This window comes from Kitasatospora albolonga, from assembly GCA_002082585.1.
In the GTDB taxonomy this organism is placed as follows: domain Bacteria; phylum Actinomycetota; class Actinomycetes; order Streptomycetales; family Streptomycetaceae; genus Streptomyces; species Streptomyces stephensoniae.
The window spans coordinates 6,714,163-6,944,848 of record CP020563.1; the positions used below are offsets into that span (position 1 = coordinate 6,714,163).

The 230,686-nt window shown below is 71.9% G+C and carries 192 protein-coding genes and 4 pseudogenes (1 of these 196 cut by a window edge); 108 read left to right on the forward strand and 88 right to left on the reverse strand.

What is annotated here, in order from left to right:
* Window positions 1-31: 31 nt before the first annotated feature.
* Both B7C62_29590 and B7C62_29595 read right to left on the reverse strand, forming a co-directional pair.
* Complete coding sequence (locus B7C62_29590) at window positions 32-1,561, reverse strand: UDP-N-acetylglucosamine 1-carboxyvinyltransferase (protein ID ARF75956.1); 1,530 nt, start codon at window positions 1,559-1,561, stop codon at window positions 32-34.
* Window positions 1,562-1,852: 291 nt separating this feature from the next.
* Complete coding sequence (locus tag B7C62_29595) at window positions 1,853-2,740, reverse strand: alpha/beta hydrolase (protein ID ARF75957.1); 888 nt, start codon at window positions 2,738-2,740, stop codon at window positions 1,853-1,855.
* A 183-nt stretch (window positions 2,741-2,923) separates the two neighbouring features.
* Between B7C62_29595 and B7C62_29600 the strand changes: the two genes are divergently transcribed.
* Both B7C62_29600 and B7C62_29605 read left to right on the forward strand, forming a co-directional pair.
* Complete coding sequence (locus tag B7C62_29600; protein ID ARF75958.1) at window positions 2,924-5,758, forward strand: hypothetical protein; 2,835 nt, start codon at window positions 2,924-2,926, stop codon at window positions 5,756-5,758.
* A 297-nt stretch (window positions 5,759-6,055) separates the two neighbouring features.
* Complete coding sequence (locus tag B7C62_29605) at window positions 6,056-6,523, forward strand: hypothetical protein (protein ARF77429.1); 468 nt, start codon at window positions 6,056-6,058, stop codon at window positions 6,521-6,523.
* Here B7C62_29605 and B7C62_29610 read toward each other — a convergent pair.
* On the reverse strand, window positions 6,477-7,748 hold the full coding sequence (locus tag B7C62_29610) for an MFS transporter (protein ID ARF75959.1): 1,272 nt from the start codon (window positions 7,746-7,748) through the stop codon (window positions 6,477-6,479). The two genes, B7C62_29605 and B7C62_29610, sit on opposite strands and share 47 nt — an antisense overlap.
* 112 nt (window positions 7,749-7,860) lie before the next feature.
* Here B7C62_29610 and B7C62_29615 point away from each other — a divergent pair, with 112 nt between their 5' ends.
* The 4 genes from B7C62_29615 to B7C62_29630 all read left to right on the forward strand — a co-directional run bounded on the left by B7C62_29615 (window position 7,861) and on the right by B7C62_29630 (window position 13,031).
* Complete coding sequence (locus B7C62_29615) at window positions 7,861-8,319, forward strand: transcriptional regulator (GenBank protein ID ARF75960.1); 459 nt, start codon at window positions 7,861-7,863, stop codon at window positions 8,317-8,319.
* A gap of 63 nt (window positions 8,320-8,382) precedes the next feature.
* Window positions 8,383-8,940 (forward strand): GNAT family N-acetyltransferase, encoded by a 558-nt coding sequence (locus tag B7C62_29620; GenBank protein ID ARF75961.1) that lies wholly within the window; start codon window positions 8,383-8,385, stop codon window positions 8,938-8,940.
* Between the two features lie 120 nt (window positions 8,941-9,060).
* A complete protein-coding gene (locus tag B7C62_29625) occupies window positions 9,061-10,014 on the forward strand; it encodes an IS481 family transposase (GenBank protein ID ARF75962.1) in 954 nt (317 codons plus the stop codon).
* 296 nt (window positions 10,015-10,310) lie between these two features.
* Window positions 10,311-13,031, forward strand: a complete 2,721-nt coding sequence (locus B7C62_29630; GenBank protein ARF75963.1) for an aconitate hydratase 1 — start codon at window positions 10,311-10,313, stop codon at window positions 13,029-13,031.
* Between the two features lie 87 nt (window positions 13,032-13,118).
* On the opposite strand, the gene B7C62_29635 is transcribed toward B7C62_29630, so the two are convergent.
* The gene (locus B7C62_29635; GenBank protein ARF75964.1) at window positions 13,119-13,763 is read right to left on the reverse strand and encodes a hypothetical protein; all 645 of its coding nucleotides are present in this window, start codon (window positions 13,761-13,763) and stop codon (window positions 13,119-13,121) included.
* A gap of 107 nt (window positions 13,764-13,870) precedes the next feature.
* Between B7C62_29635 and B7C62_29640 the strand changes: the two genes are divergently transcribed.
* A complete protein-coding gene (locus tag B7C62_29640; GenBank protein ID ARF75965.1) occupies window positions 13,871-14,488 on the forward strand; it encodes a histidine phosphatase family protein in 618 nt (205 codons plus the stop codon).
* Window positions 14,489-14,545: 57 nt separating this feature from the next.
* Here the strand turns inward: B7C62_29640 and B7C62_29645 are convergent, their stop codons facing one another.
* Window positions 14,546-18,427: an alpha-mannosidase gene (locus tag B7C62_29645; GenBank protein ID ARF75966.1), complete on the reverse strand. Its 3,882-nt coding sequence runs from the start codon at window positions 18,425-18,427 to the stop codon at window positions 14,546-14,548.
* 507 nt (window positions 18,428-18,934) lie between these two features.
* Here B7C62_29645 and B7C62_29650 point away from each other — a divergent pair.
* From B7C62_29650 to B7C62_29695, 10 genes are all read left to right on the forward strand, one after another.
* The gene (locus B7C62_29650) at window positions 18,935-20,383 is read left to right on the forward strand and encodes a carbohydrate ABC transporter, N-acetylglucosamine/diacetylchitobiose-binding protein (protein ID ARF75967.1); all 1,449 of its coding nucleotides are present in this window, start codon (window positions 18,935-18,937) and stop codon (window positions 20,381-20,383) included.
* Window positions 20,384-20,432: 49 nt separating this feature from the next.
* On the forward strand, window positions 20,433-21,353 hold the full coding sequence (locus B7C62_29655; protein ID ARF75968.1) for an ABC transporter permease: 921 nt from the start codon (window positions 20,433-20,435) through the stop codon (window positions 21,351-21,353).
* Window positions 21,353-22,282: a sugar ABC transporter permease gene (locus B7C62_29660; protein ARF75969.1), complete on the forward strand. Its 930-nt coding sequence runs from the start codon at window positions 21,353-21,355 to the stop codon at window positions 22,280-22,282. The genes B7C62_29655 and B7C62_29660 overlap by 1 nt, the downstream gene beginning before the upstream one ends.
* A 287-nt stretch (window positions 22,283-22,569) precedes the next feature.
* Complete coding sequence (locus tag B7C62_29665) at window positions 22,570-23,769, forward strand: transcriptional regulator (GenBank protein ARF75970.1); 1,200 nt, start codon at window positions 22,570-22,572, stop codon at window positions 23,767-23,769.
* 120 nt (window positions 23,770-23,889) lie between these two features.
* The gene (locus B7C62_29670) at window positions 23,890-25,005 is read left to right on the forward strand and encodes an ABC transporter substrate-binding protein (protein ID ARF75971.1); all 1,116 of its coding nucleotides are present in this window, start codon (window positions 23,890-23,892) and stop codon (window positions 25,003-25,005) included.
* A gap of 276 nt (window positions 25,006-25,281) precedes the next feature.
* On the forward strand, window positions 25,282-26,070 hold the full coding sequence (locus B7C62_29675) for a sugar ABC transporter ATP-binding protein (protein ID ARF75972.1): 789 nt from the start codon (window positions 25,282-25,284) through the stop codon (window positions 26,068-26,070).
* A gap of 23 nt (window positions 26,071-26,093) precedes the next feature.
* Window positions 26,094-27,380 (forward strand): ABC transporter permease, encoded by a 1,287-nt coding sequence (locus tag B7C62_29680; protein ID ARF77430.1) that lies wholly within the window; start codon window positions 26,094-26,096, stop codon window positions 27,378-27,380.
* A gap of 163 nt (window positions 27,381-27,543) precedes the next feature.
* On the forward strand, window positions 27,544-29,457 hold the full coding sequence (locus B7C62_29685) for a 1-deoxy-D-xylulose-5-phosphate synthase (GenBank protein ID ARF75973.1): 1,914 nt from the start codon (window positions 27,544-27,546) through the stop codon (window positions 29,455-29,457).
* 181 nt (window positions 29,458-29,638) lie between these two features.
* Window positions 29,639-31,105, forward strand: a complete 1,467-nt coding sequence (locus B7C62_29690) for an amino acid permease (protein ID ARF75974.1) — start codon at window positions 29,639-29,641, stop codon at window positions 31,103-31,105.
* A gap of 102 nt (window positions 31,106-31,207) precedes the next feature.
* Entirely contained in the window at window positions 31,208-31,585 is a 378-nt protein-coding gene (locus B7C62_29695; GenBank protein ID ARF75975.1) for a hypothetical protein, read from the forward strand.
* On the opposite strand, the gene B7C62_29700 is transcribed toward B7C62_29695, so the two are convergent.
* Both B7C62_29700 and B7C62_29705 read right to left on the reverse strand, forming a co-directional pair.
* Window positions 31,582-31,965: an NTP pyrophosphohydrolase gene (locus B7C62_29700; protein ARF75976.1), complete on the reverse strand. Its 384-nt coding sequence runs from the start codon at window positions 31,963-31,965 to the stop codon at window positions 31,582-31,584. The two genes, B7C62_29695 and B7C62_29700, sit on opposite strands and share 4 nt — an antisense overlap.
* A 38-nt stretch (window positions 31,966-32,003) precedes the next feature.
* Window positions 32,004-33,080, reverse strand: coding sequence for a transcriptional regulator (locus B7C62_29705; protein ARF75977.1), 1,077 nt, complete (start codon window positions 33,078-33,080; stop codon window positions 32,004-32,006).
* A gap of 314 nt (window positions 33,081-33,394) precedes the next feature.
* Between B7C62_29705 and B7C62_29710 the strand changes: the two genes are divergently transcribed.
* The 7 genes from B7C62_29710 (at window position 33,395) to B7C62_29740 (ending at window position 44,997) form a co-directional block, all read left to right on the forward strand.
* Window positions 33,395-34,510 (forward strand): hypothetical protein, encoded by a 1,116-nt coding sequence (locus B7C62_29710; GenBank protein ID ARF75978.1) that lies wholly within the window; start codon window positions 33,395-33,397, stop codon window positions 34,508-34,510.
* A 381-nt stretch (window positions 34,511-34,891) separates the two neighbouring features.
* The gene (locus tag B7C62_29715) at window positions 34,892-36,523 is read left to right on the forward strand and encodes a sugar phosphotransferase (GenBank protein ID ARF75979.1); all 1,632 of its coding nucleotides are present in this window, start codon (window positions 34,892-34,894) and stop codon (window positions 36,521-36,523) included.
* A gap of 15 nt (window positions 36,524-36,538) precedes the next feature.
* A complete protein-coding gene (locus B7C62_29720) occupies window positions 36,539-38,161 on the forward strand; it encodes a sugar phosphotransferase (GenBank protein ARF75980.1) in 1,623 nt (540 codons plus the stop codon).
* Window positions 38,158-39,924 carry a sugar phosphotransferase gene (locus B7C62_29725; protein ARF75981.1) on the forward strand — a complete coding sequence of 589 codons (1,767 nt, stop codon included), beginning with the start codon at window positions 38,158-38,160 and terminating at the stop codon, window positions 39,922-39,924. The genes B7C62_29720 and B7C62_29725 overlap by 4 nt, the downstream gene beginning before the upstream one ends.
* Window positions 39,921-42,017, forward strand: coding sequence for a glycosyl transferase family 1 (locus B7C62_29730; protein ARF75982.1), 2,097 nt, complete (start codon window positions 39,921-39,923; stop codon window positions 42,015-42,017). Before B7C62_29725 ends, B7C62_29730 begins: the two co-directional genes overlap by 4 nt.
* The gene (locus B7C62_29735) at window positions 42,014-43,990 is read left to right on the forward strand and encodes a hypothetical protein (protein ID ARF75983.1); all 1,977 of its coding nucleotides are present in this window, start codon (window positions 42,014-42,016) and stop codon (window positions 43,988-43,990) included. Before B7C62_29730 ends, B7C62_29735 begins: the two co-directional genes overlap by 4 nt.
* 29 nt (window positions 43,991-44,019) lie before the next feature.
* Window positions 44,020-44,997, forward strand: coding sequence for a hypothetical protein (locus B7C62_29740; GenBank protein ID ARF75984.1), 978 nt, complete (start codon window positions 44,020-44,022; stop codon window positions 44,995-44,997).
* 108 nt (window positions 44,998-45,105) lie between these two features.
* Here the strand turns inward: B7C62_29740 and B7C62_29745 are convergent, their stop codons facing one another.
* The 5 genes from B7C62_29745 to B7C62_29765 all read right to left on the reverse strand — a co-directional run bounded on the left by B7C62_29745 (window position 45,106) and on the right by B7C62_29765 (window position 51,684).
* Complete coding sequence (locus B7C62_29745; GenBank protein ID ARF75985.1) at window positions 45,106-47,235, reverse strand: 3-hydroxyacyl-CoA dehydrogenase; 2,130 nt, start codon at window positions 47,233-47,235, stop codon at window positions 45,106-45,108.
* Window positions 47,232-48,458 carry an acetyl-CoA acetyltransferase gene (locus B7C62_29750; GenBank protein ID ARF75986.1) on the reverse strand — a complete coding sequence of 409 codons (1,227 nt, stop codon included), beginning with the start codon at window positions 48,456-48,458 and terminating at the stop codon, window positions 47,232-47,234. The genes B7C62_29745 and B7C62_29750 overlap by 4 nt, the downstream gene beginning before the upstream one ends.
* 304 nt (window positions 48,459-48,762) lie before the next feature.
* The gene (locus B7C62_29755; GenBank protein ARF75987.1) at window positions 48,763-50,037 is read right to left on the reverse strand and encodes a ribonuclease D; all 1,275 of its coding nucleotides are present in this window, start codon (window positions 50,035-50,037) and stop codon (window positions 48,763-48,765) included.
* Window positions 50,038-50,150: 113 nt separating this feature from the next.
* A complete protein-coding gene (locus tag B7C62_29760) occupies window positions 50,151-50,813 on the reverse strand; it encodes a DNA-binding response regulator (GenBank protein ID ARF75988.1) in 663 nt (220 codons plus the stop codon).
* Between the two features lie 211 nt (window positions 50,814-51,024).
* A complete protein-coding gene (locus B7C62_29765) occupies window positions 51,025-51,684 on the reverse strand; it encodes a hypothetical protein (GenBank protein ARF75989.1) in 660 nt (219 codons plus the stop codon).
* A gap of 92 nt (window positions 51,685-51,776) precedes the next feature.
* On the opposite strand from B7C62_29765, the gene B7C62_29770 reads away from it, so the two are divergent.
* Window positions 51,777-52,874: a uroporphyrinogen decarboxylase gene (locus B7C62_29770; GenBank protein ID ARF75990.1), complete on the forward strand. Its 1,098-nt coding sequence runs from the start codon at window positions 51,777-51,779 to the stop codon at window positions 52,872-52,874.
* 32 nt (window positions 52,875-52,906) lie between these two features.
* Here the strand turns inward: B7C62_29770 and B7C62_29775 are convergent, their stop codons facing one another.
* Both B7C62_29775 and B7C62_29780 read right to left on the reverse strand, forming a co-directional pair.
* The gene (locus B7C62_29775) at window positions 52,907-54,295 is read right to left on the reverse strand and encodes a flavoprotein oxidoreductase (GenBank protein ARF75991.1); all 1,389 of its coding nucleotides are present in this window, start codon (window positions 54,293-54,295) and stop codon (window positions 52,907-52,909) included.
* An 89-nt stretch (window positions 54,296-54,384) separates the two neighbouring features.
* A complete protein-coding gene (locus B7C62_29780; GenBank protein ID ARF75992.1) occupies window positions 54,385-55,398 on the reverse strand; it encodes a hypothetical protein in 1,014 nt (337 codons plus the stop codon).
* 126 nt (window positions 55,399-55,524) lie between these two features.
* On the opposite strand from B7C62_29780, the gene B7C62_29785 reads away from it, so the two are divergent.
* Both B7C62_29785 and B7C62_29790 read left to right on the forward strand, forming a co-directional pair.
* The gene (locus B7C62_29785) at window positions 55,525-57,036 is read left to right on the forward strand and encodes a protoporphyrinogen oxidase (protein ID ARF75993.1); all 1,512 of its coding nucleotides are present in this window, start codon (window positions 55,525-55,527) and stop codon (window positions 57,034-57,036) included.
* A gap of 4 nt (window positions 57,037-57,040) precedes the next feature.
* Window positions 57,041-57,769, forward strand: coding sequence for a hypothetical protein (locus B7C62_29790; protein ARF75994.1), 729 nt, complete (start codon window positions 57,041-57,043; stop codon window positions 57,767-57,769).
* Between the two features lie 204 nt (window positions 57,770-57,973).
* Here B7C62_29790 and B7C62_29795 read toward each other — a convergent pair whose 3' ends face one another.
* The 6 genes from B7C62_29795 to B7C62_29820 all read right to left on the reverse strand — a co-directional run bounded on the left by B7C62_29795 (window position 57,974) and on the right by B7C62_29820 (window position 64,954).
* Entirely contained in the window at window positions 57,974-59,551 is a 1,578-nt protein-coding gene (locus B7C62_29795) for a protease (GenBank protein ID ARF75995.1), read from the reverse strand.
* Window positions 59,552-59,681: 130 nt separating this feature from the next.
* Window positions 59,682-60,719, reverse strand: a complete 1,038-nt coding sequence (locus B7C62_29800) for a hypothetical protein (protein ARF75996.1) — start codon at window positions 60,717-60,719, stop codon at window positions 59,682-59,684.
* 6 nt (window positions 60,720-60,725) lie between these two features.
* Window positions 60,726-62,321, reverse strand: a complete 1,596-nt coding sequence (locus tag B7C62_29805; protein ARF75997.1) for an endonuclease — start codon at window positions 62,319-62,321, stop codon at window positions 60,726-60,728.
* 110 nt (window positions 62,322-62,431) lie between these two features.
* Complete coding sequence (locus B7C62_29810) at window positions 62,432-63,181, reverse strand: hypothetical protein (protein ID ARF75998.1); 750 nt, start codon at window positions 63,179-63,181, stop codon at window positions 62,432-62,434.
* Between the two features lie 157 nt (window positions 63,182-63,338).
* Window positions 63,339-64,055 (reverse strand): haloacid dehalogenase, type II, encoded by a 717-nt coding sequence (locus tag B7C62_29815; protein ARF75999.1) that lies wholly within the window; start codon window positions 64,053-64,055, stop codon window positions 63,339-63,341.
* Window positions 64,056-64,216: 161 nt separating this feature from the next.
* Window positions 64,217-64,954, reverse strand: coding sequence for a peptidyl-tRNA hydrolase (locus B7C62_29820; GenBank protein ARF76000.1), 738 nt, complete (start codon window positions 64,952-64,954; stop codon window positions 64,217-64,219).
* A 121-nt stretch (window positions 64,955-65,075) separates the two neighbouring features.
* Between B7C62_29820 and B7C62_29825 the strand changes: the two genes are divergently transcribed.
* Window positions 65,076-65,750, forward strand: a complete 675-nt coding sequence (locus B7C62_29825) for a hypothetical protein (protein ARF76001.1) — start codon at window positions 65,076-65,078, stop codon at window positions 65,748-65,750.
* A 40-nt stretch (window positions 65,751-65,790) separates the two neighbouring features.
* Window positions 65,791-65,973, forward strand: coding sequence for a hypothetical protein (locus B7C62_29830; protein ARF76002.1), 183 nt, complete (start codon window positions 65,791-65,793; stop codon window positions 65,971-65,973).
* 35 nt (window positions 65,974-66,008) lie between these two features.
* On the opposite strand, the gene B7C62_29835 is transcribed toward B7C62_29830, so the two are convergent.
* The gene (locus B7C62_29835) at window positions 66,009-66,422 is read right to left on the reverse strand and encodes a DUF4440 domain-containing protein (GenBank protein ARF77431.1); all 414 of its coding nucleotides are present in this window, start codon (window positions 66,420-66,422) and stop codon (window positions 66,009-66,011) included.
* Window positions 66,423-66,519: 97 nt separating this feature from the next.
* Here B7C62_29835 and B7C62_29840 point away from each other — a divergent pair, with 97 nt between their 5' ends.
* Window positions 66,520-66,960, forward strand: a complete 441-nt coding sequence (locus B7C62_29840) for a MarR family transcriptional regulator (GenBank protein ARF76003.1) — start codon at window positions 66,520-66,522, stop codon at window positions 66,958-66,960.
* Between the two features lie 48 nt (window positions 66,961-67,008).
* Here the strand turns inward: B7C62_29840 and B7C62_29845 are convergent, their stop codons facing one another.
* From B7C62_29845 to B7C62_29860, 4 genes are all read right to left on the reverse strand, one after another.
* Entirely contained in the window at window positions 67,009-67,887 is an 879-nt protein-coding gene (locus tag B7C62_29845) for a polysaccharide deacetylase (GenBank protein ID ARF77432.1), read from the reverse strand.
* Window positions 67,888-68,053: 166 nt separating this feature from the next.
* Entirely contained in the window at window positions 68,054-69,481 is a 1,428-nt protein-coding gene (locus B7C62_29850) for a Tat pathway signal sequence domain protein (protein ID ARF76004.1), read from the reverse strand.
* Window positions 69,482-69,646: 165 nt separating this feature from the next.
* Complete coding sequence (locus B7C62_29855) at window positions 69,647-70,072, reverse strand: peroxiredoxin (GenBank protein ID ARF76005.1); 426 nt, start codon at window positions 70,070-70,072, stop codon at window positions 69,647-69,649.
* Window positions 70,073-70,192: 120 nt separating this feature from the next.
* Entirely contained in the window at window positions 70,193-71,290 is a 1,098-nt protein-coding gene (locus tag B7C62_29860; GenBank protein ARF76006.1) for a cell division protein ZapE, read from the reverse strand.
* 37 nt (window positions 71,291-71,327) lie between these two features.
* Here B7C62_29860 and B7C62_29865 point away from each other — a divergent pair, with 37 nt between their 5' ends.
* From B7C62_29865 to B7C62_29880, 4 genes are all read left to right on the forward strand, one after another.
* A complete protein-coding gene (locus B7C62_29865; GenBank protein ID ARF76007.1) occupies window positions 71,328-72,125 on the forward strand; it encodes a hypothetical protein in 798 nt (265 codons plus the stop codon).
* A gap of 186 nt (window positions 72,126-72,311) precedes the next feature.
* Window positions 72,312-72,782: an indole-3-glycerol phosphate synthase gene (locus tag B7C62_29870; protein ID ARF76008.1), complete on the forward strand. Its 471-nt coding sequence runs from the start codon at window positions 72,312-72,314 to the stop codon at window positions 72,780-72,782.
* A 77-nt stretch (window positions 72,783-72,859) separates the two neighbouring features.
* On the forward strand, window positions 72,860-74,269 hold the full coding sequence (locus B7C62_29875) for a UDP-N-acetylmuramate--L-alanine ligase (GenBank protein ID ARF76009.1): 1,410 nt from the start codon (window positions 72,860-72,862) through the stop codon (window positions 74,267-74,269).
* 10 nt (window positions 74,270-74,279) lie between these two features.
* On the forward strand, window positions 74,280-74,687 hold the full coding sequence (locus tag B7C62_29880) for a peptide-methionine (R)-S-oxide reductase (GenBank protein ID ARF76010.1): 408 nt from the start codon (window positions 74,280-74,282) through the stop codon (window positions 74,685-74,687).
* A 373-nt stretch (window positions 74,688-75,060) separates the two neighbouring features.
* Here the strand turns inward: B7C62_29880 and B7C62_29885 are convergent, their stop codons facing one another.
* The 3 genes from B7C62_29885 to B7C62_29895 all read right to left on the reverse strand — a co-directional run bounded on the left by B7C62_29885 (window position 75,061) and on the right by B7C62_29895 (window position 76,818).
* A complete protein-coding gene (locus B7C62_29885; protein ARF76011.1) occupies window positions 75,061-75,531 on the reverse strand; it encodes a hypothetical protein in 471 nt (156 codons plus the stop codon).
* A 166-nt stretch (window positions 75,532-75,697) separates the two neighbouring features.
* The gene (locus B7C62_29890; protein ID ARF76012.1) at window positions 75,698-75,946 is read right to left on the reverse strand and encodes a DUF397 domain-containing protein; all 249 of its coding nucleotides are present in this window, start codon (window positions 75,944-75,946) and stop codon (window positions 75,698-75,700) included.
* Window positions 75,943-76,818: a transcriptional regulator gene (locus tag B7C62_29895; protein ID ARF76013.1), complete on the reverse strand. Its 876-nt coding sequence runs from the start codon at window positions 76,816-76,818 to the stop codon at window positions 75,943-75,945. Before B7C62_29895 ends, B7C62_29890 begins: the two co-directional genes overlap by 4 nt.
* Before the next feature lie 153 nt (window positions 76,819-76,971).
* On the opposite strand from B7C62_29895, the gene B7C62_29900 reads away from it, so the two are divergent.
* Complete coding sequence (locus B7C62_29900) at window positions 76,972-77,436, forward strand: hypothetical protein (protein ID ARF76014.1); 465 nt, start codon at window positions 76,972-76,974, stop codon at window positions 77,434-77,436.
* 30 nt (window positions 77,437-77,466) lie between these two features.
* On the opposite strand, the gene B7C62_29905 is transcribed toward B7C62_29900, so the two are convergent.
* Window positions 77,467-77,946 (reverse strand): MarR family transcriptional regulator, encoded by a 480-nt coding sequence (locus B7C62_29905; protein ID ARF76015.1) that lies wholly within the window; start codon window positions 77,944-77,946, stop codon window positions 77,467-77,469.
* A 73-nt stretch (window positions 77,947-78,019) separates the two neighbouring features.
* On the opposite strand from B7C62_29905, the gene B7C62_29910 reads away from it, so the two are divergent.
* Window positions 78,020-78,388, forward strand: coding sequence for a glyoxalase (locus tag B7C62_29910; GenBank protein ARF76016.1), 369 nt, complete (start codon window positions 78,020-78,022; stop codon window positions 78,386-78,388).
* Window positions 78,389-78,419: 31 nt separating this feature from the next.
* On the opposite strand, the gene B7C62_29915 is transcribed toward B7C62_29910, so the two are convergent.
* From B7C62_29915 to B7C62_29935, 5 genes are all read right to left on the reverse strand, one after another.
* The gene (locus tag B7C62_29915; protein ID ARF76017.1) at window positions 78,420-78,779 is read right to left on the reverse strand and encodes a hypothetical protein; all 360 of its coding nucleotides are present in this window, start codon (window positions 78,777-78,779) and stop codon (window positions 78,420-78,422) included.
* Window positions 78,780-78,896: 117 nt separating this feature from the next.
* Window positions 78,897-79,340 carry a hypothetical protein gene (locus B7C62_29920; GenBank protein ARF76018.1) on the reverse strand — a complete coding sequence of 148 codons (444 nt, stop codon included), beginning with the start codon at window positions 79,338-79,340 and terminating at the stop codon, window positions 78,897-78,899.
* Between the two features lie 91 nt (window positions 79,341-79,431).
* Window positions 79,432-79,716: a hypothetical protein gene (locus B7C62_29925; protein ARF76019.1), complete on the reverse strand. Its 285-nt coding sequence runs from the start codon at window positions 79,714-79,716 to the stop codon at window positions 79,432-79,434.
* Between the two features lie 267 nt (window positions 79,717-79,983).
* Window positions 79,984-82,269, reverse strand: a complete 2,286-nt coding sequence (locus B7C62_29930; GenBank protein ID ARF76020.1) for a hypothetical protein — start codon at window positions 82,267-82,269, stop codon at window positions 79,984-79,986.
* A gap of 145 nt (window positions 82,270-82,414) precedes the next feature.
* The gene (locus B7C62_29935; protein ARF76021.1) at window positions 82,415-84,856 is read right to left on the reverse strand and encodes a hypothetical protein; all 2,442 of its coding nucleotides are present in this window, start codon (window positions 84,854-84,856) and stop codon (window positions 82,415-82,417) included.
* A gap of 282 nt (window positions 84,857-85,138) precedes the next feature.
* Between B7C62_29935 and B7C62_29940 the strand changes: the two genes are divergently transcribed.
* The 3 genes from B7C62_29940 to B7C62_29950 are packed head-to-tail and all read left to right on the forward strand — an operon-like array spanning window position 85,139 to window position 87,443.
* On the forward strand, window positions 85,139-85,543 hold the full coding sequence (locus B7C62_29940) for a GntR family transcriptional regulator (protein ARF76022.1): 405 nt from the start codon (window positions 85,139-85,141) through the stop codon (window positions 85,541-85,543).
* A complete protein-coding gene (locus B7C62_29945; protein ID ARF76023.1) occupies window positions 85,540-86,436 on the forward strand; it encodes an ABC transporter ATP-binding protein in 897 nt (298 codons plus the stop codon). Before B7C62_29940 ends, B7C62_29945 begins: the two co-directional genes overlap by 4 nt.
* Window positions 86,433-87,443 carry a transporter gene (locus B7C62_29950; GenBank protein ARF76024.1) on the forward strand — a complete coding sequence of 337 codons (1,011 nt, stop codon included), beginning with the start codon at window positions 86,433-86,435 and terminating at the stop codon, window positions 87,441-87,443. Before B7C62_29945 ends, B7C62_29950 begins: the two co-directional genes overlap by 4 nt.
* A 62-nt stretch (window positions 87,444-87,505) precedes the next feature.
* On the opposite strand, the pseudogene B7C62_29955 reads toward B7C62_29950, so the two are convergent.
* A pseudogene (locus B7C62_29955) lies at window positions 87,506-87,627 on the reverse strand (transposase).
* Between the two features lie 108 nt (window positions 87,628-87,735).
* Here B7C62_29955 and B7C62_29960 point away from each other — a divergent pair.
* The 5 genes and pseudogenes from B7C62_29960 (at window position 87,736) to B7C62_29980 (ending at window position 95,157) form a co-directional block, all read left to right on the forward strand.
* Window positions 87,736-88,005, forward strand: a pseudogene (locus B7C62_29960) (hypothetical protein).
* A gap of 49 nt (window positions 88,006-88,054) precedes the next feature.
* The gene (locus tag B7C62_29965; protein ARF76025.1) at window positions 88,055-90,970 is read left to right on the forward strand and encodes a DNA-binding protein; all 2,916 of its coding nucleotides are present in this window, start codon (window positions 88,055-88,057) and stop codon (window positions 90,968-90,970) included.
* Between the two features lie 908 nt (window positions 90,971-91,878).
* Window positions 91,879-92,907 (forward strand): L-threonine 3-dehydrogenase, encoded by a 1,029-nt coding sequence (locus tag B7C62_29970; protein ID ARF76026.1) that lies wholly within the window; start codon window positions 91,879-91,881, stop codon window positions 92,905-92,907.
* 73 nt (window positions 92,908-92,980) lie between these two features.
* The gene (locus tag B7C62_29975) at window positions 92,981-94,186 is read left to right on the forward strand and encodes a glycine C-acetyltransferase (protein ARF76027.1); all 1,206 of its coding nucleotides are present in this window, start codon (window positions 92,981-92,983) and stop codon (window positions 94,184-94,186) included.
* A gap of 47 nt (window positions 94,187-94,233) precedes the next feature.
* Window positions 94,234-95,157: a LysR family transcriptional regulator gene (locus B7C62_29980; GenBank protein ID ARF76028.1), complete on the forward strand. Its 924-nt coding sequence runs from the start codon at window positions 94,234-94,236 to the stop codon at window positions 95,155-95,157.
* A gap of 166 nt (window positions 95,158-95,323) precedes the next feature.
* Here the strand turns inward: B7C62_29980 and B7C62_29985 are convergent, their stop codons facing one another.
* Together B7C62_29985 and B7C62_29990 are read right to left on the reverse strand one after the other, a co-directional pair.
* On the reverse strand, window positions 95,324-96,589 hold the full coding sequence (locus B7C62_29985; protein ARF76029.1) for a low temperature requirement protein A: 1,266 nt from the start codon (window positions 96,587-96,589) through the stop codon (window positions 95,324-95,326).
* Between the two features lie 151 nt (window positions 96,590-96,740).
* Window positions 96,741-97,133: an extradiol dioxygenase gene (locus B7C62_29990; GenBank protein ARF76030.1), complete on the reverse strand. Its 393-nt coding sequence runs from the start codon at window positions 97,131-97,133 to the stop codon at window positions 96,741-96,743.
* A gap of 127 nt (window positions 97,134-97,260) precedes the next feature.
* Here B7C62_29990 and B7C62_29995 point away from each other — a divergent pair, with 127 nt between their 5' ends.
* The gene (locus tag B7C62_29995) at window positions 97,261-97,917 is read left to right on the forward strand and encodes a nucleoside/nucleotide kinase family protein (protein ARF76031.1); all 657 of its coding nucleotides are present in this window, start codon (window positions 97,261-97,263) and stop codon (window positions 97,915-97,917) included.
* Between the two features lie 109 nt (window positions 97,918-98,026).
* Complete coding sequence (locus B7C62_30000) at window positions 98,027-99,166, forward strand: peptidase M24 family protein (GenBank protein ARF76032.1); 1,140 nt, start codon at window positions 98,027-98,029, stop codon at window positions 99,164-99,166.
* A gap of 98 nt (window positions 99,167-99,264) precedes the next feature.
* Here the strand turns inward: B7C62_30000 and B7C62_30005 are convergent, their stop codons facing one another.
* Complete coding sequence (locus B7C62_30005; GenBank protein ID ARF77433.1) at window positions 99,265-101,025, reverse strand: malto-oligosyltrehalose trehalohydrolase; 1,761 nt, start codon at window positions 101,023-101,025, stop codon at window positions 99,265-99,267.
* Between the two features lie 217 nt (window positions 101,026-101,242).
* Here B7C62_30005 and B7C62_30010 point away from each other — a divergent pair, with 217 nt between their 5' ends.
* From B7C62_30010 to B7C62_30030, 5 genes are all read left to right on the forward strand, one after another.
* Window positions 101,243-102,631 carry a beta-glucosidase gene (locus B7C62_30010; protein ARF77434.1) on the forward strand — a complete coding sequence of 463 codons (1,389 nt, stop codon included), beginning with the start codon at window positions 101,243-101,245 and terminating at the stop codon, window positions 102,629-102,631.
* A gap of 14 nt (window positions 102,632-102,645) precedes the next feature.
* Window positions 102,646-103,755 (forward strand): alpha-L-fucosidase, encoded by a 1,110-nt coding sequence (locus B7C62_30015; protein ID ARF76033.1) that lies wholly within the window; start codon window positions 102,646-102,648, stop codon window positions 103,753-103,755.
* Between the two features lie 139 nt (window positions 103,756-103,894).
* Window positions 103,895-106,036: a peptidoglycan recognition protein gene (locus B7C62_30020; protein ID ARF76034.1), complete on the forward strand. Its 2,142-nt coding sequence runs from the start codon at window positions 103,895-103,897 to the stop codon at window positions 106,034-106,036.
* Complete coding sequence (locus B7C62_30025) at window positions 106,036-107,925, forward strand: hypothetical protein (GenBank protein ARF76035.1); 1,890 nt, start codon at window positions 106,036-106,038, stop codon at window positions 107,923-107,925. The genes B7C62_30020 and B7C62_30025 overlap by 1 nt, the downstream gene beginning before the upstream one ends.
* Before the next feature lie 136 nt (window positions 107,926-108,061).
* Window positions 108,062-108,628 (forward strand): peptide-binding protein, encoded by a 567-nt coding sequence (locus B7C62_30030; GenBank protein ID ARF76036.1) that lies wholly within the window; start codon window positions 108,062-108,064, stop codon window positions 108,626-108,628.
* Window positions 108,629-108,698: 70 nt separating this feature from the next.
* Here B7C62_30030 and B7C62_30035 read toward each other — a convergent pair whose 3' ends face one another.
* Complete coding sequence (locus B7C62_30035; protein ARF76037.1) at window positions 108,699-110,123, reverse strand: dihydrolipoyl dehydrogenase; 1,425 nt, start codon at window positions 110,121-110,123, stop codon at window positions 108,699-108,701.
* Between the two features lie 157 nt (window positions 110,124-110,280).
* Between B7C62_30035 and B7C62_30040 the strand changes: the two genes are divergently transcribed.
* Window positions 110,281-111,252 (forward strand): LysR family transcriptional regulator, encoded by a 972-nt coding sequence (locus B7C62_30040; protein ARF76038.1) that lies wholly within the window; start codon window positions 110,281-110,283, stop codon window positions 111,250-111,252.
* A 49-nt stretch (window positions 111,253-111,301) separates the two neighbouring features.
* On the forward strand, window positions 111,302-112,405 hold the full coding sequence (locus B7C62_30045; GenBank protein ARF76039.1) for a cytochrome: 1,104 nt from the start codon (window positions 111,302-111,304) through the stop codon (window positions 112,403-112,405).
* A 21-nt stretch (window positions 112,406-112,426) separates the two neighbouring features.
* On the opposite strand, the gene B7C62_30050 is transcribed toward B7C62_30045, so the two are convergent.
* The gene (locus B7C62_30050) at window positions 112,427-114,805 is read right to left on the reverse strand and encodes a malto-oligosyltrehalose synthase (GenBank protein ARF76040.1); all 2,379 of its coding nucleotides are present in this window, start codon (window positions 114,803-114,805) and stop codon (window positions 112,427-112,429) included.
* A gap of 125 nt (window positions 114,806-114,930) precedes the next feature.
* Window positions 114,931-117,075 carry a glycogen debranching enzyme GlgX gene (locus tag B7C62_30055; GenBank protein ID ARF76041.1) on the reverse strand — a complete coding sequence of 715 codons (2,145 nt, stop codon included), beginning with the start codon at window positions 117,073-117,075 and terminating at the stop codon, window positions 114,931-114,933.
* A 407-nt stretch (window positions 117,076-117,482) separates the two neighbouring features.
* Here B7C62_30055 and B7C62_30060 point away from each other — a divergent pair, with 407 nt between their 5' ends.
* Both B7C62_30060 and B7C62_30065 read left to right on the forward strand, forming a co-directional pair.
* Window positions 117,483-118,718 carry a hypothetical protein gene (locus tag B7C62_30060; protein ID ARF77435.1) on the forward strand — a complete coding sequence of 412 codons (1,236 nt, stop codon included), beginning with the start codon at window positions 117,483-117,485 and terminating at the stop codon, window positions 118,716-118,718.
* A 97-nt stretch (window positions 118,719-118,815) separates the two neighbouring features.
* Window positions 118,816-119,529 carry a DNA polymerase III subunit epsilon gene (locus B7C62_30065; GenBank protein ID ARF76042.1) on the forward strand — a complete coding sequence of 238 codons (714 nt, stop codon included), beginning with the start codon at window positions 118,816-118,818 and terminating at the stop codon, window positions 119,527-119,529.
* A 63-nt stretch (window positions 119,530-119,592) separates the two neighbouring features.
* Here the strand turns inward: B7C62_30065 and B7C62_30070 are convergent, their stop codons facing one another.
* The 6 genes from B7C62_30070 to B7C62_30095 all read right to left on the reverse strand — a co-directional run bounded on the left by B7C62_30070 (window position 119,593) and on the right by B7C62_30095 (window position 123,904).
* Entirely contained in the window at window positions 119,593-119,946 is a 354-nt protein-coding gene (locus B7C62_30070) for a hypothetical protein (protein ARF76043.1), read from the reverse strand.
* Between the two features lie 92 nt (window positions 119,947-120,038).
* On the reverse strand, window positions 120,039-120,551 hold the full coding sequence (locus B7C62_30075; GenBank protein ID ARF76044.1) for a hypothetical protein: 513 nt from the start codon (window positions 120,549-120,551) through the stop codon (window positions 120,039-120,041).
* Between the two features lie 107 nt (window positions 120,552-120,658).
* Window positions 120,659-121,156 carry a hypothetical protein gene (locus B7C62_30080; protein ARF76045.1) on the reverse strand — a complete coding sequence of 166 codons (498 nt, stop codon included), beginning with the start codon at window positions 121,154-121,156 and terminating at the stop codon, window positions 120,659-120,661.
* 58 nt (window positions 121,157-121,214) lie between these two features.
* The gene (locus B7C62_30085; GenBank protein ARF76046.1) at window positions 121,215-122,525 is read right to left on the reverse strand and encodes a hypothetical protein; all 1,311 of its coding nucleotides are present in this window, start codon (window positions 122,523-122,525) and stop codon (window positions 121,215-121,217) included.
* A gap of 10 nt (window positions 122,526-122,535) precedes the next feature.
* Window positions 122,536-122,943 carry a hypothetical protein gene (locus tag B7C62_30090; protein ARF76047.1) on the reverse strand — a complete coding sequence of 136 codons (408 nt, stop codon included), beginning with the start codon at window positions 122,941-122,943 and terminating at the stop codon, window positions 122,536-122,538.
* 94 nt (window positions 122,944-123,037) lie between these two features.
* Window positions 123,038-123,904, reverse strand: a complete 867-nt coding sequence (locus B7C62_30095) for an aminoglycoside phosphotransferase (protein ID ARF77436.1) — start codon at window positions 123,902-123,904, stop codon at window positions 123,038-123,040.
* A 125-nt stretch (window positions 123,905-124,029) separates the two neighbouring features.
* Between B7C62_30095 and B7C62_30100 the strand changes: the two genes are divergently transcribed.
* The 9 genes from B7C62_30100 (at window position 124,030) to B7C62_30140 (ending at window position 135,438) form a co-directional block, all read left to right on the forward strand.
* Window positions 124,030-124,992: a transporter gene (locus tag B7C62_30100; protein ARF76048.1), complete on the forward strand. Its 963-nt coding sequence runs from the start codon at window positions 124,030-124,032 to the stop codon at window positions 124,990-124,992.
* 55 nt (window positions 124,993-125,047) lie between these two features.
* Window positions 125,048-125,887: a sugar ABC transporter permease gene (locus tag B7C62_30105; GenBank protein ARF76049.1), complete on the forward strand. Its 840-nt coding sequence runs from the start codon at window positions 125,048-125,050 to the stop codon at window positions 125,885-125,887.
* On the forward strand, window positions 125,887-127,182 hold the full coding sequence (locus B7C62_30110) for a hypothetical protein (protein ID ARF76050.1): 1,296 nt from the start codon (window positions 125,887-125,889) through the stop codon (window positions 127,180-127,182). The genes B7C62_30105 and B7C62_30110 overlap by 1 nt, the downstream gene beginning before the upstream one ends.
* A gap of 87 nt (window positions 127,183-127,269) precedes the next feature.
* On the forward strand, window positions 127,270-128,469 hold the full coding sequence (locus B7C62_30115; GenBank protein ARF76051.1) for a glycosyl transferase: 1,200 nt from the start codon (window positions 127,270-127,272) through the stop codon (window positions 128,467-128,469).
* Between the two features lie 538 nt (window positions 128,470-129,007).
* Window positions 129,008-130,213 carry a serine protease gene (locus tag B7C62_30120; protein ID ARF76052.1) on the forward strand — a complete coding sequence of 402 codons (1,206 nt, stop codon included), beginning with the start codon at window positions 129,008-129,010 and terminating at the stop codon, window positions 130,211-130,213.
* A 139-nt stretch (window positions 130,214-130,352) separates the two neighbouring features.
* On the forward strand, window positions 130,353-130,901 hold the full coding sequence (locus B7C62_30125; protein ID ARF76053.1) for a hypothetical protein: 549 nt from the start codon (window positions 130,353-130,355) through the stop codon (window positions 130,899-130,901).
* Window positions 130,894-131,277 carry a DUF4440 domain-containing protein gene (locus tag B7C62_30130; GenBank protein ID ARF76054.1) on the forward strand — a complete coding sequence of 128 codons (384 nt, stop codon included), beginning with the start codon at window positions 130,894-130,896 and terminating at the stop codon, window positions 131,275-131,277. Before B7C62_30125 ends, B7C62_30130 begins: the two co-directional genes overlap by 8 nt.
* A 145-nt stretch (window positions 131,278-131,422) precedes the next feature.
* Window positions 131,423-133,432, forward strand: a complete 2,010-nt coding sequence (locus B7C62_30135; GenBank protein ARF76055.1) for a multidrug ABC transporter ATP-binding protein — start codon at window positions 131,423-131,425, stop codon at window positions 133,430-133,432.
* Window positions 133,429-135,438 carry a multidrug ABC transporter permease gene (locus B7C62_30140; protein ID ARF76056.1) on the forward strand — a complete coding sequence of 670 codons (2,010 nt, stop codon included), beginning with the start codon at window positions 133,429-133,431 and terminating at the stop codon, window positions 135,436-135,438. Before B7C62_30135 ends, B7C62_30140 begins: the two co-directional genes overlap by 4 nt.
* A gap of 116 nt (window positions 135,439-135,554) precedes the next feature.
* On the opposite strand, the pseudogene B7C62_30145 reads toward B7C62_30140, so the two are convergent.
* Window positions 135,555-136,027, reverse strand: a pseudogene (locus tag B7C62_30145) (hypothetical protein).
* 250 nt (window positions 136,028-136,277) lie between these two features.
* Between B7C62_30145 and B7C62_30150 the strand changes: the two are divergent.
* Window positions 136,278-136,895 (forward strand): disulfide bond formation protein DsbA, encoded by a 618-nt coding sequence (locus tag B7C62_30150; GenBank protein ARF76057.1) that lies wholly within the window; start codon window positions 136,278-136,280, stop codon window positions 136,893-136,895.
* 208 nt (window positions 136,896-137,103) lie between these two features.
* Here the strand turns inward: B7C62_30150 and B7C62_30155 are convergent, their stop codons facing one another.
* From B7C62_30155 to B7C62_30215, 13 genes are all read right to left on the reverse strand, one after another.
* Entirely contained in the window at window positions 137,104-137,856 is a 753-nt protein-coding gene (locus B7C62_30155) for a cobalamin biosynthesis protein CbiX (GenBank protein ARF76058.1), read from the reverse strand.
* An 8-nt stretch (window positions 137,857-137,864) separates the two neighbouring features.
* Window positions 137,865-138,794, reverse strand: coding sequence for a sulfate ABC transporter permease (locus B7C62_30160; GenBank protein ID ARF76059.1), 930 nt, complete (start codon window positions 138,792-138,794; stop codon window positions 137,865-137,867).
* Complete coding sequence (locus B7C62_30165; protein ID ARF76060.1) at window positions 138,781-139,572, reverse strand: sulfate ABC transporter ATP-binding protein; 792 nt, start codon at window positions 139,570-139,572, stop codon at window positions 138,781-138,783. Before B7C62_30165 ends, B7C62_30160 begins: the two co-directional genes overlap by 14 nt.
* A 43-nt stretch (window positions 139,573-139,615) precedes the next feature.
* Window positions 139,616-140,728 (reverse strand): sulfate ABC transporter substrate-binding protein, encoded by a 1,113-nt coding sequence (locus B7C62_30170; GenBank protein ARF76061.1) that lies wholly within the window; start codon window positions 140,726-140,728, stop codon window positions 139,616-139,618.
* Between the two features lie 230 nt (window positions 140,729-140,958).
* Window positions 140,959-142,290, reverse strand: a complete 1,332-nt coding sequence (locus B7C62_30175; protein ID ARF76062.1) for a sulfate adenylyltransferase — start codon at window positions 142,288-142,290, stop codon at window positions 140,959-140,961.
* Complete coding sequence (locus tag B7C62_30180; protein ID ARF76063.1) at window positions 142,291-143,229, reverse strand: sulfate adenylyltransferase small subunit; 939 nt, start codon at window positions 143,227-143,229, stop codon at window positions 142,291-142,293.
* Window positions 143,226-143,795, reverse strand: a complete 570-nt coding sequence (locus B7C62_30185) for an adenylyl-sulfate kinase (protein ID ARF76064.1) — start codon at window positions 143,793-143,795, stop codon at window positions 143,226-143,228. The genes B7C62_30180 and B7C62_30185 overlap by 4 nt, the downstream gene beginning before the upstream one ends.
* Window positions 143,795-144,511 carry a phosphoadenosine phosphosulfate reductase gene (locus B7C62_30190; protein ID ARF76065.1) on the reverse strand — a complete coding sequence of 239 codons (717 nt, stop codon included), beginning with the start codon at window positions 144,509-144,511 and terminating at the stop codon, window positions 143,795-143,797. Before B7C62_30190 ends, B7C62_30185 begins: the two co-directional genes overlap by 1 nt.
* Window positions 144,508-144,687, reverse strand: a complete 180-nt coding sequence (locus B7C62_30195; protein ARF76066.1) for a hypothetical protein — start codon at window positions 144,685-144,687, stop codon at window positions 144,508-144,510. Before B7C62_30195 ends, B7C62_30190 begins: the two co-directional genes overlap by 4 nt.
* Window positions 144,684-146,381 (reverse strand): sulfite reductase, encoded by a 1,698-nt coding sequence (locus B7C62_30200; protein ARF76067.1) that lies wholly within the window; start codon window positions 146,379-146,381, stop codon window positions 144,684-144,686. Before B7C62_30200 ends, B7C62_30195 begins: the two co-directional genes overlap by 4 nt.
* Before the next feature lie 410 nt (window positions 146,382-146,791).
* The gene (locus tag B7C62_30205; protein ID ARF77437.1) at window positions 146,792-147,349 is read right to left on the reverse strand and encodes a GNAT family N-acetyltransferase; all 558 of its coding nucleotides are present in this window, start codon (window positions 147,347-147,349) and stop codon (window positions 146,792-146,794) included.
* A gap of 154 nt (window positions 147,350-147,503) precedes the next feature.
* Window positions 147,504-148,796 (reverse strand): diguanylate cyclase, encoded by a 1,293-nt coding sequence (locus tag B7C62_30210; GenBank protein ID ARF76068.1) that lies wholly within the window; start codon window positions 148,794-148,796, stop codon window positions 147,504-147,506.
* A 401-nt stretch (window positions 148,797-149,197) separates the two neighbouring features.
* Complete coding sequence (locus B7C62_30215; GenBank protein ID ARF76069.1) at window positions 149,198-150,835, reverse strand: DNA alkylation response protein; 1,638 nt, start codon at window positions 150,833-150,835, stop codon at window positions 149,198-149,200.
* Window positions 150,836-150,909: 74 nt separating this feature from the next.
* Between B7C62_30215 and B7C62_30220 the strand changes: the two genes are divergently transcribed.
* Together B7C62_30220 and B7C62_30225 are read left to right on the forward strand one after the other, a co-directional pair.
* Window positions 150,910-152,076 carry a hypothetical protein gene (locus B7C62_30220; GenBank protein ID ARF76070.1) on the forward strand — a complete coding sequence of 389 codons (1,167 nt, stop codon included), beginning with the start codon at window positions 150,910-150,912 and terminating at the stop codon, window positions 152,074-152,076.
* Between the two features lie 22 nt (window positions 152,077-152,098).
* Complete coding sequence (locus B7C62_30225) at window positions 152,099-152,872, forward strand: transcriptional regulator (GenBank protein ARF76071.1); 774 nt, start codon at window positions 152,099-152,101, stop codon at window positions 152,870-152,872.
* Here the strand turns inward: B7C62_30225 and B7C62_30230 are convergent.
* A complete protein-coding gene (locus tag B7C62_30230) occupies window positions 152,797-153,204 on the reverse strand; it encodes a glyoxalase (GenBank protein ARF76072.1) in 408 nt (135 codons plus the stop codon). The two genes, B7C62_30225 and B7C62_30230, sit on opposite strands and share 76 nt — an antisense overlap.
* A 101-nt stretch (window positions 153,205-153,305) precedes the next feature.
* Complete coding sequence (locus tag B7C62_30235) at window positions 153,306-154,853, reverse strand: 3-hydroxyacyl-CoA dehydrogenase (protein ID ARF76073.1); 1,548 nt, start codon at window positions 154,851-154,853, stop codon at window positions 153,306-153,308.
* A gap of 115 nt (window positions 154,854-154,968) precedes the next feature.
* Here B7C62_30235 and B7C62_30240 point away from each other — a divergent pair, with 115 nt between their 5' ends.
* Entirely contained in the window at window positions 154,969-155,874 is a 906-nt protein-coding gene (locus tag B7C62_30240) for a LysR family transcriptional regulator (protein ARF76074.1), read from the forward strand.
* Between the two features lie 149 nt (window positions 155,875-156,023).
* A complete protein-coding gene (locus tag B7C62_30245; GenBank protein ID ARF76075.1) occupies window positions 156,024-157,244 on the forward strand; it encodes an acetyl-CoA acetyltransferase in 1,221 nt (406 codons plus the stop codon).
* A gap of 163 nt (window positions 157,245-157,407) precedes the next feature.
* On the opposite strand, the gene B7C62_30250 is transcribed toward B7C62_30245, so the two are convergent.
* A complete protein-coding gene (locus B7C62_30250) occupies window positions 157,408-158,352 on the reverse strand; it encodes a peptidase (GenBank protein ID ARF76076.1) in 945 nt (314 codons plus the stop codon).
* Between the two features lie 587 nt (window positions 158,353-158,939).
* Here B7C62_30250 and B7C62_30255 point away from each other — a divergent pair.
* The 6 genes from B7C62_30255 to B7C62_30280 all read left to right on the forward strand — a co-directional run bounded on the left by B7C62_30255 (window position 158,940) and on the right by B7C62_30280 (window position 161,818).
* Window positions 158,940-159,341 carry an RdlA protein gene (locus B7C62_30255; GenBank protein ARF76077.1) on the forward strand — a complete coding sequence of 134 codons (402 nt, stop codon included), beginning with the start codon at window positions 158,940-158,942 and terminating at the stop codon, window positions 159,339-159,341.
* A gap of 298 nt (window positions 159,342-159,639) precedes the next feature.
* Window positions 159,640-159,873, forward strand: coding sequence for a hypothetical protein (locus B7C62_30260; protein ID ARF76078.1), 234 nt, complete (start codon window positions 159,640-159,642; stop codon window positions 159,871-159,873).
* A 247-nt stretch (window positions 159,874-160,120) separates the two neighbouring features.
* Window positions 160,121-160,411 (forward strand): hypothetical protein, encoded by a 291-nt coding sequence (locus B7C62_30265; protein ID ARF76079.1) that lies wholly within the window; start codon window positions 160,121-160,123, stop codon window positions 160,409-160,411.
* Between the two features lie 79 nt (window positions 160,412-160,490).
* On the forward strand, window positions 160,491-160,901 hold the full coding sequence (locus B7C62_30270) for an RdlA protein (protein ARF76080.1): 411 nt from the start codon (window positions 160,491-160,493) through the stop codon (window positions 160,899-160,901).
* A gap of 161 nt (window positions 160,902-161,062) precedes the next feature.
* Window positions 161,063-161,275: a hypothetical protein gene (locus B7C62_30275; GenBank protein ID ARF76081.1), complete on the forward strand. Its 213-nt coding sequence runs from the start codon at window positions 161,063-161,065 to the stop codon at window positions 161,273-161,275.
* A 135-nt stretch (window positions 161,276-161,410) separates the two neighbouring features.
* Window positions 161,411-161,818: an RdlA protein gene (locus tag B7C62_30280; GenBank protein ARF76082.1), complete on the forward strand. Its 408-nt coding sequence runs from the start codon at window positions 161,411-161,413 to the stop codon at window positions 161,816-161,818.
* Window positions 161,819-161,987: 169 nt separating this feature from the next.
* On the opposite strand, the gene B7C62_30285 is transcribed toward B7C62_30280, so the two are convergent.
* The gene (locus B7C62_30285; protein ID ARF76083.1) at window positions 161,988-162,488 is read right to left on the reverse strand and encodes a hypothetical protein; all 501 of its coding nucleotides are present in this window, start codon (window positions 162,486-162,488) and stop codon (window positions 161,988-161,990) included.
* Between the two features lie 351 nt (window positions 162,489-162,839).
* On the opposite strand from B7C62_30285, the gene B7C62_30290 reads away from it, so the two are divergent.
* Both B7C62_30290 and B7C62_30295 read left to right on the forward strand, forming a co-directional pair.
* Window positions 162,840-163,997, forward strand: a complete 1,158-nt coding sequence (locus B7C62_30290) for a ribosome small subunit-dependent GTPase A (GenBank protein ID ARF76084.1) — start codon at window positions 162,840-162,842, stop codon at window positions 163,995-163,997.
* Window positions 163,998-164,130: 133 nt separating this feature from the next.
* Window positions 164,131-165,579 (forward strand): annotated as a pseudogene (locus B7C62_30295) (AraC family transcriptional regulator).
* Here B7C62_30295 and B7C62_30300 read toward each other — a convergent pair.
* Entirely contained in the window at window positions 165,510-165,992 is a 483-nt protein-coding gene (locus tag B7C62_30300) for a hypothetical protein (protein ARF76085.1), read from the reverse strand. The pseudogene B7C62_30295 and the gene B7C62_30300 sit on opposite strands and share 70 nt — an antisense overlap.
* 124 nt (window positions 165,993-166,116) lie before the next feature.
* Entirely contained in the window at window positions 166,117-167,109 is a 993-nt protein-coding gene (locus B7C62_30305) for a hypothetical protein (GenBank protein ID ARF76086.1), read from the reverse strand.
* 238 nt (window positions 167,110-167,347) lie between these two features.
* On the opposite strand from B7C62_30305, the gene B7C62_30310 reads away from it, so the two are divergent.
* The 3 genes from B7C62_30310 to B7C62_30320 all read left to right on the forward strand — a co-directional run bounded on the left by B7C62_30310 (window position 167,348) and on the right by B7C62_30320 (window position 171,637).
* Window positions 167,348-169,108, forward strand: a complete 1,761-nt coding sequence (locus B7C62_30310) for a hypothetical protein (GenBank protein ARF76087.1) — start codon at window positions 167,348-167,350, stop codon at window positions 169,106-169,108.
* A 114-nt stretch (window positions 169,109-169,222) separates the two neighbouring features.
* Complete coding sequence (locus B7C62_30315) at window positions 169,223-170,965, forward strand: pyruvate oxidase (protein ARF76088.1); 1,743 nt, start codon at window positions 169,223-169,225, stop codon at window positions 170,963-170,965.
* A gap of 297 nt (window positions 170,966-171,262) precedes the next feature.
* Window positions 171,263-171,637, forward strand: coding sequence for a hypothetical protein (locus B7C62_30320; protein ARF77438.1), 375 nt, complete (start codon window positions 171,263-171,265; stop codon window positions 171,635-171,637).
* Between the two features lie 27 nt (window positions 171,638-171,664).
* Here the strand turns inward: B7C62_30320 and B7C62_30325 are convergent, their stop codons facing one another.
* A complete protein-coding gene (locus tag B7C62_30325) occupies window positions 171,665-172,777 on the reverse strand; it encodes a hypothetical protein (GenBank protein ARF76089.1) in 1,113 nt (370 codons plus the stop codon).
* Window positions 172,778-172,980: 203 nt separating this feature from the next.
* A complete protein-coding gene (locus B7C62_30330; GenBank protein ARF76090.1) occupies window positions 172,981-173,832 on the reverse strand; it encodes an iron-sulfur protein in 852 nt (283 codons plus the stop codon).
* 152 nt (window positions 173,833-173,984) lie between these two features.
* Between B7C62_30330 and B7C62_30335 the strand changes: the two genes are divergently transcribed.
* Window positions 173,985-174,779, forward strand: a complete 795-nt coding sequence (locus B7C62_30335) for a GntR family transcriptional regulator (GenBank protein ID ARF77439.1) — start codon at window positions 173,985-173,987, stop codon at window positions 174,777-174,779.
* A gap of 195 nt (window positions 174,780-174,974) precedes the next feature.
* Here the strand turns inward: B7C62_30335 and B7C62_30340 are convergent, their stop codons facing one another.
* Together B7C62_30340 and B7C62_30345 are read right to left on the reverse strand one after the other, a co-directional pair.
* Window positions 174,975-175,772, reverse strand: a complete 798-nt coding sequence (locus B7C62_30340; protein ARF76091.1) for a hypothetical protein — start codon at window positions 175,770-175,772, stop codon at window positions 174,975-174,977.
* Between the two features lie 147 nt (window positions 175,773-175,919).
* The gene (locus tag B7C62_30345; protein ARF76092.1) at window positions 175,920-177,791 is read right to left on the reverse strand and encodes a hypothetical protein; all 1,872 of its coding nucleotides are present in this window, start codon (window positions 177,789-177,791) and stop codon (window positions 175,920-175,922) included.
* Between the two features lie 315 nt (window positions 177,792-178,106).
* Here B7C62_30345 and B7C62_30350 point away from each other — a divergent pair, with 315 nt between their 5' ends.
* The 5 genes from B7C62_30350 (at window position 178,107) to B7C62_30370 (ending at window position 185,046) form a co-directional block, all read left to right on the forward strand.
* Complete coding sequence (locus B7C62_30350; protein ID ARF76093.1) at window positions 178,107-178,997, forward strand: carbon monoxide dehydrogenase; 891 nt, start codon at window positions 178,107-178,109, stop codon at window positions 178,995-178,997.
* A gap of 2 nt (window positions 178,998-178,999) precedes the next feature.
* Complete coding sequence (locus B7C62_30355; GenBank protein ARF76094.1) at window positions 179,000-179,599, forward strand: oxidoreductase; 600 nt, start codon at window positions 179,000-179,002, stop codon at window positions 179,597-179,599.
* Complete coding sequence (locus tag B7C62_30360) at window positions 179,596-182,055, forward strand: xanthine dehydrogenase subunit D (protein ARF76095.1); 2,460 nt, start codon at window positions 179,596-179,598, stop codon at window positions 182,053-182,055. The genes B7C62_30355 and B7C62_30360 overlap by 4 nt, the downstream gene beginning before the upstream one ends.
* Before the next feature lie 346 nt (window positions 182,056-182,401).
* Window positions 182,402-183,859 carry an MFS transporter gene (locus B7C62_30365; GenBank protein ID ARF76096.1) on the forward strand — a complete coding sequence of 486 codons (1,458 nt, stop codon included), beginning with the start codon at window positions 182,402-182,404 and terminating at the stop codon, window positions 183,857-183,859.
* Between the two features lie 44 nt (window positions 183,860-183,903).
* Window positions 183,904-185,046: an XshC-Cox1-family protein gene (locus B7C62_30370; GenBank protein ID ARF76097.1), complete on the forward strand. Its 1,143-nt coding sequence runs from the start codon at window positions 183,904-183,906 to the stop codon at window positions 185,044-185,046.
* A 46-nt stretch (window positions 185,047-185,092) separates the two neighbouring features.
* Here B7C62_30370 and B7C62_30375 read toward each other — a convergent pair whose 3' ends face one another.
* The gene (locus tag B7C62_30375; protein ARF76098.1) at window positions 185,093-185,968 is read right to left on the reverse strand and encodes a hypothetical protein; all 876 of its coding nucleotides are present in this window, start codon (window positions 185,966-185,968) and stop codon (window positions 185,093-185,095) included.
* 74 nt (window positions 185,969-186,042) lie between these two features.
* Here B7C62_30375 and B7C62_30380 point away from each other — a divergent pair, with 74 nt between their 5' ends.
* Window positions 186,043-186,711, forward strand: a complete 669-nt coding sequence (locus B7C62_30380; protein ID ARF76099.1) for a hypothetical protein — start codon at window positions 186,043-186,045, stop codon at window positions 186,709-186,711.
* A 63-nt stretch (window positions 186,712-186,774) separates the two neighbouring features.
* On the opposite strand, the gene B7C62_30385 is transcribed toward B7C62_30380, so the two are convergent.
* The 4 genes from B7C62_30385 to B7C62_30400 form a co-directional block, all read right to left on the reverse strand.
* On the reverse strand, window positions 186,775-188,328 hold the full coding sequence (locus B7C62_30385) for an N-acetylmuramoyl-L-alanine amidase (protein ID ARF76100.1): 1,554 nt from the start codon (window positions 188,326-188,328) through the stop codon (window positions 186,775-186,777).
* Window positions 188,329-188,611: 283 nt separating this feature from the next.
* A complete protein-coding gene (locus B7C62_30390; protein ID ARF77440.1) occupies window positions 188,612-189,343 on the reverse strand; it encodes a nitroreductase in 732 nt (243 codons plus the stop codon).
* 82 nt (window positions 189,344-189,425) lie between these two features.
* Complete coding sequence (locus B7C62_30395) at window positions 189,426-190,106, reverse strand: GPP34 family phosphoprotein (protein ARF76101.1); 681 nt, start codon at window positions 190,104-190,106, stop codon at window positions 189,426-189,428.
* A gap of 73 nt (window positions 190,107-190,179) precedes the next feature.
* Complete coding sequence (locus tag B7C62_30400; protein ID ARF76102.1) at window positions 190,180-190,626, reverse strand: nitroreductase; 447 nt, start codon at window positions 190,624-190,626, stop codon at window positions 190,180-190,182.
* A 261-nt stretch (window positions 190,627-190,887) separates the two neighbouring features.
* Between B7C62_30400 and B7C62_30405 the strand changes: the two genes are divergently transcribed.
* The 3 genes from B7C62_30405 to B7C62_30415 are packed head-to-tail and all read left to right on the forward strand — an operon-like array spanning window position 190,888 to window position 193,322.
* A complete protein-coding gene (locus B7C62_30405; protein ARF76103.1) occupies window positions 190,888-191,121 on the forward strand; it encodes an acyl carrier protein in 234 nt (77 codons plus the stop codon).
* Entirely contained in the window at window positions 191,118-192,392 is a 1,275-nt protein-coding gene (locus tag B7C62_30410; GenBank protein ARF76104.1) for a 3-oxoacyl-ACP synthase, read from the forward strand. Before B7C62_30405 ends, B7C62_30410 begins: the two co-directional genes overlap by 4 nt.
* A gap of 24 nt (window positions 192,393-192,416) precedes the next feature.
* Window positions 192,417-193,322 (forward strand): alpha/beta hydrolase, encoded by a 906-nt coding sequence (locus B7C62_30415; GenBank protein ID ARF76105.1) that lies wholly within the window; start codon window positions 192,417-192,419, stop codon window positions 193,320-193,322.
* Window positions 193,323-193,433: 111 nt separating this feature from the next.
* Here B7C62_30415 and B7C62_30420 read toward each other — a convergent pair whose 3' ends face one another.
* Entirely contained in the window at window positions 193,434-195,842 is a 2,409-nt protein-coding gene (locus tag B7C62_30420; GenBank protein ARF76106.1) for an endonuclease, read from the reverse strand.
* Window positions 195,843-196,355: 513 nt separating this feature from the next.
* On the opposite strand from B7C62_30420, the gene B7C62_30425 reads away from it, so the two are divergent.
* The 8 genes from B7C62_30425 (at window position 196,356) to B7C62_30460 (ending at window position 207,766) form a co-directional block, all read left to right on the forward strand.
* Window positions 196,356-197,660: a sugar kinase gene (locus tag B7C62_30425; GenBank protein ARF76107.1), complete on the forward strand. Its 1,305-nt coding sequence runs from the start codon at window positions 196,356-196,358 to the stop codon at window positions 197,658-197,660.
* A gap of 378 nt (window positions 197,661-198,038) precedes the next feature.
* The gene (locus B7C62_30430; GenBank protein ARF76108.1) at window positions 198,039-198,542 is read left to right on the forward strand and encodes a flavin reductase; all 504 of its coding nucleotides are present in this window, start codon (window positions 198,039-198,041) and stop codon (window positions 198,540-198,542) included.
* A 17-nt stretch (window positions 198,543-198,559) separates the two neighbouring features.
* A complete protein-coding gene (locus B7C62_30435) occupies window positions 198,560-199,642 on the forward strand; it encodes an ABC transporter substrate-binding protein (protein ID ARF76109.1) in 1,083 nt (360 codons plus the stop codon).
* Window positions 199,639-200,535: an ABC transporter permease gene (locus B7C62_30440; protein ARF76110.1), complete on the forward strand. Its 897-nt coding sequence runs from the start codon at window positions 199,639-199,641 to the stop codon at window positions 200,533-200,535. Before B7C62_30435 ends, B7C62_30440 begins: the two co-directional genes overlap by 4 nt.
* Window positions 200,511-201,257, forward strand: coding sequence for a sulfonate ABC transporter ATP-binding protein (locus B7C62_30445; GenBank protein ID ARF76111.1), 747 nt, complete (start codon window positions 200,511-200,513; stop codon window positions 201,255-201,257). The genes B7C62_30440 and B7C62_30445 overlap by 25 nt, the downstream gene beginning before the upstream one ends.
* 208 nt (window positions 201,258-201,465) lie before the next feature.
* The gene (locus tag B7C62_30450; protein ARF76112.1) at window positions 201,466-202,893 is read left to right on the forward strand and encodes a monooxygenase; all 1,428 of its coding nucleotides are present in this window, start codon (window positions 201,466-201,468) and stop codon (window positions 202,891-202,893) included.
* Window positions 202,890-206,735, forward strand: a complete 3,846-nt coding sequence (locus B7C62_30455) for an ABC transporter ATP-binding protein (protein ARF76113.1) — start codon at window positions 202,890-202,892, stop codon at window positions 206,733-206,735. Before B7C62_30450 ends, B7C62_30455 begins: the two co-directional genes overlap by 4 nt.
* Window positions 206,732-207,766 (forward strand): aldo/keto reductase, encoded by a 1,035-nt coding sequence (locus B7C62_30460; protein ID ARF76114.1) that lies wholly within the window; start codon window positions 206,732-206,734, stop codon window positions 207,764-207,766. The genes B7C62_30455 and B7C62_30460 overlap by 4 nt, the downstream gene beginning before the upstream one ends.
* Before the next feature lie 22 nt (window positions 207,767-207,788).
* Here B7C62_30460 and B7C62_30465 read toward each other — a convergent pair whose 3' ends face one another.
* Together B7C62_30465 and B7C62_30470 are read right to left on the reverse strand one after the other, a co-directional pair.
* Window positions 207,789-208,910: a cellulase gene (locus B7C62_30465; protein ID ARF76115.1), complete on the reverse strand. Its 1,122-nt coding sequence runs from the start codon at window positions 208,908-208,910 to the stop codon at window positions 207,789-207,791.
* A gap of 200 nt (window positions 208,911-209,110) precedes the next feature.
* On the reverse strand, window positions 209,111-209,509 hold the full coding sequence (locus tag B7C62_30470) for an extradiol dioxygenase (protein ID ARF76116.1): 399 nt from the start codon (window positions 209,507-209,509) through the stop codon (window positions 209,111-209,113).
* Window positions 209,510-209,728: 219 nt separating this feature from the next.
* Here B7C62_30470 and B7C62_30475 point away from each other — a divergent pair, with 219 nt between their 5' ends.
* Together B7C62_30475 and B7C62_30480 are read left to right on the forward strand one after the other, a co-directional pair.
* The gene (locus B7C62_30475) at window positions 209,729-211,228 is read left to right on the forward strand and encodes an MFS transporter (GenBank protein ARF76117.1); all 1,500 of its coding nucleotides are present in this window, start codon (window positions 209,729-209,731) and stop codon (window positions 211,226-211,228) included.
* Window positions 211,225-212,262: a glutathione-dependent reductase gene (locus tag B7C62_30480; GenBank protein ARF76118.1), complete on the forward strand. Its 1,038-nt coding sequence runs from the start codon at window positions 211,225-211,227 to the stop codon at window positions 212,260-212,262. The genes B7C62_30475 and B7C62_30480 overlap by 4 nt, the downstream gene beginning before the upstream one ends.
* A 12-nt stretch (window positions 212,263-212,274) precedes the next feature.
* On the opposite strand, the gene B7C62_30485 is transcribed toward B7C62_30480, so the two are convergent.
* Complete coding sequence (locus B7C62_30485) at window positions 212,275-213,156, reverse strand: hypothetical protein (GenBank protein ID ARF76119.1); 882 nt, start codon at window positions 213,154-213,156, stop codon at window positions 212,275-212,277.
* Window positions 213,157-213,274: 118 nt separating this feature from the next.
* Here B7C62_30485 and B7C62_30490 point away from each other — a divergent pair, with 118 nt between their 5' ends.
* Entirely contained in the window at window positions 213,275-214,411 is a 1,137-nt protein-coding gene (locus B7C62_30490; protein ID ARF76120.1) for a hypothetical protein, read from the forward strand.
* Between the two features lie 106 nt (window positions 214,412-214,517).
* On the opposite strand, the gene B7C62_30495 is transcribed toward B7C62_30490, so the two are convergent.
* Window positions 214,518-215,387 (reverse strand): helix-turn-helix transcriptional regulator, encoded by an 870-nt coding sequence (locus B7C62_30495; protein ID ARF76121.1) that lies wholly within the window; start codon window positions 215,385-215,387, stop codon window positions 214,518-214,520.
* 133 nt (window positions 215,388-215,520) lie between these two features.
* Between B7C62_30495 and B7C62_30500 the strand changes: the two genes are divergently transcribed.
* Both B7C62_30500 and B7C62_30505 read left to right on the forward strand, forming a co-directional pair.
* On the forward strand, window positions 215,521-217,203 hold the full coding sequence (locus B7C62_30500; protein ARF76122.1) for an AMP-dependent synthetase: 1,683 nt from the start codon (window positions 215,521-215,523) through the stop codon (window positions 217,201-217,203).
* Window positions 217,200-218,810, forward strand: coding sequence for an AMP-binding protein (locus tag B7C62_30505; protein ARF76123.1), 1,611 nt, complete (start codon window positions 217,200-217,202; stop codon window positions 218,808-218,810). The genes B7C62_30500 and B7C62_30505 overlap by 4 nt, the downstream gene beginning before the upstream one ends.
* Window positions 218,811-218,844: 34 nt before the next feature.
* Here B7C62_30505 and B7C62_30510 read toward each other — a convergent pair whose 3' ends face one another.
* From B7C62_30510 to B7C62_30520, 3 genes are all read right to left on the reverse strand, one after another.
* The gene (locus tag B7C62_30510; protein ID ARF76124.1) at window positions 218,845-219,042 is read right to left on the reverse strand and encodes a hypothetical protein; all 198 of its coding nucleotides are present in this window, start codon (window positions 219,040-219,042) and stop codon (window positions 218,845-218,847) included.
* Between the two features lie 9 nt (window positions 219,043-219,051).
* Complete coding sequence (locus B7C62_30515) at window positions 219,052-219,657, reverse strand: GNAT family N-acetyltransferase (GenBank protein ARF76125.1); 606 nt, start codon at window positions 219,655-219,657, stop codon at window positions 219,052-219,054.
* 79 nt (window positions 219,658-219,736) lie between these two features.
* A complete protein-coding gene (locus B7C62_30520; protein ARF76126.1) occupies window positions 219,737-220,447 on the reverse strand; it encodes a hypothetical protein in 711 nt (236 codons plus the stop codon).
* Between the two features lie 275 nt (window positions 220,448-220,722).
* Between B7C62_30520 and B7C62_30525 the strand changes: the two genes are divergently transcribed.
* The 4 genes from B7C62_30525 to B7C62_30540 all read left to right on the forward strand — a co-directional run bounded on the left by B7C62_30525 (window position 220,723) and on the right by B7C62_30540 (window position 224,294).
* Window positions 220,723-222,507 carry a glyoxylate carboligase gene (locus B7C62_30525; GenBank protein ARF76127.1) on the forward strand — a complete coding sequence of 595 codons (1,785 nt, stop codon included), beginning with the start codon at window positions 220,723-220,725 and terminating at the stop codon, window positions 222,505-222,507.
* 184 nt (window positions 222,508-222,691) lie between these two features.
* Complete coding sequence (locus B7C62_30530) at window positions 222,692-223,102, forward strand: glyoxalase (protein ID ARF76128.1); 411 nt, start codon at window positions 222,692-222,694, stop codon at window positions 223,100-223,102.
* Window positions 223,099-223,635 (forward strand): AraC family transcriptional regulator, encoded by a 537-nt coding sequence (locus B7C62_30535; GenBank protein ID ARF77441.1) that lies wholly within the window; start codon window positions 223,099-223,101, stop codon window positions 223,633-223,635. Before B7C62_30530 ends, B7C62_30535 begins: the two co-directional genes overlap by 4 nt.
* Window positions 223,632-224,294, forward strand: a complete 663-nt coding sequence (locus tag B7C62_30540) for a glyoxalase (GenBank protein ID ARF76129.1) — start codon at window positions 223,632-223,634, stop codon at window positions 224,292-224,294. Before B7C62_30535 ends, B7C62_30540 begins: the two co-directional genes overlap by 4 nt.
* Window positions 224,295-224,563: 269 nt before the next feature.
* On the opposite strand, the gene B7C62_30545 is transcribed toward B7C62_30540, so the two are convergent.
* The 4 genes from B7C62_30545 to B7C62_30560 all read right to left on the reverse strand — a co-directional run bounded on the left by B7C62_30545 (window position 224,564) and on the right by B7C62_30560 (window position 229,777).
* Window positions 224,564-226,021: a catalase gene (locus B7C62_30545; protein ID ARF76130.1), complete on the reverse strand. Its 1,458-nt coding sequence runs from the start codon at window positions 226,019-226,021 to the stop codon at window positions 224,564-224,566.
* A 231-nt stretch (window positions 226,022-226,252) separates the two neighbouring features.
* Complete coding sequence (locus B7C62_30550) at window positions 226,253-227,146, reverse strand: 2-hydroxy-3-oxopropionate reductase (protein ARF76131.1); 894 nt, start codon at window positions 227,144-227,146, stop codon at window positions 226,253-226,255.
* Between the two features lie 64 nt (window positions 227,147-227,210).
* Entirely contained in the window at window positions 227,211-228,050 is an 840-nt protein-coding gene (locus tag B7C62_30555) for a hydroxypyruvate isomerase (GenBank protein ID ARF76132.1), read from the reverse strand.
* Window positions 228,051-228,349: 299 nt separating this feature from the next.
* Window positions 228,350-229,777, reverse strand: a complete 1,428-nt coding sequence (locus tag B7C62_30560; protein ID ARF76133.1) for a hydrolase — start codon at window positions 229,775-229,777, stop codon at window positions 228,350-228,352.
* Window positions 229,778-230,264: 487 nt separating this feature from the next.
* On the opposite strand from B7C62_30560, the gene B7C62_30565 reads away from it, so the two are divergent.
* On the forward strand, window positions 230,265-230,686 hold the 5' portion of the coding sequence (locus tag B7C62_30565) for a GntR family transcriptional regulator (GenBank protein ID ARF76134.1). 418 nt of this gene lie beyond the right edge of the window; only the first 422 of its 840 coding nucleotides appear in the window; it begins with the start codon at window positions 230,265-230,267; the stop codon falls past the right edge of the window.

Here is a 230,686-nt window from a genome sequence, read left to right on the forward strand (position 1 = left end):
AGGTCAGATGGGGTGCGGCGGCATCGTCGTGTCAAATGTCCCGGAAGATCTCGATCTGCGCGCCCACCGAGTTGAGCCGCTCCGCCAGCTCCTCGTAGCCCCGGTTGATGACATAGACGTTGCGCAGTACGGAGGTGCCCTCGGCCGCCATCATCGCCAGCAGCACCACCACGGCGGGCCGCAGGGCGGGCGGGCACATCATTTCGGCGGCGCGCCAGCGGGTGGGGCCCTCGACCAGGACTCGGTGGGGGTCCAGGAGTTGGAGGCGGCCGCCGAGGCGGTTGAGGTCGGTGAGGTAGATCGCGCGGTTGTCGTAGACCCAGTCGTGGATCAGGGTCTGGCCGTGCGCGGCGGCCGCGATGGCCGCGAAGAACGGGACGTTGTCGATGTTGAGGCCAGGGAACGGCATCGGGTGGATCTTGTCGATCGGCGCCTCCAGCTTGGAGGGCCGCACGGTCAGGTCCACCAGCCGGGTGCGGGCGTTGTCGGCCGCGTACTCCGGGGTGCGGTCGCAGTCGACGCCCATCTCCTCCAGGACCGCGAGCTCGATCTCCAGGAACTCGATCGGCACCCGGCGGATGGTGAGTTCGGACTCGGTCACCACGGCGGCGGCCAGCAGGCTCATCGCCTCGACCGGGTCCTCGGAGGGGGAGTAGTCCACGTCCACGTCGATCTGCGGGACCCCGTGCACGGTGAGCGTGGTCGTGCCGACGCCGTCGACCCGTACGCCGAGCGCCTCCAGGAAGAAGCAGAGGTCCTGGACCATGTAGTTGGAGGAGGCGTTGCGGATGACCGTCGTGCCGTCGTGGCGGGCGGCGGCCAGCAGCGCGTTCTCGGTCACGGTGTCGCCGCGCTCGGTCAGCACGATGGGCCGGCCGGGGGAGACCGAGCGGTCCACCTGCGCGTGGTACAGCCCCTCCGTCGCGGCGATCTCCAGACCGAACCGGCGCAGCGCGATCATGTGCGGCTCGATCGTGCGGGTGCCCAGGTCGCAGCCGCCCGCGTACGGCAGGGTGAACTGCTCCATCCGGTGCAGCAGCGGGCCCAGGAACATGATGATCGAGCGGGTGCGGCGCGCGGCGTCGGCGTCGATCGCCGCCATGTCCAGCTGAGCGGGCGGCACGATCTCCAGGTCCACGCCGTCGTTGACCCAGCGGGTGCGCACCCCGATGGAGTTCAGCACCTCCAGGAGCCGGAAGACCTCCTCGATCCTGGCGACCCGGCGCAGGACGGTCCGGCCCTTGTTGAGCAGCGAGGCGCACAGCAGCGCGACGCAGGCGTTCTTGCTGGTCTTGACGTCGATGGCGCCGGAGAGCCGACGGCCGCCGACGACCCGCAGATGCATGGGCCCGGAGTAACCGAGCGCCACGATCTCGCTGTCGAGGGCTTCACCGATGCGGGCGATCATCTCAAGGCTGATGTTCTGGTTGCCGCGCTCGATGCGGTTGACGGCGCTCTGGCTCGTGCCGAGCGCCTCGGCCAGCTGCGTCTGTGTCCAGCCCCGGTGCTGCCGGGCGTCACGGATGAGCTTGCCGATGCGTGCGAGGTAGTCGTCTGACATGACGGCAGGTTATCTCAGATATGAGATGAGGCTGATGCGGGGTGTGCCGTTCGAGTGAAGGGAGCGCAAACAGTCGCTCCGTGGGAGGTGTGGGGGTGAGACGGCTCCTGTGGTGCGTGGTGGTGCTCTTGGGGTGTCCTGGCCGCGCCCCGTGCCACCATCGTCCCCCGGGCGGGGCGGCAGGGCGCGGGGCGTGCGGCCGTACGGGGGTGGCGGGGCGGTGGCCCGGCTCGGCCGAAGAGGTGGCGGGGTGCGTGGAGCGCCGGGTTTGCAATCATTCGCCCGTAGATGTCAGTCCCGCCGGGCCGCCAGCCACCCCAGAGCCTCCGCCCCCGCGCCGAGCACGGAGATGTGCCCGTCCGCCGGGCGCACCCGCAGTTCGGCCGTCGGGCAGTGCCGTGCGAGCCACCCGCTGTGGGCGGCGGGCACGATGCGGTCCTGCCCGCCGTGGAGCAGGAGCAGGGGCGCGGTGATCCGCGCGGGGTCGAAGCCCCACGGCGCGACGTACGCGAGGTCATCGGTGATCATGCCGTCCGGACCGCCCTCCAGGGCCGGTCCCACCACCTCGTCGAACCAGGACCACTCACCGGCCAGCGCGTCCAGGTCGGCTTCGGTGAACATCTCCGGGTCGTACCCGGCGCCCGCTTCGTACGCCTCCTTCGCCGCGCGGCCCTCGGTCGCCGCCCGCAGCGAGGCCGCCGGGGACCGCCCCATGCCCGCGAACCAGTCGAGTCCCCCGGCGCCGTACGGAGCGGGTGTGGCGACGGTCGCCACGCCGAGGACCCGGTCGGGCAGCAGCGCGCCGCAGGCCAGCGCGTGCGGGCCGCCGCCGGAGTGGCCCAGGACGGCGAACCGGTCGATGGCCAGGGCGTCGGCGACCGCGCGCACGTCGTCGGCGGCCGACGCGACGTCCCGGCCGGGGAGCGGGGACGAACCGCCGTAGCCGGGGCGGTCGTACGACACCCAGCGGATGCCCAGCTCCTCGGCGGCGGGGAAGAGGGGGCCGGGCGGTGAGCCGGTGTTCGGGGTGCCGTGGTGCCAGAAGACGACCAGGCCGTCACCGCGGTTGTCGTCGTCGCCGGTGTCGTACACATGGAGCCCGCGGCCGTCGCTCAGCCGCAGATCGTTTTCCCTGACCTTCACCCCACCACCCACCCTTCCTCCGCCATCCTTCGCCATCCTTCCCGTTGCGCGGAACGCCCCCGACGCCGGGGGCGGGAGACCCGTATCGCCCGGAGGCGATCACTCCGCACTCAGAAGCAACCCACAGCTTCGCCTCCCCGTCTCGATGTCCGAGAGCGCGTTCGACCCGGAACAGACCACCGGAACGGACGCGCGAGTGAGCAGGGTTGAGGAGGAGCTTTGATACGTGGCCGGAAAGCATGGGCCACCGCGATAGCGGTGCTGACGGTGGCGGGGGTGGCGCCGACGGGGGCGTACGCCGCCCCGGCGCCGCCGGACGTACGCACCGCCACCGCGACGCAGGACCCCGGCACGGGGACGGGCGCGGCGACCGCCACCGTCCCGCCCGACGCCGGGGACGAACTGCCGCCCGGCTGGCGCATCGCCGCCGACAACGGGCGGAACCACCTGGAGTGGCGGGCGCCCGAGCCGGTCCCCATGGGCGACGCCCGCGTGGAGTTCCGCGCGAACGGCGAACTCGTGGGCGTCCCCGAACCGCAGGACGACGGCCGGACCTTCCGGCTCCCCATGGACGAGGTCCGCACCGCCGACCTGGACGAGCTCCAGGTCCAGGCCGCCGGGCGCAGGCTCGACGAGGCCCCGGGCAAGGGCGCGAGCCGCAAGGCCAAGCAGTCGGCCCCCAAGCTCCCGCCCAAGCTGCCCGCGGGGACCGTCGACCCGGGCAAGGCCGGCAAGTACGCCACCACCACCGGCGAGTACAGCCTCCCCTCGGTCAGGCTCCCCGGCCTCCCCGCACCCGTCGAGATGCGCGGTGTCGTGGTCGCCCCGAAGAAGGCCCCCGGCAAGCGTCCGGTCGCGCTCTTCCTGCACGGCCGCCACTCCACCTGTTACGTCCCCGGCAAGAACGAGGACATCTCCGGCGACTGGCCCTGCGCCAAGGGCAGCAAGCCGATCCCGAGCCACCGCGGCTATCTGCGCGACCAGAAGCTGCTGGCCTCGCAGGGGTACGTGACGGTCTCGATCTCCGCCAACGGCATCAACGGCCAGGACTGGAGCGCCGAGGACGGCGGCGCGCAGGCCCGCTCCTCGCTGATCCGCAACCACCTCGGCCGCTGGGCCGACTGGGCCGCCAAGCCCGCCTCCGCGCCCGCCTTCGTGCGCAAGGGCCCGAAGACCGACCTGTCCAAGGTGCTGCTCGTCGGCCACTCGCGCGGCGGCGAGGGCGTCAACCGGGCGGTCATGGACAGCCTGTACAAGCCGCCGGCCGCCCAGGACGGCTACCGGTCCAAGGCCCGCTGGAAGATCCGCGGCACCGTCCACATCGGCCCCACCATCTTCGGCCAGAACCCGGTGCCCGACGTCCCCTCGCTCACCATCCTGCCGGGCTGCGACGGTGACGTCTCCGACCTCCAGGGCCAGGTGTACACGGACGGCACCCGGGGTGTCAGCCGGGGCAAGGCCCTGCACAGCTCGGTCTACATGGTCGGCGCCAACCACAACTACTTCAACAGCGAGTGGACCCCGGGCCAGGCCAAGGCCCCGGCCGACGACGACTTCTGGCACGACCCCGAGGCGCGCGACCCGCTCTGCTCGCCCGGCGCCCCCGGACGGCTCTCCGCCAACCAGCAGCACAAGGCGGGCGCGACCTACATCGCCGCCGCCGCACGGCTGTTCGTCGGCGGTGACGACCGGGTACGCCAGCTCATCGACGGCACCGGCCGCCGCGCCCCCTCCGCCGACCCCGCCCGGGTCCTGACCCACGCGGTCGGCGGCAACCGCGGCGCGGGCTTCCTGCCCGACGACCCGCGGGGCGGGGTGAAGGCCGGCGGCGCCAAGCTGTGCGACGCCGTCGCCCCCGGCCGCACCGCCTGCCTCGGCAGCAAGGTCAAGGGCTCCTCGCCGCACTTCGCGGAGTGGCGCACGGAGCACGAGGCCGGTCGCCGCGCGATCGCCCTGGACTGGAAGAAGCCGGGCACGGCCGCCCGCGTCACCCCGAAGAAGCCGGTCTCCGTCAAGGGCGCCAAGAGCCTCGCGCTCCGTGTCGCCGTACCGCCGAACACCAGCGGCACCCGGTTCGACGTGAGCGTGAGGGACGCCAAGGGCAAGCGTGCCAAGCTGGGCAGCGTCCGCATCGACGGACTGCCGGGCACCGAGCGCACCAGCTCGTACTGGGCGCAGGAGGTCCGCGTCCCGCTGACCGCCGCGTCCCGCGCCAAGCTGAACCTCGGGAAGATCGCCTCCCTGGAGCTGACCCCGAAGTCCCGTTCCGGCAAGGTGTGGCTGATGGACGCCTGGTCGTGGAAGCCCGGCACCCCCGCCGTGAAGGCCGCCCCGCTCGCGCGCGTCGACATCGGCCGCCTCACGGTCAAGGAGGGCGACGCGGGCGTCCGTACGTACCAGGTGCCCGTCCGTACCACCGGCAAGAACGCCGGAGCGGTCCGCCTGTACGTCATCGACCCGGACACCGGGAAGTCGGCCGGCAAGCTGGTCAAGGTCGGCCCCGGTACCGCCGGGATCAAGGTCAAGGTGAAGGTCGAGGGCAACAAGCGCTACGGCTGGGACAAGCCCCACGACATCGTGGTCAAGGCGGTCCGCTCCACGGTCGTCGGCTCGGACGCGGGCGGTGTCCTCGCCGAGAACGACGACCCGATGCCCACGCTCACCGTCAAGCCGGTGGCCGCCGACGTCACCGAGGGTGAGCCGCTGAAGTGGCGCATCTCCCTCTCGGAGAAGGCGGACATCGACATGTGGGCCCTGGCCGAGCTGATCCCCGTCACCGGCGGCCGTCCCGAGCTGTCCACGGCCGACGTCGACCAGGAGTGGCTGTCCATGCTCGTGGACGAGACCCCGAAGCGGCCGATCCCGCTCTCGAAGGTCCCGTACGGAACGCTGTGGCACACGATCCCGGCCGGGAAGACGTCCACGACCCTGACCGTCCCGACGATCCGTGACCAGGTCAAGGAGCCGACGGAGTACGTCAGCCTCCAGCCCACGGACGACGACGGCAAGCCGCTGGGCCCGCCGCTGGAAGGCACGGTCCGCGACGCGTCGTAGTCCGCCGCGTCCGTGCGGCCCGGCACGGTGAACGAGGGCCCGGCCTCCCCGCGATCCCGCGGGGAGGCCGGGCCTTTTCCGGCCGGGCCACCCCCAGGCCGAGGACGCCTCCGCCGCCGGGGTGAGCCGCCCGCGTACCCCTCTCGTACCCGGGGCCTACGAAGGCCGCCCGGCAGGCCGATGGAACGCCGCGGCGAGGGCCCCAGGATGGGCCGCATGACCTTACGAGCGACCTCCGGCACCTCCACAGCCGCACGCCCCGCCGCCTCCGTACCCCCGCCGCCCCGCTGGGCGGTCCTGGCCGCGCACCTCACCGCGCTGGTGGTCCTGCCGAGCGGGCTGTGGCGTATCGCCCTGGTCCTCGGACACCCCGCCGGTTACACGGAGGCGGGCTTCGAGCCCTTCACGACGGTCGAGGCCAAGGTCTGGATGCTGACGCTCAGTGTGGTCTGCGAGCTGGCCGCCCTTCTGACCATCGGTCTGGTACGGCCCTGGGGTGAGGTGGTCCCGCGCTGGATACCGCTGCTCGGCGGGCGCCGGGTCCGCCCCCTGGCCGCTGTCGTCCCCGCCGCCGTCGGCGCGGCGGTCCTGACGCTGATCTGGGCCAACGTCCCCTGGTGGTGGACGTATCCGCACGAGGACATGACGGCCACCGGGAACCTCGTGGTCGGCATCCTCTACCAGCCGCTGTTCCTCTGGGGCCCGCTGACGGCGGCCGTCACGTTCTCCTACTACCGCCGCCACCGCCCGGTTCGTCCCGGGTGAGCGCCCACACCACGAGCCCGAGGCAGCTGAACGCGGCGCCCAGCGCGCATACGGCGCCCCAGCCCGCCACCGCGTAGAGGGAGGTCGCGGCGATGGCGCCGGTGGCGCTGCCGACCGAGTAGAAGACCATGTACCCGCCGATCAGCCTGCTGCCCGCCGCCGGGCGCAGCGCGTGGATCAGGGTCTGGTTGGTGACATGGACCGCCTGTACGGCGAGGTCGAGGAGGACCACCCCGGCGACCAGGGACCAGAGCGAGGAGCGGGTGAAGGCCAGGGGCACCCAGGAGACGGCGAGCAGCGCCAGGGCGGTGCCGGTGGTCCGCCGGGCGAGACCGCGGTCGTTCAGCCGCCCCGCCGCGCTCGCGGCCAGGGCTCCGGCGGCGCCGATGAGCCCCAGCGCCCCGATCGCGCTGTGGGAGAGGAAGTACGGGGCCTCGCTGAGCGGCAGCGCGACGCTGCTCCACAGGGTGCTGAAGGCGGCGAACACCAGCAGCCCGAACAGGGCCCGGAGCCGCAGCAGGGGTTCCCGCGCGAACAGGGTGACCATGGAGCGCAGGAGCTGCCCGTAGCGCAGGGCCTCCGGCGGAGCACCGGCGTCGCGGGGCAGCACCCGGTACAGGACCAGGGCGAGCAGGCCGGTGAGCGCCGCCGATGCGAGGTAGACGGCGCGCCAGCCCGCGAGGTCGGCCAGGAGGCCGGAGGCGGTACGGGCGAGCAGGATGCCGATGACCACACCGCTGGTGACCGTACCGACGACCCGGCCGCGTCCGGCGGGAGGCGCCAGCGCCGCCGCGAAGGCCACCAGCGTCTGTGTGACGACCGCGAGGAGCCCCACCGCCGCCATGCCCGCGAGGAGAACCGCCGCCGTGGGGGCCGTGGCGACCACGGCCAGCGCCGCCACCAGGAGCAGCGACTGGGCCACGACGATCCGTCGGCGGTCGGCCGTGTCGCCGAGCGGCACGAGGAGGAAGAGCCCGAACCCGTAACCGACATGCGTGAGGGTGACCACGCCGCCGACGAGCGCCGGGCTCATGGCGAGGTCGCGCCCCATGGTCACCAGGAGCGGCTGGGAGAAGTAGACATTGGCCACCGCGACACCGCAGGCGACGGCGAACAGCATGACGACACCACGGGACAGGCCGTCCGCGGAACCTTCCCGGCCCGGGCCCGCGGTGCCCGCCCTCTCGGCCCGCCGTGTCGCAGCCTCACCCCTGTTGCCGGGCATCGGCACCCCTCCCGAGATCGGACCGAATCCGGTTTCAACTTGCCACTGGTGGCGACGGCGACGGTAGCCGTTTTTGGTAGCATCTTGCAACCAGCGAGGAGAGGGGGCCGCCATGGTGACCAGGACGCGCTTCGACGACAGCGAATGCCCCGTCGCCCGGTCGGTCGACGCGATCGGCGACTGGTGGTCCCTGCTGATCGTGCGGGACGCCTTCGACGGGAGCCGGCGCTTCGGGGAGTTCCAGCGCAGTCTGGGGGTGGCGAAGAACATCCTCACCGCTCGGCTGCGGACCCTGGTGGACGGCGGCGTCCTCGCCTCGGTCCCGGCCTCGGACGGCAGCGCCTACCGCGAGTACGTACTGACTCCGAAGGGCGAGGCGCTCTTCCCCGTCATCGTGGCGCTGCGGCAGTGGGGTGAGCAGAACTTCTTCGCCCCCGGCGAACCGCACTCGCGCCTGGTCGACCGCCGGGAGGGCAGGCCCCTCCGCGCCCTGGAGGTCCGGTCGGCGGACGGGCGGCGACTGGCCCCCGGCGACACCGCCGTCCACAAGGTGCGGGGCTCGGGCAGCTAGCGGCCTGTGGCCTGGCCCTTTCCTCTCGGATCGGGCTCGCGGCGGTGGGATAGGTTGCCTGCCATGACTGAACTCGGACCCGTCGCCTGGCCGCCCGCCCCGATCAGGACCGAGAGGCTCGTGCTGCGCGAGCCCGAGGCCCGGGACCGTACGGCGGTCATCGAGCTGCTGGCCTCGCCGGAGGTGGGCGCCTACATCGGCGGCCCCCGGCCGCGCGACGAGCTCGAGCGCGCGATACCCCGGGCGCCCGCCCGGCGCCCCGGCCTTTTCGTGGTCGAGCTCGACGGAGTGATGATCGGCCGGATCACGCTCACCCGGGACACGGGGCACCTCCGTCAGGCCGCCGGGAGAGCCGAGCTCGGCTACCTGTTCCTGCCGCGGGCGTGGGGGTGCGGGTACGGCGCCGAGGCGTGCGCGGCGGCACTCGACTGGTTCGCCGACGCGCTCCCCGGCGAACCGGTGGTGCTCGCCACCCAGACCGCCAACGCCCGCTCGATGCGCCTCGCGGCAAAGCTGGGGTTCGTCGAGGTCGAGCGTTTCGATGCCTACGGTGCCGAGCAGTGGTTCGGCATGTGGTCCCCGGGTCCGCCGCCCGGCGGGGCACGGTCCGTCGGCCCCTAGCTGTTCTGTCCCGGGAGGTTGTGGGCGGTGAGGTACATCTCGGCTGAGGGATCTTGAAATGGGTGAGGGCCTGCCGGTTCGGTGTGGATTGCGACGTCTACACCTGACCGAAAGGCCCTCGTGCCCCACCGTAATGCACCTCTGACCGAGACCGGCCGCCTGCGTCTGGCCCGCTGCGTGGTCGAGGATGGCTGGCCTCTTCGACGCGCGGCAGAACGCTTCCAGGTCTCGCCCACCACGGCCCAGCGGTGGGCCACCCGCTACCGGGCCACGGGCGAGGCCGGCATGAGCGACCGCTCCTCCCGCCCGCACCACAGCCCGCGCCGGACCGCGACCCGAACCGAACGCCGGATCATCAAGGTCAGAGTCCTGCGGCGCTGGGGACCAGCCCGCATCGCGCACCTGCTGAACCTGGCCCCCTCGACCGTGCACCGGGTCCTGACCCGCTTCGGCCTGGCCCGCCTGAAGCATCTGGACCGGGCCACCGGCCGCGTCATACGCCGCTACGAACACGACCGCCCCGGCGAGCTGGTACACGTGGACATCAAGAAACTCGGGAACATCCCCGACGGCGGCGGCCACAAAGTCCTGGGCCGCCCGGCGGGCCGCAGGACCAGGTCCGGCGTCGGCTACCAGTACATCCACACCGCCGTCGACGACCACTCCCGCCTGGCCTACAGCGAGATACTCACCGACGAGAAGAAGGAAACCGCCACCGCCTTCTGGCAGCGGGCCCACGCCTACTTCACCGGCGTCGGAATCACCGTCGAACGCGTCCTGACCGACAACGGCGCCTGCTACAAGTCCCACACCTGGCGCGACACCCTGGCAGCAGCCGGGATCGCCCACAAGCGAACCCGGCCCTACCGGCCCCAGACCAACGGCAAGGTCGAACGCCTCAACCGCACCCTGCTGGACGAATGGGCCTACGCCCGTCCCTACCGCTCAGAACAGGAACGACGCGACGCCTTCCCCGCCTGGCTGCACACCTACAATCACCACCGCGGACACACCGCGCTCGCAGGCAAACCACCCGCCACCCGCGTCCCCAACCTCACAGGGCAATACACCTAGCGACTGCCGACGGTACGGCCACGCGCGATGCGGGCTGAACGCCCGGCGGGATGGGCGCGTACCCCGACGGGGTGAGGGCGTTCAAGGGCACCTGGGCATGACCGAGCGGCGGCTATGTACTAGAGTTATCTCGACATCGAGATATCTGCCGAGGCGCACCGCAGCCGCCGCCCGGTAAGGCATACCTAACTAAGCCTTACCTTAGCGGATGGTCGGGGCCGTAGGCGGCACAACGCGGTGCCCGCTGCCAATGAGGCGCGGCGCGGTAGACGCGCACATTGAAGAAGGAGACTGTCGTGTCGGCGAACAGCTTCGACGCCCGCAGCACGCTGCGCGTGGGCGACGAGTCGTACGAGATCTTCAAGCTGGACAAGGTCGAGGGCTCCGCGCGCCTCCCGTACAGCCTGAAGGTCCTGCTGGAGAACCTGCTCCGTACCGAGGACGGCGCGAACATCACCGCCGACCACATCCGGGCCATCGGCGGCTGGGACTCCCAGGCGCAGCCCAGCCAGGAGATCCAGTTCACGCCGGCCCGCGTGATCATGCAGGACTTCACCGGCGTGCCGTGTGTCGTGGACCTCGCCACCATGCGTGAAGCCGTGAAGGAGCTGGGCGGCGACCCGGCGAAGATCAACCCGCTGGCCCCGGCCGAGCTGGTCATCGACCACTCCGTCATCGCCGACAAGTTCGGCACCAACGAGGCGTTCGCCCAGAACGTCGAGCTGGAGTACGGCCGCAACCGGGAGCGCTACCAGTTCCTGCGCTGGGGCCAGACCGCCTTCGACGAGTTCAAGGTCGTCCCCCCGGGCACCGGCATCGTCCACCAGGTGAACATCGAGCACCTGGCGCGTACGGTCATGGTCCGCAACGGCCAGGCGTACCCCGACACCCTCGTCGGCACCGACTCGCACACCACCATGGTCAACGGCCTCGGCGTGCTGGGCTGGGGCGTCGGCGGCATCGAGGCCGAGGCCGCGATGCTCGGCCAGCCGGTCTCCATGCTCATCCCGCGCGTCGTCGGCTTCAAGCTGACCGGTGAGCTGACCCCCGGCACCACCGCCACCGACCTCGTGCTGACCATCACCGAGATGCTCCGCAAGCACGGCGTCGTCGGCAAGTTCGTCGAGTTCTACGGTGAGGGCGTCGCCGCCACCTCGCTCGCCAACCGCGCCACCATCGGCAACATGTCGCCGGAGTTCGGCTCCACCGCCGCGATCTTCCCGATCGACGGTGAGACCCTGAACTACCTGCGCCTGACCGGCCGCGACGCCCAGCAGGTCGCCCTCGTCGAGGCGTACGCCAAGGAGCAGGGCCTCTGGCTCGACCCGGCCGCCGAGCCGGACTTCTCCGAGAAGCTGGAGCTCGACCTCGCCACGGTCGTCCCCTCCATCGCCGGCCCGAAGCGCCCGCAGGACCGCATCGTCCTGGCCAACGCCGCGCAGCAGTTCGCCTCGGACGTGCGCAACTACGTCTCCGACACCGGTGTCGACGAGGCGGGCAAGGAGTCCTTCCCGGCCTCCGACGCCCCGGCCGTCTCCAACGGCGTCCCGTCGAACCCGACCACCGTCACGGCCCCCGACGGCTCGACGTACGAGATCGACCACGGTGCCGTCACCGTCGCCGCGATCACCTCCTGCACCAACACCTCGAACCCGTACGTCATGGTCGCCGCCGCGCTCGTGGCGAAGAAGGCGGTCGAGAAGGGACTGACCCGCAAGCCGTGGGTCAAGACCACCCTCGCCCCGGGCTCGAAGGTCGTCACCGACTACTTCGACAAGGCGGGGCTCACCCCCTACCTCGACAAGGTCGGCTTCAACCTCGTCGGCTACGGCTGCACCACCTGCATCGGCAACTCCGGCCCGCTGCCGGAGGAGGTCTCCAAGGCCGTCAACGACAACGACCTCGCGGTCACGTCGGTCCTCTCCGGCAACCGTAACTTCGAGGGCCGCATCAACCCCGACGTCAAGATGAACTACCTGGCGTCCCCGCCGCTGGTCGTCGCGTACGCCATCGCCGGTTCGATGAAGGTCGACATCACCAAGGACGCCCTGGGCACCGACCAGGACGGCAAGCCGGTCTACCTGACCGACATCTGGCCCACCGAGGCCGAGGTCAACGACGTCGTGGCGAACGCCATCGGCGAGGACATGTTCAACAAGTCCTACCAGGACGTCTTCGCGGGCGACGCCCAGTGGCAGGCGCTCCCCATCCCGACCGGCAACACCTTCGAGTGGGACTCCGAGTCCACCTACGTGCGCAAGCCCCCGTACTTCGAGGGCATGACGATGGAGACGACCCCGGTCGAGGACATCACCGGCGCCCGGGTGCTGGCCAAGCTCGGCGACTCGGTCACCACCGACCACATCTCCCCGGCCGGTGCCATCAAGGCCGACACCCCGGCCGGCAAGTACCTCACGGAGCACGGCATCGAGCGCCGTGACTTCAACTCCTACGGCTCGCGCCGAGGCAACCACGAGGTCATGATCCGCGGCACGTTCGCCAACATCCGCCTGCGCAACCAGATCGCGCCGGGCACCGAGGGCGGCTACACCCGCGACTTCACCAAGGCTGACGGCCCGGTGTCGTTCATCTACGACGCCTCGCAGAACTACCAGGCCGCCGGTACCCCCCTCGCGATCCTCGCGGGCAAGGAGTACGGCTCCGGCTCGTCCCGCGACTGGGCCGCCAAGGGCACCGCGCTCCTGGGCGTCAAGGCCGTCATCGCCGAGTCCTACGAGCGCATCCACCGCTCGAACCTCATCGGCATGGGCGTCCTCCCGCTCCAGTTCCCCGAGGGCCAGAACGCCGAGACCCTCGGCCTCACCGGCGAAGAGACCTTCTCCTTCACCGGCGTCACCGAGCTGAACAACGGCACCACCCCCCGTACGGTCAAGGTCACCACCGACACCGGTGTGGAGTTCGACGCGGTCGTCCGCATCGACACCCCCGGCGAGGCGGACTACTACCGCAACGGCGGCATCCTCCAGTACGTGCTCCGCAGCCTGATCCGCAAGTAGGCGGACCGGCCACCGAGTGACGAAGGGCCGTACCCCGGGGAGACCCGGAGTACGGCCCTTCGGCGTCGTACCGGCAACGCCGGACCGCTACATCGCGTCCCGCTGCACCCGGTCGAGCCGGCACTTCGTGCCCTCCGGGGCCTCCCCGGTGCCCTGGGCCGTCATTTTGGCCTTCTCCCCGGGCGCGACGTCCTCCGCGACCGCGAGGCCCTCGGACACCAGCTCACCGTCCCGGTCCACGAAGGACACGTACGCGACATAGGCCGCCGTGCTCCCGGTCCCGTTCACGACTTCCAGCTCCGCGTGCGGCCAGTCGATCAGGGAGTCCCGCGTGCACTTCGTGATCGTGACGTCCGCCGTCCCGTCCGTGTCGAACTCGGGCTCCTCGTCCGGTTCCTCCTCGTCCTCCTCCGTGTACGGAGCGGAGGAGGACGAGCCCGGCCGCTCGGGCGACAGGGCCGCGGAGTCCCAGGCCGACTGCATCAGCGAGTAGACGAGCACCACCACCGCCCCCACCAGGGCGAAGGAGACGCCGAGGACGAGCGTCACGATCAGGCCCGTACGCCCCTTCCGCGCCGGTCCGGCCGGGGCCGGGGCCGCCCAGGGCTCCCGCGCCCACGGCGAGGGCGGCGGCTGGGGGGACGACCGCTCCGGCTCCGGACCGGCCTGCGCCGGGGTGTGCGGCGCAGGCTGCGGCTGTTCGGGCGGCGGAGGCGGAAAGTTGTCGGACATGCGGTCCCCCCACGGGAAATCGAGCAGGTGAGGGACTTACGGTACGTGGCCCCGCCGACACCACCCGCGCCACCCACCCCACCCGTGCGGAAAACGAACGGACCACCATGGGCGAGCTGATCCTCATCCGGCACGGCGAGACCGAGTGGTCCCGCTCCGGGCAGCACACGAGCTGGACCGACCTCCCCCTGACCGCGACCGGCGAGCGCCAGGCCCGCGCCCTCGCCCCGCTCCTCACCGGCCGGAACATCGCGCTCACCCTCGTCAGCCCCGCCGTCCGCGCCCGCCGCACCGCCGAACTGGCCGGGCTCACCGGGGCCCGGGTCACCCCCGAGCTGCGGGAGTGGGACTACGGCGGCTACGAGGGCGTCACCACCCGGGAGATCCACCGCACCCGGCCCTTCTGGAACCTGTGGACCGACGGCGTCGACCCGGGTACCGACGAACACCCCGGCGAGAGCCCGGCGCAGGTCGGGGCGCGGGCCGACACCGTGCTGGCGGGGGTGCGGTCGGCCGCCGAGCGGGTCGGGGACGGAGACATCGCGTTGGTCGCCCACTCCCACCTCCTGCGCGTCCTCACCGCCCGCTACCTGGGGCTGACCCCGGCCGAGGGGCGCCTCTTCCAGCTCGCCACGGGGGCGCTCTCCCGGCTCGGTACGGAGCACGGCCAGCCGGTCGTCACCGCCCTCAACGTGGCCCTGCCCGAGAGCCTTCAGGACACGTAGAAAGCCGACGGCCGGCACCCCTGGGGGTACCGGCCGCCCGCGTGGATCACGTACGGATCAGGAGATCAGCTCCACCTCCGCCAGCGTCGCCGCCCCGGTCAGCACCAGCCGGTACTGCGCGTACGCCCCCGGCCGGTCCACCGAGAAGGCCCGGGTCTGCCTGTCCCAGGCGAAGGACTGGCCCGAGCGGCGGTCCAGGTCCTTCCAGCTCTTCCCGTCGGACGAGCCCTGGAGCGTCCACCCCTTCGGGGCCTTGTCAGCCGCCGCCGAGGTCAGCGTGTACTGGAGCGCCTTGGTGGACGCGGGCACCGGCAGCTCCACCGACGTGACCTCCGCCGAGGTGGCCGAGGTGTTGTCGAACAGCGCCCCGTCACCCTTCAGCACATCGCCCTTGGGCGCCGGGGCCTTGTCGTCCCGCTGGATGGAGACCGGGGCCGCGTCCTTGCCCGTGCCCCAGGCGGACGGCTTCGGGCCCATGTCGAACTCCAGCGTGCCGCCCCTGGCCAGCACCTCGTGGGGGAGCGCGGTGGAGGTCCACTTCTTGCCGTTGACCTTCACGCCCTGCACGTAGATGTTCGTCGCGCTGTTCTTCGGGGCCTTGACCGTCAGCTTGCGGCCGTTGTCCATGCGGACGGTGACCTTCTTGAAGAGCGGCGAGCCGATCGCGTACTCCCCGCTGCCCATCACCAGCGGATAGAAGCCGAGCGCCGAGAAGAGGTACCACGCCGACTGCTCGCCGTTGTCCTCGTCGCCGTGGATGCCCTGCCCGATCTCGCTGCCGACGTACAGGCGGCTCAGCACCTCGCGGACCTTCTCCTGTGTCTTGTGGGGCTGCGAGGCCGCGTTGTACATGTACGTGGCGTGGTGGGCGACCTGGTTGCTGTGCCCGTACTGGCCCATCCGCACGTCCCGCGCCTCGGTCATCTCGTGGATGACCCCGCCGTAGCTGCCGACGAACTCCGGACCGGCCGTCTCGGGCGTCGAGAAGTACGTGTCCAGCTTCTTGCCGAGCCCCGCGCGGCCGCCGTACAGGTTGGCCAGGCCCCGGCTGTCCTGCGGGGCGGTGAAGGCGTAGCCCCAGCCGTTGGTCTCGGTGTAGTCGTAGCCCCAGACGCGGGGGTCGTACTGGTCCGAGGGGAGGCGCCAGTCGCCGTTGGGCTTCCTGCCCTGGAAGAAGCCCGCCTTGTCGTCGAAGAGCTTGACGTACTTCTGCGCCCGGTTGAGGAAGTAGGCCGACTCCTCCTTGTACCGCGTCTTCTTCGTCTTCTTGTAGAGCTCCTCGCCCATCCGCGCGATGCCGTAGTCGTTGAGGTAGCCCTCCAGCGACCAGGACAGGCCCTCGTGCGTCGCGGTGTTGGCGTAACCGGTGAAGACGGAGGTCTCCATGCCCTTGCGGCCGACGCCCGAGGACGGTGGGGCCACGGTGGCGTTCTTGACGGCCGCGTCGTACGCCGCCTCCGCGTCGAACTTCACGCCCTTGACGTACGCGTCCGCGAAGGCCACGTCCGAGCTGGTGCCGGTCATCAGGTCCGCGTAGCCGGGGGAGGACCAGCGCGAGGTCCAGCCGCCGTCCTTGTAGTGCTGCACGAAGCCGTCCACCAGCTCTCCGGCCTTCTTCGGGGAGAAGAAGGAGTAGGCGGGCCAGGTCGTGCGGTAGGTGTCCCAGAAGCCGTTGTTGACGTACACCTTGCCGTCGACGATCTTCGCGCCGGTCTTCGTCGGAGTGTCCGTGCCGGTCGGCTTGGAGAAGGGGCTCGCGTACTTGTTCTTCCCGTCGACCTTCTCGTGACCGGAGTTCGGGTAGAGGTAGAGCCGGTAGAGGCTGGAGTAGAGCGTGGTCAGCTGGTCCTCGTTGGCGCCCTCCACCTCGATCGTCCGCAGGATCTTGTCCCAGGACTTCTGCGCGGTGCGCCGCACCTTCTCGAAGGAGGTGGACGCCGGGATCTCCATCGCCAGGTTCTTCTTCGCCTGGTCGACGCCGATCAGCGAGGTGGCCAGGCGCAGGTTGACCGTGCGGTCCTTGCCCGCGTCGAAGCGGAAGAAGCCCGTCACGTCGTCGCCGCCCCCGCCCTTCAGCATCCCGCTGTCCGTGACCGGCGCGTCGAAGACGCCGTACACGAACATGCGGGTGGCGCCGGTGGACAGGCCGCTCTTGACGTCCGTGTAGCCGGAGAAGGAGCGGGTCGCCGGGTCCAGGGTGAGGCCGCCCGCGTTCGACACGTTGTCGAAGACCAGGCTCGCGTCCTTGCCCGGGTAGGTGAACCGCATCCGGGCCGCGTGGTCGGTCGGTGTGATCTCGGCCTTCAGACCGTTCTCGAACGTGACGCCGTAGTAGTGCGGTTTCGCCACCTCGTTCTCATGCCGGAACGGCAGCGCACGGGCCGTGCGGGCGGCGTCCGGGGTGCCGGAGGCGGCCGAGGGCATCACCTGGAAGGTCTGCCGGTCGCCCATCCAGGGGCTCGGCTCATGGCTGGCGCTGAGAGCCTGGAGCGTGGGGAGGTTGTCCTCGTTGTTGCCCCGGTGGTAGTCGTACAGCCAGCTCAGCGAACCGGCGTTGGTGACCGGCGTCCAGAAGTTGAAGCCGTGCGGGACGGCGGTCGCCGGAATGTTGTTGCCGCGCGAGTAGCCGCCGGAGGAGTGGGTGCCGCGCGTGGTCAGCGCGTAGTCCGACAGATGCGCCTTGCGCTTCTCCGGCTTCCTCGGCTCGATCACGATGTCGTCGACCCAGCCCTGGAACTTCGCCGGGCCCTTGGCGGAGTCGTACGCCACCAGCACCCGGTCGACCGTCTTCCCCGCCGCGACCGTGCCGATGCGCGAGGAGACCTTGTTCCACTGGTTGACGTAGAGGCGCTTGGCGTCCCCCTGGCCCTGCGGGGTCAGCAGGCCGCCGTGGCTGTCGGTGGCCCTCAGCTCGCTCAGATACGTGCCGTCGGTGAAGGCGAGGTCCACCGCGACGTGGGTCGCGGGGTAGTTGAGGTCCGTCTCGCCCATCTGCGGATAGACGAGATAGGAGAGCTCGGTGTCCTTGGTGACGGCCGTGTTCACGTCGAAGACCTTGTTGTACGCGTACGCCCGGCCGTCCGGCTTGTGCGTACCCGCGTAACGCAGTGCCTTCTTTCCGGTGAATCCCGCGCCCGCCTTCGCGGTGGGCGAGCCGGAGGGGCCCCGGTCCGGCCTGCTGCGCATCTCGTCGGGGACGGGCGCGGAGGTGTCGCCGTCCGAGAACTGGACGTCGGCGAGCTGGAGGATGTCCGACGCGCCGTTGTTGGCGGTGATCTCCAGCCGGAAGTGCCGGTAGGCGGTGCCGGAGGCGACATCGTACGACTTGGTCTCATGGCGCTTGGCGAAGGTCTCGCCGCTGCGCCGGTCGAGGTCGGTCCACTCCTTGCCGTCCGCCGAACCCTTGAGCGTCCAGTCCCTGGGGTCGCGCGGGGCGTGGTCGTTGGCGGAGGTGAGCGCGTACGTCACCACCTTCACCGGCTCGTCCAGGTCGAACTCGACCCAGCCGGTCCGCGAGAACGCCAGCCACTTGGAGGCCGGTTCGACGTCGACCAGGTTCTCCTTGACCTCACCGCCCGCCGTGTTCTCGGCACTGGCGCGGACCTCGGTCACCCGGTCGGTCACATTGCCCGGTATGCCGGTGGAGAATCCGCCGTCGACACCCGATGAGCGCTCTGTGCCGTCCGGTCCTTCTTCTGCCGTGTCGCGCCAGTCCGGCTGCTTCTCGTCCGCCTCGAAGGAGGAGCGGAACGTCCGCTCGCCGGAAGGCTTCTGCGGCGCCCCGGACGGACCGGCGACGGCGGCCGTGGGGGCCGCGAGGGCCAGGGCGAGAGCCGCCGCGAGGACGGCGGCCGTACGGCTCCGTCTCGTACGGCCCGTACGGGAGGCGCTGCTGAAGACCTTCCCAGCGCCTTGGTGGAGACCACGTGGTGGCTGCATACCGAGCCATTCCTCCCCGGAGCGTGCTTGGACAACGTTGTCATAGCGGGATGCAAGGTCCAGTAGGGAGCCAAGTGACGGGACGTGTCAAGGGTGTTGCCGCGGGCGCGGTGGGCGAATCGGCCGTAAGGGGAGAAAGTCGCCCCCGGAACAGGGCGCACGGTGCCGACGTGTCCGCGAGGTCTCAACTCGGGAAAGACTGCCGCTCCAACCTGCATTCGATCTTGCTCAGTTGGCGACAAGTGGACTATACCTGTCGCCATCTGCACAGCCGTTCCGACGGATGAGCGCAGGGGGAGACGGAGGACGGTCGCGAGGGTGCCACGGGCGTCCTCACTGTACGGTTCTCCGGCACCCCCATTCCACCGGTTTTTTCTCTCCGGTACACCTGCATATCTGCACCACCCAAGCGCAACTGACCGCGGTGGCGGGGCCCTTCGCCTGAGGCGAGTTTTCGACGGGTGACCGGTACACCGCCTGAGTCCTGGAGAAGGCGAGGACTTGAGCATGGGATCGACCTCCGCTCAGCACAATGAGGGCCTCGGCCGTCGCGATCTGATCAAGCGTTCTGCCGCACTCGGCCTGATCGCTGTTCCGACGATGAGCTTCCTGTCCGCCTGCGCGAGCGGCAGCGGTGACAGTGGCGACGACAAGGTCGAAAAGGGCGAGAAGACCGAGAAGAACCCGCTGGCCGTCAACGGCAGCGCCCCGCTGGAGATCGTCATCTTCGACGGCGGGTTCGGCACCAAGTACGCGGAGGACGCCCGGGACGTCTACAAGAAGACCTACCCCGAGGCGCAGATCAAGTTCTCCGCCACGCAGAAGATCCAGTCGGTCCTCCAGCCGCGCTTCAACGGTGGCACCCCGCCGGACCTGATCGACAACTCCGGTGCCCAGCAGATGGACATGGGCGTCCTGGTCGGCAAGAAGCAGCTCACCGACCTCACCCCGCTGCTCGACGCCCCCTCCATCGACGACCCCGCCAAGACGGTCCGCGACACCCTGCGGCCCGGCATCGTCGAGATGGGCCAGTTCGATGGCGACCCGGTCTGGATGCTGTACTACGCGTACACGGTCTACGGCGTCTGGTACTCGCAGACCGCGCTGGACAAGCTCGACGCCACGTACCCGGAGACCTGGGACGACATGCTCGCGCTCTGCGCGAAGGCGAAGAAGCAGGGCATCGCGGGCTGGACCTACCCCGGCAAGCACCCGTACTACATCCCGTTCTCGCTCTACCCCTTCATCGGCAAGATCGGCGGCGTGGAGGTCCTCAACGCCATCGACAACCTGGAGCCGAAGGCGTGGGAGCACCCGGCGGTCAAGGCGGCCTTCGAGGCGTACTACGAGCTGTACGCCAAGGGGTACATCCTCAAGGGCACCCCCGGCCTGGACCACCGCGGTTCGCAGGGCGCGTGGGCCCGCGGCAAGGCGCTGTTCATCCCGAACGGCTCCTGGGTCGAGAACGAGGAAGCGGCGATCATCCCGAAGGACTTCAAGCTCTCGGTGGGCGCGCCCTCGAGCCTGGACTCCTCGGACAAGCTGCCCTTCGGCACCATCTGGGCCTCCGGCGGCGAGCCCTTCATCGTCCCGGCCAAGGCGAAGAACCCGGCGGGCGGCATGGAGCAGCTGCGCATCATGCTCAGCGAGGCGTCCTCCAAGTCCTTCACCTCCAACACCAAGTCGCTCTCCGCCTTCAACGGCGGCACCGACGGCCTGGAGCTCTCCGACGGCCTCAAGTCCGGTGTCGCCGCGCTGGACAAGGCGGGCACCAACGTGGTCAACCCGCGCCTCCAGGACTGGTACGTCAAGCTCCAGAAGGAGCAGATCGGTGTCGCCGCGCTCGGCGAGATGATGGCCGGCCGCGCCACCCCGGCCGAGACCATCAAGAAGATCCAGGCATTCGCCGACGCGACCGCCAAGGACCAGTCCATCAAGCACTTCAGGCACCAGTGATCACGCGTCACCAGCGGCGGCAGCTCGGGGAAGGTCGGAGTCGGTAACGATGCAACACGGTAAGTACCGGTTCATAGTCGGGTTCTTGGCGGTCCCGATGGCGTTGTACGTCATCCTCGTCATCTGGCCCTTCATCCAGTCCATCTACTACTCGTTCACGGACTGGACGGGGCTGAGCCCCGACTTCACGATGGTCGGGTTCGACAACTACGCCAAGATGCTCGACGACGACATCTTCTGGAAATCGCTTCAGCACAGCGTGCTGCTGGCGGTTCTGCTGCCGCTGGTGACGCTGGGGCTCGCGCTCTTCTTCGCCTTCATGCTCAACGTGGGCGGGCGGCGCCGCAAGGGCGCCGCCATCACGGGGGTCCGGGGCTCGGGCTTCTACAAGATCGCCTACTTCTTCCCGCAGGTGCTCTCGATCGCGATCGTGGCCATCCTGTTCCAGTTCGCCTTCGACCCGGCCCAGGGCATGATCAACGGCACGCTCAAGGCCGTGGGCTTCACGGACGTCCCCGACTGGCTGGGCGATCCGAAGCTGGCCCTGTGGGTCATCATGGCGGTCCTCGTCTGGTGCACGACGGGCTTCTTCGTGGTGCTGTTCTCCGCGGGCATGGCCTCCATCCCCAAGGACTTCTACGAAGCCGCCCTGCTGGACGGGGCGAGCCGCTTCACGACCTTCTTCCGGATCACGCTGCCGCTGCTGTGGGACACGGTCCAGTCCGGCTGGGTCTACATGGGCATCCTGGCGCTCGGCGCCGAGGGCTTCGCCATCGTGCACATCATGAGCGTCGGCCCCGGCGGGCCCGACTACTCGACCACCGTCCTGCCGCTCTACGTCTACCAGTCGGCATTCCGTGACGGACAGGCGGCCTACGCGACCACGATCGGTGTCGCCCTGCTCCTCGTGACGCTGGCCTTCGCCGCCCTCGTCATGCGGGTGGGCCGGCGCGAGCGGCTGGAGTTCTGATGAAGACCACCGACACCCCTCCCTCCGCCACCGACGCGGCCGAGGTTCCCGCCCAGCGCGCCGGAACGGCCGCCAAGAGCCCGTCCGCCCCCGCGAAGAGCGGCGAGGGCAAGGTTCTCAACGTCTTCTCGCACGGCGTGCTGGTCCTGTGGGCGATCATGGTCGTCCTGCCGCTGTTCTGGGCGGTGATGTCCTCGTTCAAGACCGACACGGACATCTTCAACAGCCCCTGGTCGCTGCCCGGCTCGCTGAACTTCGACAGCTGGGGCCGGGCCTGGAGCCAGGCCCATATGAGCGAGTACTTCCTGAACACCATCCTGGTGGTGGGCGGTTCGCTCGTCGGCACCCTGGTCTTCGGGTCGATGGCCGCCTATGTGCTCGCGCGCTTCGAGTTCCCGGGCAACCGCTTCATTTACTTCTTGTTCGTCGGCGGTATGAGTTTCCCGATCATGCTGGCGCTGGTCCCGCTGTTCTACGTCATGGACAACATGGGGCTGCTGAACACGATCCACGGCCTGATCCTCGTGTACATCGCGTACTCGCTGCCGTTCACCGTGTTCTTCCTGACCTCGTTCTTCCGTACGCTGCCGACCTCGGTGGCGGAGGCGGCGATCATCGACGGGGCCTCGCACACCCGCACGTTCTTCCAGGTCATGCTGCCGATGGCCAAGCCGGGCCTGATCAGCGTCGGCATCTTCAACTTCCTGGGGCAGTGGAACCAGTACATGCTGCCGACCGTGCTGAACACCGACCCGGAGAAGCGGGTGCTGGCCCAGGGTCTGGTGGAGCTGGCGGCGAGCCAGGGGTACAAGGGCGACTACTCCGGCCTCTTCGCCGGACTGGTGATCGCGATGCTCCCGGTGCTGGCGGCGTACATCATCTTCCAGCGCCAGGTCGTCTCCGGTCTGACGGCGGGGGCGCTGAAGTAGGCCACGCGCCCGTAGCGGGGCGGAAGCAGGTCACGCGTCCGCACAAGAAGACCACGCGTACGCATAAGAAGGTCACGTATCCACAACGGCCCGGTGCCCCGGCGGAGAACTTCTCCGCCGGGGCACCGGGCCGTCGCGGTGTGTGCCGGTGCTCAGGTCTTGACGGGAGGCACCCCCGAACGGTCAGCTTAGAGTTCACATGTTGGAGGAAGCCGGGGTGTCATCGCTGCTGCCCCGGCCGGGGCGGTCCCTGGGGCCGCCCGCCAAGGGCAGGAGTGGATGAGTCGATGGAGACTCCCGGGTCGCAGACATCGCTGCACAGGGCCAATCTGGAGCGGGTCGTACGCGCCGTACGGATGGCCGGTTCGCTCACCCAGGCGGAGATCGCCCGGAGCACCGGGCTCTCCGCGGCCACGGTCTCCAATATCGTCCGGGAGCTGAAGGACGGCGGGACGGTCGAGGTGACGCCCACCTCGGCGGGCGGCCGGCGGGCCCGGAGCGTCTCGCTCAGCGGGGACGCCGGGATCGTCATCGGCGTCGACTTCGGCCATACGCACCTGCGGGTCGCCGTCGGCAACCTGGCCCACCAGGTGCTCGCCGAGGAGTCCGAGCCGCTGGACGTCGACGCCTCGTCCGCGGAGGGGTTCGACCGGGCGGAAGTGCTGGTCAACCGGCTGATCCAGGCGACCGGGATCGGCCCGGACAAGGTGATCGGCGTCGGTCTCGGCGTCCCGGGCCCCATCGACGTCGAGTCCGGAACGCTGGGCTCCACCTCGATCCTGCCGGGCTGGACGGGCATCAACCCCAGCGAGGAGCTCTCCGGCCGCCTCGGCGTCCCGGTGTACGTCGACAACGACGCCAACCTCGGGGCGCTCGGCGAGCTGGTCTGGGGGAGCGGCCGGGGCGTCAAGGACCTCGCGTACATCAAGGTCGCCAGCGGTGTCGGCGCCGGTCTGGTGATCGACGGGACCATCTACCGGGGCCCCGGCGGCACGGCGGGCGAGATCGGGCACATCACGCTCGACGAGTCGGGCCCGGTCTGCCGCTGCGGCAACCGCGGCTGCCTGGAGACCTTCACCGCCGCCCGGTACGTCCTGCCGCTGCTCCAGCCCAGCCACGGCCCCGGGCTCACCATGGAACGGGTGGTCCAGCTGGCCCGCGAGGGCGATCCGGGGTGCCGCCGGGTGATCGGGGACGTCGGCCGCCACATAGGCAGTGGTGTCGCCAACCTCTGCAATCTGCTCAACCCCAGCCGGGTGGTGCTCGGCGGCTCGCTGGCGGAGGCCGGGGAGCTGGTTCTGGGGCCCATACGGGACTCCGTGTCGCGGTACGCGATCCCCAGCGCCGCCCGGCAGCTCTCGGTGCTCCCCGGGGCCCTGGGCGGGCGTGCCGAGGTGCTGGGCGCCCTCGCCCTCGTCCTGAGCGAGATGGGGGATTCAACCCTTTTGGAGAGCGCCCAGCCCGCGGCGACTCCTGCCTTCACTTAGATAACGAATGGCACCGTTGTCATCTCGTTAAGGATTTACTCCTTGACGCTGACGCTGCGGCCGAGTTGACTTCCAGCCACCTCGGCCGCAACGTCGCGGCCTCGTCAGGGAGGTTCGAGAATGAACACGCGTATGCGTCGTGCCGCCGTTGCCGTTGCCGCCACCACGATGGCGATCTCGCTGGCCGCCTGCGGGAGTGCCAAGGAGTCCGGCGACAACGCCGAGAAGAGCTCGGAGAAGAAGGGCGACGACCTGAAGATAGGTCTGCTCCTCCCCGAGAACCAGACGGCCCGTTACGAGAAGTTCGACCGGCCGATCATCGAGAAGAAGATCACCGAGCTCACCGACGGCAAGGCGAAGGTCACTTACAACAACGCCAAGCAGGACGCCACGCTCCAGGCGCAGCAGATCGACACGATGATCACCAACAAGGTCGACGCGCTCATCGTCGGCGCGGTGGACGCCAAGGCGATCGAGAACAGCATCAAGAAGGCCAAGGCCGCGGGCATCCCGGTCGTCGCCTTCGACCGCCTCGCCGAGGGCCCCATCGACGCCTACACCTCCTTCGACAACGAAGAGGTCGGCCGCGCCCAGGGCACCGCCCTGCTGGAGGAGCTGGGCGACAAGGCCGACGGCAGCGCCACCATCGTGATGATGAACGGTGCGATCACCGACCCGAACGCCGCCCTCTTCAAGAAGGGCGCCAAGTCCGTCCTCGACGGCAAGGTGAAGTACGGGAAGGAGTACGACACCAAGGAGTGGAAGCCGGAGAACGCCAACTCCAACATGGAAGCGGCGATCACCGCGCTCGGCAAGGACAAGATCGACGGCGTCTACTCCGCCAACGACGGCATGGCGGGCGGCATCATCACCGCCCTCAAGGCCGCCGGTCTCAACCCGCTCCCGCCCGTCACCGGCCAGGACGCCGAGCTCGCGGGTGTGCAGCGCATCGTCACCGGTGAGCAGTTCATGAGCGTCTACAAGTCCTACCCGGCCGAGGGCATCGTCGCCGCCGAGATGGCCGTCGCGCTCGCCAAGGGCGACAAGCTCGACTCGATCGCCACCTCGAAGGTCGACAACGCCAGCCAGAAGGGCATCCCGACGGTCCTCGTCCCGGTCGTCTCGCTGACCAAGGACAACATCAAGGACACCGTCATCAAGGACGGCATCTACACGGTCGACGAGATCTGCACCGCCAAGTACAAGGCCGCCTGCGACAAGATCGGTCTGAAGTAGCACCCCGGGACCGGCCGCCCCCGCGCGGGCCGGTCCCGCCCCGCCGCACGCCCGACGCGCCTTCGCGAGGGCCGTACGGCACCACCACCCGCGCACGCGCCCGCCGTACACCGGCCCGCACGCGCCATGAAGCCTGTCCGGTGTCCCGCCCACCAACCGTCCCGCTGCCGGGCGGGGCGCCGGACGGAACAGCTTCTCCCTTTCTCTGTTCTCTTCTGCTCGACCGCCGCGCCTTCCCCCGGGTGCGGCATCCCCGCCGGTCAGGCGGCGAAGGAGATGGTTCACGTGTCCGCTACGCCCGTGCTGGCGTTGCGAGGGGTCTCCAAGCGATTCGGTGCCGTACAGGTACTCACCGATGTAGAGCTTGAGGTCCACGCCGGTGAAGTGGTCGCCCTGGTCGGCGACAACGGCGCCGGCAAGTCAACGCTGGTCAAGACGATCGCCGGAGTGCATCCCATCGATGAGGGAGTCATCGAGTGGGAGGGCCGCGCCGTCCGGATCGACAAGCCGCACGACGCCCAGAACCTCGGCGTCGCGACCGTCTATCAGGACCTCGCGCTCTGCGACAACATCGATGTCGTCGGCAACCTCTACCTGGGCCGGGAGCTGCGCAGGTTCGGCATCCTGGACGAGGTGGAGATGGAGCGCCGCTCCCGCGAGCTGCTCTCCACGCTCTCGATCCGCATCCCGAGCGTCCGCATCCCGATCGCCTCGCTCTCCGGCGGCCAGCGCCAGACCGTGGCCATCGCCCGGTCGATGCTCGGCGAGCCCAAGCTCGTCATCCTCGACGAGCCGACCGCCGCCCTCGGCGTCGAGCAGACCGCCCAGGTCCTCGACCTGGTCGAGCGGCTGCGCGAGCGCGGCCACGCGGTCATCCTCATCAGCCACAACATGGCCGACGTGAAGGCCGTGGCCGACAAGGTCGCCGTGCTCCGGCTGGGCCGGAACAACGGTGTCTTCGATGTGAAGACCACCTCCCAGGAAGAGATCATCTCCGCCATCACGGGCGCCACGGACAACGCCGTGACCCGACGTGCGGCGCGCAACGCGGAGGTTTCGAAGTGACCACCGACAAGTCCGCGACCCCGCTGGACAAGACCTCCGGCCCGGCGGACGCCCCGCCGGTCGGCAACCCGGAGGCCGCCGAGGGCGCCGCCACCGTCGTCGACCCCCGCCTCCTCATCCGCGAGCAGGGCTTCGCCGGGTACGTCACCGAGTTCAAGCGCAAGATCAGCGGCGGTGACCTGGGCTCGATCCCGGTGGTCGTCGGCCTCGCGATCATCGCCATCGTCTTCCAGAGCATGAACTCCGAGTTCCTCTCCGCGAAGAACATCAGCGACATCGCCACCACGATGGTCGCCACCGGCATGATGGCCGTCGGCATCATCTTCGTCCTGCTGCTCGGCGAGATCGACCTCTCGGTCGGCTCGGTCTCCGGTGTCTCCGGCGCCCTCGTCGCGGTGCTCAGCGTCACCCAGGGCATGAACGAGTGGCTGGCCATCGTCGTCGCCATCGTCAGCGGCGCGGTGATCGGCGCGATCCACGGCTTCTTCTTCGCCCGGATCGGCGCGCCCGCCTTCGCCGTCACCCTGGCCGGCCTGCTGTTCTGGCTCGGCTTCATGCTCCAGCTGCTCGGCGACTCCGGCACCATCAACCTGGACGGCGACGGGGTGGTCGGCCAGCTGACCACGTACTACTTCACCGATGTCGCCGCCGCCTACGGGCTCGCCGCGATCGCGGTCGTCGGCTACTTCGCCGCCGCCTTCCTGGACACCCGCCGCCGTGAGGCCGCGGGCATCCCGTCCCGGCCGCTCGTCGACATCATCGTGCGCACGGCCGTCCTCGCGGTGTTCGCGTTCGCCGCCGCGTACATGTTCAACCAGTACCGCGGTCTGCCGCTCGCCCTGGTCCTCTTCCTGATCGTCCTGGTCGGCACGGACTTCCTGCTGCGCCGTACGGCCTACGGGCGGAAGATCTTCGCGCTCGGCGGCAGCGTCGAGGCGTCCCGGCGCGCCGGTATCAACGTCACCGCGATCCGGATCTCCGTCTTCTCCATCGCGGGCACGTTCGCGGCGATCGGCGGCCTCTTCTGGGCCTCCAAGATCGCGGCGGCCAACCAGGGCTCCGGCACCGGCGACCTGCTGATGAACGTCATCGCGGCGGCCGTCATCGGCGGCACCAGCCTCTTCGGCGGCCGGGGCCGCACCTGGAACGCGCTGCTCGGTGTCATGGTCATCGTCTCCATCCAGTACGGACTGTCGCTGGAGGGCATCGCCACGCCGATCCAGTACATGGTCACCGGCGCCGTGCTCCTGGCCACGGTGGTCATCGACTCCATCACCCGTAAGACCCAGAAGACGGCGGGCCGCGCCTGACCGTCCGACCGCGCAGGTGCCCGGTGCCCGAGGGGGTGCCGGGCACCCGCGCGTCCCCGGCCGCCCGCGTTCGAACACAGGCTCCCGCTGCCCACGGCCGCGAGCGGAACATTAGACTCATCGGATCGGCACGCTCGATCAGCTCATACGCAAGGAGGCACGGGTGGATCTGCTGACCCGCATCAAGGGACCGCGCGACCTGGACCGGCTCTCCGTCGACGAGCTGGAGCAGCTCGCGGAGGAGATCCGTACCTTCCTCGTCGACGCGGTGTCCAAGACCGGCGGACACCTCGGCCCCAACCTGGGCGTGGTGGAGCTCACGATCGCCCTGCACCGGGTCTTCGAGTCGCCCCGGGACAAGGTGCTCTGGGACACCGGCCACCAGGCTTACGTCCACAAGCTGCTCACCGGCCGCCAGGACTTCTCCCGCCTCAAGATGAAGGGCGGCCTCTCCGGCTACCCCTCCCGCGCCGAGTCCGAGCACGACGTCATCGAGAACAGCCATGCCTCCGGGGTCCTCGGCTGGGCCGACGGCATGGCCAAGGCGAACGAGGTCCTGAAGAAGGACGACCACGTCGTCGCGGTCATCGGTGACGGCGCGCTCACCGGCGGTATGGCCTGGGAGGCGCTGAACAACATCGCCGCCGCCAAGGACCGCCCGCTCGTCATCGTCGTCAACGACAACGAGCGCTCGTACGCGCCCACCATCGGCGGCCTCGCCAACCACCTCGCCACGCTCCGTACGACCGACGGCTACGAGCGGTTCCTGGCCCGCGGCAAGGACATCCTGGAGCGCACGCCCGTCGTCGGCCGCCCGCTCTACGAGACCCTCCACGGCGCCAAGAAGGGCCTCAAGGACTTCATCGCCCCGCAGGGCATGTTCGAGGACCTCGGCCTGAAGTACGTCGGACCGATCGACGGCCACGACATCGAGGCCCTGGAGTCCGCGCTCCAGCGCGCCAAGCGCTTCGGCGGCCCGGTCATCGTGCACTGCCTCACCGAGAAGGGCCGCGGCTACACCCCGGCCCTCCAGGACGAGGCCGACCGCTTCCACGCGGTGGGCAAGATCCACCCGGACACCGGTCTGCCGATCTCCACCTCCGGCCTCGACTGGACCTCCGTCTTCGGCGAGGAGATGGTCAAGCTCGGCGAGGAGCGCGAGGACATCGTCGCGATCACCGCGGCCATGCTCCAGCCGGTCGGCCTCGGCAAGTTCGAGGAAGCCTTCCCGGACCGGATCTACGACGTCGGCATCGCCGAGCAGCACGGCGCGGTCTCCGCGGCGGGCCTGGCCACCGGCGGCCTCCACCCGGTCTTCGCGGTCTACGCCACCTTCCTCAACCGCGCCTTCGACCAGGTCCTGATGGATGTCGCGCTGCACAAGTGCGGCGTCACCTTCGTCCTGGACCGGGCCGGTGTCACCGGAACGGACGGCGCCTCGCACAACGGCATGTGGGACATGTCGATCCTCCAGTGCGTGCCCACGCTCCGGATCGCCGCCCCGCGCGACGCCGACCAGGTCCGCGCCCAGCTCCGCGAGGCCGTCGCCGTCGACGACGCGCCCACCGTGGTCCGCTTCTCCAAGGGCGCGGTCGGCCCGGCGGTCAAGGCCGTCGGCCGGGCCGGCGGTATGGACATCCTGCGCAAGCCGAAGGCGGACCGCCCGGACGTCCTGATCGTCTCCGTCGGCGCGCTCGCCCCGATGTGCCTGGAGATCGCCGACCTGCTGGACGCCCAGGGCATCTCCTCCACGGTCGTCGACCCGCGCTGGGTCAAACCGGTGGACGAGGCGCTCGCCCCGCTCGCCGAGCGCCACCGCGTCGTCGTCACCGTCGAGGACAACAGCCGCGCCGGAGGCGTCGGTTCCGCCGTCGCCCAGGCGCTGCGCGACGCCGGTGTCGACGTACCGCTGCGCGACTTCGGCATCCCGCCGGTCTTCCTCGACCACGCCTCCCGGGGCGAGGTCCTGGCCGAGATCGGACTGACCGCGCCGGACATCGCCCGCCAGGTCACCGGCCTGGTCGCCAAGCTCGACGGCCGCTTCGAGAGCCGCGCCGTGGAGTCCGCACGCGACTGACCTGTTTTCGGGCCGATGGGCCGGGAAGACGACCCCTGTCCGGGTGGTTCTCCCGGCCCATTCGCATGAAACGGGCCAGATGGCGTGTTCCTGCGCATTCCGGTCCCCATCATGGCGTTCACAACGAGTGCGTGGAGGTACGCAGGTGAGCGCGCAGGTCACACCACCCCGCGGAAAAGGAATGTTCCGCACGAAATCGGTCGAACAGTCGATCCTTGACACCGAGGAGCCCGAGCACGCGCTCAAGAAGTCCCTCTCCGCCCTGGACCTCACGGTCTTCGGTGTGGGGGTCATCATCGGCACGGGCATCTTCGTCCTGACGGGCAAGGTCGCCAAGGAGACGGCGGGCCCGGCGACCGCCATCGCGTTTGTGGTCGCGGGTGTCGTCTGCGCGCTGGCCGCGCTCTGTTACGCCGAATTCGCCTCCACCGTCCCGGTGGCGGGCTCCGCGTACACCTTCTCGTACGCGTCCCTGGGCGAGCTGGTGGCCTGGATCATCGGCTGGGACCTGGTGCTGGAGTTCGCGCTCGGCACGGCGGTGGTCGCGGTCGGCTGGTCCGGCTACGTCCGCTCACTGATGGACAACGTCAACTGGACGATGCCCGAAGTGCTCTCCGGCCCCGATGCGGCGGAAGGGTTCGGCTTCGACCTGCTGGCCTTCATCCTGGTGCTGATCCTGACGGTCATCCTGGTCGTCGGCATGAAGCTCTCCGCCCGGGTCACCGCGGTCGTGGTGGCGATCAAGCTGGGTGTCGTCCTCATCGTCATCATCGCGGGCCTCTTCTTCATCAAGGCCGACAACTACAAGCCCTTCATCCCCCCGGCCGAGCAGCAGGCCACCGGCTCCGGCTGGGACGCCCCGATGGTCCAGCTGATCTTCGGCTACGAGCCCACCAACTTCGGCATCATGGGTATCTTCACGGCCGCCTCCATCGTCTTCTTCGCCTTCATCGGCTTCGACGTGGTGGCCACGGCGGCCGAGGAGACCAAGCTGCCGCAGCGCGACATGCCGCGCGGCATCCTCGGCTCGCTCATCATCTGCACGGTGCTCTACGTGGCGGTCTCGATCGTGGTCACCGGCATGCAGCACTACAGCGAACTCTCCGTCAGCGCCCCGCTCGCCGACGCCTTCAAGGCCGTCGGGCACCCGGTCTACGCGGGTGTGATCAGCTTCGGCGCCGCCGTCGGCCTCACCACCGTCTGCATGATCCTGCTGCTCGGCCAGACCCGTGTCTTCTTCGCGATGAGCCGTGACGGACTGCTCCCGCGCTTCTTCTCCCGGACGCACCCGCGCTTCAAGACCCCGTACCGCCCGACGATCCTGCTCGGTGTGGTGATCGCGATCATCGCCGGGTTCACGAGCATCGACGAGCTGGCCACCCTGGTGAACATCGGCACGCTCTTCGCCTTCGTCGTCGTCGCCCTCGGCGTCCTGGTCCTGCGCCGCACCCGCCCCGACCTGCCCCGCGCCTTCCGCACCCCGTGGGTGCCGCTCCTGCCGATCGCCTCGGTGGCGGCCTCGGTCTGGCTGATGCTCAACCTGCCTGCGGAGACCTGGGCGCGGTTCGCGGGCTGGATGGCGCTCGGCGTGCTGGTCTACTTCCTGTACGGGCGCTCCCACAGCCGACTGGGCAGGGAAGGCCGCTAGCCGGGGGGCGTACGCCCGTACGTGCCGCGTACGGGCGCACGCCCCTGGGGGGCTCCGACCGGGGATACTGGAGAGGAAGCCTGCGGGCGGGATCGGGGGGCGGTGCCGATGATGTTCGGTCACGGGGACGAGTGGTGGGTGATGCTGGTCGTCCCGGTGTTCCTGTGGGTCCCCTTCGGGCCCCTCGTCATGGCGGGCCTGGGCGTGTGGTGCGCGCTGCGGCCCGGCCGCCGGACCCGGCTGTGGTCGGTGCTGCTGCCCCTGCTGCCCGTCACGGTCTCCGCGATCCTGGTGACCCTTCCCCTGGAGAGTTGGGGCCGCCCCGGCCACCTGCGCGACGTCGTCCACTACGTCCTCGTGTACATCGGGGCCCTCACGGTGCTGCCCTGGTTGCTCGGCCACGGCATCACCCGCCTCACCCGCACCGTACGCGCCCGCCGGACCCCGCTGGTCCGGCATGATTCGAACGAGTCGGCCTAGGGCCGTACGGTACGGGGCCCCACGCACCGGGCCCCGTACGCCTCGACCCGCTGCCGCAGTCCCCGGTCGGCGGTGACCACGACGCACTCGCGCTCCGGCGCGGCGGCGGCCACCAGCTCGGCGATCAGGTCGTCACCGCTGCCGGGGGCCGGGGCGACCTCGACACCGGCCACGGAGGCGACACCCCGGGCGGCTCCCTCGACGACGAGCACGATCCCGACCGGACCCGGCACCCCCGGCAGCCCGTCCGCCGCGTACGGGACGAGCGAGTCCCGCAGCCGCTCCGCCGCCCCGCGCCGGTCCCGCCACCACCCGTCGGGCACGGACCCGACCACATTGGCCCCGTCCACGATCACCAGTACCGCCGCGTCCTCACTCATCCCGGCAGGGTGCCACGGCGCGGCGGGGCGGCGGGCCGTCAGCCGCCGGTGGCGGGGGACTTCTTCGCTTCCTCGGGGATCGTGGTGTCCTCGCGGATCGCCTTCCACAGCTGACCGGCCTGCGGCTCGGCGGCGACCACGCGGTTCGGGTCGATCCTGTCGTACGCCACCGGCAGCATGATGGTCTCCATGGAGGCCGGGTCGACGCCGTTCATCGAGCGGGCGAACTCCGCCAGCGAGGTGAGCGAGGCGAGCCCCGAGTCGGTGGTGAGTGCCTTGGTGGCCGAGTTGGCGATCTTGTACGAGCTCGCCGGACTGCCCAGCAGGTCCTGCGACTTGACCTCGCTCAGCAGGGCGATCAGGAACTGCTGCTGGAGCCCGATGCGGCCGAGGTCGCTGCCGTCGCCGATGCCGTGCCGGGTCCGTACGTAGGCGAGGGACTCGGTGCCGTCCAGTTTCTGCGGCCCGGCGGTGAGGTTCAGCCCGGACGCCTTGTCGTTGATGTCCTGCGGTACGTCGACGGTGACCCCGCCGATGGCGTCGACCAGGTCCTTGAACCCGGCGAAGTCGATCTCCAGGTAGTGGTCGATGCGGACGCCGGACATCTTCTCCACCGTCTTCACCACACAGGCCGGACCCGCCTGCGCGTAGACGGAGTTGAACATGACGCGCTCCTTGGCGGGCAGGTCCGCCCCGCCGCCCGTGGCGCACTCGGGCCGGGTCACCAGCGTGTCGCGCGGTATGGAGACGGCGACGGCCTTCGACCGGCCCTCGGGTATGTGCACCACCAGCGCGGTGTCGGAGCGGGCACCGCCGACCTTCCCGCCGCCGCCCAGCTCCTCGTTCTCCGCCCCGGCCCGCGAGTCCGAGCCCAGGACCAGCAGGTTCTGCCCGCTGGTGGGGAGCTTCTCGGGGCGGTCCTCGCCGAGCGCCTTGTTGATATCGACGCCTGTGATGTTGCCGTCGAGCCTGCTGTAGAGCCAGTAGGCGGTGCCGCCCGCGGCCAGCAGCAGGACCAGGAGAACGATGAGCGTGATCTTGAGGCCGCGCCGCTTGCGGGGCTTGGCGGCCCGCCGGGAGGCGCGGGGGCCCGGAGACATGACGTCGTTGCTCATCCTGTTTCGAGTCCCTCGGTCTCGCGGCCCCGTGGGGCTGTGGCGGGTGGACTCGGGTGGGGGGAGGAGCCGGTCCGGCAGTCGTGGTCCGTAGAACTATAGACAATGCATCGAGCATCCGTGCGAGTCCCGCGTGACGAGGCACGGGGGTGCCGACTGTCCAGGGCGGGCCGACCGGCTCCGCGGAGGAACCCGCATGTGAACCCTGTGGGACAAAAGGCTGAATCTATGATGGGCTCGCCCCTCCCCGAAGGGCAGGCCGTCGGACGGCCTTCCGAGCCGGGCCGAGAATCACCAGAAGGCGACCTCACACTATGCCGGTCAGATCCGCACGCTCCGCACGGAGTTCCGCTTCCCTGCCGAGCGGCTCCGGAAGCCAGGGCGGCCATTCCGCCGACGCCACGGCCGACGGGCGATGGCTGCTGCGTGGGTCGGGCGGGCGGCTCGCCGCCTACGCGTGGAACCGGGAAGGGCTGCTCCGCTGGACCGAGGACCGGCCGGGCGGCTCCGCGTGGTCGGGGCCCGACTTCTTTCCGGTGCCCGATCTGACGCACCTCTTCATCACGCAGGGGGCCGACGGCTATGCGCACTTCATAGGCCGCCGCTCGGTGCCGAAGCCGGACGGCCCTCCGGCCGTGGACCTGGTCCACGCGATCCAGTACCAGTCGGGGCGTCCGCTCACCGCCTGGCGCTCGCTCGGCAATCCGCACAAGGACCGGGACAAGGCCGCGCGGCTCGGGGTGCCGACGGGCGCGGTCGACGAGGCGGGCACCCTGCACATCCTGGTGCGCAACGCCGGGCGGGGCCTGATGCTCCGCCGCGAGGACAAGAGCGGCAAGTGGGAGGGGTGGCGGGACCTGAAGGGCAGCATGTTCCAGGACACGCCCGCCGTGATGGCCGCGGCCTCCGGCCGGATCGAGGTCCTGATCCCGGGGGAGGAGGGCGCGGGCCGCTGGGTGCAGTCCGAGCCGGGAGAGGTCCCGGAGCGCACGGAGGACATTCCGGTGGCCATCGTTCCCGGCAGCGCGGTCGCCCTGGAGACCGCCCCGGACCGGGCCACCTACTACTGGACCGACCCGGCGTCCGGCTCGCTCGTCGCCCACCGCCCGGGCGGCTGGGTGATTCCGCTGGGCGGTTCCCCGGCGGGGCCGGTCGCGGCGATGCGCGCGATGCTCGGCGACTACGACTGCACGGTCCTGGCGCACGGCGACTCCGAGGGCAACGTCATGCTGGCGGCCTGCGGGACCGAGAACGAGAGCGCCGGCCTGTGGTGGTCGCCCACCGGCGAACGCGGCACGGGCACTCCGGGCCTGGCGCTGGACGCCTACGGGAGGGTCGTCATCGCCGCACTGGCCCCCGACGGGAGCATCCGGGTGGCCCGCCAGAACGACGAGCCGGGGCTCGCCATGGGGCCTTCGGTCCGTATCTGAAACCGGCGAAGGGGGCCTCACCGGGACCGGTGAGGCCCCCTTCGCCGTTCACCGGTCGCACCTGCGGAGACGTCGGACTTCACGGAAACCGGTGATCGCCTTGAAGCCCTGAACGCATCCGTCCGTTTAGCTTCATATTTCTGCAACAGATGGCTCACTTCTGGGCCCGTGTTGACATTAAACGTATGGACGGTGAAGATGTGCCTGACCTGTGAAGGTTTATTGTTCATGTGAACGTAGTCGCTTGTTTCCGCGGAACGAATCCACGGAAACGGGCCGGGGGCAGCACGGGCGGACCGGTTCTCACGGCCGGTCCGCTGGGGGAGAACGGGGAATCATGGCTGTGCAGAGGCACCGGTCGGTCCTGGCGAGGCACAACGCGTGACCACTATCCCCAACCCCGCCGCGTTCGCGGCGAGGGGCACCGCCGTGCCCGGCGCGCCCATCGGCATCCCGGCGCAGCCGCGCAACGACACCCCGGCCCCGGCCCCGGAGGCCGACACGGGCGACGACGTCTACGTCATACGGGCCCTGACACCGCTGGCCGCCCGCGAGGCCAACCGCTCCGCGGTCACCGCGCTGCTGGACACGGCCGGCATCCCGCACTTCGCCGTACGCGGCACCTCGGACCACGGCACGGTCGTCGCCGTGGCGGAGGACGACCGCGAACGGGTGCTCAACGTCATCTTCCGGGGCCTGGGCCAGTACCCCGGCCACATCAGCACCGTGCGGACCGACCAGGTGCGTCCGGCGCGACCGCTCTCCTCCCGCGACGCCAGGGCCTGGCGGGACGTCAGGACGGCCGCCGCCCTCCAGGTGAGCTGGACCCGCGCCGACCCCGGCCGTCATCTGCTGCTCGGTCATGAGTACGGCTGCGCCATCGAGTTCTGGCGCAGGCAGGGCAGCCACCTCGTGGCGCCCCGGGCGAACCGCGTCACCTGGGCCGTGTCCGGGCAGGGCGCCAACGTGTTCGGCGCCGCCCGCCTGTTCAGCCGCTTCATCTCGGACTGGACCGCCCCCGGCTCCGCGCCCCCGCTGGCCACCCGCCCGGAGTTCCTGGTCGAGCTGGCCGACGAGATCACCTTCCCCGTGGACGCCGTGTACACCTGGGTCGACGGGAACGACCCCGCCTGGCAGCAGCGCAAGGCGTCGGCCAAGGGTGAGGTGTACCACGCCGAGTCGGCGAGCGACGCCCGCTTCATCAGCCGGGACGAGCTGCGCTACTCGGTGCGCTCCCTGCATCTCTTCGCGCCGTGGATACGCACGATCTACATAGCGACCGACGACCAGGTGCCCGCCTGGATGCGGGAGGACGTCCCGGGCATCCAGGTGGTGAGCCATCGCGAGATCTTCCGCGACCCCACCGACCTGCCGACCTTCAACTCGCACTCGATCGAGAGCCAGCTGCATCACATCGAGGGGCTTTCCGAACACTTCCTGTACTTCAACGACGACATGTTCATCGGCCGTCCGGTGACGCCGTACTCCTTTTTCACCCCCGGCGGGGTCGCGCGGTATTTCCCCTCCCGCAACCGCATCCCGCAGGGCCCGGTCGTCGAGACCGACACACCGGTCGACGCGGCCTGCAAGAACAACAGGGCGCTTCTTCTCGAACGCTTCGGCCGGGTCATCACCCAGCCCATGGAGCACATTCCCTACGCATTGCGGCGCAGCGCGATCGAGGAGGCCGAACGGGATTTCCCGAAGGCATGGGCCCGTACCTCGGCCAGCAGATTCCGGGCGATGACCGATCTGTCACCCACCTCGTCCTTCGCGGTCTACTACGCGGCCCTCACCGGCCGCGCCCAGCCGTCCTCGATGCCCTTCACCTACCTGCAGCTCGCCGTACCCGATCTCGCCGACCGGCTCCAGAGACTGCTCGACGGGCGCAACCAGGATTCCTTCTGTCTCAACGACGCCTTCTCCACCCCGGAGGACATCGAGGCCCAGCAGGAGATCCTCGACGGATTCCTCAACGGCTACTTCCCCACCCCCAGCCCCTACGAGCGATGAAACGGAGTTCCTGACGTGGCCCGCCCACCAGCACTGAGCTCCGCCGCTCAGGTGTACCGCCGTATCGTCCCGCTGCCGGTACGGTCCGTCGCGGCCAGCCGGGTGACTCCCGGCGTCCGCCGGAAGATGAAGCGCGGAGTGGTCCGCACCCTCGACCGGCGCGAGGCGCGCCTGCACCGGCGTGCCCTGCGGCGCATCCGCAAGTCCGACTTCCGGGGAGCCTCCGAGCGCCGGGTCACAGCCCCCGACGGGCGGATCGCCCACGTCCACAGCGGCCTCACCGCGGACCTCGCCAGGCGGCTGGACCACGATCTGATCGCACACGCGCTCGACCGGGCGGGCATTCCGTGGTTCGTCGTGCCCGCCCTCGACGACCGGCGGATCTGCTTCGCCGTGGAGCAGCAGGACAAGGGACAGATCCGCCGGGTCCTGCGGGCGCTGCTGGAGGAGCACACCGGTTACGTGGTCTCGGTCTCTCCGGCCAACAACGACACCAGGACCGTGCCGGGCAGCCATGTGAAGGCATGGAAGCACTACGGCAAGGCCAAGGTGTTCCGCATCACCTGGCTGCGCACCGACCCCACGCAGAACCTGTGGATCGGGGACGACCAGGGCGTGGAGATCGAGTTCTGGACCGTCAACAACGCGCTGCCCGTCGAACGCCTCATCGGGCCGCGCCCCAACCGCGTCCAGCGGGCGGTGCCCCGTGACGCCCCCGGTGTCGAGATCGGTTTCGAACGGCTCTCGGGCTACTCGGACATCGACGGCGACATGGACCCGACCGTCACCCTGGAGAACTTCGACATCCCGCGGCTGGAGGAGATCACCTTCCCCGTGGACGCCGTCCTCCCCTGGCGCAACGACACCCCCTGGGGCGAGGAGCTCCTCCGCGCCGCGCTGCGCTCCCTGCACCAGTACGCCCCCTGGGTCGACGTCGTACACATCCTGGAACAGGCCCCGGCGCCCCGCTGGCTGCGCTCCGGCGAGCATCTGTCGGTGATCCCGGCGGGGCCGGAGGCCGAGGCATGGCTGCACCAGCTGCCCGACCTCTCGGACCGGTTCCTCCTGCTGCGCCCCGGCGCCCTGTTCGGCCGGCCGGTGCGCCCCTTCGACTACTTCAGCCCGCACGGCGGCACCCGGCCGCGCCGGGGCCCGTGGACGGCCCAGGAGTCCTTCGCCCCCTGGACGGCGACGGCCTACTCCGCCACCGGCCGGGCGGTCGGGCACGGCTACGCGCCGGGCCCCCAGCCCTACACCCGCTCCGCCCTCATCGAGCTGGCCGCCTCGGGGTTCGTCCCGGAGGAGGCCCCCGACGGGCAGCTGGCGCCCGTACTGCCGTGCACCCACCCGGCCGACGGTGTGACCCACCACTTCGCCCGTACGGCGGGGCTCGCCGACCCCGCGGGCGAGGCGACCGTCGCGCTCCACGCGGCACTGCCTGGCATCCAGCGCCATCTGGACCGGCTCCTGGTACGCCGGGACACCCAGCAGATACAGCTGTTCGGGCTGGGCGCTGACGCCTCCCTGGGCCGTGGCGGCACCGAGGCCGTCATCTCCTTCCTGCACCGCTACTTCCCCGTCGCGAGCCCGTTCGAGTTCGAGCCGGGGGCATCAGAGGACCCGGACAAACGCACGTGACCATCGGCAATCCCGAAGCTTCCGCCGCCGTCGGGATCTATCGCACCCTCGTACCGACCTCCCTCAGACGTAGCGTCGCCCGCCGCGTACCGGTCCGGCTCCGCGCGGCCCTCAAGGGGGCGCTGCGCCGGACGCACCACCTCACCGTGGTCGTCCGCGCCGTCCGGGCGGCCCGCGCGCGGCGCCGCTGGCCCCAGCTGTTCGGCGCGCAGGAGCGGCTGGCGGTGCTCGCCGCGCGCGGTGCGCAGATAGCGCTCGTACGCCCCACCGTCTCCCCGCTCGGCCTGCGCGAGGCCAACCTGGAGCTGGTGGTGTCCTTCCTGGAGCGGTCGGGCATCGACTACTTCGCGATCCGGGGCCAGTCCGACTTCCGCTCCACCCTCGCCGTCGCCGGGCGCGACAGGGCACGCGTCACCGAGATGCTGGCCCGCACCCGGGACGCCGGACCGGTCTACGCGGTCGCCTGCCGGGGGGAGTCGGTCCAGGGGCGCCCCGCCCTGTGCGGATCGGCCCGCGCGCGGCGGATCGCCGGTGAGGCCGCGGTCCTGCGGCTCGGCATGGTGTGGAGCGATCCGGGCAACACCCTGGTGCTGGGTCTGGAGTACGGCTGCGACCTGGAGTTCTGGGAGACGGACGAGGACGGCCGGCTGGTCGCGCCCCGCCCCAACCGCGTCACCGAGGACGTCTCGCCGACGGAGGAGCGGGTCAGCGTGCCCGTCAGCAGGCTCACCGGGTTCGCCGCCCTGCACACCCGCCGGACCCGCTCGGTGCGGACCATCGCCGCCTGCGCCGAACCGCTGCCCGAGGACGTCCGCTTCCCCATCGACGTCGTCTACACCTGGGTGGACGGCTCGGACCAGGAGTGGCAGCGCCGCCGCGGAGCCTTCAACGAGAGCGGATACCACGCCGAGGCCGCCAACGCGGCGCGCTACATCAGCCGGGACGAACTGCGCTACTCCCTGCGGGCGCTGGAGCAGAACGCGCCATGGGTCCGCCATGTCTACCTGGTGACCGACCGGCAGCGGCCGCACTGGCTCAACCCGCGGAGCCCCCGTATCACCGTGGTCGACCACGCCGAACTCTTCGCGGACCCCCAGGCGCTGCCGACCTTCAACTCCCACGCGATCGAGAGCCAGCTCCACCACATCGACGGGCTGTCCGAGCACTTCCTCTACTTCAACGACGACATGTTCCTCGGCTGCCCGGTGACCCCGCGCGACTTCTTCCTGTCCAACGGGATGACCCGTACGTTCTTCTCGCCCTCCCAGGTCCCCCGCTGGGAACTCACCGGCGGCGACCGACCGGTGGACGCGGCCGGGAAGAACAACCGCAGACTCCTCCTGGAGAACTTCGGCTCCGCCATCGTCCAGAAGCTGCGCCACGCCCCCTACGCCCTGCGCCGCAGCGTGCTGTACGAGATCGAGCACGAGTTCGCCGAAGCGCACCGGGAGACGACGTACAGCCGCTTCCGCAGCCCCACGGACATCTCCATCCCGTCCTCGCTCTACCACTACTACGCGTACTTCACGGCCCGCGCGGTGCCCTCGGAGATCGGTTTCGCCTACCTGGACCTGGCGAAGCCCGAGATCGCGCGGCGCCTGGGCATCCTCCTGGCCCGGCGCGACCGGCAGGCGTTCTGCATCAACGACACCCTGTCGGACACCTTCGACGTCGGACGGCAGGCGGCCATGCTCAGCGACTTCCTCCGGGCCTACTACCCCGTACCCAGCCCCTTCGAGCGGAAGGACGCAGGCGTCCGATGAAGATCTCCTTCCTGATCAACAACATCTACGGCATCGGCGGCACCAACCGCACCGTCATCAACCTGGCGGAAGCCCTGGCGGTCCACCACGAGGTGGAGATCGTCTCCGTCTTCCGGCGCATGAGCACCCCCAAGTTCGGGATCTCGCCCCGCATCAGGGTCCGCGCCCTGGTCGACCTGCGCTCCGGCTCCGCCGACCGCGACGCGCCCGGGACCGACGAGCCGAGCGAAGTGGTGCCGCGCCAGGAGGAGTTCTACGCCCAGTACAACCGGTTCACCGACCGCCGGATCATCGACGACCTGGCGGAGACCGATGCCGACGTCGTCATCGGCACCCGGCCCAGCCTCAACCTCTTCGTGGCCTCCTACACCCGGGACTCCGCCCTCCGTGTCGCCCAGGAACACATGACGCACCTGGCGATTCCGCCCGCGGTCCGGGCCGAGATGGCCCGGGTCTACCCGCGCCTGGACGCCGTCACCACGGTCACGGAGGCCGACGCCCGGTCCTTCCTGGAGAACACCCCGGTCCCCGGCATCCCCGTGGTGGGCATCCCCAACAGCGTGCCGAAGCCCGCCGTGCCACCGGCCGACGGCTCCAGCAAGGTCGTGGTCAGCGCGGGCCGTATGCACCACATCAAGCGGTACGACCTCCTCATCCGCGCCTTCGGCACGGTCGCCGAGGAGTTCCCGGACTGGCAGCTGCGCATCTACGGCGACGGCGGCGAGGCGGCCAAGCTGCGCGGCCTGGTCACCGAGCTCGGACTCACCGGCCGCGCCCTCCTCATGGGCGGCTTCTCGCCGATCGAGTCGGAGTGGGTCAAGGGCTCGATCGCCGCCGTCACCTCCAGCGCGGAGTCCTTCGGCATGACCCTGGTCGAAGCCATGCGGTGCGGGCTGCCCGTCGTCTCGACGGACTGCCCGGTGGGGCCGAGGGAGATCCTCCGGGACGGTGAGGACGGCCTCCTCGTGCCCACCGGAGACGCCTCCGCGATCGCCTCGGGGCTGCGCCTCCTCATGGCCGACGGCAACCTGCGCCGGACCATGGGAGAGGCCGCACTGCGCAACTCCGCCCGCTACGACCCGGACGTGGTCGCCGCCCGCTATGTCGAGCTCTTCGAGGACGCCGCCCGCCGCCGCTCCTCCGGGGACCGCGGCTACCGCCCGCCCGCGCCCTCCCGGGCCGGTGGCCGGGCGCAGCAGACCGTTCCGCCGGTCTCCGTGCGAGCGGCCACCGTCGACGTCACGACCGACGAGGCGGGCCGGCTGCGCTTCACCGCCGAGGGACCCCACGACGGCAGACACCGCTGGCAGTTCGTGCTGCGCCACAGCGCCTCCCGCGCCGCCGCCCTGCCGGACATGGAGCTGCCCACCGCCCGCGACCCGCGGGACAACGGCGGAACGCGCTACTCCGCGGAGCTCGCCCCCTCGGCCCTCGACGAGCTCGGTGACGGCCGGTGGAAGGTCACCATGCGCTCGGCCAAGGGGGAGAACGTCCACATGAAGGCGGGCATCCGGGACACCAGGTCCCTGATCGACGCCCGCGCCCGGCTCATGGCCTGGCCCACCGGCGCCCCCGTCGGCTGGAACCTGCCCTACGCGCAGCCGAACGGCCGGCTGATGCTGCGTACGGTGCTGCGCCCCGAACACGTCGAGGCGACCTCCGTCGAGCTGCACGAGTCCGGCATCACCGTCACCGGCGTGCTGTGCGGCGAGCGGGAGATCAGGCCCGGCGCCCGCTTCGTCGTCAGCCGACGCGGCCTGCACATGGTCAACCACACCGTCCCGGTCCAGGTGCTGAGCAGCAGGGCCTTCCGCGTCGAGGTGCCCATCCGGTACGCGGTCGACCACCGGCTGGAGCGCTGGGAGGACTGGGACTGGTGGCTGCAACCGCACCCCGACCAGTGGAAGAAGACCCGTGTGTGCCGTGTGCTCGAAGACTTCCCCGACGTCAAGAGCGCGTACCCCTACCCGCCCGTGCCCCTCGCCGGGGATGAACAGTCGGACTACGCCATGGTCCATCCGGCACGACCGGTGTGGGTGCGCCCCTACTGCTCGGTGTCCGGAGGCATGGCGATGAATGTGGTGGACCGATGAACCGAGTGAAGCGTTCCCTTCTGCACATCGTCGCGCACCAGGACGACGACCTGTACTTCATGAACCCCGACCTGGTCCGCTCCCTCCAGGAGGGGAACGCCGTCACGACCGTGGTGGTGACCGCAGGTGAGGGCGACGGTATCAACGTCGACACCGACGACCCCCAGCGCGCCTCCCACCAGCCGGACTTCGTCGGCTACAGCACCGCGCGGGGCTGCGGTCTGCGCTCCGCGTACGCCCGGATGGCGACCGGCGACCGCACCAGCCCGTGGCACCGGGAACCGGTCCAGTTGGCCCCCGGCTTCACCGTGGAACGCTTCACCCTGCTGGCGCGGGACACCGTGCGGATGTACTTCTGCCAGCTGCATATGGGCGCTCCCGTGATGGGCGGCCAGCGTACCCGGCTGCACCAGCTGTGGGCGGGAGACGTGCGGTCGCAGGCCACGCTGCCGGTGCTGGGCTCCACGGTCCACGAAGTGCAGCACGTCTCCCGCGAGCAGCTCATCGTCGGTCTGACGGCGCTGCTCGACGAGGTCCGGCCCACCGTGGTGCGGGCCATGGACCCCGACCCCGAGCACGACGGCGGCAAGGAGGGGTTCGTGATGTCCGACCATCTCGACCACACCTCCGTCACCCAGTTCGCCCTCGCCGCCCTGGCACGCCACCGGGACGCGGGCCACGCCCCGGTGGTCGAGCACTACCGGGCGTACGCCAACCGCTTCTGGGGCCGCAACATGGACGCGGTGGCCGCGGCGGAGAAGGCCGAGTACCTCGCCACGTACGCCGGTCTGGACGCCACGCACTGCCCGCAGGGGACCTGTGAGCGGTGCGGCGACCGGCAGCTGGGCCGCGACCCCTACCGCAGTACGCACATGATGAGCACCGCCTACCGCTACTCGCCCGCCGCGAACTGGCTGCGGCTGGGCCCCGGCGGCCGGCTGAACGCCTTCGCGGTCCTCGGCGGGCGGCTCGCCTTCTGGACGGAGACGGGCCCCGCCTCCGGTGTGTGGCGGGGGCCCTTCATCCTCGGCGACGGCTGGATATCGCCCACGCTCGCGGTGACGGGAGCGCCGGGCGGTCCGGCCGAACTCCTGGGCCTGCGCCGCACCATGGTGGCCGGGGGCAGCGTCACCGTGGAGATCGTCCACACGGTGCAGGACCCCGACGGCAACGGCTTCGACGGCTGGCAGTCCCTGGAGAACCCGGACTGGCTCCACAGCGACGGACGGCGCCAGCGGGAGCTGGGGGTGCCGTCGGCCGCGGTCGACGGTGCGGGCCGCCTCCATGTCTTCGCCAGGAACTTCGCCCAGGGCATCAGCATGCGCCGCCGGAACGAGAACGGCGTATGGGACCCCTGGGAGGACCTCGGCGGTTCCTTCGTGCAGGACGCGGGCATGGCCCTGACCACCGAGCACGGCACGGTGGAGCTGTACGTTCCGGGCAAGAACACCGTGCACCGCTGGCACCAGACCTTCCTGGGCGGCCCCTTCGTCGAGGACTCCACGCTGAAGACCGGCAAGGTCGCGACCGGCGGCATCACCGCGGTGGACTCGGGCGGCGGCCGGACCTGCCTCTACTACCGGCAGGCCGACACCCAGCAGGTCATGGCCTACCGGCAGCACGAGAACGGCAACTGGCCCGGCGGCGGCGCCGGTCTGGGCACCAGCGGCGGAACGGGTGCCGTGGCGGCCCTGTGGGCTCCCGAGAGGGGCGCGCGCGAAGCCTTCCTGGCCCATCGCAGCGCCGGCGGACGGCTCGCCGCCTCCATGCCGGTGGCCGACAAGGACGCGTCGGGCACCCACTGGCGGGAGACGGGCGGGATGTTCGCCCAGGCACCGTCCATCGCGTACGACGCCGCGGGAGCCGTCGTCGTGGCGGTCCTCGGCACGGACGGCAGGCTCTGCCTCCGCCGCCAGCTGTCGCCGGTGGTGGGCAGCCCGCTCGGTCCCGCCTACCTGGCGGACCCGGCCTGACCGGTGCGCACGGTGACGGGGAGCGGCGGATGAGGCGACGGCCGGGCCGGGCCGGAGCGGCCGCCGCCGCGATCCTGACGGCCGCGGCGGCCCTCGTCCTCGCGGTGCTCGTACGCGAGAGCCCCGAGGAGCCTTCCGGGCCCTCCGAAATCCGGGTCCTGCACTACAACCTCTGCGGAGCGGCCGCCGTGTGCCCCTGGAACTCCGGCGGGTCCGGTCCCGGCACCTCCGTCGAGCGCGTGGTGAAGGAGGCGTCCTCCTTCGGACCCGATCTCGTCACCCTCAACGAGGTCTGCGCGACCCAGTACGAGGCGCTTCTGAAGCAGTTGGAGGAGGTGGGCCTGCGGATGCACGGAACGTACGCCTCGTCGCAGGACAACGTCCCCAACTGCGGCCCCACGGGCGAGTTCGGCACCGCGGTCCTCAGCCGCGCGCCCATCGAGCCCGAGGAACCGGACTACCTGCGCTTCACCCGTACCGGGGACGAGACCTACACGAACGGCGGCCGGACCGTATCCGTCCGCCGGGGGCTGCTGTGCGCTCCGACCCTCGTCGCCGGTGAGCCCCTGCTCGCGTGCACCGCGCACACCTACGCCAGGGCCCCCGAGCAGCTGCGGGAGATCCGGGACCGGCTGGCGGAGGACGCCGTTCCGGCGGGAACCCCCGTCCTGCTCGCCGGAGACCTGAACCTCCAGCCGAACGAGCCCGCGCTGGGGTACCTCTACGCCCACCCGGCGGGGGACGGCGACCGGCCGACCGGACGGTTCCTGGAGGGCGACGAGACGGACAGGAAGTGGTTCTCCCAGGGGTCCACCGGGGGAGTGGTGTGCACCGGCAGCGAGCCGGAGCGGTGCCGCAACGGCGAGCCCACGGCCGCCGACCGGAAGATCGACTATGTCTTCGCCGACACCCGGCACTTCTCCGGCGGCCACAGCGACGCGAGGGTGTTCGAGGAGTCGGACCACGCGATGCTGACGGCCGTCTTCACCCGCAGGCCGAAAGGCTGACCCGGAGCCCGGAGCCCGGAGCCCGGGACCGGGGACCGGGAACGACGGCGGGCCGCACAGGATTGCTCCTGTGCGGCCCGTCCCACCCCTGCTGTTCCTGCCGTACGGCTACGCGGGCACGCTCGCCACGCCCCGCTCCAGGAACGTCTTGCCGTTGACGCGCTCCGAGACGCCCTCACGGTCCAGGTACGGCGTGATGCCGCCCAGGTGGAAGGGCCAGCCCGCGCCGGTGATCAGGCACAGGTCGATGTCCTGGGCCTCGGCGACGACGCCCTCCTCCAGCATCAGGCCGATCTCCTGCGCCACCGCGTCGAGCACGCGGTCGCGGGTCTGCTCCTCGGTGAGGACGGTGTCGCCCTGCTTGAGGAGCGCGGCGACCTCGGGGTCGAGGACCGGCGCACCGGAGTCGTAGACGTAGAAGCCGCGCTTGCCGGCCTTGACGACCGCCGCCAGGTTCTCGGAAACGGTGAAGCGCTCCGGGAAGGCGCGGTTCAGGGTCTCGGAGACGTGCAGGCCGATGGCCGGGCCGACCAGCTCCAGAAGGACCAGCGGGGACATCGGCAGGCCGAGCGGCTCGACGGCCTTCTCCGCGACCTCGACCGGGGTGCCCTCGTCGATGACGTTCTGGATCTCGCCCATGAAGCGGGTGAGGATGCGGTTGACGACGAACGCCGGGGCGTCCTTCACCAGCACCGCGGTCTTCTTCAGCTTGCGGGCCACACCGAACGCGGTCGCCAGCGAGGCGTCGTCGGTCTGCTCGCCGCGCACGATCTCCAGCAGCGGGAGGATCGCGACCGGGTTGAAGAAGTGGAAGCCGACGACCCGCTCGGGGTTCTTCAGCTTCGACGCCATCTCGGTCACCGAGAGCGAGGAGGTGTTGGTGGCGAGGATCGCGTGCGCCGGGGCGACCGCCTCGACCTCCGCGAACACCTGCTGCTTGACGCCGATCTCCTCGAAGACGGCCTCGATGATGAAGTCCGCGTCCGCGAACCCCTCGGCCTTGTCGAGGACACCGGAGACCAGGCCCTTGAGACGGTTGGCCTTGTCCTGGTTGATGCGGCCCTTGCCGAGCAGCTTCTCGATCTCGGCGTGGACGTAGCCCACACCCTTGTCCACGCGCTCCTGGTCGATGTCCGTGAGGACGACCGGGACCTCCAGGCGGCGCAGGAACAGCAGCGCCAGCTGCGAGGCCATCAGACCGGCGCCGACGACACCGACCTTGGTGACCGGGCGGGCCAGGTTCTTGTCCGGGGCACCGGCCGGGCGCTTGGCACGCTTCTGGACCAGGTTGAAGGCGTAGATGCCGCTGCGCAGCTCGCCGCCCATGATCAGGTCCGCGAGGGCCTGGTCCTCGGCGTCGAAACCGGCGGAGAGGTCGCCGTCCTTGGCCGCCGCGATGATGTCGAGCGCGCGGTACGCGGCCGGGGCCGCGCCGTGCACCTTGGAGTCCGCGATGGCCCGGCCGCGCGCGACGGCCGCGTCCCAGGCGTCGCCGCGGTCGATCTCCGCGCGCTGAGGCGTGACCGAGCCCTTGAGCACGTTCGCGGTCCACACCAGGGACTGCTCCAGGAAGTCCGCGCCCTCGAAGATCGCGTCCGCGATGCCGAGGTCGAAGACCTGCTTGCCCTTGAGCTGACGGTTCTGGTTGAGCGAGTTCTCGATGATCACCGAGACCGCGCGGTCCGCGCCGATCAGGTTCGGCAGCAGCGCGCAGCCGCCCCAGCCGGGGACCAGGCCGAGGAAGACCTCGGGCAGCGAGAACGCCGGGATGGCGGTGGAGACGGTGCGGTAGGTGCAGTGCAGACCGACCTCGACACCGCCGCCCATCGCCGCGCCGTTGTAGTACGCGAACGTCGGGACCGCGAGGCCGGAGAGGCGGCGGAAGACGTCGTGGCCGCCCTTGCCGATGGCGAGCGCGTCCTCGTGGCGGCCGAGGAGCTCGACGCCCTTGAGGTCGGCGCCGACGGCGAAGATGAACGGCTTGCCGGTGATGCCGACACCGGTGATGGTGCCGTCGGCGGCCTCCTTCTCGACCTGGTCGATCGCGGCGTTCAGGTTCGCCAGCGACTGCGGTCCGAAGGTGGTCGGCTTGGTGTGGTCCAGGCCGTTGTCCAGCGTGATCAGCGCGAACCGCCCGGCGCCGTACGGCAGATCCAGGTGGCGTACGTGCGCCTGCGTGACGACCTCGTCGGGGAACAGCTCGGCCGCACCCTTCAGAAGCTCAGTGGTGGTGCTCACTTGTCGCCTCCGTCAGCGTTGAAGTGCGGGTTCTCCCAGATGACCGTGGCGCCCATGCCGAAGCCGACGCACATCGTCGTCAGGCCGTAGCGCACCTCGGGCTGCTCCTCGAACTGCCGGGCCAGCTGCGTCATGAGCCGGACACCGGAGGAGGCCAGCGGGTGACCGTACGCGATGGCGCCGCCGTACTGGTTGACGCGGGCGTCGTCGTCGGCGATGCCGTAGTGCTCCAGGAAGGCGAGCACCTGCACGGCGAACGCCTCGTTGATCTCGAAGAGACCGATGTCGTCGATGGTCAGACCGGCCTGGGCCAGCGCCTTCTCGGTCGCCGGGATCGGGCCGTAGCCCATGACCTCCGGCTCGACGCCCGCGAAGGCGTACGAGACCAGGCGCATCTTGACCGGGAGGCCCAGCTCGCGGGCGACGTCCTCGGCGGCGAGCAGCGAGGCGGTGGCGCCGTCGTTGAGACCCGCGGCGTTACCGGCCGTCACCCGGCCGTGGGCGCGGAACGGGGTCTTCAGACCCGCCAGCGACTCCATCGTGGTGCCCGGGCGCATCGGCTCGTCGGCGGTGACCAGGCCCCAGCCCGTCTCGCCCGCCTCGGCGTTGGTGCGGCGCACCGATACCGGTACCAGGTCCTGCTGGATCTTGCCGTTGGCGTACGCCTTGGCGGCCTTCTCCTGCGAGCGCACCGCGTAGGCGTCGGCGCGCTCCTTGGTGATCGTGGGGTAGCGGTCGTGCAGGTTCTCCGCCGTCATGCCCATGAACAGGGCGGACTCGTCGACCAGCTTCTCCGACACGAACCGCGGGTTCGGGTCGACGCCCTCACCCATCGGGTGGCGGCCCATGTGCTCGACGCCACCGGCCACGACGACGTCGTACGCGCCGAAGGCGATGGAACCGGCCGTCGAGGTGACGGCGGTCAGCGCGCCCGCGCACATGCGGTCGATCGAGTAGCCGGGGACGGACTGCGGCAGACCGGCCAGGATTCCGGCGGTACGGCCGAGGGTGAGGCCCTGGTCGCCGATCTGAGTGGTCGCGGCGATGGCGACCTCGTCGATCTTCTTGGGGTCCAGGTCCGGGTTGCGGCGCAGCAGCTCCCGGATGGCCTTCACGACGAGATCGTCGGCGCGGGTCTCGTGGTAGATGCCCTTCGGGCCCGCCTTGCCGAACGGGGTGCGGACGCCGTCGACGAAGACGACGTCCCGGATGGTACGAGGCACGATGGCTCTCCTCCAGGGTGCGGGATGGCACTGCTGCGGGGCACGCCCGTGGGGCGCGCCGCCTGCCCTCATGCTACTTGCGGGTAACCAGACTGCCCACCCCTCGTGGCCGGAGCGTCGAAGGTCACATCGCCCGGGTGCCCGTACGGGCGTGCGTCAGGCGGAGGAAGCGGCTCCGAACCTGGCGTGATTTCGACCATCGGTTCGGTCCGCGAACAGGGCTCGCGGAGGAGCCGAACGGTTCCGGACAACGGAAAACCCCCGGCCGGTGACCGGGGGTGTCCGAGGAGTGAGGGGGGTCGGCTCAGGCGCTGGTGTCGAGTGCCCGGACCAGCAGCGGGCCGACCTGGGTGATCTGCCAGTGCCGGGCCCCGTACGCCGCGAGCGTGTCCTCCACCGCGCTCGGCGTCAGGATCTTCGGCGGCTCCCAGCAGACCCGGCGCACGGTGTCCGGGGTGATCAGGTTCTCCTGGGGCATGTGGAGCCGCTCGGCCAGCTCGGAGACGGCCGTACGGGCGGCCGAGAGCCGGGCCGCCGCCGCCGGGTCCTTGTCGGCCCAGGAGCGCGGGGGCGGCGGCCCGGCCGGCTGCTGGCCCGGCTGCGGCAGCTCCGACTCCGGCAGCGCCTTGGCCCGCTCCACCGCCGCCTGCCACTGCTCCAGCTGACGGCGGCCCATCCGGTGGCCGAATCCCGGCAGGGCGCTCAGCGCCGTGACGTTGGCGGGCAGCGCGAGGGCGGCCTCCACGATCGCGGCGTCGCCCAGCACCTTGCCGGGGGAGATGTCACGCCGCTGGGCCACCTGGTCCCGGGCGTTCCACAGCTCGCGGACGACCGCCATCTGACGGCGCCTGCGGACCTTGTGCATGCCCGAGGTGCGGCGCCAGGGGTCCTTGCGCGGCGGGGCGGGCGGCGCCGAGGCGATGGCCTCGAACTCCTCCCGGGCCCATTCCAGCTTCCCCTGCCGCTCCAGCTCCTCCTCCAGCGCGTCGCGCAGGTCGATCAGGAGCTCCACGTCGAGCGCGGCGTAGCGCAGCCAGGGCTCGGGCAGCGGGCGGGTGGACCAGTCGACCGCGGAGTGGCCCTTCTCCAGGGCGTAACCGAGGACGTTCTCGACCATGGCGCCGAGGCCGACGCGCGGGAAGCCCGCGAGGCGTCCGGCCAGCTCCGTGTCGAAGAGCGAGGTGGGGGCCATGCCTATGTCCCGCAGACAGGGCAGGTCCTGGGTGGCGGCGTGCAGAATCCACTCGGAGCCGGACAGGGCGGTGGACAGGCCCGAGAGGTCGGGGCAGCCGACCGGGTCGACCAGGGCGCTGCCCGCGCCGTCACGGCGCAGCTGTACGAGGTAGGCGCGCTGGCCGTAGCGGTAGCCGGAGGCGCGCTCGGCGTCGACGGCCACCGGTCCGGTGCCGCGGGCGAAGGCCGCGATCACCCGGGCGAGGGCGTCGTCGGAGGCCACCACCGGGGGAATGCCCTCGCGCGGTTCGAGCAAGGGGATCGGCGCCGGGGCGACGTCGTCCGGGGGAGCGCCCCCGGTGGTTCGCAGTGAACTGTCTGCTGCGGTCTCTTGGGCGTCGGTCACACGTCAAGGGTATCTGTGTATACGCGCCACCCGTCGACGGAACGTTCCGTCGACGGGTGGCCATGCGCGTATTCCAGCCGGAGCCGCATCGGTGCACGTCCGGCGGGGTGGGATCAGTGGATGATGCCCGTCCGCAGGGCGACGGCGACCATTCCGGCGCGGTCTCCGGTGCCGAGCTTGCGGGCGATGCGGGCGAGGTGGGACTTGACGGTCAGGGCGGAGAGGCCCATCGAGACGCCGATGGCCTTGTTGGACTGGCCTTCGGCGACCAGGCGGAGCACCTCCACCTCGCGGCCGGACAGTTCGCGGTAGCCGCCCGGGTGGCTCGGGGAGCCGGGGGGCCGGCGGTGCATCCGGGCGGCGTTGGCGCCGATGGGGGCGACGCCGGGGCGGGTGGGGTGGCCGATGTTGGTTCGGGTGCCGGTGACGACGTACCCCTTCACGCCGCCCGCGAGGGCGTTGCGAACGGCGCCGATGTCGTCGGCGGCGGAGAGGGCGAGACCGTTCGGCCAGCCTGCGGCGCGGGTCTCGGACAGCAGGGTCAGCCCGGAACCGTCGGGCAGGTGGACGTCGGCAATGCAGATGTCGCGCGGGTTGCCGACGCGGGGACGTGCCTCCGCGATGGACGACGCCTCGATGACGTCACGTACTCCGAGGGCCCACAGATGGCGGGTGACGGTGGAACGGACGCGCGGGTCGGCCACGACGACCATGGCCGTCGGCTTGTTCGGGCGGTAGGCGACCAGGCTTGCGGGCTGCTCAAGGAGAACGGACACCAGGCCTCCTGGGGGGAGTGGCGGGACGGGGCCGGCTCGGGGATGAAGCCGGGGCGAACCGTGCTTGAAGGGTCATTGACCTCTTCGGCAGCAGACCCGTCCTCCTTTAGAGGAAGATCACGATTTAGTGAGTAACAATTCGGGCAAATAGGACGCGCGATCGATTGTACGAAAAGAGAGTCGGCGTGTGTGCGAAACGGGTGACGTTCTGTTACGAAACCTGCGGACCGCGCCGCTGCGGCAGGGTCACCACCGCCGCGTCCGCCGGGTCCGACGGCGGCAGCCCCGCGATCTGACAGAGCAGATCACCCCAGGCCATCAGGTGCGACGCCGCGTCCGGCGCCCCGCTCCGCCCCTCGCGCGGCGTCCACGAGGCCCGGATCTCGATCTGGGTCGCCGGACGGCGCGCGGAGAGCGCACCGAAGTAGTGCGATCCGGCGCGTGTCACCGTCCCCCCGGCTTCCCCGTACGACAATCCGCGCGCGTCCAGCGCCCCGGTCAGCCAGGACCAGCACACCTCCGGCAGCAGCGGATCGGCGGCCATCTCCGGCTCCAGCTCCGCCCGCACCAGCGTCACCAGCCGGAAGGCGCCCTGCCAGGCGTCGTGCCCCGCCGGATCGTGCAGCAGGACCAGTCGGCCGTCCGCGAGGTCGTCCTCGCCGTCGACCACCGCCGCCTCCAGGGCGAACGCGTGGGGCGCCAGGCGCTGCGGCGGGCGCGTGGCCTCCACCTCCAGCTCCGGACGGAGCCGCGCGGAACGCAACGCCTCGACCGCCGTACGGAACGCGGGCGGGACCGGAGGACCCTCCGCACCGCCCTTGCCGTCAGCGCCATCGGAATGATCGGAGAACTGTCCCTGAGCCGGAGCCATGCCGGGAAGAGTAGGCGGAACGCGGGCCTCGCGCAGGGACAGACACCCGTGCGGCGCCGGGCTCCTTCGCCGTGCGTGCGAAGATTTGGTGCGTGAGTGCCAACGAACGCCCTTCGGGCCAGCAGACGACGACCGCCGCCAGCCACGACACCGCCCGGAGCGCCACCCACGATTCCGCGTTCCTCAAGGCATGCCGGCGCGAACCCGTGCCGCACACGCCGGTCTGGTTCATGCGGCAGGCGGGGCGCTCGCTGCCCGAGTACCTGAAGGTCCGCGAGGGCATCGCGATGCTCGACTCCTGCATGATGCCGGAGCTGGTCACCGAGATCACGCTCCAGCCCGTACGCCGCCACAAGGTCGACGCCGCGATCTACTTCAGCGACATCGTCGTCCCCCTGAAGGCCATCGGCATCGACCTCGACATCAAGCCCGGCGTCGGCCCCGTCATCGCCGAGCCGATCCGCACCCGCGCCGACCTGGCCCGGCTGCGCGACCTGACCCCCGAGGACGTCCCGTACGTCACCGAGGCCATCGGGATGCTCACCGCCGAGCTCGGCGCCACCCCGCTCATCGGCTTCGCCGGGGCCCCGTTCACCCTCGCCAGCTACCTGGTGGAGGGCGGCCCCTCGCGCAGCCACGAGCGCACCAAGGCCATGATGTACGGCGACCCGCAGCTCTGGGCCGACCTCGTGGACCGGCTCGCGGAGATCACCGGCGCCTTCCTCAAGGTCCAGATCGAGGCGGGCGCCTCCGCCGTCCAGCTCTTCGACTCCTGGGTCGGCGCGCTGGCCCCCGCCGACTACCGCCGCTCGGTGCTCCCCGCCTCCGCGAAGGTCTTCGACGCCGTCGCCCCGTACGGCGTCCCCCGCATCCACTTCGGCGTCGGCACCGGCGAGCTCCTCGGCCTGCTGGGCGAGGCCGGGGCGGACGTCGTCGGCGTCGACTGGCGCGTCCCGCTGGACGAGGCCGCCCGCCGCGTCGGCCCCGGCAAGGCGCTCCAGGGCAACCTGGACCCGGCCGTCCTCTTCGCGCCCACCCCGGCCGTCGAGGCCAAGACCCGCGAGGTGCTGGACGCCGCCGCCGGTCTGGAGGGCCACATCTTCAACCTGGGCCACGGCGTCATGCCGTCGATGGACCCGGACGCGCTGACCCGCCTCGTGGGTTACGTCCACGAGCAGACCGCGCGCTGAGGCAGCGGGGCCCCGGGGCGTGGGAGAGCAGGTCAGCTCCCCGCGCCCCGCACGGCCGCCACCGTCTTGCGGGCCGCCACCAGCACCGGGTCCCAGACCGGCGAGAACGGCGGGGCGTAGCCCAGGTCCAGCGCCGTCATCTGCTCCACCGTCATCCCGGCCGTCAGCGCCACCGCCGCCACGTCCACGCGCTTCGCCGACCCCTCGCGGCCCACGATCTGCACCCCGAGCAGCCGCCCCGTACGGTGCTCCGCGATCATCTTCACCGTCATCGGCCTCGCCCCCGGGTAGTACCCCGCGCGCTGCGTCGACTCGATGGTCGCCGTGACATAGCGCAGCCCGACGGCCCGGGCGTCCTTCTCCCGCAGCCCGGTCCGGGCGATCTCCAGGTCGCAGACCTTGCTCACCGCCGTACCGACGACGCCCGGGAACGTGCCGTAGCCGCCGCCGACGTTGGAACCGATCACCTGGCCGTGCTTGTTGGCGTGCGTGCCCAGCGCGATGTGGCGGGTCCGGCCCGCCACCAGGTCCAGGACCTCCACGCAGTCGCCGCCCGCCCAGATGTTCTCGTGGCCCACCGCCCGCATCGCCAGGTCCGTGAGGATGCCGCCGTGCGGCCCCACCGTGAGCCCCGCCTCCCGGGCCAGCCCCGCCTCCGGCTCGACGCCGATGCCGAGCACTACCACGTCCGCCGGGTAGCTCCGCTCCTCCGTCGCCACTTCGCGCACCCGGCCGTCCGGACCCGTGCGGATCTCGGTCACCGCCGCGCCGTTGACCGTGGTGATCCCGAGCCCGTCCATCGCCTCGTGGACGAGCTTCCCCATGTCCGGGTCGAGCGTCGCCATCGGCTGCTCGCCCCGGTTGAGGACGGTCACCTCGAACCCGTGCTTCAGCATCGCCTCGGCCATCTCGACGCCGATGTACCCGGCGCCCACCACGACCGCCCGCCGTCGCTTCCCGGAGTCCAGGGCGTCCAGCGAGTCCAGCAGCGCCTGCCCGTCGCCCAGGGTCTGCACCCCGTGCACCCCCGGTGCGCCGATGCCGGGCAGCGAGGGGCGGACCGGCCGGGCCCCGGTGGCGATGACCAGCTTGTCGAACCCCGTCCAGTAGGCGTCCCCGCTCTCCCGGTCCACCGCCCGCACCCGCTGCCCGGCCACGTCGATCTCCGTGACCTCGGTGCGCATCCGCAGGTCGATGTCCCGCTCGCGGTGCTCCTCGGGGGTACGGGCGATGAGGTCGTCCCGGTGCTTCACGTCCCCGCTCACCCAGTACGGGATGCCGCAGGCGGAGTACGAGGTGAATGCGGTCCGCTCGAAGGCGACGATCTCCAGCTCGTCCGCCCCCTTCAGCCTGCGGGCCTGCGACGCGGCGGACATGCCCGCCGCGTCGCCGCCGATGACCACGAGTCGCTCCGCTGCCATTGTCCGGGTCCCTTTCGCCGTACGAGCCGTAGCCGCACACGCGGTACGAGCCGCCCGTACGAGCCGTCAGGGGGCCCACGCTACGGCGCTCAGGAGGACGGCGTGCCCCCGGCCTCCTCCGCCCGCACCACCGGGGGAGCCGTACGGCCCGCCCGCCGGGCGCGCAGCACCCGCCACACCACCAGCAGCAGCGCCGCCGTGGCCAGGAACGGGGCCGAGGCGCCGATCGCCACCGCGATCCACCGGAGCGTCGTCACGAACGCGTCCCAGCCGCCGCCCAGCGCGTCCAGGAACCCCGGGCCGTCGTCCTCCCGGTCCCGGCCCGGCGCGTCCGGCTCGGACAGGTCCAGCGTGATCGTCGCCATCGTGGTGCGGTCTTTCAGCCCCGCCTGCTGGGCCAGCAGCGACTCCAGATCGGCCTGACGGCTGCTCAGCTCGCCCTCCAGGGTGACGACATCGGTGAGCTTCTCCGCCTTGTCCATCAGCGTCCGCACCCGCTTCACGCTCGCCCGCTGCGTGGCGATCCGGCTCTCCACGTCGACGACCTTGTCGGTGACGTCCTTGGCGTTCGAGGAGCGGGAGAGCAGCTTCCCGGAGCCGGTGAGCGTACGCAGCACCTCCTGGTAGCTCTCCTGCGGCACCCGCAGCACGAGATGCGAGAACTCGTGCTCGTCGTCGACCCGCTCGGTGGTCTCGGTCGCCACCAGGCCCCCGCTCGCCTCGACCGCGCTCCGGGCGGCGGCCGCCGCCTTCGGCACGCTCTTGACCTCCACGGCGAGCTCGGTCGTACGGATCACATGGGTGCCCGCGGCCCCCGGCTTCGGTGCCTTGCCCTGCTGGTCCGCGCCCTTCCCCCCGTCCGCCGGGGCGGCGGACGCCGCCGAGGCGCCCGGAGCGCCCTGCCGGTCCGCGAACCCTTCCGGCGCGCCCGCCTTGAGGTCGTGCTGCCCCGCGTCGGACGCGCTCTCGTCGCCCGCCGCGCAGCCCCCGGCGAGCAGCACCGCGCCGAGCGCCCCGGCCGCCACGGCGGCGCGGAGACGGGAGCGGCGGTGGTGGGCCGCGCGCGGCGGGCGGGCGGGGAATCGATCGGTACCGCTGGTCATAACAGGTCCCCCCTGGACTCTCGTTGACAGTGCCGATTCGACGCGGGCCTGCCCGGACCGGTTTCCGGCCGGGGGTTTCGAAGTGGTCACGGCCGGGACCCGGCGGAGGTTTGAGAGAGTGGACCCATGCACCGTTCACATCAGGACGCCGACCCGCCCGCGCGCCATGTCGTCGTCCTCGGCGGCGGCATCGCCGGACTGGCCGCCGCCCACCGCCTGGTCGCCACCGGTCTGCGGGTCACGCTCCTGGAGGCGACGGACCGGCTCGGCGGCAAGCTGATGACCGGCGAGGTCGCGGGCGTCCGGGTCGACCTCGGCGCCGAGTCGGTGCTCGCCCGCCGCCCCGAGGCGGTCGCCCTGGCCGAGGCCGTCGGGCTCTCCGGCCGCCTCCAGCCGCCCGCCACCGCCACCGCCTCCCTCTGGACGCGCGACGCGCTGCGCCCGATGCCCACGGGCCACGTCATGGGCGTCCCCGGCGACCCGGCGGCCCTCGGCGGGGTGCTGTCCCCCGAGGGGCTGGCCCGGATCGCCGAGGAGCGCGACCTCACCCCGACCCCCGTCGGCGACGATGTGGCGGTCGGCGCGTACGTGGCCGACCGGCTCGGCCGCGAGGTCGTCGACCGGCTGGTGGAACCCCTCCTCGGCGGGGTCTACGCGGGCGACGCCTACCGGATCTCGCTGCGCGCCGCCGTACCGCAGCTCTACGAAGCGGTGAAGGAGGGCGGCCCGCTGCTGGAGGCCGTCCGCCGCATCCAGGAGCGCGCGGCGGCCCGGCAGCAGACCGGACCCGTCTTCCAGGGCCTCGCGGGCGGCATCGGCACCCTCCCGGACGCCGTGGCCGACGCCGTACGGGCCGGGGGCGGCGAGATCCGTACGGAGACCCCCGTCCTCGGCCTGACCCGTAACGGCACGGGCTGGGCGGTCCGCACCGACACCGGGATGATCACCGCCGACGGCATCGTCCTGGCCACCCCCGCCTGGTCCGCCTCCGCCCTGCTGGCCGCCGAGTCCCCGGCCGCCTCCGCCGAGCTGGCCGGGGTGGAGTACGCCTCGATGGCCCTGGTCACGATGGCCTTCCGGCGCGCCGACATCGAGGCGTACGAGGCCCTGCGCGGCCGTTCCGGCTTCCTCGTGCCGCCGGTCGACGGCCGCACCATCAAGGCGTCCACCTTCTCCACCAACAAGTGGCAGTGGGTCGCCGACGCCGCCCCCGGCCTGTTCGTGCTCCGTACCTCCGTCGGCCGGTACGGCGAGGAGGAGCACCTGCACCGCGAGGACGGCGAACTCGTCGCCGTATCCCTGCGCGACCTCCGCGAGGCCACCGGACTCGCCGCGCGCCCCGTCGACACCGAGGTCACCCGCTGGATCGGCGGACTCCCGCAGTACCCGGTCGGCCACCACACCCGGGTCGCCCGCATCCGTGACGAGGTCGCGAAACTGCCCGCCCTGCGGGTCTGCGGCGCGGTCTACGACGGGGTCGGCATCCCCGCCTGCGTCGCGAGCGCGCAGCGGGCGGCCGACGAGATCGCGGGCGACCTCACGGGGCCCGGCGCGGGGCCCGGCACGGGGAAGATCACGAACGAGATCATCGCCACGCCGACCCTGGTTCGGGGCACGGAGAGCGAGGCGGGACAATAGCCGTATGACTGCTCCCGAGAGTGTGACGCCCAGCAAGAGTCCGAACGCCGGAAAGAAGGCCAAGGACCTCAACGAGGTCATCCGCTACACCCTGTGGTCGGTCTTCAAACTGCGCGACGTACTGCCGCTGGACCGGGCGGGATACGCGGACGAGGTCCAGGAGCTGTTCGACCAGCTCGCGGCCAAGGACATCACCGTGCGCGGCACCTACGACCTCTCCGGTCTCCGTGCCGACGCCGACCTGATGATCTGGTGGCACGCCGAGACCTCGGACCAGCTCCAGGACGCCTACAACCTCTTCCGCCGCACCAGGCTCGGCCGCGCGCTGGAGCCGGTCTGGTCGAACATGGCGCTGCACCGCCCCGCCGAGTTCAACAAGTCGCACATCCCGGCGTTCCTCGCCGACGAGACCCCGCGCGACTACATCAGCGTTTACCCCTTCGTACGGTCCTACGACTGGTACCTGCTGCCGGACGAGGACCGCCGCCGCATGCTCGCGGACCACGGCAAGATGGCCCGGGGCTACCCCGACGTCCGCGCCAACACCGTCGCCTCCTTCTCGCTCGGCGACTACGAGTGGATTCTCGCCTTCGAGGCGGACGAGCTGTACCGCATCGTCGACCTGATGCGTCACCTGCGCGCCTCCGAGGCACGGCTCCACGTGCGCGAGGAGGTCCCGTTCTACACGGGCCGCAGGAAGGACATCGCAGACCTGGTGGCCGGGCTCGCATAGCCAGCGAGTTCCCGCACCACCCCAACCCGGAAGATCAGAAGACGGGCACCGGGCACCGACCGTGCCGCCCGCCGTTCCAGCGACACCGGGTTCGGCTTCGGGCCCTGCCGGAGTGCGCTCCGGCAGGGCCCTTCCGCGTTCCTGCGGTCTCCCGTCCGGATCATGCCGGGCTCGCGGACCCGGTCAAGATCCGCCGGACACGCCCTAGTCCAGCGAGACGGGGTTCGGCTCCGCGCGCGGGGCGCACTCCGCGTCCCCCACGGGCACCGCGCCCGTCAGCAGATACCGCCGCATGTGCTCGTCCACGCAGGCGTTCCCGAACCCGCCGACGCCATGCGTCCCCGCGCCCCGCTCCGTCACGAGCGCCGCGCCGCGCAGCCGCCGCTGGAGCTCCAGAGCCCCCTGGTACGGGGTCGCCGCATCGCGCTCCGCCGCCAGGATGAGCACCGGGGGCAGCTCGCCCCACTCCGTGGAGACGTCCAGCGGCCGCTGCCGGGGCGCGGGCCAGAAGGCGCACGGCAGGTTGGTGAAGGCGTTGTCCCAGGTCTGGAACGGGGCGATGCGGGCGAGGTCCGTATGGTCGCGGTCCCACACCTCCCACTCCTGCGGCCAGGGCGCGTCGTTGCACTCGACAGCGGTGTAGACGGCCCGCGCGTTCTCGTCGCCCTTCGCCGTCACCGCGCGCGGCGACATCTGGGTGATCACCGGCTCCGGATTGCCCCGGACGTACTCGGAGAGGGCGGTCGCCCGCATCGCCCAGTAGTCGTCGTAGTACGCGGCCTGGAGGAACGCCGCGTGGAACTGCCCCGGCCCCACCGTCCCGCCCGCCGGTTCGGCCGCCAGCTCGGTGCGCACGGCGTCGTAATGGCGCTGTACGGCCTCGGGCGTGGTGCCGAGCCGGTAGACGTCGTCGTGCTGGGCGACCCAGCGCCGGAAGTCCTCCCAGCGGGACTCGAAGGCCAGCGACTGATCGAGGTTGGAGCGGTACCAGATCTTCTCCGGGTCCGGGTCGACCGCGGAATCGAGGACCATACGGCGTACGCGTGAGGGAAAGAGGGTCGCGTACAGGGAACCCAGATACGTGCCGTACGAGGCCCCCATGAAGGTCAGCTGTTCATCACCGAGGGCGGCCCGCAGCACCTCCAGGTCACGGGCGTTGTTGAGCGAGGTGTAGTGCCGCAGCGCCTCGCCCGCGTTCCGCTCGCACCCCCGCGCGTACGCCCGCGCCTCCGCGATCCGCCGCTCCTTGTACGCGGCCGTCGGGTGGGCGGGGGAGTCGGTGGGGCTCTTCGCGAACGCGGCGGGGTCCTGGCAGGAGAGCGGGGCGGAGTCGCCGACACCGCGCGGGGCGTACCCGACCATGTCGTACGCCGCCGCGACCTCCTTCCACTCGGACATCTCGCCCATCAGCGGGAAGGTGATGCTGGAGGCGCCGGGCCCGCCCGGGTTGTAGACGAAGGACCCCTGGCGGCCGGCCGCCCCGCCGGTCGCCGGGGAGCGGCTGACGGTGAGTTCGATGGTCCGCCCGTCGGGCCGCGCGTAGTCCAGGGGGACGCTGACGGTGCCGCACATCAGCGAGTCCGGCAGCTGCTCCTCCTCCGGGCACGCCCCGAAGGCGATCCCGGCCGCCGCCGCGCGGGCCGCCGCCACCGCCGTACCGCGCTCCTCGGCGGAGGCGGAGGCGGTGCCGGGGCCGCCGTCCCGGGCGGTCGCGGGGGCGGTGGTCAGGGCGGCGGACAGGACCAGGGAGCCGAGCGTGACGTACAGGGGTACTGCTCTCACGGCGGGACCTCTCTGCGGATGCGGAGAGGGGATGGTGAGGGGCGGCAGGGGTGAAGTACAGCACCGGGCCGGTGTGTTGCGGGAAACGACCCGGTTGCTTCACTCCGGTCGCTGTCGCGGCAGCCGTGGTTCAGGAGCCGCCGCCGCAGCTGGAGCCCCCGCCGCAGCTGGACCCGCCCGAACTCCCGCAGCTGGACCCGGAGCTGCCGCAGCTCGATCCCGAGCCGCCGCCGCACCCCGACGCCCCGCCGCAGCCGCTCCCGGTCGAGCCCCCGCAACTCGTGTGGTCCGGGCTCGCGTCGGCGCACCACACCGTGGTGGCGGCCACGCCCGCCACCAGCGCCGCACCTCCCACGTACCCCGGCGTCCGGCTCCCCGAGAAGCCGGAGCGCGAGCGCCCGGCCGGTGCGGACGCCCGGGCCACCGCGATCAGTTGGTCCTGGAGCACGGGGTCGGGGAGCGCCCGCAGCCCCTGGGTGGCGACGAGGTACTGCGGGGTCGTCACGTGGGCGTTCGCGGCCCGGAACGCCTGCGCGGCCCTGCGGCCCGCCCGGGTGACCCTCTTGGCGGCGGCCGAGGCCACGACAAGGCCGCTGATCCCGCCGATCAGGATCGCGGGCAGCACCTTCACGACGAACGGCAACGGCATGTCGAAGGCGGAGTCGTGCGCGATGAACTGGAGGACCGTGACCCCGATGGAGAGGGGGAACGCGACGAAGCAGCTCACTCCCTGGACCCGCCCCCACCGCCGTACGGACCGGTTCGCGGCGGGCGGGACGAGCAGCCCGCGCCGCGCGAGCCCGTCGCCGATCTCCTGCACCGCCGGGTGGCGCATCACCGCCTCCCGCACCCCGTGCAGGGCGCCGCTCGGCGCGGTGGACAGCTCCTGGAGCACGGCGCGTTCCACCGGGTCGTTCGCCTGCGCCCGCTGTACGGAGACGATGCCGGGCCCGCCGATGAGCACCCGGCCGTCCGTGGACAGGGCGACGAGCGCGGTGTCCACGACCCTGGCCGGACCGCCGTTGAGGAACGCCGCCTCGTAGAGGTCATGGGCGAGGGGGGAGGCGCCGGCCGGAGCGCGGCGGGACCGCGACGCCGCCGCCTTCACGAGGAGGAGCACCGTGGAGAGGGCGACCGCGAGGGTCACCAGGAGGGCGAGCGTGTTCATGGCGATTCACTTTCCTACGAGGACGGCACGCGCCGCACGGACGAGACGGGTGGTCCGGCGCGGCGGACGGATGCCGGAGCGGTCCTCCCACCAGTGGGTCAGCCGACGCTGCGCCACGGGGTCGGGGAGGCCGCCGGAGATCAGGACGTGCTCCGCGAAGTCGAGGGCGTCACGCCGGTAACCGCCGCTCATGGGACGGGACCTGGCGTACGCGAGGAACGCGGCGCGGTAGCCGTCACCGAGGATCTCCGGCAGCTCGGGCGCCACCTTGGCGACGACACCGGCCCGCTTGGCGGCCAGCGCCCGGCTCTGCACGCGCAGCCGCCGGTGGTCGAAGCGCTCGGGGGCCGGGGTTCCGGCGACGAGCGCGGAGAGCAGCGCGGTCTGGGCGACGGCGGTACGGTCGCGGGCGCCGGGGGGTGCGACGGGCGTTTCCGCGGGAGGCGCGGCCTTGGCGGCTTCGGCCGGGGCGGTACGGGCCGCATGCGCGTCGGGCTCCGCGGTACGGGCTGTACGCGCCCCGGCTCCGGCTGTACGCGCTTCGGTCGCGGTCGTACGGGCTGCACGCGCGTCGGGCTCCGCGGTCCGGCCCGTACGCGCCCCGGCTCCGGCTGTACGCGCTTCGGTCGCGGTCGTACGGGCTGCACGCGCGTCGGGCTCCGCGGTCCGGCCCGTACGCGCCCCGGCTCCGGTCGCAGTCGTACAGGCCACACGCGCCCCGGCTCCGGTCGTGCGTGCCTCGGTCCCCGTCGAACGGACCGTACGTGCCTCGGCCGCCGGGCCCGCCGCCCGCAGCGTGGCCCGGATCGTCTCCAGTTCGGCCGCGAGCTCCGCGCCGGGCGGGAAGGCGTCGTCGCGCTCCAGCAGCACGCCCGGCGGGTCGACCCGGGAGCGCAGTTCGGCCAGTACGCCGAGGACCGGCGCGGTCACCGGGTGGGCGTGCGTGTCGTGCCAGACGCCGTTCTTCTCGATGCCGCCCGCCACATGGACGTACGCGATGGCCTCCACCGGCAGCTCGTCCAGCGCCTTCGCCGGGTCCTCGCCCCGGTTGACGTGGTTGGTGTGCAGGTTGGCCACGTCGATGAGCAGCCGCACCCCGGTCCGCTCGACCAGCTCCGCCAGGAACTGCCCCTCGGTCAGCTCCTCGTCGGGCCAGGAGATCAGCGCCGCGATGTTCTCCAGGGCCAGCGGCACGGGCAGCGCGTCCTGGGCGATGCGTACGTTCTCGCAGAGCACCGCCAGCGCGTCCCAGGTGCGGGGGACCGGCAGCAGATGGCCCGCCTCCAGCCGGGGCGATGCGGTCAGCGGCCCCCCGGCCCGTACGAACGCGATGTGCTCGGTCACCAGCGGCGTACCGAGCAGCTCCGCCCGCGCCGCCAGCCCCGCGAGCCGCTCGGCGTCCGGGCGGTCCGCGCCGCCCAGGTCGAGCGAGACGCCGTGCGGTACGACGGTCACGCCCCGCTCCCGCAGCCGTACCAGGGAGTCCGGGAGGTGGTCGGCGCAGAGGTTCTCCGCCACCGCCTCCACCCAGTCGATCCCCTTGAGCGCCTCCACCTCGGCCGCGATCTCCGGCCGCCAGCCGATCCCGATGCCCAGCTTCATGGTGTCCCCCTCCTCCGCTCTGTTCAGGGGTCATGGCCCCGTGGAACGGCGGTGAACCCGAAGAGGGGGACGTTCAGAGGAGGATTTGAGGTTCCGGCCCGCAGGTCACGTCACGGCATCGGCGGCATCGTCGGCGGCACCGGGCGCGAGGTGAACGACTGGTCGCCGGAGGGCGTCACCGGCACCGGGGCCAGCGGAACCTGCCCCTCACGCGGCGCAGGCGGGCCCGAGGGGCTGGCCGTGGAGCCGCCGGCCGCCTCGCGCGCCAGGGCGTCGAAGTCGACGAAGCCGGTGGCCTCCAGCATGGTGATGTGGTCCAGCACTGTCTGGTTCGCGTCACTGGCGAGCTGCCGGATCAGGGTGTTGCGGGTGGTGTGCCGGACCTGGCCGATCAGCCCGAAGACCTTGCCGTGGGCGATGCGCAGGATGTTGGCGAACTTCCGCTCGTACTCGTCCCCGCTCGCCGCCGTCAGCTCCCGCAGCCACGCCTGCTGCTGCTCGGTCGGCTGGTTGGGCAGCTCCACCCCGAGCTTCGCGGCCACGTCGCGGGCCCGCCGGTCCAGGTCGGTGTGGCCGACGACCAGATGGTCCCCGGCGGCCTTCGTCGCCTCGCTGGGCGCCCGCTCGATCGCCTGCTGCCCGGCGGGCAGCTCCCACAGCCCGGCGAGCCGCACCTTGACCAGGAAGTCCCGGTCCGTCGCGGAGAGCGGGCCCCACTGGGTGGCGACGCTGGAGGCGTTGAGGTTCGCCTCGCCGGTGCCCGAACGGTCCGCGTAGGACCAGACGGGGAAGGCCAGCGCGCCGAGGGTGGCGACCAGGGCCGCGATGATGAGGGCCGTTCCGTTGATGCGTCGCAACAAGGTGTCTCCCGGGCCGAGAACGTGACAGCGTCGGTCAACCGGACGCCGACCGACCGACCGGACGTCGATCAACCGCCAACCGGCTGACTGCGCAGGCTACTTGGCGGTCATGCCGGTGGGGCGGTACCGGGAGATACGTGGTCGGGCGCGGAAACACTCAGCCGCGGGCGGCTTTTCTCCGGGCCCGGCGGGCGTCGAGCTGTTCCGCCAGGTCGGCCAGGCCGTCGGCGTACAGGTCGAACCGGTCCGACGCGGCGGGCGGGTCCCCCACGGGCCGGGAGACATGGGCGGTACGGAGCCCGAGGCGCTGGGCTCCGCGCAGGTCCCAGGCGTGGGCGGCGACCATCAGCAGCCGCTCGGGCGGTAGCCCGGAGACGGTGACGGCCAGCCGGTAGACCTCCGGGTCCGGTTTGTAGGCCCGGGCGTCCTCGGCGGACAGGGCCTGGTGCCAGCGGAGCCCGGCGTGCGCGTTGAGCCCGAGCAGGGCGGTCCGGCTCGCGTTGGAGAGCCCGATCAGCGGGAACCCCTCGGCGAGCCGGGCGAGCCCGGCCACGGTGTCGGGCCACGGCGGGAGCCGGCGCGCCGACAGCGCCAGCGCCGCCACGGCGTCCGGATCGCCGACCCCGGCGGCCTCGGCCACGCGATGGGCGGCCTCCCGGTCGAGGGCGTCACTGGGGAGGTAGGGCCGCTCGCCGTCAAGGATGCGGCGCTGCTCGTGCTCGATGTGCCCCTGCCACAGCAGCAGGAGCCGCTCGGTCGTGGCACCGTCGAGCGACGGGTCGAGCGCGCGGATACCGGCGCGGAGACCGGCGGGTTCGTCGACGAGCGTGCCGAGGACGTCGAACACGAGGACGTCGATCTCCGGCTCTGACATGGGCGGGGTCTCCTGCTCGTCCGGTGGGTGGCCATACGGTTCATGGCCGACTGGCTCACGGCCATCTGGTTTCACGGCCGCCTGGTTCATGGTCATCCTGCCGGGGAAGCCGGGTGCGGGGCCAGGGAGTTACCCACGGGGCGGGCCGGGTGGGGCAGGGATCAGCGGCCGACCCGTGCACCCGGCAGGGGGCAGAGACGCAGGCCGCCCTCGGCCACGACCGTCGGCCCGGGGGCGATCTCGGTGAACCCGGCGTCGCGCACCACCGGCAGGCCGCTCGTGGTCAGCTCCCGCCACCGTTCCGGCGTCGCCGTGGCCACCGACAGCGGGAACCCCGCCTCCCGCCACGCCTTGCGCTCGGTGTCGGACAGCTCCCACCAGGCGAGCTGGGCGCCATGGCCGACCTGGGCCATCGTCTTGCCCGCCGACATCTCCAGCTCCGGGTTGAGCCAGAGCACCGGCCCGTCCGGGTCGGGGGCGGCGGGCGGCTCGGGGTCGTCCAGGTCGGTGCCCGAGACCTGGAGCTTGGCCAGCTCCTTGGGCCAGCCGTCCAGCGGGATCGGCGGGTACACCCGTACCTCCGCGCTCCCGTCCGTCACCGTGATCCCGGGCAGCGCGGCGGCCTTGCGCCACTCCGCGCCGCGCGCCCGGCGCACCACCTTGCGGATGCGGGCGTCCTCCCAGTCCCGCATCGCCCCGGCCCACTCGCCCTCACCCGTGGACCGCTCGTCGGCCAGGATCGTGAGCACCGCACGGGCGGCGGTGCGCAGGGCGTCCGTCCGGGCGGGCGGGGCCGTCTTCTCCAGGTGCACCACGAGGGGGAGCACGTACTGCGGGGCCGCGTCCCGGTCGGAATCGGACGGACTGCTGGGGCTCGGGGTGGTGTCGTCGCTGCTCACGGTCCCAGTCTGCCAGGCGGCCCGCCGCCACCTCCTGGGCTTTCCCCGTCACCTCTCCGGTCTCCGGCTTTCTCTGCCACCTCCTTGGCCTGACGGACCGGTCCGGGTGAGGATGCTCCGCATGAAGAGCGATCTGTTTTCCAGCGAGCACCTGGCCCAGCCGGCCACCGCCCCCGGCATGACCCTCCAGAACCCCAAGTCGATCAAGTACGCCGTGAACGGGGAGATGCACGCCCGCCAGGGCTCGATGATCGCCTTCCGCGGCAACCTCCAGTTCGAGCGCAAGGGCCAGGGGATCGGCGGTCTGCTCAAGCGCGCGGTCACCGGCGAGGGCCTCGCGCTCATGGCCGTACGCGGCCAGGGCGAGGCGTGGTTCGCGCACGAGGCCGCCAACTGTTTCATCGTGGAGATGGACCAGGGCGACCAGTTCACCATCAACGGCCGCAACGTCCTCTGTTTCGACGCCACTCTCTCGTACGAGATCAAGACGGTGAAGGGCGCCGGGATGGTCGGCGGCGGCCTCTTCAACAGCGTCTTCTCCGGCCACGGCAAGATCGGCCTCATATGTGAGGGCACCCCGATCGTGATCCCTGTGACGGCCGCCCAGCCGGTGTACGTGGACACCGACGCGGTCGTCGGCTGGAGCCAGCAGCTCACGACCACCCTGCACCGCTCCCAGAGCGTCGGCTCGATGGTGCGCGGCGGCTCGGGCGAGGCCGTGCAGCTGATGCTCCAGGGCGAGGGGTTCGTCATCGTGCGGCCCAGCGAGGCGAGGCCCGACCGGACGTCCAACTGACCGCCGGATACCGACAGCCGGGTTGCGTACGCTCGTGGGCATGGACGACGCCTCGTACTGCGCAACGCCCGCACCCACGGCCGCGGAGGCCGCCGCGGGCCCGCCGTTCGCGGAGTGCGTGCTCTGCCGCGAGCCGACCGAGCACCCCGAGTCGACCAGGGGCGCCACGCTCTGCCCGGTCTGCGCCTGGCAGGAGGCGGGGCGCTCGGCCTGTTCCGGCTGAGGCGCGCGGGAGCAGCAGGCGGCGCGGAGGCGGGGTCAGTCCTTCCGTGTCCAGGCGAGGACGGTCCACGACTCGCGGAGCCGCCAGCCCGCCGGAGTCCGTACCGCCGTACCGGACAGCCGCAGGCCGCTGGTGAGATGAGGTGCTTGGCCGTCGCGGAAGAAGTACACGAGCGAGTTGGCCGAGACGGCCGCCCGGTCGCCCTCGACCTCCGCCAGCAGGTCGGTGGTCAGGTGCTGGGTGCGCTCGCCCTCGACCTCGGACTGCCGTACGAACGCGATGAGCCGGTCCAGGCCGTGGATCTCGCCCCCACGCGGGGAGTGGGCCGTCACGTCCTCGGTGAAAACGGTGTGGGCGTCCTCCCACCGCCTCTCGTCGAGCAGGCGGGAGAAGCGGGTGAACAGGTCGGCTATCCCGACGCGGTCGGCGATCAGGGCATCGGTCGGCAAGGCGGTCATGGCATCTCCTTTTGTTGGTAGGTCCAACGTTGGTGACGCCAACCTTACCGATGTTCGTTGGCTGTGCCAACGTTGTATCGTGGCTGCCGTGGAAGAGACCCCCGCACACCTGGCCGCCCGGCCGAGCTGGCTGCTCACCCAGGTGGCCGTGCACGCCCACCGCCTGGCTGCCGAAGGCTTCGGCGGGGTGGGCGCGCGCGGGTACCACTACCGGGTCCTGGCCGCGCTCGACGAGTTCGGGGTGGCCAGCCAGGCCGAGCTGGGGCGGCGGGTCAGCATGGACCGGAGCGATGTCGTCGCGACGGTCAACGAACTGGCCGGAGGCGGGTACGTCGAACGGACACCGGACCCGGACGACCGCAGGCGCAACCGGGTCTCCCTCACCGCCGAGGGCCGTCGGCGGCTGCGGCGGATGGACCGTGTACTCGACGGGGTCCAGGGCGAACTGCTGGAACCGCTCTCGGCCGAGGAGCGGCGGACCCTGACCGATCTGCTCACCCGCCTGCTCACGCACCATCAGCGGACCTGAGGGCGGGGTGCGCGGTATCCGGTCGGCCCGCCGCCCGGCCCGAGGGGATCAGCCCTCCATCAGCTCCGACACCTTCACGAACCGGTACCCCCGCTTCCGTAGCTCCGGAACGATTCTGCCGACCGCCTCCCCGGTGACCGGCGCCGCGCTGCGCGTGCAGTGCATGACCACCAGCGACCCGGGCCGCACCCCGTCCAGCACCTGTTCCGCCACCGCGCCCGCATCCTTCGCGAACGCGTCGCCGCTCACCACGTCCCACTGCACCGCCGTCACGTTCGCCGGGGTCAGCGCGTGCAGGGCCGTGTCGTCGTAACAGCCCCCGGGGAAGCGGAAGTACGGCACCACGTTCCGTACGCCCGCCCGCCGGAACGCCGAGAAGGCCCGCTCCACATCGCGGGCCATGGCGTCCTTCCCGACCACCGGAAGGCCGTAGCAGTCGGCGGTGAAGGCGTAGTGGCTGTACGAGTGGTTGGCGACCTCGAACAGGTCGTCCGCGCCGATGTCCTTCGCCTGCGCCGGGTACTCCTCCGCCCACCGCCCCGTCATGAAGACCGTGGAGGGAACCTTCAGCCGCCGCAGCAGCGCGATCAGCTCCGGATTGTCGAAGCGCTCGCCCGCCTGCGCCCGGGGGCCCTGATCGGCCGTCATGTCCGCGTCGAAGGTGAGCGCCACGACCTTCTCCGCCGCACCTTTCTCCGCCCCGGCCTTCCCCGCCGTGCCGTCCGCCGTGCCGTCCGCCGCGCCCCCGCCCCCCGTCGCCCGCCGCTCGAAGACCGGCGTGCGTCCCGCCGGGCCCGGAGCCATCGTGGGCGGCTTCTTCGGAGCGGCGGCGGGGGAGGTGGGGGCGGGAGCCGGAGGGGTGGGCGCGGGGGCGGGGGCCCCGCATCCGGCCAGGGCTCCGCCGAGCAGCGCCCCCGCAACCGTCAGGACGACCGTCTTCTTCCGTTTCCGTGCATAAGTGATCACTCACGGAAAATATCCGACATTACGGTCATCATCTTTGCGCGGCGCTCCGGGTGCTCCGGGGCACTCCAGGCCGCTCCGGAGCGTGCCCCTCAGCGCCAGGGCCCTCAGCACCCCGGAGCGGAACCCCTCAGCACCAAGGTCCCGTCACCGCGAACGTCGTCCCCGGCGTGTAGCAGTTCACGTACATCGTCGAGCCGTCCGGCGAGAACGTGACCCCCGCGAACTCGCCCCACTCCGGCTCCTCCGGCGTCCCGATGTTCTGCCGCCCGCGCGCCATCGCGTACACCTCGCCCCGCCGCGTCACCCCCAGCACGTGCTGCGCGCCGCCGCCGTCCTCGCAGACCATCAGCCCCCCGTCGGCGGCCAGGCAGATGTTGTCCGGGGACTCGCCGGGGAGCTGGATGTCGGTGTCCGGGCCGAAGATCACCACCAGGGTGAGCCGGCGCTTCTGCGGTTCGTACCGCCACACCTGGCCGTAGTGGTCGGCCGCCGAACCCTCGTCGCTGCGCGCGAAGCTGGAGACGAAGTAGACCGACGAGCCGCCCCAGTAGCAGCCCTCCAGCTTCTGCGCGTGCGTGATCCCCTTCGGGCCGAAGTCCTGGAGGCGGATCGGGGTTCCGGCCGCCAGCGGGTCCGGTACGGGCACCCACTCGACCCGGTCGAAGCGCGCGCCGGTCTCCTGGACCGAGGAGAGGTCGGGCAGGTCCGGTACGCGCATCGCCTCCAGCGCCCCGCCCGCCCGCAGCGAGCCGGTGCCGCCGAGCGGCCTGGCCGGGAGGAAGCGGTAGAAGAGGCCGAACGGCCGGTCGAATGCGTCCTCCGTCTCGTACACGATCCCGCTCCCCGGGTCGACCGCGACCGCCTCGTGCTGGAAGCGGCCCATCGCGGTCAGCGGGACGGCCCCGGTGCGGCGCGGATCGGCGCCGTCCACCTCGAAGACGAAGCCGTGGTCCTTGGCGTACCCGTTGGTCCCGGCCCGGTCCTCGGTCTCCTCGCAGGTCAGCCAGGTACGCCAGGGGGTGGGCCCGCCCGCGCAGTTCACCGCCGTACCGGCGATGGCGACCCGTTCGCCGAGGACCTTGTTCCGGCCGTCCAGCTCCAGGGACGTACAGCCGCCCTTGGCCGCCGGGTCGTAGGTCAGCCCTTCGACGGTGGGGACGCCGATCTTCGCCGTCACCCGGTTCTCGTGGTTGCGGACGAGGTGGACGCGCCCGTGGCGGCCCGCGAAGGCGGCCATGCCGTCGTGGTTGCTCGGCACCTCGCCCTCGCCGGAGCGCAGCGGATCGCCCTCCCGGGAGAGCACCCGATAGCGGAAACCTTTCGGCAGGTCGAGCAGTCCGTCCGGGTCGGGGACGAGGGGACCGTAGCCGCCGTGGCCGCGGGCGGCGGCCGTACCCGCGAAGAGTTCGGAGAACGCCCCGGTGAAGGCGATCGCGGCCGCCGCGCCGCTGCCTGCCAGGACCTGCCGTCGGGTCGCGGTGGGCCGGGACCCGGGTGCCGGTTCGCTCGCGGTGGGCCGGGGTGCGTTCGCTGTGTTCCGGGTTTCGGAGGACATGAGGCGACTCCCTGTTGGCGGACAGGTGGGCGTGACCCGCATGTGTGTAGCACGCACGGAGGCGCGGGGGAACCATGCGCGCCCCCGCGCCTCGTGTTGCTGCTGGGACGGCCCATCGGGCGGAGCCGTCGAGCGCACGGCCGCCGGAACGGCCGTGCCGCCGGGTCAGGCCAGCGAGGCCGACAGCGTGATCGTCGTACCCGTCAGCGCCTGGCTGACCGGGCAGTTCGCCTTGGCGTCCTCGGCCGCCTTCACGAAGCCCGCCTCATCAAGGCCGGGGACCTCGCCCTGGACGGTGATGTGGATGCCGGTGATGCCGGTGCCGGGCTGGAAGGTGACGTCGGCCTTCGTCTCCAGCCTGGTGGGCGGGGTGCCCGCCCCGGTCAGACCGTGCGAGAGCGCCATCGAGAAGCAGCTGGAGTGCGCGGCGGCGATGAGCTCCTCGGGGCTGGTCTTGCCGTTCGCCGCCTCCGAGCGGGCCGGCCAGGAGACGGGGTACTCACCGATGCCGGAGGAGTCGAAGGTGACGGCCCCCTTGCCCTCGATCAGGTTGCCTTCCCAGACCGTGTGCGCCTGACGCGTGGTAGCCATGCTGGAGATCCCTTCAAACGGTGTACGCGGTGGTACGGGAGTTGTCCGCGGTCGTACGCGAACGGGGTGAACGGTGTTACGGGTGCGCCGCGGACGGGCACCCGGTGTCACCCCCCGAACCTACTGCGCCACCAGACCCTTCGCGTCACGCGCCAGTGCCGTCAGCCGCGAGATCGCCCGGAAGTATTTCTTCCGGTACCCGCCGTTCAGCATCTCGTCGCTGAACAGCTTGTCGAACGGCAGCCCGGAGGCCAGTACCGGCACCTCGCGGTCGTACAGCCGGTCGGCCAGCACCACCAGGCGCAGCGCGGTCGACTGGTCGGGCACCGCGCTCACCCCGGTCAGGCAGACGGCTCCGAGCTCGTCGGTCAGCGCCCCGTACCGGCTCGGGTGCACCCGGGCCAGGTGTCCGAGCAGCCCTGGGAAGTCGTCCAGCGAGGCCCCCGGCGTGGCGTACGCGGCCCGGGTGACCTGCTCGTCGCTGTACGGCGGCGGGGCCTCGGGCAGCCCCCGGTGCCGGTAGTCCTCACCGTCGATGCGCAGCGGGCGGAAGTGCGCGGACAGCCCCTGAATCTCCCGCAGGAAGTCGGCGGCGGCGAACCGCCCCTCACCGAGCTTGCCCGGCAGCGTGTTCGAGGTCGCTGCCAGCGCCACCCCCTGCTCCACCAGCCTGCTGAGCAGCGAGGAGACCAGCACGGTGTCGCCCGGGTCGTCGAGCTCGAACTCGTCGATGCACAGCAGCCGGTGCCCGCTCAGGGTCTGCACGGTCTGCTGGAAGCCCAGCGCGCCGACCAGGTTCGTCAGCTCCACGAACGTACCGAACGCCTTCAGTGACGGCTCGGCGGGCGTGGCGTGCCAGAGGGAGGCGAGGAGGTGGGTCTTGCCGACGCCGTAGCCGCCGTCCAGATACACCCCGCGCGGCCCGGTCGGCTTCCTGTCCGGCTTCCTGCCCCCGAACCACTTCCGGCGCCCGGCACCCGTCGCGTGCGACCCGCCGAGCCCGGCGGCGAAGCCGGACAGCACGGTCACGGCCTCGCTCTGGCTGTGCTGGTTCGGGTCGGGTACGTAGGTGTGGAAGCGCACCGAATCAAAGCGCGGCGGCGGCACCATCTCCGAGACCAGACGGTCGGCGGGAACGTGCGGCTCGCGGGCGCACAGGGACAGCGGGGCCGTTTCGGCAAGGGGGCTCTGCCCCGGAAACGCGGTGGAGGACGACACAACTCTCCACCCTAAGGCCCGTGCCAGACTGCAACCCATGCGAAGCCTGTTCCCTGTGACGGACCTGACAACAACGGCCGCCTCCCCCGACCGCGAGTGGAGTCTCGACGAGCTGGCCGAGGCGTACGCGTACCCCTCCGGCCTCCCCGGCGAAGGGCCCGGAAGCGCCTGGCTGCGCGCCAACATGGTCTCCACGCTCGATGGCGCCGCCCAGCACGACGGCCGCTCGCAGCCCATCTCCTGCGCCGCCGACATGCGGATCTTCGGCACCCTGCGGGCCCTGGCCGACGTGGTGATCGCCGGGGCCGAGACCGTACGGCTGGAGGGGTACCGTCCGGCCCGCGCCCGGGAGGCGTTCGCGGCGCGGCGGGCGGCGGCCGGGCAGGGGCCCGCGCCCGCCGTCGCGGTGGTGAGCGGCTCGCTGGACCTGGACTTCTCGCTGCCGCTGTTCACCGGGCCCCTGGTCCCGACCCTCGTGGTGACCGGTGCCGGGGCGCCCGCCGACCGGATCGCGGCGGCCCGGAAGGCGGGCGCGGAGGTGGTGATCGCGGGCGACGGCACCCGGGTGGACCCGGCCCGGGCGGTGCGGGAGCTGGCGGACCGGGGGCTGCGTCGGCAGCTGACGGAGGGCGGGCCCCGGCTGCTCGGCCAGTTCGTGGCGGCGGGGGCGCTGGACGAACTCTGTCTGACGCTCTCGCCGATGCTCACGGCCGGGGACGCGCAGCGCATCGCGGGAGGGCCCGGGGTGACCTTGCCGGAACGTTTCGCCTTGGCATCGCTGCTGGAGGAGGACGGGTTCCTCTTCAGCCGGTACCGCCGGAGAGATGCGCGGTGACCGCCGGAGGGACCCGCGGTAACCAGTGGGGGGACACTTAGCGGAATTACCCGTTCCGGTTAGCTCCGGCTGGGCACACTTACCTCTGCAGTCCCCGTGGAAGCACGGGGAAGGATGGTTTCAGCAACCGACCGCCGACGGCCGAGCAGGCTGTCGGCGAGACGCAGAAGCGGAAGGGCGCCTGTCGTGTTCACAAGCGTTTTGATGATCGAGAAGCCGCTCACGCCGGAGGACGTGGACTTCGTCACCACCCTCCACGGCGAGGAGCGGATCTCGTTCGTCGTTCTGTTGCAGCCGCGCGGCGACCAGGCCGATGTCCTGCTGCGCGCGATTGACGACGTGGCGATGGGGGAGCTCAGGGAGGCGGTCCGCGAGGGTGAGGAACCGGAGGGCAAGGAGGCCCGCGAACCGGCCGAGATCGGTCTTGAGTACTCCCTACGCGCTCTGCGCGAGGCGGGCGCCGAAGCGGTCGGACAGGTGATCGAGGATCACCCCCTGGACAAACTGACGACCGTTGTCGAGGAGGCAGGCGCCGACGAGGTCATCGTCCTGACCGCCCCGCACTACGTGGAGGAGTTCTTCCACCGCGACTGGGCCTCCCGGGCCCGGCACAAGGTCGGCGTCCCGGTGCTCAAGCTCTTCGCGCACAGCGAATAGGCTGAAGGCCGCGCGGCCGTCCGGAGGGCAACCCGGAACCGCGTAGGACTCTCACCGGAACAATGGAGGACCCAACGATGGCACCCGGTATTCCCGCCGCCATGGAACGACCGCACTTCATCGGCATCGGCGGCGCCGGAATGTCGGGCATCGCGAAGATCCTCGCCCAGCGCGGAGCGAAGGTGGCGGGCAGCGACGCCAAGGAGTCCGCCACCGCCGAGTCGCTGCGGGCGCTGGGGGCGACCGTGCACATCGGGCACGAGGCCCGGCACCTGGCTGATGACGCCTCCTGCGTGGTCGTCTCCAGCGCCATCCGCGCCGACAACCCGGAGCTGCTGCGCGCCGCCGAGCTCTCCGTCCCGGTGGTCCACCGCTCCGACGCGCTGGCCTCCCTGATGAACGGCCTGCGCGCCATCGCGGTGGCGGGCACGCACGGCAAGACAACCACCACGTCCATGCTGGCCGTCGCCCTCTCCTCGCTGGGCCTGGCCCCCTCGTACGCCATCGGCGGCGACCTGGAGGGCCCCGGCACCAACGCCACCCACGGCGAAGGGGACATCTTCGTCGCGGAGGCGGACGAGAGCGACCGCAGCTTCCAGAAGTACGACCCCGAGGTCGCGATCGTCCTCAACGTGGAGCTGGACCACCACGCGAACTACGCCTCGATGGACGAGATCTACGACTCCTTCGAGACGTTCGTCGGCAAGGTCGTCCCCGGCGGCACCCTGGTGATCTCCGCCGACCAGCCCGGCGCCGTCGAGCTGACCCGCCGGGTCCGCGACCTCTCGGACCTCAAGGTCGTCACGTACGGCTCCGCCGAGGACGCCGACGTACGGGTCCACAAGGTCACCCCGCGCGGTCTGACCAGCGAGGTCACCGTCCTGCTGAACGGGAAGTTCCTCACCTTCACCGTCTCCGTCCCCGGCGCCCACTACGCCCACAACGCGGTCGCCGCCCTCGCCGCCGGGGTCGCCCTCGGTATCCCCGCGCACAACCTGGCCTCGGCCCTGGGCTCGTACACCGGGGTCAAGCGCCGCCTCCAGCTGAAGGGCGAGGCGGCGGGCGTGCAGGTCATCGACTCGTACGCGCACCACCCCACCGAGATGACCGCCGACCTGGAGGCCATGCGCGGCGCCGCCGCCGACGCCCGCATCCTGGTCGTCTTCCAGCCGCACCTGTTCTCCCGTACGCAGGAGCTGGGTACGGAGATGGGCCAGGCCCTCGCCCTGGCCGACGCCTCCGTGGTCCTGGACATCTACCCGGCCCGCGAGGACCCGATCCCGGGCATCACCAGCGCCCTGATCATCGACGCCGCGAAGGCGGCGGGCGCCGAGGTCACCGCCGTCCACGACCAGGCGGACGTCCCCGCCGCCGTCGCGGGAATGGCCAAGCCCGGCGATCTCGTTCTCACCATGGGAGCGGGCGATGTCACCGACCTCGGCCCGCGCATCCTGGACCACCTGTCCAGCGATCACCTCTCGAGCTGAGGAGCGAGCCGTGCCGTACGACGTCGAGAAGCCGGACGAGCAGTGGCGGGCGGAGCTGACCCCCGCCGAGTACCAGGTCCTGCGCCAGGCCGGCACCGAACCCGCCTTCCGCGGTGAGTACACCGACACCAAGACGGCGGGCACCTACTCCTGCCGGGCCTGCGGGGCGGAGCTGTTCCGCTCCGACACCAAGTTCGCGTCGCACTGCGGCTGGCCGTCCTTCTACGACCCGAAGGATACCGACGCGGTCGAGCTGGTCGAGGACCGCGCCCACGGCATGGTCCGCACCGAGGTGCGCTGCGCCCGCTGCGGTTCGCACCTGGGCCATGTCTTCGAGGGCGAGGGCTACCCGACCCCCACGGACCAGCGCTACTGCATCAACTCGATCTCGCTGACGCTGGCGCCCGACGAGAGCTGAGCCCGCCCGGACGGGGCCGACGGAGCGCGAAGATGCCCGCACGGGGAGACCTGTGCGGGCATCTTCTGCCATCTTCTGCGTACGCCTCTCGCCACCGCTCCGGCCGTCCGCCGGAGTGCCGAGGTCACCGGCGTCCGCGCAGCCGTCCGAACAGGCTGCGCGCCTGGGCGCGCTTGCGCGGGTCGGCCGCGGCGCGCCGGGCCGACGCGATGGTCCGGCGGCCCTGGGGGCTGCGGGTGAACTGAGTGATGCGAGCGATCAGGCGGGACATGGCTCCTCCTCGGGGGCGTCTGCTTCTCGCCTACCCCGCGAACGCCCGGCCGCACGCTTTCGGTGACGGCGTCTTCACCGAGGGGCGCCTCGCTCCCGGCCGTCACTCCTGGCCGGGGCCCTCGGCCGCCTCAGACCGGAGCAGCGGGTGGATCACCCCGGGGAAGACGGTCGCCTGCACGACCTCCTCGCCCGACCCGCCCCGGACGACGGTCCCGGCGACACCCCAGGGCCGCCCGGCCAGATGGACGGTCAGGGTGTACGAGGAGGAGCAGCCGGTGCACTCGTAGCGGTCGGCCCAGGTCTCGACCTCGGTGGTGGAGCCCGGGTAGCGCTTCACATGGCGGTGGCGGGCGTGGCAGTGGTCGCAGGTCTCACCCGGCTCGCAGGTCCCGCCGCAGGGGCAGGGCACGTCAAAGCTGTCGGCGGGTGTCCAGCGCTGTACGAGGACGGCGTCGCGGGTGGCGGCGGTGTCCTTCATGGCCTTGAGATTGCGGGCGGCGACGTTGTACGACTCGCCGGTGGCGGCCATCCGGTCGCGGATGACGTCCTTGCGTCCACGGTTGGTCGTCATACGGCGGCTCCTCCTGGGGTTCACGCAGCCCGCCAGGAGGCCCACGAGTCGTATCAGTACTCCTTTACGTTACCCGCCCGGCCACCGGCACCCGGACCGGGCAGCGCCCCAGGCCGGTGCGATGCACGTGTGCGTCTGCTTTGCCCTGGCCTGGTACGCGACACGGTCAGCCCTGGACGGCGTACGAGAGGAAGCGCGTCCAGGCGGTCGGGGCGAGGGCGAGCTGCGGGCTCTCCTCGATCTTGGAGTCACGGACGTGGACGGTGGAGGGGCAGGCGGCGACCTCGACGCAGGAGTCTCCGGAGCCGCCGCTGTAGGTCGACTTGTGCCACTCCATCGCGACCTCCACGCAGGAGTCTCCGGAGCCGCTGCTGTAGCTGCTCTTGAACCAGGCCAGGTCTGTGGTGGTGCTCATCTCGCTCCTCGCATACGCCGCATCAGGCTCTTGGAGTCGTCCAACGAGAGAGCCTGTGAACGCATACTGGCACACCGCATCTGGATCACGCTGACCACTTTGGGGTCGGAGATGAACTGCCCGTGCTCCTGCCCCTCCAAGTAGCCGAACCACTGGTGCTCCGGCGTCTCCAGCAGCTGCATCGGCCCGTGCAGCCCCGCGTGGTGGTGCCGTACCAGCGGCATGATCTGGATGTCCACATTGCGCAGCTCGGACAGGTCGAGAATGTGGTCGATCAGCTCCGTTGTGACTTCCTCACCGCCCAAGTCCCTCAAGAACAGGTGCTCTTCGAGGATGAAGCTGAACGCGGTGTTCGGCCGGTTCCGCAGGAGTTCCTGACGCTCCAGCCGGGCCGCGAGCTGCGCCTCGATCTGCTCGTCGTCCAGCGGCGGCAACTGGTCCGCGAACAGCGTCCGCGCGTACGCCGGTGTCTGCAACAGCCCCGGAATCAACCGGCACTCGTACGTGTACAGACTCAGCGCCCCCAACTCCAGCAGCGCCCACTGCCGGAACCAGCTCGCCAGCCCCTTCCGCCGTTTCAGATGCTTCGCCGCCGCCAGAATCACGCCGAACGCGTCAAGGAGACTGTCCGCGCGCTCCGCGAAGTCCGGCGGCGGGAGACGTCGGCCCTGTTCGATGGAGGCGACGGTCTCCAGTGAGTAGCCGACGAGCGGCGCGAACTGTTCCTGCGTCAGCCGGGCCCGTTTGCGGAAGGTCTTGACGATTTCCCCGAACATCTTGAGGTTGTAGTGGGGTTCGGATTCGGTGCGGCTCGTGCCGCCGTTGCCGAACGTCCCGTATGCGCTGTCGCTGCCATCCGTGCCGTGTGTCATGTACGGCCACCTCCCCGTGCGCCTGTCCTGGTTCGCAACCCGTCCATGCTCACGGAACGTGATTCGTACTGTCTACCCTTTGCGCCCGTACGCTGACTCAGCGTACGGATTACTGACCTGGTGGCGGAGGGGAGAGGCCGGGAATCTGGGGGCATGGAAGCGCCTACGAAGATCCAACCCGACGTAACCGTACGTGTGTTCAAGCGCCGATTCGGCTCGAATCCGCGCGGAGCCAGGCTCGCCCGCCGCACCGGACTCTACCGGCTGCACACCTGGGGCATCCCGTACCTCAGTGACGCCTCGGAGTCGGCGGCCCTCATCATCGGGGAGCTGACGGCCAACGCGGTGACCCATGGGCGGGTCCCCGGCCGCGACTTCGAGCTGTGCCTGACGCACCTGCCCGGCGACCGGGAGACCTCCGGGGTCCTGCGGATCGAGGTGTCCGACACCCGGGGCGAGTGCCGGCCGCCGGGACCGGGCGAGATCGCCGTTCCGGCGGACGGTGACGACAGCGGGCGCGGGATGCTCATCGTGGACGCGCTGGCGGACCGCTGGGCGGTCATCGACCGCGACCCGCCGGGCAAGACGGTCCGGGCGGAACTGGACCTGCTGTACTGAGAAGGCCGGGCCTGCTCGCGGGCGGCTCGGCTATCCGCCGGCGTCGCTGCCGTCTCCGCTGCCCCCGCCCTCACGCAGCGAGCGAACCATGCTCTTCAGGGACCGGAATGCGTCGGACTGCTCGGCCTCGCTCATGCCGGACAGCATCCTGATCTCGACGGACCGGACGGCGGCGGTCGCCTGCTCCAGGCTCTGCCGCCCGCTGGGCGTGAGCTCGGCGGGGAGGGCCTTGCCGACCCGTGCCTCCGTCGGCCGGGCCACGTAACCCTCGCGTTCCAGGTTCTGGAGCAGCACGTTCATCGTCTGGCGGGTCACGAACGCGCCCCGGGCCAGCTCGGAGTTGGACATGCCCGGACGCTGGGCCAGCAGTTCGAGGCAGGAGTAGTGCGTCACGCTCATGCCGAGGGGGCGCAGGACCTCCTCCATGGCGGCGCGCAGGGCGCTCGAAGCCTCTTTCAGTAGGTAGCCCAGCGATGTGGTCAGGTCGATGCCGTCGTCCAGGTGGCTCATGTCAGGATTCTGACATACGATGGTCATGTCAGGAAGCTGACACAAAGCTCACGTCAAGCGAAGGAGTGCCGCCATGCCGGCCACTGGTCCCGACTTCATCTCTTTCCAGGTGCGAGACCTGGACGCCTCACAAGCGTTCTACGAGCGCTATCTCGGCCTGGTCCGCTCGCAGGCGGGGCCGCCGCACGCCGTGGTCTTCGAGACGAAGCCGATCGCGTTCGCCGTCCGTGACGCCCTGCCCGGCACCGACCTGGCGTCGATCCCTCAGCCCGGCGTCGGCGCGGCGATCTGGCTGCACGCCACCGACGTCCAGGCCATCCACGATGCCCTTGCCGCCGACGGCCACACGATCGTCTCCGCGCCCGTCGACGGCCCCTTCGGCCGGACGTTCACCTTCGCCGACCCCGACGGCTACCAGGTCACGCTCCACGACCGCGCCTGAGGGCCTCCGTGGTCCCGCCCGGACGACGTGGTCAGTGGTCGGAGTAGCTGAAGTCGCCCATGGTCCAGGCGGTGACGTCCTCGATCGACACGCGGTACATACCGCCCGTCTCCGGGATTCCCACCGAGCCCTGGAGGATGCGCGCCACGTGGAAGTGCAGATGCGTGGGCGGGCCTTCCTTGCGGGCCGCGGAGGTGAAGACGGCGGCGAACTCGCTCAACTGCGCCGAGTCGGCCAGTACCTCCGACACCCGTTGCCGCCAGACGGCCTCGGGAGCCAGTCGGCCGGTGATGACGGCACCTCCGGTGACCACCGTCAGCGACATTTTGTTGCTGTGCCCGGACTCCACCAGGGCGGCGACATCAATGAGCAACTCGTCAGGCTTCGACATGAAAGCCGATTCTACCGGTGCGCGGGGGAGGGGTCTCGGGTGACGGGGGTTCCCGGACTCCTCCGTCTGCGGGGCGGGGGACACCCTGCGGGCAAGGTTGCCCCCGTCGGTGCGGGGTCACCGCAGTGCGGCGGCCAGCTTCGCGATGTGGGGGTTGCGCAGGGCGGCGGGGCTTTCGGCGCGGATGAGGTGCAGCAGCCCCCTGGCCGCCCCGTACACCGCCTCCCGAAGTGCCTCGTAGCCGCACACGATCTCCCCGTCCTCGAAGTCCGCGGTGACCGAGATCCGCCGGTCCGGGCGGGCCGCCATCAGCAGGGTGCCCTCGCCCTCGGTGAACTCGTACGCGGCCTTCCCCTTCTCCGGGAGTTCGTCGAGCGCGAGCGGCATCACCCGGGCGAAGTCGAACACCGTCACCTGCCCGACCGAGAAGACGGCACCGCCGCCTTCGACGGTCACGGTGCCCAGCGGGAACCGGTACGTGAGGTCCGTCGGGCCCGCTTCCGGCAGTTTTCCGGCCGCTTTCCCGAGGCTCCCGCCCGGCAGCTCGATACGGCAGCCCACTTCTGTATGCGTACCCATGCCTCATTCTCGCAGCCCGCAGCCCGCAGCCCGCAGCCCGCAGCCCGCGCCCGGCGTGAGGTGCGCCGTCAGGTCAGGTGCACTTCAGTTCTTTCTGGGCGAAGGTGGTGAACTGCTTGAGGAGGCCCGGGAGGGTTTTGCGTTGATTCTGAACCTGGGCCCCGCTGACGTATATCTTGAGCTCCAGGTATTTCGCGACCAGCGGGCCGGATTCGGCTGCTGCGCCGCAGGGGAAGTAAGTGATTGCCCCGGTGTCCCAGACAATCCCCTTCTTGCCTATTTTTACCGGCTCGGGCTCCAGTTCGTCGAACGAACTCCATTCTATGATCTCTTCGTTGCGCTCGAAGCGTGCGTGCACATCGAATGCGCTATTTCCGTCGACGTAGATGAGGCAACTTGCGGATCGATTTCGATCTGTGAAATTGAACTCTTCGGTGTCTTGCTTCAGGCGTTCACCTGTCGGCAGGATGGGCTGCACGTCTTCATGGTCGAATGCGTTCCAGCAGAACTCTGCGGGTAGCTTCGGGGTGCTCTCCGTCTTCGTTTCGGCGCAACCGATGCCGGTCACGCAGAGAGTCAACGACAGGGAGATGATTGCTGTGAGTCTTCCGGTTTGACGCACGGCTCACTGCTCCCTCGGGGGACGGTTCTTCTCGGACATGTTGTGGCCGCTGGAGTAAGCGTCCGCAGTCGCTGTAGAGGCGGAGCCCAGGTAAACGCTGTATTCCTCGTCAGTCAGGCCCGCTGCTTTTCCACCCGTGGCGACAGCCGCTGCTGCTGCCTGCTTAGCCGCTTCCTCTGCTTTCGCGTAGGATTGCCCCGATGTGAGTACGGCATCGTTCAAGGCTTCCCTCTTCGATTTTTCCACAACGGATTCAGTTACGTCCTCCTGAATCCAGGTCACGGCATCCCCGCCCACCGGGATCAGTTCGAGGTATTTCGCCCCTACCAGGTCGATGATGCGGTTCGTCCACTTCGCGTTGTTCTCGATGCCCTCGTTGTACTCGCCGTTCTCATGCGTTTTGAGCTCGATGACCGCATGCGCTTTTGCCTCCGCCATCATCCCCGCGATCTCCCCGCCGGGATGGACGGCGTTACGGATCGCCTCACCCATGTCCGGGCGATCGGGATGGCGGAACACATCGGCTACCAGTGCCGTCGTGTAAGCCTGCTGCGCGTGGGAGATCGCCCCGTAGGCGTCCGGGTCCTGGCCGACCGCGCCGAGGAACCTCGTCATCAGGTGCTTCTCGAACTCGGCCGGTTCGCCGAACGGCTTGATCTGGCCCGCCGCGTTCTCGGCGGTCGCCTGGAGGTCCGGCATGTACTCCGCCGCCATGCTGCCGAACTGCGGAGCCAGAGCGCTCAGGGGGGCGTCCGGGTCGCCGGCCTTGGCCGATACGAGCTCCGGGTCGGTGCCGATCTTCTCGACGATCTTCTCCATGACGCCGCTCATGTCCTTGGAGTGGCGTACCGGAGGTGCGTCGTCGTCGCCGGGCACGCGGCCCGTGACCGCGGCTTCCAAGGCGTTGCCCATGGCTTTCTGGCCGAGCGCGGGGCCGCTGTCGGCGGTGGTGTCGTACCAGTCGTCCGTCGGCTTCTTGTCGAGCATGTAGTCGACCACGCTCTGCGCGTCCTTGCCGCGGCTGTCCCCGTCCAGCAGTGTGACGATGCCGTCGTTGTTGGTGTCCTCCCGCAGGTTCTCGTTGAAGAACTCCGCCGCAGCCGCAGGGTGTCTGCTCATCGCCTCCATGAGCCCGGTGAGCGGATTGAAGCCCCTTCCGCCGTCCGGCCCCAGGTTGATCGCCATCTTCTGGTCGTACGGCAGGTTCTGGGACCAGATCTCGGGATTCTTCCTGTCCATGGCGATCATGTCCCGGCCGACCGACGTCAGGAACTTCTGGTCGTAGGTGCCTTCCCGGAGCAGTGCGCCCAGGGCCTGGTAGCCGTACACCTTGGTGTTGACGCCCGCGAACCCGGAGACGTCGATCTCCTTGCGGCCGGCCTTGAGCAGGTGTGAGGTCCAGGCGGCGTCCAGATGGTTGGGGACGGACGGGGTGGTGGCCAGGCCGAGCATCGCCCCCATGTCGCTCTGGATGTTGCGGACCATGCCCACCCGGTCCTGTCCCGCCGGGCCGAGGGACGTGGAGTCCAGGGACATCCGGGTGAGCGCCTCGAGCGTCCCCTCCGCGCCCAGCCTGCGGTAGAAGGCGGTGGCGAACTCGGGGTCGCCGCGGTTGTCGTCGATGAGGTCTTCGAGTGTGCGCAGGGCCTCGACGTTGCGGGCCGTTCCGCCCTCTCCCGTGACCTGTTTCAGCAGCTCCGTCGCGTACCCCGCCTGCTCCGCGTCGAGGGTCTTGTACGTCGGCTTGCTGAAATCGTTCTTGCTTTTGATATTGGCTTCGAGGGCGCGTTTCAGGGATTCGTCGGCGTCGGAGCAGTCCTCGACAATCCGGTCGATCTTCTTCTGCCAGGAGGCGACGGCCGCTTTCTGCTTGCGTAACTCCTCCGGGTAGTCCGGGTCGTTGCGTGCGCCCGGGAAGTCCTCCACGTCGAACCGGGCCGACACCTTGCCGGTCGCGCTGACCACCACGCCGGCCGTGGGGCCCTCTTCGTCCCGGATGGCGACCAGTGCCTTCCTGGCGTGTGCGAAGGAGGCGTGGGCGTCCGCCAGGAGCGACTTGATGCCCCGGGCCTGAGCGACCGCGTCGTCGAACTCCGCCGCGGTCTTTCCGATGAACGCTTTGGTGACGCCCGCGTTGACACCTTCCCATGACACCTTGGCGGCTTTCGCCCTCATCCTGGTCCGGTCGTCCTCGGCGAGTTCCTTCAGCCTGGTCACCATCGTGGCCCAGTCGTCGGCCGCAGTCTTCAGCTTGTCGACGGGTGCGTTCACCACATCGTCGAAAGTCAGTACAGTTCCCCCGTGAACGGCTGGTCGGGAAACGGTGAGGTGGAGTCACCTCCCGGGCCGCAGCCTATCCGGGGCGCGGGTAAGTAACGTATGCGTGTGCGGTTTTCAGTCACTCTCGGTGCCGAGAGTGCTGCCGGTGGCGGCCTCAGCCCCGCCGCACCCGCCCCGCGATCCGGCGGCCCAGGCGGCCCAGCGGGCTCGACCGGTTCCAGTCGCGGAAGGCGTTCGCCCGGCCGCTGCTGCCGGTGCGGCCCACCGTCTCCTCCACCTCCGCGACGGACTCGGCGGACATGCTCCGTACCGCCGGGCGCAGCACCTCGTCCAGGAGGGCGGCGGCCGTCGTCGTCCAGGCCGTGCCCGCGTGGGGGTGGGCGGTCCAGACGGTGAAGCAGTCCGCCGCGTAGGCGGGCTGGGTACGCAGCCGGGTCCGGACCGGCTCGGAGCGGGCCGCGCGGTCATAGGCGGCGATCAGTTCGGCGTCGTCGGCCCGGACGAAGTCGTACAGCTCCGCCCCCGGCCGGTCCGGGGCCAGCAGGCGTTCGGCCAGGGCGGCGGACGCCCGCTCCCGCAGAGCCGGTTCGACCGGTTCCGCCTGGGTGCGGAGCGTACGGACCCGGGCCGCCCAGCCGGGCTCCGGTGCGCCCGTGCGCAGGTCCCGGCAGAGGTCCAGGAGCTGGAGGGCGGCCCGCTCCCGGCCGCCGATCTCCTGCGGGAAGCCCCGCAGCAGGTCGTGGGCCAGCGCGGTGGCGTCCTCCGCGTCAGCCGGGGCGCCGAGCGCCGCGTCGACCAGGCGCGCCCACGTACCGGCCGTCCGGTGCGCGTCCGAGGTCGCCGTCTCCAGCAGCAGCCGGGCCTCCTCGACCGTCGGGGCCCGGTCCTCCCAGACCAGGCCAGCCGCCGTGCGCAGGACCAACGGTTCGGCGAAAGGCGAGACTCCGGCCGCCCGCAGCAGCCGGTGCCAGATCGCCGGACGGTCCCGGCCCAGCGTCGTCATCGCCCTCGGCGCCTCGGCGCACATCCGCAGGTGCGGCAGCACCTGCGTCCCGGTGAACGGCAGCGCGACCCGCTCCAGGAACCGGGCCACCGCCACCGGATCGTCGGGCGCGATCCGGTCCAGCGCGCCGAGCAGCGCCGTCCGTACGTCGAACTGCTCGTCCAGCAGCTCCAGCAGCGCCGGGGCGAAGGCGGGCACCTCCTCGGACCCGGCTGCCTCAGTCAGGACGGTCCCGGCCAGCCGGTCGACTGCCTCCGGCAGCACCTCCGTAATGTGAACACCCAACAGTCTTGCCACACGCAGCAGTTGTACGGACCGGGCCGCCGGGCGCCCGCGACCCGCACCGCTCTCCAGCTCGCCCAGGATCTCCGGCCCGAGCACCCCCGCGATGGCCTCGCCGTCCGGGCCTGTGAACGCGTCCCGGCGCGGCAGCTCCAGGGAACCGTTGCCGCCCCGCACCGCCTCCGTCACCAGCATCGCGGCGAGCGGAGCGGTGACCGGCGCCGGGCACCGGCCGTCCAGGGCCCCGAACAGCCGCCCGGCCGCGTCGAATTCGGAGCCCGTACGGTCATCGATCCCCGGCGACGTCAGCGCCTCCACCAACTGGCCGATCCGCTTCGCGTCCAGCGCGTACGGTCGCTCCGCCGCCCAACCGGCGGCCGCCGCACGTTCACCGGACCCCAGCGCCACCCCGGCGCACAGTGCGACCACAGCCAACGGCCCGGCGGCAAACGGGTCTCCGGGCAGCTCGCGCGCCTCCTGGAACAGGCCCGGCATCCGGCTCCGCCACACCCGGGCAGCCGTCCGCGCCCACGCGTCCGCCCCGTCGTCCACCGGAGGGCGGTCCGCGCAGACATGGACCCGCAGCCCCGCCTCCCGCGCCGCCGCCGCGTCCGCGGGCAGCACCCCGACGACCCGCAGGGCCGAACTCCCCGGCCGCCGCGTGTAGGTGGTGAACGTCAGCCGCTCCGCGCTCTCCCTCGGCAGGGCCACCGCCGCCAGTCCCAGCCAGCGGGCCACATCCGCGCTCCGCCGCTCCACCAGCACCACCGGTCCGCCCGCAGGCGCCGCCTCCTCGCTCGCCCGGCGCAGATCGGCGAGGACCGCCGCCAGCCAGGGGCCGCGCGAGACGGCGAAATCGTCAAGACCCTCCCGTACGGGAGCGGGGCCCGGCGGCAACGCGCCGAGCGGATCGGGCAGTACGCCGCCGCCGACCGGCGTCACGGACACCCAGTGCGGCGACCGCCACGCCTCCACCGGCAGCCGGTCGCCGGGCAGCGGCACCCCCGCGGGGATGTGCACCGCGTGCGTGTGGAACCGGACCGGTGCCGAGGGCCCGCCGCGCATCGGCGCCGTACGGCCGACCACGCGGCTTCCGTCGGAGAGCGCAGCGTAGGTGAACACCTGCGGGAGCGAACGCAGTTCGGCTTCGGTGGCGCGCACCTGGACCCCGTCCGGGAGCGCGTACGTGAACAGCGGCTCCAACTCGGCCAGCAGCGCCCCCGTCACTCCGTGCCCCACCGACGTGAACCGGCCCTCCGCCGTCTCGTCCCCAGGCGCGGCGGATATGTGGTGCACCTGTGCAAGGCTCATCAGTCGGCCCTCTTCATCCTGCCGCGACCCGTCCCCGCTCCCACCCACACGCGACCGGGTCGGGGGAGAAGTCCACGGCCGCGGGGCGACGTTATCAAGGACGGAGCCCCTCTCCCTACGCTGCGTCAGGTCATGGCCCGCCCTTCTGGCCCCGCACGGCACGACCGACTCGCACGTGCGGCCCTGTGACGCCGAAGCCGTCACGGCCGCCGCCCGGTACCCGCAGCGCACGTCTTGCCACCTGGTTGATGTAGAGAGCTATAGTGCTAGGCAACTAGATAAATGGAGGAACCGGTGATTGAGTTCCACCTGAACAGCCGGTCCGGCCTGTCTCCGTACCAGCAGCTGGTCCAGCAGGTTCGGCACGCACTGCGCCTGGGCCTGCTGAAGGAGGGGGACCGGCTGCCGACGGTCAAGGACGTGGCGCGGCAGATGGCGGTCAACCCGAACACGGTGCTCAAGGCGTACCGGGAGCTGGAGCACGACGGTCTGGTGGCCGCTCGTCCCGGCGTCGGGACGTTCGTGACCCGGACGCTGGCCGACAGCACGCTCGCCGCGCACGGACCGCTGCGCAAGGACCTGCAGCGCTGGCTGACCAAGGCCCGCCTGGCCGGGCTCGACGACGAGAGCATCGAGGCGCTGTTCACGAACACATTTCGTAGCGCCTCCGGAGAGGACGTAGCGTGAGCGCTGTCTTGCGAGCCCAGGGCCTGGGCAAGAAGTACAAGCAGCGCTGGGCGCTGCAGAACTGCGACCTGGACGTCCCCGCCGGCCGGGTGGTGGGCCTGGTCGGCCCCAACGGCGCGGGCAAGTCGACCTTGTTGAAACTGGCCTCCGGCATGCTGACCCCGACGGCCGGCACCATCGAGGTGTGCGGCGGCCGACCCGCCGAGGGTGTGGAACAGCTGGCCAAGGTCGGCTTCGTCGCCCAGGACACCCCGGTCTACGCCGCGCTGAGCGTCGCCGACCACCTCGACCTCGGCAAGCGCCTCAACCCGAACTGGGACGACGCCGTGGCACGGGACCGGATCCGTCGCCTCGGTCTGGACCCCAAGCAGCGGGCCGGCAAGCTGTCCGGCGGCCAGCGCGCGCAGCTCGCTCTCACGCTGGGCATCGCCAAGCGCCCGGAACTGCTGATTCTGGACGAGCCGGTCGCGGCCCTGGACCCGCTCGCCCGACGGGAGTTCATGCAGGACCTTATGGAGGCCGTCGCCGAGCACGAACTGAGCGTCGTGCTCTCCTCCCACCTGGTCTCCGACCTGGAACGGACCTGCGACTACGTCATCGTCCTGGTCGACTCCCGGGTGCAGGTGGCCGGTGACATCGACGATCTGGTCGCCTGCCACCACCGGCTCACCGGACCGCGCCGGGCCCCGGACACGCTCCCGGCCGGTCAGCACGTCATCACCGCCAGCCACACCGAGCGGCAGACCACTCTCCTGGTGCGCACCGACACCGCGGTCCACGATCCGTCCTGGACCGTCAGCCCGCTCGGTCTGGAAGACATCGTCCTGGCCTACATGACCCGGCCCGCCGATGCGGTACGTGACACCCGACCCGCACTGGAGGTACTCCGATGATCTGGCTGACCTGGCGTCAGTTCCGTACCCAGGCCGCCGTGGTGTTCGCCGCGGTGGCTGCCCTCGCCGCCACCCTCGCGGTCACCGGCCCGCAACTGGCCGACCTCTACCGGACAGCCGGCAGCGGCCTGGTGGACCAGGTCTCCCGTTCGGACCAGACCCTCTACTACACGGGACTGCTGGTCGTGCTCGCCGTGCCTGCGGTCATCGGGATGTTCTGGGGCGCCCCGCTGATCGCCCGTGAACTGGAGACCGGTACCCACTACCTCGCCTGGAACCAGGGCGTCACCCGGACGCGCTGGCTCGCGACCAAGCTGGGCCTCGGCGCGGCGGCGTCCATGGCCGCCGCCGGACTGACCAGCCTCGCGGTGAGCTGGTGGAGCAGCCCCATCGACCGGGCCGTCAACGGCGGCGGCGCGACGGACACGTACTTCCCGCGGCTCGACCCCGTGGCCTTCGCCTCACGGGGTGCCGTCCCCATGGCCCACGCTGCCTTCGCCTTCGTCCTGGGCGTCGCCCTCGGCCTGGTCATCCGCCGCACTCTGCCCGCGATGGCCACCACGTTCGCCCTCTACACCGCCGTCCAGATCGTCGTGCCGACGTGGATCCGGCCCCACCTGGCGACCGCGGACCGGACCATCCTGCCCATCGAGCCCGGCGCCGCCCCCATCAGCATCCAGGACGGCGCCAAGGAGATCGTCGCGCACCTCGAAGAAGTGCCCGGGGCCTGGGTCACCTCCCAGCAGACGCTGAACGCCGCTGGTCAGCCGGCTCCCGTGCCGTCGGCCTTCGCCGACTGCCTGCGCACGGAGTCGGGCCCGCCCGCCCTGCAGCAGGTCGAGGGCTGCGTCGCCGACCTCGGCGCCCTGGGCTACCAGCAGCAGGTGACGTACCAGCCCGCCGGGAACTTCTGGGCCCTTCAATGGGCCGAGACCGGGCTCTATCTCGGCCTCGCCCTGGCCCTGACCGGGTTCTGCGCCTGGTGGATCCGCCGCCGAGTGACCTGATATACGCCAGCCCCACTACGGGAGCACACCCGTGAGGGTCAGCCGGGACCCGGCTGACCCTGAGAGGTCTCGGCGAGTTCCTTGTCCCGGCCGGTGAGCGCGCCGTCCTTGTCGTAGTGGAGCACGGTGTTCGCCGAGTTCAGTTCTCCACGACCTGGAGCCCGCCGTGGACTTCCCGGCGCAGACCGGGAGCGGCGAGGTAGCCGCGGGCGAAGACGGTACGGACCGCACGGCCGAGATCTTCGAGCGCGGCGTACGTGGGGTGCTCGGGCCCGCCGTCACAGTGTGGCCAGGACGAAGGTCAGCAGTGCCAGGGAGAGGGTGGCACTGCCCGCGAAGGCCACGGCTCCGCGCAGTAGGGCGCCGGCGTAGGTGGCTCCATCGATGCGAGCGAGCAGACCGGCCGCCGCTCCTACGAGCATGCAGAAGAGCGCGACGACCGCGAGGAGCAGGGCCAGGAGCATCAGGTGGATGGATGGAGTGTTCATGCCTTCTTCCCCAAGTGATAGATGACGACGACTCCAAGGAATTTCGCGGTTCCGGTGTTCACCGGGGTTCAGGGCGAACAAAGATGAACGAAGACGGTCGCCTGGGGGACGGAGAAGCAGGACATGGGGGACGTGCACGAGGATCCGCTGGCGGAGCTCGCGCTGCGGCTGCGCACCCTCCGGGCGCAGCGAGGTCTGCAGATGGGCGGGTTGCAGCAGCGGACCAGACTGGGGCGGACAACGCTCAGTCAGGCGATGAACGGTCAAGCGGTGCCCTCCGAGGCCACGCTGGTGGCCTTGGCGCAGGCACTGGGTGCGGATGTAAACCCGCTACTGGCCCTGCGCGAAGCCGCCACACCCGTACTGCGAGCACGCAAGAGCTCTCCGATGGGAGCCGCTCGCCGCAGGCCGTTGCGACCGAGGACGAAGCCTTCCTTCGAGGAGCGGTACCTCAGCTACGTGGCGGAACGGCACTCCCAGTTGACCGTAGTAGGGCTGGACCTGAGCCGGCCGGAACGTGCGTGCTGGCCGATGGACGCGGCGTACTTGAGCTTGGAGCTGGCGGAGAGGCTGGAGGACTGGCCGCCAGGCAGTGAAGAAGCGGACCAGCCATCCGTGGTGGTGAAGCGTGCCGAGCACGCGTTGGCCGACTGTCGGCGTGTTCTTCTGCGAGGGCTCGCCGGCAGCGGAAAGACAACGCTGCTGCAGTGGCTGGCTGTCGCTACGGCGCGCGATGAACTGCCGGAGGAACTGGCGGACTGGCGGGGGCAGATTCCGTTTGTCCTGCCGTTGCGGACGCTGGTGCGGCGGGGGCCGCTTCCGGAGCCACACGATTTCCTGTCTGCAGTCGGTACCCCCCTGGCCGTCTCGCAACCTGAGGGCTGGGCCGATGCCGTACTCGCCAGTGGGGAGGCACTCGTCCTGGTCGACGGCATCGATGAAGTTCCTCAAGAACACCGGGGCGCCACGCGGGACTGGCTCGAACGGCTCCTGGCGGCTTACAGGGGCGCCCGCTTCGTGGTCACTACGCGCCCGTCAGCTGTTCCCGAAGGCTGGCTGGGCTCATCGCGCTTCACCGAACTGTCCGTACGACCCATGAGCGCCGCCGACATCGGAGTTTTCGTTCACCGATGGCACACCGCAGCCCGACACAATGCGGCAACCGACGCCGAACACTCACAACTGCATGATCTCGAAACAACGCTCCAGGTCACAGTGCGTGCTCAGCGTGACCTGGCGCAGCTCTCCAGCACCCCTCTGATGTGTGCGTTGATCTGCGCGCTGCACCGGGACCGCCGCGGTCATCTGCCGCACAGCCGCATGGAGTTGTACGAGGCGGCGCTGTCGATGCTGCTCGTGCGTCGCGACCTCGAGCGCAGCATCGACGTCCCGGAGGGTATTCAGCTCACCGAACACCAGAGCGTGCAGCTGCTGCAGCGTCTGGCCTACTGGCTCATCCGCAACCGCCAGACCGAGATGGAACGAGCCACCGCGAAGGCTCTGGTCGACGATGCACTGCCGGCCATGCAGGCCGTGGCCGAGCAGGGCACTGCCGACCAGGTCCTGACGCACCTGGTCGGCCGCAGCGGACTCCTCCGCCAGCCGACCACGGACACCGTCGACTTCGTTCACCGCACATTCCAGGATTACCTCGGAGCCAAAGCCGCCATCGAAGCCCACGACTTCCCCCTGCTGGTCAACAATGCCCACGACGACCAGTGGGAGGACGTCCTACGCATGGCTGTCGCCCATGCCCGCCCAGCGGAGAGCGCCGATCTGCTCCGCCGCCTCGTGGAACGCGGGGATGGTGAGGGCGAACACAGAGGCAGACTCCACCTCTTGGCAGCCGTCAGCCTGCAGTACGCCACCGAAATCGAACCCGAAGTCCGCGGACTGGTCGAACAACGTGCGCGTGTCCTGATGCCTCCCCGCTCCTCAGAAGAGGCGACCACACTTGCCGCGCTCGGGCCAGGCATCCTGGATCTCCTGCCGGGGCCCCATGGCCTGGAGCACGACGAAGTAGGCCCCGTCATCCAGACTGCCTCCACCATCGGCGGCGACCATGCCTACGCCTTTCTTCATCGCTTCGTCCAGTCCATGAACGCTGAGTCAGCACCCTACGAACTCGTCAACGGCTGGAAGAACTTCGATTCTGTATCCTACGCACGCGATATTCTGCTTCCCTTCAAGAAGACCCCGAGTCTGGTGGTGAACACTCAAGATCAGCGCAAGGCCCTGCGGTTGCTGGAACCTGTCACTGACGTCACCTTTCGAGAAGCCTTCACCGCTGAAGAAATAATCGAGCACCTCTCACCAGGACACACCCGTAGAGTGAATATCTACTCCGGTCAAGCGCTGACGGAACTGAAATTCATCCGCCGACTCTCAGCCTTGAAACAGCTCACCCTGTCCGAGTGCAATCAGCTCGCACACATTGATGATCTTGCGGGACTCCCGCTGTCACACTTGAGCCTCCTGCAGTTTCCTGGAGGCGTCTCCTTCAGCGCTCTGGGTTCACTGCCGGAACTCACGGATCTCGCCCTCTATACTCGCCTCCCGTGGAGCAGTCTGGGCGATATCCCCGCGCCGCTGGAACTGGCAGCATTGCGGCTGAGTGGCTGGATCGGAACATCCCTGAGGGGTATTTCCAAGTGGCAGCTTCTCAAAACCTTGGTGGTCAACGTAGGGCCGACCTCTGCGGAGTGGAGAGAAATCTCCTCGTTGCCCCGCCTGACGGAATTCATCAGCTCTAAATGCGATTTTGGGCAGGCGGTGGCCATGCCCGGCGTGACTCACCTGCAGTTGTCATTCGATGGCACAGATATGCAACTGCATCTGGTCCCTGACGTGTTCCCCAACCTGAAGAGCGTATTCATCGACTGTCGCGCAGTGCAACGGGACATCATCGACATCACCCCGCTCAAGCAGATCGAGGGCCTGAAAGTTTCTTTGAGTCATGCAGGCAGGGTTGTTGGCCTGGAGGGATTTTCCCCAGATGCTGTTCGCCTGTATCCACGTCCCCGGACAGAGGGCGATTGAGCGCCGTTCGACTCGGAACGTCGTTGATGTTGGCCGTGTGGTGATGACCTAGAGCGGGGTGCCGCCTCCGTCGTGGATCAAGCGGTGCTTGCTGCCCGTCTTCCGCCGGTCGACTGGCGACGGATCTGTGTCGGTCCCCCTTCTGGTGCGGATATGGGAGCCTCCACGTACGCCCGTGACCAGTCAAGTTCGTCGGCCGCGTTGAGCTCCGCGAGCAGGACTTGGTGCAACCGCTCCGGCCGCGGCGACAACAACGCCTCGATCAACGCCCACACCTCTTCGTCCACGATCCGCGGCCGAACACCCGCACCCTCACGAACGGCCGAATCATCACATCGGTCGCGCCCCACCAGGACGATTCGGCCTGAGCGTGTCACGGGGTCTTGAGGACGGCAGCGACGGCACACGGAGGCCCGTGATCGCGATCATGACGAACACTCGGGGAGGCCGTCGAAACCCCGCGAGTCTGTGCCCGACCCCACGGATCAAGATGTCAGTGTCGAGCCGAGTGGCAAGCAGGGGGATGAGCCGACCTGATGGACCAGGTGTGGACCACCAGCGGCGGTGCGGGGCCCCGACCGTGGGGAACGACCGGGCCGGCCGCGTGCATCAGGCTCCGCGCAGCACTCTCCTGAAAGCCGTGCCCAGGTGTGAAGATCTCCTGCGACCGCGCTTAAGAAATCCTCGATGGACCCGGGACCCCGCCGTACGGCAGCCTTCTGGGTGACGGCCGGGGACGGTGCGTGGAACCCCACGGGCGTGTTCCGTCCCGTCCCGCCGTGACTCCGCCCCCACCATGGGGGCGGGCACCCCCCCAGACCACCCCGGGCCGCAGGGCTCCTCCGACAGGCCCCCAGGCCCGGGGTATCCACCACCCGCGTACCACCCATGTGCAGGGAGCCGCAGCCGTGAAGGCACTCGTCAAGCAGAAGGCCGAACCGGGACTGTGGCTGATGGACGTGCCGGAGCCGGAGTACGGCCCCACCGACGTCCTGATCAAGGTCCTGCGCACCGGGATCTGCGGCACCGACCTGCATATCCGCGCCTACGACGGCTGGGCCCAGCAGGCGGTCACCACCCCGCTGGTCCTCGGCCACGAGTTCGTCGGAGAGGTCGCGGCGACCGGCTCCGACGTCGCCGACATCGCGGTCGGTGACCTGGTCAGCGGTGAGGGCCACCTCGTCTGCGGCAAGTGCCGCAACTGTCTCGCCGGCCGCCGCCACCTCTGCCGCTCCACCGTGGGCCTCGGCGTCGGCCGGGACGGGGCGTTCGCGGAGTACGTGGTCCTGCCCGCCTCCAACGTGTGGGTGCACCGGGTCCCCGTCGACCTGGACATCGCGGCGATCTTCGACCCGTTCGGCAACGCCGTGCACACCGCGCTCTCCTTCCCGCTGGTCGGCGAGGACGTCCTGATCACCGGCGCCGGGCCGATCGGGATCATGGCCGCCGCCGTCGCCAAGCACGCCGGTGCCCGCAACGTCGTCATCACCGACGTCAGCGAGGCCCGCCTCGCGCTCGCCCGCAAGGTCGGCGTCAGCCTCGCCCTCAACGTCGCGGACCGCGCCATCGCGGACGGACAGCGCGAGCTCGGCCTGCGCGAGGGCTTCGACATCGGCCTGGAGATGTCCGGCCGCCCCGAGGCGATGCGCGACATGGTCGCGAACATGACGCACGGTGGCCGGATCGCGATGCTCGGACTGCCCGCCGAGGAGTTCGCCGTCGACTGGTCCCGGATCGTCACCTCGATGATCACCATCAAGGGCATCTACGGCCGCGAGATGTACGAGACCTGGTACGCCATGTCCGTCCTGCTGGAGGGCGGCCTCGACCTCGCCCCCGTGATCACCGGCCGGTACGGATTCCGCGACTTCGAAGCGGCCTTCGACGACGCGGCGAGCGGCCTCGGCGGCAAGGTCATCCTCGACTGGACCGTCTGACCCGTCGAACTTCTTTCCGAGTCTTTCGCCGAAGAACCTCTTGTGCCGAAGAACCTCTTTTAAGGAATCCAGCATGTTCGACTCCGTACGCGACGATCTGCGCACCACCCTCGAAGAGATCCGCGCCGCCGGGCTGCACAAGCCCGAGCGCGTGATCGGCACCCCGCAGTCCGCGACCGTGGCCGTCACCTCCGGCGGCCGTGCGGGCGAGGTCCTCAACTTCTGCGCCAACAACTACCTGGGCCTCGCCGACCACCCCGAGGTCATCGCCGCCGCCCACGAGGCGCTGGACCGCTGGGGGTACGGGCTCGCCTCGGTCCGCTTCATCTGCGGCACCCAGGAGGTGCACAAGGAACTGGAGGCGCGGCTCTCGGCCTTCCTCGGCCAGGAGGACACGATCCTCTACTCCTCCTGCTTCGACGCCAACGGCGGTGTCTTCGAAACGATCCTCGGCCCCGAGGACGCCGTCATCTCCGACGCCCTCAACCACGCCTCGATCATCGACGGCATCCGCCTCTCCAAGGCCCAGCGCTACCGCTACGCCAACCGCGACCTGGCCGATCTGGAGAAGCAGCTCAAGGAGGCGTCCGGCGCCCGGCGCCGCCTGATCGTCACCGACGGCGTCTTCTCCATGGACGGGTACGTGGCTCCGCTCCAGGAGATCTGCGACCTCGCCGACCGCTACGACGCCATGGTCATGGTCGACGACTCGCACGCCGTCGGCTTCGTCGGCCCCGGCGGGCGCGGCACGCCCGAGCTGCACGGCGTCATGGACCGGGTCGACATCATCACCGGCACCCTCGGCAAGGCGCTGGGCGGCGCCTCCGGCGGTTACGTCGCCGCCCGCGCCGAGATCGTCGCCCTGCTGCGCCAGCGCTCGCGCCCGTACCTCTTCTCCAACTCCCTCGCCCCGGTCATCGCCGCCGCCTCCCTCAAGGTCATCGACCTGCTGGAGTCCGCCGGAGACCTGCGCGACCAGCTGAACGCCAACACCGCGCTCTTCCGCTCCCGGATGACCGAGGAGGGCTTCGACATCCTCCCCGGCGACCACGCCATCGCCCCCGTCATGATCGGGGACGCGGCGAAGGCGGGCCGGATGGCGGAGCTGCTGCTGGAGCGCGGGGTGTACGTGATCGGGTTCTCGTACCCCGTCGTCCCGCAGGGCGCCGCGCGCATCCGCGTCCAGCTCTCCGCCGCGCACTCCACCGCCGACGTCAACCGCGCCGTGGACGCCTTTGTCGACGCCCGGGCGGCCCTGGAGGCGGAAGGCCCGCAGTAGGGCTGTCCCAGGTCCGGGCATCCGCCGCTACCTGGGACAATGGGCGCATGATCGATGCGCGGCGGCTGCGAATCCTCCGTGCGGTGGCCGACCACCGCACCGTGACCGCGGCCGCCGCCGCGTTGTACCTGACGCCCTCCGCCGTCTCCCAGCAGCTCGCCGCCCTGGAGCAGGAGACCGGCCACCGCCTCGTCGAACGCGGTGCGCGCGGTGCCCGGCTGACCGCCGCCGGGGAGATCCTCCTCAACCACGCCAATGTGGTCCTGGCCCAGCTGGAGCGGGCGGAAGCGGAGCTGGCGGAGTACGGCGCGGGCGTCGCCGGTACGGTCACGGTCGCCGCGTTCGCCACCGGCATCGGCCTTGTCCTCGCCCCCGCCCTCACGGAGCTGGCCCGCACCGCGCCCGGCATCCGGGTCAAGGTCCAGGACGCGGAGGGCGACGCGAGCGTCCCGATGGTGCTGGACCGGCAGGTCGATGTGGCGGTGGCGGTGGAGTACCGGGGCGCCCCCGCCGAGGACGACCGGCGCCTCACCCGGGTCCCGCTCTACTCGGAGCCGTTCGACGCGGTGCTCCCGGTGGGCCACCGCCTCGTGGACGAGGACCAGGTGGCGGTCGCGGACCTCGCGAAGGACCCGTGGATCGGGCCGTACCCGGGGAACCCCTGCCATGAGGTGGTGGTCCTGGCCTGCGAGTCCGCCGGGTTCGCCCCGCGCCTGGAGCACTCGTCCGACGACTTCCGGGCGGTGGTGGCGCTGGCCGGGGCGGACGCGGGGGTGGCCCTGGTGCCGAGGTCGGCGCTGCGCGGGATGGAGCCGGCCGGGGTGGTCGTCCGCCCGGTGAAGGGCAGCGCCCCCACCCGCCGCGTCTTCGCGGCCGTACGCCGGGGAGCCGAGGGACATCCGCTGATCCGGCCGGTGCTGGACGCGATGGAGGCGGTGGCGGTACGGGAGGCGGGGCTGGCGCGGGCGTGAGCGCCGCTAGCGGTTGCGAGCGGTAGCCCTGGTTGTGAGCGTCGGCCCTGGTTGTGAGTGGCGCTTCTGTCTGTGAGCGGTGCTTCTGGCTGTGATGGGCGCTTCTTGCTGTGATCGATGATCCTGCTCACGAGCGCTGATGCTGTTTGTGAGCGGTGCTCTCCCGTCAGCCGAGCCGGGCCGTCCGTCTGATCCTGCCGCCCCACCCCCGCCCGGACCCGGACGCTCCGGCGGGCCCCGGGTCGTAGAGGATCTGCCAGCACACCAGCGCCACCAGGATGCCGATCGTCGCCCAGGCGGGCAGCCGTACGCCCAGCGGGGCCAGGGCCACGGCCACCACCACGCACGGCAGCCCCCACCCCAGCACCCACACCCGGTCGGCCCGCTCCGCCAGCGGCAGCGCCGCGACCACGCCCGCCGCGAAGTACCCCGCCATCGCCCCGCACAGCAGCCAGTGCTGCCCCTTCGGCAGGACGTCGTCGAAGTGGGCCACCGCCGAGCCCAGGGCGGTCGCCAGCGCGACCAGGAAACCGGTCATCACGGCGTGCAGCAGCATCGCCAGCCGGGGCGGGAGCGCGTCCTTGCGCAGGTGCGGGATGCCGTTGGTGCCGTACAGCAGGCTCAGGGCGCAGATCCCGGCCAGCAGCCCGAACGCCCCGAGCCCGGTGGCGGCCAGCGGCAGGTCCCAGTCGTCGCGTTCCGAGGCGGCGTCGATGATCTGGATGACCCCTTCGCCCAGCACGATGATCACGTACAGCCCGAGCCGCTCACCCATGTGCGCGGTGTCGATCCGCGACTCGCTGAGCCGGGGCGGCGCGGGCGAGGAGGCGTGCGGCGGGCCCGGCGGCGGACGGTCGCCCCGGCGTGCGGCGGCCCGCCCGGCCGCGCGGCGCAGGGTGCGGCCCCGGGTGGCGACCAGCAGGGTGACGATGTCGACGGCGATGCCGAGGGCCCAGAGCCAGTAGCGCCACGGCGTCGGCACGAAGAGGGAGACCAGCCAGGGCAGCGCCCCCGCGCCGAACTGCGCCAGCGGCCAGTCGGCCACGACACTGCCCCGCCGCCAGACCCGGCCCGCCTGCCAGCGCAGCAGGACATAGGCGACGACGAAGGTGACGGCGTGGTGGGTGAGGACCGCGTGCACGGAGGCCGCCATCACGGCCATCCCGAGCATCGCGATCAGCAGGGTGCGGACCCGGGTGGCGGAGGCGGCGATGTCCCCGTAGACGGCGAACCCGGCCCAGACGGTCCAGAAGGCCAGGTAGAGGACCCCGTACAGAGCGAGATCCGTCAGGTGCGGGCCGTCGTGCAGGAGGTGGGCCAGCTGCCCCGCCCCGGCGACGACGACCAGGTCGAAGAAGAGCTCGTTCCAGTCGGCGTGCCGCTCGGGCTCGGCCACCACGGGGGAGGCGCGGGGGTCCAGGGGCTGCTCCATGGGCCCATCGTCACCGCCGCCGTCCCCGGCCACGCGTCGGCTGTGGGCCGAATGGCGACGCCCGCCGCCGGGCCGTGCGGTGCCGCCTCCCGCCGGGCCGGGGCGCCGCGCCGCAGACCCCCGACCCGCAGAGCCCCCCGGACGCCCCGCGTCAGGACGCCGGTTGCAGCAGGTCCCAGCGGTTGCCGTACAGGTCCTCGAAGACCGCGACCGAGCCGTATGTCTCGTGCCGGGGCTCCTCCAGGAAGCGCACCCCCGCCGCGCTCATCCGGGCGTGGTCGCCCGCGAAGTCCTCGGTGTGCAGGAAGAATCCGACCCGGCCGCCCGTCTGCGCCCCCACGCTCGCCTCCTGCGCCCCGTCCTTCGCGCGGGCCAGCAGCAGCCCCGTACCGGACGCCGCTCCGCGCGGGCGCACCACCACCCAGCGGGAGCCGTCGCCCCGGTCGGTGTCCTCCACCAGCTCGAAGCCGAGCGCGTCGCGGTAGAAGGCGAGGGCCTCGTCGTAGTCGCGGACGACCAGGGTGACCAGGGCGATACGGGACATGGGCCCTCCAGGGGCTCGACAGGTGACTGCCAGGAGACGGCTGCCCGGGAGGCGGGTGTCCGGCAGCCGTCTGCCCCGGCAGGTAGTTATACGTAACACTAACGCTTCCGGCCCCCGCCCCCGCACAATGCCCCGCATGGACATCCTGGACACCACGACCCCCGGCGGCCTCGCGGCGGCGACGGACCGGGCCCGCCGCCTCGCGGAGACCGGGCGGCGGCGCGTTCTCGGGATCGCGGGGCCGCCCGGAGCGGGGAAGTCCACCCTGGCGGAGCGGCTGGCCGGGGCGCTGGACGGGCGCGCCGTCCTCGTCCCCATGGACGGCTTCCACCTGGCGTCCGCCGAGCTGGACCGGCTGGGCCGGGCTGACCGCAAGGGCGCCCCCGACACCTTCGACGCGCCCGGGTACGCGGCGCTCCTGCGCCGGTTGCGCGACCCGGACCCGGTGCACCCGGTGTACGCCCCCGCCTTCGACCGGGCCCTGGAGGAGCCGGTCGCCGGGGCCCTGGCCGTCGCCCCGGACGTGCCGCTCGTCATCACCGAGGGCAACTACCTCCTCCTCGACCAGGGGCCGTGGGCCCAGGTGCGCGGGCTGCTGGACGAGGTGTGGTTCCTGGACCTCGATCCGGCGGTGCGGGTGCGGCGGCTGGTCGAGCGCCATGTGCGGTACGGGAAGCCTCCGGCGTACGCGCGGGCGTGGGTGGAGCGCTCGGACGAGGCGAACGCCCGGCTGGTGGAGCGCGGGCGGGGGCGGGCCGACGCGGTGGTGCGGCTGCCGTCGTGACCGTACGCGTACCGGCTTGATCATGGCTGGTCCGCACCCCGCCCGGCGGGCAGGATGCAGGGAGCCACGCCTGCGGCACCCCGCACCCGTTCACCGCCAGGAGGTCCTGATGTCCAGCCCGAACCCGTCCGCGCCGTCCCCCGCCCCCTTCACCGCCGAGGTATACCGGGCCCGGATGGCGAAGGCGGCCGAGTCCGCCGCCGGGGCCGGGCTGGCCGGGGTGATCGTCGCGCCCGGCCCCGACCTCGTCCATCTGACCGGCTACCGGCCCGTCTCCACCGAACGCCTCACCCTCCTCGTCCTGCGGCCCGGGGAGGAACCGGTCCTGGTCGTCCCGACCCTGGAGGCGCCCGACGCGGCTGCCGCCGCCGGGGCGCCCGCGCTCGCCCTGCGGGACTGGACCGACGGCAAGGACCCGTATGCGGTGGCCGCCCCGCTGCTCGACGCCCAGGGGCGCTTCGGCATCAGCGACAACGCCTGGGCGATGCACCTCCTCGGCCTCCAACGGGCCCTGCCCGCAACGTCGTACACCTCCCTCACCGAGGCGCTCCCGATGCTCCGGGCGGTCAAGGACGCCGCCGAGCTGGAGCGCCTCGCGGCGGCCGGGGCGGCGGCGGACGCCACGTACGAGGAGATCCTGAAGGTGCGCTTCTCCGGCCGCCGGGAGACCGATGTCGCCGCCGATCTCGCCTCGCTGCTCCGGCACTTCGGGCACTCCCAGGTCGACTTCACCGTCGTCGGCTCCGGCCCCAACGGCGCCAACCCGCACCACGAGGCGGGTGAACGCACCATCCAGCGCGGTGACATGGTCGTCCTCGACTTCGGCGGCCTGAAGCACGGTTACGGCTCCGACACCTCCCGTACGGTCCATGTCGGGGAGCCCACCGCCGAGGAGCAGCGGGTCCACGACATCGTCCGCGAGGCCCAGCAGGCGGGGTGCGCCGCCGTCCGGCCCGGGGTCGCCTGCCAGGAGGTCGACCGCGCCGCCCGCGCGGTGATCACCGAGTTCGGCTACGGGGAGCGGTTCATCCACCGCACCGGCCACGGCATCGGCGTCACCACCCACGAACCGCCGTACATGATCGAGGGCGAGGAGCAGCCGCTCGTCCCCGGCATGTGCTTCTCCGTGGAGCCGGGCATCTACCTCCCCGGCCGCTTCGGGGTCCGGATCGAGGACATCGTGACCGTCACCGAGGACGGCGGCCGGCGCCTCAACGCCACCGCGCGCGAGCTGGCGATCGTGGAGTAGCCAAGGGCAAGTAGCCAAAGGGCAGGTAGCCAACGAGCAAGTGGCCAACTGGCAAGTAGTCGACGGGCAGGGGGAGTTCGGCCCGCTGCCCGTCGGGCTCACTCGTCCGCCAGCACCACGCACGACTCCGGCGGCAGCCGCAGCACCCCGTCCGCCCCCGGCGCCTCCACCGGCTCCCAGGCCGCCAACACCCGTCCGCCGGAACGGCTGTGACGCCCGAGACCCAGCGGGATCGCCGTCGGCCGGTCCGCCAGGTTGACCGCGACCCGTACATCGCCCCTGCGGTACGCGAACCAGCGGGCGTCCTCGTCGTACGCGACCTTCACCGCCGCCAGGTCCGGATCGTGGAGGTCGGGCAACGCCCGCCGCAGCGCGATCAGTTGGCGGTACCAGGCGAGCAGCCGCGCATGCGGTTCGCGCTCCGGCTCGGCCCAGTCGAGACAGGAGCGGTCCCGCGTCGCCGGGTCCTGCGGGTCGGGGATCTCCTCCTCCGCCCAGCCGTGCGCGCCGAACTCCCGCCGCCTGCCGTTGCGTACGGCCTCCGCCAGCTCCGGGTCCGTGTGGTCGGTGAAGAACTGCCACGGGGTGCGCGCCCCCCACTCCTCGCCCATGAAGAGCATCGGCGTGAAGGGTCCGGTCAGCACCAGGGCCGCCGAGCACGCCTGGAGGCCGGGGGAGAGGGAGGCGGCGAGCCGGTCGCCGAGGGCCCGGTTGCCGATCTGGTCGTGGGTCTGGGCGTAGCCGACGAAGCGGTGCGCGGGGGAGCGGGAGACGTCGACCGGGCGGCCGTGGACGCGGCCCCGGAAGCTGGAGTAGGTCCCGTTGTGGAAGAACGCGGAGGTCACCGTCTTGGCCAGGGCGGCGAGCGGGGCCCGGGCGAAGTCCGCGTAGTAGCCCTGGGACTCGCCGGTGAGCGCGGTGTGCAGGGCGTGGTGGAAGTCGTCGTTCCACTGGGCGTGCAGCCCGAGGCCGCCCGCCGTGCGCGGGGTGGTGGTGCGCGGGTCGCAGAGGTCGGACTCGGCGATCAGCCCCAGCGGGCGCCCCAGCTCCACCGCCAGCGCGTCGACCGCCGTCGACAGCTCCTCCAGGAAGGTGAGCGCCCGGGTGTCGGCGAGCGCGTGCACCGCGTCGAGCCGCAGCCCGTCGAGCCGGTAGTCCCGCAGCCAGGCCAGCGCGCTGCCGATCAAGAACGCCCGCACCTCGTCCGAGCCCGGGGCGTCCAGATTGACCGCCGCGCCCCACGGGGTGTGGTGGGTGTCGGTGAAGTACGGGCCGAAGGCGGGCAGGTAGTTGCCGGACGGGCCCAGATGGTTGTGGACCACGTCCAGGACCACCCCGAGCCCCAGACCGTGTGCCGTGTCGACAAAGCGTTTGAGTCCCTCAGGTCCGCCGTACGGCTCGTGCACCGCCCAGAGCGAGACGCCCTCGTACCCCCACCCGTTGACGCCCGGGAACGGGCAGACCGGCATCAGCGACACATGGGTGATCCCCAGCTCCGCCAGATGGCCCAGCCGCGCCGCCGCCGCGTCGAACGTGCCCTCCGGGGTGTACGTCCCCACGTGCAGCTCGTACAGGACCGCGCGGTTCAGCCGCCGCCCCGCCCACCCGTTGCGCCAGGCGTACGCCCCCTGGTCGACCACCGCGCTCGGACCGTCCGGCCCGTCCGGCTGGCGCCGCGCACGGGGGTCCGGCAGCAGCGGCCCGTCGTCCACCCGGAACCCGTAACGGTCCCCGTCCACCGCCTCCGCCTCCGCGCTCCACCACCCCTCCCGCAGCGGGTCGCGCTCCATCGGATACCGGACCTCCGCCGCCTCCAGCACGACCGTGTCCGCCTCGGGGGCCCACACCTCGAACCGCATCCACCACTCCTCGTCCGTACCGTCCGCCGCGTTCGTCACAGACCGTCAGGCCGCCCCGCCGTCCGGAGGCGGCTCCGCGCCCGGCTCACCACCATCCGTGACCGCCCGCCTCTAGAACCGGCCGGTCACCGGCCATTAAGGTCTGGTCCTGATCATTGCCCGGTCGGCTCCCCGCTCATACAGGTTCCGTTCATCCGTACGGCTCATGGAGGCCGAGATGCCCGTACCGCAGTTCCCGCCCGGCTTCCTCTGGGGAGCCTCCGCCTCCGCCTTCCAGACCGAAGGGGCGGTGGACACCGACGGGAAGGGCCCCTCGGGGTGGGACGCCTTCGCCGCGCGGCCCGGCCGGATCAAGGACGGCACCGACACCACCCGCGCCACCGGCTTCCACGCCCGCTACCGCGAGGACGTGGCCCTGCTCGCCGGGCTCGGCGCCGACGCGTTCCGGTTCTCCATCAGCTGGCCCCGCGTGGTCCCGGGCGGCAGCGGGGCCGTCAACGCGGACGGGCTCGACTTCTACGACCGGCTCGTCGATGAGCTCTGCGCCCACGGCATCACCCCCGCCCCGACCCTCTACCACTGGGACACCCCGCTCCCGCTGGAGGAGGCGGGCGGCTGGCTCGACCGGGACACCGCCTACCGCTTCGCCGAGTACGCCGGGATCGTCGCCGAACGGCTCGCGGACCGGGTCCCCATGTGGATCACCATCAACGAACCCGCCGAGGTCACCCTTCTCGGCTACGCCCTGGGCGAGCACGCCCCCGGCCGCACCCTCCTCTTCGACGCCCTGCCCGCCGCCCACCACCAGCTCCTCGCCCACGGCCTCGCCGTCCGGGCCCTGCGCGCGGCGGGCGCCGACAACATCGGCGCGGCCTTCTCCCACGCCCCGGTCTGGACGGCGGGGGACTCGGACGAGGACCGCTTCGGCGCCGAGCTGTACGACACCCTCACCAACTGGCTCTTCGCCGACCCCGTCCTCACCGGCCGCTACCCGGACGACGGCCTCGCCGCCCTGATGCCCGGGCCGGTGACGGACGACCTCAAGGTCATCTCGACCCCGCTCGACTGGTACGGCGTCAACTACTACAACCCCACCCTCGTCGGCGCGCCCCGGCCGGAGGCCCTGGAGAGCTACTCCGGTTTCACGATGCCCGCCGGACTCCCCTTCGGCATCAGGGAGATCGAGGGGTACGAGAAGACCGGCTTCGGCTGGCCCGTCGTCCCCGAGGGGCTGACCGAGATCCTCACCCTGCTGCACCGCCGCTACGGCGACCGCCTCCCCCCGGTCCACATCACCGAGAACGGCTGCGCCCTGGCCGAACCGCACGCCGACGACCGCCGGATCGCCTACCTGGAGAGCCACCTCACCGCCCTGCGCGCGGCGATGGACGCGGGGGTCGACGTACGCGGCTACTTCACCTGGTCGCTCACCGACAACGTGGAGTGGACGGAAGGAGCCTCACAGCGGTTCGGCCTGGTCCACATCGACTACGAGACCCTCACCCGTACGCCGAAAGCCTCGTACGGCTGGTACCGCGAGCTGATCAGAGCGCAGAAGTCGCAGATCCGGGCGGGAGAAAGGGCTTACGCACAGCCCTCCGAATGATCAATACTCCCGCCATGGTCGCTTCATGGTGGTCCCGGGCCCGGCTGGGGATCTTCGTACACTGGACGCCCGCCTCCGTCCCCGGCTGGGCCCCGCCCCATCTGCCGCCGGACGAACTCCCGGCGGCGGGGAGGCGTGCGCCGCTCGGCTGGACCCCGTACGCGGAGTGGTACGAGAACTCCCTCCGCTTCCCCGGCTCCCCGACCGCCGCCCACCACCGCGCCACCTACGGCACCCGCCCCTACACCGACTTCGGCCGGGACTTCGAGGACGGGCTGAGCGGCTGGGACCCGGCCGCCTGGGCGCGCTCCTTCCGGGCGGCGGGCGCCGGGTACGCGGTGCTGGTCACCAAGCACCACGACGGCTTCTGCCTCTGGCCCTCGCGGACCGCCAACCCCCGCCGCCCCGGCTGGCACACCACGCGGGACGTGGTCGGGGAGTTCGCCGAAGCCGTACGGGCCGAGGGCCTGCGGTTCGGCGTCTACTACTCCGGCGGGCTCGACTGGACCTTCGACGACCGGCCCATCGGCACCGCCGCCGACATGTTCTCGGCCGTCCCGCGCGGAAGCTACCCCGCGTATGCCGACGCGCAGATGAGAGAGCTGATCCGGCGCTACCGCCCCGACATCCTCTGGAACGACATCGCCTGGCCGGCCTCCGCCGCCGAGATCCGCTCCCTCACCGACTACTACCGCTTCACCGTCCCGCACGGCGTGGTCAACGACCGCCTGCTGCCGTACGCCCCGCACTGGCGGACCCTGACCCTGCCCGGCGCGCGGTCCCTCCACAACTGGTGGGACCGGCGCACGGTGGCGCGGGGCGAGGGCTTCATGCCGCGCACCCCGCCGGACTTCGACTTCCGTACGCCGGAGTACGCCCGGTACACCGGCTCCGACCCGTACGAGATCACCCGGGGCATCGACCACAGCTTCGGCTACAACCGCAACTCCCCGCCCGACGCCTTCATCGGCCGTACCGCGCTGAGTGCCCTCGTCCGCGACACGGCGGCCGACGGCGGGAACCTGCTGCTCAACGTGGGGCCGCGCGGCGAGGACGCGACGATCCCCGCCGAGCAGCGACTGCGCCTGGAGTGGCTGGCCGAGGACGCGGCGCGGGCGGGGTAGGACGCAGGGCTTCCCTGTCCCGGGGCAGGGAACTGGCTTCCCGTCATATGGCCTCAGTTGCCCAGTAGTCGGACGGCGCTTGTCAGGAAGAGGTCCAGACCATACTTTCCAGCCAAGTGATCAACGGGAGGACACCTCGATGGCGATCGACATCAAGTCGCGCTGGGCATGGGCGAGATACGCGGCAGGAACGAATCGCGGGCTACTGCTCGCCGCCGACCTGGAACGGCAGAACCCCTCCTGGACCCACGACGACCTGGTGACGAAGACGGTGGCGTGGATCGCCGCTCCCTCGCCGTCGATCGGGAGGCTGTGGACGCCCTACCGGGGAGGCGTGTTCATCCACCACGCCGGACGGGGAAGCTTCACCCCGGGGTCCGAGGAGGACTGCCTCAGGCGCATCGGCGACATCTGGCACGACCACTACGAGAAGTTCGAGGGCGACATCGCCTACAACTTCATGGTCTGCCGGCACGGCATCATCTATACCGGCCGTGGATACCAGCGCGGTGAGGCCAACGGCGGCTCGGCTCCGCCCACTTCGACCACAGGGAAGGGTGAGGTCTGGGTCCCGGGGGAGGGAGCCGTCGGGCGTAACTCTGGCTTCTACTCCATCCTCGGGATCATCCACGAGCGGGACCAGCCGACCTCGGCCATGCTGGACGCGATGAAGCGGCTCATCGGCCATCTGCGGGGGCCGGACGTGTCCCCCACCCGGAGGGCGGGGGCGCAGATCTTCCCCCACCGGCACGGCTACGACACCGTGTGCCCGGGGAACATCACCCCGTACGCGCAGAACGGTTCACGGATCGACCCCGGCGGGTCGTCCGCGGCCCCGACACTGTCGATCATCCCGCGGATGCAGTGGGCCGCCCGCCCGCCGCGGACCGTCACCGACGTCGAACTCTCCGCCCGGACCGGCTTCGCCGTCCACTACTCGGCCGGACCGCCGACCCAGAGCATCCGGGCGATCCAGAACTACCACATGGACGGCCGCGGCTGGCCGGACATCGGCTACAACTTCCTCGTCGACCGGGCGGGCCGCATCTACGAGGGGCGGGGGTGGACCGCCGTCGGCGCCCACGCCACGGGCTACAACACCAGCCACATCGGCGTCTGCTTCATCGGCAGCGACGGCGACGCCACCCCGCACGCCAAGGCCGCGATCCGCGCCCTCTACTACCAAGCGAGACATCTGACCGGCAAGGGACTCGCCGCCACCTACCACGGGGCGATCGGGTCCACCGCCTGCCCCGGCGCCGACCTGCGCAACTGGGTCCTCGGCGGCATGGAGGCCGCCGACATCCCGATCGGCGGGGGCGGCGGACCGGCCACCGGCACCACGGGAGAGACCTCCGTCCGCTCGATCACCGCCCAGCAGCGCGCCGTCAACTTCCTCGGCCACCTGCCCTCGCTCGACCTCGACGGCTCCTTCGGCCCGCTCACCCTGGCCGGGGTGAAGTGGGCCCAGCGGAAGATCGGCGTGGCGGACGACGGCCTCTGGGGGCCGCTGACCGAGGCCGCCTACATCGCGCACATCGGCCCCGGCCGCCCCGGCGGCGGTGTCATCGCCTACCGGTCCGTCATGGCGCAGCAGCACGCGGTCAACCGGCTCGGCTATACACCGAAGCTCGAACTGGACGACAGCTTCGGTCCGTTGACCCTGGCCGGGGTGAAGTGGCTCCAGCGGAGGATCGGCGTCGACCCGGACGGCAACTGGGGGCCCGCCACCGAGAAAGCCTTCCTCGCCCACACCGGTGACACGGCGAGCAGCGGCGGCGGTGGCATCACCACCATCCGGCCCGTGGTCTCCCAGCAGTACGCCGTGAACTCCCTCGGCCACACACCCCCGTTGGACCTGGACGGCTCCTTCGGCCCGCTCACCGAGGCCGGGGTGAAGTGGCTCCAGCGGAAGATCGGCGTCGACCCCGACGGCATGTGGGGACCCGCCACGGAGACCGCGTACGGGCGGTGGAACGACGGCGAACGCCTGGAGCTGGACGGCAACTTCGGCCCCGCCACCATCGCCGCCACCCAGCGCGCGATCGGCGTCACCCCCGACGGCAGCTTCGGCCCCGCGACCAAGCGCGCCTTCCAGCGCCACCTCAACACCTGGGCCTCCGCCGGACTGGTCATCGACGGCTCCACCGGACCGGCCACCGTGAAGGCCCTGCAACGCCACCTCAACACAATGATCCGGGCCGGACTCGACCTCGACGGTTCCTGGGGCCCGGGCACCACCCGCGCCCTTCAGTCGGCACTCAACCAGGAGAAGTTCTGATGGGACGCGACACGGACAGAACGCTCCCGGCGGTTCCGGTGACTTCGGCGACTTTGGCACCTGAGGTGAGTGGACCCGCCGGGGCATCGCGGCGCTCCCTCCTCGTGGGCGGCGCGCTGCTCGCCGCCGGACTGCTCACCTCCGGCTCCCCGGCCGCCCTCGCCGCGCCCCGGTACGAGGCCGCCCGCACCGGGGCCGGTGCCGGAGCCGCCGCCCGTACCGTCTTCCGGCCCGTGCCCGTGGCGCGCGCCGACGAACTCGTGGTGCCGAAGGGGTACGTGGCCGATGTCATCGCCCGCTGGGGCGACCCCGTACGGAGCTCGGCGCCCCGTCGCGGGACCGCCCCCGCCACCCCCGCCGAGCAGGCGGAGCAAATCGGCAGCCACCACCACGGCGTGCACGTCGTGCCCCTCGCCCCGGGCCCCGGCGGCGAGCGGCGCGGCCTGCTGGTCCTCGCCCACGAGTCCGCCGACGAACTCCCCGCGGCGGCCCCGCCCGCGACGGCCATGGCGGCCCAGGGGCTGACCGTCGTGGCCGTCGCCTCCGGTCCGCACGACGGCGGAGCCTGGCGCACCGTCGCCTCCCCGCTCAACCGGCGGATCACCGCCACCACCCCCGTCCGCCTCACCGGACCGGCCGCCGCGACCGGTGCGGGCTCCGGGACTCGTACGAGCGGCGCCCGGGGTGTCGTGGCGCCGGGGGCCCTCGGTGTCACGCCCTGGGGGACCGTGCTCGCCGCCGAGGAGAACGCCAACGCCTTCTTCGGCACCGACGACCCCGCGTGGCGGCGCTCCGAGACCGACGTCCGCCACGGGTTCTCCGCCACCGGTTTCGGCCGCCCCTGGCACACCGAGGACCCCCGCTTCGACCTGGCCTCCGACCGGGCCCGCCCGGAACACTTCGGCTGGATCGTGGAGGTGGACCCGCACGACCCCGCGTCGGTCCCGGCCAAGCGGACGGCCCTCGGCCGCTTCCCGCACGGCAGTGCCACCGTCTCCGAGGCGGACGGCCGGATCATCGTCCACACCACGGACGCCGAGGACGGCGAGTACGCCTACCGGTTCACCGGCTCCGCGCCCTGGCGCCGACTCCGGGCCGAGGGTCTCGACCCGCTGGACCACGGCACCCTGGAGGTGGCCAGGCTCGCGGCGGACGGCACCGGCGAGTGGATTCCGCTCACCCACGGCTCGGGCCCGCTGACCCCGGCGAACGGCTGGCGCGACCAGGCCGACATCCTGGTGCGCGCCCGGCTCGCGGCCGACGCGGTCGGCGCCACCCCGCTGGCCCGCCCGGAACGGATCGCCGTCCACCCCACCACGGCCGACGTCTACCTCGCCCTGGCGGGCGGAGTCGCGGGCGGCGGCTGCGGAGCAGGCGGGGCGGACGGCTGCGCGCCGGGCGCCTCGCCGCACGGCGGTGTCGTACGGCTGCGCCCCGCACCGGACGGCCCGGCGGCGGCCCGGGACTTCTCCTGGGAGACCTTCCTCACCGGGAACGACCCACGGGCGACCCCGGAGGGCGCCTTCGCCCACCCCAAGGGCCTCTGGTTCGACGCCTCCGGAGTGCTGTGGATCTCCACCGGCATCCCCGGCCGCCTGCTGGGCGGTGGGGACGGGCCGGTCGGACGCCTCGGCAACAACGCGCTGCTGGCGGCCGATCCGGAGACCGGTGAGGTACGCCGGTTCCTCACCGCACCGAGGGGAGCCGAGGTCACCGGGGTGGCCGCGTCGGCGGACGGGGCCACCCTGTTCGTCAACATCCAGCACCCCGGCCGCCGTACGGCGACGGCGGCCCCGGACCGCGAGCGCCCCGGCGCGGTGAGCACCTGGCCGGACCGCACACCGGACGGGCCTCCCCGCTCGGCGACCGTGGCGGTACGGCGGGCGTAGGGCCTTTCGGCCGTGGCCGCCGGGTCCCGGGACCCGGCGGCCGGACCGCCCCCGCCGGAGCCTGGCGCAGGTCAGCCCGGGCGGGAAGCGGGCTTGTTCTGGACACCTCGGCCCCCTCGGCCCGACAATCGTCGGTGTGACGTCCTCTCCCGAGTCCCACACGTATCCCGCGCGGCTGTCGGACGCCCAGCGCGACCGTGTCCTCGGCGTGCTCAGAGAGGGTGCCGCACAGGGCAAGCTGTCGCACGACACCTTCATGCGGCGCATGGAGCTCGCCCTCGTCGCCCGCCGCCCCGAGGAGCTGGCGGCCCTCACCTCCGACCTGGACGGCGGCAGCCGCTTCTCGCAGGGCCTCGTCCGCGCGGTCGGCGGGATATCCGCCTTTCCGGGACGGCTCCGCCGGGCCTGGCAGACCGAACGGCTCCCGAAGCTGCTGCTGCCCGCCCCGAGCCCGTATCCGCTGCTCATCGGCCGCGACCCGGGCAACGGGCTGCGCCTCAACCACGAGACGGTCTCCCGGCTGCACGCCGAACTCACCCTCCAGAACGGCCGCTGGGTCCTGCGCGACCTCGGCTCCACCAACGGCACCTGTGTCAACGGCCAGCGGCTCGTCGGCTCCCTCCCGGTGCGCGACGGCGACCAGGTGAGCTTCGGCCGGATGAGCTTCCGCCTGACCGCCCCGTCGCCGCGCCCGCCTGCCTGACTCCCCGTATCCCCCGCGCCTTGCCTGTACTCTCCGCGTCCTTGGCGTCCCCCTGTCTCTCCGCCATCCGCTAGCGCTGCTGGTGCAGGCCGCGCCCGGCCAGCGTCAGGAACGCCTCGCCGACCGCCTCGGAGAGCGTCGGATGCGGGTGGATGTGGTGGGCCACATCGCCCGCCTCCGCTTCCCAGCCCACCACGAGCTGGCTCTCCGCGACCATCTCCGAGACATGCGGCCCGACCAGATGGACGCCCAGCACCCGGCCCGCCCGCTCGGCCACCACCTTCACCAGGCCGCCCCGGCCGTGCACCATGCCCTTGGCGACGGCGGTCAGCGGCAGGGAGTTCACGACCACATCGTGCCCGGCGTCCCGGGCCTGAGCCTCGGTCAGACCCACCGCCGCCGTCTGCGGCGAGGAGTACGTGACCCGGGGAACGGTGGCGTAGTCGACCGGAGGCGTCCGCAGCCCGGCCAACGTCTCCGCCACTAGCAGACCTTCGGCGAAGGACGCGTGGGCCAGGCCCAGGGAAGGCGGCGGCAACAGGTCGCCCACCACGTGGATGCCCGGCACCACCGTCTCCAGCCGCGCCCAGTCGGCAGGCGCCACATGGCCCCGTCCGTCCGTGGCCAGACCCGCCGCCGCGAGCCCCAGCCCCTCTGTCACCGGCTCCCTGCCCACCGCCACCAGCAGCCGCTCCGCCGCCACCGTGACGGTCTCGCCCCGGGCGGTCCGTACGACGGCCCGCACCCCGTCCTCCACGACCGCCGTCTCCAGCAGCCGGGCCCCCGTCTCCACCCGGATGCCGCGCTTCTTCAGCCCCCGCGTCAGATGGCGCGACACCTCCGCGTCCTCCAGGGGGACCAGCCGGTCGGCGGCCTCCACCAGGATCACGTCGGCCCCCATCGACCGGTGGAACGATGCGTACTCCACCCCGATCGCCCCGCCGCCGACCACCAGCACGGAGCCGGGCAGCCCCGGCGCGTACAGCGCGTCGTCGCTCGTCACCACCCGCAGCCCGTCCGCCACCACCCCCGGCAGCATCCGGGGCCGCGACCCGGTCGCCAGCACCACCCCCCGCCGGGCGACGACCTCCCCGTACCCGTCGATCCGGGCGGAACGCGGGCCCGTCAGCCCGGCGCTGCCGCGGACGACCCGCACCCCGGCCTGCGCGAGACGGCCTTCGACCCCCCGGTGGTTGCGGGTCACGATGTCGTTCCGGGTCGCCACCAGGGACGCCCAGTCCACCGATTCGAGCGACGCCTTCACGCCCCACCGCTCCCGGGCCTCCGCGATGCCGTCCACGAGTTCGGCCGCGTGGAGCATCGCCTTGCTCGGAACGCAGCCCCGGTGCAGACAGGTCCCCCCGACCAGGTCCCGTTCCGCGAGCACCACCTCCAACCCCAGGGCCGCCGCCCGCAGGGCCGCGGAGTATCCGCCCGTGCCACCGCCGATCACCAGTACGTCCGCCGTGTCGTTCTCCGTGTTCGTCCACGCCATGGCTCCACCCTCCGCCCACCCGCCGCCATACGTCCAAGGCAGAATGTGAGTGGATTCCATGCACGGTGTTTATGGGGGACGGGGCGTCAGGTTCCGCAGGAGGAACGGTCGATGACCCTGACCTGAGGAGAGGAGCGGCCGATATGAGGAACAGCCGGTGAGCCTGCGTCAGATGGAGTACTTCGTCACTGTCGTCGAGGAGTCCTCCTTCACCCGGGCCGCCGAACGGCTCCACGTCACCCAGCCCGCCCTCTCCCACCAGATCAAGGCGCTGGAACGTGAGATCGGCGGCGAACTGCTGGAACGGCTGCCGCGCGGTGTCCTGCTCACTCCGATGGGCCGCGCCTTCCTCCCGCACGCCGAACGCTCCGTCCGCAGCGCCGCCCAGGCCCGCCGCGCGGCCCGCGCCGCCGCCGGAGCCGAGGGCGGCGAACTGCACATCGCCACCGTGCACTCGGTGGCCGTCGGCCTCCTCCCCGAGGTCTTCGCCCACTGGCGCCGGGCCCACCCGGGCGTCCGCCTCGTCCTCCACGAGTACGCCCGTACCGACGCCCTGGAGGACCAGGTCGAACGCGGCACCGCCGACCTCGCCCTCGGACCGGTCCCCGAACGCTGGAGCGGCCCCCTCATCCCGGTGGGGGAGGAGGAGATCGTGCTCGTCGTCCCGTTCGACGACCCGCTGGCCGGACGCTCCTCGGTCGGCCTCCACGAGCTCGCCGACCGCGCCTGGGTCCGGTGCGCCATGGAGCCCGTCGTCGAGGGCCGCCCGTTCCTCGACGGGGTCTGCGGCGTGGCGGGCTTCGAGCCCCGTACGGCGGTGTGGACCGAGCACACGTCCACGGCGATCCGGATGGCGGCGGCCGGGGTGGGCATCTCCACCGCCCCCGGCCACACCGTGCGCGGCGCGCTGGGCGAGGACTGCGCGGTCCTGAGCGTCGACCCGCCCTGGCTCCGGGCCCTCGCTGTCTTCTCCCGCGCCCCTCTGACCGGCGCGGCGGCGGCCTTCACCGAACTGCTCACCGCCCTCCCCGGCACCGGAATCCGGCCGTCCGGCCCTCCGCGCCCTCGCGCCCCCTCACCCGAACGGGCGTACGCCGACTGCGGTGGGCCCCCGGCGGTGGTCCGCTGAGAGCAGGTGCGTCGACGGGCGACGCCACGACCGCAGGGGGCGACGAGGGATGCCGGCCGACCGTTCAGAGGCCCTGCCCGCCGCCCGCCGCCCCCACCGGATCGCGGGCGGACAGCCGGGGCTGCTGGAACCCGGCGCCTCGACGGACCCGTACCGGCTGCGCCTCTACCGCGTCCTGCGCACCGACTTCCCGCTCGCTTACGAACCCGGGCTCGGCGCCTGGCTGCTGAGCCGGTACGCGGATGTGGCCCTGGCCCTCACCGACCCCCGCTTCACCGGCTACCCGCGCGACGGGGCCCCGCGCGGCCCGGTCCCGGCCCCGCTGGGGCTCTGCCGGGGGAGCCTGGTCTGCACACCGCTCCCCGTCGGCGGAACGGCACCGGAGCCGGAGCCGGAGCCGGAGAGCGTGTTCCCGAGCACGGGAAGCACGCCCCCGGACCCGGGAAGCGCATCCCCGGCCACCTCCGCCGTCGAGCGCACCGCGTACGTCCTGGCCCGCCGGATATCCGGGCGCGACCGGGCGGACCTGGTCGGTGAGTTCTGCCGTTGGCTGCCCGCCGGAGCCGGAGCCGGGGCCGACGTGGCAGGGGGCCTCGACCAGGGTGCCCGGCCCCGTCGCACCGGCCACCGGCTTCCCGGCGGCGGAGCCGACGACTGTGCCGGGACCACCGCCCTCCGCGAGAAGGCCCTCGCCTCCTTCCTCGCCAACGTGCTGGACGATCCCGACCTGGCGGCGGCCGCCGCAGCGGGCGGGGCCGGGGCGGGGATGCTGCTCGGCCGGGCCTGGACGGAGACGCTGCGCCGTGACCCGCCCGTCCAGATCATCCTGCGCCGCACCCGTACCGAGGTCCGCGTCAGCGGTGGCACGCTGCCCGCCGGGGCGCCCGTCGCCTGTCTCATCGGGGCGGCGGGGCGCGACCCGGCCCGGTTCGCCGCGCCCGACCGCTTCGACCCGCTGCGCGCCGACCAGGACCCCCTGATCACCGGCCCGGCCGGCTGCCCCGCCGCCCTGCTCGGCCGTAGGGAGGCCGAAGCCGGACTGAGGGCCCTGCTGGAGGCGATGCCCCGCATCCGCTGGGCCGACGGCTTCCGTCCGGCGTCCAGCGGGCTGCTCACCCGGGGGCCGAGGAGCCTCCTCGTACGGCCGTCCTGAGACGCCTCCCCGGCGCCTGCCTCACCCCCGTACCCTCCGCAACAGCGCCACCGGCCGCTCCGCGAACAGCTCACCCGCCGCCACCGCGCCCCCCGTGAACTCCCGGCCCGGCGAAGGCTCCAGGACATCCCGCCACGGCCCCGCGTCCGGCAGCTCCACCACCGTGCCCCGCCAGCCCCCGTCCTCCGCGAGCCGCAGCGACAGCCGGGTCACCGCCACCGCCACCTCGCCCGACCGGCAGAACGCCACCACATGCCCGGCCGCCGGGCCCCGGGCGCCCAGCGGTACGTACGTCCCCGACTCCCCGAACACCTCCGGCAGCTCCCGCCGCAGCCCCAGCGCCGCCGCCGTCACCACCTGCTTCTCCGACATCTCCCCCGGGCGCCGGAACGGGCTGCGGTTGTCCGGGTCGACCAGGGCCAGGTACTCGCTCTCCGTCCCCTGGTACAGGTCCGGCACCCCCGGCATCGTCAGCTGCACCAGCGCCGCCCCCAGCACATTGGCCCGGACCTGCGGAGCCAGCGACTCCGCGAAGGCGGTCACCAGCCTCCGGGCCGTACCGGAGCCGTTGCCCGGGCCCGCCGCCACGAAGTCCGTCACCGCTCGCTCGTACGCCGCGTCCGGCTCCGTCCAGCTGGTGAACAGCCCCGCCTCGCGCACCGCCTTCAGCAGCGCGGGCTCCAGCCGGGCGCCCAGCTCATCGGCGGGCAGGGGAGCGCAGCCGTAACCGGACTGCCAGGACTGCCAGGCCAGCTGCGGGTCGGGCGCCGCGACGGGGGTGGCGCCCGTCAGCTCCGCCACCAGCGCCGCCCACCGCTCCGGACACTCCGACAGGACCGCGATCCTGGCCCGTACATCGGCGCTCCGCTTGGTGTCGTGCGTGGTCAGGACCGTCCCCGTGGCGGGCCAGTCCCGGGCGATGCGGGTGGCGAAGGCGTGGAACTCGTCCACCGTCACCGCGGGCCGCCCCGGGTCCCCGCCCACCTCCGTCGCGGAGACCAGCGGCACGTACCGGTAGAACGCGGTGTCCTCCACCGACTTGGCGTGCAGCGCGGAGGCCGTCTGCGCGAACCGGGCGCAGAACGCCGCCCGCTCCTCCCCGTCGCCCAGCCGCCCGAGCGCCAGATCCCGTACGGTGTCGACGGCGGCGGCCTCCTCCGGCACGGAGAACACCGCCTTCGCCTCCCGTACGGCGTCCTCCGGAAGGGTCTCCTCCGCGATCCGGGTCGGCGGTACGCCCGCCGTGACGTACGGCCGGTAGACCGGCACCCGTACCAGCAGCTCCCGGATCGCCGTCCGCAGCGCCCAGGGCGCGTGGTCGCGCAGGGCGGGGTCGGCGGCGCAGACGGAGGTGGCGAGCCGGGTGAGCCAGGCCGTCTCGGAGGCCAGTTCGTGCGTGGCCACCCGGTAGGCGGCCCGGCGGACGGTCGCCTTCCAGTAGCCGCCCCGGTCGCCGGGCGGGCCCGCGAACTCCCGGTAGCGGCCGAGCAGCTCCGCCGCCCCCGCCGGGTCCGTGAACAGCCCGTCGATCCGGTGCAGCGCGTCGTAGCCGGTCGTCCCGGCCACCGCCCAGCCGGGCGGGAGGTGCTCGTCTCCGGTGAGGATCTTCTCCACGACCGTCCACCGCCCGCCCGTGGCCTCGTTCAGCCGCCGCAGGTACGCCGCCGGGTCGGCGAGGCCGTCCGGGTGGTCGATGCGCAGCCCGTCCAGCACCCCGTCGCTGAGGAGTTCCAGGACCTTGCCGTGGGTGGCGTCGAAGACCTCGGGGTGCTCGACGCGGACCCCGATCAGCTCGGAGACGGTGAAGAAGCGGCGGTAGTTCAGCTCGGTGCGGGCCAGCCGCCACCAGGCGAGCCGGTAGTGCTGGGCGTCGAGCAGCTCGGGCAGCGGCAGCTCCGCCGTGCCCGCCCGCAGCGGGAACTCCTGCTCGCCGTAGCGCAGCACCTCCGCGTCGGCGTCCACGGTGAGCGCCTCCAGCTCGCCGCCGAGCGGACCGGCCAGCACCGGGAGCAGCACCTTGTCGCCGCCCGCCGCCCAGTCGATGTCGAACCAGCGGGCGTACGGGGAGGACCGGCCCTCGCGCAGCACCTCCCGGAGCTGCCGGTTGTACCGGGGCACGGCGGCCATGTGGTTGGGCACGATGTCCAGGACCAGCCCGAGCCCGTGCTCCCGGGCGGCGGCGGCGAGGCTCCGCAGCCCCTCCTCACCGCCCAGCTCCTGCCGTACGCGGCTGTGGTCGACCACGTCGTACCCGTGCCGGGAGCCGGGGACCGCCTCCAGGACGGGGGAGAGGTGCAGATGGGAGACGCCGAGCGCGGCCAGGTACGGCACCGCCTTCTCGGCCGCCGGGAAGGGGAAGTCGGGCTGGAGCTGAAGCCGGTACGTGGCGGTGGGCGTCATGGACTTCTACGTACCCCGCCCGGGGCGAACTGTGTCACCCCGGGCGGAACGCTCACCCTCGCCGGTCCTGCGCGCGTGCCCTCGGGCGGGGGCGTCAGGCAGGGGGGGGCGGATCATGCGGGGCGTCAGGCGGGGCGCTTCAGCACGGTCAGGCTGCGCCCGATCAGCGCCACCCGTTCGCCCTCGGCCACCTTCGGACCCGTCCCCGGGGGCACCCCCTCGGCCCGTGCGGTGTCCACGACGACCTGCCACTGCTCCCCGTGGTCGACCGGAACGGCGAACTCCAGCGTCTCGGCGCTCGCGTTGAACATCAGCAGGAACGAATCGTCGGAGATCCGCTCCCCGCGCGGCCCCGGCTCGGAGATGGCGTGGCCGTTGAGGAACACGGTCAGCGCCTTGGCGTGGGCGGCCTGCCAGTCCTGCTGGGTCATCTCCTCCCCCTCGGGGGTGAACCAGGCGATGTCGGAGAGCTCGTCGTGCGTGCCCTCCACCGGCCGCCCGTGGAAGAAGCGGCGGCGCCGGAAGACCGGGTGGTCGCGGCGGAGCCAGACCATGGCCCGGGTGAACTCCAGCATGTTCCGCCGGAACTCGTCACCGGGGGAGTCCTCGGCACCGGCGTCCGGGTCGGGCCAGTGAATCCAGGAGAGCTCGTTGTCCTGGCAGTAGGCGTTGTTGTTGCCCTTCTGCGTCCGCGCGAACTCGTCGCCGTGGCTCAGCATCGGCACGCCCTGCGACAGCATCAGCGTGGCGATGAAGTTCCGCATCTGCCGGCCCCGCAGCGCCAGCACCTCCGGATCGTCGGTCTCGCCTTCCACTCCGCAGTTCCAGGACCGGTTGTGGCTCTCGCCGTCCCGGTTGCCCTCGCCGTTGGCGTCGTTCCGCTTCTCGTTGTACGACACCATGTCGTGCAGCGTGAAGCCGTCGTGGCAGGTGGTGAAGTTGATCGAGGCGAGCGGGCGGCGCCCGTCGTCCTGGTAGAGGTCGGAGGAGCCCGTCAGCCGTCCGGCGAACTCCGCGAGCGTGCGCGGCTCGCCCCGCCACAGGTCGCGGACCGTGTCGCGGTACTTGCCGTTCCACTCGGTCCACAGCGGCGGGAAGTTGCCCACCTGGTAGCCGCCCTCGCCCACGTCCCACGGCTCGGCGATCAGCTTCACCTGGCTGACCACCGGGTCCTGCTGCACGAGGTCGAAGAAGGAGGAGAGCCGGTCCACCTCGTGGAACTGGCGGGCCAGGGTGGCCGCCAGGTCGAAGCGGAAGCCGTCCACATGCATCTCGGTCACCCAGTACCGCAGCGAGTCCATGATCATCTGGAGCACGTGCGGGGACCGCATGAGCAGGGAGTTCCCGGTGCCCGTGGTGTCCATGTAGTACCGCTGATCGTCGGTCAGCCGGTAGTAGGAGGCGTTGTCGAGGCCGCGGAAGGAGAGCGTCGGACCGAGGTGGTTGCCCTCGGCCGTGTGGTTGTAGACGACGTCGAGGATGACCTCGATCCCCGCCTGGTGCAGGGCCTTGACCGCCTGCTTGAACTCCAGCACCTGTTCCCCGCGCTCGCCCCAGGAGGCGTACGCGTTGTGCGGGGCGAAGAAGCCGATGGTGTTGTAGCCCCAGTAGTTGGCGAGCCCCATGTCGACCAGGCGGTGGTCCTGGACGAACTGGTGAACGGGCATCAGTTCGATCGCCGTGACACCCAGTTCGGTCAGATGCGCGATGACCTCCGGGTGCGCGAGCCCCGCGTACGTACCGCGCAGCTCGGGCGGAAGCCCCGGATGGAGCATCGTCAGGCCCTTCACATGGGCCTCGTAGATCACGGTGCGGTGGTAGTCCGTACGGGGGCGGCGGTCGTCGCCCCAGTCGAAGTACGGGTTCACCACCACCGAGCTCATGGTGTGCGGCGCCGAGTCGAGGTCGTTGCGGGCGTCCGGCCGCCCGAACGGGTAGCCGTACACCGCCTCGCCCCACTCGATCTGCCCCGCGACCGCACGGGCGTACGGGTCCAGCAGCAGCTTGGCGGAGTTGCACCGCTGCCCGTGCTGGGGCTCGTAGGGCCCGTGCACCCTAAAGCCGTACCGCTGACCCGGCATCACCCCGGGCAGATAGGCGTGGCGCACGAAGGCGTCGGTCTCGCGGAGCTCGACCGCCGTCTCCGAACCGTCGTCGTGCAGCAGGCACAACTCGATCCGGTGGGCGGCCTCGGAGAAGACCGCGAAGTTGGTACCGGCGCCGTCGTAGGTGGCGCCGAGGGGATAAGCGTGTCCCGGCCAGACCTGCATAGGCAGAACTCTTCCATTTCTGATCCGGGTGCGTCGGCCTTCCTCGGCCTGTTACCCCCTGACGGTTACCCCCGAATACTCCACGAAAGGGGGGCGCCCACCTAGTACGCCGTGCGGTGCGGCCGGGTCCCGTCGCCCGTCTCCGGCCACACCGGTCAACTTCGGACACCCGGGTGCCGCCCCGGACGCGATTGCGGGCGCGGCACTCCGGCGGGCGTCCGGATCACGGCTTTCGCCGGGGTGCCCAATCACTATGAATCCGCTCACTCCACCCGATCTCGCCGCAAGGAACAGGCCGCCGCTCCACCGGAGTTGAGAAACCGGCCCGGCCATCGGGCTGCACCGCGTCCCGCTCCCGGAGTACCCTTCCTTGATCGTTGGGTGGGGGAGTGGAAGGCGGTACGCGGGTGAGCTCGGGAGGGTTCGAGCTACCCCCAGGTGACGCAGGTCACGAGGGGGAACCGACCGATGCGCCGCCCGGGGCGGTGTCCCTGGCGCAGCCCATGGAGATCGGTGCCGAGCTGGAGTGGAGCGCCGAGGCGTGGAGCGAGGTGCGCACCCGCGCACAGCGGGCCGGGCGCGCCTATATCTGGCTGAATCTGGTCGAACAGCGGTTGCGTGCGGTGGTCGCCGCGGTGCTCCGGCCGATCTACGAGCCGGTGCACGGCGACGACTGGGTGGTGGCCGCCGCCGGACCCGCCGGACAGGAGTGGGTGCAGCGCGCCGTCGCCGTACGCGAGGTCTCGCGCCGCAAGGGCTATCTGCTGGACCCGGCCGACGACAACGTCCTCAGCTTCCTCACCCTGCCGCAGCTGCGCGAGCTGATGGTCCAGCACTGGCCGTGCTTCGAGCCGTACTTCGACGACCGCCGGGACGTCGAGCTGGCTCTCGACGAGCTGGAGGTGACCCGTAACGTCGTCTCCCGCAACCGCGCGCTGAACGAGGCGGTCCTCGCCCAGGCCGAGCGCGCCTCCGCCCGCCTCCTGGACATCCTCGGCAGCGGGGCGGGGGTGCCCTCCGCCGACCGGCTGCCGGTGGACGCGGTGGAGGAGCTGGTCGGCGACCGGTACGCGGACGTGGTCTCCGTCCACCCCGACCGGGTCCGGCTCCAGCGCCAGCTGCCCGCCGAGGACCTGTTCGGCGGGGCGCGGCGGCTGGACGCCATCGGCATAGGGCTCAACCTGCTCGTCCAGAACTTCTCCGGCCGCCGGCTCGTCCGGCTCGCCGAGTCGGGCTGCCGGGTCCGGCTGCTCTTCATCAACCCGGCCAGCAGCGCGGTGAAGCGCCGGGAACGGGAACTGGGCCTGAAGAAGGGCGAGCTGAGCCGCTCGGTGGAGATGAACATCCTCCACATGCGCCGGGTCCGCTCCAGGCTCCGCGACCCGGGCGCCTTCGAGATCCAGGTCTTCGACGAGACCCCGCGCTTCACCGCGTACCTGGTGGACGGCGACGGGGCGGACGCGGTGGGTGTCGTCCAGCCCTATCTGCGGCGCGCCCGGGGCATGGAGGCGCCGGTGCTGGTGCTGCGCGGCGGGGGGCGGCGCACGGTGGTGCGGGCGGGGCAGGACAGCGAGAGCGGCCTCTTCGAGACGTACCGCGAGGAGTTCGAGTCGGTGTGGACGGACTCGCGCCCGGTGTCGTAGGGCCCCGCGACTCGTCTCCGGTGTTGTCAGTGCCGCATGCGAAGGTGGTCATCACTCGGGGGAGAACACCACGGGGGACCACGAAGGAGGTATCGGGATGAGCTGGCATCAGGGACCACTGGTCGGCTTCGACCTGGAGACGACGGGGACCGACGTCGAGAGCGACCGGATCGTCACCGCCGCGCTGGTCCGGCTGGAGCCGGACGGCACGGTCTCCGAGCAGCGGACCTGGCTGCTCGACCCGGGGGTGGCGATACCCGAGCAGGCCGCCGCGATCCACGGCATCGGCACCGACCACGCCCGCAGGCACGGCGCGCGGGCGGCCTCGGCCGTCGGGGAGATAGCCCACGCGGTCGCCGAGGTGCTGCGCTCGGGGGTGCCGCTGGTGGTGATGAACGCGCGCTACGACCTCTCGCTCCTGGACCGCGAGTGCGCGAGGTACGGCCTGGACTCCGTCGAGCAGCGGATCGGCGGTGTGCCCTCGCCCGTCATCGACCCCCTGGTGATCGACAAGCACGTCGACAAGTACCGCAAGGGCAAACGGGCGCTCCAGGCCCTGTGCGAGCACTACGGCGTGACGCTGTCCGACGCCCATGAGGCGAGCGCCGACGCGGTGGCGGCGGTCCGTGTGGTCCGGCTGATGGGCGAGCGCCACCGCCCGGTCAGCACCCTGCCCCCCACCGAGCTCCACGCCCTCCAGGTCCGCGCCGCCGCCGAACAGTCCGCCTCGCTCCAGGCGTACCTGCGCCGCACGGCCGACCCGGCCGCGGTGGTCGAGCCGGCCTGGCCGGTGATCCCGCGCAGGCGCTGACCGCGCGTGCGGAGACCGCACCGACGAGGACCGCGCGGACGGTACGTGCCCGGAGAGGGAGGGTCAGTTCGCGGCGGGGGACGCCGTGTCGTCGGCCTTGATGTCGAAGTTGATCCGCTCGTCCTCGACCGAGGTGACGGTGACCGTCACACCGAGGGTGCTGCCGTCGTCCGCCGTCAGCGTGCAGCGCGTGGTGGTGCCGACCTTCCCGACGAGGTCCTCGGGGCAGGTGATGTCCGGCTTCGGCTGGTTCGTGGTGGCCGCGAGCTTTTCGGAGACCGTCGTGGCGAGCTTGTCCGACGACAGCTTCGGTTCCGTGTTTCCGATGCTGACCGACCCCGAACAGCCGACGAGCAGCGCCCCGGCGGCCACCGCCGACAGGCTCCAGGTCACTGCGGTCGAGCGGGCCATGGGCATGAGAACTCCCTTGCGAAGGATGCGAGACGGTCGGCGGGAAGCATACGGGGCACGGTGGCGCCGGTAGGTCGCCGGAGGGGGCGACGGACTGCTCAGAGCTTGCCGAAGACCACCCCGCGCCAGGTCCAGCCCGCTGCGAGGACGGTGTCCCGCAGGGGGTCCGTCAGCTGCGCGCTGTCGAAGCTGAAGGACTCGGCTGCTTCGAGGCGCCCGTTCTTCCCCCGCTGAAGTGTGTACCTGCGCGAGACGGTCCTGCCGCCGCCGCGCGCGTACTCCGCCGAAGCCCGTAGCCGCGGAGGATTCCCGACCCGGGTGACCTCCCACTGCTCCTCGACGGCGCGGACCTCGGGGACGTCCTCGGCCAGCCGCATCCGGATGCGGAGGGCGTGCGTCAACTGGGACCTGATGAAGAAGGTCTGCCAGGCGGGCTCGGCGATCCGCCACCCCGCCACCAGATCGGCGCCGTGCGCCGCGCCGTCGCCGATGACGTAGGGGACGTCCGGCCGGTTGAGACCGAGCAGGGCCGTCCGCAGCTCCTCGGCGGACCGGGGTGCCGTCCCGGCCTCGGGGTGCCTGGTCCCGGTCAGCTTGTCGAACCATCCCATGAGGTCACCTGTGCGGGGTCGAAGGGGCGGGTGGGAGCGGAGCCGTTCCGGCGGGCGCTCGTTCCTGGGGACGTCCGTTTCAGGGGGCGCCCGTTCCGGCGGGCGTGTTACTGAGCCGTGCCGGTGTCCGGGCGGACCGTGCGCACGAACTCCCGGAAGTCCTCGACCACCGAGCCGTGCTGGGACGCGGTCACCGTCAGAACCAGCCGGATCACCGCCCGCTTGCCCGGATCGTCCACGTCCAGCAGGGACAGATAGACCTGCGACTGGACGAGGTCGCGGAGCGTGCCCCCGGCGACGGCCGAGACCGCGAGGGTCTGGGTGAGGCCGGGAGCGTCCTTCGAACCGACCTCCCGGCGTTCGGCGATCTCGACCGAGGCGCCGGACCCGCGCAGATTCTCCACCGACTCGTCGGCGATCTCGGCGAGCGTCGCCGGGTCCGGGCGGAACCCGCCGTCGACCGTGATGTTCGCGGTGAATCCCGCGTCCGGACGCGGGTGCAGGGCGACGAACGCGGCGCCCGGCGCGCCCGCTCCGTCCGGCGGCGCGGCGCGCCAGCCGTCCGGCAGTTCGAACGCGATCGGTACGGGCAGGGTGGTGGTCATCCGGAATCTCCTCACGGGTAATGGCGTGCTCATGGCACCGGGGTCGTGGTGCCATCCCTCAGAACAGGCTGCCGATCCCCTTCCCCACCCAGCCCGCCGCATCGCCCACGGTGTCCACGAACTTCCCCGGGTCGACGGTGAACTCGAAGCCCACGGAGCCACCGAGGCCCGGCGAGACGCCCACCCTCGGACCGAAGTGCCACACGCCGTTGGCGTCCCTGCTGGCGTTGAACCCCGCCTCGGCGCCGGGACCGGCCCAGCCCTCGGCCGTGGCACCCACGCCGATCCCGGCGACGTCCGCGCCCGCCCCGGCGCTGGCCTTCGCCCCGGCGAACGCCTCGGCGCCCACCGCCACCCCCTCCGCACCCGCTTGCGCGTTGAGCCCGGCCTCCACGCCCGCCATGGTCTCGGCCCGGCCGTATCCCCCGACGGGGCCGGTGGCGGCGGTGCCGCCGACCGAAGCCTCGCCGCCCGCGAAGCCCTTGGCCTCGGCCTGGGCGCCCCCGTTGGTGATACCGGCGGCCGCCGACACCTTGGCGCCCGCGTAGGCTTCGGCCTCCCCGGCCAGCTCCGTCGAACCGTTGGTGAGCGTGGCCTCCGCCTTGGCGCTGCCGAGGTCGGCGCTCGCCTCGGCTTCGGCCAGCTTCCCCTTCGCGACGTCCGGACCGCTGGCGTCCGTCCCGAGCCCCGGCCCCGACGCCTCGGAACCGGTCTCGGCGACCCAGCCGCCCTTCTTGCGGGGCTCGGGCTCCGGCCGGCCGGCCTTCGCGAGATCGCTCTCGGCCGCGGTGTTGAACCCGCCGATGCCGATACCGTCCATCGAGACGTCTCGTGTCGCCCGGGTCAACGCCCGCTTGACGCTCTGGTCGGCGTCGTCGACCGCCCCGACCGCCTTGGCTATCGCGGCGGTCCAGCCCCGCGCCTTCTCCCGGGCGTCGGCCAGCAGACGGGTGTGGTCGGGGTCGTGCTGGAAGACGTACCGCTCCTGCGGGGAGAGGTTGTCGTACCCGACATAGGTCGCCCGGCCGGTGCTGTCGACCTTGTACTCCTTCTTCTCGGCGTCCGCGACCAGTTCCCTGACCGCCTTCTGGAGGCGGGTCAGCTCGGTCTGCGCGGCCGTGAGAAGGGCGGCGACGGCCAGCGCCTCGGTCTTCGCCGCCCCGAACTCGAAGGCGATGGCCGCGGCGCCGTTCTGCTGGGCGCCGAACGCCTCCCCCTGCCAGTTCCCGTTGGCCAGTACACCTTGTACGTGCTGCGCGTAGTCGTCCTTGAGCTCGCCGAAGCGTTCGCCCATCCTCTTCCACGCCCCGGCCACGTCCGTGAGGGAGGACAGATCGGCCGTCACCACGTCCTGATAGTTCAGCGTCATGGTGAGCCCGTCACATCCCGTCGAAGCTGCTGGGGGGCCGGATGGAGTTCATCTGGGCACCGGCGGCGAGATCCTGGCCGCGGAGGATGCTCTTCGCGCCCTTCAGCCCGTTCAGCTCTTTCTGTAACCGCGCCATCAGCCCGTTCACCTGCGCCTGCCAGGCACCCAGGGCGTCGGAGACACCTTGGTCCGAAGCCCAGCCGGAGAGCCCCGACACTCCGGTGTCCTCCCTCAGCGGAGGGCTCGGCGGAGCCGCCGACGGTGCGAGGAAGGAGGCCCGTACCGATCCACCGCCCACCGCCATACGGCCGGCCGCCTGCGTGCCGGGCATCAGCTGCTCTTCCAGATACTTCGCCGCGCGCTTCTTGTCGCTCGCCGATGTGGCGAGTCTCTGCTCGCCGCCTTCTCCGGTTCCCATGGCAACCCCCGTTGCAATTGCACCTGTTCGGCTTCGCAGCCAAGGTGCATAGTACGGAGGTGTCACCGGGCGCCGGAACCCACCCCGGCCCGGCTCAGAAGGGGTACCAGCGGACCGCCGCGTTCCCCTCCCGCAGCGACGCCACCCTGCGGCGGAACTCGGCGAGCGCCTTCGGGCTGGCCGGGGCGTGCTGGGCGACCCAGGCGCAGCTCGCCGTCTCGCGGGCGCCGCGCAGGACCGCGCAGCCCTCCCACTCCCGTACGTCCCAGCCGTACGCGGAGGTGAAGGCGTCGTAGGCCGCGGCGGGCAGCCCGTAGCGGTCCCGGGAGAGGGCGAGCACGACCAGGTCGTGTTCCCGCAGATCCGTGGCGAAGGTCTCCAGGTCGACCAGGACCGGACCCCCGGGGCCGATGTGCACATTGCGGGGGAGCGCGTCGCCGTGGATCGGGCCCGGCGGCAGATGCGGCACCAGGGCGGCGGCCGCCGCCGCGAAGCCGTCGCGGCGTTCGCGGAGGTAATCGGCGTCGGCCGGATCGATGCTGTCGCCCGCCAGGGTCAGCCAGCGCTCCACCCCGCCCAGCAGTTCACGGCGCGGCAGCGTGAAGCCCTCAGGTACGGGCAGCGCGTGCACCTGGGAGAGCAGGGGCGCCAGATCGCGCGGTTCGGCGGGGCGTACGGGGGCGGGCAGCCGGTGCCACAGCGTCACCGGGTGGCCCTCCGCCAGGCGTACGCGGTGCTCGGCGGCCCGTACGGCCGGGACGTCCGACGCGGCGAGCCAGTCGGCGACGGCCACCTCCCGCTCGGCCCGCTCCCGCAGCTCCGGGTGGCCGGTGGCGTCCCGGCCGACCTTGACCACCAGGCCGTCGGCCGCGAAGACCGCGTTCTCGCCCAGCGCGAGCAGCTCCGGTGCGCCGGTGATTCCGGCGGCCGTCAGCACCTCGCGCGCACGCATCTCGTCCATGGGTGCGATTTTCGCATCCGCGCAGGCCACCTTGACGAACCGACGGCCCGTCAGCACGATGACGGAGGCCACCGGGGCGGCCAGAACGGGAGAAGTCCCACCGGAGAGGGCAGAGGGGATCATTTGTGGCGTTAGCGGGCTCGAAGAAGCGGTGGTCCGGGGCGGACGGTCCAGGCCCGGGCCCCCGCCCCCGCCGGGGCGACGGCACGGCGGTCCGGGGCCGGGCGGGTGCCTGGTTCCTCGTCCTGCCCGCCCTCCTCCCCATCCTGATCCTCAGCGTCGGCCCCCTCCTCTACGGCATCGCGCTCGCCTTCACCGACGCCCAGTCCGGCCGCACCCGCTCCACCCAGTGGATCGGCACCCTCAACTTCCAGGACCTCCTGCACGACACCCTGTTCTGGGACTCCTTCCGGATCGGCCTGCTCTGGGCGGTCGGCGTCACCGTCCCGCAGTTCCTCCTGGCCCTCGGCCTCGCGCTGCTGCTCAACCAGCGACTGCGGATGCGCTGGCTGGCCCGGGCGCTGGCGATCATCCCGTGGGCGATGCCCGAAGTCGTCGTCGGCATCATGTGGCGCCTGGTCTACAACCCCGACGCGGGCATCCTCAACGAGACCGTCCGCGACCTCGGCCTCGGCGACGGCCGGGACTGGCTGACCGGCCTCGCCACCGCGCTCCCCGCCGTGATCCTCGTCGGCATCTGGGCGGGCATGCCCCAGACCACCGTCGCCCTGCTCGCCGGACTCCAGAACACCCCGCACGAACTCCACGAGGCGGCGGCCCTGGACGGGGCGGGCGCCTGGCGCCGGTTCCGTACCGTCACCTGGCCCGCGATCAGGCCCATCGCCCTCGCCATCAGCGCCCTCAACCTGATCTGGAACTTCAACTCCTTCGCCCTGGTCTACGTCCTGACCAGCGGCGGGCCCGGCGGCCGGACCCGGCTGCCGATGCTCTTCGCGTACGAAGAGGCTTTCCGCTACGGGCAGTTCGGCTACGCCGCCGCGATGGGCTGTGTGATGGTCGCGGTGATCTCCGTGCTCCTCGCCTGCTTCCTCGTCGGCCGGATCAGAGGGGGAGGCGAGGAACGATGAGCGTCTTCAGGAGAGGCGTTCCCAGAGGTGGCACTCCCCGGAGAGGCGGGGCGCGATGAGCCTCCCCACCGGCAGGGCCGCGCGCACCGGCCAGTACCTCGCGCTCCTGGCGTACCTGGTCTTCCTCGCCTTCCCGTTCCTCTGGCTGCTCTCCACCGCCTTCAAGCCCGCCCGCGAACTGGGCTCGCTGCACCCCACCTGGATTCCCGAGCAGCCCACCCTGGACAACTTCCGCCAGGCGTTCGAGGAGCAGCCGCTGCTCCAGGCGGCGGCCAACTCCCTGGCCGCCGCCGTCTCCGCCGCCCTGATCGCGGTCGTCATCGCGACGCCGATGGCCTACGTGATGGCCCGCCACCGGGGCCGGCTCGCCACCGCCGCCACCGGGTGGGTCGTGGTCAGCCAGGCGTTCCCGTTCGTGCTGGTGATCATTCCGCTCTTCCTCGTCCTGAAGAACCTGCATCTGATCAACACCCTGTGGGGGCTGATCCTGGTCTACGTCGTCTGGTCGCTGCCCTTCGCGCTGTGGATGCTCGCCGGGTACGTACGCGCCGTGCCCGCCGAGCTGGAGGAGGCCGCCGCCGTGGACGGGGCGGGGCGGGTACGGACCCTCGTCTCGGTCGTCGCCCCGCTGCTCGCCCCCGGGATCGTCGCCACCGCCCTCTTCGCGTTCATCACCGCATGGAACGAGTTCTTCTTCGCGCTCGTCCTGCTCAAGACCCCGGAGAAGCAGACCTTGCCGGTCGTCCTCACCCACTTCCTCGGCGCGGAGGGAGTGGCCGATCTCGGGCCGCTGGCCGCCGCCGCGTTCCTCGCCACGCTGCCCTCCCTCGTCCTCTTCGCCTTCATCCAGCGGCGGATCACCGGCGGGATGACGGCCGGGGCGGTGAGGGGCTGATGCGCGCCCCGGCCCGGCGGACGGCAGCGGCCGTCACCGTCCTCGCCCTGCTGCTCACCGGCTGTTCGAGCGGCGATGACGGGCGGGACGCCGACGGCACGATCCGGCTCAGGTTCCAGTCGCTGGCCTGGCAGAAGGAGTCCGTCGACGCCAACAAGCAGCTGGTGAAGGAGTGGAACGCCGCCCACCCCGGCGTACAGGTCGACTATGTCCAGGGCAGCTGGGACAACGTCCACGACCAGCTCCTCACCTCCTTCGAGGGCGGTGAGGCGCCCGATATCATCCACGACGCCTCCGACGACCTCGCCGACTTCGCGTACGGCGGCTACCTCACCGATCTGCGCCCCCTCCTCCCGGACCGGCTGAAGGCCGACATCCCCGAGCGGTCCTGGCGCACCACCACCTTCGGCGGCGGGATCTACGGCGTCCCCTTCCTCCAGGAGCCCCGGGTCCTCATTGCCAACACGGAGCTGCTGAAAGCCTCGGGAGTCCGCATCCCGACGCCACAGGCCCCCTGGAGCTGGGCGGAGTTCCGCGATGTGACCAAGGAGCTGACGGGCGAGGGCCGTTACGGGGTCGCCTGGCCGCTCAGGGAACCGGTCTCCGTCACCCTCAACCTGGGCCTCTCCGGCGGCGGGCAGCTCTTCCACCGCACCGCGGACGGCAAGGCCGAGCTGCGCTTCGAGAAGGGCGACGAGGTGGTGACCGGGACCATCCGCGACCAGGTCAACTCCGACCGCAGCGCGGCCCGTACGGCGCTGGGCATGGGCGGATCGGACGCCCTGCCCGGCTTCTTCGGCGGGCGGTACGCGATGCTCCCGCTCGGGTTCGCCTACCGCCAGCAGGTCGTCGAGCAGGCCCCCGAGGGGTTCGCGTGGACGGTCCTGCCCGCTCCGGCAGGCAGTGGAGAACTGGCCCAAGGGGTGAGTCCGCAGACCCTCTCCGTCGCCGAGGACAGCCCGCACAAGGAGGAGGCGGTCGCCTTCATCGACTTCCTGCTGCGACCGCCGAACATGGTGCGTCTGGCCCGGGGCGACTGGATGCTCCCCACCGGCACCACCGCCCTCGCCCACCCCTCCCTGCACACCGCCGAACACGGCTGGGCCACCGGGACGGCGCTCGCCCAGCACCTTCGCCCGGCGCCCGCGCAGACCGTACGGGGCTACCCGGAGTGGAAGGACAAGGTGGCGACCCCCGCCCTCCAGGAGTACTACAGCGGCGCGATCGACAGGGGTGAGCTGCGGAAACGGCTGGTCGATGACGGCAACCGGGTCCTGGCCCGCTACCAGCGCTGAGGCAGCGCCGCGGAAGGGCCGAGGAAGGGCTGATGAAGGACGCCGAAAAAACTAGACGAGACGGTCCGTCTCGCTTAAGGTGAGGGCATGACGGAACCCCCGCGTGCCCACATCGCCATGTTCTCCATCGCCGCCCACGGACATGTGAACCCGAGCCTCGACGTGATCCGGGAGCTCGTCCGCCGTGGGCACCGTGTCAGTTACGCCATCCCCGCCTCGTTCGCCGAGAAGGTCGCGGCCACCGGGGCCGAGCCGGTGATCTACACCTCGACCCTGCCGACGGACGACGACCCCGACGCCTGGGGCACCGAGCTGATCGACAACATCGAACCCTTCCTCGACGACGCCCGCCAGGCGCTCCCGCAGTTCGTCGCCGCCTTCGAGGGCGACGAACCCGACCTCGTCCTGCACGACATCACCTCCTATCCTGCCCGCGTCCTCGCCCACCGCTGGGGCGTCCCCGCCGTCTCGCTCTGGCCCAACCTGGTGCCCTGGGAGGGGTACGAGCAGGAGGTCGGCGAGCCCATGACCGCCGAGCTGAAGCAGACCGAGCGCGGCAAGGCGTACTACGCGCGCTTCGACGGCTGGCTCGCCGACAACGGCCTCGGCCATCTCTCCAGCGACGACTTCGTCGCCCGCCCGCGCCGCGGCCTCGTCCTGATCCCCGAGGCGCTCCAGCCCAACGCGGACCGGGTGAACCGTGAGATGTACACCTTCGTCGGCGCCTGTCAGGGCGACCGGGCCGACCAGGGGGAGTGGGAGCGGCCGGCCGGAGCGGAGAAGGTGCTCCTGGTCTCGCTCGGCTCCTCCTTCACCAAGCAGCCCGCCTTCTACCGGGAGTGCGTCACGGCCTTCGGCGGCCTGCCCGGCTGGCACGTGGTGCTCCAGATCGGTGCGCATGTCGACCCGGCCGAGCTCGGTGACGTACCGGCGAATGTGGAAGTGCGTACATGGGTGCCGCAGTTGGCGGTGCTGAAGCAGGCCGACGCGTTCATCACCCATGCCGGGGCGGGCGGCAGCCAGGAGGGGCTCGCCACGGGGACGCCGATGGTGGCCGTACCGCAGGCGGTCGACCAGTTCGGCAACGCCGACATGCTCCAGGCGCTCGGGGTGGCCCGGCATGTGCCCATGGAGGAGGCCGACGCCGCGACGCTGCGCGAGGCCGTGCTCGCCCTGGTCGGTGACCCGGAGGTGGCGGAGCGGTCCGCCCGGCTGCGGGAACGGATGGCGGAGGAGGGAGGTACGCCCAGGGCGGCCGATCTCATCGAGGCCGAACTGTCGCTCTGAGCGAACCGGTTGGGCTGATATCCGGACGTTGTCCGCCCCGTCCCGCACCCCCGCACAGCCCGGGGATGCGGGACGGGGCGTTCTTCTGTGCGCTGCCGGTGGTCGTTGCATCTGCACGCATGCCCGGGTGACTTCACACCTCCGGCAGGGGACTTCACCTCTCCCGCGCACTTCTTCACGCACGTTCACATGTCTTCACGCATACCCGCGACGATCCGGGGACGCCGGTGCCGGGCGTACGGTGCCGGGCGCCGCAGTGGTGCGAAAGGCTCGAAGGCGCCCGTGAGCTGGGGGTTTCCCGTCCGCGGAGTCCCGTCGGGGTCGGCCGGTCCGGCCTTGTTACCGGCGTGTTGCCTCCCGCCGTCCGTTGTGACCCGCCCTGGCCGATTCCTTATTACAAAACGTTGTTGAGTAAGTCACAGCTGCAAGGAGGTCTTGATCTGTGCTCGTCAATCGGTCAGGGTTTCGAGCCAACCCCCGGAGATCTTCCGGCCGGAGGTCAATCCCCCCACAGAGATTGACGAGGAGACCCCTCTTCATGGCCAAGCACCAGCGCACCGTCACTCGCCGGACCAAGCTGACCGCCGCGATCACCGCCGTGGCAGCCGCAGCCGGAGTCACCCTGTTCGGAACCTCGTTCGCCGGAGCCTCACCGGCCCCCATGGGCACGGTCTACGGCGCGGACGCCGAGACCGCCGTCGCCGGCAGCTACATCGTCATGCTGGGCGAGAAGGCGGACAAGTCCAAGCTCGCCAAGGAGTACGGCGGCAAGCTCCAGCGCAACTACTCCTCCAGCATCAACGGCTTCTCCGCCAGCGGCCTTTCGGAGACCGAGGCCAAGCGCCTCGCCGCCGACCCGGCCGTCGCCAAGGTGGTGCAGAACAAGAAGTTCAGCATCAACGCCACCCAGGAGAACCCCCCGTCGTGGGGTCTGGACCGCGTCGACCAGACCGAGACCGCGGGCGACAACGCGTACACCTACCCCGACACCGCCGGTGAGGGCGTCACCGCGTACGTCATCGACACCGGGGTCCGCGTCACCCACGAGGACTTCGAGGGCCGGGCCACCTCGGGCTTCGACGCCGTGGACAACGACGACGACGCCGACGACGGCAACGGGCACGGCACCCACGTGGCGGGCACCATAGCCGGGGCCTCGCACGGCGTCGCCAAGAAGGCCAAGATCGTGGCCGTCCGCGTGCTGGACGACAACGGCTCGGGCACCACCGAGCAGGTCATCGCCGGTATCGACTGGGTCGCGGCCAACGCGTCCGGCCCCTCCGTCGCCAACATGAGCCTCGGCGGCGGCGCCGACCCGGCCCTCGACGCGGCCGTCCAGAAGGCCATCGCCGCGGGCGTCACCTTCGGTGTGGCGGCGGGCAACGAGTCCAGCGACGCCGGGCAGGTCTCGCCCGCCCGCGTCCCCGAGGCGATCACCGTCGCCTCGTCCACGGAGGCCGACGAGCAGTCCTCGTTCTCCAACTACGGCTCCATCGTGGACATCTACGCCCCGGGCTCGGACATCACGTCGACCTGGAACGACAGCGACACCGGCACCAACACCATCTCCGGTACGTCCATGGCGACCCCGCACGTCGTCGGCGCCGCCGCCGTCTACCTGGCGGGCAACCCGGACGCCTCCCCGGAGGCGGTCGCCACCGCGCTCACCGAGGGAGCCACCCCGGACGCCATCTCCAACGCGACCGAGGGCACGGCGAACAAGCTCCTCAAGATCGTCGAGTAGTCACCACGCGGTACCTGCCGGACGGTGGCGCCCCACCGCCACCGTCCGGCCCACCTCTCGCGCACAGCCGTCGCCGCGCCCTCCCCCACGGGGCGCGGCGGCTGCGCGCCGTGGAGAGATCGCTCTAGTGTGGGGAGCCATGACCACGAAGTACGCGGCGCTGCTGCGCGGGATCAATGTGAGCGGCCACAAGAGGGTCCCGATGGCGGAACTCCGCGCGGTGCTGGGCGAACTGGGGCACACCGACATCGCCACCCACCTCCAGAGCGGCAACGCCGTCTTCCGCAGCGACAGCACGGACGAGGGCGCGCTCGCCGCCGACCTGGAGCGGGCCCTGCATGAACGGTTCGGCTTCTCCGTCGGCTGCATCGTCCGCACCGGCGCCTATCTCGCTGCCGTCGCCGACGCCTGCCCCTTCCCCGCCGCCGAACTGGAGGGCAGGCAGCTCCACGTCACGTACTTCGACCGGCCCGTCGACAGCGACCGCTTCGCCGCCCTCGACGCCCAGGCCCATCTGCCGGAAGCCTTCGAACTCGGCGACCGCTGTCTCTATCTCTACGTCCCCGACGGCCTCGGCCGCTCCAGACTGGCCGAGGCACTGGCGCGCCCCCGGCAGACCGATGGCCTCACCGCCACCACCCGTAACTGGAACACCGTGGCGAAACTCGTGGAGATGACCCGTGTCTGAGCCGTCGCCCGCCGTCGCCGCGGCCATCGAAGGCGAACTCCGCCTGCTGGACCCGGCGGTACGCGCCTCCCCGGATCTCCTGGCCGCCCTGCTGCACCCCGAGTTCCGGGAGATCGGCACCACCGGCCGGCTCTGGAGCCGGGAGACGATCATCGAGGCGCTCACCGCCGACGACGCCCCGCGCCCCGGCCCGCTGACCGCGTCCCGGATGCGGGGCGTGGAGCTCGGCCCCGACCTCGTCCACCTCACCTTCGACACCGAGTCCAAGGGGCTGCGCTCGCACCGCAGCTCCCTGTGGCGGCTGACCGGGGCGGGGTGGCGGCTCTACTTCCACCAGGCGACCCCGTTCGCCGCCGACCCGCTCGCCGAGACGTGAGCCACCCCGGTCAAAACGGTACATACGAGACCGGATGGCCCGACTGTGACGTGCACCGGTTAGCCTTGCCATCGTTTGGCTGGAGACGCGTGGCTGAAAATCACCTCTCTTCTCTCCGGTCCGTTACACGCTGAGGAGCAGGTGAGTGGGGGCTGACATGTCCGGGCGCGGTGTCCTCCGCCGTGCCGTCGCGGGGCAGCGCCGGGACGTCGTCACCGGCTCGCTGCTGGGCGCCGCCCACCAGACCGGCGAAGCGCTCGTTCCCGTACTCATCGGGATGATCGTCGACCGGGCCGTGGTCCGCCCCGACGGGGGAGCGCTGGCCCTGTGGCTGGTGGTCCTCGCGGTCGTCTACGCGATGCTCTCGTACGGTTTCCGCTTCGGCGCCCGGGCCGGGGAGCGGGCCGCCGAGCAGGCCGCGCACGCGCTGCGCCTCGATGTCGTACGCCGGGTCCTCGCCCCGCACGGCGGTGCCGAGGCGGGCCGTCCGCCCGGCGCCCTGGTCAACGTGGCCACCGAGGACGCCCGGCGGGTCGGGGCCTTCACCATGGCCCTGACCCTCGGCATCGCCGCCGTCGTCGGGGTCGTCGCGGGCGCGGTCCTCCTGCTCCGCGCCTCCGTCCCGCTCGGCCTCCTCGTCCTGGTTGGCGCCCCGGTCCTCATGGCGCTCGGCCACTACCTCGCCCGCCCCCTGGAACACCGCAGCCAGGCCGAACAGGAACGCGCCGCCCACGCCTCCGGGGTCGCCGCCGACCTGGTCGCCGGGGTCCGCGTGCTCAAGGGGCTCCGGGCCGAGCGCGCCGCCGTCGCCCGCTACCGGACCACCAGCCAGGCGTCCCGCGAGGCCAACGTGCGCGCCGCCCGCGCCGCCGCCCTCCAGACCGGCCTGATGCTCACCCTCACCGGCGCCTTCATCGCGCTGGTCGCCCTCGTCGGGGGCCGCCTGGTGCTCAGCGGCTCCATCGGCCTCGGCGCCCTCGTATCCGCCGTCGGCCTCGCCCTCTTCCTGCCCGGCCCGATCGCCGTACTGGCCTGGGTCGGCGCCGAACTCGCCAAGGCCCGCGCCTCCGCCGCCCGCATCGCGGACGTGCTGGCCGCACCGGGCGAGACGACGGGCGGCACGGGGGAGCCGGGCGCTTCCGGCGCGGCGTCGGCTTCGGCGTCCGGCCGGGGCACGTCCGCTGCCGCGCCCGCCGAACCCGCCGACGCCCCGGCTTCCGGCTCCGGCTCGGCGTCCGATCCTGGCTCGGTCCCCGCCTCCGCCGTCCGCGTCGCGGAGGTGCTGGCCGCACCGGGTGAGACGACCGGTGGCACGGCGGAGTCGGCCGCTTCTGGCGCGGCCTCGGCCTCGGCGTCCGGCTCGGCTTCCGGCCCTGCCTCGGTCCCCGCCCCGGCCTCGACGTCCGATCCCGCCTCGGCCTCCGCCCGGACCTCCGCGTCGGCCCCCGCCCCCTCCTCCGCCCCCGGTGAGCTGCGGCTGCGTGGCCTCGGTCATGCCGGGCTCGACGGAATCGACCTCACCGTCCGGCCCGGCGAGCACCTCGGCATCGTCGTCACCGACACCGCCGACGCGGTCACCCTGCTGCGCTGCCTCGCCCGCCGTTGCGACCCCGACCGGGGAAGCGTCGAACTCGACGGCACCCCTCTCACCGAGCTCGCCCCCGCCGCCCTGCGCTCCGCGCTCCTCGTGGCCGAGCATGACGCCCAGCTCTTCGACGGCACCCTCCTCGACAACGTCACCGCCGCCGCCCCCGCCGGAGCGGACCCGCAGCCGGCCATGGACGCCGCCGCCGTCGACGAGGTCGCCGCCACCCTGCCCGGCGGCACCGCCGGGCGGATCGGGGAGCGCGGCAGCTCCCTCTCCGGCGGCCAGCGCCAGCGCGTCGCGCTGGCCCGCGCGCTCGCCGCCGACCGGTCCGTCCTCGTCGTGCACGACCCGACCACCGCCGTCGACGCCGCCACCGAGGCCCGTATCGCCACCGGCATCCGTCGCGCCCGCACCGGCCGTACCACGATCCTCGTCACCAGCAGCCCCGCCCTCCTCGCCGCCACCGACCGGGTCGTCCTCATCGACGGCGGCACCGTCACCGCCGAGGCCCCGCACGAGGACCTCGTACGCGACCATCCCGTCTACCGCACGGCGGTACTCACATGACCACCACCCCGGCCGAACTCCTGCCCGTCGCCACCGGCGCCCGCACCCGGGCCGCCCTGCGCACCCTGATCCGCCCCGACCGGGGCCGCGCGGTCCTGGGTCTCGGCGTGCTGGTCGGCGCCACCGCCGTGGGGCTCCTCGTCCAGCCGCTCCTGGGCCGGATCGTCGACATCGTCGCCGACGGCCGCCCCGCCGACGCCCTCACCCTGCCCGTCGTCCTCCTGCTGGCGGTCGCCGTCGTCCAGGGCGTCACCACCACGCTCGGGCTGACCCAGGTCGCCCGGCTCGGCGAGACCGTACTCGCCCGGCTGCGCGAACAGTTCGTCGAACGCGCACTCCAGCTCCCCGCCGACCGGCTGGAGCGCGCGGGCGCCGGTGACCTCACCGCCCGGGTCACCGGGGATGTCGCCCGGGTCGCGGAGGCCGTCCGCTCCGCCCTGCCCGAGATGGCCCGCTCGGTCCTCGCGATCGTGCTCACCCTCGGGGCGATGGCCCTGCTGGACGTACGGTTCCTGCTCGCCGCGCTCCTCGCCGTACCCGTCCAGGCGCTCACCGCACGGTGGTACGTACGCCGGGCCGCCACCGTCTACGCCGACCAGCGGGTCGCCAACGGGGCCCAGCAGCAACAGCTCCTGGAGACCATCGGGGGAGCGGCGACCGTACGCGGCCACCGGCTGGAGGAGCAGCACACCGAGAAGAGCGCGCGGGCCTCGCGCAGGGCCGTCGACCTGACCATGCGCAGCGTCCACCTGGTGCTGGGCTTCTACGCGCGGCTGCACATCGCGGAGTACATCGGGCTGGCCGCCGTCCTGGTCACCGGGTTCTTCCTGGTCCGCGACGGGTCCGTCTCCATCGGTACGGCGACGGCCGCCGCGCTCTACTTCCACAGCCTCTTCGGCCCCGTCAACGCCGCCCTTGTCCTGCTCGACGACGCCCAGTCGGCGGCGGCCGGGCTGGCGCGCCTGGTCGGGGTGACGGATCTGGAGGAGGACGCGGTACGGCTGCCGCATCAGCGCACCGGGGCCGGGACGGAAGCCGGGGCCGGGGGCGAGGCCGGGACGGAGACCGGCGCCGGAGGCAGAGCGGAGACCGGGGCCGGGACAGAGGCCGGAGCCGAGACCGAGGCCAGGGCCGGGACGGAAGCCGAGGCTGGGACGGAAGCCGAGGCTGGGACAGAAGCCGGAGCCGGGACGGAGAGCAGGGGCGGGGCGGAGGCCGAAGCCCCCGTCACCGTCGCCGTCGATGCCGTGAGCCACGCTTACGGGCCCGGCCGCACCGTCCTCCACGACGTCTCCCTCACCCTCCGCGCGGGCGAACACGTGGCGCTCGTCGGGACCAGCGGGGCCGGGAAGTCCACCCTGGCCCGGCTCGTCGCGGGCGTCCAGCAGCCGACCGGCGGCACGGTCTCCGTGGCGGGCGTCCCGCAGTCCGCCGGAGGCACCGCCTCCGTGGCGGGGAAAGAAGAGGCCGGGCCCTCCGTCGTCCTGGTCACCCAGGAGGTCCACGTCTTCACCGGCACCCTCGCCGATGACCTCCGCCTGGCCCGCCCCGACGCCACCGACGCCGACCTCCGTACCGCCCTCGCCACCGTGCACGCCCTGGAGTGGGCCGACGCCCTCCCCGAAGGGCTCGCCACCGTCGTGGGGGAGGGCGGCCACCGCCTCGACCCGGCCCGCGCGCAGCAACTCGCCCTCGCCCGGCTCGTCCTGGCCGACCCCCCGGTCGCCGTGCTCGACGAGGCGACCGCCGAGGCGGGCAGCGCGGGCGCCCGGGCCCTGGAGCGCTCGGCCGGGGCCGCCCTCGCGGGCCGCACCGCGCTGATCGTCGCCCACCGGCTCACCCAGGCCGTCGCCGCCGACCGGGTCGTGGTCCTGGAGGCCGGCCGGGTCGTCGAGAGCGGCACCCACGACGAACTGCGCGTCGCCGACGGCCCGTACGCGGTGCTCTGGCGCGCCTGGTCCGGCAGCCGCGCCGCACCCGCACCCCGCCTCCGACCCCGGTCCTGACGGGCCGCCGCCGCACCTTCCGCCCGTGCGGCGGCGGTCCGTCCCGGAGTCATGGACTCACCGGCCCCCGGGCCCCGGCTTCACCGGCCCCGGCTTCCCGGGCCCCGCTTCCCGGCTCAGATCCCCGCCGACGCCATCTCGATGATCGAGCGGTAGTACGCCGCCGTGGAGACCACGCACGCGCGGTAGGTGCGGTTGTCCTTCACCACCAGGAAGTAGTCCCGCAGGTTCTTCCAGTACTGGACCAGATAGCCCAGGCCCGGGACGAAGCCCGGCGGCCGGGGCACCAGGGCGAACGCCTCGGAACACTGGAGGATGCGCTCGGTGGCCTGCGAGAGCACATCGGCGACCTCGGCGTTCATGTTCCAGCCCGCGGCCAGCTGGGGCGTCCAGATCGCACCCGCGATCTCCCTCAGGCGCTCCTGCTCCTGGGGCGTCGGATCGGCCTGGAGCCGGAGCTCGGCGGCGGCCGGGGCGGCGGCGGCCCCGTCCCCGCCGCCTGGGCCGGTACGGCCGCGCCGACGGCGAGGAGCGCTCCGGACAGCGTGAGCGCCATCGCCGGGATCATCGCGGCCTTACGTCTTCTCATGGTCGTCCCCTCGCGGTGGCCCGCCGTACCGGCGGGGCTGCGTACGGTTACTTGCGCGAAGTGACGCTGACACGGCGCCCGTTGCCCGTCAACGGCGCCTGACCGGCCGTTCGTGAAGTGCCGCGCGAACCACTTGCGCCCGACGGCGCGCGTTCCGCGGACCATCCGGCGGGCCCGCCCCCATTGGCCCAATGAGTCCGGACGCGATTGGCCCTGGGGACCGCGCCAATCGCTGCCTAGGGTCGAAACCATGAGCACCCGCGACCGCACGACCGTCGACTTCTTCTTCGACCCCGCCTGCCCGTTCGCCTGGATCACCTCCCGCTGGATGCTGGAGGTGGAGCAACTGCGCGACATCGACCTCCGCTTCCGCCCCATGAGCCTGTACCTGCACAACGAGGGCAACGAACTGGCCCCCTGGTACCGCGAGTTGGTCGACCGGTCGATCGGCCCGGTCCGGGTCGCCGTCGCCGTGTCCGCCGCCCATGGGGACGCCGCCCTGCGGGACCTCTACACCGCGCTCGGCACCCGCATCCACCAGCGCCGGGAGAAGGACTTCGATGCGGTGACCGCCGCCGCCCTCGCCGAGCTGGGCCTCCCCGCCGAGCTGGCGGAGGCCGCGCACTCGACGGCGTACGACGAAGAGGTGGCCCGCAGCCACGACGCGGGCAAGGACCCGGAGCAGGACGCCTACGTGGGCACGCCGACGATCCACGTCGACGGCACGGTCTGGTTCGGCCCGGTCCTCAACGCGATCCCGCGCGGCGAGGAGGCGGCCCGGCTCTTCGACAGCTTCCGGGTCCTGGCCGGTCACCCGGGCTTCTTCGAGCTGAAGCGCGCCCGCTCCGGCGGTCTTTCCTACGACTGAGCCGACTAAGCCGCCGGGGCCGACTGAGCTGCCGGGGGTGCCGGGGCCGCCCGTGGGACAGCCCCGGGCCGCCCTCAAGATCATCGATATGTCGACAAGAGTCGGACTGGACGCCTGGTACGGGCCGGTGTCGTCCACGCGGTCGCCGGACCGATCGGCCGGAGCCCAACCCCAACCCCAACGACAGGAACTGGAGGCCCCGGCCCCCTCACGCCGACAGCGACGCCCCCACCGTCACCCGCGCCTCGTCGTACCGGTCCAGCAGCAGCCGCGCCAACTCCGGGGCGGGGCCCAGCACATCGGCCAGCACATCCGCGCCGGCCGCCTTCGCGCCCGCCGCGATGCGGTCCGGGAGCCGGCCGGGGGCGATGACATACGGCGCCACCGCCACCCGGTCCGCGCCCTCGGCGCGCAGGGCCCGTACCGCGTCCTCGGTACGGGGAAGAGCAGCGGAGGCGAACGCAGGCCGCACGGCGCACCAACCGGTGTGCCGCAGCTCCCGCGCGATTTCAGCGATCACTGCGATCGCCTCCGGGTCCGAAGATCCCGCCGAGGCCAGGACGAGCCCGGTCCGGGGGATGTCGCCGGGGCGGACCCCGGCCTCCCGCAGCCGCCGCCCGAGAGTGGCGTTGAGCAGTGGGGACGGGCCGAGCACCGCCGCCTGGCGGACGCGCAGCCGGGGCAGCCGGGCGCGGGCCTCGCGCAGGACCGAGGGGATGTCGGTCTTGGCGTGGAACGCCCGGGTGAGGAGGAGGGGCAGGGCGATGACCTCACCCGCCCCTTCCGCGTGCAGGCGCTCCAGCACCCGGGGCACGGAAGGGGCGTTGAACTCCAGGAACCCCGTCTCCACGCGCAGCCCCGGCCGTGCCGCCCGCACCCGTTCGGTGAGGGCGTGCACGGTCGCGGCGTGCCGTGGGTCGCGGCTGCCGTGGGCGATGACGAGGAGGACGGGACGGGTCATGGCGAGGCTCAGTTCTTGACGAGGAGACCGCGGCTGCGCAGCACCCGCCGCTCCAGCGGACTGAAGATCAGCTGGTCGATCGCGATACCGACGAACAGGATGAGCAGGATCGAGAGGAAGATCCCGGGCATGTCGAAGGTGCTGCGGCCGTTCTCCAGCAACTGCCCCAGCCCCAGCCCCAGTTCGGGGGAGGAGGCGATGATCTCGGCGGCCATGAGCGAGCGCCAGGAGAACGCCCAGCCCTGCTTGAGCCCCGCCAGATAGCCGGGCAGCGCGGCCGGGAGCACGATGTGCACGGTCCCGCGTATCCCGGTCGCGCCCAGGGTGCGGCCCGCCCGCAGATACAGCGGTGACACCTGGTCGACGCCCGAGACCAGGCCGTTGGCGATCGAGGGCACCGCGCCCAGCAGGATCACCGCGAACATCATGCTGTCGTTCAGCCCGAGCCAGATCACCGCGGGGGCCACCCACGCGACCGACGGCAGCGACTGGAGCCCGGCCAGGATCGGGCCGATCCCGGCCCGGATCAGCTTCACCCGGGCCACCAGCAGCCCCAGCGGCGTACCGATGGCCACCGCGAGGAGGAAGCCGAGCAGACCGCGCGAGACGCTGGTCCAGATGACCTCCAGCAGCGTGCCCTTCAGCCACATGTCGACCGCGCTGTCCCAGACGGCGGTCGGCGGCGGCAGCATATAGGTCTCGGTGACCTCGGCGCGGACCAGCAGCTCCCAGACCGTGAGGACCAGCGCCACCGCCACCACGGGCGGCAGCACCTTGTGCAGCAGGATCTCGCGCACCGGGGTGCGGTTGATCTGCACCGCGTCCAGGGCGTCGAGTCCGGCCTCCAGGCCGGCCAGGTCGTCGGTCTTCGCGTCGACGGGACCGGCCGCCGGTCCGTCCGGCCGTTTCCGGCTCGACGTGGTGTCAGTGCTGGCCATGTCGGCGGATCTCCCCACGCAGTTCTTCGGTGATCTCGACGGACAGCTCCGCCACGGCGGTGTCCTCGATGCGGCGCGGCTGCTCGATGTCGACCGTCCACTCCCGGGCGATCCGGCCCGGCCGGGACGAGAGCAGGATGACGCGCTGCGCGAGCCGTACGGCCTCGCGCACGTTGTGCGTGACGAAGAGGACCGAGGCGTTCGTCTCCCGCCAGATCCGGGTCAGCTCGTCGTGCAGCACATCGCGGGTGATGGCGTCCAGCGCCGCGAACGGCTCGTCCATCAGCAGCAGTTGGCTGTCCTGGGCGAGCGCGCGGGCCATCGCCACCCGCTGCCGCATTCCGCCGGAGAGCTCGTGCACCCGCTTGCCGTGGGCGCCGCCGAGGCGGACGAGTTCGAGCAGCCGCTCGGCCTCGGTGCGGCGCTCCGACTTCGGTACCCCGCGCAGCCGCAGGGCCAGTTCGATGTTCTTGCCCGCGGTCAGCCACGGGAAGAGGGCGTGCTCCTGGAACATCAGGGCCGGCCGCCCGCCCGGGGTCTCGATGGACCCCGAGGACGGGCGGTCGAGTCCGGCCACCAGATTGAGCAGCGTCGACTTACCGCACCCGGAGGCTCCCAGGAGGGTGACGAACTCACCCGGAGCGACATCGAGCGAGATGTCGTCCAGCACGAGCTGCTGCCCCGTGGGTCCGGCGAAGGACTTCGAGACATGCGAGAGACGGGCGGCGTGCTCGACCGTCGTACGGTCCTCGGCCTTGGTGAGGGTGGTGGTCGCCATGGTCGTCACCTCCTGGGAATCCTGGGTCCGATACGGGTGGGGGTTACTTGACGCCGAGACCGGCGTCGGAGACCTCGGGCAGACCCTCGGCCTTGAGGATCTTGTTCAGCGGACCCAGGTCGTAGATGCCCTCCAGCTTCGGGTCCTCCAGCAGACCGGCCTTCACCGAGAACTCCGACTGCGTCTTGAGCGTGGTGGCCAGCGGGTCGTTGAGGATCTCGATGGACTCCCAGGCCGGGTCGAGGATCTCCTGGGGCAGCGGCTTGCCGCTCAGCTTCTCCAGCGCCTTGTTGGCGGCGGCCTTGGCGTCCTCGGGGTTCTCGTTGATCCACTTGTTGGTGGAGACCGAACCCTTGATCACGGCCTCGACCACATCGGGGTGCTTGTCGAGGAACCTCTGCGACACGATGATGTGCGTGATCACGAACTTCTTGTCCGGCCACAGCTCCTTCTCGTCGAGCAGGACCTCCGCACCCTCGGAGACCAGCTTCGACGCGGTCGGCTCGGGGACCCACGCCCCGTCCAGCGAACCGGCCTTGTAGGCGTCGGGCGTCACCTTGTTGTCCGAGCGGACGATGGAGACGTCACCCTTGCCGCTCTGCGGGTCGACCTTCCAGCCCTTCTCGGAGATCCAGTTGAGGAAGGCCACGTCCTGGGTGTTGCCGATCTGCGGGGTCGCGATCCGCTTGCCCTTGAGGTCGTCGAGGGTCTTGATCTTCTTCGGGTTGACGACCAGCTTCACTCCACCGGAGGCCGAACCCGCCACGATCCGCAGCCCCTTGCCCTGGGACTTGACGTAGGCGTTGATGGCGGGGGAGGGGCCGATGAAGCCGATGTCGATCGACCCGGCGTTCAGCGCCTCGATCTCGGAGGGGCCCGCGTTGAAGGTCGTCGACTGGACCTTCGTGCCGCCCAGCTCCTTCTGGATGGTGCCTTCCTGAATACCGATCAGGGCGGTGGCGTGCGTGAGGTTCGGGAAGTAGCCGATCTTCACGGTGTCCGCGGAGAGCTTCTTCCCTCCGGCGGAGACGTTCGCCTTCGCGTCGTCCTCCTGGGCGTCGGAGCCGTAGCCGCAGGCGGTGGCGGCCAGGGCGAGCAGCGGCAGGGCCGCGACGGCGGCGATGGAGCGGCGAACGGTGGAACGGGGGGCAGGCACGGGAGGCTTTCCTCTCGTTGGCCCGGTACGCGCGCCCTGCTGTTGGTCAGGGGGGCGCGGCCGGGAGATCGGCAGGTCTTCGGCGGTACGGGTGCGGGGGGTTCAGGGCGCGCGAGCGGTGCGCGTACGTCATCACGCACATCGCCCCACGCCTCCCTGGCCGCTGCCGAGGGCGCCGCTGCCCACCCGGCCACCCTCCTTCGCGAAGGTGGAGAAGAAGTCGTCGCTCATCAGAAGTCCCACTCGGCGTCGTCGTCGGCCGCGACCGGCTCCGTGGCCGCGGCGAACGCGGTGCCCGCCATGCCGGCGCTGAGCGTCGTCCCGTCCGCCGGGTCGATCAGCAGGAACGAGCCGGTGCGCCGGGAGTCGGCGTACGTGTCCAGCGCGAGCGGCTCGGCGGTCCTGACGACGACCCGGCCGATGTCATTGGCGACCAGCTGCCCGGGGGCCGGGTGCTGGGAGAGGTCGTCCAGGGTCAGCCGCGAGGGGATGTCCTTGACGATCGCCTTGACCGTACGGGTGGTGTGCTTCAGCAGCACCCGCTGGCCCACCGAGAGCGGCTGGTCGGCCACATGGCAGACGGTCGCCTCGACGTCCTGGGTCACCGGCGGCACATCGGCGGCCGGGGCGATCAGGTCGCCGCGCGAGATGTCGATGTCGTCGGCCAGCCGGAGCGTCACCGACTGCGGCGCCCAGGCGATGTCCACGCTCTCGCCGAGCGCGTCGATGCCGGTGATCGTGGTCGTACGCCCCGAGGGGAGTACGGAGACGGCCTCGCCGACCCGGAAGACCCCGGCCGCGATCTGCCCGGCGTACCCCCGGTAGTCCGGGTGCTCGGCGGTCTGCGGGCGGATCACGTACTGCACGGGGAAGCGCGCGTGGCAGGCGGTGAGGTCATGGCTGACCGGGACCGTCTCCAGGTGCTCCAGGACGGTCGGCCCGCCGTACCAGTCCATGTGCGCGGAGGGCTCCACCACGTTGTCCCCGGCCAGCGCCGAGATGGGGATCGCGGTGATCTCCGGGACGCCGAGGGACGCGGCGTACGCGGTGAACTCCTCGGCTATCGCGGCGAACACGGGCTCCGCGTAGTCGACCAGGTCCATCTTGTTGACGGCCAGCACCACGTGCGGGACGCGCAGCAGCGCGGCGACGGCGGCGTGGCGGCGGGTCTGCTCGACCACCCCGTTGCGGGCGTCGACCAGGACCACGGCCAGCTCGGCGGTGGAGGCGCCGGTCACCATGTTGCGGGTGTACTGCACATGGCCCGGGGTGTCCGCGAGGATGAACCGGCGGCGGGCGGTGGCGAAGTAGCGGTAGGCGACATCGATGGTGATGCCCTGCTCGCGCTCGGCCCGCAGCCCGTCGGTGAGCAGCGCCAGGTCCGGTGCCTCCTGGCCCCGGCTCAGCGACACCTGCTCGACGGCCTCCAGCTGGTCGGTGAGAACCGACTTGGAGTCGTGCAGCAGACGGCCCACGAGGGTGGACTTGCCGTCGTCGACGGACCCGGCGGTGGCGAAGCGCAGCAGGGTGGTGGCGCTCAACTGCTCAGCTGTCGTGGTCATTTAGAAGTACCCCTCGCGCTTGCGGTCTTCCATCGCGGCCTCGGACATCTTGTCGTCGGCGCGGGTCGCGCCCCGCTCGGTGAGCCGGGAGGCGGCGATCTCGGTGATCACGGCGTCCAGCGTGGTGGCGTCGGAGTCGACGGCCCCCGTGCAGGACATGTCCCCGACCGTGCGGTAGCGCACCAGCCGGGTCTGGACGGGCTCGTGCTCCTTGGGGCCGCCCCAGCCGCCTGCCGTCAGCCACATGCCGTTGCGGGAGAAGACCTCGCGCTCATGGGCGAAGTAGATCTCCGGCAGCTCGATCCCCTCGCGCTCGATGTACTGCCAGACGTCCAGCTCGGTCCAGTTGGAGATCGGGAAGACCCGGACGTGCTCACCGGGGGCGTGCCGCCCGTTGTAGAGCTGCCACAGCTCGGGGCGCTGGCGGCGCGGGTCCCACTGGGAGAACTCGTCGCGCAGCGAGAACACCCGCTCCTTGGCCCGGGCCTTCTCCTCGTCGCGCCGCCCGCCGCCGAAGACCGCGTCGAAGCGGTGCTGCTGGATCGCCTCGGTGAGCGGCACGGTCTGGAGCGGGTTGCGGGTGCCGTCGGGGCGCTCGCGGAGCTTCCCGGCGTCGATGTACTCCTGCACGGAGGCGACATGGAGCCGCAGCCCGTGCTTCTTGACCGTACGGTCGCGGTACTCCAGGACCTCGGGGAAGTTGTGCCCGGTGTCCACGTGCAGCAGCGTGAACGGCACCGGCGCGGGCGCGAACGCCTTGAGCGCCAGGTGCAGCATCACGATGGAGTCCTTGCCGCCGGAGAAGAGGATCACCGGCCGCTCGAACTCCCCCGCCACCTCACGGAAGATGTGGACGGCCTCCGACTCCAGGGAGTCCAGGTGGCTGAGCGCGTACGGGTTCGCGGTGTCCTCGGTCACGGTGGTGGTGACGGCACTCACGCCAGGCCCCTCTCGGTGAGCAGCGCGTGGAGCGCCGCCGCTGACTCCTGCACGGTCTGCTGGTGCGACTCGATCCGCAGGTCGGGCGATTCGGGCGCTTCGTAGGGGTCGTCGACCCCGGTGAGACCGCTGATCTCGCCCGCCGCCTGCTTGGCGTAAAGGCCCTTCACATCGCGTACGGAGCACACCTCGACGGGCGTCGCGACGTGCACCTCCAGATAGGTGGTGGACTCGGCGGCGTGCCGCTTGCGGACGGCCTCGCGGCTGTCGGCGAACGGGGCGATGACGGGGACGAGCACCTTCACACCGTTGGCGGCGAGGAGTTCGGCGACGAAGCCGATCCGGGCCACGTTGGTGTGCCGGTCCTCGCGGGAGAAGCCGAGCCCCGCGGAGAGGAACTCCCGGATCTCGTCGCCGTCGAGCACCTCCACCTTGTGGCCCTCGGTACGCAGCCGGCCGGCCAGCTCGTACGCGATGGTGGTCTTGCCCGCGCTCGGCAGACCGGTCAGCCAGATCGTGGCTCCCGTCTCCGTCACGCTCATCGAACTCTCCTGATCAGTCGTCATCAGCCGTGCAGCCCGCATTCGGTCTTGCCCCGGCCGGCCCAGCGGCCGGCCCGTGCGTCCTCGCCCTCCAGCACCCGGCGGGTGCAGGGCGCGCAGCCGACGGAGGCGTAACCGTCCATCAGCAGCGGGTTGGTGAGCACCCCGTGCTCCAGGACGTACGCGTCCACGTCGTCCTGGGTCCAGCGGGCGATGGGGGAGACCTTCACCTTGCGGCGCTTGGCGTCCCAGCCCACCACCGGGGTGTTCGCCCGGGTGGGGGACTCGTCGCGGCGCAGTCCTGTCGCCCACGCCGCGTACGCGGTCAGGCCGTCCTCCAACGGCTTGACCTTGCGCAGCGCGCAGCACAGGTCGGGGTCGCGGTCGTGCAGCTTCTCGCCGTGCTCCGCGTCCTGCTCGGCCACCGTCTGCCGGGGGGTGATCGTGATGACGTTGACGTCCATCACCGCGTCCACCGCGTCCCGGGTCCCGATGGTCTCCGGGAAGTGGTAGCCGGTGTCCAGGAAGACCACGTCCACACCCGGCAGCACCCGGGAGGCCAGATGCGCCACCACGGCGTCCTCCATGGAGGAGGTGACGCAGAAGCGCGGCCCGAAGGTGTCGGTCGCCCACTTCAGGATCTCGGTGGCGGAGGCGTCCTCCAGCTCCCGGCCCGCCCGCTCGGCCAGCTCACGAAGCTCACTGTCGGTGAGCTCTCCGCTGATCAGAGTGTCCGTCATATCCGGTCCCCTTCACCGTCGTTGCGCCGAACGCCCCGGGTCAGCAGACCCAGGAACTTCAGCTGGAACGCACGGTTGCAGGAGGCACATTCCCAGGCGCCGTGACCGGTCTCGTTGGGGCGCAGGTCCTCGTCGCCGCAGTACGGGCAGTGGAACGGGGCGGCTCGCTCGCTCATGACAGCGACTCCGCACTGGCGCGCGCCGCCCAGGTGGCGAAGCGCTCGCCCTCCTCGCGCTCCTCCTGGAACCTGCCGAGCACGCGCTCGACGTAGTCCGGCAGCTCGGCCGACGTCACCTTCAGGCCACGGACCTTGCGGCCGAACCCGGCGTCCAGGCCGAGCGCCCCGCCCAGGTGCACCTGGTAGCCCTCGACCTGGTTGCCGTCGCCGTCCAGCATCAGCTGGCCCTTGAGACCGATGTCCGCGACCTGGATACGGGCGCAGGCGTTCGGGCAGCCGTTGATGTTGATGGTGATGGGGTGGTCGAACTCCGGGATGCGGCGCTCCAGTTCGTCGATGAGCGAGGCACCGCGCGCCTTCGTCTCGACGATCGCCAGCTTGCAGAACTCGATGCCGGTGCAGGCCATCGTGCCGCGCCGGAACGGGGAGGGCGTGACCTTGAGGTCGAGCGCCTCCAGACCGGCGACCAGGGACTCCACCTGCTCCTCGGCCACGTCCAGCACGATCATCTTCTGCTCGGCGGTGGTCCGCACCCGGCCCGAGCCGTGCTGGTCGGCCAGGTCCGCGATCTTCGTGAGCGTGGTGCCGTCGACCCGGCCCACCCGCGCGGCGAAACCGACGTAGAAGCGGCCGTCCTTCTGCCGGTGCACGCCCAGGTGGTCGCGCCAGGTCTGCGCGGGCTGCTCGGGCGCGGGGCCGTCGACCAGCTTGCGCTGGAGGTAGTCGTCCTCCAGGACCTGGCGGAACTTCTCCGCGCCCCAGTCCGCGACGAGGAACTTCAGCCGGGCGCGGGTGCGCAGCCGCCGGTAGCCGTAGTCGCGGAAGATCCCGATGACCCCGCCGTACACGTCGGCCACCTCGTCCAGGGGCACCCAGGCGCCGAGCCGGACCCCGAGCTTGGGGTTGGTGGAGAGGCCGCCGCCGACCCAGAGGTCGAAGCCGGGGCCGTGCTCGGGGTGGTTCACGCCGACGAACGCGATGTCGTTGATCTCGTGCGCCACGTCCAGCTGCGGGGAGCCGGAGACCGCGGACTTGAACTTGCGGGGCAGGTTGGAGAAGTCGGGGTTGCCGATGAACCGGCGCTGGATCTCCTCGATGGCGGGGGTGCCGTCGATGATCTCGTTCTCGGCGATGCCTGCGACGGGGGAGCCGAGGATCACGCGGGGCGTGTCACCGCACGCCTCGGTGGTGGAGAGGCCCACTTCCTCGAGCCGCCGCCAGATCTCCGGCACGTCCTCGATGCGAATCCAGTGGTACTGCACGTTCTGCCGGTCGGTGAGGTCGGCGGTGCCGCGCGCGAACTCCTGGGAGATCTCGCCGATCACCCGCAGCTGCTGGGTGGTCAGCCGGCCGCCGTCGATCCGCACGCGCAGCATGAAGTACTTGTCGTCCAGCTCCTCCGGCTCCAGCACGGCGGTCTTGCCGCCGTCGATACCGGGCTTGCGCTGGGTGTACAGCCCCCACCAACGCATGCGTCCCCGCAGGTCGTTGGGGTCGATGGAGTCGAAGCCGCGCTTGGAGTAGATCGTCTCGATACGTGTCCGTACGTTGAGACCGTCGTCGTCCTTCTTGAACTGCTCGTTCCCGTTCAGGGGGGTGTGGTGGCCCACGGCCCACTGACCCTCGCCACGGTGGCGTCCGGCCTTGCGGCGCGGCGTGGTGGTCGCAGGCTGTTCCGGGGTAGCGGCCATGACAGTACGTCCTTCGGGACTGCAGGAGGGCGGCTCTGAACGGCACACTCGCGCTGAGGCGCGGCGGTGCGCAGGGGCAGGTCAGAGGTAAGAGGAGTGCGGCGGTGCTGGGACTCTCAGCCCGCCGGACAGATGGCGCTGGACATGCGGCAGAGGTCGACGTGGCGTCGACTCACCAAGGCAATTCCAGTTCCAGACATGACGGAAGCGTGTCACGCGGATCTCGGGGCAGTCCACCACTATCCACGATGTGGACGGCAGGGTCTCGCAGGGTGAGATATTGTGGCGCCGGTCACAGGCGGGGTCCCCGGCAATGGGGACAAATCGCCCCAGGAAGGGGCCCGTGAGGGCCCCGGTGTCCTACGCGGGAGGAGAGCCCCGGGGAAGGGAACCCCCGGGGGAGAGGGGCATCAGCCGCCGTACGCTCCCGGCCACGGCCCCGGGGTCGCCACCTCCGGCTCCACCTCGGTCTTCGTGTCGAAGAGCCGGAAGCCGCGCCGCAGATAGTTGTCCATCGCGTACGGGCCGTCCTTCGAGCAGGTGTGCAGCCAGACCCGCTTCGTCACCGGCCGGTCCGGCCACCGCTCCGCCAGGTCCCAGGCGCGCGCCGCCCCGTAGGAGAGGAGGTGACCGCCGATCCGCCGCCCCCGGAAGGCCGGGATCAGCCCGAAGTACAGGATCTCGACCGCACCGTCGTCCTGCGCGTCCAGCTGCACGTACCCGGCCGGTGTCCCGTTCGCGTACGCCACCCAGGTCTCCGCCCCCGGCCGCTCCAGCTCCTCCTGCCACTGGGCGTACGTCATCCCCAGCCGGTCGGTCCACCGGATGTCGCCGCCCACGGCGGAGTAGAGGAACCGGTTGAACTCCGGCAGCGGCACCTCGGACCGTACGATCCGCAGATCACCCTCCGGTACGGCGGCGGGCCGCAGATCGGCGGGCGAGGTCTGCTCCAGCGACCAGACGGTCACCTCGACGGTGGCCTCGGTCGCCTCGGCCTCGGACACGGTGGCCTCGGCGTCGGGCACGGGGGGCTGCGCGGGGTTGCTCATGCCGGTCAGACAACCATGCCGCCGCCCTCGTACGCACAGCACCCCCGGTCTCTCGCGCGCACAGCGCCCCCGGTCAGGGCCGTGCGGCCGCCCGCCGCGCCCCCGTCACCACCGGCGCCTTCGAGCGCGGCAGCAGATCGGCGGGGTGCTCCGGGTGGACCACCTCCACCACCACCCCGTCCCCGAAGCGGTACGGGCGGTGGGCCAGCACCTCCGCCAGATGGCGCCGGAGCCGGGAGACCTCGGCCCGTACCGTCACCGTCCGGGTCGCGTCCCCGAAGATGTCCTGCGCCAGCTCGGAGGCCGTACGCCCCTCACGCCGCACCGCCAGCGCGTACAGCAGCTCCGCGTGGCGCGGCGAGAGCCGCTGCGTCGAGGTGCCCAGCGGGCCCACCAGATGCACGGCCAGCGCCCGGGGCCGGCTCAGATCCAGCACCACCCGGCGCGGCGCCCCCTCCACCGCACCGTCCGACACCTGCACCAGCCAGCCCCCCGGCAGCTGCTCCACCCGGCACATGCCGAGCGAGGGCAGCCACACCCGGCCCGGCCGCAGCGACTTCGGCAGCGGCAGCCGGTCCACCGGCGGCATCCCCGTCACCGCCGCCAGCCACCCGTGGGTGTCCACCGCCAGCGCCCGGCCCCCCAGCCTGCACAGGATCGGCGCCGCCACCGCGCGCAGCCGCTCGATCGCCACCAGATGGCGGGTACGGATCTCCGCCTCCGCGAGCCGTGCCACCGAGTCCACCAGGGCCAGGGTCGCCGGATGGAACGTGGTGGCCGGACCGCTGATGTCGACGATCCCCACCAGCCGCCCGTCCCGCGGGTCGCGGACCGGCGCCGCCGCACACGTCCAGCTGTGCAGGGCCCGGATGAAGTGCTCGGCCGAGTGGACCTGGATCGGCCTGCGGGCGGCCAGCGCCGTACCGATCGCGTTCGTCCCCGTCGCCGCCTCCGCCCAGGCCGCCCCCTCCTCCAGACAGATGTCATGGGCCCGGTGCAGCACCCCGGAGTGGCCCTGGCGCCACAGCACCCGGCCCTCCGCGTCGGTGACCACCATGATCTGCTGCGCCGCGTCCGCGATGGACGCGAGCCCCGCCCGCAGCACCGGCATCACCTCGCCGAGCGCGGTGCTGTGCCGCCGGTGCTCGATCTCCTCCGCCCGCAGCAGCTCGCTCTCCGGCGACTGCTCCGGGTCGATGCCGCTGCGCACGACCCGGTTCCAGGAGGCGTCGATCTCGGCCCGCGGCGCCACGGAGGCCCGCTCGCCCGCCAGCCGGGCCTCCCTGGCCCGGTGAAGTAACCGGGTCGCGCGGTCGGCCTCCTGGCCGATCACCCGCACCACCTCGGCAGAACCCGTCCGACTCATGGTCCCCACCCGTTCCCCCCGAAACACTCCGAGCTCTCCGGCCCATCCTGCCGCCGCCCGGACGCAACCGCCGCGCGGCCCCCACCATGGTTGCAACCCTTTGCAACTCTGGCGATGCTCCACCAGACCGTACGAGAGTGGCAACGTGCCGTACGCCGGGCCCGTGCCCGGCGAGCGGCGCGGTTCAAGCATGGAGGGTGGTGCCGTGTCGGCGCAGCACCACCCTCCGTCGCTCACCGCTAGGGCCTCTCGTTTGGATCATGCCGGGCTCGCGGGCCCCGGCACGCACATCTGCCGCGTTGTCGTCAATCACCAACGCTCCGCGTTGCCTCAATCCTCCGCCTTGCAGCTGCACGCACCGGACCCCGCTCCCTGATCCGGCCTGACCCAAACGAAAGACCCTAATCGGCCACCGGCCGCGCCCGCGCCACCACCGAGGCCAGATCGAGACTGTGCGGCAGCGTCCCGAACGCCGCGCCCCAGTCCCCGCCCAGCCGCGACGCGCAGAACGCGTCGGACACCTCCGGCGGCGCCCACCGCACCAGCAGCGACCCCTGGAGCACCAGCGCCATCCGCTCCACCAGCCGCCGCGCCCGCGCCTCGATCCCCTCCAGGTCCGCCAGCTCCGTCAGCAGGTCCTTGATCGCCGCGTCCAGCCGGTGATCGGCCCCGCGCGCCTTCCCGACCTCCCGCAGGAACGCGTCCAGCGCCCGCGGCTCCCGCTGGAGCGCCCGCAGCACATCCAGCGCCTGGACGTTCCCCGACCCCTCCCAGATCGAGTTGAGCGGCGCCTCGCGCAGCAGCCGGGGCATCCCCGACTCCTCCACGTACCCGTTGCCGCCCAGGCACTCCAGCGCCTCGCCCACGACCGGCGTGCACCGCTTGGTGACCCAGTACTTCGCGGCGGGCACCGCGATCCGCAGGAACGCCCGCTCCTCCTCGGTGTCCGTGTCGTACGCCGCCGCCAGCCGCATCGCCAGGACGGTCGCCGCCTCCGACTCCAGCGCCAGATCGGCCAGCACGTTCCGCATCAGCGGCTTGTCGATCAGCAGCCCGCCGAACGCGGAGCGGTAGGTGGCGTGGTGGATCGCCTGCGCCACCGCCTGCCGCATCAGCGCCGCCGAACCCACCACGCAGTCCAGCCGGGTGGCCGCCACCATCTCGATGATGGTGCGCACCCCGCGCCCCTCCTCACCGACCCGGCGGGCCCAGGTCCTGTCGAACTCGACCTCGCTGGAGGCGTTCGACTTGTTGCCCAGCTTGTCCTTGAGCCGCTGGATCGCGAACGCGTTCCGCGTCCCGTCCGGGAGCACGCGCGGCACGAGGAAGCAGCTCAGCCCGCCCGGCGCCTGCGCCAGCACCAGGAACCCGTCCGACATCGGCGCCGAACAGAACCACTTGTGCCCGGTGAGCAGATACTCGCCCTCCCCGGCCAGCGGCTCCGCCCGGGTCGTGTTGGACCGTACGTCGGTGCCGCCCTGCTTCTCCGTCATGCCCATCCCGAAGAGCACCCCGGCCTTCTCCGACGCGGGCCGCAGCCCCTCCTCGTAGACGTACGAGGTCAGCCTCGGCTCCCACTCGGCGGCCAGCACCGGGTCGGTCCGCAGCGCGGGCACCGCCGCGTGCGTCATCGACAGCGGGCAGCCGTGCCCCGCCTCGGCCTGCGTCCAGACCAGGAACCCGGCCGCGCGCCGGACATGACCGGCCGGACGGCCCCAGGCGTCGGTCAGCCCGGCGGCCACCGCGTGCCCCAGGAGCCGGTGCCAGGCGGGGTGGAACTCCACTTCGTCGATCCGGTTCCCATAGCGGTCATGGGTGCGCAGAACGGGCGGATGCTCGTTCGCCTGCGCACCCCACTCCTGGGCCTGCACGGAGCCCGCGGACCGCCCGAGCGTCCCGAGCTCCTCCCGCGCCACGAGCAGGAGGCCCGGCTCGATGTGCCGCTCGACGGCCTCGGACAGGGCCCGGTCGGCGGCGAAGACGTCATAGCCGACCAGCGGCGGAACCTGATTGGTCACTGTGTGGGTGGTGGCTGCCATGCCGATACGGTAAGGAGGTGCAGGCAGCAAATGAAACACCCGAGCGGCCACCGGGCCGGCTCCACCGGGCCCGAGTGCTCTACCGCAACGTCTCCAAGCGGCGCATGGCGTGGCAGTTGCTCAAGGACACCGTCAACTCGTGCATCGAGTACCGGATTCTCGGGCTGGCGGCCGAGGCGGCGTTCTTCACCCTGCTGTCCCTGCCGCCGCTGCTGCTCGGACTGATCGGGCTGCTCGGTTACGTCGACGAGTGGACGACCACCGAGACGGTCGCCTCCATCGAGCGCAACATCCTCTCGGCCTCGCAGACCGTGCTCTCCGAGCGCGGGGTCAACGAGTTCGCCAAACCGCTGCTCGCCGACGTCACCACCGGCGCCCGCCCCGACGTCATCTCCATCGGCTTCGCCATCGCCCTGTGGTCCGGCTCCCGCGCGGTGAACGTCTTCATCGACACCATCACCGTCATGTACGGCCTCGACGGCCACCGGGGCATCGTCAAGACCCGGCTGCTCGCCTTCCTGCTGTACGTGGTCGCCCTGCTGCTGGGCGCGGTGGTGCTGCCGCTGCTCGTCGTCGGACCCGACCGGGTGGTCGAGTGGGTGCCCTGGGGCACCGAGGTCATCGCCGTCCTCTACTGGCCCCTGGTCATCGTCCTCACGATCGCGTTCCTCACGACGCTCTACCACGTGTCCGTCCCGGTGCGCTCGCCGTGGATCGAGGACGTCCCCGGGGCGCTCGTGGCGCTCGGGATGTGGGTGCTCGGCAGCTTCCTGCTGCGGATCTACCTCACCAACACGGTCGAAGGCCCCACGATCTACGGCTCCTTGGCGGCACCCATCGCCGTCCTGCTCTGGATAGGCATCTCCGCTTTCGCGGTCCTGGTCGGCGCCGCGGTCAACGCGGCCATCGACCGGGTCTGGCCCTCGCTCGCCACCGCCGCCGCCCGCGAGGCCACCGAACGCGTCCGGGCCGCGCAGGCCGCCGAGTTCGTCGCCCGGACCCGCCCGGCCGCCTACGACGAGGTGGACGACGACGATGACGAGGACGACGGCCAGGCGTACATGCCCTCGGAGTTCCCGGAGCGCTGGTCCCGCTTCCTGCCGCCGGACGACGTCAAGTCCCGGTTCCAGCCGACCTGGGAGAAGGAGCCCAAGGAACCGAAGGAGCCGAAAGAACCCAGAGGCCCCCAGGTCAAGGAGCCCGGAGAGCCCCGCGACGGCTCCGGCCCGCCGCCGGTCTGACCCCGCGCGCTAGCGTGGAGACATGCCCCAGGAACCCCCGCGCTACCAGGAACGGCCCTCCCGGCTGCCCGGTGCCGTCGTCTGGACCTGGGACGCCCCCGCCCGCCCGCCGCTGCGGCCCCGCTCGGTGCTGCCCGACGGCTGCATGGACCTGATCTGGACCGGGGGCCGCATTGTCGTCGCCGGACCGGACACCCACGCCTTCGAGGTCGACCCGCGCGACCGGGCCTCCTGCGCCGCGATCCGGTTCGCCCCCGGCACCGCGCCCGTACTTCTCGGCGTACCGGCGCACGAACTGCGCGACCAGCGGTTCGAACTGGCGAGCATCTGGCCCGCCGCCGCCGTGCGCCGCCTCACCGAACGGATCGACCGGGCCCCCGACCCCGCCGGGGCCCTGGAACGGCTCGCTCTGGACCGGATCGCCGACACCGGCCCGCCGGACCCGCTGACGGTCGCCGTCGCCGAGGGACTGCGCCGGGGCCGGTCCGTCGCGGCGACGGCGGCGGAGGCCGGACTCGGCGCCCGCCAGCTCCACCGCCGCTCGCTGACCGCCTTCGGCTACGGCCCCAAGACGCTGGCCCGCATCCTCCGCCTCCAGCGCGCCCTGGAACTCATCCGCACCGGCCTCCCGTACGCCGAGGCGGCCTGCGCGGCGGGCTGCACCGACCAGGCGCACCTGTCCCGCGAGATGCGCGACCTGGCCGGAACAACGCTCGGGGCCTACTTCGCGCCGGACGGGGCGGCGGGCGCGAACAGCGAGACCCCGCACCCGTCCGGGTCCAGCACCACCGCGTAACGCTGCCCCCACACCGCGTCCCACGGCTTCAGATGCCCGGTGTGACCGGCCCCGGTCAGCTCCTCGTACAGGGCGTCCACCTCCGCCGGACCGTCACAGAGGAACGCCAGCCCCAGCCGCTCCCCGCCCGCCGGGCGCTCCCACTCCGGGTCGAACGAGCGGATGACGTCCTCGGTGTCCCACAGCAGCCGCTGCCCGCCGGGCAGGACCACCTCCACATGCGGGGCGGACTCCGCCCCGGCCGGGATGTCGAGGCCGAGCCTGCGGTAGAAGGCGAGCGAGGCCGCCAGGTCGGCGGTGATGATGCTGATCGCGTCGAGTCGTGGAGTCATGGGACGACGGTAGGCACCGGGCCTCCCCGCCGTCTTGTACGAATCGGACGCGGCCCGGCCCCTCACACGCGGCGGCCTCCGGGGATCGCCCCCCTCGGCGATCACCCCCAGCAGTCACCCACCGCCGTCCCCGCATCCGTCAGCGCCAGCCCCAGATCCGCCCGTTCGGTCACCCACCGCGTCGGCCGGTGGCGCGGGTCGCCCGTCGTCGTGTGCAGCGCCCGCTGGAGCTCCAGCAGCCGCGCCGCCCCGATCCGCTCGCCCCAGGCCAGCGGCCCCGCCGGATAGCCCAGCCCGGTCGTCACCGCCAGGTCGATATCGGCCGGGGTGGCGAGCGAGCGCTCCGCGATCGAGGCGCCGACCGCCACGATCGACGACAGCAGCCGCTGCGCCACCGAGCCCGCCGTGTCCCGCACCACCGTCACCGCGTGCGGATCGTCGCCCGCCGCCCGCGCCAGCACCGCCCGCGCGTCCCGGGCCGTCGACGGATCGGTCGCCGCCGTCACCGCCAGCACCCGCCGCCGCCCGGCCGCAGGCAGCACCTCCACGCCCAGCGTCCGGTCCGCCGGCAGCCCGCCCGCCCGGACCGCACCGGACACCGTCGTCCCCCAGACCGGCACCAGCACCAGCGCCCCGGCGGACGGCTCCGCGCCCCGCTCCAGCCGGACCCCGGCCGCCTCCAGTGCCCCGGCGAGGGCCTCCACGTACGGTGCCGTCCCCGCCGAACCGCTCGGAGCCAGGAACACCGGCCGGTCGCCGTCCCCGGTCACCGGCGGCTCCGGCGCGGGTCCCTCGGCGCCCTCGCCGTACGCGTACCAGCCCTGCCCGGTCTTGCGGCCGTGCAGCCCCGCCACCACCCGGTTCGGTGTGAGGTACGAGGGGCGGAGCCGGTCCTCGTACCGGAAGCCCGTCCAGATCGAGTCGATCACCGCGGCCGTGACATCCAGACCGGTCAGGTCCATCAGCTCGAACGGGCCCATCCGCAGCCCCAGCACGTCCCGCGCGATCCGGTCGATGTCGGCGGGGCGCGCCACCGACTCCTCCAGCAGCGCGAGTGCCTCCGTCACCAGCCCGCGCCCCGCGTGGTTGACCAGGAACCCGGGGGTGTCGGCCACGGTCACCGCCCGGTGCCCGCACCCCTCCACCAGCCCGGTCAGCACGGCCGGGATCTCCGGGCGGGTCGCCGCGCCCGGCACCACCTCCACGATCCGCATCAGCGGCACCGGGTTGAAGAAGTGCAGCCCGGCCAGGCGTGAGGGGTCCTGGAGGGTCGCCGCGATCCGGGTCACCGACAGGGAGGAGGTGTTGGTCGCGAAGACGGCGGAGGAGGGCAGCGCCCGCTCCAGCTTCCCGAACACCTCGGCCTTGGTCTCCAGATCCTCCCGTACGGCCTCGATGACGAGCTCCACGTCAGGACCGGCGGCCCACGGGTCGGCCAGCGGCACCAGCCGGGCCACGGCCGCGTCACGGTCGGCGGCGGACATCCGGCCCTTGGCCACCGCCCGGTCCAGCATCGAGCCGACGAACTCCACGGCGTCCGTCACCGCCTCGGCCCGTACGTCCCCGAGCTCCACGGTGTGTCCCGCGCTCGCCGCCCACTGGGCGATACCGCGGCCCATGGCCCCGGCTCCGACGATCCTGATACGCATGGCGGTGGGGCCCTTTCAGCATGATCGGCACAGCAATCCGCTCCACGGTGTCAGTGCCCATTGATGACTGTCCAATACCGAATTAAGGTCGGATCAAGACGCCGGGAGTATGAATATGGAGCTGCGCCACCTCAAGGCGTTCCTCGCCGTGGCCGAGGAGCTGCACTTCGGCCGGGCCGCCAAGCGGCTCCAGATGGCCCAGCCACCGCTCAGCCAGCAGATCCGCCAGCTGGAGAAGGAGCTCGGCGTCCAGCTCTTCCGGCGCAACACCCGCTCGGTGCGGCTCACCAGCGCGGGGGAGTCCTTCCTCGAACCCGTACGGACCGTCCTGGAGGACCTGGACACCGCCGTGCGGGCCGCCAGATCGGCGGGGAAGGGCGAGTACGGCCGGGTCACCATCGGCTTCGCCGGGGCCTCCACCCACGAGACGCTGCCCCGGCTGACCCGGGCCGTGCGCGCCGCCCACCCCGGGCTCGAACTCGTCATGACCGGCCAGACGTACGCCAACACCGCCCTGTCCCGGGTCGCGGACGGCTCGCTCGACCTCGGCTTCGTCCGGCTGCCGGTCACCCGGCCCGGCGTCGCCCACCGGGTGATCGACGAGGAGGAGCTGATCTGCGCCCTGCCCTCCGACCACCCGCTCGCCCGGCGCGGGACCGTCCCCCTCGACGCACTCGCCGACGAACCGTTCGTCTCCTTCCCCGCCAACTCCGGCTCCACCGTCCGCGACGCCATGACCGAGGTCTGCGAGGGCGCCGGGTTCACCCCGCGCGTCGTCCAGGAGGCCCCCGACTCGTACACGATCCTCGCCCTGGTCGCCGCCGGGGTCGGTGTCACGCTCACGGTCACCTCCGTCCAGCACATCCAGCAGAACGGACTGGTCTACCGCCCCCTGGCCGGACCCCCCGTCCGCCTCCGGGCGGCCCTCGCCTGGCGCGCCGACAACCCCTCCGCCGCCCTGCGCGCGGTGCTCGCCGTGGCGGAGGAGGCGCTGCCGACCCCCGCACCCGCCCTTGAGTGAGCCGCGCACCCACGATTGAGACGCACAGCCTCTCGATCCGGTGCATATTCGATATTGGACCGACTCAGTGACGGAGTGCGAAGGTCTGCGAAGGTCCCTCCACCGCACGCGCCCGCGCGTACCGCCACCGCTCCCACGAAAGGCCCGCTGTGCCGCTCGAAGTCGTCATCTGCGAACCGCTGCGCACCCCCATCGGCCGTTTCGGCGGAGCGTTCGCGCAGCAGACACCGGCCTCGCTCGCCGCGCACGTCATCGCCGAGGTCGTCGCGCGTACGGGGATCGACCCCGACCGGGTCGACGAGGTGATCCTCGGCCACTCCTACCCCTCCGGTGACGCACCCGCCATCGGCCGGGTCGCCGCCCTGGACGCCGGGCTCCCCGCCACGGTGACCGGCTCCCAGATCGACCGCCGCTGCGGCTCCGGGCTCCAGGCGGTCCTGGACGCGGCCATGCAGATCCGGACCGGCTTCAGCGAGGTCGTGATCGCCGGAGGCGTCGACGTCATGAGCGCCGCGCCCTACTACACCCACGACGGCCGCTGGGGCATCAAGGGCCCCGGCCTCCAGCTCCACGACTCCCTCGCCCGGGGCCGGGTCACCGCCGGAGGCCGTCACCACCCGGTCCCCGGCGGCATGATCGAGACGGCGGAGAACCTGCGCCGGGAGTACGGGATCAGCCGCGCCGACCAGGACGCCCTGGCCCTGCGCTCGCAGCGGCGGGCGGCCACCGCCCTCGCCGAGGGGCGGTACGCGGCGGAGACCGTCCCCGTCACCGTACGCACCCGCAAGGGCGAGACCACCGTCACCGCCGACGAACACCCCCGCCCCGACACGACGGCCGAGCAACTCGCCGCCCTCCGGCCGGTGATGGCGAAGTCCGACCCGGAGGCCACCGTCACGGCGGGCAACGCCAGCGGCCAGAACGACGCGGCCGCCGCCTGCCTGGTCACCAGCGCCGAGACCGCTGAACGCCTCGGCCTCACCCCGCTCGTGCGCCTGGTCTCCTGCGCCCGCGCGGGCGTTCCCGCCGCCACCATGGGCATCGGACCCGTCGCCGCCACCCGCACCGCCCTCGACCGCGCCGGACTCACCCTCGCCGACCTCGACCTGATCGAGCTCAACGAGGCGTTCGCGGCCCAGGTCCTCGCCTGCACCAGGGAGCTGGGCCTCGGGGAGAAGGACCACGAGGAGCGCATCAACGTCAACGGATCGGGCATCTCGCTCGGCCACCCGGTCGGCGCCACCGGCGCCCGCATCCTCGCCACGCTCGCCCGCGAACTGGACCGCAGGGAGGGCCGGTTCGGCCTGGAGACGATGTGCATCGGCGGCGGCCAGGCGCTCGCCGCCGTCTTCGAACGCGTCACCCGCTGACACCGGCCCCGTTCCGCTCCCCGTCATTGCGCGAGACCCATGACGTCCGGAGCGGCAGTGGCCCCGGCCCCTGTCCGCCGCCGACCGGTTCCGGGCATGCGAAAGGTCCGGCCGGACAGTCCCCGCTGTCCGGCCGGACCTCGTTCCTCGGCGGGTGGGTGAATCAGTCCCGCGCGTCGCGGGTGCGGCGCATCAGCACCGTCCCGCCCAGCAGCAGCGCGGCGCTCGCACCGGCCGCCAGGCCCAGCCCGGCTGCGCCGGTGTCGGCGAGGCCCGGGGTCTCGGAGCCCGGGGTGTGGGTACCGGGCGTGTTCGGCCCCGGTCCGTCGGTGGGCGGCTGCTCGGCCGGGGGCTCGTTGGTCGGCGGCTCGTCGACCGGCGGCTGCTCGGTGGGCGGCTCGTTGGTCGGGGGCTCTTCGACCGGGGGCTCCTCGGTGGGCGGCTCCTCAACCGGCGGCTCCTCCGTGGGGGGCTCCTCGGTGGGGGGCTCCTCGGTGGGCGGCTCTTCGGTCGGAGGCTCCTCGGTGGGGGGCTCCTCGGTCGGAGGCTCTTCGGTCGGGGGCTCCTCCGTGGGGGGCTCCTCGGTGGGCGGCTCCTCCGTCGGCGGCTCCTCGCCCGGAGGCTCGGTGGGCGGGTACTCGTCCTTCGGGCCGCTGATGTTCTCGCACTTGTTGCCGAAGACCGGGTTGAGCGCACCGACGACATTGACGGTGTTGCCGCAGACGTTCACCGGGACGTGGACCGGGGCCTGGACCAGGTTGCCGGAGAGCACCCCGGGGGAGCCGACCGCAGCGCCCTCGGCGCTGGAACCGCCCGTGCCGCTGCGGTCGCCGCCGTTGCCGTAACCGTCGTCGTTGCCGCTGGAGCTCACGTTCGCGCACGCGTTGCCGAACGCGGGGTTGAGCAGGGCGATCACGTTCACGGTGTTGCCGCAGGCGTTGACCGGGACGTGCACCGGCACCTGCACGGCGTTGCCCGAGCCGACCCCCGGCGAACCGACGGCGGCGCCCTCGGCCGACGCGTCGGCGTGCGCGGAGCCGCCGGCCACGGCCAGGAGGCCCGACGTGGCCGCCATGACGATCATGCTTTTGTTCAAGACCTGTCGCATTACTTGCCCTTCCTTAGGACATTCGCGAGGACATTCGCGTGGGTGCTTCGCGCGCGGAGCCAGCCGGGCGGTTCCGCTGCTGTGGCGGACCCCCGTGGTCCTGCGGGGAAGCCATGGTGAAAGCCGTTACACGTGCGCGCTGGACGATTGCCATAACGATCGAAGGCTGTGCGGGAAACTTGGGGAAGCGTGGAAGTTGTGTAATCACCCGAACGGATGGATTAGGGGCGTGCCGCCCTTCCGTGCTCTCCGTTGAAGGGAAACGATTCAGCCTCAACTTTCCCTTCTGAAGCCGCCGTTGACCTACGAAGGAATGCTGACGCGGGGAGTGCGCGGCGGGCGGGTCCATCGGTCCTGACGACCCGTTCGGGCGAGCGCGCCGGACGGTGTGTACGCAATTCCTTCACGAACACCTGGACGTGCGAACAGAGGCAGTGTTAAGGGCGCGCGCAGGCGCGGACCGGTCACGCTCCCGCGCAGTGCGCCCCCTGTGCCCGGCATTCGGGTGAATGCTCGGAACCAAACACCCGGCGCCGAGTTGATCAGTGCGCCCCGCTACGGGGCAACCGGTACGAGAAGGGTTAATCGTGATCAAGAAGGTTCTGGCTACGGGCGCTGTCGCCGCCTCCATCCTCGGGCTCGGCTCGACGCAGGCCATGGCGATCGCCAACGACGGCGGCACCACGACGGTCAACGGCAACGGCGCTTCGCAGTCGTACGGGAACTCCGAGACCCACGGCGACTGGTCCCCGCAGTTCGCGCTGATCCAGGGCTCGCTGAACAAGCCCTGCATCGCGCTGCCCGCCAAGGCCAACCTCGGTTCGCTCGTCGGCCTCGTGCCGATCACGGTCCAGGACATCAACGTCCTGTCCTCGCCGCAGAACCAGCAGTGCACCGAGAACTCCACCCAGGCCAAGGGCGACGAGGCGCTGTCGCACATCCTCAACGACATCCCGATCCTCTCGGGCAACGGCGCCGGCAACGGCTGATCCGCAGCCACCCTGCTCGGGCCCGGGCCGTCGGCGTTCCTCCACCGAACGGCCCGGGCCCGTCGTCTTTTCCGTGCGTACGGTCACCGGTCCGCCGCCCGTACGCACCGCCGCAAGGCCCGCCGGGCATTGCGGCATTCGGGCGGATATCCGGGAATCCGCCCGCCGAACAGTTTCGAACCCGGGCGTTCATCGTTACGTAGGACAGCGCCGGAGTCGCGAGCGATTCAGTATCCGGCTCGGGCGGACACGACCGTCGTGACCGCACCGGACTCCGCCGAGGAAAGGGACAACAAAAGTGAAGTACACCAAGGTTGCCGCAGTCGCCGCCGGAACGCTCATGGCGATGGGCGCCGCCGCCCCGGCCATGGCCGACTCGGGCGCCGAGGCCGCCGCCGTCGGCTCCCCGGGCGTGCTGTCGGGCAACATCGTGCAGATTCCGGTGCACATCCCGGTCAACGTCTGCGGCAACACCGTCAACGTGATCGGCCTGCTGAACCCGGCCTTCGGCAACACCTGCATCAACAAGTAAGCATCGGACCGACCGGGCTTCCCGCCCGGAACGCGGTCGGCCCCGGACGGCAACGGCCCTCCGGGGCCTTTGCTCTGCCCGGCGGGCATTTCCACGACGCCGGGCAGAAATTCACGCGGGCACAGTTTCCCGCACGTGCCCTGATCGTTATCCCGGGGGAAAGCGGCGGAAGTCACAGGTAAAGAAAGCCTGTGTGCGGCACGGAAACGTGACCGATGCAGACGCCGCGTGGAAGGGAACCAGAAAAGTGAAGTACGCGAAGACCGCCGCACTCGTCGTCGGTTCCGTCGCCGCCCTCGGAACGGCCGCTCCCGCCTTCGCGGCCACGACCCCCACGGCCCCCAACTTCAGCCTCGACAGTGGTCTCAACCAGGTGATGGCCAGTGCCCCGCAGGTCGTGAACCCGCTGGTGGACACGGTCGCCGAGACCACCGAGACGGTTTCGAAGAACGGCACGGTCGGCAAGCTGGCGGGTCAGGCGGCCGGTGCGGCCGAAGGCGCCGCCCCGCTGCTCGGCGGAATCCCCCTCGGGCGCTGACCGCCGCGGTACGGCCCGTTCCGCTGGTTCCCTCACCGATTCGCATCCCTGTCCGCAACACTCCTCGGAAGGTCTCCCCATGCTGAAGAAGATCATGGCCTCGGCGGCGGTCGCCGCCTCGGTCGTCGGTGTCTCCGCCGCGACCGCTCCCTCCGCCATGGCGATCGCCAACGACGGCGGCACCACGACGGTCAACGGCAACGGTGCCTCGCAGTCGTACGGCAACTCCGCCACGTACGGCGACTGGTCCCCGCAGTTCGCGCTGATCCAGGGTTCGCTGAACAAGCCCTGCATCGCGCTGCCGCTCAAGGGGAACCTCGGTTCGCTCGTCGGCGTCGTGCCCATCTCGGTCCAGGACATCAACGTCCTGTCCTCGCCGCAGAACCAGCAGTGCACCGAGAACTCGACCCAGACGAAGGGCGACGAGGCGCTGTCGCACCTCCTGAGCGACATCCCGATCCTCTCGGGCAACGGCGCCGGCAACAACTGAGCCGGGCAGTACAGGGGGCCGGTCCGTCGGACCGGCCCTTCGCCGTGTCCCGGGGGCCTCGGCCGGTGTACCGCGGTCGGCACCTCCGGCAGGTGTGTCCGGTTGGGCCGGATGCCGTAGCCCCGGCTGACGAACCGCGTCCGGCCGGGTAGGGCCTCCGTATGAATCCGTACGACAGTCAGACCTCGCAGAGCAGAGAGCCGTGGCGCGCACCGGCCGACGGCACACCGATCTACGACCGGCTCGTCGCCGAGTGGCGGGCGGCCGGGCACGAACACCCGCTGTCCGAAGGGCCGTACCCGGAGCCGGGCCTCCGCGCCGCGGGCGGATTCGTACCGGCGGCACGGACACCGGGCGAGCCCTTCGGCGGCTGAACCCGTGCGGGAACCGGGCGGTGGCGTCGACCTTGCGACGGAACGAACCCATTTGAGTGGTACTGCGCAACCGATCCGACCCCTGGGCAGTTGATCAGTACGTTCCACAACGGGACGCTCCGAAAGGTGAAGTTGATGAAGAAGATGATGGCCGGCGCCGCAGTGGCCGTGTCCCTGCTCGGCCTGTCCGCAGCCGCGGCTCCCACGGCCATGGCGATCGGCAACGACGGTGGCACCACCACCGTCAACGGCAACGGTGCCGAGTCGGAGGTCGGTAACGCCGTCACCAAGGGCGACTGGAGCCCGCAGAACCAGCTCGTCCAGGGCACCCTGAACAAGCTCTGCGTCGGCCTGCCCGCCAAGGTCAACGTCGGTTCGCTCGTCGGCCTCGTGCCGGTCACGGTCCAGGACATCAACGTCCTGTCCAACCCGCAGAACCAGCAGTGCACCGACAACTCGACCCAGGCCAAGGGCGACGAGCCGCTGTCGCACATCCTGGACGACATCCCGGTCCTCTCGGGCAACGGCGTCGGCAACAACTGACGCACCACGGCCTGACACGCACCGAGCGCGGGCGGCCCGGGGGTTTCCTCCCCGGGCCGCCCGCCCGCGTTGCGGCCTCACCAGCGGCACGACGTGGGACATGGCGATGCCCACCACTCCACGGGGGGTGGTGGGCATCGCCATGCCCGGGGGACCGGGAGCGGGAGGGTCAGCCGATCGAGCGGACCGGGAGGAGGCAGTGCGCGGCGGTGCGGACGACCTCCTCGTTCGCCGCGAAGGCCCGCAGCTGGTCCTCGCTGACCGGCTGCCCCGGAACGGCCTCCGGCCACGGGGCGGTGGCGAACATGCCGTACACCTGGCCCTGCGCCAGAGCGGCCGCGACCCACTCCGCGGGGGCCGGGTACTGCGCCTTGAGGTGAGGCATCGTCAGGACCGCCTGGCCCGCCTGGACGAGCAGCTTCACCTGGATGCCCGGCGCCTCGGCCGCGTCCTGGATCGGGCCGCCGACCTGGAGGCCCGCCCGCTCCAGCGCGATGCGCAGCGCCTCCCGGCCGACCTCCGGGCCCTCCTGCCCGTCGCCCAGCGAGTAGGCGAGGAGATAGGCGGTGTCCTGGTCGGCGTCGGGCTGCCGACTGCTCCAGCCGATCAGGATCTGGGTGCCCAGCTGGGCCAGGGTGAACGTGCCGGCGGAGGTCTGAGGTGTGGTCATGACCGGCACCCTAACGGCCCCGGACCGGTCGTTATGCATGCGTATCACCCGATCGAGGGAGACCGGTGAGATCCCGGGGCAACTCCGGCCCGGGCGCCGGAAAACCTGTTGACGCCGCCGGGAGCGGCGGGGCTAGGCTCAGCCACGAACAGGAACCCGGACCATCAGGAACCAGGAGGTGAGGACATTGATGACGGTCATCGCGACGGGCACTGCCCGCAACCGGAAGAGCATCGTTCCCACCCCCGTGGCCACCGGCTGACCCACACCACGTACATCACGTACGTCTCCTTGACCTCCCGCGCCGAACGCGCGGTGCCGGGGCCACCCTGTGAAGGGTTTCCCTTGTCTTTGTCTTTCCTGTTTTCTTCTTCTCCGTCCGCCTCGCACCCGCTGGCTCCGTACGGCTGGGACGACGGCTGGGCGGCCGTCTTCTCCCCCTGCGCCGAGCAGGGTCTCGTGCCGGGGCGAGTGGTGCGCGTGGACCGCGGTCAGTGCGACGTGGTCACCCCCGACGGCCCGGTCCGGGCCGACACCGCGTTCGTGGTGCCGCGCGACCCGATGCGGATCGTCTGCACCGGCGACTGGGTGGCGCTCGACGCGGACGGCGACCCGCGGTTCGTCCGTACGCTGCTGCCGCGCCGCAGCGCCTTCGTCCGCTCGACCTCGTCGGAGCGGTCCGAGGGGCAGGTCCTCGCCACGAACATCGACCACATCGCCATCTGCGTCTCGCTCGCCGTCGAACTCGACCTCGGGCGGATCGAGCGCTTCCTCGCGCTCGCCCTGTCCAGCTCCAACGGCGCCGCGCTGCTGGGCGGCGGACACGGCACCGGGGAGCACCGGCCCGAGCCGCTCGTCGTCCTCACCAAGGCCGACCTGGTGCCCGACGCCGTCACCCTCTCCCACCTCGTCCAGGACATCGAGGCCATCGCCCCCGGCGTCCAGGTGCTGCCCGTCAGCTCCACCACGGGGGAGGGGCTCGACGTCCTGGGGGCCGTCGTCTCCGGCGGTACGAGCGTGCTGCTCGGCATCTCCGGGGCGGGCAAGTCCACCCTCGCCAACACCCTGCTGGGCCTGGACGTGATGGAGGTGCGGGCCGCCCGGGAGGTCGACGGCAAGGGCCGGCACACCACCACGACCCGCAACCTGCTCGTCCTGCCGCAGGGGGGCGTCCTCATCGACACCCCCGGGCTGCGCGGGGTGGGCCTGTTCGACGCCGGGACCGGGGTCGGCGAGCTCTTCTCCGAGATCGAGGAGCTGGCGGCCCGGTGCCGGTTCCACGACTGCGCCCACCTGAGCGAACCCGGGTGCGCGGTCCTCGGCGCGCTGGCGGACGGCTCCCTGCCCGACCGGCGGCTGGAGAGCTACCGCAAGCTGCTGCGCGAGAACCAGCGGATCGTCGCCAAGACCGACGCCCGGGTGCGCTCGGAGATCCTGAAGGACTGGAAGCGCAAGGGCGCCGAGGGGCGCGCGGCGGGGCGGGCCAAGCGCGGGGGCCGGGTGCGGTAGCCGGGTACGGCGGTCGCCGGGGCCGTACGGCGTCACCTCGCGCTCCGGCGCCGTACGGCCCCGGCACCCGTACGCCTCGACGTCCGAAAACCGCGAGTGCGGCAGCGGCGGCTGCCGCACACTGGACGGTGTGATGGACGACCGGAGCAGGTACGAGGCGGTGAGCAGCCGTGACGCGCGGTTCGACGGCGCGTTCTTCTTCGCCGTCGTGACCACCGGCATCTACTGCCGCCCCAGCTGCCCCGCCGTCACCCCCAAACGTGCCAACGTGCGCTTCTACCCGACGGCCGCCGCCGCCCAGGCGGGCGGCTTCCGGGCCTGTCGGCGCTGCCGCCCCGACGCCGTACCCGGCTCCGCCGAGTGGAACGTGCGCGCCGATGTCGTCGGCCGCGCGATGCGGCTCATCGGCGACGGCGTGGTGGACCGCGAGGGCGTCCCCGGACTCGCCGGGCGGCTCGGCTACAGCGCCCGGCAGGTCCAGCGTCAGCTCAACGCCGAGCTCGGCGCCGGACCCGTCGCGCTCGCCCGCGCCCAGCGCTCCCACACCGCCCGGGTGCTCCTCCAGACCACCGGCCTGCCGGTCACCGAGATCGCCTTCGCCGCCGGGTTCGCCAGTGTGCGGCAGTTCAACGACACCATCCGCCGGATCTACGCCCGCACCCCCAGTGCCCTGCGCGCGGAGGCCGGGACCGGACTCGGCGGGGGCCGGGCCACGGGGCTGCGCGCCGGGGTTCCGCTGCGGCTCGCCCATCGGGGCCCGTATGCCGCCGGAGCCCTGTTCGACCTGCTGGGCGAGCGGGCCGTGGCCCGGACCGAGGAGCTGGCCGGGCCCCGGGGGCGCCGCACCTACCGGCGTACGCTGCGGCTGCCGTACGGGACCGGGATCGCCGCCGTCGACGAGGCGTCCCCCGGACCGTGGCTGGAGGCCCGTATCCACCTCACCGATCTGCGCGACCTGACCACCGCCGTACAGCGGCTGCGGCGCCTGTTCGACCTGGACGCCGACCCGTACGCCGTCGACGAGGCCCTGGCGGCCGACCCCCGGCTCGCCCCGCTGGTCGCCGCCTGCCCCGGGCTGCGCTCGCCGGGGGCGGCGGACCCGGAGGAGGAGGCCGTACGGGCGCTGGTGGGGCGGGAGCGGGCCGAGGCGCTGGTCGAGCGGTACGGGAAGGTGCTGGACGTGCCGTGCGGGGCGCTCACCCATGTCTTCCCCGAGCCGGGCGTCCTGGCCGGTGCCGTGACCGAACCCGCCCTGCGCGCCCTGGCCGCCGCGCTCGCCGACGGGGACCTGCGGCTGGACGCGGGGGCCGACCGGGAGGAGGCAGAACGGATGCTGGGCACCCTGCCCGGGGTGGACCGGCGGACCGCCGCGCTGATCCGGATGCGGGCGCTCGGGGACCCGGACGTCGACCCGTACGGCACACCGGGCGCCGAGCGGTGGCGGCCGTGGCGCTCGTACGCCGTACGCCACCTGGAGTGCGCCGAGCGGAGGCCCGCCCGGGGCGGGCGCCCTCAGCCCCAGAGCAGCGCGCCCAGCCATGCCCCCGCCACCAGCAGACAGGCGAACAGCTCCACCAGCACCGCGTACCCGGTCGCCCGCATCACCGAGCGCACGGACGCCCACCCCGCCCCGCGACTGCCCAGCCGCAGCCGCTCCACCCCGTAGATCGCCCCCACGAACCCGGCGACCCCGCCCACCACGGGCACCACGAAGAACCCCACGATCCCCGCGACCCCGCCGATCAGCACCGTCCGGCGGGGCGCCCCCGACTCACCCGGGCGGCGCGGCGGCAGCAGCGGCTTGAGGGCCTGGTTCAGCAGCATCAGGGCGGTCGCGCCGATCAGGACCCCCCAGGCCGTCGGGGTCATGTCCGTCAGCGCCCACCACAGCACCGCGGCCCAGACGATCGCCTGCCCCGGCACGCCCGGCACCAGCACCCCGACCAGGCCCAGCAGCATGACCAGGCCCACGGCGACGAGCTGCCACACACTCATTCGACCAGCGTGCCGGAGAGTCCCCGGCTCCGCCCGTCAGCGCACCCGGCTACCTGCGCCGATGGAGCCCCGGCGACCTGCGCCGATGGCGCGGCTCGGCCGGGTGGGGTGGCCGATGGGCACCTCAGCCGGGTGGGATACGGGACACCCAGCCCCTCTCGTACGCGTGCCAGCCCAGCTGGAGCCGGGTGGAGACGCCCGTCAGCTCCATCAGCCCCTTGACCCGGCGCTGCACGGTCCGCAGCCCCAGCTCCAGCTGCTTGGCCACCCGCGCGTCGGTCAGCCCGGCCAGCAGCAGCGACAGGATCTCCAGATCCGTCGCGTCGGGTCCGGCGCACTCCTCGCGGACCCCGGCACCGTCCTCGCCCAGCCGCAGCGGCATGGCTTCCCGCCACACCGCCTCGAAGAGGCCCGTCAGGGACTCCAGCAGCCCGCTGGCGTGCACGACCAGGGCGGCGGGCTCCGCGTCGTGCTCGGTCAGCGGCACCATCGCCAGGGTCCCGTCGGCGATCACCAGGTTCGTCGGCACCCGGTCCACCACCCGGCACTGCTCGTCCCGGCCCAGCGCGGCCGACAGCTCCAGGGTTCCCGACGGCAGCGACAGCACCTCGCGCTCGACCACCATCCGGTGGGCGACCCCGCGCGCGGCGGCGGCTTCCCCGGACCCGTTCTCCGGCCCGGCCACCGCGACCGGCTTCCCGGAGACCAGGGCGCACACCTCGGACGCGGCCCCCAGCCGCACCTGGTGGAACCGCCGGGCGACCGCCGCCTCCCCGGTCACCACCTCCACCAGATCGTGCACCTCGGGCTCGCTCGCCTCCGCCCGGTACTCCTCGGCCAGCAGCGCGGACGCCTGCTCCGCCTGCTCCAGCTCGTGCCGCTGCCGGACCAGCAGCGCCCCCAGCGCCACACCGGGCGGCGCCGCCACCCAGCGGCCCGGGCGGGACGAGGACCGCGCCGCCAGCCCCTGCTGCTCCAGCCGCCGCAGCACCCGCTCGGTCTCCGCCTCCGGGAGGCACAGCCGGTGCGCGAGACCGGAGAGTTCCGCCGCCCCCGCCGCCACCAGCGTGCGGTACGCGGCTTCCTGCCTCTCGTCGAGACCTATGGCCCCCAGCATTCCCCGACCCTCCCCAGTGTCGTGATCACGCGTCGCAGCGCCCGTTCCGGCCGGTCGGCCGTGGCGGAAAAGGACCACGTCGCGAACCTGCCGCGCACATCATCCCCCGTACCTCCTGCCCCTCTGCCACGGTGGCGTCACCGCAGTACCGACAACCTCCGGAACGGGGACCCTACTTACGGGCCACTTTTTCGGGTTGCCCCGTTTTCGGGCGGGCTTCGCGGTGGACAATAAGGGCATGAGTCAGCAGGGGGAGAAGCCCGCCGCCCATGAGGACGACTGGTGGCGGAAGCTGTACGACGAGACCGCGCCGGACACCGGTCCGAGCAGCGCGCCCGACAGCCTCGACGACCGCTTCGACTCCGTGTCGGACACGGTGAGCAGCGCGGTGGGCCACCAGCGGGACACCGCCCGCCACGCCGACCGGGATGTCGGCCGGGGCGTCGGCCCGGACGTCGGTCCGGGGACGGCCCGGGACACGTACCCGGGGCCGGAACCGGAACGGAGACCGGAGCCGCAGCCGGAGGCGGAACGGAAACCCGACCCGCGCTCGGCCTGGGACCCGTACCGGGAGCCGGAGGCGTACGAGGAGCCGGAGCGGAAGCCGCAGGCGTACGGGACTCCTGAGGCGGCGCGGATGCCGTACGAGGAGCCGGAGCGGAAGGCGTACGGGACCACTGAGCCGGAGCGGAAGTCGTACGTGGCCCGGGATTCGGCACAGAGGCCGTACGCAGCCCCGGAACCGAAACCGGAACTCGAACCGGAACCGGAACCGTACAGAGCCTCCGCCCCCGCCACCCCCGCCCCCGCCCCCCTCCCCGCCCCCCGCAACACCGCCTTCCCCGCCCCCTGGGAAGCCCCCTCCGGTCCGCCCGTGCCGCGCACCTTCGCCGCGCCGAAACCGCCCGAGCCCGAGCCGCCGCCCGCTCCTCCGGCCGCCGGACCGGTCACCGTCCCCGACCCCAGCGCCCTGCACGAACTCCCCCCGGACTGGGCCGCCAGCGACGCCCCGGCCGACGGCGGCGGGGCCCGGCCCCTCGTCGACCACCTCGGGGACCGGCCGCCCACCTACGACGCCGAGCCCGCCGCTCTGCCCGCCGCCACCTCGGAGAACCTGGACGCGCTGGTCCCGGACACCATGCTGGACGGCGCCCGGTACGGGACGTACACCCTGCGCGCCGCCTCCGTCCGGGGCGACTCCGCCCGGTTCCGGGGCGAGCCCCGGCGCGACGCGCTGCTCACCGCCCGGTTCGGGGCGGCGGAGAGCGCCCTCGTCCTCGTCGCCGTGGCCGGGGGCGCACGAGGCAGCGAGGGGGCGCATCTCGCCGCCGCCGACGCCTGCCGCTGGATCGGGGGCGCCGTCGCCCGCAGCCACGCCCGGCTTTCCGAGGACATAAGGGCGGGCCGCCGGGGCGACCTGAAGGCGGGGCTGCACCGGCTCACCGACCGTACGTACGGCAAGCTGCGCGCCCGCGCCGCCGAACGGGGCGTCGAACCGGGGGAGTACACCACGAGCCTGCGGTGCCTGCTGCTCTCCGCCGACCCCGACTGCCGCACCCGGGTCTTCTTCGGCGTCGGCAGCGGCGGTCTCTTCCGGCTCCGGGACGGGGTCTGGCAGGACCTGGAGCCGGTGATTCCGGAGCAGCAGTCCTCCTCCTCCGGAGGCGGCGGCGCGAGCGAGGAGAGCCCGGACGGCGACCGGCTGACCATGGACCTCCAGATCACCACGCCCCCGTCCCCGTACGGCGACGACCCGCCCCCGCCGCCCGCCGAGCTGTTCCGCTTCCGGGCCTCCGTGGCCCGCCCGGGCGACACACTGCTCCTGTGCGGCAACGGGTTCGCCGAGCCGATGCGCGGCGAACCGGAGCTCCCCGCCGAGCTCGCCGAGCGCTGGGGCCCGCCCGGTCCGCCCGGGCTGCCCGCCTTCCTCGCCGACACCCAGCTCCGGATCAAGGGGTACGCCGACGACCGCACCGTCGCCGCCGTCTGGGAGGCGTAACCGCGCACGCCATGGGTTGATGGACTCCGGAGGCCGCACGTCCGGCCGATGTTTCGGCCTCCGGAGTCCGGACAGCCGACAGGGCACGGAGCAGAGGGAGAAGGGCGCGCACCCATGGCCAAGCAGAACGTGGCGGAGCAGTTCGTCGACATCCTGACCAGGGCGGGCGTCAAGCGTCTGTACGGTGTTGTCGGCGACAGCCTGAACCCCGTCGTGGACGCCATCCGGCGTAACCCGTCCATCGACTGGATTCACGTCCGGCACGAGGAGACCGCCGCCTTCGCGGCCGGGGCCGAGGCCCAGATCACCGGGAACCTGGCGGCCTGCGCGGGCTCCTGCGGGCCGGGCAACCTGCACCTGATCAACGGCCTGTACGACGCGCACCGCTCGATGGCCCCGGTCCTCGCCCTCGCCTCGCACATCCCCTCCGGCGAGATCGGGCTCGGCTACTTCCAGGAGACCCATCCGGAGCTGCTGTTCCAGGAGTGCAGCCACTACAACGAGATGATCTCCAACCCGGAGCAGATGCCGCGCCTCCTCCAGACGGCCATCCAGCACGCCATCGGGCGCGGTGGCGTCAGCGTCGTGACGATGCCGGGCGACATCGCCTCCAAAACCGCACCGGAGAAGACCGCCGAGCACGCGCTCGTCACCTCGCGGCCGACCGTACGCCCCGGCGACGACGAGATCGACAAGCTCTGCCGGATGGTGGACGAGGCCAAACGGGTGACGCTGTTCTGCGGCAGCGGTACGGCGGGCGCGCACGCCGAGGTGATGGAGTTCGCTGAGAAGGTGAAGGCCCCGGTCGGGCACGCGCTGCGCGGCAAGGAGTGGATTCAGTACGACAACCCGTACGACGTCGGTATGAGCGGGCTGCTCGGCTACGGCGCCGCCTACGAGGCCACCCACGAGTGCGATCTGCTGATCCTGCTCGGCACGGACTTCCCGTACAACGCGTTCCTGCCGGACGACGTGAAGATCGTGCAGGTCGATGTGCGGCCCGAACACCTCGGCAGGCGTTCCAAGTTGGACCTCGCGGTGTGGGGAGACGTCCGCGAGACGCTGCGCTGTCTGACGCCCCGGGTGAAGCCCAAGAACGACCGCAAGTTCCTCGACCGGATGCTGAAGAAGCACGCCGACGCGCTGGAGGGCGTCGTCAAGGCGTACACCCGCAAGGTCGAGAAGCACACCCCGATCCACCCCGAGTACGTGGCCTCCGTCCTGGACGAGATGGCGGACGAGGACGCGGTGTTCACCGTCGACACCGGGATGAACAACGTGTGGGCCGCCCGCTATCTGACGCCCAACGGCAGGCGGCGGGTGATCGGTTCGTTCAGTCACGGCTCGATGGCCAACGCGCTGCCGCAGGCGGTCGGCGCCCAGTTCGTGGACCGGGAGCGGCAGGTCGTGGCGATGTCGGGCGACGGCGGGTTCTCCATGCTGATGGGCGACTTCCTGACCCTGGTCCAGTACGACCTGCCGGTGAAGGTGGTGCTGTTCAACAACTCCTCGCTCGGCATGGTGGAGTTGGAGATGATGGTCGGCGGACTGCCCGCCTACGGCACCACCAACAAGAACCCGGACTTCGCCGCCGTGGCCCGCGCCTGCGGGGCGTACGGGGTGCGGGTCGAGAAGCCCAAGCAGTTGCAGGCCGCGCTGAAGGACGCCTTCAAGCACAAGGGGCCCGCGCTGGTCGACGTGGTGACCGACCCCAACGCGCTCTCCATCCCGCCGAAGATCAAGGCCGACATGGTCACCGGCTTCGCGCTCTCGGCGAGCAAGGTCGTGCTGGACGGGGGCGTGGGCCGGATGCTCCAGATGGCCCGCTCCAACCTCCGTAATGTGCCCCGCCCTTGAGGCGGTGCGCCCCCGGGCGCTGCCCTGAGCACCGCCGAGGCCGAGTGCGGGACGGAGCCTTCCCCGTGCGCCCCCCGCTGCCTCGGCCCGCGCTTGTCCCACCCGAACCGGAAGCGTGACGGTGTGCGTACAGGGGCATGCATCCCGTGAGGCTGTTCGACGGGCAGCCGGAACAGAGGAGGTCGGATCGCTGTGCGGGCGGGGGACATGGTGAAGCGTCAGAAGAGAGACCGGGTCATCGAGGGGCGCGGTCCCCGGGGGCGCAGACCGGGTGAGGCGCAGCAGCAGCCGGCCCGGATGCGCCGCAGGGTCGGCCATACGGAACGGTCGGCGGTGGGGGAAGTCCGGCGCGAGCTGCGGGAGTTCCTCCGACATCGCTCCGGCACCGAGCAGATCGAGGCGGCGGAGCTGCTGCTGAGCGAGCTGGTGACCAACGCGCTGATCCACACCCGGCACGGGGCCGTGGTCACCGCGGAGGCGACGCCCGCGGCCTTACGGGTGGAGGTCCAGGACTTCGAGGCGGACCTGCCCGCGCCGTACGTACCGAACGCCGACGACGGTACGCACGGCAGGGGGCTGATCCTGGTGCGGAGCCTGGCCGACGCCTGGGGGGTCGAGGCGCGGGCCCTGGGCAAGGTGGTCTGGTTCGAGCTGCGCGGCGAAGGGCTGTGAACGCCCCTTCGCCGCACGGCGTGCGGGTCATGAACCCGTGTACTGCTGCTCCAGATCCTTCAGTTTCTGCTCCAGGGAGTCGAGCCGGGGGAGTGTCTGGGTGTCGTCCTCGGCGGTGAGGTCGACGGTCCGCGCGTCACTTCCCGGCTTCGAAGGGCCAAGGCCCTTCGAGCTCGTACCGTCCGTCGGCTGGGTCGGGCCGACGGCTTGCAGGGATGGCCGGGGTCGCAGAGGCAGCTGACCCGGCTCTGCTATGGCGGGCTCCGCGACGGGCGGCGCCGTGCCGCCCGACGCCGGGGCGAGGGCCTGGACGTCCACCTGGTGGCCGCCCCTCAGGCCGCCGCGCCCCCAGGCCCGGTTCTGCCGGTTCAGGGCCTTGATACGGGCCCGTTCCAGCTTGGCCTGGTCGCGGCGGCGCACCCGGTCCTGCTCCCGCTCCTTGCGGTCCTCCCGTACCTCGTCCACCGCCTCGTCCAGCGTGCGGACGCCTTCCAGGAGCATCAGCGACCAGGCGCCGAAGGTCTCCCGGGGCGCCCGCAGCCAGCGGACGATCCGGATCTGCGGCAACGGACGGGGCACCAGGCCCTGTTCGCGCAGCGCGGCCCGGCGGGTCTGCTTCAGCGCGCGGTCGAAGAGCACCGCGGCCGACAGGGACATCCCCGCGAAGAAGTGCGGAGCGCCCGCGTGGTCGATGCCGCGCGGGGCGTGCACCCAGTTGAACCAGGCGGCGGCCCCGGCGAACGTCCACACCAGCAGCCGGGAGCCGAGGGCCGCGTCTCCGTGGCTCGCCTCCCGTACGGCCAGCACGGAACAGAACATCGCGGCGCCGTCCAGTCCGAACGGCACCAGGTACTCCCAGCCCCCGCTCAGGTTCAGGTTCTGCCGGCCGAAGCCGACGAGCCCGTGGAAGGAGAGCGCGGCGGCGACGGCCGCGCAGCAGAACAGCAGGACGTAACTGGCGGTGGCGTACAGCGCTTCCTTGCGCCTGCGCCGTTCCTCGCTGCGTTCCCAGGAGTCGTCGGCCGCGGCCTTTCCGGCGGCACGCTTGCCGCGTGCGACCACCGTCACCGCCGCCATGACTCCCACGAGCAGCACGGCGCCCGGAAGCAGCCAGTCAAGCGATATGTCGGTCAGTCTCATGCGCGGGTCCCTTGCGTCACGTAGGGCGTTTCGTGCGCCATCGTGACGGAATTCCCGACCCGCTCCGGGGGTTTCGGGACAAGAGCACGCCATGGGGGTGGGAGAGGTTATCGATGGGTGGAATCTTCTCGAACGGCCGCGCGGTCCAACCGAGTTGCGTTCGATTCCACGTCATCCGGACGGGCGGTGTGACACGGTGCGGATCAGGAAGCGGTGGCGAGCTTCCGTACCCGGTCCGCGTCGCAGGTGCGCGGGCAGGTCACACAGGTGTCCTCGGGGCGCAGGGTGTAGAAGAGGCAGCAGCTCGCCCGGTCCCGGGTCGGCAGCGACTGCCCCTCGGGCCCGGTCAGCTCACGGAAGCCCGCGGAGCCGACGTACGGCTTGGTGGTGCCGGGGAGCAGCAGCTCCAGCTCGGCCATCGCGCGGCGCTCCTCGCCGAGCAGATGGGCGATGTACCAGAGGCCCTCGACGATCTCGTCGGTCGCCATCCCCCACAGCGCCCGCTTCCCCCGGCGCATACGCGGCCCGAACCCCTCCAGTACCGGTTCCAGGTGCTCGGTCAGGGCGGCCAGGACCTCGGCCCGCAGCGCCGCCTCGTCCGGGACCACCCGGGCGCCGGGCAGATGCGCCGCCGGGTCGTCCGGCAGGCAGGCGAACTCCCGGACCCGTACGGTCATGTGGCCCAGGGCCCGCTGGAAGGCGACGTCCCCGACCGGGACGCGCGGCACCCGGCGGTGCAGGAACCAGGGCACGGTGACCAGCAGACAGGCGGGCCAGGCATACCGGTGGAGGCCGAAGCTGGCGACCACGTCGGGGCGGGCCTGCTGCCCGTAGTCCCGCAGCACCTGCGCGTTGTCCCAGGCCAGGAAGGTGTCCACGGCCGGACCGCCCGCGGCCAGCTCGGCCGCGCCGACCCAGCCGGCGCCCGTCGGGGCGCTCACGCCCTCGTCGAGCACCTCGGCGCGCAGCCCGGGGAAGACCTCGGTCAGGCGGGTGTACGCGGCGGTCACGGGGGACGTCGTCGCGGCGCCGGCGAGCAGCGGAGTGAGGGTCATGCAGGGACCACCGAATCGGGATCGTGTGCAGGTAAGGCTTACCTTACCCGACGCCATCGATGTTTGAACTGCGGCCTCCTTCTTCTATCGTGCACGGGGGGCCGGGCACGCGCGAGCCGGCCCGCACGGATGGCTTAGGGAGTGTCGTGTCGATCAGGCCGGAGCAGGGCGGCGCGCGTGGGGGCGTACGGCCGTCGTACGCGCCCGGCGCGTACGCGGGCGCCCCGGCGGCGGGCCGGGTGCCCGAACAGATGGGCCCCGACCGTTCGCGGGAGGGGGCGTCGGCCCGGGGCGAGCACACCCACAGCGAGCCGCCCGCCCCGCGTGTCGTCCGTCACTCCGTCCGGGGCCAGATCCTGGAGGCCCTGCGCGCCGCGCTCGTCGACGGCGAGCTGATCCCCGGGCAGGTCTACTCCGCCCCGGCGCTCGGCGCCCGCTTCGGGGTCTCCGCGACCCCGGTGCGCGAGGCGATGCAGCAGCTGGCCGTCGAGGGGGCCGTCGAGGTCGTGCCGAACCGGGGCTTCCGGGTCAGCGAGCGCGGGCCCCGCGAGCTGGCGGAGCTGGCCGAGGTACGGGCCCTGATCGAGGTGCCGGTGATGCTGCGGCTGGCCCGCACCGTCCCGGCGGAGCGGTGGGGCGCGCTGCGTCCGCTGGCCGACGCCACGGTCGCGGCGGCGGCCGTGGGGGACCGGGCGAGCTACGCCGAGTGCGACCGGGCCTTCCACCGGGCGGTGCTCACCCTGGCGGGCAACGAGCAGCTGGTGGCCGTCGCCGACGAGCTGCACCGCCGTTCGCAGTGGCCGCTGGTCGCGGGCCCCGCCACCCGCCGGGCCGACCTGCTGGCGGACGCCGCCGAGCACACCGCGCTGCTCGACGCCCTGATCGCCCAGGACCTGGCCGTCGTCCAGGCCCTCGTACGGGAGCACTTCACGGGCGCGGACGGCTGAGAGCCGGTCGGGCGTCGGCCTGAGCCTGGGCCTGGCGGGGTCAGTGCCGGGGGCGCGCGGGCGTGCGCCTGCGTGTGTGCCCAGGGTGCGCGCCCTGGCGCGTGCGTACGGTCACGGGTGACCGCTCCGGCGTGCGCCCGGCCGGTCGGCCGAACGGGCGCACGGGCACAGCGCGCACGCCGGGCGGTACGTCCCTCAGCTCGCCGCCGCCGGCCGCGGCCCCGGAACCCCGATGTGCGGGGCCAGCCAGGTCGGCACCCCGCCGAGCAGCCGGAACAGCCGCCCCGCCTCCGCGCGCAGCCGGGCCGCCTCCGGTTCGGGCTCCGCCTCCGCCAGGGAGATCAGCGCCGGGGCCGTACCGACCAGGTAGCCCAGCTCCTCCCGGATGCGCAGCGACTCCGAGAACCCGTGCCGGGCCTCGGCCAGCTCGCCCTCCTGGAGAGCGAGCGAGGCCAGCTGGCGCCAGGTGAAGGAGAGCAGCAGCTCGTCGCCGCGCGTGGCCGCCCCGGCGTGCGCCCGGCGGTACGCGGCGCGGGCGGACTCCGGGGAGTCCGCGATGTTCTGCGCGATCAGCCCGCGCCGGAAGTCCAGCAGCGGCCGTCCGGGGGCGGTGGGCGCCAGCAGCGCCGCCGCCCGGCTCAGCGCGACGCTGGCCTCGTCGGCCCGGTCCCGTACGCCCAGAAGGGTGGAGGCGTAGGCGAGATGGCCCCGCTCGCAGGCGGCCCCGCCGCGCTCGTCGTCGGTGCGGGCCAGTGCCTCCGCGCTCCGCAGCGCGTCCTCGGCGTCGGTCCAGCCCTCGCCGGTGTACAGGCACCGTTCGGTCAGCAGGGCGGTGCGCTGGAGGGCCGCCGCCGGGTCGCCCGCCGCGTGCGGCTCCAGCAGGGCGGCCGCGTCCGTCCAGCAGGCGCGGGACCGCAGCCGCCATACCGCTGTCTGGAGCGGCGGATCGTCATCTGCTGTCGTTCCGGAACCAGACATGGCGGTATCCGCCACATTGCCCTCCCCGAGCGCGCCATTGTGCTGTTGAGTACCGCCGAATCTCAGCACGGATCGGCACGCCGGGCCAAGGGGTCCGACCGATGTCAGGTGAAGGAATTCACAAACGGGGGGAGCTCACCGGCGCTCGGCGGGGCGCACGGGTCAGCTCATACGCAGGGCGAGGAAGAAGTCGAGCTTGTCCTCCAGCCGCGAAAGGTCACGGCCCGTCAACTGCTCGATTCGTCCGACGCGGTAGCGCAGTGTGTTGACGTGGAGATGGAGCCGGGCCGCGCAGCGCGTCCAGGAGCCGTCGCAGTCCAGGAAGGCTTCCAGGGTCTCGATCAGCTCCGCGCGGTGGCGCCGGTCGTAGTCGCGCAGCGGGTCCAGCAGCCGGGCGGTGAAGGCGCGGCGGACGTCGTCGGGGACGAACGGCAGCAGCAGCACGTGCGAGGCCAGCTCGTGGTGGCCGGCCGCGCAGACCCGGCCCGGCCGGGCCGCCGCCACCCGGCGGGCGTGCCGGGCCTCCTCCAGCGCCCCGCGCAGCCCCTCGGCCGAATGCACGGCCGCGCTGACACCCAGTGTCAGCCGCCCGTCGTCGGCGAGCCCCGCCGAGAGCGGGTCGCGTACGGCGGCGAGCAGCGCGTCGGCGTGGAGGGCGGGGTCCTGCGCGGCAGCCGCCGGAGTCCGGTCGGTTCCCGGAGTCCGGCCGGTCCCCGGGGCGGCGCCCGGCTCCGGAGCCCGGCCGGTACCCGGGGCGTCCCCGGCCTTCGGCGCTGCGGAGGCGGCGGGGGTGCCGGTGCTGCCGGTGTGGTCAGCGTTGTCGGTGGGGCCGTCTACCGTCTCGGGGAGGGGGGCGGGCACGGCCGGCAGCGGTACGAGCGCGATGGCCTCCTCGCCCGTGTGGGCGACGGCGATGCGGTCGGCGGAGTCGGGGCCGCTGACCGCCGGGTCGACGAGGATCTCCTCCAGCAGGGCCTGGGCGACCGGGCCGCCCGCGATGTCGCCCGGGACGCCCGCCGGGCCCGGCGCGTCCGTGGCGGTCCAGTCGACCCGGGCCACCACGACCTGCCACTGCGGGGTCACCCCCAGGCCCGGCAGCAGGACCGGGGCGGCGACCCGGAGCCTGGCGGCGATCTCGGCCGGGGCGGCGCCCGCCTGGACCAGCTCCAGGACCTCCTGGGCGAGCCGTCGGCGTACCGTACGGGCCGCGTCACGGCGGTCGCGCTCCACCGCGATCAGCTGCGTGACGCCCTGGAGCAGGTCGATCCGGGCGGCGGGCCAGTCCGAGGCGTCCGCCTCGACGGCGAGCAGCCAGTCGGAGAGCACCGACTCCCGGACGTCACGGGCGGCCGGGACCGCGCCCCGGCCCGTGTTGCGGATCGGGAAGAGCGAATACGTCGTCCCCGCGACGGCCGCCCGGTGCGGGCCCCGGCGCCCGGTGCGGGTGGCCGCCAGGTGGTGCCCGGCCAGCGTCGCGCCCAGCGGTCCGGGCAGCGGGGCGCCCGCCCCGGCGATCTGGCGGCCGGTGGGGGAGAGGACCCAGGCCCGCAGGTCCAGGTCGGAGGTGAGGAGGTCCAGGACCACTTCCGGTCCGCCGCCCGCCGGGCCGGAGGTCATCAGCCTGCGGTGCCGGTCCACCACGGCCGCCAGATCGCCCGCCCGCTCGCCGGAGACCTGGCGCACGACATGCTCGGTGATCGTCGCGAACGCCACGGTCTCGTGCACCGCGAAGAGCGGGAGGCGGTGCCGGTCGCACGCCTCGACCAGATCGGCCGGGATGTCGCCGAGCTCCGCCTCGCCCGCCGCGAGCCCGGCCACCCCGGCGCCCGCCAGGATGCGGACGAACGGCTCGGAGTCGCTCGCGTCCCGGCGCCAGGCCAGCCCCGTCAGCACCAGCTCGCCGCCGGAGAGGTAGCGGCTGGGGTCGCGCAGGTCGGTCGTCATGACGCCCCGGACCGTGCGGTCCAGCTCGCCCTGGCCGCCGAGCAGCCGCAGGCCCAGCGCGTCGGTCTCCAGCAGTGCGCGCAGCCGCATCTCGTCGCCGCCGATCTCTATCCGTAGGGGTGGGAGCAGGTGGGTGAAGCCGGGAAGGGGTGGGGGACACCGGGTGGAAGGGGTACCTGTCAATTGCGGCGAGGTTACTGATCCCCGCCATTCGTTCGAATCTACAAGACGAGGACGGAGACCAGCCAACTCCTTCAGTGTTTCGGTGACTGCACCCACCGCGTCCCGGCTTGTGTACTGGGCCACACACCACATGAACACCACATGAACGAGCCACACGAGGCAGTCGAGGGCCGGCCGTCCCCAGCCCCGGTGTACGACCGATTGAGAAGAAGAGAGCCACTCATGGACTTCCTTCGCCCCGCCAGCTGGGAGGAGGCGCTCGCCGCCAAGGCCGAGCACCCCACGGCTGTGCCCATCGCGGGCGGCACGGATGTGATGGTCGAGATCAATTTCGACCACCGGCGGCCCGAATACCTCCTGGACCTGAACCGCATCGGTGAGCTGTCCGAGTGGGAGGTGGGCCAGGAGAGCGTACGGCTCGGCGCCTCCGTGCCGTACAGCTCCATCATGGAGCACCTGCGCACCGAACTGCCCGGCCTGGCGCTCGCCTCGCACACCGTCGCATCGCCGCAGATCCGCAACCGCGGCGGGGTCGGGGGCAACCTCGGCACCGCGTCGCCCGCCGGTGACGCCCACCCGGCGCTGCTCGCGGCGGGGGCCGAGGTGGAGGCCGAATCCGTACGCGGGACGCGGCTGATTCCCATCGACGCTTTCTACACAGGCGTCAAGCGCAACGCCCTGGCCCCGGACGAGCTGATCCGCGCCGTGCACATCCGGAAGGCCGACGGGCCCCAGCAGTACTCCAAGGTCGGCACCCGCAACGCGATGGTCATCGCCGTCTGCGCCTTCGGCCTCGCCCTGCACCCCGAGACCCGTACGGTCCGCACCGGCATCGGCTCCGCCGCCCCGACGCCCATCCGGGCCAAGGAGGCCGAGGAGTTCCTGAACGCCGCGCTGGAGGAGGGCGGGTTCTGGGAGAGCGGCAAGATCATCACCCCCGCGATCGCCAAGCAGTTCGCCGCCCTCGCCTCCGGCGCCTGCAACCCGATCGACGACGTACGGGGCACGGCGAAGTACCGCAGGCACGCGGTCGGCATCATGGCCCGCCGCACGCTCGGCTGGACCTGGGAGCAGTACCGCGGCGCGGGCCGCACGCTGGAAGGAGCTGCGTAACCATGCGAGTCAATTTCACGGTCAACGGCCGTCCTCAGGAAGCCGACGACGTATGGGAGGGCGAGTCCCTTCTTTACGTGCTGCGTGAGCGTATGGGGCTGCCCGGTTCCAAGAACGCCTGCGAACAGGGCGAGTGCGGGTCCTGCACGGTCCGCCTGGACGGCGTCCCCGTCTGCGCCTGCCTGGTCGCCGCCGGCCAGGTCCAGGACCGCGAGGTCGTCACCGTCGAGGGCCTGGCCGACTACGCCAAGCACCGCCAGGACGCCCACCCCGGCGGCTCCTGCGCCACCGGCTCCTGCGGCACCACCCTGGACGCGGCCAAGCGCTGGCAGTCCAAGCCCACCGACGGCCAGACCGGCGAGGCCGTCGAGCTCTCCCCGATCCAGCAGGCGTTCATCGACGCCGGAGCCGTCCAGTGCGGCTTCTGCACCCCCGGCCTCCTCGTCGCCGCCGACGAGCTGCTGGAGAACACGCCCTCCCCGTCCGACCAGGACATCCGTGAGGCGCTCTCCGGCAACCTGTGCCGCTGCACGGGTTACGAGAAGATCCTCGACGCGGTCCGCCTCGCGGCCGCCCGCCAGGAAGAGGCGGTCCAGTCATGACGACGCACCCCGAAACGGCACCGCGCCCCGAAGCCGCCACGCCCGTCAAGGCGCAGACCGTACCGGCCGGAACGCCCACCAAGATCACCCAGGGTTCGCCCACCAAGGGCGGCATCGGCGAGTCCACGCTCCGCCCCGACGGCACCCTCAAGGTCACCGGGGAGTTCGCGTACTCCTCCGACATGTGGCACGAGGACATGCTGTGGGGCCAGACGCTGCGCTCCACCGTCGCGCACGCCGAGATCGTCTCCATCGACACCTCCGAGGCGCTCGCCACCTCCGGCGTCTACGCCGTGCTGACCTACGACGACCTCCCGGCCGAGATGAAGAACTACGGCCTGGAGATCCAGGACACCCCGGTCCTCGCCCACGGCAAGGTCCGCCACCACGGCGAGCCGGTCGCCATCGTGGCCGCCGACCACCCGGAGACCGCGCGCCGCGCCGCCGCCAAGATCAAGATCGAGTACCGGGAGCTCCCCCTCATCACCGATGAGGCATCGGCGACCGCCCCCGACGCCGTACTCGTGCACGAGGGCCGCGACGACCACCACATCGGCCACGTCCCGCACCCCAACATCGTGCACCGCCAGCCGATCATCCGGGGCGACGCCGACGAGGCCGCCAAGCGCGCCGATGTCATCGTCCGGGGCGAGTACGTCTTCGGCATGCAGGACCAGGCGTTCCTCGGCCCCGAGTCCGGTCTCGCGGTGCCCTCCGAGGACGGCGGCGTGGAGCTGTACGTCGCCACCCAGTGGCTGCACTCGGACCTCGGCCAGATCGCCCCCGTCCTCGGCCTGCCCGAGGACAAGGTCCGCATGACGCTCTCCGGCGTCGGCGGGGCCTTCGGCGGCCGCGAGGACATCTCGATGCAGATCCACGCCTGTCTGCTGGCGCTCCGCACCGGCAAGCCGGTCAAGATCGTCTACAACCGGTTCGAGTCCTTCTTCGGACACGTCCACCGGCACCCGGCGAAGCTCCAGTACGAGCACGGAGCCACCAAGGACGGCAAGCTCACGCACATGAAGTGCCGCATCGTCCTGGACGGCGGGGCCTACGCCTCCGCCTCCCCGGCCGTCGTCGGCAACGCCTCCTCGCTCTCGGTCGGCCCGTACAAGATCGAGGACGTGGACATCGAGGCGATCGCCCTCTACACCAACAACCCGCCCTGCGGCGCGATGCGCGGCTTCGGCGCGGTCCAGGCGTGCTTCGCCTACGAGGCGCAGATGGACAAGCTGGCCGCGAAGCTCGGTATGGACCCGGTGGAGTTCCGGCAGCTCAACGCCATGGAACAGGGCACCCTGCTGCCCACCGGCCAGCCCTGCGACTCACCGGCCCCGGTCGCCGAGCTGCTGCGCCGGGTCAAGGCCCGGCCGCTGCCGCCCGAGCAGGAGTGGCTGACGGCGGGCAGCGACGGCACCTCCGTCGACGTCCGGGCGCTGCCCGGCGGGCTCTCCAACACCACCCACGGCGAAGGCGTCGTGCGCGGGGTCGGCTACGCGGTCGGCCTGAAGAACGTCGGCTTCTCCGAGGGCTTCGACGACTACTCCACCGCCCGGGTGCGGATGGAGGTCATCAACGGCGAGCCGGTCGCCACCGTGCACACCGCGATGGCCGAGGTCGGCCAGGGCGGCGTCACCGTGCACGCCCAGATCGCCCGTACCGAACTCGGGGTCAACCAGGTCACCATCCACCCCGCCGACACCCGCGTCGGCTCCGCCGGGTCGACCTCCGCCTCCCGCCAGACGTATGTCACCGGCGGCGCGGTCAAGAACTCCTGCGAAGCCGTACGGGAGAAGGTCCTGGAGCTCGGCCGCGCCAAGTTCGGCACCTACCACCCGGCCTGGGCCACCGCCGAACTCCTCCTGGAGGGCGGCAAGGTCGTCACCGACGGCGGCGAGGTCCTCGCGGACCTGGCCGACGTGCTGGAGGACGAGGTCATCGACATCGAGCTGGAGTGGCGCCACCGGCCCACCGAGGCGTTCGACCTCCGTACCGGACAGGGCAACGGCCACGTCCAGTACTCCTTCGCCGCCCACCGCGCGGTCGTCGAGGTCGACACCGAGCTCGGCCTGGTCAAGGTCATCGAACTGGCCTGCGCCCAGGACGTCGGCAAGGCGCTCAACCCGCTCTCCGTCCTCGGCCAGATCCAGGGCGGCACCCTCCAGGGCATGGGCGTCGCGGTGATGGAGGAGATCATCGTCGACCCGAAGACCGCGAAGGTGCGCAACCCCTCCTTCACGGACTACCTCCTCCCCACCATCCTCGACACGCCGACCATCCCGGTCGACGTGCTCGAACTCGCCGACGAGCACGCCCCGTACGGGCTGCGCGGCATCGGCGAGGCCCCCACCCTGTCGTCCACCCCGGCCGTCCTCGCGGCGATCCGGAACGCGACGGGTCTGGAGCTCAACAGGACACCGGTACGCCCCGAGCACCTCACCGGCACCAGTTCCTGACGGCCGCCGGGTGACCTCCCACCGGTCGTCACCCGGCAGCCCCTGAGCGGTCCCCCCCCGGACTCTCCGGGCGGTGTTGCTGAGCCGAGAACGTCACACTTTTCCGCATCCCGCACCGCCCGGAGACACCAAGCACCGCACCGCTCGCGGTTCTCCGCCGTGCACCGGCACACCCCGGCGCGCACGGCAGCGCCTCACGGATCGACTCGTGCCTCCGGCACATCCGTATCTGCCTCAACAGTTCGTCCCGGCCGTCCCCGGGTCGTGCAGCCGTCGCAGTCATCCCAAATCCCGCATTCAGGAATCTCCAAGCGGGTGCCCCTGTGAACCTTGGGAGTCAGGCATCATGACCCAGCAGTCAGTGGAACCGAAGACCAGCGCGGAGGCCGCGGGCCCCGGCTCGCGCGTCCCCGCCGGAAGATCATGGCTCGACCGGTACTTCCACATATCCGAACGAGGCTCCACGGTCGCGCGCGAGGTGCGCGGCGGCGTCACGACCTTCATGGCCATGGCGTACATCCTCCTGCTCAACCCGCTGATCCTCGGCGGGGAGGACGTCAACGGCGACCTCCTCGGCCAGAGCGGACTGATCACCGCGACCGCCTTCGCGGCAGCCGCGACGACCCTGCTCATGGGCTTCGTCGGCAAGGTGCCCCTGGCCCTCGCCGCCGGACTCAGCGTCTCCGGTGTGCTCGCCTCGCAGGTCGCGCCCAACATGACCTGGCCGCAGGCCATGGGCATGTGTGTGATCTACGGTGTGGTGATCTGTCTCCTGGTGGTCACCGGCCTCCGCGAGATGATCATGAACGCGATCCCGCTCGCGCTCAAGCACGGCATCACCATGGGCATCGGCCTCTTCATCGCCCTCATCGGCCTCTACAAGGCCGGATTCGTCCACCAGGGCACGGCGACCCCCGTCTCCCTCGGCCCGGCCGGTGAACTCGCTGGCTGGCCCGTCCTGATCTTCTGCGTGACCCTGCTCCTCATCTTCATGCTCCAGGCGCGCAACATCCCCGGCGCGATCCTGATCGGCATCGTCGTGGGCACCGTGGTCGCCATCGTCATCAACGCGATCGTCGACATCGAGGCGAAGGCGTGGAGCAGCGGCCCGCCCGCCCTGGACGGCGGCGCGGTCGCCTCGCCCGACTTCTCGCTCTTCGGCAACGTCGAGTTCGGCGGCTGGGGCGACGTCGGTGTGATCACCGTCAGCATGATCGTCTTCACCCTGGTGCTGGCCGGTTTCTTCGACGCGATGGCCACCATCATCGGTGTCGGCACCGAGGCCAAGCTCGCCGACGACAAGGGCCGTATGCCGGGCCTGTCGAAGGCGCTGTTCGTCGACGGCGCCGGCGGTGTCATCGGCGGTGTCGCCTCGGGCTCCGGCCAGACGGTCTTCGTGGAGTCGGCCACCGGCGTCGGTGAGGGGGCCCGGACCGGGCTCGCCTCCGTCGTCACCGGCCTCTTCTTCGCGGCCTGCCTCTTCTTCACCCCGCTCACCGCGATCGTCCCGGCCGAGGTGGCCTCCGCCGCCCTCGTCGTCATCGGCGCGATGATGATGCAGAACGCCCGCCATGTGGACTGGAGCGACCGCTCCGTGGCCATCCCGGTCTTCCTGACCGTGGTCCTGATGCCCTTCACTTACACCATCACCACCGGTGTGGCCGCGGGTGTCATCGCGTACTCCGCCATCAAGCTCGCCCAGGGCCGGGCCCGCGAGGTCGGGGCCTTCATGTGGGGGCTGACGGCGATCTTCGTCTTCTTCTTCGCCCTCAACCCGATCGAGAGCTGGCTCGGCGTCCACTGAGGACGACCCGCCTTCCCCTCCCTCACTTAAGGAGACACGCCACCATGCTGGACATCGCCGAAGAGCTGAACCGGTGGGTCTCGCAGGGACGCGAGTTCGCCGTCGCCACCGTGGTGGCGGTCGGCGGCAGCGCGCCCCGGCAGCCGGGCGCCGCACTCGCCGTCGACGCCGACGGCACCGCGATCGGCTCGGTCTCCGGCGGCTGTGTGGAGGGGGCGGTCTACGAACTGTGCCAGCAGGCCCTTGAGGACGGGAAGTCCGTCCGCGAGCGCTTCGGCTACAGCGACGAGGACGCCTTCGCGGTCGGCCTGACCTGCGGAGGCGTCATCGACATCCTGGTCACACCGGTACGGGCGGACGACCCCGCCCGCCCGGTGTTCGCCGCGGCGCTCGCGGCCGCCGCCGAGGGGACGGCGGCCGCCCTGGCCCGGGTCACGGAGGGCCCCGACGAACTGCTCGGACTCCCGCTCCTGGTCAGGGCCGACGGGAGTTACGAGGGCGGGCTCGGCGGCCACCCGGCACTGGACCGGACCGCCGCGGCCGAGACCCGGGCCCTGCTGGACGCGGGCCGCACCGGACCGCTCGCCATCGGCGAGCAGGGCTCCCGCTGCGGCCGGCCGATCCAGCTCCTGGTCGAGTCCAGCGTCCCGCCGCCCCGCATGATCGTCTTCGGCGCCATCGACTTTGCCGCCGCACTCGTGCGGGCCGGGAAGTTCCTCGGCTACCGGGTCACCGTCTGCGACGCCCGCCCGGTCTTCGCCACCGCCGCCCGCTTCCCCGAGGCCGACGAGATCGTCGTCGAATGGCCCCACCGCTACCTGGAGGGGACCGAGACCGACGCCCGTACGGTGCTCTGCGTCCTCACCCACGACGCCAAGTTCGACGTCCCCCTGCTGGAGGCCGCCCTGCGCCTCCCCGTCGCCTACGTCGGCGCGATGGGCTCGCGCCGCACCCACCTCCAGCGCAACGACCGGCTGCGCGAGGTCGGCCTCACCGACCGCGAACTGGCCCGGCTGCACTCGCCGATCGGCCTCGACCTCGGCGCCCGTACGCCGGAGGAGACGGCCCTGTCCATCGCCGCCGAGATCGTCGCCGTGCGGCGCGGCGGCAGCGGCACACCGCTCACCGGGGCCCACACCCCCATCCACCACGACAGCAGCGGACAGCCGCTCGTATCGGTGGCCTGAGACACCCGGGCCGGGCCTCCTGCCGGGCGGGCCCGGCCCTCCCGCGTCAGCCCCCGGCGGGAACGGCGCCCGGCGCACGCCCGAACCGGGCCAGCAGATGCCACACCTTCTTGAGGTCCTGCTCCGCATGGCGCCCGGCGCGCACCGCGTCACCGATGATCCGGGCGTCCAGGAACCCGTCGACCGCGAGCGCCGCCCCGAGCTCGACGTACGCGGCACCCCGGAAGCCGGGACGGCGGCGCAGCTCCTCTACCCCGAGCCGGAACCCCCCGTGCCACTCCACCGGACACGGCAGCCCACGGGCCGCGGCCTCCACCGCCGTCCCCCGGTACACCGGGTCGAGCACCAGCGCCTCCACATCCCTCCCCAGCCGGACGGGAGCGTGGAGCTGCGCCTCGATGTAGTCGTCCAGGGCGTCACGGCGGTCCGCCGCCGCCAGCTCGACGAGCCCCGACATCCTGGCCGCCACCCCGAAGTGAACCGGCTCCGCGGCGCTGTCCGGGTAGCAGAACGTGGCCGAGCCGAGGACGTCCGCCGTCAGCCGGAAGTGCGCCGACCCGAACCGGGGCGCCGCACCGAAGGGGGAGCGCCGGACGTCCAGCGCCCCGTAGACGGGCCGCTCGCCGGGGTCCGCCCGGTCGTACGCGCCGCCGAACATCCGGCTCTCCCAGCGCCACCGGTCACCGCCGGGGTACGCGGTGAGCCCGCCGTTGCCGGTGCCGGTCACGAACTGGGAGACGTACAGCCCGTCCTCGCCCAGCCGTTCGAGGACCGGCCGCCCCGCCACCGTACGGTCGGGGTGGAAGTTCAGCGTCACCCGCGGCCCGGCGTCCAGCGGGGCGCCCGAGGACAGGGCGGCGACATGCTCCAGCGCGCGTCTGCGGGGCGGGGTGCGGGGAATGAGCGGGAGACCGGCGTCCATCACGGCAGTCTGCCCGGACCGCACCCGGGGGTGCACGTGAATACCGGGAGCGCCGGGTGCGGTTGGATGAGCGTATGAGCGTTCACGACGTTGCCCGCCGACTGCCGGGCATATCCCCCCTCAACGACCTCTGCCGCTCCCTGGCGATGCTGGACGCGATCCTCTGCCCCGAATGGGGCGACCGCTGGCACAGCTTCGACGCGCACTGGTCGCCCACCGAGACGATGGCCTCGATGCGGGACGGGTCGGGCGGCGAGTACTCCGTGGTCTTCTCCGCCGCCGGGGCGTACGCCCGCGGCTTCGACCACGAGTCGCCCATGAGCCCGTACGTGGACGACGCCCCCTGGCCCGGCGTCCTCGACGAGGTCCCGGCCGTCTTCCGCGCGTACGTGGACGAGCCCGCGTTCACCGACGAGTCCGGCGTGCCGGTGGTCACCGCCTGCCTCTGGCGCGAGAGCACCGACGACCGCTGGCGGGCGGGGAACATCGAGTTCCCGGAGGACGGCGAGGACTCCGACGGCGCGGACTGGCTCTTCCAGCTCCTCGTCACGGGCACCCCGGAGTCCTACCAGGAGTGGGCGGAGGAGTACTTCGAGGTCCCGGTCGACCTCGAAGCCGTACGCCATGTCTACGCGCTGCGCCCCCTGACGGACGAGGTCGTCGCCGCGCTGAACCCGGAGCGGGTGGCCGCGGAGCTGGCCGGGGACATCGAGGAGATCGGGTACCCGGCCGGTTCGGAGTGATCCCGGTGCCGGTGCGCGGGGGCTGTCCCCGGCCGCACCGGCACCCGGTCCTGTCCTCCCCGCTCAGCGCCCCGCCTGGAGCGCACCCCAGGTGGCCGGGCCCACCTTGCCGTCGACGCTCAGGCCCCGGCTGCTCTGGTAGCTGCGTACCGCCGTCTCCGTGGTCGGGCCGAAGCTGCCGTCGGCGCCCACGGTGCTGCCGAGCGCCGCCGTCAGGGCGCGCTGGAGGCGCTTCACCGCGTCGCCGGAGCTGCCGCGCGCGAGAGCGGGCGTCGTACCGGCGGAGAGCAGGGCCGTCCAGGTCTTCGGGCCGACCGCGCCGTCGGCGGTGAGGGAGCGGGCCCGCTGGAACGCCTGCGTGGCGCTCTTGGTGGACGGGCCGAAGATGCCGTCGGCGGTGCCCGCCGCGTACCCCTGGGCGTTCAGCAGCAGCTGGACCGCCTTCACCTGCGGGCCCGAGGAACCCGACTGCTGGAGGGCGTACGAGGGGAAGGTCAGGCTGTCGCCCGGGGTGCCGGGGCCGCCCCCGACCAGCTGCATGTAGTAGTTCCAGTCCCAGTGCACCCCGGGGTCGGTGTGGTCGTTGCCGGGGACCTCGCTGTGCCCGACGATGTGCGTCCGGTTCTTCGGGATGCCGTAGCGCGCGCTGAGGTGGGCGGTCAGCGCGGCGGAGGAGCGGTACATCGCATCGGTGAACCACGCGGGGTTGTTGACGTACCCCTCGTGCTCCAGGCCGATGGACGAGGAGTTGGCGCTGCGGGCGTGCCACGCCGTGTTGGAGTCGCGCACCGTCTGGGTGATCTCGCCGTCCGATGACCGGATCACGTAGTGGGCGCTGACCTGGGCCGCCGGGTTCTGGAACCAGCTGATGGCACCGGCGTACGAGCCCTGCGTGACGTGGACGACCACCTTGTTGATGGCGGCGGTCCGGCCGGTGGCGTAGTTCTGCGAGGAGGCGGGGACCCAGCGCGCGGAGGGGTAGTCGGGGCTCTGCGCGAAGACCCCGGCGGCGGGCACCTCGTCCTTGTCCGGGGCGACCGGGCGGGAGGGGACCCGTACTCTCTCGCCGCCGGGCGCCGTCGCGTTCAGCCCCTCGGCGAGGAACGTGAACACGGTGTCGGCGTAGAGCGCGGCGGCCGGGCCCTCGGCCTCGCTGTACCGGGCGACCGCGGGGTACCAGGCGTTCACGTCCCGCCGCTCCGCGCGGTCCAGGCCGAGCCGGTCGGCGTGGTCGCGCAGGACGGCGGCGCCGCCGAGGATGTTGGCCTCGGTGTTCCGGCGCAGCCGGTCGGCCGGCTCGCCGGTCAGCGCGGCGGCCTTCTCCAGGGAGCGGTTCTCGGGGTTGCTCGCCAGGTGCATCACACCGTAGCCGTTCGCCTGGCTGGGCAGCCCCGCGTGGCCGTCGAACCGGCTCTCGCCGTAGCCGACGGCGGCCAGCAGATCGCGCGGTACGCCGTACTCCCGCGCGGCCCGGTCGAAGGCGCGGTTCAGCGGGTCGGCGGCGGGCGGGGCCGGGGCGGCGGTCGCCGGCTGGCCGGTGGCGACGAGGGCCGTGACCGTGAGCGCCGCCAGGACGGAGGCGCGGGACCGGGCGCGGGCGACGGGGCTTGGGGGCATGGGTGCTCCTGCTCTGTGGGGAGATCCGGGGCGAGAAGAGAGAAGCCCTCGGTCCGGGGTGGGGGGCCGAGGGGCTGCGAGCGCACCCAGGCTAGCGAGGTGAGAGGGGCATGACAATGAACGCCGGATGGCGGCGTGTCGGCCAACTCGCTTGCCGTGTAAGTCAGTTGACGGGCAATTAGGGCCTGTCGGGTGACGGGGTGTATCACCCGACAGGGTGGGTGATGGGCCGATCGGCCCCGCCTCCGTCGTCGGTGGCCGGGGGCGAGGGCCCCGGTTTTCGCTACCAGCGGTTCCGGTGGATGACGTCCGCCACCGGGCGGCGCCGCACCGGCCCGAAGTTGCCCAGCGGCCACCCCACCGGAATGGCGGCGAAGGTCGCCATGTCCTCCGGGATGCCGAGCTCCTGCTTCCACTCCTGCTCCAGGAACAGGTGCCAGATGGTGATGTTCGCCGCGAGCCCGAGGGCCCGTGCGGCGAGCAGCAGGTTCTGGACGCCCGGGTAGACGCAGGAGCCCTCCGCCAGCGCCTGGAACCGCACCTGGGAGGTCATCATCCGCTCGGTCGCGGCCGGGCCGAGCGCCTGCGCGGAGGCGATCAGCCCCTCCTCGTCCAGGCGCGGCGCCGGGAAGCGGTAGCACGGCACGATCAGCGCCGGGGTGTCGGCGAAGTGGTCGCGCTGGTACTCGATCGCGGCGACCATCCGGCCGTACGCCGCCTCGTCCATGCCCTTCGGCGCGTACTTCCCGGTCGTCGCCAGGTAGGAGTCCACGCACCGCTTCCACAGCGGGGCGAGCCGCGCCATCACCTCGCGGTCGGTCACCACGACGTACTCGTAACACTGCATGTTGCCGCCGCTGGGACCCCAGACGGCGGCCTGTATGAGCTGGTCGATCGTCTCGTCCGGCACGGCGTCCGGCTTGAGGCGGCGCATGGCGCGCATGGTGGACATGGTGTCGAAGAGAGCGGGGCCGCCGAGGGCGGACGGGTCGGCCTGAACCGTTTCGATGGTCATGATCACGGAGTTTACGGACCGGACCACCGCTCCATAAGGGGTGCTGACGGCCCGTCCGTCATATGCCGCGGGCGCGTTTCTCTCAGGGGCCGCGCCAGAGGTTGGCGAAGGCCGAGTTCTCGATGGCCCGCCTCTGGCGTACGGCCTCCAGCTCCATCACCGCGTCATGGACGGCGGCCACCACGGTGGTCACCGCGTCGTCGAGCCCGGTTTCGGGCCCGGTTTCGGGCCCGGTTTCGGTCCCGGTTTCGAGGCCGGTCTCTTCGCCGGAAGGACCGTTGCCGTCGTTGCCGTCGCTGTCACCGCTGTTGCCCAGGCCCACCGCCGAGGCCAGGGCGGTCAGCACGGCCTCCCCCTCCTCCCAGCGGTCGGCCGCCCGGCGGCGGGCGGGCGTATCGGCCGGTGCCACCTGCTCCGGGCCGAGGGAGAGCCGGCCGCTCCGCCTGCGTACCAGCTCACCGTCCCGCTCCAGCGCGGTCCGGTACCCGGCGGAGAGGTCCCGGCCCCGGCGCCACAGCCAGTCCTCGATCCGCTCGTGGGGCGGCTGCCGGACGAGCAGCGCCGCGGCCTCGCCGAGAAGCCGGTCCCCGGCGGCCGGCGGACCGCCCGGCACGATGCGGTCGCCGTCCACGGTGACGGCCCCCGCGCCGATGAGGTCGATCAGCTCGGCACCCGCGAGCGCGAGCGACAGATCGCCCTGCCCCACGGCCTGCTCTGGCGGCTGATCCACGGAGATGATGAACAGGTCTCTCGCCGTGCTCATGAACGGCTCCTCTCGCTGCACTCACTGCGCTTGATACACAGACACATCGACAAAGCTGCTTTTCCCTGGCCGCTCAGCGCCGGGTCAGCCGGACCACTGGGATATCGCGCTCGGTGCCCGCCTGGTACTGCGCGTAGCGCGGGAACAGCTCCACCAGGCGCGGCCAGACCCGGGCCTTCTCCTCGGCCGGGAGCGTCGCCGCCACGGCCGGGAAGCGCTCGGTCTCCACCCGGAGCTCGACCTCGGGGTTGGCCCGCAGGTTCAGATACCAGAGCGGCGGCCGGTCCGATCCGCCGTTGGAGGCCACGATCAGGTAGTCCTCGCCGTCCCGCCCGTACATCAGCACCGTGCGCCGTACGGCCCCGCTGCGCCGCCCCACGTAGTCCATCAGCAGACAGGGGACCCCGAGCTGGGTCGTCCCCTTCGTGCCGCCCGACGACTCGTACAGCTCCGCCTGCCGGGCCACCCAGTCGGTGGGGCTGACCTCGACCTCCGCCGCGCCGTCCGCTTCCGCCGCCATGTGCCTCTCCCTTTCCTCGTACGGGCCGTTCCTTCTCCTCGTACGGTCCGTACGTCCATCCTGCACCCCCGTCCGGCCGTACCGGGGGATTCGTACACCTGGACAGGGTCCCCACCGCACGGGGGAACGCGGCCCGGGAACCCCTCCGTGAAGGCGTATAAAGGGTCCTTCCGGAGCAGCCGGCGTCCCCCGATGGCCCCATCCCACCTCACCCCTCAACGCGCGGCCGGCGTCACCGCGTCACTGAGCCCAGGAGCGCCAATGACCACCTCGGAAGAGATCAGCGCCCTGCTGGTAGCGAAGTTCGGAACCGACCCCGAGGCACTCCGCCCCGACGTTCCGCTGCACCGGCTGCGGCTGGACTCCCTCGCCCTGGAGGAGCTGCGGCTGCTCATCGAGGACCGGCTGGACGTCGACCTGGAGGACATCGCGCTCACCTCGCGCGACACCCTCGGCCGGCTGATCGAGGTCGTCCATGTGAAGGCCACCGCATGAGCGCCCCCACGGCCCCCGCGACCGGGACCTACCGCCGTACGCCGCTCGCCCCGTACGCCGCCGCCGTCACCGGGGTCGGCCTGGTCACCTCGGCCGGTACGGGCGTACGGGCCGCCTGGCACGGGGTCACCGAAGGGCTCGCCCCCTCCGTCGGCCCCCGGCCCGAACTCGAGGGCCTGCCCTGCGACTTCTTCTACTCCGTCACCGACTGCGACCCGCGCGAGGTGCTCGGGGTGGCCGCCCAGCGGCTGATGGACCGTTTCGCCCAGCTCGCCGTCATCGCCGCCCGCGAGGCCGTCGCGGACGCCGGGCTCGACCCGTCGGTCTGGGACAGCGGCCGGGTCGGCATCGTCATCGGCTCGGCCCACGGCGGGCTTCCCTTCTACGACGAGCAGCACGCCGTCCTCGCCGGGCGCGGCGCCCGCCGGGTCTCCCCGAAGCTCGCCCCCCTCAGCGTCGTCAACGGGGCGGCCAGCAGCGTCAGTCTGGACCTCGGCGTGCGGGGCCCCAGCCAGTCCGTCTCGACCGCCTGCTCCTCCGGTACGGTCGCCATCGGCACCGCCCACCAGATGCTCCGCTCCGGAGCCTGCGACATCGTCATCGCGGGCGGCGCCGAATCCACCTGCACCCGGCTCCTGCTGGCCAGCGCGTGCAGCCTCAAGGCCGTCTCCACCCGCCGCGAGGACCCCACGGCCGCCTGCCGCCCCTTCGACACCCACCGCGACGGCTTCGTCGTGGGCGAGGGCGCGGGCCTCCTCGTCCTGGAGCACCCGGACCACGCCCGCGCCCGGGGCGCCACCGTCCGCGCCCACGTCAGCGGTTACGGAGCCTCCAGCGACGCCCACTCCGCCGTCGCCCCCGACCCCGACGGCCTCGGCATCGAACGCGCCCTGCGCACCGCGCTCGCCGACGCGGGCATCTCCCCGGCCGACGTCGGACACGTCAACGCGCACGGCACCTCGACGCTCTCCAACGACCTCATCGAGGCGACCATGCTCCGCCGCGTCCTCGGCGAGAGCCCCCTCGTCACCTCCACCAAGGCGATGACCGGGCACACCCTCGGCGCGGCGGGCGGCATCGAGGCCGCGCTGACCGTGCTCGCCCTCCAGCACCAACTGGTCCCGCCCACCGTCAATCTGGACGCGCCCGACCCGGAGATCCCGATGGAGATCGTCGCCAAGGAGGCCCGGGCCTCCTCCTTCGACTGCGCGGTCAAGACCTCGCTCGGCTTCGGCGGCCACAACGCGGCGCTCGTCCTCACTAGGGCCTGAACGTAAGGGAGTTGGGGAGCAGTTATGCCCGAGGAGATCATCCGGACGCTCTCGGTGGACGGAGTGCGCTACAGCTACCGCGTCCTGCGTCACGACCGCGGCGCGGGGGCCGCCCCCGCCACCGAACCGGCGCTCGTCCTCGGCGGCGCGCTCCAGGGCATGTACGGCTGGCCGCAGATGGACGACCACCTGGGCCCGGCCGCCGACGTGGTCACCGCCGACCTGCCCGGTATGGGCTCCGCCGACCCGCTGCCGCCCGGCCCCAGCGCGGACATCCTGCGCCGGGCGGTCCTCGGGATCGCCGACGACCTGGGCGCCCCCCGGATGAACCTCTTCGGCTTCTCGTACGGCACCGCCATCGCCTTCGGCTTCGCGCGGCGGCACCCCGAGCGGGTGGCCCGGCTCGCCCTCGGCGGCGTACCGGTGCACATCGGCGCGGCGCAGGTGGAGAGGTGGGAGCGGGGCCGGGCGCTCCTGGCGGCCGGGGACCAGGAGGGGTTCGCCGCGCTGGCCGCCGACGCGCTGATGTGCCTGGACCCCGAACGCCCGGTGTACCGGCGAGAGTTGGCCCGGCGCTATGTGCGCCGCTCGTTCCTGCACGCGCTCGCCCGCTCGCCGCACGCGGCGGACTCGCTCCACCGGGCGCTGGCGGACCGGCCGGACTTCTCCGGCGGGCTGAGCGGTGTACCGGCGCTGGTCTTCGCCGGGGAGCACGACACGGTGACCTCACCGGAGCGGCAGCGGGAGTTCGCGGCGACCATCGAGGGCAGCCGGTTCCTGACGCTGCCGGAGTCCGACCACTGGGTGGTCCTCGAACGGGCCGTCGAAGTCGCGGAGTTGGTGGCGCGGTTCTTCACCGAGGGGCCGCCCGCGAGTGCCCCCGTCAGCCTGCCCCGCCAGGCGGGTGCCCCGGTGGGCCGGACCCGGTAGTCCGACCCACCGGGTCCGAGCCCGCCGGGTCTGAGCCCGCCGGGTCTGAGCCCGCTGGGGCTGAGCCCGCCGGTCCGAGCCCACCAGGCCCGGGCCCGCCGGGCTCCGGTCTCAGAACCAGAGGCCGTCGACCTTCACCCGTACCACCTGCGGGTCGTGGTCGCTCGCCTGGTCGGCGAACTCCGCGTTGATGTGCACCACGTCGTAGTCGAAGCGCCGGATGCCCGGGCTCGTCAGAATGTGGTCCAGGGTCTGCGAGTTGCCGTCGAAGACATAGCTGTACCGCTCCGACGCGGGCAGCGTCGTGATCAGCGGCTTGAGCACCTTGCCCTTGGTCAGCGCCGTGAACGTCGGGGAGAACTCGAAGTCGTTGAAGTCCCCGAGCGCCACCACCCGCGCCGACTTGTCCGCCTTCAGCAGCGCGGTGACGAAGGTGTTCACCTCGGCGGCCTGCTGAATCCGCTTCGTCTCCGAGGAGCGGTTCGGCTCCTGGAAGCGGCCGTGCAGCGGCTGGTCACCGCCCTTGGACCCGAAGTGGTTGCCGATGACGAAGACCGGCTTGCCCCGGAAGGTGAACTCGCCCACCAGCGGCTTCCGGCTGGATTCCCACGCCGGGCTCGTCGGGTTGATCCGGCCGGGGGAGGCGGAGAGCCGCACGCCCTTCCACGTCTTCACCGCCTGGACCGGGGTGGTGGCGTCGCCGCCCGGCCGGTCGGTGAAGGAGACCCGCTGGGCGTTGTAGAGGAAGACATTGCGGATGTTGCCGCCGGGCTCGCCGCCGTCCTTGTTGTTCTCGGGGGCGATGTAGCGCCAGGCGTAGCGCGGGCCGCCCTTCGCGACGATCGCGTCCGTGAACCGCTTCAGCGTCTCCTCGGAGCCCACCGTGCCGTCGTTGACCGGCCCGTTGTCGTCCTGGATCTCCTCCAGCGAGACGATGTCGGGGGAGGAGAGGTTCTTCGCGATGCCCTCGGCCAGCGTGTCGAACTTGGCCTGGTCGTCGCGCGCGTCCAGGTTCTCCACGTTGTAGGTGGCGACCGCCAGCTCGTTCTTCTTCTGCTTGCGCGTCACCTCGCGCCGCAGCTTCTTGTCGACGTGCGTGCCCAGTTCGGTGGCCTGGAGGTTGTAGCCGCCGTAACTCGCGTAGTCCAGAACGCCGGTGGTGCGGCCCTTCAGCACGTCACCCACGTTCGCCGTCGGCACCGGCCGCGCCGGGTCCAGCGACATCACCTTGAGGCGGCCGGTGTTCTGGTCCTGGTACGAGGCGTAGTGCGTGCCGCCGCGTCGGGTCGGGTTCTCCTTCGGCTTGACCGTCACCCAGACCTCGTCGTACGCCGTCGTCGCCCCGGTCACCCGGGTGTCGGCGATCCGGACCCGGACGCCCTCCAGGGACTCGTACAGGTCCAGGGCGTACCGCTTCGGCTCCAGGGGCAGCGCGTCGATCGAACCGCCGCCCGCCGAGGGCACGTAACGGCCGGGCACCGAACGGGCGTCGAGGACGACCGGGGCGGGCAGCGCGTTGCCGGAGGAGAGGACGGTGGTGCGGGGGCCGGTGATCTGGGTGATCGACTGGGTGGCGGTGCCCGGGTAGTACTCGGCCACCTTCCCGCTCACCAGGACGGCGTCGCCCACCCGCACGGCGGGTGCGGTGGAGCCGGTGTAGACGAAGAGGCCCTCGCTGGTGCGCGGGTCGCCGTCGGGCGCGGTCTCCTGAATCCAGAAACCGCGCGAACCCGTGGCCCGTACGCCGGTGACGACGCCCGGCACGCCGGTGACCGCCGTGCCGTCGAGCGGGGAGACCCGGGTGGTGCCCTGGATGTCGTGGATGCGGACCGGGCCGGGCTCGGTGGGGCCGGGCTCCTCCGGCTCCTGGCCGCCGCCGGACGTCTCACCGGCCGCGTTGACGGGGGTCGGGGCACCGGCGGAGAGGTCGGCCGCGTTGTCGTCGGTGTCGGCGAGCGAGGCGGCCCGCGCGACGGACGCCGTGGCCGAGGCGCCGGTGGCGGGTCCGCTGCCCTCCCGGACGACGGCGGAACCGTAGCCGACCAGGTCCACGATGCGGGGCTCGGCCGCGCAGTCCGCCGCAGTCTTGCACGTGAGCGGGGCGGTGCCGGAGACCAGGGCCACGGTGCCGCTTCCGGCGGCCATGGCGATGGTGCCGGTGGCGTCGGGCGTGGGCAGGGCGACGGTGCCGCCGGTGCCCGCCGCCTGGGCGACGAGGTAGCGGCCGCCGGGGGCGATCGTCCCGGTGAGCGCGGAGACCTGCCACTGCGAACCGGCCGACGGAGCGCCCGGCAGGTACTGGACGGTGAGGCCGCCGACCTCGAAGGGTACGGAACCGGCGTTGGCCAGCTCGACGAAGTCCCGGGTCAGCGTGGCGCCGGAGTTGCCCCCGCCGCCGTACACCTCGGAGATCACGGCGGTGGCGGACGGGGCCGCCTGGGCGGCGGGCAGGGCGGTCACCGCGAGCGCGACGGCGACGGCGCCGGTCAGCAGGACGGAACCGGATCTGGATATCTGCACGAGGAGGTGCCCCCAACTTGGTAGTGAGACACAGAAAACTATGCGCGTAGAACGGGGCATGACAAGGCATCACCGGTTAATTCCCGGCATCGTCCGGGTGGAGAACAGGTCACCGCGTCCGCCGGGGGTCGCCGCCGGAGCCCGCCATACGCCCGTCACATGCGGCAATGTCCGGGCAACGTGCCCCCGTGAGACGGCCGTCCACCATCCGGTCGGACGTTTGACCGGGTTGGGCCGTTCCGGCTACGTTGCGCGCCATGCAGCGATCCGCACACCTGACGACGCGAGGTCATGTCGACCTGAAGCGCGTGTGCTCCGCGGCGTGTCACCGGGCCTGACCGCACCACCGAGTCCCCGAGCGACCGCGGCCGGAGCCCGTCCGGCGCGCGCACGCCGGGCGACCGTCCCACGGGAGAAGCCGCAGCCCCCGGCCGCACCGGCCGGGCTGGGGCCCGGGGCCCCGATCACGGGCCTTCCCGCACGGCCCGCTGCCACCGAGGACCTGGAAGACACGTGAAACGTCTGACCGCGCCCGCCCGCCGCCCCGCCCCGCTGCGCCGCTCCGACATCCCCGCCGCCGGACCCGCCCGCCGGGCCTCCGGCACCGGCTCCGTGCTGAGCGCGATCCTCGACCACGGGCCGGTCGCCCGCTCCACCGTCGCCCGCCTCACCGGGCTCTCCCCGGCCGCGGTCACCGGCCATGTCGGCAGCCTGCTGGCCCGGGGGCTGGTCCGGGAGAGCGCCGAGACCGCCGGGCCCAAGGGGCTCGGCCGCCCCCACATCCCCGTCGAGATCGACACCGGCCGCTATCTGGTCGCCGGGGCCCACGTCGCCGTCGCGCACTCCACCGTCTCCCTCATGGACCTGCGCGGCCGGATCGTCGCCGAGGACCGCCGGCCGCACGCGATCGGTGCGACGGGCCCGTACGCCACCGTCCCCGGCCGCTCCCCGCGCGGGCTCTCCTCCGGCCCCGCCCTGCTGCGGGACCTCGCCGAGCGGCTGCCCCGGCTCACCGAGGCGCACGGGGCGGGCCGGACCGTCCTCGCCCTCGGCTTCGCCACCGGACACCGGGTGGACCCCGCCGCCGGAGTGGTCGTCGACCACCCGCACCTGGGGTGGCGGGACGTCCCGGTGCGCGACATCCTCGAAGCCGCCACCGGGCTGCCCGTCCATGTGGACAGCCACTCACGGGCGTTGGCCCGCGCCGAGCAGCTGTTCGGCGAGGCGTCGACCCGGGCCAGCACCGTCCTGCTCTTCGTCGGCGCGGTGGTGGACGCCGCGTTCGCCAGCTCCGGGGCCATGCACCTGGGTCCCCGCTCCGGCGCGGGCAGCGTGGCCCATCTGCCCCTGGGCTCCGGCGGATCGGGCGGCGCCGAACCGTGCTCCTGCGGGCGGACCGGGTGCCTCCAGTCGGAGGTCTCCGAGCGGGCCATGGTGCGCCGGGCCGCCGAACAGGGCCTGGTTGTCGGCTCGTTCACCGAGCTCCTGGACCGGGCACTGGCCGGTGACGCGCGGGCTCTCGCGCTGTTCCGGCGCAGGGCCCGGCTGGTGGGCCGGGGCGCGGCGCTGCTGCTGGACATGTTCGACCCCGAGGTCCTCGTGGTGGTCGAGCCGGGGTCCGGGCGGATTCCGGAGTGCCTGGCCGATCTGCGGGCGGAGGTGGCCGAGCGGTCCTGGGTCTGCGAGGACCCCGAACGGGCCGTGGTGCCGAGCAGCTTCACCGGATCGGTGCTGGCCACGGCGGGCGGCGCGGTCGCGCTCGGCGCGCTCTACACCGACCCGCTGGGGCCGTGGCCCGCGCTGCCCGCCGTGTCCTGACCGGGCGGATCGGCCTCCGTACGGCCGGCGCGGAATCCGACTTAATTCAGAAAGTTGCATTGTTGACCGGCCCGTCGGCCGGCCGGGAAGATGGATACATGACCAGCCGCCGACGTATTCAGCAGAGCATGCCCCGCACGGCATGCCGCTGCCGCTGTCGTACGGCTGCACCGGTGAGCAATTCCTCCCGGCCTTTCCGTTGTCGCCCCTGTCCGGGTCCCCGATAACACTCCGCGTCCCCGAAACACCCCGCTGACGCACGGGCGTTCCGCGCGGTCCGCCGCGGAACCGGTCGCGTGACTTTTCCCGTACGTTCTCGCCCGCCGCGCCGTCTCCTTACCGCCGCGCGTCCTTTTCCGCCTTTCCCCTCCAGGAGAGATGTTGACCATCACCGTTTCCCCGTATGCCGCCGGGTACGCCCCGGACCGTTTCAAGCAGGTGTTCCGCCGCTATCCGGCGGGCGTGGTCGTCGTCACCGCCGACTCCGGCCGCGGGCCCGTCGGCTTCACCGCCACCTCGCTCACCTCGCTCTCCCTCGACCCGCCGCTGGTCTCCTACGGCATCGGCACCACCACCTCCTCCTGGCCCCATGTGGAGCGGGCCGCCTCCACCGTCGTCAACTTCCTCGGCGCCGACCAGGAGTCCGTCGCCCGCACCTTCGCCACCAGCGGCATCGACCGGTTCGCCGCCCCCACCGCCTGGCGGCGGCTGGCCGGGGGCGAGCCGGTGCTCGACGGGTCGGCCGGCTGGCTGCGGCTGGAGACCGAGCGGATCGTGCCCGCCGGGGACCACCGGATCGTCATCGCCCGGGTCACCGACTCCTGGCTCGACGAGGGCCGCAGCCCGCTGCTCTTCCACAACGGCACCTACCACTCCCTCTGAGCACAGGAATACCTCTCATGTCTCCTCACCCCACCGACGGCCCTTCCGCCACCGCGCGAACCGTGGGCCGCAGATCATTTCTCGCCCTCGCCACCGGAACGGTTCTCGGTCTCGCCGCCTGCTCCCCTCAGGTGAAGACGGCCGCCAACGCCGAACCCGCCGGAAAACTCCCCTCGGGCGCCCCGCCGCCCGGAACGAAACTGGCCGTGGCGGTACGCCAGACCCGGCTCCAGCTCGAACCCTCCGGACTCAAGAAGGACCTCGCCTTCACCGTTTCCGAATGGCCGAACCTGAGCGCGGGACCGGATATCATCCAGGGATTCCGGGCCCGGTCCATCGACCTCGCCTCCAATGCGGGAATTCCCCCGATCCAGGCCAAGGCCATCGGCGTGCAGACCCGGATCGTCGCCGTCCAGGTGCGGCCCCTGCCCATCTACACCTTCGCCACCGCCCCCGGCACCGCCATCGCCTCGGTGGCGGACTTCCGCGGCAAGAAGATCGGCTTCTCCCAGGGCCAGGCCCAGGGCGTCGTCGTCCTGCGCGCCCTGAAGGCCGCCGGGCTCAAGAACAGCGACGTCGAACTCGTCGCCCTGCCCAGCACCCAGTTCCTCACCGCCCTGCAGTCGAAGCAGGTCGACGTGGCGCCGCTGGGGGAGCCGTCCCTCACCAAGTACCTCGACCAGTACGCCAAGGACGGGGCCGCCGCCGTCAAGACCGACGTCGTGGACCTGCTCACCGTCCTGTGGGCCCCGGTCGAGGTGCTCGACGACCCCGCGAAGGCCGCCGCCGTCCGCAACTTCATCCCGCTCTGGGCCAAGGGCCTGGTCTGGGCGTGGGAGAACACCGACGAGTGGATCGACACGTACTACGTGAAGGACCAGGGCGTCTCCGCCGCCGACGGGAAGCGCATCGTCTCCTCCCTGAACAAGCCTCAGTTCCCGGTCAGTTGGGACAAGGCGATCGCGTGGGAGCAGGAGACCGCCGACCTGATGGCCGAGGGCGGCTTCGTACCGGAGCAGGACGTCACCGACCTGTTCGACCGCCGCTTCGAGGGCCTGGCGGCGGAGTCCGTCGCGGCCGAGTACCGGGAGACCTCATGACCGACCTGCTGCCCACGGCCCGTACGGGCGGGCCCGCCGTCCTCACGAAGGGCGCGGCGCCCCCGGGTGACGGCCCGCCCCGGGAGCCCGGCCCCGCCACCGTCGCGCGCGGCACCCGCAGACGGCTCGGCCCCGGCCGGTCCCTGCCCTTCGGCCGGCTCATCGGCCCCGCCCTGCTCGTCGCCCTGTGGTGGGCGGCCTCCGCCTCCGGCTATCTGGACCCGCGCATCCTGTCCGGGCCCGGCAGCGTGATCTCCACCGCCTCCGACCTGGTCGCCACCGGGCGCCTCCAGGACAACGTCCTCATCTCCCTCCAGCGAGCGGGCCTCGGCCTGTTCTTCGGTGTCGTCAGCGGCGTCGTCCTCGCGGTCGCGGCCGGACTGAGCCGCAGCGGCGAGTACCTGATCGACGGGCCGCTCCAGATCAAGCGCGCCATCCCCTCGCTCGCCATGCTGCCCCTGCTGATCCTCTGGCTCGGCATCGGCGAGGAGATGAAGGTGACCGTCATCGCCCTCGGCGTCGCGGTCAGCATGTACATCAACACCTTCGCGTTCCTGACCTCCATCGACAGCCGGTATGTGGAGCTGGCGGAGGGACTCGACCTGGGCCGGGCCCAGTTCATCCGCAAGGTCGTGATCCCCGGCTCGCTGCCCGGCTTCTTCGTCGGCCTGCGCCTCGGCGTCACCTCGTCCTGGGTCGGACTGATCGTCGTCGAGCAGATCAACGCCACCAGCGGCATCGGCTACATGATGTTCCAGGCCCAGCAGTACGCCCAGTCCGACGTGATCATCGTGGGCCTGGTGGCCTACGGGATCTTCGGCTTCGCCTCGGACGCGGCCGTACGCGCCATCGAGAGGAGGGCCCTGTCATGGCGACGCACCCTGGCGGGCTGATCACCGGGACCCGGCCCGCTGTCCGGACCAAGCGGCTGGTACGGAAGTTCGGCGACCGGATCATTCTGAAGGAGCTCGACCTGACCGTGGCGCCGGGGGAGTTCACCGCCCTTCTCGGCCGCAGCGGCTCGGGCAAGTCCACCCTGCTGCGGGCCGTCGCCCGCCTCGACCACACGGTCGAGGGCTCCGGCGAACTCACCGTCCCCGAACGGGTGTCGCTCTCCTTCCAGGACTCGCGGCTGCTGCCCTGGCTCCGCGTCCTGGACAATGTGATCCTCGGGCTGCGCGGCCCCGGCGCCCGGACACGCGGCCTCACCGCCCTGGAGGAGGTCGGCCTCGCGGGCCGCGACCGCTCCTGGCCGCACGAGCTCTCCGGCGGCGAACAGCAGCGCGCCGCCCTCGCCCGGGCCCTGGTCCGCGAACCCGAACTCCTCCTGGCCGACGAGCCGTTCGGCGCCCTCGACGCGCTCACCCGGATCAAGATGCACGGCCTGCTGCGCGAACTGTACGAACGCCACCGCCCCGCCGTCCTCCTGGTCACCCACGACGTCGACGAGGCCGTCGAACTCGCCGACCGGGTCCTGGTCCTGGACGAGGGGCTGATCTCCGTCGACCTCGCCATCGACCTGCCGACCCCGCGCTCCCGCCGCGACGCGCGCTTCCAGGAGTACCGCGACACCCTGCTCACGGCCCTCGGGGTCATCCAGCCGCCGCCGGGCTGAGCCGCAGGCCGCCCGCCCGGCGTGCCACCGACGGCCTGAACCACCGCCGCGCGCGCCCGGAGTGCGCCGCCAACTCTCCGTATCCGTAAGGACATCACCCGCGCCGGGAGCCCCGCACCCGTACTGGCCTCACCCGCATCGGGAACCCCGCCCTCGTACGGACATCACCCGCACCGGGAACCCCGCCCGCCCCTGCCTGGAGACACCCATGCCCGCAGCCAAGAACCGCAAGCCGCTCCACCTCAACGCCTTCCTCATGTCCACCGGCCACCACGAGGCGTCCTGGCGGCTCCCCGAGAGCCCCGCCGAGGCGGGCTCCGACATCGAGCACTACAAGAACCTCGCCCGGATCGCCGAACGCGGCCGTCTGGACTCCCTCTTCCTCGCCGACAGCCCCGTCCTCATGGGCGACCCCGGCCGCCGTCCGGCCGCCAAGCTGGAGCCCACCGTCCTGCTCACCGCGCTGGCCGGGGCCACCGAGCGCATCGGGCTCATCGCCACCGCCTCCACCAGCTACAACGAGCCCTACAACCTGGCCCGCCGGTTCGCCTCGCTGGACCATGTCTCCGGCGGCCGGGCCGGCTGGAACATCGTCACCACCGCCGGGGCCGACGCCGCCCGCAATTTCGGCCTGGACGACACCCCGCTGCACCACGAGCGCTACCGCCGGGCCGCCGAGTTCGTCGAGGTCTCCACCAAGCTCTGGGACAGCTGGGCGGACGACGCCGTCGTCGCCGACAAGGAGAGCGGCGTCCACGCCCGGGCCGAACGGGTCCGGGCCATCGGCCACCGGGGCGAGTTCTTCCGCGTGGACGGCCCCCTCAACGTCCAGCGCCCGCCCCAGGGTTACCCGCTGCTCGTGCAGGCGGGCTCCAGCGAGGACGGCAAGGACTTCGCCGCCCGGTACGCCGAGGCCGTCTTCACCGCCCAGCAGACCCTGGAGGAGGGCATCGCCTTCTACCGGGACGTCAAGGCACGGGCCGTGGCGCTCGGCCGCGACCCGGACGGCATCAAGATCCTGCCCGGCATCGTCCCCGTCATCGGCGACACCGAGGCCGAGGCCCGCGAACTGGACGCCGAGCTCGACCGGCTCATCGTCCCCGAGTACGCCAAACGCCAGCTCGCCCTGCGCCTCAAGATCGCCCCGGACGACCTGGACCTGGACGCCGAACTCCCCGAGGACATCCCCACCGAGGACGAGATCGAGGGAGCCAAGAGCCGCTACACCCTGATCGTGGAGCTGGCCCGCCGCGAACGTCTGACCGTACGCCAGCTCATCGGGCGGCTCGGCGGCGGACGCGGCCACCGCACCTTCGCCGGGACCGCCGAGCAGGTCGCCGACACCATCGAGCACTGGTACGACAGCGGGGCCGCCGACGGGTTCAACATCATGCCCGCCGTGCTCCCCTCGGGACTCGAGGTCTTCGTCGACCGGGTCGTCCCGATCCTCCAGGAGCGCGGCCTCTTCCGCACCGAGTACACCGGCTCCACCCTGCGCGAGCACTACGGCCTGCCGCGCCCCGCCAACCAGCTGTTCGACACGGCGGACCAAGCAGGCCAGGCGGACCGGGCGGACCGTGCGGCCCCGGCCGCCTCCGCACCTCACACCGACCTGGCCGCGGCGGGGGCCCGGTGACCGACTGTACGACGCGCGGCGGTGCCGGCCCCCTGCCCCGGGAGGCCGGCACCGGCTGGGCCCGGCGCCTCCTCGCCTACTGCCTGCGCCACCGCACCGACCTCCTCCTCGCCTTCGGCGCCGCACTCGTTGCCGCCGTAGCCACCGCCACCCTGCCCCTGGTCCTGCGCCATGTCGTGGACGGGGTCGCCGACGGCACCACCGCCTCCCTCACCCCCTGGATCGGCCTGCTCGCCGCGCTCGGCGCCGTACGCTTCGGCGCGAGCTTCACCCGCCGCTACCGGGCCGGGCGGCTCTCCCTCGGCGTCCAGTACGACCTGCGCAACGACGCCTTCGCCGCCCTCCTGCGTCTCGGCGGCGCCCAGCAGGACGGGCTGCGCACCGGGCAGGTGGTGAGCCGGTCCATCTCCGACATCACCCTCATCCAGACGCTGCTGCAATTCCTGCCGAACCTCACGGGCAACGTCCTGATGTTCGTCTTCTCGCTGGTCTTCATGGCCTGGCTCTCGCCCCTGCTGACCGTCGTGGCGCTCGTCGTCGGGCCGCTGCTCTACACCATCGCGCTGCGCAGCCGCCGCGACCTCTTCCCCGCCAACTGGCACGCCCAGCAGGAGGCCGCCGAGGTCGCCGCCACCGTCGAGGCGACCGTCACCGGCGTCCGGGTCGTCAAGGGCTTCGGCCAGGAGAGCCGGGAGCTCACCGGGCTGGAGGAGCGAGCCCGTACGCTGTTCGCCTCCCGGCTGCGCGTCGTCCGCTTCACCAGCCGCTACAACCCGGCACTCCAGGCGGTCCCGGCCCTCGGCCAGGTCGCTGTCCTGGCGCTGGGCGGCTGGATGGCCCTGCACGGCCGGATCTCGCTCGGCACCTTCCTCGCCTTCACCACCTACCTGGGCTCCTTCGTCACCCCCGTACGCCAGGTCGCCACCCTGCTCACCGTCTGGCAGCAGGCACGGGCGGGGGCCGAACGTGTCCTGGAGGTCGTCGACGAGGCCCCCGTCATCACCGACGCACCGGACGCCCGCGAGCTGCCCGACGACCCGGAACGCCCGCCCGCCCTCTCCTGGCGGTCCGTCACTTTCCGTTACGGAGAAGGTGATCCGCTCCTCCATGACTTCACGCTCGACGTCCGTCCCGGCGAGACTGTCGCCCTGATCGGCGCGGCGGGCTCCGGCAAGTCCACCGCCGCCGCCCTGCTGCCGCGCTTCTACGACGTACCCTCCGGAACGGTCGCCGTCGACGGCACCGACGTCCGCGAGCTCTCCCTCGCCTCGCTCCGCTCCCGGATCGGGTTCGTCTTCGAGGAGAGCCTGCTGATCTCCGGCACCGTGCGCGCCAACATCGCCTACGGGGTCCCGGACGCCACCGACGAACAGATCCGCGAGGCGGCCCGGATCGCCTGTGCCGACGAGTTCATCGAGCGCCTCCCGCAGGGGTACGACACCGTCGTCGGCGAACAGGGCCTCACCCTCTCCGGCGGCCAGCGCCAGCGCATCGCGCTCGCCCGCGCCCTCGCCGCCGACCCGGCCGTCCTCGTCCTGGACGACGCCACCTCCGCCATCGACGCCCGGGTGGAGGCCCGCATCCACGCCCGGCTGCACGAGGCGACCCGTCGCCGTACGACGCTGATCGTGGCGCACCGCCGCTCCACCCTGGAACTCGCCGACCGGATCGCCGTACTGGACGGCGGCCGGATCACCGACACCGGAACCCTGGACGAACTCCGTTCCCGTTCCGCCCTGTTCCGTACGCTGCTGTCGACGGCCGAGCCCACGGCCTCCGAACCCGTGCCGGAGGCCCCGGCGGGCGGGGTGACCGCGGATCTGTGGCGGCGCGAGGCCGCCGAGGCCGCCGACACCGAGGAGGGCACCGCCGTCCGCGCCGCCCAGGCGCTGGCCGAGGCCGCCGCCACCGCCGGGCCCGGACGCGGCGGCCCCGGCGGCGGGGTGCTCGGCTCCGCCCCGCCCAGCCCGGAGCTGATCGCCGGGCTCGCCCGCCTCCCGCTGCCCGAGGCCGATCCGAAGGTGCCCACCGCCCAAGCGGTCGCCGCCGACCGGGAGTTCCACCTCGGCACCCTGCTGCGGCCCTTCCGCCTCCCGCTCCTCCTGGGGCTGCTCCTGGTCGCCCTGGACGCGGGGGCGCAGATCGCGGTCCCCGTCCTCGTACGCCATGGGGTCGACCACGGGGTGGCCCGCCAGGCCGGGGGAGTCCTCCTCGCGGCGGCGGCCGTCGCGGGGCTCGTGACCGCGGTGAACTGGCTGATCGGGGTGGCCCAGGTCCGCACCACCGGACGCACCGGCGAACGGCTGCTCTACACCCTGCGCGTGAAGACGTTCGCCCAGCTCCAGCGGCTCGGCCTGGACTACTACGAACGGGAGCTCGGCGGCCGGATCATGACCCGGATGACCACGGACGTGGACGCCCTGTCCACCTTCCTCCAGACCGGTCTGATCACCGCCGTCGTCAGCCTGCTGACCGTCCTCGGCGTCCTGGTCGCGCTGCTCGTCATCGACGCGGGCCTCGCCACCGTCCTGCTCGTCGCCCTCCCCGTCCTGATCGCCGCCACCGCCCTCTTCCGCCACCACTCCGTTCCCGCCTACCGCGAGGCCAGGGAGCGCGTCAGCGCGGTCAACGCCTGCCTCCAGGAGAACGTCACCGCCATCCGCGTCACCCAGGCGTTCCGCCGAGAGCACCACAACGCCCGGGACTTCGCCCAACTCGCCTGGGGATTCCGGGACTCACGGCTGCGCGCCCAGCGGTACATGGGCACGTTCTTCCCGTTCGTGGAGTTCCTCGGCACCCTGTCGGCCGCCGCCGTCCTGGTCGTCGGCGCGGGCCAAGTGCGCTCCGGCGAGCTGAGCGCGGGCACGCTGATCGCCTTCCTCCTCTACGTGGAGCTGTTCTTCTCGCCCATCCAGCAGCTCTCCCAGGTCTTCGACGGCTACCAGCAGGCGGTGATCGGCCTCGGCCGCCTCCGCTCCCTGATGCGCACCCCGGCGGGCACCCCACCGGCCGAACAGCCGCTGCCCGTGGACAAGTTGCGCGGTGAGGTCGAGTTCGACGCGGTGTCGTTCGGTTACGGAGCCGGCGGCGGCCAGGAGGTCCTGCACGGGCTCCGGCTCCGCATCGCCCCCGGCGAGACCGTCGCCCTGGTCGGGGCGACCGGCGCGGGCAAGTCCACCGTCGTCAAACTGCTGGCCCGCTTCTACGACCCGACCGCCGGGACCGTCCGCGTCGACGGCCACGACCTGCGCGACCTGGAACTCGCGGAGTACCGGCGGCGCCTGGGCCTCGTCCCCCAGGAACCCCACCTCTTCAGCGGCACCGTCCGGGACGCCATCGCCTACGGGCGCCCCGACGCCACCGACGCCGAGGTGGAGAGCGCGGCCCGCGCGGTGGGCGCGCACGAGATGATCGCCGGGCTCCGGCTCGGCTACCTCCAGCAGGTGGGGGAGCGGGGCCGCAACCTCTCCGCCGGACAGCGCCAGCTCCTCGCCCTGGCCCGGGCCGAACTCGTCGACCCGGACCTGCTGTTGCTCGACGAGGCCACCGCCTCGCTCGACCTGGCCACCGAACGCCGGGTCGCCGCCGCGACGGAGGCCCTGTGCCGCCGCCGTACGACCGTGGTCGTCGCCCACCGGCTGACCACCGCGGCCCGCGCCGACCGGGTCGTCGTCCTGGACGCCGGAGCCGTGGTCGAGAGCGGCACCCACACCGAACTCCTCGCCGCGCGGGGCCCGTACCACCGCCTGTGGGAGGCGTTCCGGCAGACCGGCGGCGGCCCCCTCCCGCCGCAGGACCACCCCGACCCCACCGTTCAGCTCGTCAAGGAGAGTGCACGATGACCGAATACCGCAACCTCGGCCGCACCGGCGTCCGGGTCAGCCCCCTCGCGCTGGGCACCATGATGTTCGGCGCCCGGGGCAACACCGATCACGACGACAGCGTCCGGATCATCCACCACGCCCTGGACTCCGGCATCAACTTCGTCGACACCGCCGACGTCTACTCGCAGGGCGAGTCGGAGACCATCGTCGGCAAGGCGCTCGCGGGAGGGCGGCGCGACAACGTCGTGCTGGCCACCAAGTTCCACGGCCGACTGGGCGACGACCCCAACGAGTCCGGCAACAGCCGCCGTTGGATCATCCGCGAGGTGGAGAACAGCCTGCGCCGTCTCGGAACCGACTGGATCGACCTCTACCAGGTCCACCGTCCCGAGCCCGGCACCGACTTCGACGAGACGCTCGGCGCCCTGACCGACCTGGTCCGCCAGGGCAAGATCCGCTCCATCGGCACCTCCACCTTCGAGCCCTCCGCCATCGTGGAGGGCCAGTGGATCGCGGAGCGCCGGGGCCGCGAACGCGTGGTCGCCGAGCAGCCCCCGTACTCGCTGCTCGCCCGGGGCATCGAGCGCGAGGTCCTGCCGGTGGCGCAGCGGTACGGGCTCGGCGTGCTGTCCTGGAGCCCGCTGGCCGGCGGCTGGCTGACCGGCCGCTACCGCACGGGCGCCGAGCAGCCTGCCTCCAGCCGCGCCGAGCGCCAGGCCGCCCGCTTCGACATCGCCGCACCGGAGAACGCGGCCAAGCTGGCGGCCGCCGAGGCCCTCGCCGTACTCGCGGAGGAGGCCGGTCTCACCCTCGTCCAACTCGCCCTGGCCTTCGTGCTGGAGCACCCGGCCGTCACCTCGGCGATCATCGGTCCGCGCACCTTCGAGCAGCTGGAGAGCCAGCTCGGCGCCGACAAGGTGAGGCTGAGCCGGGACGTCCTCGACCGGATCGACGAGATCGTCCCGCCCGGCACCAACCTGTCGGCCCGCGATGCCGGTTACACCCCGGCGGTCCTCAACGACGCCTCACTGCGCCGCCGTTCGGCCTGACGGAGCGGAGGGCGGGCCGGGGTCACTGGCGGATGCGCTCGCGAATCCAGACCCCGGCCTCCTTCAGGACCCCGGTCCCGGTCCAGTTGGAGCCGTTGCAGGTGCCGGTCTTGAAGACGGCACCGGAGCGGTGGTCGTCGGAGTAGTTCCAGTTGGTCCAGGAGATCTTCTTCCGCTTCATCAGGTCGAGGTAGCGCTGCGACATCGCGAAGTCGTTGGCGCCCTCGCCCGCGTAGTTCTGCGTCCCGAACTCCGTGACGAAGACGGGGAGTCGGTCCGATGCCCGGTCCAGCGTCGCGAGATACGCCTCGCGGTGGGAGGCCGCGTAGAAGTGCAAGGTGTACATGATGTTCGAGGCGCGGACCGGGTTGTTCACCACCTCGGACTCATTGGAGCCCTCCGAGACCCCGAACGAGGACCAGGCGCGCGTCCCGACCAGGACCACCGCGTCGGGGTCCTGCGCCCGGATCACCGGGATGATCTGCTCGGAGTAGGACTTGATGGCCGACCAGCTCACCCCCGAGGGCTCGTTGGCGATCTCGTAGAGCACGCCCGGGTGGTCCTTGTACCTCTTCGCCATCGCGGTGAAGAACGTTTTCGCCCGGTCGAGGTTGGCGTTCGGATCGCCCGGCGTCAGCATGTGCCAGTCGATGACCGCGTACATCCCGCGTGCGTGCGCCGCGTCGATGAACTTCTGTGCCCGGGCGGTGAATCCGGCCGGGTCGGTCTCGTACCCGCCCTCCTGTACGTAGGTGGAGACGCGCAGCACATCGGCGCGCCAGTCGTGGGCGAGGGCGTTGAGCGAGCCGTCGGTGACGCACTGGGCGTACCACTGGGTGCCGTGGGTGCTCATGCCGTTGAGGGCGATCGCCTGGCCGGACGCGTTACAGAGCTGGAGACCGCAGACGCGGAGCTGCCCGTTGGCGGCGAGCGGTGTCGCGGCGGTGGGGGCGGCGGAACCGGCGGCGGGCGCCGGGGCGGCCCCCGCCCGTACGGGGGACAGGAGCGCGGTCACCACGCCGAGCGCGGACGCGGCGAGCAGGGCCTTGCGGGCGAGCCCCCGCCGGCCGCCCGTGGGGGCGGCGGCCTCGGGGGTCTCGGCGGGAGGGGTGGGGGACGTGGGGGGAGTGGGGCGCTGGTGCATGGTGGTGCTCCCTTCGGATGGGGGGTGGGAGACGCCATGGCGGCAGAACTGAAAGTAAAGCTTCCTTCCAATTGTCGTCAACAGTGTTGGGAAACTTTCCTGTCTATTGCCGCGCGCGAGTGAAGGGGCCCCGAAGAGCCCCTTGCTTCCCGCCCGTTGCCGTCGGCGCCCCGCGCTTCCCGCCCGGGGCCGCCCCGGCCTCAGCTCTGCTGCGGCAGCGGATACACCGCCAGCGAGAACGAGTGGCCCGCCGGGTCCCCGTACACCCGGACATCGCGCGGACCGCTGTTGCTGTCACCGGTGTCGACGGGCCGGGCCCCGAGCGAGATCGCCTCGCGCTCGGCCTCGTCGATGTCGTCCCTGCTCACCAGGATGCGCAGATGCGCCTGCTGGGAGTCCTCCGGGCGGGGCCAGCTCGGCGGTGCGTAGCCGTGGTCCCGGCGGATCGCCAGCCGGACGCCGTCGTTGCCGACGATCTCCACGAAGTCGGGGTCGGAGCCGATCCGTATCTCCGCGTCGAGCAGACCGGCGTAGAACTCGGCCAGCTCCATCGGTTCGGCACAGTCAAGGACGAGAACGCTCGTTTTCTCCACAGTCATGCGGGAACAGGTACCCCCGGCCGTCCGGGACACGCCGTGCGGGACCCGGACACGCGGTGCGGGACGCGGACACGCCGTACCGGAACCGGACGCGCGTACCGGATACGCGTACCGGAACCGGGTGCGCGTGCGGGACCCGCCGCGCCGTCCACGTCCCGGGCGGGCGCGCCCCGGACGTCCAGGATGAGGAAACACCCGGCCCGACCTAAGGTGCGAACCATGGCAGAGAGCGCGGCGCGACCCGGCCCGGCCGGACGCGACGCCGACACCGGCGGCCCCGACCCCCGGCGCTGGAAGGCGCTGGCGGTCTGCCTGGTGGCGGGCTTCATGACCCTGCTGGACGTCTCCATCGTCAATGTGGCCCTCCCCTCCATCCGCGAGGGCCTGAACACCCCCGAGTCCGACCTCCAATGGGTCGTCTCCGGCTACGCCCTCGCCTTCGGCCTCTTCCTGATCCCCGCCGGACGCCTCGGCGACGCGCGCGGACGGCGGGCCGTCTTCATGGCGGGGCTCGCCCTGTTCACCCTGGCCTCAGCCGCCTGCGGAGCCGCCCAGTCCAGCCTCTGGCTGGTCATCGCCCGACTGGTCCAGGGCATCGCGGGCGGACTGATCTCCCCGCAGATCTCCGCGCTGATCCAGCAGATGTTCTCCGGGCGCGAGCGCGGCCGGGCCTTCGGCATGTTCGGCACGGTCGTCGGGATCTCCACCGCCGTCGGCCCGCTGCTCGGCGGACTGCTCATCCAGGCGGCGGGCCCCGACCACGGCTGGCGCTGGGTCTTCTACGTCAACCTCCCGCTCGGCGCCGTCTGCCTCCTGCTCGCCCACCGCCTCCTCCCCGACACCCCCTCCGCCGGCCGGGTCCGGCCGCGCGACCTGGACCCGTTCGGCGTGCTGCTCCTGGGCGCGGGCGTACTGGCCCTGCTGCTGCCGTTCGTCCAGGCCCAGCAGTGGCCCGGCAACGGCAAGTGGCTGCTGGTCGTGGTCGCCGCCGTCCTGCTCGGGGCCTTCGTCGCCTGGGAGGCGCGGTGCACGGGCGGCCCCACCCACCCGGTGCTCGACCTCTCGCTGTTCCGGCTGCGCTCGTACTGGCTGGGCTGCCTGCTGATCCTGCTCTACTTCGCCGGGTTCACCTCGATCTTCTTCGTCACGACCCTCTACCTCCAGTCCGGTCTGGACTACTCCGCCCTCCAGGCCGGACTGGCCATCACCCCCTTCGCCCTCGGCTCCGGGGCCGCCGCGTCGATCGGCGGCCGGCTCGTCGGACGGTTCGGCCGCCCGCTCGTGGTGGCCGGACTCGTGATGGTCGCCGTCGGCCTCGCGGGCACCGCGCTCGCCGTCCACTGGGTGCCCGGCAGCGGCGCGGGCTGGGCGATGGCCGCCCCGCTGCTCCTCGCCGGTCTCGGCAGCGGTCTGGTGATCGCCCCGAACCAGACGCTGACCCTCGCCGAGGTCCCCGTACACCGGGCGGGAAGCGCCGGGGGCACCCTCCAGACCGGGCAGCGCGTCGGCTCGGCGGTCGGGATCGCCGCCGTCGGCGCGGTGTTCTTCGCCCAGGTCGGCCCGGAGGGGTGGGCGGACGCGTACGACCACGGGCTGATCGTCTCCGTCGCCTTCGTGCTGGCCGCGCTGATCGTGGCGCTGGCCGATGTCGGGGCCGACCGGCGGGGCAGACGACGGGAACGCAAGGAATCCACCGACCCCTCGAGGAGCACGGCATGAGCGACACATCCGGCAAGAGCGCCGGGAGCGACGGCAACACCTCCTACGGCCACAAGCCCTTCAAGCGGTCCCGCAGCCACTTCGCCGACCGCATCACCGCCGACGGCCGCGACGGCTGGCCGGTCGAGGCGGGCCGCTACCGGCTGGTCGTCAGCCGGGCCTGCCCCTGGGCCAGCCGCGCTCTGGTCTCCCGCCGCCTGCTCGGCCTGGAGGACGCCCTCTCCCTCGCCGTCACCGACCCCATCCAGGACGACCGCAGCTGGCGCTTCACCCTGGACCCGGACGGCAAGGACCCGGTGCTCGGCATCCGCTATCTGAGCGAGGCGTACGACGCCCGGGAGCGGGACTACCCCGGCGGGGTCAGCGTCCCCGCGATCGTCGACGTACCGAGCGGGAAGCTGGTCACCAACGACTACCAGCGGATCACCCTGGACCTGGCCACCGAGTGGACCGCCCTGCACCGCCCCGGCGCCCCCGACCTCTACCCCGAGCCGCTGCGCGCGGAGATCGACGAGGTCATGGAGGGCATCTACCGGGACATCAACAACGGCGTCTACAAGGCCGGGTTCGCCAGCACCCAAGAGGATTACGCGGAAGCCTACGAGGCACTCTTCGCCCGCCTCGACCAGGTCTCCGACCGCCTCACGGACCGCCGCTACCTGGTCGGCGACACCATCACCGAGGCCGACATCCGCCTCTTCACCACCCTGGTCCGCTTCGACGCGGTCTACCACGGCCACTTCAAGTGCAACCGTACGAAGCTGACCGAGGACCCCGTCCTGTGGGCGTACGTCCGCGACCTCTACCAGACCCCCGGGTTCGGGGACACCGTCGACTTCGACCACATCAAACGCCACTACTACCAGGTGCATACGGGGATCAACCCGACCGGCATCGTCCCTCTCGGCCCCGACCTCTCCGGCTGGACCACCCCGCACCACCGCGAACAGCTCGGTGGCCGCCCGTTCGGCGACGGCACCCCGCCCGCGCCCGTACGGGAGGACGAGCGGGTCACCCCGGCCGACCGGGTCTGACCCCCGGCTCCCTCAGCCGGCCCGAGGCGGGGGCGGCTGCGGTGCGAGCGTGTCGGTGGCCAGGGACGAGCGGGCCAGCACCACACAGCCCGCGGCGATCAGCCCCAGCCCCGCCAGCTCCGGCAGCAGCCACCAGCCGGTGCGCAGCTCCTCCTCGAAGAGCGTCACCCCGTACAGGATGCTGATCAGCGCGTCCCCGAGCGTCAGCATCGGCTGCACCGCCACCAGACTCCCCGCGTGCAGGGCGTTCTGGAGCAGGAAGAGGGCACCGACCCCGGCCGCCGCCGTCGCGTACAGCTGCCACGACGTCAGCAGCGCGACGGCCCCGCCTTCCGGGCCCAGATGCGCCATCGCGTCCTTCATCAGCGCCGCCGTCAGCGCGTAGCCGCAGGCGGCGGCGAGCCCCAGCAGGGCCGCCCGGGCATTGCCGCGCACCCGCAGCGCGGCGACGATCAGCACCGCCTCGAACGCCCCGGTCAGCAGCAGCGTCGGCACCCAGTCCGCACCCCGCACGGCGTCGGTGCCGTCGACCGGCGCGGCCGACCCGAGCCCGACCGCCAGACCGGCGGTCACCGCGGCGACGCCGTACCAGACCGTGCGCGGCGCCCGGACCCGCATCATCCACCCGGCCAGCAGCAGGGTCGCGGGCAGCTCGATGACGAAGATCGGCTGCACCACCGAGATCGGCCCGGTCGCCAGCGCCACCGCCTGGCAGACCGCCGCCACGATCACCAGGGCGATCCCGGCCAGCCACACCCGCTGGCGCACCAGATGGCCGATGAGGGAGAGGCGCATCGCCTCGCCGTCGGGCACCTCCAACGCGGCCCGGCGCTGGAGCACCGAGGCGGAACCGTTGCTCAGGGCGGTCAGGACGGCGAAGAGGACACTGATCACCGGTTCATCATGGAGCGGCCGGGGAAGGGGCGCGCGGGGCGTGGGGCCGGAGGGCGTAACGCCGGTCCCCGGCCGTCGCGGACCGTCCCTGTCCGCAAGCCCCGCTACCGTACGGACCATGGCCGCGAAGACGCACCGCACCGCCGCACACCCCGCCGTCCTCTCCGCCCGGGCGCTGAACCGGGCGACCCTGGACCGTCAGCTCCTGCTGCGCCGCACCGCGATGTCCGCCCAGGACGCGGTCGCGCACCTCCTCGGGCTCCAGGCGCAGAACACGAAGCCGCCGTACTTCCAGCTCCACGCGCGGCTGGCCGACTTCGACCCGCACGAGCTGTCCGCCCTGATGGAGTCCCGCGAGGTGGTCCGGATCGTCACCCTCCGCTCCACCCTCCACACCCACACGGCGGACGACGCCCTGACCCTGCGTCCGCTGGTGCAGGCGGCGCGGGACCGGGAGCTCAAGGTGTTCCGGCGCGGCCTCGCCGGGGTGGACCTGGACCGGCTCGCCGCCGTGAGCAGGGAACTCGTGGAGGAGCGCCCGCGCCCGGTCAAGGAGCTGCGCGAGGAGCTGCTCGGCCACTGGCCGGACGCCGACCCGCTCGCGCTCACGGTGGCCGCCCGGTGTCTGCTGCCGCTGGTCCAGGTCACCCCGCGCGGACTGTGGGAGCGCGGCGGGCAGGTCGCGCTGACCACGGTGGAGCACTGGCTCGGCAGGGACCCGGAGCCGGTCCCGGCGCCGGACGACACCGTCCTGCGCTATCTGAACGCCTTCGGCCCCGCCTCGGTCAAGGACATGCAGCGCTGGGCGGGGCTGACCCGGCTGCGGGAGGTCTTCGAGCGGCTGCGGCCCCGGCTCCTGACCTTCCGCGACGAGCACGGCACCGAGCTGTTCGACCTCCCGGACGCCCCGCGCCCCGACCCGGACACCCCGGCCCCGCCGCGCTTCCTGCCCGAGTTCGACAATGTGCTCCTCGGCCACGACGACCGCTCGCGGGTGATCCCGGAGGCGAACAAGGGGCGCAACTGGGTGGGCAACCAGGCGTACGGGACCGTCCTGGTCGACGGGTTCTTCGAGGCCGTCTGGCGGGTCGAACGGGAGGACGAGACGGCGATCCTGACCGTGCAGCCGCTGCGTACCCTGCGGCGGGGCGAGCGGACGGAGATCACCGAGGAGGCGGGGCGGATGCTGTCGGTGATGACGGATGCCACGTCGTACGACGTCCGGTTCGGCACGTTCCTGGACTTCGGGGACTGAAGCCCTTCAGGAGACCCTTTACGGCTTACGGCTTACGGGTTTGCGGCTTACGGGTGTCTGCGGGGCGTGGCCATGGCTTTACGGGTGTGGCTCGCGGCAACGGGCGTCATGGCAGGAGCCCCGCCCGTCGCGCCGCCACCACCGCCTCCAGCCGGGTGTGCGCCCCCAGCTTCCGCATGGCCGAGCGCAGATAGCCCTTCACCGTCTCGGGGCGCAGCCCCAGTTGCCGGGCGGCCGAGGCGTTGGTCGCGCCCGCCGCCACGCACGCCACGACGTCCACCTCGCGCGGGGCGAGCCGCACCTCCCGGGCCGCTGCCGGGGCCCGCGCCCCGGACGCCGAGGCCAGGCGCCCGCAGACGGCCAGCAACGCGTCGCGGAGCGCCGGGTCGACCACCCGCGGGGCCAGCGCGCGCAGCTCCCGGTGCGCCTCGCGTACGTCCTCCCAGGCGCCCGGAGCCGTACCGGGACCGGCCGCCGCCACCTGCTCCCGGGTCAGGGCGAGCAGCTGCCGCACCTCGTCCCGGACCGCGAGCGCCTGCTCCACGTCACGGGCCGCCGCCACCGCCGCGTCGAACGTACGGTCCCCGAGGCCCACCGGCGTACGCAGTGCCCCGTACAGCACGCCCCGTACCGTCCGCCGTACGACGACGGGCACCGCGACGACCGAGCGCAGCCCCTCCGCCGCCACCGCCCTGTCGTACTCGTGGCTGATGTGGCGCGAGGCGGGGTAGTCCGTCACGGCGCAGGGCCGGGCGAGGGCGATGGCCTTGCCGCCGAGACCGCTCCCGGCCGCGACGACCAGACCGCGCAACGCGCCGGTCTGCGCCCCGTTCAGCTCCCCGATCCGGGCGTGGCGGGCGTCGGACAGCAGGCCGCCGAAGACCACCGGCAGTCCGCTCGTGCGGCGCAGCCCCGCCAGCGCCGTCCGCATCTCGGCCGCGTCGATCCCCTCGGCCGCGTCGACCGGTTCCGGCACTCCGATGCCTTTCCACCTGTTCCTCGGCTCCCCCGGACGGGGGATCGCGCCACCCCCGTCCGGGGGTGTTGAGACCTGGGTCACTGTTTGCATGATGTCAATCGACGGGTCCGGTCCGCAACGAGGAGGGCACATGCCGGCGACGAGCGCGACGGAGACGTTCCGGGCTGCCCGGGACTTCCTGCTGGAGCACCGCGAGGACTACGACACCGCCTACGAGGGGTTCCGCTGGCCCCGGCCCGACCACTTCAACTGGGCGCTGGACTGGTTCGACGTCATCGCCGAGAACAACGGGCGCACCGCCCTGCACATCGTGGAGGAGGACGGCCGGCGCACCGAGGTCTCCTTCGCGGCGATGTCCGAGCGCTCCGACCGCGCCGCCAACTGGCTGAAGGAGCAGGGGGTCCGGGCGGGCGACCGCATCCTCGTGATGCTCGGCAACCAGGTGGAGCTGTGGGAGACCGCGCTCGCCGCGATGAAGCTGCGTGCCGTCCTCATCCCGGCGACACCCCTGCTCGGCCCCGCCGATCTGCGCGACCGGGTGGAGCGCGGCCGGGTGCGCCATGTGCTCGTGCGGGACGCGGACACCGGGAAGTTCGACGAGGTGCCGGGGGAGTACACCCGGATCGCGGTGGGCGGGGAGGTGGCGGGCTGGCGGCCGTACGCCGAAGCGGCCGACGCCTCCGCCGGTTTCACGCCCGACCGCCCGACGCGCGCCGACGAGCCGCTGATGCTCTACTTCACCTCCGGCACCACCGCCCGGCCCAAACTCGTCGAGCACACCCATGTCTCCTACCCCGTGGGCCACCTGGCGACGATGTACTGGATCGGGCTCCGGCCCGGCGACGTCCATCTCAACATCTCCTCGCCCGGCTGGGCCAAGCACGCCTGGTCCAACCTCTTCGCCCCGTGGACCGCCGAGGCGACCGTCTTCATCTTCAACTACACCCGCTTCGACGCCTCCCGGCTGATGGCCGAGATGGACCGCTCGGGCATCACCGGTTTCTGTGCCCCGCCCACCGTCTGGCGGATGCTCATCCAGGCCGACCTGTCCCGGCTGAAGGTCCCGCCGCGCGAAGTCGTCGCGGCGGGGGAGCCGCTGAACCCGGAGGTCATCGAGACGGTCCGGCGGGAGTGGGGCGTCACGATCCGGGACGGTTTCGGCCAGACGGAGACCGCCGTCCAGGTCGCCAACACCCCCGGCCAGCTCCTCAAGGCCGGTTCCATGGGCCGCCCCAGCCCCGGCTTCACCGTCGTCCTGCTCGACCCGGTCACCGGCAGGCCCGGGGCGGCGGAGGGCGAGATCTCCCTCGACCTCTCCGACCGCCCGGTCGGCCTGATGACCGGCTACCACGGAGATCCGGAGCGTACGGCCGAGGCGATGGCGGGCGGCTACTACCGCACGGGTGACATCGGGGCGCGCGACGCGGACGGTTACATCACCTACGTGGGCAGGTCCGACGACGTCTTCAAGTCCTCCGACTACAAGATCTCGCCGTTCGAGCTGGAGAGCGCCCTGCTGGAGCACGAGGCGGTCGCCGAGGCCGCCGTCGTCCCCGCCCCCGATCCGCTCCGTCTCGCCGTCCCCAAGGCGTACGTCGTGCTGGCGGCGGGCTGGGAGCCGGGGCCGGAGACCGCGAAGGTCCTCTTCGAGCACGCGCGGGCGGTCCTCGCCCCGTACAAACGCATCCGCAGGCTGGAGTTCGCCGAGCTGCCCAAGACCGTCTCCGGCAAGATCCGCCGCATCGAGCTGCGCGAACGCACCGCGCAAGGCCCCGGAGAGGGAACCGAGTTCGACGAGGGAGACCTGAAGTGAGCAGCAGCCTGTCCTACGCGCACGGCACCGGCACCACCGCCCTGCTCGGCGACACCATCGGCCGCAACCTGGACCGGACGATCGCCGCCCACGGGGAGCGCGAGGCCCTGGTCGACGTGGTCTCCGGACGCCGCTGGACGTACACCGAGTTCGGCGCCGACGTCGACGAGCTGGCCCGGGCCCTGATGGCCTCGGGGGTGGAGAAGGGCGACCGGGTCGGCATCTGGGCGGTCAACTGCCCCGAATGGGTGCTCCTTCAGTACGCCACCGCCCGCATCGGCGCCGTCATGGTCACCATCAACCCCGCCTACCGGGCGCACGAGCTGGAGTTCGTCCTGAACCAGGCGGGCATCTCCCTGCTGGTCGCCTCCCTCGCCCACCGCACCAGCGACTACCGGGCCCTCGTCGGCGAGGTCCGCGCCGACTGCCCCGCCCTGCGGGCCGTGCACTACATCGGCGACCCGTCCTGGTCCGAGCTGACCGCCACCGCCCCGGCCGTCACCCCCGGCCAACTGGCCGCGCGGGAAGCCGCGCTGTCCTGCGACGACCCCATCAACATCCAGTACACCTCGGGCACCACCGGCTTCCCCAAGGGGGCCACCCTCTCCCACCACAACATCCTCAACAACGGCTATTTCGTGGGGGAGATGATCGCCTACACGGAGGCCGACCGGATCTGTCTGCCGGTCCCCTTCTACCACTGCTTCGGCATGGTGATGGGCAATCTCGCCGCCACCTCGCACGGTGCCTGCATCGTGATCCCGGGCCCGTCCTTCGAGCCCGCCGCCGTGCTGGCCGCCGTCCAGCGGGAGCGCTGCACCTCGCTCTACGGCGTGCCGACCATGTTCATCGCCGAGCTGGACCTCCCGGACTTCGCCTCGTACGACCTCTCCTCGCTCCGGACCGGGATCATGGCCGGGTCCCCCTGCCCGGTCGAGGTGATGAAGCGGGTGGTCGCCGATATGCACATGGCCGAGGTATCCATCTGCTACGGCATGACGGAGACCTCCCCCGTCTCCACCCAGACCCGCCGCGACGACGACCTGGAGCGCCGCACCGGCACGGTGGGCCGGGTGCTGCCGCACATCGAGGTCAAGATCGTCGACCCGGCGACCGGCACCACCCTGGAGCGCGGCAGCGCGGGCGAACTCCGCACCCGGGGCTACAGCGTGATGCTCGGTTACTGGGACCAGCCCGACCGCACCGCCGAAGTGATCGACGCGGGCCGCTGGATGCACACCGGGGACCTCGCGGTGATGCGTGAGGACGGCTGTGTCCAGATCGTCGGCCGGATCAAGGACATGATCATCCGAGGTGGCGAGAACGTGTACCCGAGGGAGATCGAGGAGTTCCTGCACGGCCACCCGAAGATCGCGGACGTCCAGGTGGTCGGGGTGCCGGACGAGCGGTACGGGGAGGAGATCCTCGCCTGTGTCATCCCCCGGGACCCGGCCGATCCGCCGGTCCTGGAGGAGATCACCGCGTACTGCCGGGAGCGGCTGGCCCACTACAAGATCCCGCGCGGGCTGCGGGTGCTCGACTCCTTCCCGATGACGGTGAGCGGGAAGGTCCGCAAGATCGAGCTGCGGGAGACATACGGCGAGTGAGCACCGCCGGACGGCAGGCGCGGGTACGGCCGGGTCAGGCGGCCTCGATGATGTCGGAGCCGCCCGACCGGGTCGCCGCCGCCCATTCGACGAGCAGCACCTCGTACGTCGCGGACTCCGTGGCGGACCACTCCTGGCCCGCACGGGAGTCGACGAGTGCGCGGATGGCCTCGTTCGCCTGGACGGCGGACGCGACGGCGGGTTGCACGGTATGACGTGGAGTTAAATCCATGCCCTCAGCTTACGGGGCACCACTGACAGCGACCGACGCCGACGCCGGTGCCGGTTCCGGGTCGGGGGGCGATGCCGGGGCCGGCGGCCGGGCGGGCAGCAGGTCGCGCCGCATGCAGACCCGTGGCCAGCGGTCCAGTCCGTGCTGGGCCTCCTCGCCGCGGATCGTGCGCAGTCCGTCGGTGAGTTCCCTCTCGCGCAGCACACGGAAGCCGATGCGCGCGTAGTACGGGGCGTTCCACGGGACGTCGCTGAAGGTGGTCAGGGTCAGGGCGGTGAGCCCCTGCCCGGGGGCGAGTCCGGCGAGGTGGTCGATGAGCGCGCGGCCGATGCCCCGGCGGGCCGCGACCGGGTCCACCGAGATCTGCTCGATGTGCAGGGCGCCGTCGACGGGATCGGCGATCACATAGCCCAGCGGCCGGTCGCCGGTGGCGGAGAGGGGGTCGGTGGCCACCCAGCACCGCCCGGCCCGCCGGTAGGTCTCCAGCAGGTCGAGCGGGGGCGGATCGTCGTCGGCCACGGAGGTCATGCCGAGGGTGCGGAAGGGTTCCCCTGCGGCGCGCTCGATGTCCTGGAGAAGGCGGAGATCGGAGCGTCTGGCGGAGCGGATGCGCATGTACTCAGTGTGCCGCGCCGGGCGGGGCGCCGGTACGGGGTGGCCCGAAAACGCCCCTCCCCGAGAAGCGGCCCGGCGCTCACGCCCCCGTGCTGACCAGTTCGTCCGCCGGGCTGTTCACCGGCTGCGGCACGCCCGTGAGGTCCATGACGAAGAGCGGGAGGCCGACCCCGTCCGCGCGGGCCCGCGCATCGGCCTCGTACCCCGCGAGGGAGAAGAACACCCCGGCCGCCGACGCACCCAGGGCGTTCAGCCAGAGGCACTCGACCCCGCGCAGCTCCACCGGCCGGGTGGAGGCGTCGACCTGGGCGACGAGCCCGGTGGCCCGCAGGTCGATCCCGCCCGCCGGACGGGTCTGCGGCCGGACCACCTCGCGGTAGCCGAGCCAGGTCAGATAGAGGGCGGCCGCGCTCACCGCGTCATGGCCGGTGCGGATCGTCCGCGGCCGGAACGAGGGGCGCGGGTGGGCGGCGGTGCGCGGCAGCGGGATGTGCGCGGGCCTGACGGGGCCGGGCGGGGGCTCCGTCTCGCCGACCGGCCGCACCGGAATCCGCAGCAGGGCCCCGCACGGGCAGCACAGCTCCGGCTGGGGCCACTGGTCCCGCCGGTCGCAGGCGGCGCAGCGGACGGTGACCCAGTCCTCGTCCCAGGTGCGCCGTGTGACCGGGACCGCCGGGGCATCCGGCACCAGCGGCGGGGCGGTGGGCGCGCCGCACGGGCACGGGTAGGCCGGTGCGACGTAGGCATGGTCCCGGTGGCAGGCCGGGCACCGTACCGGCACGGACTTCACGATCGTCTCCCTCCGGCACGGACGGCGCAGGACCGCTGCGCTCCGTGCCTCCCTCGTCACCCCATCGTCCACCAGGAGCGAGGTTCTGGGGAGGGGATTGGCGCACTTCGTACCGACCGGAGTCCGGAGCGCCGGTCCTGGGCCGCTCTTGACGGGGATCGCGCCGCGTTTTAGATTGCTTCCGTATAGCAGAACTAAATTTCCGCAATACGGAATTGGTGCTCTCAGGTGGCGCGACAGAGCCCGACTCCACCAATCCCGAGCAGGAGCACTCAATGCCTCGTATGACCGCTGCCCGTGCGGCAGTTGAGATCCTCAAGCGCGAAGGCGTCAGCAACGCGTTCGGCGTGCCGGGTGCGGCGATCAACCCCTTCTACGCGGCTCTCAAGGCTTCCGGCGGGGTGCACCACACCCTGGCCCGGCACGTCGAGGGCGCCTCCCACATGGCGGAGGGCTACACCCGGGCCAAGGCCGGCAACATCGGCGTCTGCATCGGCACGTCGGGCCCGGCGGGCACCGACATGATCACCGGCCTCTACTCCGCCATCGCCGACTCCATCCCGATCCTCTGCATCACCGGCCAGGCCCCCACGGCCGTCCTGCACAAGGAGGACTTCCAGGCCGTCGACATCGCCTCGATCGCCAAGCCGGTCACCAAGGCGGCGACCACCGTCCTGGAGGCCGCCCAGGTCCCGGGCGTCTTCCAGCAGGCATTCCACCTGATGCGCACCGGGCGCCCCGGCCCGGTCCTCATCGACCTGCCGATCGACGTCCAGCTCACCGAGATCGAGTTCGACCCCGAGCTGTACGAGCCCCTCCCGGTGCAGAAGCCCGCCGCCTCCCGCAAGCAGATCGAGCGGGCCGTGCAGATGCTCAACGCCTCCGAGCGCCCCCTGCTCGTGGCGGGCGGCGGCATCATCAACGCCGACGCCTCCGAACTGCTGGTGGAGTTCGCCGAGCTGACCGGCGTCCCCGTCATCCCGACCCTGATGGGCTGGGGCATCCTCCCCGACGACCACGAGCTGAACGCCGGGATGGTCGGCCTCCAGACCTCCCACCGCTACGGCAACGCGAACTTCCTGGAGTCCGACTTCGTCCTCGGCATCGGCAACCGCTGGGCCAACCGCCACACCGGCAAGCTGGACGTCTACACCCAGGGCCGCACCTTCGTCCACGTCGACATCGAGCCCACCCAGCTCGGCAAGATCTTCGCCCCCGACCTCGGCATCGCCTCCGACGCCAGGGCCGCGCTGGAGCTCTTCGTCGAGGTGGCGCGCGAGCTGAAGGCGGCGGGCGAGCTGAAGGACCGCTCGGCCTGGGCCGCCTCCACCCAGGAGCGCAAGGCGACCCTCCAGCGCAGGACCCACTTCGACAACGTGCCGCTCAAGCCGCAGCGCGTCTACGAGGAGATGAACCGGGCGTTCGGCCCCGAGACCCGTTACGTCACCACCATCGGGCTCTCCCAGATCGCCGGCGCGCAGATGCTGCACGTCTACAAGCCGCGCCACTGGATCAACTGCGGCCAGGCGGGCCCCCTCGGCTGGACGATCCCGGCCGCGCTCGGCGTCGCCACCGCCGACCCGGAGGGCACGGTCGTCGCCCTCTCCGGCGACTACGACTTCCAGTTCATGCTGGAGGAGCTGGCCGTCGGCGCGCAGCACCGCATCCCCTACGTCCACGTCCTGGTGAACAACTCCTACCTGGGGCTCATCCGCCAGGCGCAGCGCAACTTCGACATCGACTTCCAGGTCAACCTGGAGTTCGAGAACCTCAACTCCCCGGAGCTGGGCGTCTACGGCGTCGACCACGTCAAGGTCGTCGAGGGCCTCGGCTGCAAGGCCATCCGGGTCACCGAGCCGGACCAGCTGCTGCCCGCCTTCGAGGAGGCGAAGAAGCTCGCCGCGGAGTTCCGGGTCCCGGTCGTGGTCGAGGCGATCCTGGAGCGGGTCACCAACATCGCGATGAGCGGCACCGACATCGCCTCGGTCAACGAGTTCGAGGACATCGCCACGGACCCGTCCCACGCCCCCACCGCGATCCGCCCCCTGACGGTGTCCTGACCCGGTCCGTCACCCACCCCGAAGGCCCCCGCCCCGGATTCCGCTCCGGGGCGGGGGCCTTCGCCACGTCCCCGGCCCGCCCGGCGCGATCGGAGCAAACGGAGCGTTCGGAGAGATCGGCGCGTTCGGAGAGATCGGGGAACCGAGATGCGCGGTCCGTGGGACCGCCCCTAATCTGCCCGATATGGACATCACCATTCACATGAGCTCCCTCCCGCACGACGACCCGGACGCGTCGCTCGCCTTCTACCGCGATGTCCTCGGCTTCGAGGTCCGCAGCGATGTCGGGCAGGGCAGGATGCGGTGGATCACCGTCGGCCCGGCGGGGCAGCCCGACACGTCGATCCTGCTGGCACCGCCCGCCGCCGACCCGGGAGTCACCGAGGACGAGCGCCGCACCATCGCGGAGATGATGGCCAAGGGCACGTACGGCTGGATTCTGCTGGCCACCCCCGACCTCGACGCCACGTTCGAGAAGGTGCAGGCCGGGGATACCGAGGTCGTCCAGGAGCCGACCGAGCAGCCGTACGGCGTCCGCGACTGCGCGTTCCGCGACCCCGCGGGCAACCTGGTCCGCGTCCAGGAGCTCCGCTGAAGCCGACGGGCGGCGGTGCGGCCGAGCGGCGCCCCGCGCGCGCCGAGGAGCAGCGCCTGGCCGATCTCGCGCGGCTGCGCCGTGTCCGCGACCGGATCGACAGGGAGTACGCGCAGCCGCTGGACGTGGAGGCGCTCGCCCGTGGTGTGAACATGTCCGCCGGGCATCTCAGCCGTCGGTTCAGGTCCGCCTACGGCGAGTCGCCGTACTCCTACCTGATGACGCGCCGCATCGAGCGCGCCACGGCGCTGCTGCGGCGGGGCGACCTCAGCGTCACCGAGGTCTGCTTCACGGTCGGCTGCGCTTCGCTGGGCACGTTCACGACCCGCTTCACCGAGCTCGTCGGCGTGTCGCCGGGGGTCTTCCGCCGCCGGGCCGCGGAAGCGGCGGCCGGTTCCGCCGATGACCCGGCCACCGCCCCCGGCGCGGGGGTGGCGATCACGGTGGAGGGGATGCCGGCGTGTGTGGCGAAGCAGGTGACGAGACCCGTCAGGAATCGAGAAGTCACGGCCACCGGTCCGCCTCTAGCGTGAAGGGCATGGCAACCACCGCTTCCACCTCGCCCGGCACGTCCCTCGCCTCCGTCACCCTTGAGGTGGCCGACCCCGAGGCGGCCCGCCGCTTCTACAGCGCCTTCGGCGTGGACACGTACATCCGCCTGCGGGCCTCCGAGGCGCACACCACCGGATTCCGCGGGTTCACCCTGGCGCTCACGGTGTCCCGCCCGGCCACCGTCGACGGCTTCCTCGGCGCGGCCCTGGACGCGGGCGCCACGGTGCTGAAGCCCGCCGCGAAGTCGCTGTGGGGCTACGGCGGCGTCGTCCGGGCCCCGGACGGGACGATCTGGAAGGTGGCCACATCGGCGAAGAAGGACACCGGCCCGGCCACGGGCGAGATCGACGGGGTGGTGCTCCTGCTCGGCGTCGAGGACGTGAAGGCCGTCAGACAGTTCTACGTCGGCCGGGGCATGACCGTGGCCAGGAGCTTCGGCGGCAAGTACGCCGAGTTCACCTCCGGCTCCTCCGACCCCGTCAAGCTGGCGCTGTACAAGCGCGGCGGGCTGGCCAAGGACCTCGGCGTCCCCGCAGACGGCACCGGATCGCACCGCGTCGTCCTCGGCTCCACCGCTGTCCCCTTCACCGACCCGGCCGGATTCGCCTGGGAACCCGAGGGAGGGCAGGAGGGGGCCTGAGGGCGGGCCGGGTCCGCGCGCCCGGGCATGGGAAAGGGCGTGGAGTACGGGACCGTATCCGTACTCCACGCCCTCGTTCAGGGGTGACAGGGACCGCGGCGGCGGCGATCGGCCCGGGCGAGGGCGTCTCCTTCAGGTCAGGAGACGGTCCCCGGGTCCTTCACCACCGCACTGGCATCGCACAGCCGCCGCGGCCTCGTCGTCCTGCCCGTGCCGCGCGGCACCCCTCATCCGGGTGCGCGGTACGGGCAGGGGCCTTGAAGAGAGGCTCAGTCCTCGCGCAGGGCGCGGACGGCCTCCTCCACGCGCTTGCCGTAGTCGGCGTCGGCGGCGTGGAAGTGGGCGAGGTTCTTCTCGATCACATCGTCGCGGGTGACCTGCGAGAGGCCCCCGGCGATGTTGGCGACCAGACGGCCCTTCTCGTCCTCGGACATCAGCCGGTACAGCTCGCCCGCCTGGAAGAAGTCGTCGTCCTTGACATGGGCGGCCGTCTCGTAGGTGCCCGTCCAGCCGTGGACGGCGAGGGGGGCGCCGAGCGCGGAACCGGTCTGCGCCGGACCCGCGTACGAGTTGGGCTCGTAGTTCTTGTCGTGGCGCGAGCCGTAGCGGGTGGCGTGCAGCCCGTCGCGGCCGTAGTTGTCGGCCTGCGCCGCCTTGGGGGCGTTGACCGGCAGCTGGGTGTGGTTGACGCCCAGGCGGTAGCGGTGCGCGTCCGCGTAGGCGAACAGCCGGCCCTGGAGCATCTTGTCCGGGGACGGGCCGATGCCGGGCACGAAGTTGTTCGGGGAGAACGCGGCCTGCTCCACCTCGGCGAAGACGTTGTCCGGGTTCCGGTCCAGCACGAGGCGGCCGACCCGCTGGAGCGGGTAGTCCGCGTGCGGCCACACCTTGGTGAGGTCGAACGGGTTGAACCGGTAGTCCGCGGCCTCGGCGGCGGGCATCACCTGGACGTGCAGCGTCCACGACGGGTTGACGCCCCGCTCGATGGCCTGGAGCAGGTCCGTCTGGTGCGAGTTGGCGTCCCTGCCGACCAGCTCGGCGGCCTGCTCGGCGGAGAGGGAACGCACGCCCTGGTTGGTCTTGAAGTGGTACTTGACGAAGAACGCCTCGCCCTCGGCGTTCGTCCACTGGTAGGTGTGCGAGCCGTAGCCGTTCATGTGGCGGTACGAGGCGGGGATGCCCCGGTCGCCCATCAGCCAGGTGATCTGGTGCGTCGCCTCGGGGGCGTGCGCCCAGAAGTCCCAGACGTTGTCCGGCTCCTGACGGCCCGTGAACGGGTCGCGCTTCTGCGAGTGGATGAAGTCGGGGAACTTGATCGGGTCCTTGATGAAGAACACCGGGGTGTTGTTGCCGACCAGGTCGTAATTGCCCTCGTTCGTATAGAACTTGAGGGCGAAGCCGCGCGGGTCGCGGACCGCGTCCGCGCCGCCGAGCGAGTCGGCCACGGTGGAGAAGCGGAGGAAGGTCTCGGTGCGTTTGCCCACCTCGGAGAGGAAGTCGGCGCTGGTGAAGCCGGTGACGTCGTCGGTCACCTCGAAGTAGCCGTACGCGCCGGAGCCTCGGGCGTGGACCACGCGCTCCGGGATGCGCTCACGGTTGAAGCGGGCGAGCTTCTCCAGGAGGTGCTGGTCCTGGAGGAGGATCGGTCCACCGACACCGGCGGTGGCGGAGTTCTGGTTGTCGGCGACCGGGGCGCCTGACTCGGTCGTGAGCACACGCTTAGCCATGTGGCGGGATGACCTTTCGTACGAGCTGCTGACGGCTTGAGGAGCGTAGATTCGCCGCGAGACAACGTCAACAGTTTGTTGAAAACGAAGTGTGTGGTTCCGGGTCGCGGCGGCGCCTGGGCGCGACAGGACAGGTGTCAGCGCCACCGCGACCCGGAGTTCAGGGGGCCCGCCGTGCGGGCCGTGGCCCCGTACGAGGCCAGGGGCTCCTCACGGAGCCCGGGAGGGAGGTCAGACCTGGGAGCCGGAGAGCCGCTCGACCGAGCGCAGCAGCGCCGAGTGGTCCAGCCCGCCGTCGCCCTGGGCGCGCAGCGAGGCGACCAGCTGGGCGACCACACCGCCGACGGGCAGGGCCGCGCCGACGTTGCGGGCGGCGTCGGTCACGATGCCCATGTCCTTGTGGTGCAGGTCGATCCGGAAGCCGGGGGCGAAGTCCCGCTTCAGGAAGTTGTCCTTCTTGCGGGTCAGCACGGTCGAGCCGGCCAGGCCGCCGTTGAGGACGTCGAGCGCGGCGGTGAGGTCCACCCCGGACTTCTCCAGGAAGACCACGGCCTCGGCGCACGCCTGGATGTTGACCGCGACGATCAGCTGGTTGGCCGCCTTCACCGTCTGGCCGGAACCGTGCGGACCGCAGAGCACGATCGTCTTGCCGAGCGCCTCCAGGAGCGGCTTCGCGGCGTCGAAGTCCGCCTGCTCGCCGCCGACCATGATGGAGAGGACCGCCTCGATGGCACCGGCCTCGCCGCCGGAGACCGGCGCGTCCAGGACCCGGATGCCCTTCTCGGCCGCGTTCTTCGCGAGGTCCACCGAGGTCTGCGGGGTGATGGAGGACATGTCCACCAGCAGCGCCCCGCGCTTCGCGTTCTCCAGGATGCCGTCGGGGCCGTAGGAGATGGCCTCGACCTGCGGCGATGCGGGCACCATCGTGATGACGACATCCGCGTCCCTGACCGCGTCCGCGATCGAGGAGGCGCCGGTGCCGCCGGCCGCGACCAGCCGGTCGATCTTGTCCTGCTCCAGGGTGTATCCGGTGACGGAGTAACCGGCCTTGATCAGGTTCTCCGACATGGGGGAGCCCATGATGCCGAGACCGATCCAGGCGACCTTGGGGAGGTTGTTGCTCATGAGGGTGCCTTCCTGAAAAACGTGTGTACGTAAGGGGGTTGGGCTCACCCCGTGGCGGACCCGGTCAGCGGGCCGCTCGGGCGGAGACCGGGAGCCAGTCGAAGGAGTCCGCGCTCGGCCGGTCGCCCGGCTTGTACTCCAGGCCGACCCTGCCCGGGTAACCGGCGTCCTTCAGCTCGTCCAGGAGCCGCTCCAGCGGGAGGGTGCCGGTGCCCGGCGCGCCGCGCCCCGGGTTGTCGGCGATCTGGACGTGGCCGGTCTTCGCGGCGTACGCCTTGATGACCTGGCTCAGGTCCTCGCCGTTCATCGACAGGTGGTACAGGTCCAGCAGGAACTTGGCGTTCCCCAGGCCCGTCGCCGCGTTGACCTTGTCGATGACCTCGATCGCGGCCGGGGCGCTGACCAGCGGATAGAGCGGCGACTCCGGCTTGTTGAGGGTCTCGACCAGGAGGATCGCCCCGACGCGGTCCGCCGCGCGGGCGGCCAGCACCAGGTTCTCCAGGGCGAGCGCGTCCTGCACCTGCGGGTCGGCGCCCTCGACGCGGTTGCCGTACAGCGCGTTGAGCGCCGTGCAGCCGACCGAGGCGGCGAAGTCGGCCGCCACCTCGATGTTGGCGCGGAAGCGGTCCGACTCCTCACCGGGCACGGAGAGCGCGCCGCGGTCGGGGCCGGGCAGCTGTCCGGCGTAGAAGTTCAGCCCCACCAGCTGGGTGCCGGCGTCGTCGAGCGCCTTCTTGAGGGCGTCGAGTTCCGCCTGCGGCGGGGTGGGGGTCTCGATCCAGGGCCACCACAGCTCGACCGCCGTGAAGCCCGCCGCGGCGGCTGCCGCGGGACGCTCCAGGAGCGGGAGTTCCGTGAAGAGGATCGAAAGGTTCACATCGAAGCGCTGGTCCGGGTATCCCATGAGGATTTCGGCGCTCCTTCCGTATTGCGGAAGTTAGTTTCTGCTTAACGGAAGATTGCCTGGGGGGTGGCGGGGCTGTCAAGGGGGTGCCGGGAAATTCGCCCCGGTCGGCGGCGTACGGAACCGGCGGCGAGGGACCTTCGAACCCCTCCCGGGAGTGGCTCCGCGCATACGAAAGCGGGGCGGGGGCCGCCGTCGACCCCCGCCCCGCCCGGTTTCTCAGCCGATCGGAGCTTCTTGGCTCTTTCGCTCGGATCATGCCGGACCCCGTGAGCCCGGCATGATCCAGGCGAGAGGCCCTAGCTGCCCGGAACCGTGTCCGTGAACGTCGTCCCCGCGCCGCGGTACGCCCCGACCATCGCGTTCACCTGTGACGGGGTGAGCACCTGGTCTTTCACGTGCAGGACGTAGTCCACCTGCTGGTCGTAGGCGCGGGGCGTGGTGCTCGGCTGCCCCGCCAGGTCGATCAGCCAGTGGTTGAAAGCGATCACCATCGGCCGCTCGGGCAGATAGTCCGCCCCGTGTGTCGCGAAGTGCTGCCCGTCGACGTAGTACGTGATCCTGTCGTCGTCGATGGTCACCACCAGATCCCGCCAGCCCGCGTACGAACTCCGTTCCACGGTGTGTGCGTTGACGGTCTCCCAGGGCTCGGGCCGGTAGGTCTCCCACGAGGTGGCGTAGAGGATGTTGTCCGGTTCGCCCCAGCCACCGTTCGGCAGGTACTCGAAGTCGTACTCCGCGTAGTCGTCCGCCATCGGTGCGGTCAGGTCGTTGATCGCGAAGAACGTCTGCACGACGCGGTCGCCGTCCGGCCCTGAGCGCGGGGCGTCGGTGAACCTCACCCGGGAGGCGTACGTCCCGTTCTTGAACTTCATCGACCGGGTCGAGAACTCGCTGTGCTCCGTCGAGGCCGCCGTGCCCGCCGTCGATGCCTCCAGATTCATGACCGAATTCCCGCTCTGCGAGACGAAGGTGACATTCGCCGGGTCCCAGGTCGCACCGGACAGTCCGGGGCCTCCCGAGCCGGACCGTACGCTCCAGCCGTTCGCCTGGAGCCTCGGGTCGGTGTGCGAGCTGTAGTCGAAGTCGTCGAAGAGCACGGCCGGGTCGTTTGGCCCGGTGCCGCCGGGCTCCTCGCCCCACACGGTCGCGCCGTTCACATGGGCCGTCACCTTCGGCCAGTCGGCGTACGCGGACTGCCGCGGGCCGAAGGAGTGGTCGTCGGACTGGATGAGCGGCGCCCAGGACGTCTGGTGGAAACGGAGCTGGAGGTCCCCGGAGTCCGCCCCCGGCGCCAGCGAACCGGCCCCGGCGGTGAAACCGATCTCCAGATAGCGGTCGGCCGTGGCTGTCGGGGAGGCGGGCGTCCCGAACGTGCCGGTGATGTTCGCGCACCCCTTCACCGCCCAGGAACAGGCGAACCGGTAGGCGGCGGAGGCCGATTCGGCCTTGAAGTAGTACCGCACCTTGACGCTGCTCAGCGGTACGGAGGTGGCACCGGTGTTCCGTACCTTCAGCCACGGCTCGCTCTCGTGGGCCGTCGCGCCGGACGTGGTCGTGCGGTACTGGACGACGATCCCGTCCGCCGCCGCGTTCGCCGCCGACGGCAGCGCGGCGAGGGCGGTGGTGGCCATGGCCACGGCGGCGGCGGAGGCCAGGGCGGTGCGGAGCCGGGACCTGCTTCCGCGGGGGTTCTCGGCCGGGGTGTTCGTGGGCGGGGTGTTCATGGGCGGGTTCCTCTCCGGAACGGTGGTGGGGAAGGGCGGGTCACGAGTGAGGGCGCGCTGTCCCCGAAGGGGCGGTCGCGGCCCACACATGGCGGGGCATCTCGATCTCCGGTACGACGGTGACCCGCGCTACGCCGCGTACCGCACAGGACCTCTCAACTCCGCCCTGGCATAAGTCCCTTCGTTTGGTACGGAGTCGTAGGGCGCCCCCTCCGGGCCGCTCGGTCCCCCTCTGCGACCGAGCCCGCATGACCTGACAGCCTGACCAGTGGTGCTCACTGGACAGCTCACCTCTCGATGGAGGTCGAAGTTGGCATAGACCAATGTTGGCGTCAACCCCCTGTGAAAAAAGGGGATTTGGTGACTCGCGCGTAACATGGATACTCGTGTGCTCCACGGCAGGAGCTACACTTCGCCTGACCAGCAAGCCAGTTGACTGCTCCGGTCGCTCAACTGGTAAGGAAAGAAGGTGCGCGGAAGGAGCCGTATGGACGCGGACGTGCCGGGGACGGTGCTCAAACGGGAGCGGACCCGCGATGCCGTGCTGGAGCTGATCGAGTCGCGCAGCCCCGGCGACGCGATCCCCTCGGAGCGCGCCCTGTGCGCCCTGCTCGGCGTCTCGCGGCCCACCGTGCGCGCGGCGGTCGACGAGCTGGTCGCCGCCGGGCTCCTGGTGCGCGAACACGGCCGGGGCATGTTCGTCGCGCCCGCCAAGATCACCCAGGAGCTGGTGGCGGGGGACCGGTCGCTGACCGTGCCGCAGGCGGCGGGTGCCTGGTCGAGCCGGCTGCTGGAGTTCACCACCCTCCAGGCCGGGGCCCGGGTCGGCCGCAAGCTGCGGATGTCACCCGCCGCCGAGATCGTCTACGTGGCCCGGCTGCGGCTGGTCGACGGGGCGCCGATGGCCAT

Excerpts from the sequence above, each read along its gene's own strand:
- B7C62_29590 (ARF75956.1), bottom strand. The coding sequence starts at position 1,561 with ATGTCAGACGACTACCTCGCACGCATCGGCAAGCTCATCCGTGACGCC.
- B7C62_29595 (ARF75957.1), bottom strand. The coding sequence starts at position 2,740 with ATGGCGAAGGATGGCGGAGGAAGGGTGGGTGGTGGGGTGAAGGTCAGG.
- B7C62_29610 (ARF75959.1), bottom strand. The coding sequence starts at position 7,748 with ATGCCCGGCAACAGGGGTGAGGCTGCGACACGGCGGGCCGAGAGGGCG.
- B7C62_29615 (ARF75960.1), top strand. The coding sequence starts at position 7,861 with ATGGTGACCAGGACGCGCTTCGACGACAGCGAATGCCCCGTCGCCCGG.
- B7C62_29620 (ARF75961.1), top strand. The coding sequence starts at position 8,383 with ATGACTGAACTCGGACCCGTCGCCTGGCCGCCCGCCCCGATCAGGACC.
- B7C62_29635 (ARF75964.1), bottom strand. The coding sequence starts at position 13,763 with ATGTCCGACAACTTTCCGCCTCCGCCGCCCGAACAGCCGCAGCCTGCG.
- B7C62_29640 (ARF75965.1), top strand. The coding sequence starts at position 13,871 with ATGGGCGAGCTGATCCTCATCCGGCACGGCGAGACCGAGTGGTCCCGC.
- B7C62_29645 (ARF75966.1), bottom strand. The coding sequence starts at position 18,427 with ATGCAGCCACCACGTGGTCTCCACCAAGGCGCTGGGAAGGTCTTCAGC.
- B7C62_29650 (ARF75967.1), top strand. The coding sequence starts at position 18,935 with ATGGGATCGACCTCCGCTCAGCACAATGAGGGCCTCGGCCGTCGCGAT.
- B7C62_29655 (ARF75968.1), top strand. The coding sequence starts at position 20,433 with ATGCAACACGGTAAGTACCGGTTCATAGTCGGGTTCTTGGCGGTCCCG.
- B7C62_29660 (ARF75969.1), top strand. The coding sequence starts at position 21,353 with ATGAAGACCACCGACACCCCTCCCTCCGCCACCGACGCGGCCGAGGTT.
- B7C62_29665 (ARF75970.1), top strand. The coding sequence starts at position 22,570 with ATGGAGACTCCCGGGTCGCAGACATCGCTGCACAGGGCCAATCTGGAG.
- B7C62_29670 (ARF75971.1), top strand. The coding sequence starts at position 23,890 with ATGAACACGCGTATGCGTCGTGCCGCCGTTGCCGTTGCCGCCACCACG.
- B7C62_29675 (ARF75972.1), top strand. The coding sequence starts at position 25,282 with ATGGTTCACGTGTCCGCTACGCCCGTGCTGGCGTTGCGAGGGGTCTCC.
- B7C62_29690 (ARF75974.1), top strand. The coding sequence starts at position 29,639 with ATGTTCCGCACGAAATCGGTCGAACAGTCGATCCTTGACACCGAGGAG.
- B7C62_29700 (ARF75976.1), bottom strand. The coding sequence starts at position 31,965 with ATGAGTGAGGACGCGGCGGTACTGGTGATCGTGGACGGGGCCAATGTG.
- B7C62_29705 (ARF75977.1), bottom strand. The coding sequence starts at position 33,080 with ATGAGCAACGACGTCATGTCTCCGGGCCCCCGCGCCTCCCGGCGGGCC.
- B7C62_29710 (ARF75978.1), top strand. The coding sequence starts at position 33,395 with ATGCCGGTCAGATCCGCACGCTCCGCACGGAGTTCCGCTTCCCTGCCG.
- B7C62_29730 (ARF75982.1), top strand. The coding sequence starts at position 39,921 with ATGAAGATCTCCTTCCTGATCAACAACATCTACGGCATCGGCGGCACC.
- B7C62_29735 (ARF75983.1), top strand. The coding sequence starts at position 42,014 with ATGAACCGAGTGAAGCGTTCCCTTCTGCACATCGTCGCGCACCAGGAC.
- B7C62_29740 (ARF75984.1), top strand. The coding sequence starts at position 44,020 with ATGAGGCGACGGCCGGGCCGGGCCGGAGCGGCCGCCGCCGCGATCCTG.
- B7C62_29765 (ARF75989.1), bottom strand. The coding sequence starts at position 51,684 with ATGGCTCCGGCTCAGGGACAGTTCTCCGATCATTCCGATGGCGCTGAC.
- B7C62_29775 (ARF75991.1), bottom strand. The coding sequence starts at position 54,295 with ATGGCAGCGGAGCGACTCGTGGTCATCGGCGGCGACGCGGCGGGCATG.
- B7C62_29780 (ARF75992.1), bottom strand. The coding sequence starts at position 55,398 with ATGACCAGCGGTACCGATCGATTCCCCGCCCGCCCGCCGCGCGCGGCC.
- B7C62_29785 (ARF75993.1), top strand. The coding sequence starts at position 55,525 with ATGCACCGTTCACATCAGGACGCCGACCCGCCCGCGCGCCATGTCGTC.
- B7C62_29790 (ARF75994.1), top strand. The coding sequence starts at position 57,041 with ATGACTGCTCCCGAGAGTGTGACGCCCAGCAAGAGTCCGAACGCCGGA.
- B7C62_29800 (ARF75996.1), bottom strand. The coding sequence starts at position 60,719 with ATGAACACGCTCGCCCTCCTGGTGACCCTCGCGGTCGCCCTCTCCACG.
- B7C62_29805 (ARF75997.1), bottom strand. The coding sequence starts at position 62,321 with ATGAAGCTGGGCATCGGGATCGGCTGGCGGCCGGAGATCGCGGCCGAG.
- B7C62_29815 (ARF75999.1), bottom strand. The coding sequence starts at position 64,055 with ATGTCAGAGCCGGAGATCGACGTCCTCGTGTTCGACGTCCTCGGCACG.
- B7C62_29825 (ARF76001.1), top strand. The coding sequence starts at position 65,076 with ATGAAGAGCGATCTGTTTTCCAGCGAGCACCTGGCCCAGCCGGCCACC.
- B7C62_29830 (ARF76002.1), top strand. The coding sequence starts at position 65,791 with ATGGACGACGCCTCGTACTGCGCAACGCCCGCACCCACGGCCGCGGAG.
- B7C62_29850 (ARF76004.1), bottom strand. The coding sequence starts at position 69,481 with ATGTCCTCCGAAACCCGGAACACAGCGAACGCACCCCGGCCCACCGCG.
- B7C62_29855 (ARF76005.1), bottom strand. The coding sequence starts at position 70,072 with ATGGCTACCACGCGTCAGGCGCACACGGTCTGGGAAGGCAACCTGATC.
- B7C62_29865 (ARF76007.1), top strand. The coding sequence starts at position 71,328 with ATGCGAAGCCTGTTCCCTGTGACGGACCTGACAACAACGGCCGCCTCC.
- B7C62_29875 (ARF76009.1), top strand. The coding sequence starts at position 72,860 with ATGGCACCCGGTATTCCCGCCGCCATGGAACGACCGCACTTCATCGGC.
- B7C62_29885 (ARF76011.1), bottom strand. The coding sequence starts at position 75,531 with ATGACGACCAACCGTGGACGCAAGGACGTCATCCGCGACCGGATGGCC.
- B7C62_29890 (ARF76012.1), bottom strand. The coding sequence starts at position 75,946 with ATGAGCACCACCACAGACCTGGCCTGGTTCAAGAGCAGCTACAGCAGC.
- B7C62_29895 (ARF76013.1), bottom strand. The coding sequence starts at position 76,818 with ATGACACACGGCACGGATGGCAGCGACAGCGCATACGGGACGTTCGGC.
- B7C62_29900 (ARF76014.1), top strand. The coding sequence starts at position 76,972 with ATGGAAGCGCCTACGAAGATCCAACCCGACGTAACCGTACGTGTGTTC.
- B7C62_29905 (ARF76015.1), bottom strand. The coding sequence starts at position 77,946 with ATGAGCCACCTGGACGACGGCATCGACCTGACCACATCGCTGGGCTAC.
- B7C62_29910 (ARF76016.1), top strand. The coding sequence starts at position 78,020 with ATGCCGGCCACTGGTCCCGACTTCATCTCTTTCCAGGTGCGAGACCTG.
- B7C62_29915 (ARF76017.1), bottom strand. The coding sequence starts at position 78,779 with ATGTCGAAGCCTGACGAGTTGCTCATTGATGTCGCCGCCCTGGTGGAG.
- B7C62_29935 (ARF76021.1), bottom strand. The coding sequence starts at position 84,856 with ATGAGCCTTGCACAGGTGCACCACATATCCGCCGCGCCTGGGGACGAG.
- B7C62_29940 (ARF76022.1), top strand. The coding sequence starts at position 85,139 with ATGGAGGAACCGGTGATTGAGTTCCACCTGAACAGCCGGTCCGGCCTG.
- B7C62_29950 (ARF76024.1), top strand. The coding sequence starts at position 86,433 with ATGATCTGGCTGACCTGGCGTCAGTTCCGTACCCAGGCCGCCGTGGTG.
- B7C62_29965 (ARF76025.1), top strand. The coding sequence starts at position 88,055 with ATGGGGGACGTGCACGAGGATCCGCTGGCGGAGCTCGCGCTGCGGCTG.
- B7C62_29975 (ARF76027.1), top strand. The coding sequence starts at position 92,981 with ATGTTCGACTCCGTACGCGACGATCTGCGCACCACCCTCGAAGAGATC.
- B7C62_29980 (ARF76028.1), top strand. The coding sequence starts at position 94,234 with ATGATCGATGCGCGGCGGCTGCGAATCCTCCGTGCGGTGGCCGACCAC.
- B7C62_29985 (ARF76029.1), bottom strand. The coding sequence starts at position 96,589 with ATGGAGCAGCCCCTGGACCCCCGCGCCTCCCCCGTGGTGGCCGAGCCC.
- B7C62_29990 (ARF76030.1), bottom strand. The coding sequence starts at position 97,133 with ATGTCCCGTATCGCCCTGGTCACCCTGGTCGTCCGCGACTACGACGAG.
- B7C62_29995 (ARF76031.1), top strand. The coding sequence starts at position 97,261 with ATGCCCCGCATGGACATCCTGGACACCACGACCCCCGGCGGCCTCGCG.
- B7C62_30000 (ARF76032.1), top strand. The coding sequence starts at position 98,027 with ATGTCCAGCCCGAACCCGTCCGCGCCGTCCCCCGCCCCCTTCACCGCC.
- B7C62_30005 (ARF77433.1), bottom strand. The coding sequence starts at position 101,025 with ATGCGGTTCGAGGTGTGGGCCCCCGAGGCGGACACGGTCGTGCTGGAG.
- B7C62_30010 (ARF77434.1), top strand. The coding sequence starts at position 101,243 with ATGCCCGTACCGCAGTTCCCGCCCGGCTTCCTCTGGGGAGCCTCCGCC.
- B7C62_30015 (ARF76033.1), top strand. The coding sequence starts at position 102,646 with ATGGTCGCTTCATGGTGGTCCCGGGCCCGGCTGGGGATCTTCGTACAC.
- B7C62_30020 (ARF76034.1), top strand. The coding sequence starts at position 103,895 with ATGGCGATCGACATCAAGTCGCGCTGGGCATGGGCGAGATACGCGGCA.
- B7C62_30025 (ARF76035.1), top strand. The coding sequence starts at position 106,036 with ATGGGACGCGACACGGACAGAACGCTCCCGGCGGTTCCGGTGACTTCG.
- B7C62_30035 (ARF76037.1), bottom strand. The coding sequence starts at position 110,123 with ATGGCGTGGACGAACACGGAGAACGACACGGCGGACGTACTGGTGATC.
- B7C62_30045 (ARF76039.1), top strand. The coding sequence starts at position 111,302 with ATGCCGGCCGACCGTTCAGAGGCCCTGCCCGCCGCCCGCCGCCCCCAC.
- B7C62_30050 (ARF76040.1), bottom strand. The coding sequence starts at position 114,805 with ATGACGCCCACCGCCACGTACCGGCTTCAGCTCCAGCCCGACTTCCCC.
- B7C62_30055 (ARF76041.1), bottom strand. The coding sequence starts at position 117,075 with ATGCAGGTCTGGCCGGGACACGCTTATCCCCTCGGCGCCACCTACGAC.
- B7C62_30065 (ARF76042.1), top strand. The coding sequence starts at position 118,816 with ATGAGCTGGCATCAGGGACCACTGGTCGGCTTCGACCTGGAGACGACG.
- B7C62_30070 (ARF76043.1), bottom strand. The coding sequence starts at position 119,946 with ATGCCCATGGCCCGCTCGACCGCAGTGACCTGGAGCCTGTCGGCGGTG.
- B7C62_30075 (ARF76044.1), bottom strand. The coding sequence starts at position 120,551 with ATGGGATGGTTCGACAAGCTGACCGGGACCAGGCACCCCGAGGCCGGG.
- B7C62_30080 (ARF76045.1), bottom strand. The coding sequence starts at position 121,156 with ATGACCACCACCCTGCCCGTACCGATCGCGTTCGAACTGCCGGACGGC.
- B7C62_30085 (ARF76046.1), bottom strand. The coding sequence starts at position 122,525 with ATGACGCTGAACTATCAGGACGTGGTGACGGCCGATCTGTCCTCCCTC.
- B7C62_30090 (ARF76047.1), bottom strand. The coding sequence starts at position 122,943 with ATGGGAACCGGAGAAGGCGGCGAGCAGAGACTCGCCACATCGGCGAGC.
- B7C62_30095 (ARF77436.1), bottom strand. The coding sequence starts at position 123,904 with ATGGACGAGATGCGTGCGCGCGAGGTGCTGACGGCCGCCGGAATCACC.
- B7C62_30105 (ARF76049.1), top strand. The coding sequence starts at position 125,048 with ATGAGCCTCCCCACCGGCAGGGCCGCGCGCACCGGCCAGTACCTCGCG.
- B7C62_30110 (ARF76050.1), top strand. The coding sequence starts at position 125,887 with ATGCGCGCCCCGGCCCGGCGGACGGCAGCGGCCGTCACCGTCCTCGCC.
- B7C62_30115 (ARF76051.1), top strand. The coding sequence starts at position 127,270 with ATGACGGAACCCCCGCGTGCCCACATCGCCATGTTCTCCATCGCCGCC.
- B7C62_30120 (ARF76052.1), top strand. The coding sequence starts at position 129,008 with ATGGCCAAGCACCAGCGCACCGTCACTCGCCGGACCAAGCTGACCGCC.
- B7C62_30125 (ARF76053.1), top strand. The coding sequence starts at position 130,353 with ATGACCACGAAGTACGCGGCGCTGCTGCGCGGGATCAATGTGAGCGGC.
- B7C62_30140 (ARF76056.1), top strand. The coding sequence starts at position 133,429 with ATGACCACCACCCCGGCCGAACTCCTGCCCGTCGCCACCGGCGCCCGC.
- B7C62_30150 (ARF76057.1), top strand. The coding sequence starts at position 136,278 with ATGAGCACCCGCGACCGCACGACCGTCGACTTCTTCTTCGACCCCGCC.
- B7C62_30155 (ARF76058.1), bottom strand. The coding sequence starts at position 137,856 with ATGACCCGTCCCGTCCTCCTCGTCATCGCCCACGGCAGCCGCGACCCA.
- B7C62_30160 (ARF76059.1), bottom strand. The coding sequence starts at position 138,794 with ATGGCCAGCACTGACACCACGTCGAGCCGGAAACGGCCGGACGGACCG.
- B7C62_30165 (ARF76060.1), bottom strand. The coding sequence starts at position 139,572 with ATGGCGACCACCACCCTCACCAAGGCCGAGGACCGTACGACGGTCGAG.
- B7C62_30175 (ARF76062.1), bottom strand. The coding sequence starts at position 142,290 with ATGACCACGACAGCTGAGCAGTTGAGCGCCACCACCCTGCTGCGCTTC.
- B7C62_30185 (ARF76064.1), bottom strand. The coding sequence starts at position 143,795 with ATGACGACTGATCAGGAGAGTTCGATGAGCGTGACGGAGACGGGAGCC.
- B7C62_30190 (ARF76065.1), bottom strand. The coding sequence starts at position 144,511 with ATGACGGACACTCTGATCAGCGGAGAGCTCACCGACAGTGAGCTTCGT.
- B7C62_30195 (ARF76066.1), bottom strand. The coding sequence starts at position 144,687 with ATGAGCGAGCGAGCCGCCCCGTTCCACTGCCCGTACTGCGGCGACGAG.
- B7C62_30200 (ARF76067.1), bottom strand. The coding sequence starts at position 146,381 with ATGGCCGCTACCCCGGAACAGCCTGCGACCACCACGCCGCGCCGCAAG.
- B7C62_30210 (ARF76068.1), bottom strand. The coding sequence starts at position 148,796 with ATGAGTCGGACGGGTTCTGCCGAGGTGGTGCGGGTGATCGGCCAGGAG.
- B7C62_30215 (ARF76069.1), bottom strand. The coding sequence starts at position 150,835 with ATGGCAGCCACCACCCACACAGTGACCAATCAGGTTCCGCCGCTGGTC.
- B7C62_30225 (ARF76071.1), top strand. The coding sequence starts at position 152,099 with ATGCCCCAGGAACCCCCGCGCTACCAGGAACGGCCCTCCCGGCTGCCC.
- B7C62_30230 (ARF76072.1), bottom strand. The coding sequence starts at position 153,204 with ATGACTCCACGACTCGACGCGATCAGCATCATCACCGCCGACCTGGCG.
- B7C62_30235 (ARF76073.1), bottom strand. The coding sequence starts at position 154,853 with ATGCGTATCAGGATCGTCGGAGCCGGGGCCATGGGCCGCGGTATCGCC.
- B7C62_30240 (ARF76074.1), top strand. The coding sequence starts at position 154,969 with ATGGAGCTGCGCCACCTCAAGGCGTTCCTCGCCGTGGCCGAGGAGCTG.
- B7C62_30250 (ARF76076.1), bottom strand. The coding sequence starts at position 158,352 with ATGCGACAGGTCTTGAACAAAAGCATGATCGTCATGGCGGCCACGTCG.
- B7C62_30270 (ARF76080.1), top strand. The coding sequence starts at position 160,491 with ATGCTGAAGAAGATCATGGCCTCGGCGGCGGTCGCCGCCTCGGTCGTC.
- B7C62_30275 (ARF76081.1), top strand. The coding sequence starts at position 161,063 with ATGAATCCGTACGACAGTCAGACCTCGCAGAGCAGAGAGCCGTGGCGC.
- B7C62_30280 (ARF76082.1), top strand. The coding sequence starts at position 161,411 with ATGAAGAAGATGATGGCCGGCGCCGCAGTGGCCGTGTCCCTGCTCGGC.
- B7C62_30285 (ARF76083.1), bottom strand. The coding sequence starts at position 162,488 with ATGACCACACCTCAGACCTCCGCCGGCACGTTCACCCTGGCCCAGCTG.
- B7C62_30300 (ARF76085.1), bottom strand. The coding sequence starts at position 165,992 with ATGAGTGTGTGGCAGCTCGTCGCCGTGGGCCTGGTCATGCTGCTGGGC.
- B7C62_30305 (ARF76086.1), bottom strand. The coding sequence starts at position 167,109 with ATGCTGGGGGCCATAGGTCTCGACGAGAGGCAGGAAGCCGCGTACCGC.
- B7C62_30310 (ARF76087.1), top strand. The coding sequence starts at position 167,348 with ATGAGTCAGCAGGGGGAGAAGCCCGCCGCCCATGAGGACGACTGGTGG.
- B7C62_30315 (ARF76088.1), top strand. The coding sequence starts at position 169,223 with ATGGCCAAGCAGAACGTGGCGGAGCAGTTCGTCGACATCCTGACCAGG.
- B7C62_30320 (ARF77438.1), top strand. The coding sequence starts at position 171,263 with ATGCGCCGCAGGGTCGGCCATACGGAACGGTCGGCGGTGGGGGAAGTC.
- B7C62_30325 (ARF76089.1), bottom strand. The coding sequence starts at position 172,777 with ATGAGACTGACCGACATATCGCTTGACTGGCTGCTTCCGGGCGCCGTG.
- B7C62_30330 (ARF76090.1), bottom strand. The coding sequence starts at position 173,832 with ATGACCCTCACTCCGCTGCTCGCCGGCGCCGCGACGACGTCCCCCGTG.
- B7C62_30345 (ARF76092.1), bottom strand. The coding sequence starts at position 177,791 with ATGCGGCTGCGCGCACTGCTGGAGACCGACGCGCTGGGCCTGCGGCTG.
- B7C62_30350 (ARF76093.1), top strand. The coding sequence starts at position 178,107 with ATGGACTTCCTTCGCCCCGCCAGCTGGGAGGAGGCGCTCGCCGCCAAG.
- B7C62_30355 (ARF76094.1), top strand. The coding sequence starts at position 179,000 with ATGCGAGTCAATTTCACGGTCAACGGCCGTCCTCAGGAAGCCGACGAC.
- B7C62_30360 (ARF76095.1), top strand. The coding sequence starts at position 179,596 with ATGACGACGCACCCCGAAACGGCACCGCGCCCCGAAGCCGCCACGCCC.
- B7C62_30365 (ARF76096.1), top strand. The coding sequence starts at position 182,402 with ATGACCCAGCAGTCAGTGGAACCGAAGACCAGCGCGGAGGCCGCGGGC.
- B7C62_30370 (ARF76097.1), top strand. The coding sequence starts at position 183,904 with ATGCTGGACATCGCCGAAGAGCTGAACCGGTGGGTCTCGCAGGGACGC.
- B7C62_30375 (ARF76098.1), bottom strand. The coding sequence starts at position 185,968 with ATGGACGCCGGTCTCCCGCTCATTCCCCGCACCCCGCCCCGCAGACGC.
- B7C62_30380 (ARF76099.1), top strand. The coding sequence starts at position 186,043 with ATGAGCGTTCACGACGTTGCCCGCCGACTGCCGGGCATATCCCCCCTC.
- B7C62_30385 (ARF76100.1), bottom strand. The coding sequence starts at position 188,328 with ATGCCCCCAAGCCCCGTCGCCCGCGCCCGGTCCCGCGCCTCCGTCCTG.
- B7C62_30390 (ARF77440.1), bottom strand. The coding sequence starts at position 189,343 with ATGACCATCGAAACGGTTCAGGCCGACCCGTCCGCCCTCGGCGGCCCC.
- B7C62_30395 (ARF76101.1), bottom strand. The coding sequence starts at position 190,106 with ATGAGCACGGCGAGAGACCTGTTCATCATCTCCGTGGATCAGCCGCCA.
- B7C62_30400 (ARF76102.1), bottom strand. The coding sequence starts at position 190,626 with ATGGCGGCGGAAGCGGACGGCGCGGCGGAGGTCGAGGTCAGCCCCACC.
- B7C62_30405 (ARF76103.1), top strand. The coding sequence starts at position 190,888 with ATGACCACCTCGGAAGAGATCAGCGCCCTGCTGGTAGCGAAGTTCGGA.
- B7C62_30410 (ARF76104.1), top strand. The coding sequence starts at position 191,118 with ATGAGCGCCCCCACGGCCCCCGCGACCGGGACCTACCGCCGTACGCCG.
- B7C62_30415 (ARF76105.1), top strand. The coding sequence starts at position 192,417 with ATGCCCGAGGAGATCATCCGGACGCTCTCGGTGGACGGAGTGCGCTAC.
- B7C62_30430 (ARF76108.1), top strand. The coding sequence starts at position 198,039 with ATGTTGACCATCACCGTTTCCCCGTATGCCGCCGGGTACGCCCCGGAC.
- B7C62_30435 (ARF76109.1), top strand. The coding sequence starts at position 198,560 with ATGTCTCCTCACCCCACCGACGGCCCTTCCGCCACCGCGCGAACCGTG.
- B7C62_30440 (ARF76110.1), top strand. The coding sequence starts at position 199,639 with ATGACCGACCTGCTGCCCACGGCCCGTACGGGCGGGCCCGCCGTCCTC.
- B7C62_30445 (ARF76111.1), top strand. The coding sequence starts at position 200,511 with ATGGCGACGCACCCTGGCGGGCTGATCACCGGGACCCGGCCCGCTGTC.
- B7C62_30450 (ARF76112.1), top strand. The coding sequence starts at position 201,466 with ATGCCCGCAGCCAAGAACCGCAAGCCGCTCCACCTCAACGCCTTCCTC.
- B7C62_30460 (ARF76114.1), top strand. The coding sequence starts at position 206,732 with ATGACCGAATACCGCAACCTCGGCCGCACCGGCGTCCGGGTCAGCCCC.
- B7C62_30465 (ARF76115.1), bottom strand. The coding sequence starts at position 208,910 with ATGCACCAGCGCCCCACTCCCCCCACGTCCCCCACCCCTCCCGCCGAG.
- B7C62_30470 (ARF76116.1), bottom strand. The coding sequence starts at position 209,509 with ATGACTGTGGAGAAAACGAGCGTTCTCGTCCTTGACTGTGCCGAACCG.
- B7C62_30475 (ARF76117.1), top strand. The coding sequence starts at position 209,729 with ATGGCAGAGAGCGCGGCGCGACCCGGCCCGGCCGGACGCGACGCCGAC.
- B7C62_30480 (ARF76118.1), top strand. The coding sequence starts at position 211,225 with ATGAGCGACACATCCGGCAAGAGCGCCGGGAGCGACGGCAACACCTCC.
- B7C62_30490 (ARF76120.1), top strand. The coding sequence starts at position 213,275 with ATGGCCGCGAAGACGCACCGCACCGCCGCACACCCCGCCGTCCTCTCC.
- B7C62_30500 (ARF76122.1), top strand. The coding sequence starts at position 215,521 with ATGCCGGCGACGAGCGCGACGGAGACGTTCCGGGCTGCCCGGGACTTC.
- B7C62_30510 (ARF76124.1), bottom strand. The coding sequence starts at position 219,042 with ATGGATTTAACTCCACGTCATACCGTGCAACCCGCCGTCGCGTCCGCC.
- B7C62_30515 (ARF76125.1), bottom strand. The coding sequence starts at position 219,657 with ATGCGCATCCGCTCCGCCAGACGCTCCGATCTCCGCCTTCTCCAGGAC.
- B7C62_30525 (ARF76127.1), top strand. The coding sequence starts at position 220,723 with ATGCCTCGTATGACCGCTGCCCGTGCGGCAGTTGAGATCCTCAAGCGC.
- B7C62_30530 (ARF76128.1), top strand. The coding sequence starts at position 222,692 with ATGGACATCACCATTCACATGAGCTCCCTCCCGCACGACGACCCGGAC.
- B7C62_30545 (ARF76130.1), bottom strand. The coding sequence starts at position 226,021 with ATGGCTAAGCGTGTGCTCACGACCGAGTCAGGCGCCCCGGTCGCCGAC.
- B7C62_30550 (ARF76131.1), bottom strand. The coding sequence starts at position 227,146 with ATGAGCAACAACCTCCCCAAGGTCGCCTGGATCGGTCTCGGCATCATG.
- B7C62_30555 (ARF76132.1), bottom strand. The coding sequence starts at position 228,050 with ATGGGATACCCGGACCAGCGCTTCGATGTGAACCTTTCGATCCTCTTC.
- B7C62_30560 (ARF76133.1), bottom strand. The coding sequence starts at position 229,777 with ATGAACACCCCGCCCACGAACACCCCGGCCGAGAACCCCCGCGGAAGC.